The sequence below is a fragment of the Nonomuraea sp. NPDC049750 genome (assembly GCF_040659625.1).
Lineage (GTDB): Bacteria > Actinomycetota > Actinomycetes > Streptosporangiales > Streptosporangiaceae > Nonomuraea.
This window is the reverse complement of the sequence record NZ_JBFANB010000015.1, coordinates 1-216897: the sequence shown is the minus strand read 5'-3', so window position 1 is coordinate 216897 and position 216897 is coordinate 1. Positions and strand designations below refer to the sequence as shown.

Genomic DNA, 216897 nt, shown 5'->3' with positions numbered 1-216897 from the left:
CGGCAACAGCGCAGATTCCGTGACCTTGGAGTGCTCCGGCTCGCGCCTCGACCGCGTGGCCTGGAACGACTTCACGATCCGGCCGTAGCACCTCAGAACGATCAATGCCCGGGGCTGGTTGGACAGCCCCGGGCGGTGCCGGAAGGACAAGCCCGGCGCCCTCAACCCTATCTCTGCACGATCGGAAGGACACCCCGATGGCCACCAACCTTCAGCACGAGGCCCTGCTCACCCCCGCCGAGGTCGCGAACATGTTCAGGGTCGACCCCAAGACCGTCACCCGGTGGGCGAAGGCCGGGAAGCTGGCGTCGATCAGGACGCTCGGCGGTCACCGGCGTTACCGGGAGACCGAGGTCCGCGCCCTGCTCAACGGCACGGCCCCCCGCCCCGCTGACGCGGACGCGTAGCCATGGGCTGCCAGAGCATCACCGCCGACTTCGTGGCCGACCTGATCAGCGAAGTCCCCTACGTGACGATCCGGCTCGTGCCCGCCGACGAGCTCACGCTCGACGAGGCGATGCCGTCCGGCCGGCCGCCGATGGAGATCGTCGAGCACCGGCCCAACCACACGCCGTACATCCACGGCACCGAGCGCGGCATCGCGCCGCACGAGCTGCGCGCGCGGGCCCGCGCGGTGGCCGACCGGCTCGGCGTGGACTACATCGACCCGATCAGCCCCGACGTGATGGGCCTGCTGGCCAGTGCGGAGGCGGTGTGATGGGGCTCGACATCTACCTCTACACGCGCGACCAGGAGCAGGCCAACAACGTTCACGACAAGGCGTCGGAGGCTTTCTACGAGAGAGAGGACTGGGCGTCCGAGTCAGAGCGTAAGGCTGCCCTCGAGGCCCTTCCGCCATACGCCACCTACGAGAAGGTCGCCAGCGAGAAGTATCCGGACCACCTGTTTGGTCGGCGATACCTGCGCAGCTCCTACAACGGCAGCGGCTTCAATCGCGCGGTGCCCGACATGGTGGGCAAGGAACACGACCTGTCGTGGATCTTCGAGCCAGTCAGGGGTGGCAGCGACGAGTACAGCTTCGAGTTGACGGAGGGAAGTCTCGCGGCGCTTGAGCAGGCCAAAGCCCGTGCCCTCCAGGTCGCCGCCGAGCTGGGTGGCTGTGATCCGCTGCGCACGATGACGGAAAGCGGGATGGTCGGCCCGCAGGATCACCTGTGGAGCCAGCCGCCGACCGAAGAGCAGGTACTCGACTGGTACCGCTCCGAGAAGGCGAAGAACGGCGAGCGCGACGACACCTGGGGTGAGGGCTACAGCAACGGCAAGGGCACCGTACTGGGCTTCAAGAAGGGCCTGGAGGTCCTCGCTGTGACGCTCGGGCGAGACATCCTCGGACGTCTGTCGGCGGTCATCGTCTACCGGTCAGAGGCGCTCGACTCCTACATCCAGTCCGCCGAGATCGTCGCCGAGTTCTGCGATGAGGCGCTCTCGCTCATCAAGGCCGACGGCTCGTGCTTCATGCATTGGAGCGGATGATGCCCAACCTCACGCTGCTCAAGTCTGCGTTCCACCACGTCGCCGCCCATCCTGAGCAGTGGGATCAGGGCGACTGGCGGCGCTGCCTCGCCGCGCACGTCGTCACTTCCCAGGGCGGCCGGTGGGTCTGCGACGACCGCACGGAAGAGGCCCATCTCGCCGTCGTCGCTACGGCCGATGAGCGCGAGGTGTGCCAGGAGCGGGCGCTTCGCCTGCCGGACGGCGTAGTCGTCGAGGGCGTGTGGGTGTGGGAGCGGGCGTGCCGCCTGCTCGGCATCACCGACCGTCAGGGCAAGCGCCTGTTCGCCCCGACCAACGACCTCGACGAACTGCGCGTGATCATCCACGACCTGTGCGAGGTGGCGTGATGATCAACGCCGACCTGCTGCTCGAAACGCTCACCTTCATCGACCGCAACCGCACCGACTGGCATCAGGGCTTCTGGCGCTGCTGCTTCGCCGGGCACGCCGCCATCCTGGCGGGCGGCCGGTGGGCGATCCCGGACCCGGATCACACGCTGGCGCGGCTGCTCAAGCCAGTGCCCGACGACCGCCGTCAGGACGTGTTGGTCTACGGAGCGCCCGACGGCTGGGACGGGCCGCCCCTGCACGGGGTCAGCGTCCGCACGCGGGCTGTGCGGCTGATCGGCCTCGACGAGCTCCAGGCCCGCCGCCTGTTCGACGCGACCAACACCCTGCCCCGCCTGTACACGATCGTCAGCGACCTGTGCGAGGAGGCGGCGGCATGAACGCCACCCTCGACGAAACGACGGCCAGGCTCCGTAGCAAGGTGACGGCCAGGCTCCGGCAAGGCCTGGCCGTGGAGACCGTGCGTGAGCGCGACGGCTGGCACGTCACCGCGTCGGCCCGCGCCGAGCACTACGAGCGGCCCGAGGCCAGCATGCCGCACGCCGCCCGGAACGCTCCACGGCAGGTGCTGCTCACTCGCGCGCAGGCCGCCGTCATCCTCGGCATCGGCAAGCGGGCCGTACACCGACTGGCCGTCGCGGGCCGCCTGGGCGCCGTACGGGGCTCCCACGGGCACCGCCGGTACCCGGCCGATGCTGTGCGGGCGCGGCTCATCGAGAGCCTCAAGCCCATCCCCACGCCGCTCACGAGCCACTCCATCGTGGAGGGCGAGTACGAGGCGTACCAGATCGAGCACATCGCACACCGGCCCGGCGGCGACCTCGACGTGGTCGTCTCGGCCACCCCGTACGACCACCGGCCGCGCGCCTACCTGGCGTTCCGGCGCGCGGGGGTGTGGCGTCCGCTGGCCGGCCGCGACAACGACCTGGCGTCGGCCATCCACCGTGCCGAACACGAGGGGCGTTACGCGGGCTGGGACTCGCCCGACCTGGTGGCACTGCTCAACACGCTGGAGGGCTCATGAGCGCCCGGACCCTGGCGGCGATCTCCCTCGGTCTGTGCCTGTTCTTTGCCGTGTTCGCCGTGGTGCGCGCTATGACGGGCGGGCCATGGGGATCTCTGGCTGGCGGCGCGATCTTTTGCGCGCTGTACGCCCTCCTCTGGCGGGTCGTGGGCGTCAAGGAGCGCCGAGACCGGCGGGGAGGCTCGTCGTGAGCGACACCGATGTCATGCGTGAGCACATCGTGCGCGCTCTCCGCCGACAGCCCAGCCTCGAACTTCTTCAGCGCTACGCCGAGGGCGTCCTCCTCGACTGGGCCACCGCCGCGTGCGGCCCGGAGATCAAGAAGGCGATCGAGACCGTCCTCGCCGAGCGCGACCCCCACACCACGCAGGAGACCTGCTGATGGCATCCACCCCACTGAACGTCTTCCTCTACACCCAGGTCACCCCTGACCAGGTGCGCCACACCCTCACCGATGACGGCTGGTCGAGCTTCGACTTCGGCCCGCTGAGGGTCCAGATCCCCACCAGCGACCTGACCCGCGTCTCCGCCGCCATCGAGGTGGCCGAAGCCATCGGCGCGCAGGCCGGCTTCTGGGCCAGCGACCTGCGGGAGATCCGCGACCGCCTCCACGCGGCCGAGGAAGCGCGCCTCACCGACACTCCGGGGCCGCTGCAGAACCCCACTGCGGCCCCGGAGCCCACCCCCGACGAACCGTTCGGCGGCGACGACCCCGCGCTGGACGCCGCCGTCGAGAAGGTCGCTACCCGACCGGAGACCCGCCGCCGGACCGCCCCCAAGGACGAGAAGTGATCCAGATGCTGAAGAACAAGACCCGCACCAGGACCGCCGACAGCACCGGGCAGGACGTTCCCGCCGAGGTCAACGACATGAGCGCGGAGGTGTCCGAGGACGCAGCCTGCTGCGTCGACGCCATTGACGACGTGCTCGCCGACATGGACGACGCCCTCCCGAAGGCGTCCGAGGAGGAGAAGGCGCGCCGCGAGGGCCGGGAGCTGTTCGGCCGGTGGCTCCACGACGAGATCGGGGAGGACGAGTACTTCCGTGAGCGCCGCGTCCTCAAGGCCCAGTACGCCCACCTGAACCTCGGCAGCTGCTGGTGCTGACGAACCTGATGACGGCGATCGTGCTCGCCCTCGCCATCGCGGCGGTGGCGTGCACGGTCAGCCTCGCGAAGATCAGCGCCCCGGTCCGCGTGTGGGTGGCCCGCCGCGAGGGCCGCGCGTGGGAGTGGATCGGCCAGCTCATCGGCTGCCCGTACTGCGTCACCCACTGGCTGGCGATCGCGGCGACCGCGATCTACCGGCCGCGCCTGGTGAACCTGTGGCTGCCGCTCGACTTGCTGGTCACCGCGTTCGCCATCGTGGCCATCGCGACGGTGTTCGTGCTGGCGGTCCGGCGCACTCTGCAGCCGGTGACCGTCCAGCTGATGAACGGAGCGGCGCGATGAGCGGCCGCCACCGCGCTGCCACCGAGGCGCTCACCGAGCCGATGAAGGCGGTCAATCCGCCGATCGACCCGGAGCCCGAGACGGCCACGATTCCCGCCGTCAGCGACTGGGACGCGTGGGACCCGCGAAGGGAGAGCGACCCCGACCGGCACATGGAGCCGCTCCGCCACGGCGGCGCCCGCGTCGAGGCCCGCATGCGGCAGACGTTCCGCGAGCGGGGGCTGATCCTGGCCAAGCGCGTCGGCCGCCGGGCGCTCAGGTTGCGCTCCGCTCTCGCGAAGGGCGGACGCCGATGACCAGCATCCGCGCCTCGATCCAGCGGACCACGCCCGCGCACGAGTACGTCAGCGTCTTCGCCGGGCCCGACGCCGAGCACCGCGCCTTCTGCGGACTCCTCACGATGCGCGCCGAAGAGGCGGCCGAGCTGATCGCCCGCATCGAAGCTCGCGAGCCTGGCGCCTGCCCGGTCGCGTCCGAGCCCGTCGAACTGGCAGCGGAGCTGGCCCGAGATCTGGCCAGCGGGGACCCGGGCTACACCGAGGACGGCTGGACCGTCGTCGCCAACGAGCACATCGAGAAGCAGCGGTGGGAGCCCCTCCACTGGCTCGTCATCCGCAACGACGCGGGCCAGCACTTTGCGGACACCTATCGCAAGGGGCTGACGGAGTCGCAGGACACCCGCCCGTACGAGTACGCGACGAAGGCCACGTTCACGCCGGTGGTGCCGACGGTCAAGGTCAGCATCGAGTGGAAGGCCGCACAGAAGGGCGGTCAGTCATGACCGCGATCCGAGCCCGGGACGAGATCCTCGCCCGCATCCGCGCCGTGGAAGCTGAGGATTGGTTCGGCTTCCGGCGCGAGGTCCTCATCGACGCGCTCGACTTCGAGCATGCCCGCGAGTTCCTCAGGCCGGAGGTGACCTCTGATCAGTGGCGACCGGCCCTCGACCACCCGAGCATGCTGGCCCAGGCGACGGCGTACTACGACTTCGCGCTCGGGAAGATCCGCGACCACCGTGGCATCTCTGCCAGCCGGAGCGTGGACAAGCTCACCGAGTTCGCGTGGCTGCTCTGCCGTGACGATGTGGTGGCCGCCATGGACTCCGGCAAGTACGAGCAGTACGGCGCGCCCAAGGTCAAGACGTTCGGTTCGGGCTTCGGCCTGGCCTGGCCCGACGACCCCGCGATGAAGCGCATGGCCGACGGCGAACCGTGCGAGCCCGGGTGCGCGATGGGGTGCGGCCGATGAGTGCCCACCTGATCCTCGGCCCCGACGCTCCCAGGGAGGCGTGGCTCGCGGCGCGTCTTCCTGGGATCACCGCCTCGGAGATCGCCGCCGTGCTCGGCATCTCGCCGTTCGAGTCGCCGTTCAGCCTCCACTGGAGGAAGCGCGGCCAGCTCGGCGAGCAGCCCGACAACGACGCCATGAGCCTCGGCCGCCACCTGGAGTCATGGATCGCCGACCGGTACCAGCGCGACCACCCCGACGTGACGCTGACGCTGGCCGGGCTGTACGCGAGCACCGACCGGCCGTGGCAGATGATCACGCCTGACCGGCTCGCCTACCCGGTCAGCGACGTCGTCACGGCGGAGATCGGCTGCTGCGAACTCCACCGGTTCGGGCCGCCGGTCACGTACGGAGCTATGGCGGCGTGCTGCGACCCGGACGACTGCGGGCCGTGCTGTCCCGACTGCCCGACCTGCGTCACGCTCAACCGGCCGGAGCCGCCGGCCTTCCTCTGGGAGGGCAAGACCAGCGCCACCTACGACGGCTGGGGTGACGACGGCACCGACGACATCCCCGCCTACTACCGAGCGCAGACCCTGTGGCAGGCCGACGTGTTCGACCTGCCGTACGTGGACCTGTCGTGTCTATTCCTGCACACCAAGAAGGTCCGCCACTACCGGATCATGCGGGACGAGACCGACCTCGCCTTCATGCGGGCGGAGGCGGAGGCGTTCCGGGAACGCGTCTCGCTCGGAGACCCGCCGCCGATCGACGGCCACGTCGCCACCACGGCAGCGCTCAAGGCCATCCACCCCGACGTCGACCCCGACGCCGAAGTGGAGCTGCCCGCCCCGCTGGCCCGCTCCTACCGGCAGATCAAGGCGATGAAGAAGCGGATGGAGGCTCGCGAGGACCTCATCGAGAACCGCGTCCGCGCCCACCTCGGGCGGGCGAAGACGGCCAACGATCCGGACGGCAAGAAAGTTGCCAGCCGCTCCGTCTTCGACCAGACGCGCGTGCACGTGGAGACCCTCCGGGCCCTCTACCCCGAGGTCTACGCAGCGTGCGCGCGCAAGTCCACCACCGACAAGCTCAACCCCGGGAGCCGGAAGTGACTCGCCAGACAGTTACCCAGGCCGTTGCCCAGCGCGACAACGGGCCCGGCGCGCTCATCGCCCAGTACCAGAGTGACTTCGCCACGGTGCTGCCGTCGCACATCAAGCCGGAGACGTTCGTGCGGCTCTCCCAGGGCCTCCTGCGGCGCAACCCCAAGCTCGCCGAGCACGCCGCCGCCAACCCTGGAGCGTTCCTCGCCGCGCTCTTGGAGTGCGCCCGCCTCGGACACGAGCCAGGCACTGATGCCTACGCCCTCGTGCCGTTCAAGGACAAGGGCCGCATGACCATCGTGGGCATCGAGCAGTACCAGGGCGAGATCGAGCGCATGTACCGCGCTGGCGCCGTCTCCTCCGTCAAGGCCGAGGTAGTCCGCATCAACGACTACTACGAGTTCGACGCCAAGACCATGAAGGTGCCCGATCATCGGCCCGGCTGGTGGTGCACCGACCCGCCCGGACAGAAGCGGCACGCCCGCTTCCTGTCCGAGAAGGACCGCGGCGAGATGGTCGGCGTCTACGCCTACGGCGAGTTCCCCGGCGGCGCGGTCTCCCGCATCGTCGAGATGGGCCGCGACGAGATCATGAAACACAAGGCCGTCGCCCGAGGTGCCGACTCCGCCGACTCCCCGTGGAAGAACTGGGAGCCGTCGATGTGGCTCAAGACCGGCATCCACGAGCTGGAGAAATGGGTGCCCACCTCCAGCGAGTTCCGTCGCGAGCAGCTCCGGGCCGCCGCCGAGGCCGATGTCATTCGCAGCAAGCCGACGTACGAGGCCACGCAGGCTCCGCCACTCCCCCTGCCCGCAGAGGACATCGCCGACGCCGAGCTCGTTGACGAGCCAGCCGCCAGCGACCCGCCTCCCGCCGAGGGCCCCGACGGCTGGCCGGCCGCGGTGAAGCCGGGGGAGGGGGCCTGATGCCGGTCGACGTCCGCGCGCGAGCCTGCGGATACCTCCGGGGCGGCAACGTCACTGTCCTGCTCGCGCACTACGACCAGGTGGATCCCACGCGGGCGTACAAGGTGCGCGCTCACGTGGTGGGCCACAGCTCGACGTACGTCGTGCGGCTGGCCGATGGGGTGTGGTCCTGCACGTGCGGCTCGCCCGCCGACTGCCCGCACGCCGCTGCCGTTCAGCTCGTCACCGGCCACCCGTCGCTGGCCAGGAAGGCGGCGAAGTGATGAGCCGCGAGCCCGACCCGATCGAGCTGGCCGCCCTGATGGCCGAGGACATCGCCCGCGAGGTCCAGGAGAAGAAGACCGGCGTCCCGAGCATCCGCCCGACCGGCAACAAGGCGAAGGGGGGCAAGAGTGGCAAGCGCCGTTGAGCACTACCGCGAGGGCGAGCGGCTGCTGGCTGCTGCCGTCGAGATCCCGCTCGAAGCGGCCGTCGACACCAGCCTGTCGCTGGAGGAGCGGCGTGAGGCGAGCGCCATGGCCCACGCGACGGCAGCCATCGCCCAGGCGCACTTCACCGCCGCCCTGGCCGCCGCAACCGCCCTTCTCGGTGCCGTCGCTGGCTCCGGCTATGACGACGCCGACCTCGACGCCTGGCGCGAGGCCGGCGGAACCAAGCCAGCGCGGCACGATGGCCCCTGCGCCTGCGATCACCACGGCGATCACGCCGGGTGCGACACCGATTGCGAGTGCGCACGATGACCGGCCTGGTCGCACGGGCCCGCAACCGTCGCGATGTTGCGGGGGTGACGTCCGATGGCTGACATCGGCCGCGTCCTTGGCGCCATCCTCATCTGCACTGTGCTGGGCATGATCGGCCTCGCGCTGCTCAAGGCCGTCGGCCGGGGGCTCCGCAAGGTCCGGGCCCGCGTCCGGGGCTGGCGGGACCTGCGCAAGCTCAGGCCGTACGCCGACGAGCTCTGGCCGCGCCGTGAGTACATGCGGATTTTGCGCGGAGGTGATCCGCGATGAGCAGTGCCACGCCCGGACGGTTCGCCAGCGACGCTCAGCAGAAATGGTACGGCGGCGGTTTCACCGCCGAGGAGTCCGCCGCCGCCCACCGGCAACGTCGTCAGCCGAAGGGCGCCACGCCCATTCCACCGCCGTACACGCGGCCGTACCCGCCCTATCTGCCCGGCCACCAGGATCCCGCCTGGGGCGTGCCGGTCGCCGGTCAGGAGCTGGTCGACGGTGACGTGATCGTGTACCTCGGCCGCCTGTACCGGATCCACCGGTTCGAGCCGTACGTCGGCAGCCTCTCCGGCCTGCTCGGCGAGGGCGCCCGTACGGCGTTCAGCGGCGACTGGGAGATGGCCATTGGGCCGACCGCCACCATCCGCATCCTGCCCCGGGAGGGGAGATGAACGAGCGCTTCACCTACACCGACCGCGCTGGTGAAGACCTGCTGATTGAGCGCAGCAACATCCGCCAGGATGAGGTGTTCTTGATCACAGAGGGCGCCTTCGTGCCCGCCGTCGACCTGCCGAAGATCTTCGCGGAGCTTCGCAAGGCTGCCGGTGTGCCCGTCCCTGTCGAGCACGAACACGAGGACGACGAGGGCCAGGCGCTCTCGATCGTGTCGTCCGAGTACCGCCCGAACACCGCGTTCGTAGAGGGCTGCAACGGGGCCTACGTGACCCCGGAGGACCTGCCTGGCCTCGTGCGCAAGCTGTACGAGGCTGCCGGGCAGGAGCCGCCCATCCTGCTGCCCAGGCCATCCGCCGAGGACCTGCGCGCGCACGGCTGGATCGACGGCGACCGCGTCAACCCCGCAGCGATTCACGCGGTCGGCACGACCACCCCCGGCGTGGCGCGGGGGTTCGCCGCCTGCCTGGCCGCCTCCGCCGACGTGGCCGAGGCCGAGCCCACCCCTGAGCAGGTCAAGCAGCTCGCCGACGTGATCGGCAAGGGCCGGGTGTTGGGATCGGCCGCCAATGCGATCGCCCGCGAGGTCCTGGCCGCTGGCTACGCCAAGGCCACGCCATGATCACCGGTCGTCTCTGCGAGCTCGCCGGTTGCGACAGCCATGACGCCACCGCGCGCAGCGCCTGCGGCATCGTCTACGTGTGCTCGCCCTGCTGGGAGCAGATCGAGCAGCTCACTGCCCTGGGGAGGGCGTCATGACGCATGCCCAGATCGCCGACCGTCTCCGCGTGCTCGCTGGCCAGCGGCCGACCTACATCTTCCGGGAGCTGTACGCCCTCGCCCACGAGCTGGAGCAGACGCCCCAGCCTGTCGCGGCCATCACCGGGCCGATCGCAGATGAGGACATGGAGGCGCTCGTACGCGCTACCCAGCCGCCCACCCGCCGCGCCAGCGTGCTGGCCACGCTCATCCCCTGGAGGCGGCGGTGAGAGCCCTCCTGGCCCGCGTAGGACGACTCATGGACGCCACCGGCCCCGGCCACGCCACTGCGCTGCTCGGCGCCCTCGGCCTGCTCGTCATGGCCGCCGTCTGGGTCGCCACCGGAGGTGCCTCGTGAGCGGCACTCGACTCACATTCGTCTTCGAGCTCCGCACGGAGCCCGCGATCGAGAAGGCCATCGGCCTCGTCGAGCGGTGGGTCTGCGACGAGCTCGACATCGAGACGCCACTCCGCGCCCTGTCCGTTGCATCTGTCCGTATCAGCGGCGAAGGCCTGCCCCTGCCGGAGCCCGGCGTTCGCCTCGCCGAACGGCGCCAGCGCCTGAACCTCACCCAGCAGACCGTCGCCCGGCGAGCCGGCATCAGCCGTACCGCCGTCGTCGCCGTCGAGCGAGGCGATATCAGCGGCGGCAGCAAGAGCGCCATCGCCGTCCGCCGCACGCTCGACGCAGCGGAGGCCGAACAATGACCACCAGACTCGCCGCCGCCGTAGAGCTCAGCTCCGGCCGCGGCGACCCCCGCCGACCGCTTCTGGCGGAGCCGGTCGTGCGGGCCCTGTCCGGCGGCGGGGTGGTAGCCGCTGCCGGACACCCGCTGGACGGCGTGGCCGCGCCGTCCAGCCGCCCACCTCGCCCCCGCTGGGGGGCGGGGGCGAGGTGGGCTCACAACGTCCAGGCCCGGCCAACGCTGGGGGGTCGCGGCCGGGCCTGGATCCGTGCGTCCGTAGCGGCTCGGGGGCCGCGACGGGCAATCAGCCCGGGCCTGACTGGTGCGCGACCGGTCAGGCCCGGGACCTCCGCCACAGCGAGGCAGCTGCGACGGACCGCGGCCTCGGCCGGCCCAGACCCCGCTGGCCGAGGCCGACCACGTAGGAGGGACGCCATGCGACGCAGCGACCACGGCCTCGACACGCCCCGCGGCGAGCACTGGAGCGCCCGCGCTCTCTGCACGCAGCTCGTCGCAGAGGGTTCCGCCGACCCCGACGACTGGCACCCGATCCGTGAGGCCGAGGACGACCCCGCAACGAAACGAACCAAGCGATGGTGCCGCAACTGCCTCGTGCGTCAGGAGTGCCTCGACGACGCGCTCGCCCGCGGCGACGAGTACGGCATCCGCGGCGGCCTCACCTCGCGAGAGCGCCGCGCGCTGAAGGCGGTGGCGTGATGCCCATTCGGCCCGAAGAGAAGCTGCGCTACCCGGCCGACTGGCCGCAGATCAGCCTACGCATCAGGTTCGAGCGGGCCGGCGGCCGGTGCGAGTGCGTCGGCGAGTGCGGCCACGAGCACGGCATCCGATGCGAAGCCCGACACCTCGAGCCACACCCGGTGACCGGGTCGAAGGTCGTGCTCACCACGGCGCACCGCAACCACGCGCCCGAAGACTGTCGCGACGAGAACCTCTTCGCTGCGTGCCAGAGGTGCCACCTGGCGTACGACGCCAACCAGCACCGGCAGACCTCGGCCCGAACCCGCGAGGCCCGAAGGGCGGGCGTGGCGACGTGACGATCCGGCTCGCGAGAAGGAGAAGGAGGAGGAACAGCACCCATGGACTCGCTCGACCCCGACATGGGGTCACGAGAGACGGACTCCGCCTGGTGACGTGGTTCAAGGTAGACGACTCGTTCAATTCTCACCCCAAGCAAACAGCGGCGTCGCTCTCTGCGGTCGGGCTGTGGGCGGTGGCTGGCTCGTGGTCGGCGAAGCATCTCACCGATGGCTTCGTTCCAGATCACCAGATCCCGTCACTGTCACGCGGTCAGATCGAGTTGGCGAAGGAGCTCGTGCGCGCGGGGCTGTGGAGGCGAACGAAGGGCGGATACCAGTTCCACGAATGGGAGGCCGACGGCGACGGCACAGTCCGGAACCTGAAGAAGACCGAAGTCGTGACGGAGCGGAGGAAGAAGTCATCGGGTGGACGGATCGGCAACCATCGTCGCTGGCATGAGGCGCGTGGGATCGCTGACCCTGATTGCCCGTACTGCCAGGGGGAGCATCGCTCATCCGATCGGTACTCCGATCGGTCATCTGAATCGCGAGCGATTCCCCCCGTCCCGTCCCGTCCCGATCCGAAGGATCAAAGCCCTTTGGGCTTTGATCCAAGGGAGGTAACTCAGTCGTCGTCTCTGTCCGTAGTGGACGCGCGGGCGACGCCGACAGACGACGACTTGAAGATCGATCAGACGATCACCGAGCTGCTCACCGAACTCACCGGGCGAACCGTCTCGCAGAACCACGCCGCCCAGGTGCGCCAGCAGATCCTCGGCGGCCGCTCGGTGAAGGCCGACAAGCGCCGCAACTACGTGGCCACGGCCATCCGAGAACGGCCGCGCGACTTCCTGCCCGCGGCCGGCCCGGCGGAGAAATGCCCAACCCACCACCTCGAACAGCCATGCCGCGGATGCGCGGCCGACCGCCTGGCAGGTGATCCATGAACGCCAACCCCGTCCGCGACGCACAGGCCCAGCTCGACGAAGCCGCCGCCGAGCTCACGGGAGCCCGCGCCACGCTCGACAGCGCCGCCAGGGCGTACGACGGCACGCGCCGAAACCCGGGTAGCCCGGATTGCGAGAAGGCACGCGCCGCGTGGGGCCTGGCCCTGCAGGAGTGGGCGCGAGTCCTGATCCGCCGCGAGGGCCTGGTCGACCTGGCGGCCGTCGAGCGCCGCCGCGTCAACCGGCACGGCGTCGACGCCCTGCTCCTGCCGACGCGAGGTGGGCGATGAGCGACCCGTACGCCAGCGACGCCAGCCGCCTGCAGTCGGTGATCGCACGCTGGCTCGCTGACCACGGCGTGGCCGATCCGACCATCGGCGCCGTGGAAATCGTCCACATCGTCCGCGGGCACGGCTGGCGGGTCGTCGAGGCCCTGCAGCCGCCGCCCGCATCGTCTCCCGCTGAGGCCGTGAGCAGGCTCACCGACCGGCCCGAGGTGGCCGAGGCCCTGGCCCGCTGCGCCGCCGCCAGCGAGCGGTTCCGCACCACCGAATCCAACCCTGAGAGGAGCTCGTGATGGCGCCCCGCGTCGCCGTCCTGGTCAAGTCCGTGGAGGGCCGTCACCAGGCTGTCTGCCAGACCCGCGGCTGCGCCGCTGGGTCGGACGGCGGACCGTGGGAGAGCCCTCTGCATGTCGTCAAGACCGCGGCCGAGGACGACGCCCGCCACCACAGGCAGTGGCACCGCAGCCAGCAGCCCGTGACCGTCGAGCCGGAGCCGGAGGCGGAGGCGCCCGATGGCGCTTGACCTGCCGTGGTGGCTGTTGTCGGTCGGCCGCTGCCCAAAGTGCGGCAAGGCTCGCTACGAGTCCCGCCGCGCCGCCCGCAAGGCGGGCCGGAGCGCCTTCCCGAGCCGGCACGTCCGCGCTTACCGGTGTGTCGGGTTGTGGCACTTCACGACCACGCCACGCCTGTTCCGGAGCATCACGAGCGCCTGGAGCCACGCATGAACGGGCTCACCCTGGCCAGGCTGCGCCAGCAGCTCCCGATCCGCAGCCTGGCCAAGCTGGCGCGCGCGTGGGACTCACCCGAGATGGATCGGCCGGTTCTCTGGCGGACCCTGATCGGCTGCGACTCCTGGGCCCTCCTGTTGATCACGAAGGGTAAGCGGGAGGACCTGCCGCCGAGGCCCGAGTCAGCGGCACCACGCCTCTCGCCTGAGTGGGCTCGCCGAACGGGTGGCGACCTCACGCCTGAACAACTGCTGCACGAGCGGATTGGGCAGCACCTGAGAGCTGAGGTTCAGAAGGACGCTGAGGTCGATGTGGCGCGGGCGGTCTCGATCGCGACCGACGCGGCGATCAGCATGCTGGCCGAGTTCGGCATCGACGTCGCCGCTCTCGAACATCCCGAGGGCGGCGGCGTATGACGGCCCCGCGCATCCAGTTCACCGTGTACGGCGACCCGGCCGGCCAGGGCAACCTCAAGGGCACCCGCCACGGGAAGCTCCGGCACGCCAACGGCGACGAGCTGCTCGCCTGGCGCGGCAAAGTCCGCCAGGCCGCCATCGACCACACCGACGCGCACGAGTGGCGCGGCGAGAAGAAGGGGCCGTGCCGGGAGTGCGGCTACTACCGGACGCAACACGCCCAGATCCTCGGCCCGGTCCGCCTCGAAGCGGTGCTCACGGTGGTCAAGCCGAAGTCTGTCCGCACTGAGTGGCCGATCAGTCGAGGTACCTCGGACTGGGACCACTACGCGCGTGCCATCGGCGACGCCCTGACCGGAATCGCATACGCCGACGACAGCCAGGTGATCGATGGCCGGGCCATCGTCACCTACCCCCACATCCACCCCGACGCCCTGCATGTGCCGGGCGCCGTCATCAAGCTCTGGCCCATCGAAGGAGACCTGTGACCACGTCCCTGAAGTTCGACAACAAGGTCGGTGCGTCCGCCGCGAGCGCTCTGGAGCCGCACATCCGGCCCGTGTACGACCGGCCCGGCTGCAGCCTGATGGCCATCGTGGAATTCCGGCACGTGGAGCGCACCCAGCCCGCGCCGGATGCCGACAAGGACCCGTCGGTCAAGGTGCGGCTCACTCACATCGAGATCCCGAACAAGGATCAGGAGGGGGCCATCCGCGAGGCGCAGCGGGCTCTGTTCCTTCAGCGGACCGCCCAGGGCACCCTCGACGAGCACGGCCAGGTCCTGCTCACCGAGGGAACGCTGAAGCGCACCGCTGGCCTCCTGCACGCCGTAGAGGTGGCGCGCCTCCGCGCCGGCCTGGACCACTGGGTGAAGTACGCCGCCCGTGTCAACAGCAACAGCAAGCTCACTGTCAGCGAGATGCAGCACGAGCTACAGCTCGTCGCGGACGGCCTGGCCGCCCTGCAGGCCAACACTCCCGAGGGGGAGTAGCACGTGAGAGCGCTCGCCATTCTGACCGTGCCCGTCGCGCTCGCCGTGACCGCCATCGCCGTGGCGTGGATCCTCACCCGCGCCCGGCGCGCACGCGAGGACCGGCGGGCCCGCCACAGGCACGAAGCGTTCCTGTCTGACCTGCACAAGCAGGCGATCGAGCACCGCGACGCCCACGTGATCGCGGATCTCTTCGCGGACCAGATCCGCACCCATCTCAGCCACCCCGAGAAAGAGATCTCGAAGTGAAGCGCATCATCCCCCTGATCCTGCTGGCCGCGGCCCTCACCGGCTGCTCCATCACCACGGACACCAACCAGGTCGGCCTGGACTACGACTACGACTCCTGGTCCGGCGAGAAGACCCTCGAAGGCTGCGTCACCCCCGGAAACCGGGCCTGGCAGGACATCAACGACCCCGGCACCGTCTACCCCGCCGACCAGCGGTCGTTCGACTTCTCCGACGCCCCGGGCGCCGAGTCCAAGCCCATCACCGTCGTCAGCAAGGACAACCTGGAGATGTCCGTCGCCGGCGTGGCGACGTTCTACCTCAACCAGGACTGCAAGGCGCTGCAGCAGTTCCACGAGAAGGTCGGCCAGAAGTTCGCCGCCGACACCGATGCTGGGTGGGCGCGCCTACTCGGCGTCTACATCAAGCAGCCGCTCGACCGGGCGATGGACGCGGCCGCGAAGAAGTACGACTGGAAGCAGCTCTTTGCCGACCCCGCCGTCAAGCAGGCGTGGGAGACCGAGGTCGCGACGCTGGCCCAACAGTTCATCCGCGAGCAGGCGGGCGCCGACTTCTTCGCCCAGTTCCGGTTCACGCTCCAGCAGCCGCAGCCGCCCCAGAACGTCCGGAACGCGTTGGCCGCGGCGCAGGAGGCGGTCGAGCAGAACGCCGCCCAGAAGAACAAGAACGAGCAGATCAAGACTGAGATCCAGTCCATTAAGGAGCTCGTCGACGTGCTGGGGCCGAACGGATATGTCCTCTATCAGGCGATCAAGGACGGCAAGGTCACGATCGTTCCAGTGCCAGCGGGCAGCGCCGTCAACGTCACGCCGGGGAAGTCCTGATGGGCTGGGGATCCGCCGGCGACATCTTCGACCCGGTCGCCCGCGCGCTGATCGAGGCGGGCGCGTCCGACGACCTGAAGCGCAACCTGCTCGGCCAGCTGATCGACAAGCTCCGCGACGGCGACTGGGACACCGAGGGCGAGTCGCTGGAGGAATTCCGGGACGACCCGCTGATCATCGCGCTCTTCCGCGAGCGCGGCATCACCGCCGACTGCGGCGACCAGGGCGGCCCCGAGCATGCCGACGAGTGCACTCGCACGCTCGGCCACGACGGCGACCACGTCGACGACCAGGACTACAGCTGGCCGAAGAGCACCGAAGGAGCGTCATGACTCCCCTCGACATCCGCCCCAACCTGGAGCTCAACCCCTGGGACGCCGTGCCCGCCGACCGGGACGCGGGCCTGGGCACCGTCAGGCGTGTCGGCCTGCTGCCGAACGGCACGTCCAAGGGCCGCCCCGTGTTCGCTCTGCTCATCCAGCTGGAGGACGGCCGTGAGGTCGTGGCCCAGACGACGTGGGCGCTCATGCAGGCGGCCGTACGGGCGCTGGCCGCCTCCCCGGTCGCCGAGCTCGACCGGATGGAGCACGGCTCATGACCACGATCGGCGAGGCGAACGCCATCCAGGCAGTGCTGCGCTACATCCTCGGCTGGTCGATCGAATCCGACGCCGCCGAGGGCTCCGCCGGATACCTGGCGCAGCGCGCCCAGCAGGCCCTCGGGACGGGCCTGTCGCGAGATGAGGTGTCCGTGCTCTGGCGGCGCCTGACCTACATCGTGGAGGTCGGCCGGGAGCGGGATCGCCAGTGGCGGCGGATGGGCGGTATGACGCCGCCGGACGGCACCGGCACACCCGAGCTGCGTGAGGCAGCGGGACTCGCCATGCGGGCCGCGTATGAGTCGTTCCGCGATGACGGCGGCTCGTGGGTCGCCGTGCTCAACGAGGCGGTGGCCAAGGCTTTCGCCGAGGACGACCTGGTGGTGCTGCGTGAGCGGCTCGTGATCGTGGCCGCGCACGTTCTCTGCTGGATCGAGGCCATCGACCGGCGGGAGCACAGCTCATGAGCGGCCATGGGACCGGTACCGCCGTGCTGTCGATCGTCACCCGGCAGCCGGACGGCTCGTGCGTGCTGCGCCGCTGGTACGTGTGCGCCTGCTGCGCCAACGACATCGTCGCCGGCCTCGGGGAGCCGAGCATGGAAGCGCTCGTGCCCGCCGAGGCGGTCGGCCGGATCATGGCGCGGCCAGCGGACCTGGAGGGCGTCATCGTCACCAGCTGGGGGTCGTCGTGATCCTCGTCATCACCCCCAAGGGGCACTCATGAAGCTCGAACTCGACCTGACCGCTGGCGACTGGACCGACTACACCCAGGCTCCGATTGCCGACCTGAAGCGCGTCGGCGTGCTGATCCCCGTCGAACCCGTTGGCATCCGGCAGTTCGTCCGGCTCGGCGCGGTCGCCGACGGCAAGCCCGTCGTCGTGGTCACGCCGTGGCAGATCTGGGCCGCCGCCCACCGAGCCCTGGCCGACCGCCTCGGAGAGCCTGCTCCGGAGCCGGCGGCCGCCGAACCGCTGGGCGTCCTGGTCGACGTCCAAGGCGCCATGCGCCAACACGAGCACCGGTGGGGGCTCGGGCCCGAGCACGAGGACGGAACCGACCGCGAGGCGTGGCAGGAGGACGTCGACTACAGCCACGACGCGGCCACCAAGGCGGCCCTCGCGGGCGAGATCACCTGGGCGCACACGCTGCTCGAAGCGGTGTACGGAGCGCTGGCCACCGAGGACGCTGGCGAGCTCCGCCAGGCGCTCGCCCTCGTGGCCGCTACCGCTGCGAACTGGATGGGCGCGATCGATGGGAGGACCGATGCCTGAGCAGAGCCCGGCCGAGGAGATGCGGGAGCTGATTCGCGAGGCGCACGGCCTGCTCAAGGACATGCGGGCCGAGCGGCGCGCGATCGAGCAGCTGCTCGACGGCATCCCGTACAAGGTGGACGAGCGCATCGAGAAGGCCGTGGAGATCGGCCTGGAGAAGCTCGGCCAGGCGACCCGCAAGGCGATGGACGACAGCGTGGCCAAAGTCGGACGCGAGTTCGACCGACTGGAGGCCATCTTTACCGGGACCGACCCCGCCTCCCGACGCGCAGGCAAGTCTCCGCTAGAGGACCTGGTGCGCAACCACCCCGACGCCAAGGGGGCGGACCGTGGCTGACCGGCGGCAGGCGGACCACAACGCCGACTACCTGGTGCACGCCTTCCCCGTGCTCGTCACCTACACCACGAACATCGCGCTCGTCGACATCGAGCGCCTGTGTGACCTGGTGGCCGACGACCCTGAGGGCTCGCCGCGGCGCCAGTTCCTTGAGGCCATGCGCGACTTCATCATCGCCGTCGCCAAGATCGACGGTCTAGAGGGGATCGACGTATGAGGATCTGGCACCGCTGCTTCATGCGGCCCATCGACGTGCAGCACGAGACACTCAACCTCTTCGCCGGCACGCGAGGAACGCGGGTCCTGCGCCGCTGCGACGGCTGTGGCCGGCACGACGTCGAAACGCTCCTGGGGGAGTGGCCCATCCGTCTGTTCATCGCCGCGGCGACGCAGCCCGAGGTCGAGGCATCGTGAGCGTCCGGACCGAGGCCCGCTACTTCATCTCCTGCGACCGCGAAGGCTGCACGCGGGAGCACTACAGCGAGGCCTCGGACAGCACCCTGAGCGCCCGTATCGCCGCTGGGATCGACGGCTGGAGACACGCCACCACCCGGCCGGGCTTCCACGGCCGCCGGTCCTTCGACTACTGCCCAAGCTGCGAGGTGCCCAAGTGAGCGACTGGAACATCTCGCCAGAGGAGAACCAGCGGTTCCAGGAGATCGCGGGCACGCTGGGCCAGGAGATCCAACATGATCGCCGGGTCCATGCCATCGCCTTCAACGCGATCACCCGCATCTCCTCCGGCACAGACAACTCGTGGGTGCGGCTCCAAGCCCGCGACGCCATGGCGAGAGCGGTGCTCGAAGACCTGGCCGCCTACGGCTACGCCATCACGTACGTCGGAGGTGCCAAGTGAGCGAACTGCTCGCCGTACTGGACGCCCGCACCCTCGACGGCCAGCAGCCCAAGGTGGCCGCGTGGGCGCAGGCCGTCGGCATCGACCCGCGCGACGTCTACCGGATCGACCTGCGCTACGACGGCCGCCTGTTCGCCCGCGTACGCGAGTGGGACACCGACGAGAACGGCGCCCGCTACTGCCGCCGCGACCATAACCACTTGGACTTCTCTCAGCGCTGCGAGATCGCCCAGCGCGAGCCGTACGACGTGACCATCATCAACGCCGGGCCGCAGGGGGTCGGGGACCGAGTGAAGGCGCGCACCGACGTGACGGCCAACGAGTGTCAGGCGCTGGCCCCGGTGCTCGCCGTCGTCCGCACCCAGCTCAAGCCGATGCGGGCCGCGTACGACCGGCGCCGACGGGCCCGGGCCAGGAGGTCCCGGTGATCCGCCGGATCGTGCGCGAGCTGGGGGAGTGGCGGCGGGCCCGGCGTGACTACCGGGTGCTCTGCGACGAAGGGCGGGCCGCCCACCTTGAGGTCAGTATCCGGATCCACTCCGAGGACTACGAGTGGACCGGCCTCGATGGGATCACCGGTGTCCGGACGACCGTGCCGCTCACCCGCGCTGGGAAGCGGTACGTACGCGGCATCGTCCGCGACATCGAGAAGACCTGTGTCCGCGCAGTACTGATCGCCAACCGCAAGGCGAAGGAGGGTGCATGATCCGCCGCGCATGGCGCTGGCTGATGGCCGACGCCGAGCACGAGGTGCTGCGAATGAACGCCCGGAAGCTCGCCGACGCGCTCGATGCCATGACGCCAGAGCAGCAGGCACACGCGTTCCTCAACCACCGCGAGCTGTGGTGGCACGCCAACATGGTGGCCGCCTGCGTGAAGACGCGAGGCCGCCGATGAGCCGCCGGGTCGCCGTGACCATGACTCTCCTGGGTCTGCTTGCGGACATCGCGTACTTCCAGATGTGCGTCGGCGTGATGCTCGCGGGCGATGGCCAGTGGGTTCCGGCCCTGGCCTGGTATCTGGAGGGCGTCGGCGTCGTGGTGTTGCTGACGACCGTCGGATGGCGCAGGGCGAGAGCCATGCTCGCCCAGGCTGAGCAGGAGGAGGGCCGGTGAGGTGCGCGCACGCGTCTGCGGTGCCGGTCGAGTCGGTCGTGACGGGGGAGGTCCTCGCCGCGCTCTGCCCGGGGTGTGACACCCAACTGCCTGCCGCGTTCCTGGCGTGCTCGCACGAGAACGTCATCGACATCACGAACCTCAGCGAACCGCCCGGTCAGGGCATCTGCAATGACTGCGGCACGGCGGCCTGGTTCGGCGGCCGGCCCACCGCGCTGATCACGCTCGCGGCCGAGATCACGCCCGAGGACCTGGAGGCTTTTAAGGCGCGGTTCCTGGTCGCCCAACGGGAGCCGTACCGGACGCTGTTCCTGCCCTACGTGGCCAGCCTCTCCGCGCCGACCCCGTCGGAGACGACGTGATCCCCGACGACGAGCTGGAGTACGAGCTGTGGGTCATCGACAACGCCAGCCCAGACTACGAGGGATAGGAGCACCGTGAGCGACGACTACCGCCAGCGAGTGGCCGAAGCACTCGCCTCGACCAACACGTTCGATGAGATTGACCTGGAGCACACACTTGGCCTGGTGCTCGCTGCCCGCGATGACGAGCTGGAGCGCGTGCGCGCCGCGTTCGACCTGGCCGAGGAGCTCCGGCAGAAGGACGCCGCTCGGCTTCGCGCTGAGCGGGATGCAGCCCGCGACAGCCGCGACGAGACGCACGTCTGGACGAACACCGACTGGAAGGAGCGCGCCGAGCATGCCCGCGCCGAGGCCGACCAACTGCGCGCCGAGCTGGCGCGCCGCATCGACGCGGACGCAGAGTCCCTCGCCGACCGGACTCTGTTGAAGGGGCTCAGCGTCAAGGACGGAGCGGTCAACCTCGACCTGATCCCGCCCCGGGAGATCGCCGCGGTCTGGGTGCGCTGCGCGGTCGGCATGCTCGGCGACGCCCCGAACTACACCGAGACCGAGGTCAAGATGCCGTCGGTGTCTATGGAGATCAGCCCGGCCGGGACGCTGGACCGGTACGCCCTCATCGTGCAGCGCGTCGGCAAGCTCACCCCGCACGAAGCCCGCCAGGCGGCCGAGGCCGAGAGAGACGCATGGCGGGAGCTGGTCCGTGAGCTCGCCGACGACGGCCCCTGCCACTACGACCACCACGACCAGTGCCAGGGCCACAGTCTGGACTACAGGCCATGCCCACACGCTCGTGCCAAAGAGCTGCTCGCCGCCCTCGACCCGAAGGAAGACCGATGATCATCGAAGACGAGAACGGCCGCGAGTGGACCACGGACGAGCTCCGCGACTGGGACCGCGAGCCCACGGAGCCCGACCCGGAGCCGCCGCTGACCCTGGAGGAGATCGCGGCCGCGTACGACGCTTACGTCGCGGGCGGCGCTGGCGCCGAGGGCAAGGCGGCCGCGGCGCTCCTCCTCGAGGAGGCCGTGCCGCAGATGATGGCCAAGCTGGGCGGCTACCACGAGGCCGAGGAGGTGTGGGCGGAGCTGCCCACCCGCACCGAGTGGACCGTGACGGCCAGCGCCGATGAGCCACCCGGCACCGAGGCTCTGTGGCAGATCAGCCCCGAGGACGCTGAGCAGGTGCACGGGCGGCCCGGCCAGCTCTGGTGCCGGACGCTCACCATCGGCGCTCCCGTGGCCATCAGCAGCGAGTCTCCGTTCTAGGAAATGCCGAAAAGGGCGTGAAACTGGAATCGGCCAATGAGCGCAGAAAGGACAGCCGTGAGCGAAACGGAGCGAGAAACCGTGACCGTTCTCCTCGTTAAAGAAGCGACCGCCGATAAGGAAGCCGAGGCGCACGTGCTCACAGAAGCCGACCGTATCTGTCTACCTGCAGAGCGGATCGCATCGGAGGCCGGCCTGCCCATCGCTGAGCTGCCGGGAAGGAAGTTCAGTGCGAGTCGCAGTGCCGGGGGAGAGTTGTACGACTTCCGCCTTTTGGGCGATCCGCGAATTTAGGTTAGAAAAGGATAAATATATGGCGTTCGGGGGAGTGGAATTGTCAGTCATGCGGCGTATTCTGAAATCGAATGGAAACGGGGCAGGCAACCCCAATCCACCGAGAAACGGAGGCCCCCATGATTACCCCCGAAATTCCGCCCGAACGCCAGGAAAGAGCCGACCAGCTCATTCACCGGGCCGTCCACACGCTCATGCACGTGAGCAAAGTCCTCGCCCGAGTCGGGATCCTGATCCCCACCGACGACGCGGACGACGCCGAGACGATTCTCCAGGCAGCAGCGCTCGCGCTCGACCTGATCGACGAAGCGCCCCTCAGCCAGCGGACCAGCGGCGCCCTGTTCGTCATGACGCTCCGCTGGCTCACCTCGATGGACATGATCATGGCCTACCGGATGCTCGGCGAGAGCTGGCGCGAAGCTGCCGCCCTCGACTGCGTCCACCAGGCAGAAGCACTGTCCGCAATCGCGAGCCAGCTCCTCGACACCGAACACCTCAACTAACCCCCACCGAGCGCCCCCGCCACGGTGGGGGCGCTCCCTCATGCTCGCGACCGGCGGGGGCGGGCAAGCCCGCAGGCAACCCCGCCGGTCCGGCCCACCGAGAAAGGGGCCACCGCCCATGGTAGAAGCCACCGGCCCGGCCGCCGAGGTCGATCTGCTCGTCGCTGAGCTCAAGCAACTCCTGCCCCGCCTGCACGAGCTGCTACCCGAGCCCGTCGCCGACGCCACCAAGGGCAGCATGCAGCACCACAAAGTCACCGGGTCGCCGGCACCGTGGCACGCTGAGGCCGGCCCGCTGCTCATGACCATCCACGCGGGCGTACGGGAGCTCGAGCTCGACCTTAGGCACCACGTGAGCGGCCGTTTGGGGGAGGAGCGGGGCGGATCGGACGGCAACACGGCCGCGGCGCTCGACTCCATTGTGCGCCTGGTCCACGGCGTTGACGACGAGATGGCGCGCGACGCCCGCAACCGGCTCGACCGGTGGATCGAGCAGGCCCGCCAGGTGCGCGACATCGGTGAGTCCGAGAAGTGGATCCCGATCCGGGTGTCGAAGGGACTGCCGCCTGCCTGCCTGTACTGCAAAACGTTCTCACTACGGGTCGCCCAGGAGTCCGGCCGGGTGCGCTGCGTCAACCTCAAGTGCGAGGACGGCGAAGGCAACCGGCCCGCCGGAAGAATCGACAAGAACCAGATGGACGGGTCCGCCATGCTGGTTTGGGCGGACGGCCGCACCACCTACTACTACGGCCAGGAGGCATCGTGAGCAGCCCGATACCCGAAAGGATCGAGGAATTGGAGGCCGAGGTGCGGGAGGCGCGTTTGGTAATCGCGTGTCTCGTCCACCTCGCGGGCGGTCAGGTGGACATCCCCGAGGAGCTGGTGGTGAGCGTCCGCCCGGACACTCTGGTGAGCGAGATGCGTCGGATGTCGGAGGGCGGAGTGCGGCTGTCGCTTCGAGGGCGGGTGTCGTGAGGAAGCGGAACTCCCGGCCGGGCGAAATCCCGGGCGTGCAGTGGCCCCCGCCCGAGCCTGCCGCCGCTCCCGGCTCGCTGATCGTGGAGCCCCAGCCGGAACGGTGCGCCAGCTGCGGGAAGTGCCCGAGGTGTGGCCGATGAGCATCTGGGCCACCTTCAAGACGATGAAGGTCCACGACATCGACCTGCACGAGGACGACGAACCGTGCGGCTGCCCGGAGGAGGGTAACGAGATCTACCTGTCCCAGGCGTGGCGCGGCCGACCTCTGCGGCTCTCGCTCGACTCGCTGGGGGACGGGGATGCTCACGTCCTCGTGACCCGCGAAAGCACGCGAGCTGGGCCAAGCGCTGATCGCGTGGGCGGACGAAGACGAAGCGAGGGCGATGTGAGCCACGACGACATTCGACAGCGCCTGGCCGCTGTCGAGGAGCTCAACTGGAGCCGCGTTGAGCACGAGATCCAGCAGGAGTTCTTCAGCGATTGGGTGAAGATCGGACCGCTCAGGCTGCACCTCATCGCGGACCGGGCCGACGAGGACGCGGTCGTCGCGTTCCTCCAGCACGCCGCTACCGACCTGCGCCGCCTGCTCACTGACCTCGATCACGCTGCCACCACGAGAGAGAGCATCATGCCCACTCACTCCAACCCCGTCTACGGCCCGCCGCCGGACCCTGAGCGCGGCGAGCCCGCCCGCTACCTCGCCGACGCCGTCGAGGTCCAGAGGCCGAACGGCGACGTCGTACGCATGGACCTCGTGGCCCTGGCCGACGCCGCCATCAACGCAGACCGGGCTGTCGCCGGGCTGCGTGAGGAGAACGCCGAGCTGCGCCGGAAGGTGGCCACGCTCGAGGAGAAGGTGGAACGGATCGAGCGGGCTGGCCGGATCCTCGCCGGTGTCGATGAGTATGGCGATCTCGATGGGTAACCAGATCATCCGCCAGCCGTCCGGCAAGCTCGCGATCTTCTGCTCGGTCACGGACACGATCATCGTCTGGGACTCCACCGAAGACGAGATCGTCGAGTGGTTCGCCGAACGCGCCGCCGAGGACGCTCGGCGTGACGTGCGACGGCTCATCGAGCATGTGGCCGCCGGGAACCCGCGTAAGGCGTACTGCCAGTTCTCCATGACGTGGGAGGAGGCGCTCGCCGAGGACCGCAAGCACCGAGGCGACGCCTGGAAGGAGTTCCAGGATGGATGAGCTGCTCGTGTTCGTGCACGCCCGGCTCGACGACGAAGAGAGGCTTGCCTCCGCTGCGATCCAAGGCCCCTGGCGCACCGGTGAGATCGCTGATCACCTAGTCGACTACGTGATCTACGGCACCTCTCCGATCGTGTCCACGAAGATCGTGCAGGTGGCGAACCTGGAGATGGCATGGCAGGGGGAGGAGAACGCGGCGCACATCGTCCACCAGAGCCCAGACCGCACGCGCCGCGACGTCCAGTCCCGGCGCAAGACGCTGCTTCGCTGCCAGGAGGAGATGCTGTCCGGCATCCCGCGCCTGGTCTGGTTCGCCAAGATGACCGTCTGGGAGATGGCCCAGCGGTGGAACGACCACGACGACTTCAAGGAGGGCTGGAAGCCGTGAGGGAGCCGACCCACGAGGAGTGCGCGGCACACGCCAGGATCGCTCTGGACGGTGGCAAAGAGGGCGTGGCCTGCTGGTACCCGCAGATGGGCGGTTACGGAGCCCGCGCCGTGATCGTGCCCGACGCGGGATGCGCCGACGTGTACGTGTGGCACGACGGGGAGTTCCCCTTCGCCTTCGACGATGGGCGTCCACCGGCGGAGCTACATCACTGCAACGGGGCCCAGTTCGTCGCGTTCGGCGAGCTTCTCATGACGATCACGGACGAAGCCACGCGGTGGTCGAGTGGCGGAACGGAGTCGCCGTGAGCCTGCATGCCGACAACGGCTGGTTCGCCGAGTTCGACCGGGAGGCCACGGCTGAGTACGCGTGGCGGCCCGTCCTCCAGACCGATGGCGGTCTCGCCCCCGACTTCGACATCTGGTTCGCGACCAAGGAGGAGTGCGAGAAGTGGATCCGGGAGAACGTGATCGGGTGCGAGATGTTGCCGTGACCTGGCCACCGGCGGGCGGGAACTGGGAGGGCGGCAAGCGCGACCCGCACGGCCGCCGATGGGTGCACGAGCCGGGCAAGGGCTGGCGGCCCGACGACAGTCCGCCGCCCTTCCTCGAGCCCCTCGTGGTGCACAAGATGACCGCCCAAATCCCGATCTCCGAGGAGATGGCGTGGGACCTCGGGCTGATCCCGGACACCCGCCCGGCACCGCCCCCGCCCACCAGGCGACAGCGCGCCCGCACCTGGGTGCGCGGCAAGGTCCGGGAAGCACGCTGGTGGCTGGCCGCGAAGATCGGCGGCACCAGTCGCGAGGCGATCGAAGAGGTGAGCTGGCTGTGGTGACGCTGGCGAAACGCAAAGGCCCCGCCGGAGCGGGGCCCGCCCCTACCCACCGAAGCGAGTAGGGGAATGACCGAAAGCGTACACGGCCTTGAGCCGGTCAACACGGTGTTCGGGCCGTTCCTGCGTTACCCGGGCGAAGGCCTCGCCCGGGAGGCGCGTGAGGCAATCGAGTCCGGCACCTGGTGTGACGCGCACGGCCGGATCGAGCCTGGCCCGCACTACCTGGCATGCCTGGAGTGTGGCCATGGCTTCCCGACGCCCGAGGCGCTCGTTGCCGACCACGCCGTGCGGATCGCGTGGCTCAACGCGGAACTGCGGCCGGACGGGCAGATCGTGGCGGAGACCGATCCGGAGAAGATTACGGTGTGCCCGCACTGCGCGCACGATCTGTAGTGCCGGTACTACCCGCTGGTCTTGACTGATGGACTCAGCGTGTTGGAGTGTCCCAAGGGACCGAATGGTGCATCTGCGCATTGGAGGCCCGCAGTGGGGCAACTCGCCATCTGCGGCTGTAACCGGCGATACCCCTGTAGGCGGCTGGCAACAGAAGAGGACCTGCTGTGTGACGTGTGTCGCTTCGGATGCGAGCCGTTCTTCTACGTGGACGCCCCGGCCGACAGGATCACGACCTGGGTTCACCAGAACGACGACACCATTCGCGTACTGACGGAGGAGATCGGACAGGGCCGTATCCCGCCCGGCGGCAAGACCGAGGACATCCCCTAGCTGGCCCTCACACGAAATCAGCCCGATGAGGCGCGGGGCCGGCCGCTCTTGCGCTCCCAGGTGGCCAGCCACCGGCGCACGGCTGCACCCGACCAGATCTTTCCCGCAGCCAGCTCCGCGATCGGCTCGGGGAAGTCTTCACGCTTGGTCAGCAGGTCGGCACGCTGTCGGCTCATGGGCGGATCCACGGCCGCCGCGATCTCCCGCACCCCCATCAGCTCGGGCGGCGCCGCGCTGAGCTCCTGGTCGAGCTCTTCCTCGAGCAGAGCCTCGACTCGTACGACGTGCGGCCGCAGGCCGTGCTCGCGCAGGGCCGCGGTAACTTCCCGCACTGCGGTGTCCACGGCCTGGCGCGCGGTCGATTCCGCCACGCTGAGCTGCAGGCTGATCCGGCCCGGCAGGCGCCGGCCCGCGAGGTAGCCGGCGCCGATGGCCGGCCGCCGGGCAGCGAGGCTCTCGCGCAGGTGGGCGTCGACGCCCTCGTCGTAGTCGACGCCGGTGTCGGCGTCGACGCGCACGCTCCACATGTCACGGAGTCCTCTCATTGCGGCGGCCAGACGAATCCGGCGCGCCGTAGTACGGCTATCGCGTTGAGGACGCCTCGCGGGTCGCTGGGAGTGGCGGGAAGGGCGCCGATGAGGTGGCCGTCGGCGTCGTAGACCTTCCAGTGGCCTGAGCCGCCCACGGTCACCTCGAAGCCCTGCTGCTCCAGTTCCCTGCGGATCTTCGCGATGTCCTTGCGGCTCATGATGCCCTCTTCTCTTGCTATCTGTCAACGTATTCATAGTAGCTAAAGCATTGACAAAGAGCAATGATTAACGCAGTATGGAAGGAGAAGAAGGGCAGGTGAGCGGGGATGTACGAGATCGGCACAGAGGTCCGCTACCACGGCAGCATCGACTCGCTTCACGGCGAGACCTTCACCGTCGTGGGCCATTGTCACGGCGGCGAGCGTCACGTCCTCGTCGGTGATGCGGGCACCGTTCGGCACGCCCGCCTGGCCAGCCTCACGCCACTCGGCGGGCCCGACCTGCGCGCTGAACTGGAGCAGGCGATCTCCGCCGAGCAGCCCGTCATGATCACGTACGTGTCGGTGGACGGCGAGTGGACCACCCGCACGATCGAGCCGTACGAGCTGTTCCGCACCCGCGACGGGCATCTGATCGTCCGCGCGATGGACCATCTCCGCGACGAGCCCCGCAGCTTCCGGCTCGACCGCATAGAGGCTCTGACCGCCCTGCCTGGCGCGTTCCGGCTGGAGCGGCCCGACCCCAGCGAGGCGGCACGCGAGCGCAGCGCCCTGGCCCGCTTGCGCGCCGAGATCGCCCAGGTGGCCTCCAGCGGCTACGGCCTCGACGAGGCCCGCTGGATGCCCGGTGACCCCATCGTCTGAAACCCCCACGCCGGGCGGCATCCGGCCGCCCGGCCAATCCCGGAGAGGAAACGCCATGAGCACCGACGTCAACCAGCAGTTCCACGACCAGCGCACCGCCGCCAGAGCCGCTTACGGCAGCGTCCGCAGCGCCGACGGCACCTGGACCGGGGCGGGCTTCGACGCGTACGAGGTGATCGGCCGCGACGGGCTTGACACCACTCTCGGCGAGGCTGCTCTCTACAGCAGCACACCGGCGTGGCACGGCCTCGGCAACGTCATCCCCGGCGGCACCGACTCGATCGAGGACGTGCTGCGGCTGGGCGGCATCGGCTTCGAGGTCGAGAAGCGGAACGTGCGCTACAGCTTCATGGGAGAGGGCGAGACCGACCCGTCGCTGCGTACCGCCGCCGACTACTTCGTCACCGTCCGCACCGACACCGGCGCTCCGCTCGGCGTGGTCGGCGGCAAGTACACCCCGATCCAGAACCGCGACCTGTTCACCTTCCTCCAGGACCTCGTCAACGACCACGGAGTGATCTGGGAGTCGGCGGGCGCGCTGCGCGACGGCAAGCGCGTGTTCGTCACCATGCGGCTGCCCGAGTCGGTACGCATCGACGCCGAGGGGATCAACGACGAGATCGTGCCGTTCATCGCCATGCTCAACGGGCACGACGGCCGCTCTCCGGCACAGGCACTCGTCACCCCGTGGCGGGTCGTGTGCGCCAACACCGAGCGGTTCTCCATCCGGGACGCCCACAGCACGTGGAAGGTCCGCCACACCGCGAGCGCCCTGGACCGTATCGCCGAGGCCCGCCGTACCCTCGGCTTGTCCGTCGAGTACTACCGGGAGTGGGCCGCCGAGGAGACCCTGCTCGCGCAGACCGAGATCGCGATGCGCGACTTCGAGCAGCTCGTCACCGGCCTGTGGCCGCTCAAGGACGACGCACCCGTACGCACGGTCAACGCCGCCGCCCGCCGCCGCGAGCAGCTTTCCGCGATGTACCGGGCAGAGTCCGAGCGGCTCGGCCGCACCGCGTACGCCGCCGAGCGGGTCGTCACCGACTACCTCGACCACGTCGCGCCGCGCCGCCCCGGCAAGACCATGACCGAGGAGATCGCCCGCGCCACCGCCCTCCTGGAGGGCGCGGACGACGAGATCAAGAACACGGCACACCGGAAGCTCATGACCCTGGTCCGCCGCTGATCACTACCGGGCGGCCTGTTCTGGTGGACGGGCCGCCCGTTCCATCCGGGAGGGCGTGATGACGACCATCCACATCGATGCGGCGGCGCTGACCGAGCTGCGCGAGCTCGCCGCCGCCCGGCTTCAGGCCCTCGACACGGCCGACGGTCTCGACGAGCAGGGCCAGCACAACCAGGCCAGTCGACACCACGACAAAGCCGAGAACCTCGACCGGGAGCTCGCCGCCGCGCTCATCGACCTCCTCGACCTCGAAGCCGACCCCGCCCCCGCCGGAGGCTTCATGGCGATCTCCGAGGACGTCGCCAACGCCTTCACCACCGCCTTTGGGTTCTACACCGCCGACGACGTGGGTGTGCGCTTCAGCTGCACCGAAATCGACGCCCTCGCCGAACTGCTGATCGCCCTGGGGCATGCCGACCTCGCGGACGCCTGGGTCGACGCGCATGCCCGGGACGACGACGAGGGGGACGCGCACTACAGAGGCGCCTGACCCGAAGCCCCTGAGAGCCGGATACGCGACCGGGAACCTGATCCCGAGGACTCGCTTCCGGCTCTCAGGCATGCGAGGGGCCCTGCCCGCCTGGGACTCAGCGTCAATATGGGAGTCCGAGGCGAATGCGCCATGATGGAGAGGTGGACCTGGCCAGCCTGTATGACACGGGCCCGCTCGTCATCTGTCTCGTGGGGGGCTATCACGATGGGCAGCGAGTGACCATCGGCCGGCATGGATGGCCCTGGCTCTTGCTAATGCCGGGGGCACCAACACCGATCCCCTTAGCCGGCGAACCCTCGCCCGGCGAGATGCCGTATCACCCGAGGTACCAACGCACCGAGTCCATCAACGACCAGGGCGAACGCGCGTACCGCTACATCGGAGAGCGTTGATGGATCAGACCCGGCGCGCCGACCCCTGGACCGTCGAAGACGCGGCAGCGCTGCTCTACCCCGTGCTGACGACCCTTGAAGTGCGCGCCATGATCGACCTGCTCGGCATACTGCCGGTCGGGGCCCGCCGCACCGGCCGCCGCGGCCGGCCGCTGCCGACCTATGACGCGAGCGCGATCCAGGAGGCTCACGCAGTTGTCGTGCGTGCTCGTATGGCTCTTATGTACCCCGAAGTGCAGCAATGTGGATAGACGGAAGTTGTCTAAAGCGATAGACGAGATACGGATAGCATGCCTAGACTCCTGAGCATGCAGACGCACTTCGAGCAGATCTTCAACGAGCCCGACATCATCGACACCCCAGATGAAGAGACAGGCGCCGCGTACGCGAGCTATCCCGCCACGGCCACCCGCACCGGGAAGCTGTGGAGCGTCGTTGTCCGCGACCTGCCAGCCGGCCACGCCGTCCATGCGCAGGGGGCGACATGGGCCGAAGCCGAACTGAACGCGATCAAGGCTCTGATCGGCGCGCTCCAGGCCGAACCCGGCACCGTCGGCGTCCAGCTCGCTCCCGCGGACGAGGAGGCCGCCGCCGCTCTGGAAGCCGTCACGCAAGCCCGCATCGCACGCGCCTACGCCGAGCAGGCGGAACGGGATGCGGTTCGCCGCGCCGCTCGCCTCCTCACCGACCAGGGCTGGACCACCCGCGACGCAGGCGGAGCGCTTCGCTTGTCCCACCAGCGCATCTCCCAGATCGCGCCGCGCGCCACTGCGTAAGCTCTAAAACGTCCTACCTCGCGTGGTTGGGACGTTCGCCGCTTCTCGGGCTGGTAACCCGGACACTAGGAGCGGCGACGCCCCCGTCGGCCTTGTGTCGACGGGGGCTCATTCATGTCGCGTGCCTGGCTCGCCTTCTACGTTCCTGTGAGCCCTTTTTTATTGCTGACTAGCAATGGTTTCCTATCTGAGGAAATCATTGTCAATGCGCAATGATTAGCGCATTCTGAGTGAGACAAGAAGGACGTTCTCACCGGCCTTACCACCCGGCGAGACCAACCACGCGAGGAGATCACAATGGACGTCAGCTGCTGCCGTGTGTGCGGCGAACCCTTCTACGGCGTCAAGGTCGATCAGAAGGCTCCGTACCACGAGCGGGGGCCCAAGGACAACCGGCAGAGATGCCCCGGCACTAACCAGGGCACCAAGCGTTACGTCGAGAGCTAGCAGCCACTGCGACCTCCGCCCACATGGGCGGAGGTCGCTCCGTGCTGGAGGAGTACGCCCATTCGCGCGTCCGTGTTGACCTTGGACTATTTAAGGCCGCATAATTCGGCCTAGAGAGTCGTCTCAAAGCCCGGCAATTTGTCGGGCTTTCTGCGTTTTCGGGGGTGGTCATGTCCCCGTACCGGCGCGCGTGGATTGTCTGGAGTGCGGTGGTGATCGGCGGATTCGCCATCATCGAGGGCCTGGCGCTCGCCAGCGGCGACATGGACAACACGCTGACCGCCCACCTACGACTCCTGCTCGGCCTCGAACCGGACAAGCCCTGGGGGATCGTCGGCGGCCTCGCCTTCTTCGGCGCGCTGATTTGGGCGGGCTGGCACATCCTCATCCAGCGCGGCAAGAAGTAGTTCGAATAGACGTTCGATCGACGGGTATGCTGCCGATGTGGCAGATGCGCCGATTGTCCGACTCCTAGACCATCCTGCGGACGCCGGCTACCTCCTCGAATGGCGCAAGACCGGCGACGCGTGGGAAGCCCGCGTCTCCTGGATCGAGATCGTCCAGGGCTACCGCGGCGGCCTCGAAGAGCGCGAAGGCTGGCTCCCGGCTCGCCAGGTCGAGCCGCTTCCCAGCGAGGACTACAGCAAGGTGCCCAAGAGCCGGGCCTGACCTCCATGGGGGCCGGTGTCCAAGTTCTTCCGCCGCACCCAGGAGCTCAACCAACGCGGCAGCCGCATCTGCTCGACCACCTGGGGAACCGGCTGCAAGGACCACAACGGCGGCGAACACCGGTGCACCTGCGTCAAGAAGCACCGCGACGAGCACCAATGCGAGTGCCCCGCATCCAAGTCCCGCTGAACGCATAGGAGGCGACCATGCTCACCTTCCTGCTCCTACTCGCCGGCTTCATCTGCTTCCTGCTTGCCGCGTTCGGCGTCGCATCCCGCGTCAACCTCGTCGCGGTCGGGCTCGCACTGTGGATCCTGGTTCCGCTCATCGACGCCTTCCCCAGGCTGTAGCCGCCTCGCCTAGGCGCCTAACTGCAGCTCGATCGAGTCGAGCTCGTAGGCCGCGTACTGCACCCGGCCGCGATGCGACACCTCGATCCCGTAGAACTGCCCGCCCGGCGGCACCGTGATCGCAAACCGGAACGTGCACCCCCGCTCCTCGTGCAACCCAGTGCCCAGCTTGCCGAGCGCGACCGTCTTGCCGGCCGCGTCGGTCACCACGACCTGAGTGCCCTGGCCGATGTCCGAATACCCGCCCTTACCGGAGCAGGCGGGATGATCGCCGAACTCGACAGAGTCGGGCGTGATCTTCAAGATCAAAACCCCTGTCGCAGAGAACAGAGACGGCAGCGCCTGAGGTGCGGACGCCTGAGGAGCTGCCGCTTGAGACGCCAGCGATGTCGGCCGCTCCGCCTCGGTGCCAGGCGAGACGACGATGAGCACGGCGGCAACCGCCGCTAACACCACGAGCGCCACCCCGGCCACGGCCGGCACCAGCTTCATGGGGGCATCCTGCAACGCTCCACGCCGTCGGCACCAGGCCCAACCCACAACGATTCGGGAGCGGCATGCCCCGCAGCCACGGCCGCAGCGGCTACCGCTGGCGCAAGGCGCGCGCCACCCTCATGGCGGAAGCCCCGGACGTGTGCCACATTTGTGGCCACTCCGGCGGAGCGAACGAAGCCGACCACGAACCGTCGCTCAAGACCCTCGAAGCCCTCGGCCTCGACCCCTGTGACCTGAGGTTCCTGCGCCGGGCGCACGGCACCTGGTTCCGCTGCCCGGTGTGCGACCGGGCCTGCAACCAATCCAAGGGGGACCGGGAGTTGCCCCCCGCCCCTCGCTCATCCCGAGCCTGGTGATCTACCAGGCTGGCGGGAACTGGCAGAACCTGGGAGCTCGGGGTGCTGTACGTGGTGACCGGTCCACCTGCAGGGGGGAAGTCAACATGGGTCCGGGGCCGTGCTCGACCGGGCGATGTGGTGGTGGACTACGACCTCCTGGCGGGGGCTCTATCGGGGCCGCATCAAGGCGACCCCTACGACCACCCACAGCCCGTACGCACCGTCGCGTACAAGGCTCGCACCGCCGCCATCCGGGAGGCGCTGCGACACGTGGACACCACCGACGTGTACGTGATCCACTCCATGCCCAAGCCAGACTGGATGACCACATACCAGCAGCATGGTGCAGAGATCATCACCATCGACCCTGGTCGAGACGTGGTCATGCAGCGCATCGCCGAGCAGAGACCAGCGACAGCCAAGGCCGTAGCCACACGCTGGTACAACAACCGGGGCAACGGGACAGGGCAGGTAGGGCAGGGCCCCCGCCCCCAGGGTGCAGGCATCCCTCACCCACCGTGCACCCCACCACCCAGGTCCTCACGGTCATGGTGACGATACGTGACAATGCTGATGATTACGTTCTGCAACGAAGATCGGTCACATAACTCATTGTGATATCGGACAGAAGCGGCCATCAATCACGTTTGACCAGGTCAGAGGGGCAGGGGGGCGCCCTGACCACGCAAGATCAACGATCACGAGGAGATCCGCGCCCGATCGCCGTTTTCTCTCCCCACTACAAAAAGTAATCGTCCTCAAGATCGTTACAGTCCGTGATTCTGTTCTGGTGACGGTGCGTGAGGGGGCTGTGATGACTCCTCGTAGCCGCGCCTCGAAGCCTCTCGTGGCCGCGGTCCGTGCAGACCTGGAGCGATGGGGGATCGCGGAGGAGACCGCCCTCGCGGCGAGTGCCCTAGACCTGGCCAACAGGTTGAGCGAGTCAGGTATCCGGCCGGCGGCGGCGTCGATGCTCCACGCTCAGCTGCGGGCGACGCTGGCTGAGCTGGCGAAGCTGGCGCAGCCGGAGGAAAACGGCGACGCCCTCGATGAGCTCCAGAAGCGGCGCGAGCAGCGGCGGCAGGGCGCATGACGCTGCTGGGCGTTCAGACCCCGCGGATCAGTTCGATCCCCGAGTACGAGTCGTCGGCTGGCCTAGAGGCGGTCGACCTCGCGGCCCAGGCCGGGCTGGTGCTCGACCCTTGGCAGCAGTACTGCCTGATCAACGGGCTGGGGGAGCGGCGGGACGGCCGGTGGTCAGCGTTCGAGTGCGGCATCGTTGTGAGTCGCCAGAACGGTAAGGGCGGCATCTTCGAGGCAAGGTGCCTGGCCGGGCTGTTCCTCTTCGGCGAGAAGCTCATCTTGTACTCGGCACACGAGTTCAAGACCGCGACCGAGATGTTCCTCCGGATGAAGACGCTGGTGGACAACACCGACGCCTTCCGGAAGCGGGTCAAGCGGATCCGCACCTCGCACGGCGACGAGGGCATTGAGCTCCTGTCCGGCCAGCGTCTCCGCTTCGTGGCTCGCTCGACCGGCTCGGGCCGCGGCTTCTCCGGCGACGTGAACATCATGGACGAGGCGTTCAACCTGGCCGAGACCAGCGTGGACGCCCTCATGCCGACGATGAGCGCGAGGGAGAACCCGCAGCTCTGGTACGGCTCCAGCGCTGCCGACAAGCACATCGCCCCGTGCGAGCAGCTGGCCAGAGTGCGTCGACGCGGCATCAAGGGCGACGACCCGAGCTTGTTCTACGCCGAGTGGTCGATCGACCCGCACACCGACGAGTGCGCGCGCGACGCCGATGGCACGACCGCCTGCACGGAGCATGACAACCCAGACGACCCGGAGGCGTGGGCCAAGGCGAACCCGGCGCTCGGGATCCGGATCAGCGTGGAGCACGTCGCCCGCGAGCGCGCCTCGATGGGGGCGAAGGGCTTCGGTCGCGAGCGGCTCGGCGTCGGCGACTGGCCCTCGGATCACGAGGTGCAGTGGGAGGTCATCCCGGAGGCCCGGTGGCGGGCCGTCGAGGATCCAGAGTCGGAGCCGGCTGGCCGCGTGGCGTTCGGGGTTCATGTGGCGCCGGACCGGTCGTGGGCGGCAATCGCCACCGCGGGCCGGCAGGCGTTCGGGCTGTACCACGTGGAGATCGTGGACTACCGGCCGGGAACGTCGTGGGTGACGGAGCGGGCGAAGTCGCTGGTGGACCGGTGGGATCCCTGCGCTCTCGTGGTCGACGCGGGGAGCCCTGCCGGGTCCCTGATCGCCGATCTCGAGGCGGAGGGCCTGGAGGTGACGAAGCCGACGGCTCAGCAAGTCGCGCACGGCTGGGGCCAGCTGGTCGATGCGGTGATGCCTCAGGAGGGCGAGCCGACGGTCCGCGTGCTACCTCACCCGGCGCTCGACGTCGCGGTGGCCGGCGCGGTGACGCGGAAGCTGGGCGACTCGAAGGCGTGGGACAGCAAGGCGTCGTCGGTGGACATCTGTCCGCTGGTCGCTGCAACGCACGCGCTCTGGGGTTTTGTGACGAAGGGCCATCTTGAGGAACCGCCGCCGGTCATGCCGTTCGCGGTCTACGCGTAGGAGGGTCGGATGGCGTTGACGGTGCCGCTGGAGCGGATCACGAGCGAGGCCAGGCGGGTCGACGTCCGCAAGGGCATGCTCGCGCTGCTGCGCCTGCTGGGCACCCTGGTCCTGGCCGTCCCGTACGGCATCGCATGGACGCTGCGCACGGTGGTGCTCGGCGCGACGATGCTGTGGGTGGCCGCGGCTGCGGGCTGGCGGGACGCCGGGCGGCCACGGGCGAAGGGCGGCTCGAATGGCTGAGCAGCTCGTCTTCGTGACGATCGAGTGGGACGGGCCGAAGAGGCGCGAGGCTGATCCCTTTGGTCCATGGACGGTGCGTGAAGACGGTTCGCACCTGGCGGAGATTCAGGACTTTCTGAAGCGTTGGCGGGACACCGAGGCCAAGCCCGGCATGACCGTGGTCATGTGGCTCCCGACGTCGCCTGACGCGTATGAGCAGCGGGCGGCCAGCACCTGATGGGGCTGCTGGATAGGGTCGCGACGGAGGCTCGCGGCCGGCGCCAGCGTGGCCGGAAGGCGTGGTCCGAGCCTGCGTTCTGGGATCTCGACAGGCTGCGCTGGCCGTTCATCGGCTCGTCGTCGCTGTCGAGTGACCGTGAGCAGATAGAGAACGACTTCCCCGGCTACGTCCAGGGGATCTACAAGCGCAACGGTCCCATCGCCGCCCTGATGCTCGTGCGCCTGGCCGTCTTCAGCGAGGCACGGTTCACGTTCCGACGGATGCGGAACGGCCGCCCGGGAGACCTGTTCGGTACGACGGCTCTGGCCCCGCTGGAGAAGCCGTGGCCGGGCGGGACGACGGGCGACCTGCTGGCCCGGATGATCCAGGACGCGGACCTCGCGGGCAACGCGTTCATTGCTCGCGTGCCCGGGACGGATCGGCTGCGACGGCTGCGGCCGGACTGGGTGACGATCGTGTCGGCGTCGAAGAGCGAGCCGGAACTGTACGGCGCGGCGCTCGACGCCGAGGTGATCGGCTACTACTACTCACCGCGGGCGCCGGGCGTCCGCACGGACACGCTGCTGCTGCCGTCGCAGGTAGCGCACTTCGCTCCGATCCCGGACCCCGAGTGCTCGTGGCGCGGCATGTCGTGGCTGACGCCGGTTCTGCGTGAGATCTCCTCGGACCTGGCGGCGACCACGCACAAGCTGAAGTTCTTCGAGAACGGCGCCACTCCTGCTCTCGCGGTCAAGCTCGACGCGTCGGTGACCCCGGAGATGTTCCAGCGCTTCAAGGCGCTGATGGATGAGCAGCACAAGGGTGCCGACAACGCGTACAAGACCTTGTACTTGGGCGGCGGCTCGGACGTGACCCCGCTGACCATGGATCTGCGGGCGCTCGATTTCAAGTCCATCCAGGGAGCGGGGGAGTCGCGCCTGGCGGCCGCGGCCGGGATCCCCTCGACGATCGTCGGATTCTCCGAAGGCCTCCAAGGCAGCTCGCTCAACGCTGGCAACTACGGGTCTGCGCGGCGCCGCATGGCGGACGGCACGATGCGGCCGCTATGGAGGAACGCAGCTGGGTCGCTTGCGTCGCTGATCGAGGTGCCGTCCGGTGCGGAGCTGTTCTACGACGACAGGGACATCGCGTTCCTGCGGGACGACCGCAAGGACGCGGCCGAGATCCAGCAGGCCAAGGCTGCGGCGATTCGCCAGCTGGTCGACGCCGGCTACGAGCCGGAAAGCGTGGTCGCCGCGATCGAGGCCGAAGACATGACCCTGCTCAAGCACACCGGCCTCTATTCGGTCCAGTTGCAGCCACCTGGCACGACGGCCACACCGAGCGGGCCTGAGCCGCCCGATGACCCATCCGGACCCGATCCGGCAGAGGAGCAGTGATGGATACCAAGAACCTCCGAGTCGAGATCAAGGATGAGGCGAAGGGTGAGGTCCGGGCGATCTTCTCCACCTTCAACGCGATCGACTCCGACCGTGACGTGACCAGGCCGGGAGCATTCACCGATGGCGCCGAGGTGCCCATCTCCGCCTACGGCCACACCTCGTGGTCCGGCATGCTGCCGGTGGGCAAGGCAACGATCCGGCAGACGTCCAAGCAGGCGATCCTCGAGGGCCGCTTCTTCATGGACACCGCGGCCGGGCGCGACACCTTCACGACGGTGAAGGAGCTCGGGGAACTGGGCCAGTGGTCGTACGGCTACGACCCGGTTGAGTACTCGTTCGGCGAGTTCGAGGGCCAGCGCGTGCGGTTCCTCGACGCGTTGAAAGTGCACGAGGTCAGTCCGGTCTTGGTCGGGGCTGGCGTCGGGACGCGCACCCTGTCGGCGAAGTCGGCCGACGTGGGCGCCGCGGCGAAGGCGGGCCGGCCGGTCGCGCCGCACGAGTGCGAGGTGACCTCGCGGAGCTGGGACGGCGCGAAGACACTGGCCGCTCTCAGCGAGGACCTGCGCCCCAGTGAGCTGCGCACGGTGTTCGCCTGGCAGGACGCTGGCGCCGACCCCGAGCAGAAGTCCAGCTATCAGCTCCCGCACCACCACGGCGTGGGCGGGCCCGCGAACGTCCGGGCGTGCCTCATGGGTATCGCCCGGCTGAATGACGGCAAGGCCGCGATCCCTGACGCTGACCGAAAGGCCGTTTATGACCACCTCGCCGCGCACCTGCGCGACGCGGACATCGACCCGCCGGAGCTGAAGGACGCCCCGGGCGGGTCGCTGAAGTACGCCGAAGAGGGACACGCGGTCATGGCCGCGGTGTCCTCCTTCGTCGATCGAACTGCGGAAGTCGTGGCTCTCCGCGCACGCAAGAGCAAGGGCATGGCGCCCCGCTCGGCTGAGCTCCTGGACTGGATCGACGCCGACCTGCAGCGCCTGAAGGCCTTGCTCTCTACGCCTCTGGGCCCCGAAGACCCCACCGACGCCGAGGTCGCCTCGGTGTTCGCGCGGTCCATCGCCCAGATCCAAGGACTGTGAGGGAGATCATGACTGCTGAAGCACCCGAGAGGGTTATCGAGTTCCCGGCGCTGAAGGAGGCCAAGGCGGGCCTCAACGCGAAGCGCGACGAGCTGGCCGCCATCTTCAAGGAGGCCGGCGACACCTACGACATGGACAAGGTGAAGTCCGTCCCGGGTGACCGGACGGCGAAGGTCGACTTCATCAAGCAGCTCAACGCCGAGATCGACGAGCGCAAGAGCAAGGTCGACGAGCTGAACGTCCTTGCCCGCGCCGCCGGTGCTGCCAAGGAGGCGGAGGAGACCGAGTCCGGTCATAAGGACATCCCGGACCTGCCGGAGCGCAAGGCCGGCCAGCACAAGAGCATCGGCGAGCTGTTCATCGCCAGCCAGGCGTTCAAGGGGTACTCGACCGGTCTCGGCGTGGGCCCGGCGGCGAACCTGAATCTGGAGCTGAAGACGCTCTTCCAGACCGGCGCCGGTTGGGCGCCTGAGTCGATCCGGACCGGCCGCGTGGAGATGTTCCCGACCCGTCCGGCTCCGCACGTGGTCGAGTTCCTGCCGCAGACCACCACCAACCAGGCGAGCGTCGTTTACATGGAGGAGACCACCTTCACCAACGCCGCCGTCGAGACGGCGGAGGGTGGCACCTACCAGGAGGCGACGCTCGCCCTGACTGAGCGGGCGCAGCAGGTCCGCAAGATCGCCGTTTTCTTGCCGCTCACCGATGAGCAGCTGGAGGATGAGCAGCGGTCGGAGGCGTACGTCAACAACCGTCTGCCCTTCATGCTCCGCCAGCGCCTGGACTTGCAGGTCCTGGTCGGCGACGGCACCGGCGTCAACCTTCTTGGCACCGCCTCGGTGGTGGGCATCCAGACGCAGGCCAAGGGCTCGGACCCGATCCCGGACGCCGCGTACAAGCTCTTCAGGAAGATCAGGGACGACGGCTTCGCCGAGCCGTCCGCGATCTTCATGCGGCCGGCCATCTGGGAGCAGGTGCGCCTGCTGAAGACGGCCGACGGCCAGTACATCTGGGGTCACCCGAGTGTCCCGGGGACGCCGACGCTGTGGGGCGTCCCGGTCGTGGAGACGGTGGCCGCTCCGGCGACCGCCGCGATCGCGGGCGACTACACCAACTTCAGCGAACTCGCCGTCCGGCGCGGCATCGACGTGCAGGTGTCCAACAGCCACGGCACGTTCTTCGTGGAGGGCAAGCTGGCCGTCCGCGCCGACGTGCGCTGTGCGGTCGTGCACTACAGGCCCAAGGCGTTCGGCCAGGTCACCGGCCTGTAATGGCTGTCACGAGTGCGAGGGTCACGGCCGGTACGACGGCCGTGGCCCTCAACACGGCGAGCAGCTCGGGCCAGAAGCTTACGGTCCGCAACACCGACGCGACCAACGGCGCCGATCTCGGCGCCTCAGGCGTAACGGCGGGCGCCGGCTTCCTGCTGGCGGCCGCTACGCAGATCACGGTCGAGCTCCCGCCGGGGGACGTGCTGTACGCCATCCGATCCGCTGGCGCCGACGTCGTGCTCGCGGTCCTGCGTAGTTGAGGGAGAGTCATGCCACTGATGGAAGGAACCCGCGGCCTGAAGACGGCCCAGGGGGAGTACGACTTCGCCGTCGACGGCGGCGCGGTCAGCACGATCACGCTGCGGTCGGCGCCGGGCGACAGTAACGGTGGTGAGATCCCGAACGGGGCCATCATCCTGGGCGGCTACATCGAGGTCGACACGCTCGTCACGTCCGCCTCCGGCAACACCGGCACGATCGCCGTGAACAGCGAGGGCGCGGGCGACCTGCTGGCCGCCGCAGTGACGTCGGGCGCGCCGTGGTCGACGACCGGCCGTAAGGCGATCATTCCGGTGTTCACGGCCGCAACGTCGGTCAAGACAACGGCCCGGCGCAACCTGGCGATCACCGTGGCCGTGGCCGCACTGACCGCTGGCAAGTTCCGCGTCGTCGTGATCTACAAGTAGGAGATCGCGATGGCACTGCAGTACGTGAAACTGCCCTCGGATGACGCCGGGCACGTCATCGCCACTGCCCGGCTGTGCCTGACCGAGGATGGCCGGCTGGTTCCGGATACGGATGAGGCGGCGCGCTGGCTCTACTGCGTGCCAGGCGTGCCGATCAAGCGGGCCGACGCCGAGCGGTATGGCCTGCTCGACGAGCCCGAACCGACTCCGGAGCCGGAGCCCGAGCCCGAGCCGGCGAAGGCGCGGTCCGCTCCGCCGAACAAGGCCCGGTCCCGGGCCGCCGACAAGTAAGCCTCCTGAGCTGTGATCGCAGTCCGGTCCCCGTCGATCGGGACGAGCTCGGGGGGCGCCGTGACGGTGCCGAAACCTGCTGGGACGGCTGCGGGCGACTTGTTGGCCGCGGTCCATATGACGGACGTCTTCGGCAACACCGCAGGCATGACTGGTGCGACTGGGTTCACGCAGGAGGGTGTCACCTACTCGGGTGCCGGTTCCTGTTTCGGCAAGGTCTGGCAGAGGCAAGCCGACGGGTCCGAGGGCAGTTCATTCTCGTTCGGCAACCCAGACACCAGCATCGTGATGATGCTCGCGATCACTGGACACAACGGCTTCACGCCCTTCGACGTCACAGCGACTTGGAGTGACGGCGGCGCCAACCAGACCGCTCACGTGGCGCCGAGCATCTCCCCGTCGCTGGGTGGTTGCCTGCTGGTGTGTGCGTGGGCGTCGACGGTGAGCACCGGGACGCCAGCGCCCACCTACACCTCGCCCGGCGGGATGGTCGAGCAGGCCGATTCCGGATGGACGGGGTTCGCGTTCGCTGCCCTGGCCACCGAGGTGCTCGCTGCTGGCGGGTCCACGGGGACCCGCACAGCCACATGCGCATCATCCGGATCGAACAACTACACGTCGCTGAGCTTGGCCATCGCGCCTGCGGTGAGCTCGGGCGGCCGCAGTCCAAGGGCGCTCTCCCAGTACGGCGGCTTCTTCTGAAAGGGAAATGATCATGGCAAGATTCGCTGCCCAGGTGGAGTCGGCGGCCGCGCTGGCGGTGGACACGGGCTTCGCCTGGCTGATGTCCTCGGCGAGCACCGGCTACAAGCTCAGGCGAGTGACGATCGGCTGCGTGGCTGGCGCTGGCGTGCCTACCTCGCAGCAGGTGGTCGTCGGCATCAACCGGGTGACCTCGGCGGGGACCACTCCGACCGCAGGCATGACGCCGGCCAAGCTCGACCCGAACTCGGCGGCCGCGGGCGCGGTGTGGAACAGCGCCTACGCAACCCCGCCCACGGCGTCGGCGGCCGACCAGTGGCGGATCCCGTTCAACACCCAGTCCAGCGCGGATCTGCCGTGGGAACTGCTGGAGGAGTGGGCAGTCACGCTGGGCACAAGCAATGGCTTGGCCTTCATTAACAGGGACAATGCCCTCCCGGCCAGCCACAAGTACGTGCTCAGCGTCGAATGGGAGGAGTGACCTTGGCGTTCGCCGACCAGGTCGCCCTCACTAAGGATTCCGCCTTCAGGGATCGGGTTCGGATGGCGGCAGTCACCGCCGCTGTCCTGGTGGCGGGGGAGGCGCAGAGCTCCCTATCCACGACCGCCTACCTTAAGCGGCAGGGGCTGGCCACGCGGGTGCTGGCGGCTGCCGGACATGGCGAGCATTCCGAGATTCTCGACATGTTCGTCTGGGCGGTCTCGCAGAACGGCGCGATCAGCGCGGCCAGCCTCGACAGTGACATCCAGTTCACCGTCAATAGCGTCTGGAGCGACTGCGCTGGCGTGACCGTGCTCGATTAGGGGGCTGAATGTCGCGGCGCTGGCGCCACCCCTCCGTCCGTCGCGGCGAGTTCTTCCAGCCGCCTCGATCTACCGCCGCACCGCAGCCGCCCTCTCTGGCGCCGCGGGTATCGCGGGCGAGGTTCCGCTTCGCTGTGGCGCCTCGTCGCGGCGCGTTCTTCGCGGGTTCCCGTCTGGCTCCCCTCGCCGCGTCGGCGTTCATCCCTCCGCTGACCCGGCAGGCTGGCGAGTACCGCCTTGGGACGCGGGTACGTCGGGGCGCGTTCCGGATCGTTCCGCCGACGGTCGCGATGCTGCCGGCGGTCCAGCGCGGTGCGATCCATGCCAGCGCGGTTAGGGTGCGCTCCGGCCGCTTCGCCTCGCCACCTCTCCAGGTTGTGGCACCGTCCGCGCCGCTACTCTCGCCGCGGCTGGTGCGCGGCCGCGCGCGCTTGGCCGCGCTCCGCGACGGCCGGTTCGTCGCCCCGCCGCTCCAGACGGCGGTCCAGCAGCCTCCATCGTTCCCGCCTCGGACAGTGCGAGGTCGGGTCCGGCTCGCTGCGGTACGCCGCGGCGAGTTCGCCTGCCCGCCGTGGGCGGCGCAGGCCGCTCCGCCACCTCCATGGGTTCCGTCGCCGATAACCGGACGCCGCCGGTCGCTGACGGTCCGCCGCGGCCGGTTCGCTGGCTGTCCGACCACCGCACCGGTCCCGCCGCCGCACATATCGAGCGGGCGCCCGGGAGCGGGATCTCGGCGTGGCCGCTTCACTGCATACCCGCCGCCGCTGGCCTGGATCCCTCAACCGATCCGACCTCGGCGACCTGACTGCGCGGTGCGGCGCGGGCAGTACGTCGAGCCGGCGTGGCCGCAGGTCGTTCCGCCGCCGCCTCCCGTGCTGGTGCCCATGGTCCGGCGCGGTCGAGCAGCGCCGCCCATGTTCCGAGTCCACGGCCGCATTTGGCTGGGCTGGATGGAGCTCACGGAGTCGCCCGCCCCCGAGTCGTCGGCCGGAATGATGTCCGCTCGCGATCGGCTCGCGGCCAGGGCGGTCGGCGTAGAGAGGCGTGGGACTTCGATGGCGAATCGCGCACGGCGGGCGGCAGAGATGGAGGGCGCGTGAGCTTCGACCTTGGCGACCCTGTCCCGCTGTCGATCACGATCACGAATGCATCCGGCGCGCCGGAGAACGCGGGCAACGTGGCGCTGACCATCACCCTGCCGGACGGCACGACGCACATCGAAGCGTCGGTTCCTGGCACGGACGGCGCCTACAACTTCGACTACCCGACGGTCCAGGCCGGGGTGCATCGGGTGCGGTGGCTGGCCACCGGCGCCAACGCCAGCGCGTACACCGACGTGATCGACGTCGAGCCCGCCGAGGGTGCCCCGTTCCTCTCGCTGGCCGACACGAAGCATCACCTTAAGAAGGACCCGCAGCTGTCGGAGGACGACGAGGCCCTGCGCGGGTTCATCGGTGCCGGGTGCCAGATCATTGAGGACCGCATGGGGCACGTTTCCCCGCTCACCATCGTGTCCGACCGGTCGGCGCGCCGGGGTGTCGTGGTGCTGCCGGAACGCCCGGTCATCTCGATCACCAGCGTCATGCGGCTGCCCGGCGGTGAGGTCGTACCTCAGGCCGACCCGCTCGCGGGCACGGACGGCTGGACGCTGGAGCACGCCGAAGGCGTGCTGCGGGTGCCGGCCTGGTGGGGTGATGTGCGGATCACGTACAGGGTCGGGCGCTCGCCGTTGCCGCAGAATTTCCGCCTGGCCGGGCTCGACCTGATCAAGCACCTGTGGCAGGGCTCGCAGCACAACCAGGCGGGCGGCCGCCCGGCCCTGGGCGACTCGGACGCGATCGCCGCCGCGTCGATGAGGCCCTACGCCTTGCCGTATCGCGTGTCGGAGCTGCTGGGCCTGAAGCGGCACCAGGAGCGCGACGAGCCGCTCGTCGGCTGAACACCTCGGGCCGCCCGCGCCCGCCATTCCAGGGTCAGGTTCAACCTGACCTTCAATCACCTGGGAGAACGTAACCGGTGTCCACCATCCCCGCAGCGCTCGACGCGCTCGTGGCGCTCGCTGCGCGCGCCTGGCCAGACGACGTCCAGGTCCTCGACGGAGGGCCCACGGTCGAGGTCAAGGACGACGTGATCGCGATCGGCTACAGCGGCAGCGAGAGCCAGCCGGACGTGCAGAGCCGGGTCACTGGCGAGCAGCTGGAGCTTGAGCCGGACCGCGAGGCGTACGACGTGTGGTGCATGTTCAGCGCCTGGCGCGGTGACGCCCACCGCGACGGCAAGCCGGACGCGCGCACGGTCCGGCGGCGGGCGTTCGAGCTGCTGGCCGGGTTCCGCGACGAGCTGGGCCGCGATAGCCGCCTCGGCGGGACGGTGATGATGGCACGGCTCAGCACAGTGGACGTGACCGCCGACCAGACCCGCAACGGCCCGGTGTGCACGATCAGGGTCCAGGTGCACATCGACGCGTTCGCGGCGGCGTGATGGCCGAGCCCGCGGACCCGTCGGAGGCGATCCGGCAGCTGGCCAAGCAGCTGGATGGCCTTCCCAAGGAGCTGCGCCAGAAGCTGCGGCCCGCGCTGAGGGCGGCTGCTGAGCCGGTCGTTCAGGACGCTCGGGGCCGGGCCAGCTGGTCGACGCGGATCCCGCGCGCGATCTCGATGTCGGTGCGGTTCAGCCGCGATCCGGGCGTGCTCATCCGGGTGCGCCGCAGCGTGGCGCCGCACGGCCGCGCGTACGAGGGGATTACGGGCGCGAGCGACTTCATTCACCCCGTGTTCGGTCATCGGGACCGCGAGGTGGCCGAATCGACGCGGCCGTACTTGGAGCCTGCGGTGCGGGCGGCGGCGGACACGGTGTTGGCGAAGGCTGCCGGGGTCGTGGAGCAGGTGGCGCGGGAGCAAGGCTTCCGATGATCAAAGAGGAGTGCTGATGGCCTTCAGGCTGCAGTCGTTTTTCGAGCTCGAAGCGGAGATCACCAATCCGCTGGACCTGACCACGGTGTCGGCGCCTCTAGCGATGGCCCGCCAGCTGATCCTTGCGCAGGGGACGGGCGCCGGCCAGGCGGACATGATCTGGTCGGACAGCTTCACGATCTCGGCGTCGGGCACCCAGGCCGTTGACCTGGCTGGCACGTTGCAGGGCCCGTTCGGGACGACGCTGACGTTCGCGCGGATCAAGATGGTGATCGTCGCCGCTGCCCTCGGCAACACCAACAACGTCAACGTCGTCTCGGATGCCACTAACGGCCCGCTGCTGTTCCTGGCGAAGGGCGACGGTATCCCGGTCAAGCCCGGCGGCATGTTCGTGTCGTTCGACCCGTCGGCGGCGGGAACCGTGATCACGCCCAGCACCGCAGATTTGATCAACCTGGTCAACTCCGCCGGCGGCACCACGGTTACGTGCGATGTCGTCGTCGTTGGCGCGAGCGCGTAAGGGGGCACCCATGGAAACCGTGTGGATCTCGCATCCGCGGCTGGAGGGCAGGGTCGAGGTGCCCGCCTCCTCGCTGCCGCATCACCAGCGCGCCGGCTGGGAGCTCGTGGCCGCGCCTGACCGGCGGCCGGAGACGATCGCCGCGCTGATCGCGGGCGGCTGGGACCCCGATGAGGCCACGGCCGCTGTCGAGGCGGCGATGCCCGACCCGCCGCCTGATGGGTCCGGCCAGACCGACCAAGCCCCGGAGGACACCTCCGGGGCTTCTTCTTTGCCCGAAACCGGCTCGCGGGTTCGGCGCACGACCAGGGGGGAGCAGTAAATGCCCGCTACGCCGATCACGCCCGCTTCAAGGTTCTTTAGGCCCGGCATCACGAAGGTGTCGTGGATCGTCAGCATCGCGAACATCGCTGCTCCGTCGCGGGCGGAGTTGAACGCCGGGTCGGACCTGTCCAAGGACGTCGCCGACATCAACGGGTGGATGGTCAGTGGCGCGAAGATCGACACGCCGGACCTGAACAGCCGGTTTGTGTCGAACATTCCTGGTCTGACCTCGGCAGACGAGAGCGCGATCACGTTCTACGCGAGCGACACCGGTTCTGATGTCAGGACGCTCATGCCGCGTGACACCGCGGGCTACATCGTGTGGCTGGATGGCGGAGACGTCGCCGGGCGGAAAATGGACGTGTTCCCAGTCCGCGTGCTCAGCGTCGGCAAGGTCCGCAGCATGGGCGCTGAGGCTGCCCGGCTGACGATCCAGTACGCCGTCACCAGCGAGCCATCCGAGAACGTGACCATCCCGGCATGAGCGAGGACCGCCTGCTCAACCGCAAGCGCCTGTCGGCTGAGCATCCAATTCGGATCGACGACGACACCGAGGCGCGCGAGGCTGTTGAGCAGGCGCAATTCGCTCTGGCCCTGTTGCGGACGCAGGGCGAGGCGGCGGACGAAGGAGCCCTGCGGAGCGCGAAGGCCAGCCTCACGCGCGCTAAGAAGAAGCTACGGGCCTGCTACGAGTGGATCCCGCTGCGCGCCATGGAAGTCGACGCCTTCGAGAAGCTCGTGGGTGAGCACAAGCCGCGGCCGGAAACCAGCGACGAGATCTGGAACAACGAGACCCTCCCGAAGGCGGTCCTGCTGGCGTGTGACGAGTCCGGCCGGTCGGAGGCCGACTGGGAGCACATCTTCACGCACGTGCTGAACGGGCCGGAGCAGCTCCAGCTCTGCAACACCGCGATCCGGGTGAACGCTCGGACGCCGGACGCGAGCCTCCCAAAAGGTTGGGCGCAGATCGAGGACTAGCGCTTGAGCTGGACGTCTGCGCCGCCTACCGCATCCCGCACAGCGAGTTCCTGCGTTGGGACGCCGACGACCGGGACAAGGCCATCTGGCACCACATCTGGCGACAGGAGGAGTGCCAGCACTGCCGTACCCGCGACGAGGAGTGGGACGAGAGCCGCGGCGGCTACCGGTACGCGTACGTCGCCGAGAAGCGCCGGTGCCGCGGCTGCGAGGTCAAGGAAGCGGCCCAGGAGACGGTCACAGCCGAGGACGGCCGCGGTGTCTACGTCGCGATGATCCGCAACGAGGAGGTGGCCGGTGCCGACGCGTGACCTGATCATCGCCCTCAAGAGCAAGTGGGACGACCGCGGCACCACGGACGCCGCTAAGGGCCTGAAGCAGGCCGAGGACGCGACCAGGAAGTTCTCTCGCGAGCTGGAGCAGTTGGAGAAGCAGGCGCGCCAGCAGGGCGCGGCGATGACGCAGAGCGCCGCCCAGACCGACCGGTTCCAGCGGGAGCTCGACGACGTCGGCCGCACTTCGATCAAGACCCGCAAGCTGCTGGAGGACGCGACCAAGCGGCTGCCGAAGATTGAGATCACGGCGGACACGAGCGATGCCGAGCGCCAGGTTGCGGACCTCTCGCGGCGGCTGCAGGACCTGTCCGGGAAGCGGATCGGCATCGACCTCGACGCCAGGCAGGCGGCGGAGGAGGCTGAAAAGCTCCGCCGCGAGCTCACGCAACTGGCCGCGATGAACCCCGAGATCTTCGTGGGTGCCAATGTCGAGCGGGCCATCCGCGACCTGGACAAGGTGGAGCGGGAGGCGCGCGACCTCGACCGCCGGGTGAATGTGCGGGTCGATGTGGATGGCGCCTCAGCGGCGGCCGCAGCGATCGGCTTGATCCAGACGGCGCTCACCGCGATCCGCGGCTCGGGTCCGATGGCCGGGGCGGCGGTGGCTGCTGCGATCGGCGCGCTGCCCGCCGCCGCGGCGCTGGCGTCGTCGGCGCTCACGGTCGGACTCGGCGGGGCGCTGGCCGGTCTCGGCCTGGCCGCGGCGCACGGCAGCGATGCCGCGCAGGACGCGATCGGCCAGCTGCGGGAAGCGGCCAAACAGGAGGCAGCCAAGATCGGGCAGCCGTTCGAGGCCGTGTGGACGCGGATCGCGCAGGTCGCCGAGCGGGAGCTGCTCAAGATCTCGCCGGTGATCCGCGACAACTTGGCCAAGCTGGCTCCCGACGTCTCGGACTTCGTCGACCAGGCCGGGGCCAGCCTGGAGGAGCTGACGCCGGCTATCGACGACATCGAGGAGGCGTTCTCCGCGGTGCTGGCGCAGCTCGGGCCGCGCCTGCCGGAGATCATGCGGCATCTGGCGGCCGCGATCACTGCGATCACTCAGGCGGTGAAGGAGAATCCGCAGATCTTGGCCGACTTCGCGACCAACCTGGCCAAGATCGCCGAATGGGCGGGCAACGCGGTCGCCGCGCTCACCAGGTTCGTGAAGTGGGCGCAGGAGAATGCGGCCGCGATTCAGGCGATGACGGCCGTGATCAACCCTGCGGCCGGCGTCTTCGGCCATTTCACGGTCGAGGCGGGCAAGGCCGGGCGCGAGAGCCTCAACATGGGCCAGGCCGTGCAGAAGACGACGACCGACGTCAAGGCGATCGGTACGGCCACCGACGAGGCCAGCGTGAAGATGCGCGAGGGCTGGGCGGCCGCCTACAGCGAGTTCGCCAAGCTGGGCGGGCTGCTGGATTCCGCTCGCAGCCGGGTCTCGGCCCAGGAGGAGCTGGCGCAGGCGCAGGCGCGCGCGGCTGAGGTGCAGCGCGCTGGCGCCGAGCGGATCGCGCGGGCCGAGCGGGAGCTGGCTGACGTCCAGGAGCAGAGCGCCGAGCGGGTGAAGGCCGCCAAGCGGCGCGTGGCGGACGCGCACCGGCAAGCGGCCGAGGCGGTCGAGGCGGCTGAGGAGCGGGTGCGCAACGCCGAGGAGGCGCTCACCGCGGCGGTTGAGGAGGGCGCGCAGCGGGAGGCCGACGCTCAGCGGCGAGTGGAGGACGCCCGGGAGCGGGTGGCGCAGGTCGCGGAGGAGTCCGGCCGTCGGATCGAGGACGCAGCCCGGCGGCTGGCTGACGCGCAGGCGGACGCGGCGGCGCGGCAGGTGGACGCTGACCGGCGCGTGGCCGACGCCCACCGGCGTACGCAGGACGCGGTTGAGGATCTAACGGCCGCCCGAGAGCGGGCGCAGGAGCGGCTTGAGGACTTGATCGCGGCTGAGTCCGGCGCCGCCCTGGATGAGGAGGGCGCCCAGCTCGCGATCGACCGGGCTCGGCAGCGGCTGAATGAGGTCAACTCCGACCCCAAGTCGTCGGACCTGGATCGGCGTGAGGCGGATCTCGCGCTGCGGCAGGCGATCCAGCGGCTGGAGGAGGTCCGGCGCCGTAACGCGGAGCTGCGGCAGGATCTGTCCGAGGCGCAGCGGGCGGGGATCGACGGTTCGTCCGAGGTGGTGGATGCGCTCGGCCGGATCGAGGATGCCCGGCGGGCGGAGTCGGAGGCGGCGGCGGAGGCGGCGCGGACGCGCCAGGAGTCCGCGCGTTCGGTCGCGGACGCTGAGCGCGCCCTGGCGGATGCGCAGACGGAGGCGTCGCGGCAGCAGGCGGACGCCGCCCGGCAGCTGGCCGACGCGGAATCGGAGCTGGACAAGACCCGGGTCGAGAGCGCCCGCGCTGTGCGGGACGCACAGAAGGATGTGGCCCGCGCCCAGGCCGACGCCGCGCAGGTCGCGAAGGAGTCGGCTCGATCGGTCGCCGACGCGCAGGCCGAGGCCGCCCGCGCGGTGCGGGACGCCTCCCGGGAAATCATGGACGCCGAGAAGGCGGTCCGTGACGCCAGACGCGAAGCCGCTGCCGACAACCGGTCCGCCACCGACTCGGTGCTGGAGTCATGGGCGAAGCTGCGTGGCGACTCCAAGCTCACGAGCGAGCAGCTGCTCGCGGAGCTGGAAAAGCAGGTCCGCGACCAGGAGACGTGGCGCGCGAACCTTGTCCGCCTCGCCGGGCGGGTGCCGCCGGAGATGCTCGACGAGCTGGCCAAGCTCGGGCCGGGCGCGGCCGGACTCGTGGCGTCGGCGGCCAGCATGAGCGACGCCGAGCTGACCAAGTTCATCAGCTTGTACGGCCGGTCAGGCAAGTCCGCCGGCGACACGTTCGCCAAGAATCTGGCGGAGGCCGGGCCGGTGCTGGCCGACATCGCCCGCAGGCAGGGCCAGTCCGTCGCCGACCGGGTGCGCGAGGCGATGGACGGTGGTCGGAACTCGGTGTTCGATGCGGCCCGCCGGATCGGCGTCGCGATCAATGAGGGCATCCAGGGCGACCGCGTGGTGACCATCAGAACCGAGGTGCAAGAGTTTGCCGCGAAGATCTCCCAGCAGGCGGACGGCGGCATCCTGACCTACGCGATGGGCGGGATGGCGGCGTTCGCGGGCGGTGGCGAGCACCACGTCGCGCAGATCGCTCGCCCCGGCACGATGCGACTGTGGGCCGAGCCGGAGACGGGCGGCGAAGCCTACATTCCGCTGGCGGCCTCGAAGCGGAGCCGCTCGGAGGACATTCTCTCGCAGGTGGCCGGCCGGTTCGGCGGGGCGTTCGTCAAGCGGGCGGCCGTGGGCAGGGCTGGCGGGGGCGCCGGAGTGGCCTCGGTGACCAACGTCAGCTACACCGTCAACGTCGACGCCGGCCTGAACGACCCTTCGGCCGTGGGCTCGAAGGTCGTCAAGGCGATCCAGGAGTATGAGCGCCGCAGCGGGCCGGGGTGGCGCAAGTGACCCTCCCGTTCATCACCGTCGAGTCGATGTTCGACAACACCCCGCTGTCCGGAGTCGTCCGCACCAACACCTTCGACGGCGGCACCAACACCACGACGATCACCACCGGCAACTCGGGCGGCGTGAGCGGCAACGCGTTCAACAACGTGGCGGGCTCGCCCCAGTTCTCCAGCACGCAGGCCTTCGGCAGCGGCCTGGCCGCTTTCAACCCGTCCGCCGGCGTGGACACGCACATGGACTGGACGGGTCTCACGCAGGCTGGGGACGTCTTCTGTGCCCGCCTCTACCTCTATCTGGTGAGCGCCCCGGCGAGCTCGCAGCGGGTCTTCGTGCTTCAGGGAGCGTCGGGGATCGTGAGCGCGGTGTGGATGTTCAGCGACAGGACATTGCGCCTGTACACCGGATTCTCGACCTCGTTGGTCGCTCAGCTCACGACGCCTGTCCCGGTCGGCCAGTGGGTGCGGGTCGAGATGCGGTACACGATCAACTCGGGCGGCAACGGCACGGCAGAGATCTGGCTGTACACCGACCCCGGCTCGAGTACCCATGCCGACTTCGCCATCTCCAGCACCTTGGCGTGGCCGGGCGGCAAGCCCAATCTGACGGAGTGGCACTTGCAGCGCGACGTCGCCGGCTACTGGTTCATGGACAACGTTGCTGTCGCCGCCACGAAGATCGGGGCTGCGGGCACGTGGACGGACCTGACGCCGTACGCCAAGCGGGGGATCACCACCAGGCGCGGCTCTGGACGAGTCCAGAGCCCGATCATCCGCTACGAGGCGGGGACTGCCACGGTCCACCTGAACAACAGCGATAGGCGCTTCGACCCGACTAACACCACGGGCCCCTACGTGTCCGGCGGCGTGAGCCGGGTCACGCCGATGCGGCCGATCCGCGTCCGCTGTACCTGGGCGGGCGTGACCTACCACCTGTTCCGCGGGTTCGTCGACCAATGGGACGTGGACTGGATCGCCAACGTCTATTCCGAGGTGACCGTCACCGCGACCGACGGCTTCAAGGTGCTGGCCAACAAGAAGCGCGCGCCCACCCTGATAACCGTCGACGGCAAGCAGGTGCCGCAGACCTACGGCGGCGGCGAGGACTCGGGGGCGCGTGTCACCCGGATCCTTGACTCGGCTTCGTGGCCTGCCGCTGACCGGCAGATCGCCACGGGTAACAGCCCGATGCAGGCGACGGACCTGTCAGGGGATGTCCTGTCGGAGTTGCAGGCGGTGGCCGATTCCGAGGTGGGCGAGCTCTATATCGACGGTCAGGGCCGCGTTGTGTTCCGCAACCGGTCGGCGATCCATACCGACAGCCGCAGCGTCAGCGTGCAAGCCACGTTCGGCAACCCGCCGACATCCCCTACTCCAGCAGAAGCCAAGTTGTCCACGGATGACGTCACCCTTTACAACGAGGTGATCGCCACGCGTGACGGCGGCGACGGGCAGGTCGTCGCCGACAGTTCCAGCCAGACGGAGTTCCTCACGCGCACTTTCGACGCGCCCAGACTGCTACTGCAGACGGACAGTGAGGCGCTGTCCTGGGGTCAGTGGATCATCTTCCTCTCTAAGAATCCGGAGACCCGCTTCGACCAGATCCAAATCCACTGCCACGCCAACCCCACCGCGCTGTTCCCGGCTGTGCTGGCCAGGGAGATCGGGGACCGGATTCAGATCGTGCGGCGGCCTCCGGGAGGTGGCGCCGACATCGTGCGGGATGCGTTCATACGGGGGATCGCTCATGACGTCAGCACCGAGCGGTGGGTCACCACCTTCCAACTCCAGTCGGCTCGCGCCTTCGGCTCATTTTTTACTCTCGACGATGCGTCGCTTGGCGTGCTGGGCAACAACGTTCCGCTGGTGTTCTGATGGCAACTATCCCTAATCCTCGGACCTGGGGCGCGGCGGAGGCAGTGACGGCCGCGAAGCTGAACACGGACGTGCGGGACGGATACAACTTCCTCCTGGCGACCCCGCGAACGGTGATGCGCAAGTCGGCGAACCAGAGCATCCCGAACGGCACCCTCACCGCAGTCACGTGGGACCTGGAAGACGTCGACACCGACAGCGGCCACAGCACGGTGACGAACAACTCGCGATATACGGCGCAGACGGCGGGCTGGTATCACATCAGCGCCACCATCGGGTGGGCCAACGGCAGTATTAACGGGGCGCGAGAAGTGTTCCTGTGGAAGAACGGCGACGGTTCAACCAGGCAATCCAGGGCCGATAAATGTCCGACCAATGGCGAAATCTTCGGTAGGTCGTGGGTTAATATCTCCGGCCATATCAATCTAGCGGTGAACGACTGGGTGGAAATTCAGGTGTGGCACAACAGCGGAGCTGCCATGGATGTGGCTGGCAATATCGCTAGCTTTAGTGATGGCAATTTTCCCTCGCTGTGGGACATCAGGTGGGTGCATACCTGATGGCTACAATCCCGCCTCTTACAACATGGTCCGTGGGAGAGTTGCCCACGAGCGCGATACTGAATAGCCGGATCCGGGACGCCATCAACTTCCTGAAGTCCCCCCCGCTAGCCATCTTCCGCAAGACGGCGAACCAGAACACCAGCAGCGGCACGTGGACGGCGATCAACTGGGACGTTGAGGACGTCGACACCGACGGCGGCCACAGCAACGTCACCAACAACACGCGGTATACGGCGCAGACCGCGGGCTGGTATTTGGTGACAGGCCAGATCCACTGGACAGCGAACGCTACCGGTTTCCGGGAATTGCGCTTCCGTAAGAACGGCAGCAATACCGACCTGTACGGCTGGAACGTCATGCGCGCCAACGACTCGTCGGAAGCGGCAGACATTCAGAGCGTCGCGTACGTGTTCCTCGCCGTGAACGACTACGTGGAAGTCCAGGCACTGCAGAGCAGCGGCGGCACCTTGGCCACCTTCAATGACGGCCAGGACTGCCGTTTCGAGGTCCGCTGGGTACGAATGGACGACGCGGTCGCGCGCACCCTCCCCGCGCCTCGAACGTGGTCCGCCGGGCTCTGGTCAGTAGGCCATCTCAACGTTGATGTGCGTGATGTCTTGGGTTGGCTGCTCGCGCCGCCCATGGCAGTCCTGCAGAAGCGCAATGGCAACCAGGAAGCCCGGAAGGTTATCGGGAACACCTACTACGAGGCCGAGATCACATGGGACACGGTCGTCCTGGACACGCATGGAGGGTTCGACGGCTCCGCTCCCACCAGGTACACCGCCCCCTATGACGGCTGGTATCACGCGGTCGTCCAGTTGCAATGGAGCGACCCGGGATATCAGGCCGCTCCCACGGGCTGGCACAGGACTCAGTGCTTTAGGAAGATTCGCGGCGGAGACGCGCTGCACGCCAACTACTTCGGCGATCCCGCCGCATATGAGTCAAAGAGCTATGTGGCGGCAGGACATGTGCGGCTGCTGGCAGGCGAGTACATTTCGGTATTCACCTCCGCCATCCTCGAAAGCCTCAATGGCCCCGCGCAGATTGCCGGTTATGACGGAGCAACCTTCCTCGGATGCAGATGGGACATCCGGTGGGTGTCCAAGCTGTAGATCACACGTCGCGCGCCGCCGATGAGCACACCCATGACGAGGAGCGATGTGGTCGATGAGCCATCCATTGGCGAGCTCTCGCGCCGGATCGATCACCTCACCATGACGCTCACGCAGCTTGTGCAGCGCACCGAATACACGGCGGACCGCAGATACGACGACCGCCGTTTCACCGAGATCGAAGCTGACGTGGGCGAGATGCGCCGCGAATTCACTAACGAGCTGCGCGCACTGAAGGCGTCGATCGACGCGGCCACCGAGAAGCGCGGCTCTAACGTCCGCCAGGCCGTGTACGCGGGATTGGTTCCCGCTCTCTTCATGATGATCTCCATCGTGGTGCAGATCTGGCTCGCCGCGAAGGGAGCCTGATGGCCGAGCACGTGCGCAGGGTACGCCGCAACTGGGTGCTCATCGTGATCGCCGCCGTGGTGGCCGTCCTCGGGTTGTGGGTGTCGATACAGGTCAACGCCCTCGGCGACCGGGTGAGGAAAGCCGAGGATGACAGGCAGATTCTGACCGAGCAGGTTCAGAGGCTCGGAGGAGTCCCCCTGGTATCCCCGTCCGCCGGCCCTCCCGGCGAACGAGGAGAGACCGGCCCGCCAGGACCGCAAGGCGCCACCGGACCATCCGGGCCGCCGGGCAGAGACGGCAAGGACGGTGCCCAGGGCGAGCGAGGAGACGTCGGGCGGACTGGCACACAGGGGAGCCCCGGGCTTCGCGGTGAGACCGTGACGGGCCCGAAGGGCGAACCCGGCGCGGACGGCAAAGACGGTACAGACGGTAAGGACGGCAGCCCAGGTCCCGAGGGAAGCCCAGGCCCGCGCGGTGAGCAAGGCCCGCGCGGAGAAGCAGGCCCGCCGCCGACGAGCTGGACATTCGACGTCGGCCCCATCACGTACACCTGCACGCCGGTCGAGTCCGAATCCACCACCTATTCATGCAAGCCGGGAGGCTGACGTGGCCATCGACCTCATCACTCGCGCCCAGTGGCAGGCCCGAGCACCGAAGGGTTCCTACGACACCATCGCCCGCACCAAGGGCGTGAAGATTCACTACACAGGCGGACGCGTCGATCCTGCCACCGTTGAGGATCACGACCTCTGTGCAGCGGCCGTCAGAGGGATTCAGCGCGGCCACATGGAGGGCAACGGCTGGCTGGACATCGGCTACAGCCTCGCCGTCTGTAGCCACCGCAAGGTGTTCATCGGCCGCGGCCTGCATCACCTGCCGGCGGCGAACGGCGCCGGCCTGAATTCCGGCCACTACGCCGTGCTGGGCCTGGTCGGCAATAGCGGCCTGGTCGTCCCGCCCGACGGCATGCTGCATGGCATCCGCGACGCGATCGAGTACCTCCGCAAGGAGGGCGGCGCAGGCCCGGAGATCAAGGGTCACCAGGACGGCTACTCGACCGACTGCCCTGGGCCGAAGCTGTACGCCTGGGTGAAGCAGGGCGCACCGCGGCCCGTCGGCACGACCGCCCCCGCGACGCCACCGGCCAAGGCTGGCAAGGCGCCCCCGTTCCCTGGCCGCCTGCTCAAGTACCCGCCGACCACGGCCGGTGCCGACGTCTACAGCTGGCAGGCCCAGATGCGGGACCGCGGCTGGGACTTGATCCCGGACGGCTCGTACGGGCCGCGGTCTGCGGAGGTGTGCCGGCTGTTCCAGCGGGACAGTACGGCGCACGGCTGGCCGCTCGACGATGACGGCGTGGTCGGGACGGCCACCTGGCGGGCCACCTGGGAGCGCCCCACCTCCTAGACCTTCTCCCTCTTCCTCAGCCCCGGTTCATCCGAGCCGGGGCTTTCGCATGCAAAGGACACCATGAGGACCCTCGCATCCCTCGCCACCGTCGGCCTGCTGGCCGCCGCGCTCGCCCTGCCCAGCGGCCCGGCCGCCGCCGACACCTGCATCCCCATCCACTGCTACGGCATCGTGGAGTATCACGAGCCAGCATTCGACGCGGTGGGCCAAGAGCTATGGAGCGACTGCCTGGTGCTCAATCCCAACCAGGGCTTCGCCACGCACGAGATGTGGCTTCTCTTCTCCGGGGGCCAGTGGATGGAGGGCGGCTATGTGAAGGGCGGCATCGCTGGCGGCGATACGCAGACCGGGTACCGATGGTTCTGGGCCGACTATGACGGCACGACCTTCAGCTCCCACTTCATCGCGGCCGGCTCCATCCTGAACTACATCAACCTCTCGATGTACCGAAACTCCAGCGGCACATGGAGCGTCTACCGCAACGGCACGCTCGCGGGAACGACGACCAGCACGTACGGGACCTCCACCATCATCCAGACGGGCGGCGAGACGACGCACCCGACGCACCTCTCTCACGGCAAGTCCAGGTACCTGACGTCCAGGAGCGCGTCGACCGGCCAGTGGAGCTTGGCGCAGTGGGACGCCGTCGGAGCCACGGCGGGCGTCTACAGCGTGAACCACAACGACTGGGAGCGGATGGAGCAGATCTCACTGCAGAACATCTGCAACCCGCTACCCGGCGGTCCGCCCGGTACGTTCGCGCCGTTGGCGCCCGCGAAGTCTCCCAGCGCAGCCGACATCAAGCAGCTGGCCGTCCGGTTCGCCGAGCAGAACGGCGGCAAGAGCTCTCAGGTCGTGGAGATGGTCACCACGAAGAGGCGTGCCGCCCAGGGCCATCTGAAGAGCGGCGCGGTGGACTCGGACCAGGACGTCTACGTGGTCCAGATGAAGGGTGCGTTCACCGGCCACATGGTGCCGCGGCCGAAGGGCGCCCCGGCGCCGAAGGGCGGCGCCATCACGCTGACGATCGACTCGGCGACGGGCGAGGTCACCGACTGGAGCCTCGGCAAGCCGGCGGACCTGAAGCGCCTCGGCTCCGTCAAGGCGCTCTGATCTTGCTCTCGTAGTTTCCGCCCCGACGTAAGGGGCTCCCGCCTGCGGTTGCCTGCCGCCGGTTCCAAAAATCGGACCTCCGAGGAGGGGTCATGCTCGCATCCATCATCCGTACGATCGTCCCGGTCATCGTGGGCGTACTGCTCGGCTGGGCGGCCAAGGTGGGCCTGGACCTCCCAGAGGGTCCGATCACCGAGCTGGTCACCATCGCCATCACCGCGGTGTACTACGCGTTCGGCCGATGGGTTGAGTCGTGGTGGCCCGCCGGCGGCCGGATCCTGCTCGCCGCCGGGTTGACTGGAAAGAAGCCGAACTACGACCTGGCGGCGTGAGCTGCCGGACCAGCACAGGATTCGATCGCCGGGGCGTCGGCCTGGGCGGCATGAGAGAGCCCGCCTCCCTTCGAGGGAGGCGGGCCCATTTCTGCGTCTCAACCGCCGCTGCCGGCGTGCAGCGCGATGAGCCGTCGGACCTCCATCAGCGCTTGAGCGCGGGCGATCTGCCTCCTAACGCGCCAGAGCCGCGGCGACGACAGCGCGCCGCCCATGGCCGCGGCGAGGTCCCTGATCTCGGCTGCCTGCTCTGGACGTGGCCGTGCGGACATGAGCAGCCCCTGCAGGCTGCTTGTGTAATCGACCACCACCGTCAGCATGGGTCCGAGGAAGGTGCCTGCGTGGCGCCCCATATCGTCGACGAGTCGCTGCACCTCACCCTGGAGCCGCTCGTACTGCCGGTCCTGCTCGACGTACACATTGCCGCGTACTGCGGAGTCGGCGCTCCCCGGCACCTCTGTGGCCACGACGCTTGCTGCGTAGGCGATGCGAACAGTGGCGGCCAGCAGCTCCCGACGCGAGCGGTGCGCGTCGAGGATCTCCTCCTTGCGTGCTTCCAGACGCGGCTTGGCGATGTACTCGATCACTACCGTCACGATGAAAGACATAAGGGCGGAGGCGGCCAGGGCCTCCAGGTTGATTGTCATCGGCGGTTACGCCCTGCGCCAGCGGGCCTGGTCGCCGCCCCGAGAGCTGCACCGCATCAGCGTGCCGGCGCTGGTCCGGCCATGAGCGCCCTGAGGGGCGCAGAATGCGCCGGGGTGGACGCTGGTTCGCACGGCGGGCTTGGCTGGCGGCCTGGTCTTGGTCGGAGTGGGGCGAGGCCTGGGTGTGTGGATCTTTACGGGGGGCTTCTTGATCCGCGTGTGCGTCGGCGTGGGTGTCGCCTCCGGCGTCTTCGTGGGCGTCGATGTGGCCTTGGGGGTTGGCGTCTCTGTGGACACCTGGGCTGGAGCCTCAGTCTGGGGCGGGTTGGCCGAGCTGGTGGCGGCGGAGCAGGCGCCTGTGAGCGCGACGGCAAGGATCGACACTGCCAAGGCAGCGGTGGAACGGTCCAGGAGACGCATCGTTGAGTCCTCCGTGGGGGGAAGTGGGACGCAACATATGACGACTGCGAGTTACCAATAGTTGTCTGAGGGTGGCGTTCTCTTTGCCCGCCACCTGAGAGCCAGGGCCGTTTTCGCGTTGCTGGTCATTTTCCCATGGTGGCTCGCTGGGGCAGGGGGATGACCTCGACCAGCTCGTGGAGCTGGACGTACTCTCCGACTTCGCGCACGGTCCTGCAGTAGGCGATGAGGTACTGGCGGCGGCCGATCGTCTGCGTGATGCGGAGCGTGGGCCGCCGGTCGAGGATGATCGCCTCGATCCTGATGCCGCGGGGCCCGCGCCAGTGTCTCATCCTCGAACAGTACGTGAGGGGACATAGCGGTCATTTGCGGCAGGTGGCGCGGCGGCGGACACCTGGGACGGGTCTCGCCGCCACGCCTGCTCTAGGATTCGGACTGCACCGATAATAACATTTGTTCACATTACGGCTTATTAGCTTATTAGCCAATAGCGGGACTGGCCTATTGGCCTGATGGGATCACCGACGTGCCCATCGACCCGGACTCCTACGTCCCGGCCTACCGCCAGATTGCCGACGACCTGCGCGAACAGATCCGCGCCGGCGAGCTCGCACCCGGCCAGCAGCTGTACGCCGAAGACCGCCTGGCCGCCACGTACGGCGTGGCCAAGGACACCGTGCGGGAGGCCTTGGCCGTGCTGCGCGGCGAGGGCCTGATCCGCACCGTCAACCGGCGAGCCAGCTACGTACGCGCGCCGGGCCCGCTGGCCAAGGTCACCGTGACCGGCCCCGTGGGCATCCGTGTGCGGATGCCCACCCCGGAGGAGCGTCGCCAGCTCCAGCTCGACGAAGGCGTGCCCGTGTTCCTCGTCGACCGCGGCGGCAAGCTCGAGGTGCTGCCCGGCGACGGCGTCGAGCTTGTGGTGCCGTAGATAGATCACGGCAGCCGGCCGGTGATGCGCCGTATCAGCCAGAGGATGCCCTTGGAAAAGGGCTCGGTGCATAAGACCATCACGACGATGATCGCCGTGCCACCGATGACGATGGCTGCCCAGGCCGGAAATTGAGAGTCCATCGAGTCTCCAGGTAGTAGCTGATGGTGGGTGGGCCCCGCCCCTGCGTTTCCCTCCGAGGGGGCGGGGCCCGTGGCGCCCGGCGCGCTGTTCTAACACCGGGACAGTGAGGGCCTGGCGCCCGCGACCTGATGGGAGGCGGACACCGGGCTGTCTAGGGGAGCGGCCAGCCCGAGATCCCATGACGAGTCACCGCGTCCGACTCCTGGCACGCCCCCACACCCAGCTCAGCCAGTTCCACCCGAGCACGCCACTCACGATGATGACGACGCTGGCGGATAGACCGAACGCGGTCACCACTACCTGTAGATCCATTAAAAGCTCTCCTTGAGCGAGGGGTATGGGGCGGCCCGCTCGAGGCCCTCCAGCGGAGAGCGAGCCGCCCGCCCAGCGGTTTGACGGACGCGCCGGGGTCTTCGCCCAGCCCTTGCCGTCGAGTCGACAGAGGGGCAAGGGCTGGGCTGCTTACGGGGCTGGTTCGGGCAGCAGGTTCGATACGTGCACAATCAGGGCCCTGGCGAGCGTGAGCTCCAGCGTGGGGAGGTCGGTCAGTGGGATGTCCTGGAAGGCTGGCGCGCCGGAGGTGGAGAAGACGACTCCCTTCACGCCCCACGGCTCGTAGTCGGGCGAGGTGTAGACGTGGGCGTCTTGCTGGAGATGCGGGCACGCGGCACGCGCTTCCGGGATGCACCGCAGGCACGTCGGCGGCTTGCTGAGGCGGCCGGACGTGGCGGGTAGCTCCTCGTGGAACAACCAGGACAGGCGCCCGGTATCGGGATCCATCGCGGGGCCCTCGCACACCTGGCAGAGCCGGTGCAGCATGCACTTCCGCTGCCGGAGCGTGTGCATCTCCTTGTAGTTGACCTTCCCGCGCCGATCGCACTTCTGCCGGGCCCACAGCACGCCCAGGTCCCAGTCGCTCGCCACGGGGTCGGCGTAGGACAGCCGACGCCCGCTCAGCGCCCACACGTCATGGATGACAGCAAGGTTGAGCGCAACGGTCTCGACCTCGTAGGCGACGACGTACGGCACCCGTACGGCGGTCGTGGTCATGCCGCATCGCCCTCGTCTATGGACCACATGATCAGGTTGAGCAGCCCGGCGGTCGCGATGGCGAGCGGCGGATACATGCGCGGCCAGTCGGTCCGACGAGCCTGCCAGATGCGGTCAGTGCGCCACACCTCCCAGCCGGGACGGGCGCGCATGAGCACGTCGCACATCCACTGGGCATGGGTCGGGTCGTCGTAGAAGGCGACCGCCTCCTCGGGGCTCACGTCGGCTCCCCTGTCCGGAACGGCAACTTCCGCGGGGACGTGACCCATGGCAGGGGTACCGGCTTGGGCTTGGTGGAGGGCCGCTCTCCTATATCCACGTCATCGTCATGCCGCATGCCCGGCATTTCTTGGTCCCTGCCCTCGGATTGACATCGAACGGGCCCACGCAGCCGTCCTCGCACGGATTCGGCGGCGGATCCTTCGGAGGCTCCTTCGGCTCTTTCGTGTTCACGGTTCTCCTCCTGGAGGTGACCATTTCCGAGTAAGTCGCCGCGCTTCAGGTGGTCGAGGGCCGGGGTCCCGTGCGGTGGATACGGGCCCCGGCCAGTCCCTGCCGGTCCGGAACGGGCAGGGACACATCCGGCAACGAGCCATGGGGACCAGGCGGTGTGCCGGAAGCCTTGATGGTGGCCCCGCGCCGTCCCTCCGGCCGCCGCCATCTGGGCTGCGGGCCAATGAGTCGCGGGGCCACCCACCCGGCGCACCGTGACAGGGGCGACGCGGCAGGCCGGGGAGTTCTTGAGCTCGATCGTCATCAGAGTGCCGCCCCGGATGTGTGCAAAGAGTGAAGGATGCGCACCTTCAGGGCCTCGATGTACTGCAGGCGCCTGAGACTCGGGGCGGTGATCACCTGGCCGCTGTCGTGGACGGCGATCCAGGTCCCGTCATCACGCTGGCGGATGTCATGGAACTCGGCGATCTCAACAGGACCAGAGACGCGTCGGGGACGCGGGGCCAGGTGATCGGCCTGCCGACGCCGAGTCACGTCGCCGTCGGCAGACCTGCTCGTGGCGTCAACACCCGCTGCGTGGGGCGTTCGCGTGGGGGATACGGACCCGTGACTGTCCATGTCCAGGACGGTAAGCGACAGCTCCGAGCAAACCCAAGGAGTTTGCTCGGGTTTGCTTCAAACAAGTTCGGCAAGGGCTTGGGTGATGAGCTGACGAGCGGGTTCGCCGTACACCGCCGACCGCTGGAGCAGGGCGAACGCTCTGCCGTACAGGGCGATCTCGCGGGGTTCGGTTACCGTCAGCTCTGCCGAATAGGTCTCCAGCATGACCATGCGTTCGTCGAACATGAGAAACATCGGCCCTGGCCAGATCTCATACGGGACGTTGCGAGGGATGATGCCGAGACTCAGACGTGGCAGCGAAATGGCGGCCAGGAGCCGGTCCAGCTGGCCGCGCATCACGCTCGGCCCGCCGACGTTGGTGTAGAGCGCCTGCTCGCCAAGGATGACGTTGAAGCGGCGGTCACCGCGGTAGAGGTATTGCTGCCGCTCCATCCTGGCCGCAACGCCTTCGTCGACGTCGTCTGGGACGTCGTCCAGGAAGCCGACGAGCTGGCGCAGGATGGTCTCTGCGTATTCTGCAGTCTGCAGGGTGCCCCAGATCATGTTCGGGTTGTAGACGCGGATGGTGTGCGTCTTCTCGTACAGGTCCAGGGATCGCTGCTGGCGCTGGCGCGTCCCGGTGCGCAGCGCGCGTCGCCACTCCATCCACAGGCTTTCGATGTTGCGCACCGCGGCCACGAGATCCGGCACTGCCTCCTCGCCGTGGCAGTGCCGGCACCACAACCGGATGTCGCCCTCGGTGGCCGTTTGCTTGCCGTGCTCGATCTTGCTGATCTTCGACAGCTGCCAGCCTGTCAGGGCGGCGAGTGCTCGCCCAGTTAGGCCTGCGTCTCGGCGCAGCTCCCTAAGCCGTCCACCCAGAGCTTCTCGCGCACGTTGCGCCTCGATCGACACCGCGGCTCAAGCTGGCTTGTACTCGGCATGGGGAATGGCCAGGGGCCAGAGATGATCGCGAACCGCCGCGCATTGCGCGACGACCGCCGGGTCGGTGACGAGTTCGGAGCCAAGCACGCGGCCATCATGGTCGAACCGGCCAACGGCCAGCAACTGATCGTCGAACAGCCACCAGTCACTTCCATCGAGCGGGAACTCCACAGCAGGCAGCTGGTGACGGGGAAGCCAGCGGATTTCCTCGCCGGCCTCGACCATGGGCGGTGTGACGGCGTGCTCCCACCGGATGTAGTCGCTGACCGGCTCCGTCACGATCCGCAGCCTCCGCATCGACCTGCCGGCCGATGCGGAGGTGCGAACCCTGGCCAGCCATGGCTCCATCCATGCGCAGTCGTCCCGCTCGCCGCGCTTCCACCGAGCGAAGGGGGCGTTCTCTCGCGGCACGCCGTACTCGTCGCGCAGTTCGAGATGGAAGGCATCGCGCTCGAGCGTGTCGAACAGCTCGTCGCGCTGGTCAGGCGTGATGAGGTCCATCGGCCTCCTCCTGCAGTAGCGCGGCGATGGCAGCCCTGGGGACCTCGACGCAGCTCTCGTGCGATGGGATCTGCATGCGGGCAAGCGTGTCAGGATCGGTGACGCGCGCGCCCTGGATGAGGCACGTCTCGTGGTCGCTGACGTGGACGATCGGAGGGGTCCAACTCATCACCACGCTGGACAGGCCGTCCTTGGCGAGATGCTCGAAGAGGTTGAAGGGGATCTCCACGACGCTCTCGTCATCGGACAGCGTGAGCTTGGCGAGAACCTCTGGATCCGTGACTATCCAGCCCTGGATGATGAAGGTATCGGCGTCCGTGGCGTAAAGGGTTGGCGAGTCGCCGCCCGCAGAGGTGGAGTCCTTTCCGAGGAACCGGAGAGTCATGGGTCGAGCTCCCGTCAAGTTGCCGGAGTTTGCTAGCAACTGCGATCGTGCGTGGGGAGCTGGCTTTCGTCAAGAGGGCGGCTGACCGCACGGCCAGCCAAGGACGCCTGGGAGCGCCTGGACTGCCTGGCCGTGCGGCGTATAGGTCCCTCGCCTTTTCGGGGCAGCCATGACCGTAACTCGCAACGGTGTGGTCCGCCCGGTGGGTCGGGTGGAGGATCTTCCACCAGGGTAGTAGATCTTTCTACTCAGATGCTGATCCTTTCTACGCGGTCCGGCCCCAGGCGTCTATCGTCGAGGCTGGACGCCTGGGCAGTGAAGCGCCCACCTCAGTGCGCGTGGGGTGGGCGTTTCCTGGCCTCAGCTCGCCCGGCGCTCCTGGACGCCGGCCGCGGCCAGGCGCTCGCGGCGCCGCTCCCGCAGCGAGACCACCCCGAGCTTGACGCGCTGCGCCTCCAGCAGCGCGCGACCCTTCTGGATCAGCTCGTGGACGGACTGCTTCCGGATGCCGAGGATGCCCACGATCTCGCCGAGCGTGTATTCGCCGCCCTCCTTCGCGGCCCGGGCCGCCCGGGCGAGCGCGCGGAGCTTGGTGCGGCGCAGGTCCTCCATGAGCTCATCGATGAGCACGAGGTTGGCCGGGTCGCCCGCGGCGTGGTCCTCCAGACGGCGGAAGAACCGGCTGAGGTTGGCGGCGAGCTCGGCGGGCTCGGTCACGTGGTCACGGCGGCCCATCAGAGCTCGCCGCCCAGTCTCTGCTCCGGGTATCGGCCGGATGGCAGGTCGAGCGCCTCAGCCGCGTCGGCGGCGGCCTGGCGCTCGGCGGCGTCGAGATACTCGCGCTCGGAGCGGTCGGCGTTGTCGTGGTCCGGGCCGTTCTTGACCCGGCGGTGCGCGCGGAGCCGGGCGCCCCCCTCGATGTGGGCGAGTCTGACGCGCGCTTCCTTGATCGGCTTTTCGAGCTGGGCGAGGATCGCGCGGCACTCGGCGATCAGCTGGGGCATCTGGCCGCGTTCGATGTACGGGGTCCACTCGGTGCCCGCCATTCGGTGGTGGTGGATGTCCTGCACTTCGGCCATCACCGGGTAGACGGCCTCGACGACAGCGTCAAAGTCCCACTCGCCGAAGTCGGCGCGGGTCAGCTCTGTGGGGCGCTTCTCGCGTGCGTTGCTGGTCGGACTGGTGGCGGACATGGGTGCCGAGCTCTTCGCGGGTTCAGGGTCAGGTTCAACCTGACCCTGGATCGCCTTGCGGGGTTTGGGTGCCATCGGGGGGCCTCCTGCAGGTCACTGTATTGGTGTCATTTAGGCATTGAGTGACCTGCTGGCCGCCCTGAACACCGGCCACGAGGGCGGCTGCGGCACCCTGCACGCCAACGCGGCCGCCGACGTACCACCCCGGCTGGAGGCACTGGGCTGCGCGGCAGGCTTGACCAGGGAGGCCGTGCACAGCCAACTCGCCGCAGCCCTCGACGTGGTCATCCACCTGACCCGCAACCACTCCGACGGCCGCCGCCGCGTAGCGGAGATCTGTCTCCTGTCGAGAACTTCGACCGGCTTCGTCGAATCCGTGCCCGCCCTGACCTTCGACGCGCACGGCCGACCCCAAACCGGCCCGGGATACAACACCCTGGCGCGGAGAACGCCTCCATAGCCCCACCCGGCGCCCCAGGCGACCGATTTCGCCAACGAACACCTGTCGGCCGTACATGCGCCCATTCCGTCTGCCCGCATCACGGCCTGCGAGCAGACACCGCGATCAACCCCGACAGCCCCATTAATCCCGCCTAGCCCCCGCCAGCCCGAACCCCGCTCATCCGCTTACCACTCACCCATCCACTCCACGTCGACCCACCCACGTCGACCCACCTCACGTCGACCCACCCACGTCGACCCACCTCACGTCGACCCACCCCACCCGCTCACCCACCCGGTTGTGCCTCCTCCGGTGAGCTTCATCCGAGCAGACCCGCGACGAGCGAACGGAGGCTCAAACCCGTGATCGCAGCCTTGGTGGCCGCATTGTCCACAGCAACCGCCGTATGGCTGTGGACCGGCCCGAACACCGCCACAGCCCGCCTCGACAGGCTGACCTCAGTCCGCGAGCAATTCCAGCAGCGATCCATAAAGCACCTGATCACCCGCCCCGGCCCAGCCCGTCGCGCCGACGCCTGGCGTCAGGCATCGATCGAACTCTGCCAAGCCCTCTCAGCCGAACTGACCGCAGGCCGTACTCCAGGCGAAGCCCTATCCAGGGCGATCACCGCGGTCGACTTCCCCGACCCGGAAGCCCTACGCCCGGTGGTGGCGGCGGCAAGGGACGGCGGCGACGTGTCCATAGCCCTTCTGTCCGTGGCCCCACAGCAGGGCGGCGAGGGACTACGCCGCCTGGCCGCCTGCTGGAACGTCAGCGTGACCGTAGGCGCGGGACTGGCGGCCCTCGTCGAGCGCGCCGGCAGCACGTTACGTTCAGCCCAAGCCCACCGCCGGGACGTCACGGCACAACTGGCAGGCCCACGCACCACCGCGAGAATGCTGGCCGCACTCCCTGCCCTGGGCCTCCTCATGGGAAGCGCGCTGGGCATGCGCCCGCTCGCCTTCCTCTTCGGAAGCCTCCCCGGCCTCGCCTGCCTCACGGCCGGAATCGCCCTTGACGCCTGCGGCCTGTGGTGGACCCACCAGATGGCAACCCGCGCCGAAAACTCATAGCGCCGCCCGCTCCACCGCCGCCCGCCCGGATCTCCGTCGGACGATCACGCCGCTCCGTCGGACGATCACGCCGCTACCTCGGACAATCACAACGCTACCTCGGGTGATGACGCGGCTCCCTCAGATGATCGCGCGGCGCCATCAACCGGAACGGACCCCAGACGATGTTCGAGCTGCTCTCCGCAGTCTGTGCCTGCGTGGCGACCTGGCTGTGGATCCCCCCGACAACTCCGGCCGAACGCCTGACCCGCCTGCTACCACCAGAAGCCGCCACCCAACCCGGGCCGAGGGCAGGCCTACCCCTGCACCCGCCCGGACGACACCCGCACCCACCCGGAAAACACCGACTCCCGAACTCAGGCTCCACAGACCCGGATGCCGACACATTCGCCCCACCGACCTGGCTCGATCACCCCGCGACCTCACCCCGCCGCATCAACCGCCGCACGCTGATCGGAGCACTCGGGGCCGCCCTCATCACCGCCCTACTCATCGGCGGAGGAGCCGGACTGATAGCCGCCCTACTCCTCACCCCCATCGTCGGCGTGACCCTGCACAGACAAGTCGACCCGGAAACCCGCCGAGACAGCAAACAGATCACCACCGACCTGCCGTTCGCCGCCGACCTCATGGCAGCTTGCCTCCTCGCCGGGCAGCCGGTCAGCGCAGCCACCGAGATAGCGGCTGGCGCGCTGGGCGGTCCGCTCGGCCAACGCCTGTCGTGGGTGAGCCGGCAACTCCGACTGGGCGCCGACCCCGACCCCACCTGGGCCTTCCTCGCCCAAGAACCCGCCACAGCACAACTGTCACGAGCGATGAGCAGAGCGGCTCAGACCGGCGCCCCGGTGGCCGACGTCCTGACGCGCCTGGCTGACGACGCCCGCCAATCCACTCGCGCCACGTCCGTGGCCGCAGCCAGAAGTGTCGGCGTGAAGGCGGTAGCACCCCTCGGTCTCTGCTTCCTTCCGGCCTTCGTCCTCCTCGGCATCATCCCTGTCGTCGCAGGCCTCGCCACCGCCATCACTGTTCCCTAACACCCAGTGACCCGTCGCCGAATGTGGGACGGGTAATCGATCTTGGATACGAGCAAGGCACTTGCGTCAGGTGTCAATGGGAGAAGTTCTGCCGGGTCCTGCGGACGGAGCCAGCCGGCACCCTGGGCGAGCAGCGACGCCGCGGCCACTTACTTGACGGCCGGTTAGCAAGCTAGCTTACCGTACGACAGGTAAGTGATTGGGGAAGGATCATCGCCATGCCCGAAAAGCAGACCCACACCTTGGATGTGCCCGGTGCCCGCCTCCACTACCAGGTGCGCGGGCAGGGGCCCGCGCTCTTGCTGATCCCTGGAAGCAACGGCGACGCCGACCTGTTCGACGCCGTCGCGGACCTGCTCGCCCCTTGTTACACCGTCATCAGTTACGACCGGCGCGGGTTCTCCAGGAGCACCTTAAACGGATCATTCGACAACAGCGCATGGGACGAGACCCACGTCAACGACGCGCGTTGCCTCCTACAGGCAGTCGCAGAGGGACCGGCATATGTCTTCGGCAGCAGTGCGGGCGCGGTCGTCGGACTCGTACTGATCAGCGAGAGCCCCGGCCTGGTCACCAGGTTGATCGCCCACGAGCCACCTCTGGCGGAGGTGCTGGCCGATGCCGCCAGGTGGCGGGCGTTCTTCCAGGAGGTGTACGACGCGTACCGGCGTGACGGGGCGGGACCGGCGATGCAGATGTTCATGACCGGCATCGGCCTGAACGCGCTCCAGCGACCAGCGGCCATCGACCCCGAACTGATCCGCCGCTTGTCGGTCAATATCGACTTCTTCCTTGATCACGAAGTACGGCAGGCACCTGGCTACCGTCCCGACCTGGCGACCCTGGACGCCCAGCAGGAGCGCATCGTGCTGGGCGGCGGCCGGGACTCCCGCCAGCACTTCCCCTACCGTCCCAGCCTCGCCCTGGCCGACCGCTGGGGGAAACCCGTGACCGATTTCCCGGGCGACCACACCGCCTACTGGTCCCAGCCCGACGAGTTCGCCGCCATCCTCATCAACGTCCTGACCAGCCCGACGACCTAGCGGCCACCGAATCTGGAAGGGCTAATTGATCTCAGGCGCGGAACTCATCGGGCTGGCCGCTTCTTCGATGGAGGGAGGTGCTCGCGTGGATCTTGCCCGTCTGGAGCGTGGGCTGAACAGCCGCCACTACCCCGACGCCGCGGCGTTCGGGACCCGCATCGCCGCGCTGATCACGGTCATCTGCCTGGCTCTGCCCCCCCTCTGCCTGGTCGAACGCCAGGTTCGCCAAGTACTGACCGTACGAGGCGTCACCAAGGCCCGACGGCTTGTATGCCGGTCAAACTGCTATCCCCACTGGTCGGCTCATTCCGGACGAGCCAGCCGGCATCCGTCAGTTCCCGGGGGGTCGGCCAGTCGCCACCGACCATCCCGCGTCCACTGGCCTCCAACTCCAGCTCCACCTCCTGGACCTCCTCGACATCGACCCACGAGACCTCCGCTGAAGATCACTCCCATGCGAAAACGGGGCTAGCCGTCGACGATCACACCTCCGAGCGCAGTGCGGCCGGCCGGGGTGGCGACGAGCTCGACCGTGGTGGTGTCGCGCAAGTGCGCCCCGAGGACGTCGGCGACGGCATCGGTGACGGTTCGTACAAGCTTGGCAATGAGCTCGTCGCTGTCGGGACGGTTGAACGCCGCCTCGCGGATACCGAACATGATTGCGGGTGGCGCCTCGTCGACCGGCTTGCCCCGCAGGCCCAATCGTCCGGCGGGTACGCCGTCGAGGTGGATGACCGCGACGTCGCGCGCCCACTCGCCGTATACGTCGACCACCGCGTCGGTCAGCGCGGCAATGAGGGCCGTTTCGTTGCCCTGCAGCTGTGACTCCAGAACCCGGACCGTCAGATGTGGCACGATGAACCTCCTGTTTGTTCTTAAATTAGCTTTAATGTCAAAGGTAATTGGTGAAGCACCAGATGGTCAACAACGCGGACGGCATGACGACTGACCAGGCGGTGCGGTCCATGCTGCTGCTGATGCCCAGGATGGTCGGGCGAGCCAAGCGGCTGCCCGTCCCAGAGGCGTTGCGGACGCTCGATCTCGCGCCCCGCCACCTGTCACTGCTGGCTTATCTGCAGTACGACGGTTCTCTCACGGTTAGCCAACTGGCGGAGCGACTGGAGATCGCTCCGACGACTGTCAGCCTCATGGTGGGTGACCTGTCTCGCCGCGGTGTCCTGACGCGGGAAGAGGATGATGCCGACCGGCGACGGCGGGTCGTCGCAATCGCACCGCAGTACGTCGAGCCGATCGGCGAGTGGCTGTCGGGCAGCGCACTGGCGTGGACCGAGGTCTTGTCCGACCTCACGCCGTCCGAACGCGCCACGATCGTGCGGACGATGCGTGCCTACGAGACCGCCTTGGGCAAACGGATGCACGGTTGAGCTGAAGATCACGCATGCGCGAAAAACGGGGCGAGTGCCTCGTCGGCCGTTCAACCCCGAATTCCTCGATGGCCAGCCGAGCTGGCGTAAGAACAGGACGGTCTTTGCTGACCGGCCCGGTTGGCTCCTCCGAGCCTCGCCTGCGCGGCCCCGATCGCCAGCGGTGGCCCCGGCGCCTGCGCGGTGCCCGATTGCCAGCGGCGGCCCCGACGCCTACGCGGTGCCCGATTGCCAGCGGGGACCTCGACGCCTGCGCGGTGCCCGATTGCCAGCGGGGACCTCGACGCTTACTGACGCCACCGCATCGCGTTGGAGCACCCCTGTGCCTACCGCTAACGCGTCGGATACGCCTCTCACGGCCTGACCTGCCTTGCCGTGCTCCTCCAGAAGGCCCGCACCCAGAAGGCCCGCACCCGGCTCGTAAGGCGCTCTGTACGCCTCTGAGGTCGCTGGGGGTCCCAATGGCCGGTTTGGGTACGCGACCGCCTGCGCGCTCATTCAGACGGGCATGGACATGCGCGGGTAGGGCTGCCGAGCACCTACGCGTACCGGATCGACATCAGGAAGCACGCGGAGAGACCAACTGTCGCAAGACGGGCAGTGCGCCCATAAACATCCAGGTCAGCCCACTGCCTATGGGGGCAGTCCGACGTTTTCCACAGAACGTCGTTCGGCTCATCCGCCGCACGCAGCCTTGAGCCACTGTTGGACCCACGCCGGACGACACCCGGCTCCGATCACCTGGAGGCACCATGCACCATGCGGCAACCACCCCGAACGCCGCCGCCATACCGCCACAAGACCCCCCGACCGCCAAGGCGGCCAGCCCAGCCGTTCGCCACCACGGCTGGCTCGCCGACAGGTGGGCCCGTTGTTCGGGACCACACCGCGAGCGCGGCATGTCCACAGCCGAATATGCCGTAGGCACGATCGCCGCGTGCGCCTTCGCGGCGCTGCTGTTCAAGGTGGTCAGCAGCCCCGAGGTGCATGAGATGCTCTCGAAACTCATCGACAAGGCGCTCAACACAGCCGGATGACCCCGCCCCGAACTGCGACCTCCAAGCGCGTGAAGCGGCCGACATCACGTATGAGACGGTCGGCCTCGCACGTGAAGCGATCTGTAGTGCGTCGTAAACGGCGGACATCACGTCCGAGGCGGTCGGTGTCGCTCGTGAAGCGATGTGTATGGCGTCGTAAGCGGCCAACATCGCTGATGAAGTGGCGGTCGACGTCGCGCGGCTCCGTGACCGCCGAGACCGCTATGGTCCTGCCCGCGCTCATGGTCGTCTTGGCCGCCGCATTGTGGGCGATCCAAGCAGTTGGGGTCCAACTGGAATGCGTCGACGCGGCCCGCGCGGCAGCCCGGGCCGCAGCCAGAGGCGAGCCACTGGACGAAGTACGCGAACTCGTACGATCCGCCACCCGCCCCAACGCACAGGTGGACATCAGCCGCAGCCCGGAGAGCACAAGAGTAGAGATCTCGGTGGAGGTAGGACCAGCATGGGGAGCGTCCCTGCCCGCAGTACAAGTGGCCGCCTCCGCGACAGCCGACACGGAGTCATGACGCGCGGGCGCAGCTCGGCGAAGAAGTATCGAGCGGCAACATTCGTCAAGCGAGCAGACCGGGGCTCCGCGACATTATGGGGCGTTGCGCTCATGGGCCTGCTCATGGCAGTCGCAACGGCCCTCGCCACTGTGGGCTCCGTACGCGTCGCCCGCCATCACGTACACGACGCAGCCGACCTGAGCGCACTTGCGGCGGCGAGGCTGGCAATCTTCGATCCCCAGGCAGCCTGCGACAGAGCGAAGACCGTAGCCGCGAAAAACGGCGCCCACCTCCTCCAATGCACGCTCACAGGAGAAATCGCGGAGGTCCGAACCTCATTGACCATCACCCTGCCCGCCTTAGGAACCCGAACCCTCACCGGCAGGGCCCGCGCCGGCCCAAGCGGGTACCCGGTCGTGGCGGAGTGCGCCTCCGGTGCGTACGTGGGAAGACCTTGTCCGGCCGTCCCTCCTGGCCGGACAGACCTCGCACCACTGAGTAAGGTTAGATCCTCGTACCACTGAGTAATAGGAAGAGCGGCACACGGCGACGGCGCGCCAACTCGGCCAAGTCGCCGTCGAACCGCTCTTCCTGAGGGGCGCACTCACGCAGAGCCGACAGTGCAAACCCGGCGTTCATCAGCGCAGCTACATAGTCCTCAACAGTCCGGTGAAACCAGATGACACTGTCGCCCAACCAGTTTCGCAGCCGGGGGGCCTTGAGGAAGTAGTCATCGACGATCCAGTTCGTGCGCGGCTTCCCCGTCCCGGCGTCGTATGAGCTGAGAACGGGATGAACTACCGAAAGAATGATCCGCCCACCAGGCGAAAGGCATGCCTGGCAAGCCGTCAGTACCGCTTCCAGATCCTCGACGTAGTGCAGGGCCAGACGAGAAATGATCAGATCAAACGAAGAGGGCGGAGCGGAAAAGTCCTCCATGTCCGCTCGCTCAGCCCGCCCACAGGTGCCCCGCAGAGTCGCATTGGCCGCCTCCACCATGGCTGCCGAGCCATCCAGACCCAGGTAGCTACGACAGCCGGCGTCCAGCAGAGTCTGTCCGATGGCCGCATCCCCGCAGCCGAGATCCAAAACCCGCAGACCGGTGACCGTGCCAAGGACATCCAGTAGTGCTGGTTCCTCCATGACGTGGTTTGGGCTCATTGCCCCACTGTGACGATGGTCCCGATACCTCTGGAAGATCTTGGGCGAGTCGTAGAAGGAACCACCACGCTGGGATGCAGCAGTCACGATGCGGAGTCTAGATCAATCGGTCGGCCTGACGACACGCTGGTAAGGCGGCACCGAGAGCGGCGCTTGGGACAGTACGGAGAGCGGCGCTGTGGTGGGCGGAGGCGTGGATGCGTTTCCGCCCTGGACCCTGGACCCTGGCCCCGATCCCGGTCCTGGGTCTTGATCCAGGCCCCGGTTCTGGTTCCTAGACCTGCGCCGTGAGTCTGCGGGCTGTGGGCCTCGGTTTAAGGTGGCCCATGATTCTGGGCATGGAGTGGATCTCCGCTCCATGCTGAGCGCGTCCCCTGCTGGCGGCGTAGAGCCGGGAAGAGACCGGTTTTTAGCGCAAAGTTCGTAAAAGCAGGAGCGTTTTTCACTTACACGAACAATGTGACTTGTGGGGCTGTCGGGGCTAGGTCGCAATCGAATTACGGTTTCTTGGACAGAGTGTCCAAGAGTTGGATGGCTCACATAAGCTTCCGCTTACTCGAGAGTCCATGCCGTCTGGGGTCGGAGTCTGGGATGGCCCGGATCTGAGCCGCTAGGGTGCGGGTTCAGGGCGGTCGATGATCGACATCGGCCAAGCGGACTGCATTCCGGTCGTCGCGTGAGCGCCCCATGGTGGTCAGGCGGCGCGAGGTATGAACTGTCGTCGGCACTCGCCACGCGAGCCGGTGGTTGCCTTTAGAACTGATGTTGGATTTCTCTGGCTTGATCGGTTGCGACGGTTGGTAATCGTGAGGTAATTTTCTGTCACGGCCGGGTGCCTGACTGGCGCTCGGTCCCCGCCCCCGTTGGTGTCCACATCAACGGGACAGCGTCCGGCGGGGCGGTGGCCCAAGGGGCGCACTTCCTCCAGAGGTGCGCAGTCAGGCCCTGACAACGCGGTTCTCAACCACGGTCCGCCCGGCTTGCCGGACGGACGCGGCTTCGGCTTCCACCGGATCACTACCCGGCCCCGGTCGGGTGCGACGAGGCTACGCCGATGTCCGTTTTACTCAGGTAAACACAGGGAACCGAAGACGCTCTCTATGGAGGGAAGCGCCGTGACGGTTGGCAGGGCGATAGTCGCGACGGCGGTCGTGGCGGGAACCATCGTGCTCGGTGGGTCCGCTCAGGCGGCCGTGGTGGCGCGGCAAGGCGCGGGCTCCGGGGAGATCACGTCTCCGTCCGACGGTCAGGTGGTCACGAGTGGATCCGTGCCAATCTCAGCGCATACCGGGTTAATGCAGCTCAACATGGGCGTGTACGTGGAGGGCCCCTCGACCACCAGGCAGAAGGTCGCCGGTGGGGGTGCCAACCAGACGATTTCCGGGACGTTCGATGCGGGCAGCGCACCCAACGGGACCTTCAATGTGGTCCTCAAGGGTGAGATCACCGGCAGCACCTACGCGACGAGCACCTTCAAGCTGAGGCGGCCCGCCGCCGCGCCGGACAACGTCGCCGCGGCCCTGCAGGGGACCGAGAAGATCGTGGTGACCTGGAGCAAGGGCTCGGAGCCGGACCTCCAGTCGTACGAGGTGGCAACCAGCCAGTCCGGCATCGTGGGCAGGCTGCCCGCCGACAGCGCCTGCTCCGGATCATCGTGCAAGGCCGTGCTCGCCGTACCGACCAAGGCGGCGGGGCAGCGGGTGGGCTTCACCGTGAAGGCGTTCAGGGGGGACGGCGATGGCGGGTCGATCGAGTCCGGCAATTCTGGCGCCGCGTACGTGACCATCCCCGCACCGCCGACTGCCCAACCGAAGAAGACCGCCACGAAACAGGCGACCCCGGGCACCAAGAAGGGCGTTGAGACGCTGCCCACGCTGCCCGCCAAGAAGCACGCGCAGTCCACGGTCGCGCCCACGCACAAGGCGACCACGACGAAGAAGACCGACAAGCTCCCCGCCATGCCGGACACCGACCCCAAGGGCAATCTCCCGATTCCGACCGCCGACACCACCGGGGATTCGGGCAAGACCGACGGCCTCGCTCCGAACGGCACCACAGGCGACGCCGACTCCGCTGCCATCGATTCCAAGGTGAAGGCCCAGTCGTCGGAGTCGGCCGCCGGCGGCATCGGCCAGTACGGCCTGTACGTCGCAGGCGGGCTCGTCTTGCTGCTGCTGGCCGCACACGGAGGCGCGTGGGCGCGTCGCCGGTCTCTCGCCGCCGCTGGTGCCGGGGGTTCGGTGCCGCACTCGGCTGCTGCTTCGCCAAGTCCCGGCATTTCCGCTCAGCACAGTACGGATAGCGTCCCGCCCACCACTTCGGTACCCCGGCGCCCTGCCGTGGTGCTGGCAGTCGCCAAGGTCCGACCGGCCAGTGAGCGTACGCAGTCCCCTGAACAGTCCCGCTCGCCGGAGCGGTCCGGCGCTCAGACGCCTGAGCGTTCGCGCGGGTCAGAGCGGCTTGGTGCCCAGGCTCCCGGGGCCTCGCGTACGCCACCAGGACGCTCCGGCGCGCAGACGCCCGCACGGTCCCGAATGCGGGCACTGGAATCCCAGATGCAGGCACTGGAACACCCTGGCTCGGCGGTGTTCGACCGACCCAGCTCGGGGGTGCCCGAACAGCGCGGTGTGGCATCGTCCGATCGCTTCAACCCGACAGCGTCTGACCTGCCGGCCACGCCGTCCGCGGCACGGCGTTACGCGGAGGGGCCGAGTGCCGGTCGGGGTTACGGGCCGGTGCCGGGGCAGGCTCGTGCGCAGGTACGCGCCGCCCTCCCGCTGCACCTCAGCGACGCCGACATGCGGGCTGTTGATCCGGATGATCGGGCGTCCGGCGGTCAGGATGGTCGGACGGATGCTGGGCAGGTCTCGTGGGCGTCCAGCGGCCAGGATGGCCAAGTGGATGCTGGGCAGGCTTCCAGGGCGTCCGGCGGTCAGGATGGCGGGGCGGGCGCTGGGCAGGTTTCGTGGGCGTCCGGGGATTGGGACGGCCGAGCGGATGCCGGTCGAAATGACCGGGTGTCTGTCGATCAGGACGGTTGGAGGGGAGCGGTTCAGGGCGACCGAGAGCCCTTCGACCAGCTCGGTCGGATGCGTCCTGAGCTGGACGGTCGAACGGTGCGTCAGGAGCCCGTACGGATCGCGCTGCCCAGCTCGGCCGTGATCGAGGTGCCCGAGTCGGCCGCCGCCGTCACGCCGCCCGCGGTACGGATCGAGGAGCGTTGGGACGACTACCTGCCCCCTGCGCCCAGGGCGATGGAGGACAGTGGCTTCTGGGAGCGTCCGCAGCCCGGAGCGGGTGACTTCTGGGCGGCTGACGACGACGAGAACGCCTTCGCGGGCCACCGCCATCGCGGCGGCGATAGCTAACTCACGACCAACCCACCAAGTCCTCCGAAGGAGTCGGCCGGTGGGAGCACCTGCCTCGGCTGGCGCTAGCCATTTGCCGGGTTCCTCCGCGTTGAGGGCGTGCCTGAGGCGATCGGCCTTGCCGAGATCATCGGTATGCCGTCGGACTTTGAGTCCCCGACCTGGGCACTGATGTGGTGGGTGAGGTCATCTGGCACAGTGAGCCAGCCGTTGTTGAGCCGAGGTCGAACGGGCTCTGTTGTGCGTCAAAGGGCTGCGGATCCTTGTGAATCCTAAGTCTGGTACTGGCCGGCGTACTCGGCGGTGGGAACCGTGGGTGTGATGACGTCGATGAGCACTCCGTTGGGGTCGGCCACGATGAAGTGCCGCTGTCCGAAATCCTCGCTGCGCGGTTCGAGCACGGCCGGCAGACCTCCCCGTACCACGAGCCGTTCCCACTCCCCGTCCACGTCCTCGACCTCGAAGTTGAGCAGCAGCCCCTGAACGTGCGCGCGGTGGCCCTCGGGCAGCGTGGGATGGCGGTGGTCGAGAAGGGCCAGCTCGTACGGCGGGGTCCCGGGCCGGCGCAGACTCACGTACCAGTCCGCCTCGAACGTCGCCTCGAACCCGAACCACCCGACATAGAAGTCCCGGGACTCCCGCAGCAGGGAGGTGCAGAGGACCGGATAGAAGCTGGTCAGCATCACGGAAAGCTCCTTCGCATACCGATGGTATGTCAAGCTACGCTATTGGCATACCATCGGTACGTCAACAGGGGTGACGCGATGCGCCAGGGCAGCAGGATCGAGCAGCGCGAGCAGACCAGGCGGATTCTGGTACGCGAGGGCAGGCTGTTGTTCGCGAGCCGGGGCTACGGGGCGGTGGGCCTGTCGCAGATCGTCGCCGCTGCCGGGGTGACCAAGGGTGCGCTGTATCACCACTTCGGGAGCAAGGCCGACCTGTTCCGTACGGTCCTGGAGCAGGTGCAGGGGGAGGTGGCCGAGACGGTGGCCGCGACCGCCGAGGTCCAGGACGACCCATGGGAGCAACTGGTGGCCGGGTGCCGGGCGTTCCTCACAGCCTGCACCGATCCGGACATCCAGCAGATCATGCTCATCGACGGCCCCGCGGTCCTGGGCTGGAGCGAGTGGCGCGCGCTGGACGAGGCCGCCTCCGCCCGCCATCTGGCCGAGGCGCTCTCCGGCCTCATCGAGGCAGGGATCATCGCACGACAGCCGGTCGCCCCGCTGACTCACCTGCTGTCGGGGGCGATGAACGAGGCCGCTCTGTGGCTGGCCGGCTCCGGAGATCCCGGCGACCTGGACGACGTGTGGGCCGCCTTGTCCAGGATCCTGCAGGGGCTGCGCCTCAAGTGAGCGCGCCTATCGTTGCGTTCTACGAGTGAGCCTGGCTAGTGCTAGCGCGCCAGGGACCCGAAGGAATGCGGTCAGTGGGTGGTCTCGCCTTGCCCAACCCGCCAACGACCTCGGAGGAATCGGCCAGCGGGTGCTCTCGCACCTACGGGCCACCCGGCGGGATACCCCCTTCGGGGGAGAGGGGGCGGACACCCGGCGAAACGTTCGTCGACGCCGGACTAGCTTGCGGCGGGAGCGGAGCGTAGCAAGGTGTCCAAAAGGTGGATGGCGCCGCGCTTGTCCAGGGGCTCGTTGCCGTTGCCGCATTTGGGGGACTGGATGCAGGATGGGCAGCCGCGTTCGCATTCGCAGGAGGCGATGGCCTCGCGGGTGGCCGTGAGCCAGTCGGTGGCACGGGCGTAGCCGCGTTCGGCGAATCCCGCGCCTCCCTCGTGGCCGTCGTACACGAACACCGTCAGCAGGCCCGTGTCCGCGTGGAGTTCCGTGGACACGCCGCCGATGTCCCAGCGGTCGCAGGTGGCGAAGAGGGGGAGCAGGCCGATGGCGGCGTGTTCGGCGGCGTGGGCGGCGCCGCCCAGGTCGAAGCCCTCCTCGGCCAGGGCGGCGACTTCTGAGGCGGGGAGCGTCCACCAGACCGCGCGGGTGCGGAGGGTACGCGGCGGGAGGTCCAGGGGCTCGTCGCCGAGCATCTCGCCGGACTGGAGGCGGCGTTTGAGGTACGAGACCACCTGCCTGGTCACCTCCACCTCACCGAAGTGGAGGCTGCCGGGGCCGAGGTCGTGCGAACGCAGGGAGGCGAGCACCGAGATCTCCGTCACGTCGCGCGCGAACGTCGTGTAGTCGGGCTCCGCACCGCCCACCAGGGCGACGCCGGCTTCGAGGTCGAGGAGCTCCACCAGGTACGTCTCACCCTGATGCAGGTAGACGGCGCCGGTGTGGACGGTGGTGTGGGCGGACGGCTCGTCCACGCTGCCGAGGAGGCGGCCGGTCGCGGACTCCACGACCTGGATGGGCGCCCCTCCGCCGCCCCTGATATCGGCCAGGTCGGTGGCACGTTCGCGCTTGGTCCAGAACCAGCCTGCGGGGCGCTTCCTGAGCAGGCCCTCGGTGACCAGGTCGTCGAGGACGTTCGGGGTGGTGGGGCCGAAGACGGGCAGGTCGGCGTCGGTCAGCGGGATCTCCGCGGCGGCGGCGCAGAGGTGGGGGCCGAGGACGTACGGGTTGTCCGGGTCGAGCACGATCGCCTCTACAGGCTGACCGAAAAGGGCCTGGGGGTGGTGTACGAGGTAGGTGTCGAGGGGGTCGTCCCTCGCGATGAGTACGGCGAGTGCCTCCTGGCCGTCGCGGCCGGCTCGGCCCGCCTGCTGCCAGAGGGAGGCGCGGGTGCCCGGCCAGCCGGCGATCAGGACGGCGTCCAGGCCGGAGACGTCCACGCCGAGCTCAAGGGCGTTGGTGGTGGCCAGGCCCATGATGGAGCCCGAGCGGAGGGCCTTCTCCAGGAGCCTGCGGTCTTCGGCGAGGTATCCGGCCCGGTAGGCGGCGATCCGGTCTGGAAGGGCAGCCCAGTCGGCGGACTCGGACTCGGACTCGGGCACGGGCACGGACGCTCCCCAGGACAGCGCGCCCTGCTCTGAGCCTGGTGGAGCGGTGCCCTGGTCTGAGGGCGGTGGGGTGGTGCTAGGGGTGGGGAGCGCGCCGGGGTTACCCCCTGCGGGGGCGGAGGCCGTGCTCGATGAGCCGTCAACCGGGGTCCCGGCCAGGGAGAAGGCGACGTCGGCGAGTTTGGCGCGGGCGGTCAGGGCGACTGTCTCGGCGCCGCGCCGGGAGCGGACGAAGGCGAGGGTGCGGACCTTCGCCAGGACGAGGTCCGTCAGGAGGTCCGCGGCCTCGGCGGTGGCCGTGCGGCGCACCGGAGCGCCTCTCTCGCCCCGTAGTTCGGTCAGGGGCGGCTCCCAGAGCGCGATGGTCGTCGCACCCTTGGGAGACCCGTCCGACGTCACCTCGGCCATCTCAAGCCCCGTCAGCCGCATCGCGAACGCCCCCGGCTCGCTGGCCGTCGCTGAGGCCAGCAGGAAGACGGGCTGCGAGCCGTAGCGGGCGCAGACGCGGCGCAGGCGGCGCAGGATCTGGGCCACGTGCGAGCCGAACACTCCGCGGTAGCCATGGCACTCGTCCACCACGACCATCCGCAGCCGCCGGAAGAACGACGACCACTGGGCGTGCCGGGGCAGGATGCTGCGGTGCAGCATGTCGGGATTTGTTAGTACGTAGTTGGCGTGCTGCCTGATCCAGGTACGTTCCTCGAACGGCGTGTCGCCGTCGAAGCAGGCCGCGCGGAGCTGGGTGACGCGGAGCTCGCGGAGGCCGCGGAGCTGGTCGGCGGCCAGGGCCTTGGTAGGCGTGAGGTAAAGGACCGTGCCGCCGTCGAGGCAGGAGGCGACGGCCGGAGTGAGGTACGCGAGCGACTTCCCGGACGCTGTTCCAGTGGAAATGATCACATTTCGGCCACGATGGGCCAGGTCAGCGGCTTCGTACTGGTGTGGCCACAATCCCGGGATTCCGCGGTTCGCCAAGCGCGTAACCAGGAGTTCCGGCGCCCATTTCGGCCAACCCACTTGACCCGCCTGACGTGCTGGAACATGCTCCACATGAGTGACGCGCTCATGACGTGCGGGAACACCGAGCAGGTGACCGAGGAGTGGACCTGGCCGGTGTGGGGAGGAAGCGGAGGAAGTCACTGTTTCCAGTCTGCATCCGTGGGCAAAGTCGCCGGGAATCGTGATTTCGTATAGACACAAGCCAGACGCGTGGTTGAATGCCGCGCGTCAGGGTCAGACGGTCTGGAGCCCCGTTCCAGACTGCCAGGCCCGCAAGGGTACTTTCGCAGGCGAGGCGCTGGAGGATCTGTGGATCTGAAGTTGGATCACCACAACGAGGACCGACTCACCATCGTCGAGGTTGAGGGTGAGATCGATGTCTACACGGCGCCGAGATTGCGTGAGCTCCTCATCGACCTGGTGAACAAGGGCAACTTCCACCTTCTCGTGAACATGGAGAAGGTCGACTTCCTCGACTCGACGGGCCTCGGTGTCCTGGTCGGGGGGCTCAAGCGGGTTCGGGCGCACGACGGTTCGCTCGAGCTGGTGTGCACGCAGGAGCGCATCCTCAAGATCTTCCGGATCACCGGACTGACCAAGGTCTTCGGGATCTACGCTTCGGTCGACGAGGCCAAGGAAGCTCACGGCAAAGACAAGTAGTCATGGCTACCGTCGAGCTGACGTTCAGCGCCCTCCCCGCGCATGTGCGGACCGCCCGGTTGGTCGCGACGGCGATCGCCCGGCGCACCGGCGTGGAGGAGTCACTGCTGGACGAGGTCAGGCTCGCCGTCGGTGAGGCCTGCTCCCGGGCGGTTGAGGCGCATCGCGCGCACTGCCCGGGAGAGCCCATCCGCATCGAGCTGAAAGACGACTCGGGACGGTTCGAGGTCACGGTCAGCGATCAGGCCCCCAGCGACGAGATCAAGCAGGAGCAACCCCTCGATTTGGGCATGCTCTCTGACTCGTTCATGTCGGGGTTCGGCATCGCGGTGATCGCGGGGCTGGCCGACGATGTGGAGGTGTTCCCCAGTCCGAAGGGGATGCGCATCCGCATGAGCTGGCCCGCCGCCACCAATGGCCACGCGCCGATATAACGACAATCTTTTCCTTTTTACGGCACAGCACGGTGGGCCCCGCCCGCCGACCGTGGCTGAGCCCTGTCCAGGGGTACGCTCCTCTGGTGATACGGGGCTGGGCGCCGATACGAGGCACGGCACCCATGGCGTCCACAAGCCAACAGCCATAGAGCACCTGGCCACCCGATGGCCATAGGGCGCCGGCCGACAGCCGCAGGGCCGTCGCCGTCCCCTTGCGAGTGACCGGCCGGGTCGTGGGCAGCCACGGCCCGGCTTCGGCATGTCATACCGGCCGCTGGGCGCCGAAGGGCGATGCGCCCACTGCCCGTCGTCCCTCTGGGATGTCCCAAACTCATGTTTCGGGCGTGTCGTTTCGGGCACCCTGTCATGGCCGTAAACCCGGGGAAATATCGGTTGTCAGATGGCAAATCGCCTTGCTGGCTGGGGATTACTGGGGGATTACTGGACGCGTGGCCAAATAGCGACCGGCAGAGCCTTCATATCCGCGCAGCCCGTGCGTAGACTCCCGGCACCGGCCAAGGTGATCCGGCGAAACTGCGGACTCAACCGGAAGCGGCACCCACAACCCGGATGGTGCCGCACCAGCCCCGCCGATCTTTGCGCACCGCCCGGGCAGGACGACCGGTCTTGCCGAGGAGAACGATGTTTAGGCACATGCTGGCGGTGGAGCCAGCGTCCAATCTGGCCCTGAGCGGTAACAATCTCACCATCGTGATCGTGGTCGCCGCGGTCGCACTGATCGCCCTAGCCGTCGCCGGCGGCCTGGTGCGCGAGGTGCTGTCCGCCGACCCCGGCACGGAGCGCATGCAGGACATCGCCCGTGCCGTACAAGAGGGAGCCGCCGCCTATCTCGCGCGGCAGTTCCGCACGTTGGCGGTCTTCGTCGTCGTGATCCCTTTCCTCCTGCTCCTGCTACCGGGTGAGACCGATGTGCGCATCGGCCGCTCGATCTTCTTCGTGGTCGGGGCGGTATTCTCCGCGCTGACCGGCTTCATGGGCATGTGGCTGGCCGTACGCGGAAACGTACGCGTCGCGGCCGCCGCCCGTGAGGCGGGCGAGAAGCGCGCCATGCGCATCGCCTTCCGTACGGGCGGCGTGGCCGGCATGTTCACCGTGGGCCTCGGCCTGTTCGGTGCGGCCGTCGTCGTCTTCGTCTACCAAGGTGACGCGCCCGGTGTCCTGGAGGGCTTCGGCTTCGGGGCGGCGCTGCTGGCGATGTTCATGCGAGTCGGCGGCGGCATCTTCACCAAGGCCGCCGACGTGGGCGCCGACCTGGTCGGCAAGGTCGAACAGGGCATCCCGGAGGACGATCCGCGTAACGCGGCGACGATCGCCGACAACGTGGGCGACAACGTCGGCGACTGCGCGGGCATGGCCGCCGACCTGTTCGAGTCGTACGCGGTCATGCTGGTCGCCAGCCTCATCCTGGGCAAGGTGGCCTTCGGCGAGCAGGGACTGATCTTCCCGCTGATCGTGCCCATGATCGGCGTGCTCACCGCGATCATCGGCATCTTCGTCACCCGGATGCGCGACGGCGACCGCAGCGGTATGGCCGCCATCAACCGCAGCTTCTTCATCTCCGCCGGGATCTCCGCGGTGCTGGTCGCCGCGGCGGCGTTCTGGTACCTGCCCAGCACCTTCGGCGACCTGACCGGCTCGGCCGTGCAGTCCACCGCCAACCCGCGGCTCATCGCCATCGGCGCGGTGATCATCGGTCTGGTCCTGGCCGGCGCCATTCAGCTGCTGACCGGCTACTTCACCGAGACGACCAGGCGTCCGGTCCGCGAGATCGGCGAGAGCTCGGCCACCGGGCCGGCGACCGTCATCCTGGCGGGCATCAGCGTCGGCCTCGAGTCGGCCGTCTACTCGGCGCTGATCATCGCCGGCGCGGTCTACGGCGCGTTCCTGCTGGGCTTCGGGAACGTGACGATCGCGCTGTTCGCGGTGGCGCTGGCCGGCACCGGCCTGCTGACCACGGTCGGCGTCATCGTCTCGATGGACACCTTCGGCCCGGTCTCCGACAACGCGCAGGGCATCGCCGAGATGTCCGGCGACGTCGAGGGTGAGGGCGCACGCGTGCTCACCAGCCTCGACGCCGTCGGCAACACGACGAAGGCCATCACCAAGGGCATCGCGATCGCCACGGCGGTGCTCGCGGCGACCGCGCTGTTCGGCGCGTTCCGCACGGCCGTGGAGCTGGAGCTCGGCAAGGCGAGCCAGGCGGCCAAGGAGGCGCTCGGCGCGTTCTCCACTTTCAGCCTGAGCATCGACCAGCCCAACGTGCTCGTCGGCCTGGTCATCGGCGCGGCGGTCGTGTTCCTGTTCTCCGGGCTGGCGATCAGCGCGGTCGGGCGAGCCGCGATGCGCGTGGTCTTCGAGGTACGCGACCAGTTCCGCAACCACCCGGGCATCATGGACGGCACCGAGAAGCCCGAGTACGGCCGCGTCGTCGACATCTGCACCCGTGACTCGCTGCGCGAGCTGGCCACGCCCGGCCTGCTGGCGGTCATGACACCGATCGCGGTCGGGTTCGCCCTTGGGTACGCGCCGCTGGGCGCGTTCCTGGCCGGGGCCATCGCCTGCGGCACGCTCATGGCGGTCTTCCTGTCCAACTCGGGCGGTGCCTGGGACAACGCCAAGAAGCTGGTCGAGGACGGTCACCACGGCGGCAAGGGCTCCGAGGCCCACGAGGCCACGATCATCGGTGACACGGTCGGCGACCCCTTCAAGGACACGGCCGGACCGGCCATCAACCCGCTGATCAAGGTGATGAATCTGGTGGCGCTCCTGGTGGCGCCGGCGGTGGTCCTGTACGCGGGCAACCCGGCCCTGCGCATCGGGATCACGGTCGTGGCCGTGGGCGTGGTGGTCGGCGCCATCCTCGTCTCCAAGCGCCGCTCGGTCACCAACGAGTCGGCCAGCAACGACAACAACCGGGAGCACCAGCCGGTGGCTTCCTAGCGATCCCATCCGGACGCCCGCTCCTCCGAGGTCTGGGGGAGCGGGCGTTCCACGTTTCAAGAGAGCGAGGCCTCAAGAAACACCGCGGGTCAGGTGCGGCACCCGCCGCCCCCGGTGGGAAACTGGGCGGATGGAAGACAAGCGGCCCAGCGGCGGCAAGTCGCTGGCCTACATTCTGCTGGCGATGCTGGCCATCCTCGCGCTGATCGTCGCGCTGGGTGTGTGGGCGACGAGAGGAACATGAGCACGTGCGTACGTTGATCGTGCTCCGCCACGCCAAGGCCGCGCAGGTCCCCGGCCTGGAGGACAGCGAGCGTCCGCTGACGCACCGGGGCGAGCGTGACGCGAAGCGGGCCGGCGACGAGGTGCGGGCCCTCGGGCTGGCTCCCGACCTGGTGCTGTGCTCCCCGTCCCTGCGCACGAAGCAGACCGCCGAGCTGGCCTTCCCCGAGGTGGCGGTCAGCTACGAGCGTGACGTCTACCAGGCATATCCCGAGGAGTTGCTGGCGCTGGTCAAGCTGACCGATCCGGAGCTGGCGACGGTCGTGCTGTGCGGCCACAACCCGGGTGTGCACGAGCTGGCGATCTCGCTGGCCGGGGGCGACTACGGGTTCCGCCCGTGCTCGTTCGCGGTCATCCGTACGGAAGCGAACTGGGTGGACCTGTGGCCGGGCGAGGCCCAGCTGATCACCCGCTGGGACCCCAAGGAGGGAGAAGTCAGCGGGTGAGCACGCCGTCCTCGGCGTCCGCCGCCTCCACCTCGTCCCTGGAGATCCCGAGCAGGTAGAGGATCGAGTCGAGGTAGGGGGTGTTGACCGCGGTGTCCGCCGCCTGCCGGACGACCGGCTTGGCGTTGAACGCGATCCCGAGCCCGGCCGCCGCGATCATGTCGAGGTCGTTGGCCCCGTCGCCGATGGCCACGGTCTGGCTGATCGGCAGCCCCGCCTCGCGGGCGAACCGCTCCAGCGCGCGGGCCTTGCCCGGCCGGTCGACGATCTCGCCGACGACGTGGCCGGTGAGCTTGCCGTCGACGACCTCCAGCACGTTGGCCGCCGAGTAGTCGATGCCGAGGTCCTCGACCAGGCTGTCGGTGATCTGGGTGAAGCCGCCGCTGACGATGGCGAAGCGGTAGTCGAGCCGCTTGAGCGTGCGGACCAGCGTACGGGCGCCAGGGGTGAGTACGACCTGCTGCCGTACCTGCTCGAAGACCTCGGCCGGCAGCCCTTCGAGCAGCGCGACCCGGCGGCGCAGGGACTCGGCGAAGTCGAGCTCGCCGCGCATGGCCTCCTCGGTGACCCGGGCGACCTCTTCGAGGCAGCCCGCGTGGCCGGCCAGCAGCTCGATGACCTCGCCCTGGATGAGCGTCGAGTCGACGTCCATGACGACCAGCCGCTTGGCCCGCCGCGACAGACCGGTGCGCTGCACGGCCACGTCGACGTGCAGGGCGGCGGCCTCGGCGGCCAGCTCGACGCGGAGCGCGCTCGGGTCGGCGCCGGAGACCGACAGCTCGATGCAGGTGACCGGCCACTGGGCGAGGCGTTCGATGCGGTCGATGTTGGCGCCGGCGGCGGCGATGCGCCCGGCGATGCCCGCGATCGCGGCGGGCTGGAGCGTCGCGCCGAGCACGCTGACCGACAGGCGGCCGCGCCGGCGCTGCTCCTTGGTCTGGGAGCCGGTGGAGAGCTCCAGCTCCAGGCCGAGGTCCTCAGCCACCCGCTCGACGGCGGTCCACATGGCGCCGAGCGTGCTGCCCGTGCCGGTCGACGGACCGCCCGCGTAGGCGACGAGCACGCCGAGCGTGAGCCGCCCGCGGATGACGACCTGCTCGATGTCGGCCACCGTCACCGGGAAGCCCGACAGAACCGAGAAGAGCCTCGAGGTGACGCCCGGTCGGTCCGGGCCGGTCAGGGTGATCAGGAGGGTGCGCTGGTCCACATTGAGCCAGGCTACTTGGCGTCCCAGGCACACGAGCACGAGGGGCCACTATCGGCGCAGCAGCACGTGGGTGTCACCGAACTCGTGCCAGAGGTAGCCCTCCCGCAACGCCGCCTCGTAGGCGCGGGCGAGCGGCTCCCGCTCGGCGATCGCGGTGAGCATCATCAGGTGGCTGGACCTGGGCTCGTGCAGCCCGGTGATCAGCCCGCTCACGGCCTTGACCCCGATGTCGGGCGTGACGATGTGCCTGGTCCAGCCCGCCGAGGCGGCCACCAGCCCGTCGCCGCCGACGGCCGTCTCCAGCGCGCGCACCACGGTGGTGCCGGCGGCCACCACCCGGCCGCCGTTCGCCGTGGTCAGGTTGACCAGGCGGGCCGTGGCCGCGGGCACCTCATACCGCTCCGTGTAGGGCGGCTCGTCCTTCTCCGGCGAGGCGACCCCGGTGTGCAGGGTGATCGGCGCGATGCCGACGCCGCGCGCCACCAGAGCCGTGACCAGCTCGGCGGTGAACGGCCGGGCCGCGCTCGGCATCTCCGCGCTGCCCGGCACGGTGGCGAAGACGGTCTGGTAGGCGTCGAGCGGCCAGTCGCGCGAGACGTAGGAGTAGCGGATGGGCACGCCGTGATCGCGCAGGTACGCCTCCACGTCGCGGTCGAGCCTGGCTCGCCACAGGCGCGGCGTCTCGCGTTCGATGAGCCGCAGCGTCGCCCGTCCCGGCAGCGGCAGCCATTCGCCCGGCTCGCCGCCGCCGTACGGCTCGGAGGACTTCGAGGTACGGCGGCGCAGCTCGACCAGCCAGGTGCCGTCCTCGCGCGCGGTGGAGAAGTGCACGGCGAGCCGGTCGAGCCTGATGGCGGCGGGCAGCGTCGCGGAGTTGTTGACCACGATCAGGTCGCCGGGGTCGAGCAGCCCCGGCAGGTCGGTGAAGCGGCGGTGCTCCGGCGGGAGATGGCCGCGCGAGACCAGCAGCCGTACCGAGTCGCGGGTCAGCCCTCGGGCCTCGGGCGGTTCGTGCGCCGACAGGGTGTCCGGCAGCGCGAAGTCGAGCGCGGCGGTCATTGCAGGCTCACCCGGCCGCTGGCCGGACGCGCCCTGACCAGGTCGTACAGTGCCGCGGCCACCTTGGCGGGGTCCGCCGCGCCGGCCGCCTCCTCCGCGCCGACGGCGTCGGCCAGCATGCGGGTGTTCATCTCGCCGGGGTCGGCCCACCAGACGGCCAGGTCGGGTTCCTCGGCCGACAGGACGTTGGACAGCTGCTCCAGGGCGGCCTTGGTGGCACCGTAGCCGCCCCAGCCCTCGTAGGCGCCGGTGGCGGCGTCGGAGGTGATGTTCACGATCGCGCCGCGCGTGGCGCGCAGCGCGGGCAGCGTCGCCTGGATGAGGGCCAGGGGAGCGATCACGTTGGTCTCCAGCAGGGCCCTGAACTCATCCCTCGGGTACACCGACAGCGGGGGCAGCGGGGTCACGCCCAGCCCGCTCGCGTTGTTGACCAGCAGGTCCAGCTGGGGTACGGCCCGCGCGAGCCGCTCGACATGCGCCGGGTCGCTCACGTCACCGGCGATGGCGGTGGCGCCCAGTTCGGCCGCGACCCGCTCCAGGTCCGCCGCGCCGCGGGCGGTGAGCAGGAGCTCCCATCCGGCGCCGGCGAGCGTCGTCGCCAGGGCCAGGCCGAGGCCGCGGGAGGCACCGGTGATCAGTGCGGTGTTCGTCATGCCTTGACGGTAGGAGCGCGGAACCGGCCGTACATCGGGCTGAGGGGCCGCCTCCGCCTGGGCATATGGACCTAGGACCGACGGTCCTGGGCATGACGGCCCGGGACCATAGAGTGGGTGCCGTGGCCTCCGACAGAGACGAGATCATGCAGGCGGTGAGCACCGCCGTGCTCGCGGTGACCCGGCACCTCTCGGTGCGCGAGGTGCTGCAGGTCATCGTGCGCTCGGCCCAGCGGCTGCTCGACGCCCGCTACGCCGCGCTCGGCGTGCCGGACGAGGACGGCTCGTTCGCCGAGTTCGTCGCCGAGGGCCTCACCGACAAGCAGTGGGAGGCGATCGGCCCGCTGCCCAGGCAGCACGGCATGCTCGGCGCGATGCTGCGCGACGGGGCTCCGGTACGCCTGCCCGACCTGCGCGAGGACCCCAGGTTCGAGTGGTGGCCCAAGGCGCACCCGGTGATGAAGGACTTCCTCGGCGCCCCGATCCGCGACGGCGAGGAGGTGCTCGGCATCATCTTCCTGGCCAACAAGCGCTCGCCCGACGGATTCACGGAGGCGGACCAGGACCTGCTCACATTGTTCGCCGCGCACGCCGCCATCGCGCTGACCAACGCCAGGCTGTACGAGCGGGGCCGCGAGCTGGCCATGCTCGAAGAGCGCAACCGGATGGCCCGCGAGTTGCACGACGCCGTCACCCAGAAGCTGTTCTCGCTCAGGCTGACCGCGCAGTCCGCCGCCGTCCTGCTGCCCAATGCCCCCGACCAGGCCGCCGCCGAGCTCGAACGCGTGCAGCGCCTGGCGGGCGAGGCGCTGGCCGAGCTCCGGGCGGTGATCGTCGAGTTGCGCCCGGCCGAGCTCGACCGGCACGGGCTGGCGGAGACGCTGGCCAAGCACGTACGCCTGCTCGACCGGCTCCATCCCGCGCACGTCACGTTCGAGGGCGGCGAGCTGCCGCCGCTCGACTCGGCGGTGGAGGTGGCCGTGCTGCGGGTCGCGCAGGAGGCGCTGCACAACGCGCTCAGGCACTCGGACGCCGGCCACGTCGAGGTGCGGCTGGCCGACGAGGGCGGCAAGCTGGTGCTGACCGTACGCGACGACGGCAAGGGCTTCGAGCAGGCCGAGTCGCGCGGCCTGGGCCTGGTGTCGATGAGGGACAGGGCGGAGTCCATGGGCGGCGTCATGACTGTCGCCTCGGCCCGCGACGAGGGGACGACGGTCCGCGTGGAGGTGGGCGTGTGATCCGGGTGCTGATCGCCGACGATCACCCAGTGGTACGGCAGGGCCTGCGGACCTTCCTCGACCTCCAGGAGGACATCACGGTCGTCGGCGAGGCGGCCGACGGGGCCCAGGCCGTCGAGCTGGCCGGCGAGCTCGCTCCCGACGTGCTGCTGCTCGATCTGAAGATGCCGGTGCTCGACGGGCTCGGCGCGCTGGGCCGGCTCTCGGGGGCGCTCCCCAGGGTGATCGTGCTGACCTCGGTGAGCGACCGGTCCGACGTGGGGCCGGCGATGCGGGCGGGCGCCTCCGGGTTCCTCTATAAGGACGTGGATCCGAACGCGCTCGTGCAGGCGGTGCGGGCCGTACATGGGGGGCAGGTGCTGCTCGCCCCCGAGGCGGCGGAGGCGATGCTGGCCGGCGTCAACGGCTCACCGCCGGCGCTGGGGCCGGTGCCGCTGACCGAACGGGAGCGCGAGGTGCTGGCGCTGATCGCGGCCGGCCACTCCAACCGGGAGATCGCCAGGAGCCTGTCGGTCGCCGAGAAGACGGTTAAGACGCACGTGTCCAACGTGCTGATGAAGCTCGGCGTCCAGGACCGCACTCAGGCCGCCCTGTACGCCGTCCGCCACGGGTTAGCTTGACTTCGCGATGTGGATGGCCAGCTGAGTGCGGTCGCGTAGCCGTAGTTTGCGCAGGATGCTGGAGATGTGGTTCTTCACCGTGCCCTCGGTGATGAACAGCCGCCTGGCGATCTCCCGGTTGGTCGCGCCATCACCGACCAGGACGGCCACCTCGTGCTCGCGTTCGGAGAGCTGGTCGGCGAGGTCTGGAGTGGCGGGGGCGTTGCGCAGCTCGGCGACCACCCGCTCGGCGGCGACTCCGCGGCCTCATCTGGAGCCGCGGCGTCTAGAGGCAGCACCTGATCGGCTTCGGGCTGGGCGCGGCCTTCATCGCGGGCTGGCTGGCGCTGCAGTACGCCACGGGCAATCTGCGCGTGGACGGATCGCGGTGGAACTTCGCCCTGCTCTACCTACTGCCCGTGGCCTACCTGGCAAGGGTCATCATGATCGCTATCGAGGAGATCCTCTTCCGGGGATGGATCCTGCAGAGCGCCGGCGCGCGGTGGGGTGTGCCCGCGGGCATCGCCGTGTCGTCCGGGGCGTTCGCGCTCTTCCATTTCGTCGGGCCGCTGATGCTGATCGCGCCGCTGCACACCTTCCACTGGGTGCTCGCGACCAACCTGGTGCTCTGGTCGGTGCTGGCGGCGCTGCTCACGCTGACCGGGCGCGGTCTGTGGGCGGCCATGGCGTTCCACGCGACGCCGCTCTGGCTGGCCAGTAACGCCTTCGTGGTGGTCGTGCCGGGGCAGCGGCCACCGGACATGGCCGTGCTCCTGCTGAGCCAGCCGAAGGCGAGCCCGCTGGCCGGGGAGGCGGCGCTGGCCGGACCGTTCACCGGCCTGCCGACCGCGCTCCTGCTGGCCGTCCTGTGCGCGGGCGCCCTCGCGGTCTACCTCAGGAGATCTCGCGCGAGGGGGCTCGCGACCGCCGCGGCCTGACGGTCGCGCAACCCCGCCTGCGGGCTGATCGTCAGGAGAAACCGGCTTGCGGCCTGATCGTCACGAAACCCGCGTGCGGCTACGGTCTGACCGGCTCGAAGATGGAGTGGTGCGCGGCTACGAGGGCGCGGCGTACCGCCCGGTCGAGCTCACGCAGGGCCTCGCCGCTCGCCGCGATCTGGCCTGAGGTGAGCCCCCTCTCGTCGGCCACCCGCAGCACCGCGTCAAGCCGTGTGGCCAGGGTGGAGACGCGGTGCGCCCGTCCCGGATAGCCGGGGGCCAGTTCGCCGCCGAGCCGTCCCAGCCGGTCGGGCCGCTCCGGTGCGGGTCCGTCGACCGAGGCCAGCGCGTCTGTCGCCGAGCGCATCGCGATCGACAGCTCCCGCTCCGCCTCGGCCACCGAAGGCAGATCCACGCGTACGGGCCCCGACGGGTGTACGGCCAGGCGTACCCCCACATAGGACGACCCGCGCAGGTCGGGCGAGGGCACCAGGCCGAGGCACTGGCCGGAGAGCACCGCGATGACCGCCTGACCGGCCTCCACCGCGGCCGCGTTGAAGGCGGGCGGCCCGGAGAGGCCGAGCGGGTCGCCGGGTGCGGGCAGCGCGAGGCGGAGCTCGGTCAGCCCGTCGGATCGGAGCTCGGCGAGGTAGGCACGCAACGGCACATCGCCCGCGACGGGACCCACGGCAGGGCTCTCGGCCGGGGAGCCGGGCATCTCGGCGGGACCCACGAGGGCGGGGCCCACGACGGCGGGACCGGCGGCGGCTTCGACCCGGTCCACGGCCTCGTCGAGACCGACGTGACCGGCGAGCCAGGCGTTGCCCCAGGCGACCAGCGGAGGAGAGACAGGTGATTCAGGGAGCACCGATCCACGATATGCGCTCGCCCTGCAATAGGTTTGTCCCGAGCGTTACTCCTAAAGGAGGGATACGGGGATGGGTGGTCAGGTGCTGCGGCTCCAGGACGTCGCCGTCCGGCGCGACGGAGCAGCCCTGTTGCGCGGCATCGACTGGACGGTCAACGAGGACGAGCGCTGGGTCGTCATCGGGCCGAACGGAGCAGGCAAAACGACCTTGTTGCAGGTCGCGGCGACGCTGCTCTATCCAAGCGAGGGGATCGTGGAGGTGCTCGGCGAGCGGCTGGGTCAGGCCGACGTCTTCGACCTGCGGCCCCGCATCGGTCTGGCGAGCGCCGCGCTGGCCGAGCGCATTCCGCCGGAGGAGAAGGTCATCGACCTGGTCCTGACGGCGTCCTACGCGATCATGGGCCGCTGGACCGAGGAATACGACTCCAACGATGTCACCAGGGCCGTCGAGCTGATCGACATGATGGGCGCCGCGCATCTGATCAGGCGCAGGTTCGGCACTCTGTCCGAGGGTGAGCGTAAACGGGTGCAGATCGCCCGCGCGCTCATGCCCGACCCCGAGATGCTGCTGCTGGACGAGCCGGCGGCCGGGCTCGACCTGGGCGGCCGGGAGGACCTCGTACGCCGGCTGTCGGTGCTGGCCAACGACCTCCGCTCACCCACGCTGGTGCTGGTCACGCATCACGTGGAGGAGGTGCCCAACGGGTTCACCCACGGGCTGCTGCTCAAGCACGGCTCGGTCGTGGCCCAGGGGCCGCTGGAGCATGTGATGACGGCCGACAACCTGTCGCAGACGTTCGGGGTGCCGCTGACGCTCGACCGCAGCGCCGAAGGACGCTGGTACGCCCGCGCGCACTAGCCGTTGGTAGGCCCGCGCGCACTAGATCGCGTCAATCCGCTGAACGCCCATTAGCATCTACGAAGGCGATCCCCTCGGCCTCGGAGCGTTGGCATGTCCACGGAGCAGCTCATCGTCGCCATCGTCGTGGTCGCAGCGGTGGGGTTCGGGGTGACGCGGACGGTTCGCATCATTCCCCAGGCGACCGCGGCGATCATCGAGCGGCTCGGCCGCTATCACCGCACGCTGAAACCGGGGCTCAACCTGGTGGTGCCGTTCGTCGACCGGATCAAGGATCTGATCGACCTCCGCGAGCAGGTCGTCTCGTTCCCGCCGCAGCCGGTGATCACCTCCGACAACCTGGTGGTCTCGATCGACACCGTCATCTACTTCCAGGTGACCAATCCGAAGGCGGCCACCTACGAGATCGCGAACTTCCTGGTCGGCGTCGAGCAGCTGACCGTCACCACGCTGCGTAACGTGGTCGGCGGCATGGACCTGGAGAGCACGCTGACCTCCCGCGAGGAGATCAACACCGAGCTGCGCGGCGTGCTCGACGAGGCGACCGGCAAGTGGGGCATTCGGGTCAACCGGGTCGAGCTCAAGGCCATCGACCCGCCCTCCTCCATCCAGGACTCGATGGAGAAGCAGATGCGCGCCGACCGCGACAAGCGGGCCGCGGTGCTGGCCGCGGAGGGGCAGCGGCAGGCGGCCATTCTGACGGCCGAGGGCGAGCAGCAGGCGGCGGTCCTGCGCGCCCGTGGCGAGGCGGAGGCGGCCGTGCTGCGTGCCCAGGCGGAGGCGGAGGCGCAGGCCATGCGGGCCAAGGGGCAGGCCGACGCGATCGGGATGGTGTTCAAGGCCATCCACGAGGGCAAACCGGACCAGCGGCTGCTCGCCTACCAATACCTGCAGATGCTCCCGGAGATCGCCAAGGGTGACGCCAACAAGATCTGGATCGTCCCGTCGGAGATGGGCCGGGCGCTGGAGAATCTGGGCGGTCTCTTCTCGCCGCCCAAGGATGACCCCGACCTGTAGCCGGGAAAGGATCCGCCTCTAAGCTCTGTCGGATGACAGTGTGGGAGGCGGTCGCGGTGTTCGCGGCGGGGGTCGCGGCCGGAGCCATCAACGCGGTGGTCGGGTCGGGCTCGCTGATCACCTTTCCCACGCTCGTGGCCGTCGGCATCGACCCGGTCGTGGCGAACGTCTCCAACAACATCGGCCTGGTGCCCGGCTCCTTCACCGGCGCGTACGGCTACCGCGCCGAGCTCGCCGGGCAGCGCGAACGGCTGCTGCGCCTCGGGCCCGCCTCGGCGATCGGCTCGTTGATCGGCGGGATCCTGCTGCTGTTCCTCGACCCGCGGGTCTTCCAGGTCGTGGTCCCGGTGCTGATCGGGCTGGCCTGCGTGCTGGTCGTCGTGCAGCCCAAGCTCAACGGCTGGCTGTCGGCCCGGCGCCGGAACGACGATCCCCACGGCGGGGTGCTGCTCTGGCTGGGCGTGCTGGGAGCGGGGATCTACGGCGGCTACTTCGGCGCGGCCCAGGGCGTGCTGCTGATCGGGCTGCTCGGCAGCTTCCTGACCGAACCCCTGCAGCGGGTGAACGCGGCCAAGAACGTGCTCTCCCTGATCGTCAACGGCACCGCGGCCGTGCTGTTCGTCTTCATCGCCCACGTGGACTGGTGGGCGGTGCTGGCGGTGGCGCTGGGGGCCACGGTGGGTGGGTTTGTGGGGGCCAAGGTCGGGCGCCGCATCCCGGCTCCGGTGCTGCGGGGCATCATCGTGTGTGTGGGGATTGTGGCGATTATCAAACTAGTGTACGGATAAATACCGGGCATTCTGGGTATAAATCCGTACATGAAGGGTGATCGGGTGGAGATCGTCATCGACGCGGGCGACTCATCCCCGCGCACCTACGAGATCGCCGCCACCCGCGCGGGCCGCCGTGTCGAGGTGGCCACGCGGCGGGGGCTGGTCGAGGTCAGTGAGGTGACCAGGAGCGGCACCGCGGTGCGTACGGCGCGGTTCATGTCCAGCCGCATCCTGGCCCTGGTGGAACATCCGGCCGACGAGAGCTGACCCGCCTCGGGGGTCGTCACGCGACCGTCTCGGCTCCTGTGACGGTCCGTGGTGGCTGACGTCCCTTTGGGAGAATCCCCCTTCGGGGGGAGGACGAAGACGGTCCATGGGGGTCCCTGGGGATGACCCACTTCGGGATGGGAAGAGCCGGTCCGTGGTGGTTGGGGTGCCCACGGAGGGATGCCCCTGCGGGGAGAGGATGAAGACGGCCCGTCGTGACAAGGAACCCCCGTCGGGGAGTGGAAGGGCGGGAGTCGGCGGGCTCAGGCGCGCGGCGTCGGCGGAAGAGCCGGAGTTGGTGGGCTCAGGCGCGACGTCAGCGGAAGTCGGCCGCGTGGTCGGTGGCCCACTGACGGAACGTCAGCGCGGGGCGGCCGAGGAGCTTCGGGACCGTGTCCGTGATCCGCTCCGGCGTGTCCACGAACGCGCCCCAGCCCGCGAGCGCGCCGTCCACGAACCGGGCGTCGCCCCAGGCGGCCAGCAGTTGCTCGCGGGCGACGTCCAGCGGCAGCTCCGCCCACCGCACCTCCCGGCCTACCGCCTCGCCGATGATCCGCGCCTGCTCGGCCTGTGACAGCTGCTCGGGCCCGCTGAGGACGTACTTGCCCCCGCCGTGCCCGGCAGAGGTCAGCACGTGTACGGCCACCGCCGCGATGTCCTTCTCGTGGATCAACGACCTGCGCGCCTCCCCGTACGGCCAGCGCACCACGCCCTGCCTGACCTGGTCGGCCCAGCCGAGCGTGTTGGCCGCGAAACCGACGGGCCGCAGGAACGTCCAGCTCAGGCCGGTGTGCCTGATCAGCCGTTCCACCTCCTGGTGGAACAGTGTCGGCGATTCACCATCGGCCAGATCCTCGACGTCGGCCGACAGGTAGACGACCCGGCGCGCGTGGGCGGCGATGGCCTCCACCACGTCCCGGGCGGTCTCGGCGGCGAAGCCGGGCCAGATCAGGAAGACGGACTCGACGTCCTTCAGCGCCGGTTCCAGGGTCTCGGGGACGGACAGGTCGCCCTTGACCGCCTCGACCCCTTCCGGGAGTTTCGCCCGGTCCGGGTCGCGGACCAGGGCCCGGACCTGGAGGCCCGCCCCGGCCAGTTGGGAGACCACGTGCTTGCCTACGTTGCCGGTCGCGCCGGTCACCAGAATTCTGCTCATGGACAGGACCGTAGAACTTCAACCAATGTTTAGGTCAAGCTCCGTACCTGGAACAGCTCAGGTCATGCTCGGTCGTACCTGGAGCGTGCCGTCGCTGCGGATCCGGGTCTCGAACGTTGGCGCGGGCGCGGTCGCCGGACCGTGCTTGACAGACCCGTCCACCAGCCGGAACGTGCTGCCGTGCCAGGGGCAGACCACGCACGCCTCGCCGTTCTCCACGATGAGCCGGCCCTGGTGGAGCGGGCCCGCGAGGTGGGAGCACCGGTCGGCGAGCACGGTGACGCCGGAGCTGTGCCGCAGCACGAAGAGCTGGATGTAGCCGAGCCGCCGCGACACGGGGCGACCCTGAGGCAGGTCGTTGACCAGGCAAAGGTCGTGCCAGCCCAGCGGTACGAGATGGGTGACCTGGGGCGCGTGGTTGGCACCCGCCGCCTGCCGATAGGCCAGATTCCCGCCCAGGTAGGCGCCGAGACCGCCGACGCTCAGACCGGCGACGGTCAGCATCTTGCCGGCGCGCTCGTTCCCGCGCAGCCGGGCCAGGAGCGAGGCGGAGAAGAACCCCAGCGCGGTCACGTTCGACAGCATGTGGACGAACCCGACACGCTGCTGCTCGCGATGGAGAGACGACCAGTCGGTCAGGCCGGCGGCCGCGGTGGGCAGCGCGCTGCCGATGCCCGTGGCCAGCAGCAGTCGCGCGGCCCGGGGATCGGTGCTGGTCCAGTCGAGCACCGCGGTGGACATCCAGCAGCCCAGGCTGAAGGAGGCGAGCGGCGGGTGCAGCGGTTTGCCCGTGGGCACGCCGTGCAGCCAGTCGCGCAACCGTCCCGGCCGGATCCCCTTGCGTATGGCCTTGGCCAGCACTCGGATCGGCTCGTCCATGACTTTGGACCTTTCGAGCCGGTCGGCCAGGTCGACCGGCCCCACAAAACGCCGCGACTGCCGCCTTCTCGCTCGTACTTTCTCTTTCACGACAAGTCCCCTACCCCGGCCATAAGGGCATCACTCGGACAGGTGACCCCTGGCGATGGAGAGCTCGACCAGTTCGAGCGCGTACGCCCCGAGCGACGGCGAGCCGTCCTCGATGAGCCGTACCTTCTCCTTGACCTGCGCGGCCGTCACCTTGAACAGCGGCCAGGTGCCGCCCTCGGTGTGATGATTGGCCAGGATCGGCGCGAAGCGGTCGAGCGCTCGGGCGAACTTCGCCTCCGGCGTCTGCCTGGCCTCGAACTCGTCCCAGAGCGCCCGCATCGCCGCGCCCTGCTCGCCCGGGAGCAGCGCGAAGATGCGGTCCGCGGCGGCCCGCTCCGCTTCGGGCTGGGCGGCCACCGCGGCAGCGTCATAGATGAAGGTGTCACCGGCGTCGATCTCGACCAGGTCGTGCACGAGCAGCATGGACACCACCCGCTGAATGTCGGTGTCGGGTGGCGCGTGCTCGCCTAGGACCATGGCCAGCATGCCTACGTACCAGGAGTGCTCTGCGTCGTTCTCTCGCCGTGAGCCGTCCATGAGATGGTTGCGGCGGATGATCCGCTTCAACTTGTCGATCTCGACGGCGAAGGCGATCTGGGCGGTCAGGCGGTCCTCTTCTGGTGCGATAGTCACGCGCGACACCTTAATGTGCGGTGATCACCCCGGTTGGCAAAATCGTCACCGGAACCCCATTGAACACGGCATTTCCCGACGGAACGTCGATTGCCGACTCATCGGTCAGGATGTTCGCGCTAACTCCCGCGTGTTCGGCGGCGACCAGCTGGGTGCTGCCCGCGTGTCCCCAGCCGTGGGGCAGGCTGACCACGCCCGGCATGATCGTGTCGGTGGGTTCGAGCGGCACTCTGAGCTCTCCCGTGGCCGAGCGGACCAGGGCCTCCCCGTCGAGTCCGAGCCTGGCCACGTCGGCCGGGTTGATCTGGAGCGTGCAGGTGTTGCTGCCGCCGACCAGCTGGCCCACGTTGTGCAGCCAGCTGTTGTTGGAGCGCAGATGGCGCCGCCCGATCAGGACGATGTCCGGCGGCTCCTGCTCCAGCCCGCCGCGCAGCCGCTCGACGTCCTCGATGAGCTGCGGCGGCGCGAGCTCGATCACTCCGGAGGTGGTCCTCAGCACCTCGCCCAGCCGGGGCTCCAGCGGCCCGAGATCCAGCCCGTGCGGGTTGTCGAGCAGCTTGCGCAGCGACAGGTCGCCCTTGCCCGCCCACTCTCCGTACGGGCCCAGCTTGAGCATCAGGTCGAGCCGTCGCTCGGCCCCGCAATCGCCTTCGAGCGCGGCCCGCAGCTCGGCCACGTCGCGTCCCTCCACGCCCGAGCCCGGCAGATCGACCGCCTTGCGCAGCATCTGGTCGAGGACGAACTCGTCCAGATCGCCCTCCAGCCCGGAGGCGATCATGGTTAGCCGGGCCAGGATCTGCGCCTCCGACGGCTGCCCGTCCAGCGGCAGCGACGGCGGCGAGTAGCGGGCGTAGTTGCGCACCGCGAAGTTGAGCAGGGCGAAGTCGTAGTGCCCCGACTGGAGGGCCCGCGGTGGCGGCAGGATGACGTTCGCGTGCTTGGTGGTCTCGTTCAGGTAGGGGTCGACGCTGACCATGAAGTCGAGCCGCCCGAAGGCCGCGTCGAGCCGGGGGCCGTGCGGCGCGGAGAGCACCGGATTGCCGGCCACGGTGAGGAGGAACCGGATCTGTCCGTCGCCGGGCGTCTCGATCTCGTCGGCGAGCGTGGCGACCGGCAACTCGCCGTTGGCCTCGGGCAGGCCCCTGACCCGGCTCTTCCACCGGCCCAGGGTGTAGGGGCGGCGGGCCAGACCGAACTCGGTGGCGGGTTTGGCGAACATGGCGCCGCCGGGCCGGTCGAGGTTGCCGGTGAGGACATTGAGCACGTCCACCAGCCACTGGGCCAGCGTGCCGAACTCGGCCGTACACGTGCCGATCCTGGCGTAGACGGCCGCCGTCCTGGCCGCCGCCAGCTCCCTGGCCAGCCGGACGATCACCTCGGTCGGCACGCCGGTGCGGCGGGACACCACCTCGGGCGGGAAGTGCTTGGCCGCCTCGCGTAACTCGTTCAGGCCGTTGACCTCGTGGGACACCGTGGTCAGGTCCTCGGCGAAGAGCGTGTGCGTGATCCCGAAGAGCAGGTGGGCGTCGGTGCCCGGCCGTACGAACACGTGCTCGTCGGCCAGCCCGGCGGTCCTGGTGCGGCGGGGGTCGACCACGACGAGCCGGCCGCCGCGTGCGCGCAGCGCCTTGAGTCGGCCGGGGAAGTCGGGCGCGGTGCACAGCGAGCCGTTCGACTCCAGCGGGTTGGCGCCCAGCATGAGCAGGTAGTCGGTCCGGTCGAGGTCCGGCACCGGGACGGCGAGCGGATGGCCGAACATCAGCCCGCTGGCGACGTGCTTGGGCATCTGGTCGGCGGTGCTGGCCGAGAAGATGTTGCGGGTGCCGAGGGACTTGAGCAGCGGCGTGCCGTAGAGCTGGCCCGCCATGTTGTGCACGTTGGGGTTGCCGAGATAGACGCCGACCGACTGGCGGCCGTGCCGCTCCGTGACCTGGTCGAGGCCCTGCTTGACGGCGGCGAACGCCTCGTCCCAGCCGACCTCACGCCAGAGCTCGCCCTCCCTGATCAGCGGCTTGCGCAGCCGGTCGGGGTCCTCGTCCAGGCGGCCCAGGCTGGCGCCCTTGGGGCAGATGAAGCCCTTGCTGAACGGGTCCTCCTTGTCGCCCCGCACGCTCGTCACGTGCCCGCCCTCGTCGAGGGTGAGTGTCAGGCCGCACACGGCCTCGCACAGGGGACAGGTCCGGTGAACGGTCGACGTCATCACGGCTCCTGAGTTCGTCGGTGGAACTCATCTTTGCTCGTACGACACATATGGGGAAGCCCCGGAGCCCCCGCGGTCTCCGGGGCTTGCACTGGGGAGCGTCCGGCCCAGGCCCGAGCCGCCACTCCCCAGGTCATGGGCAGGCCGTCAGCCGACCTGCGGCAGGGCGAACGGCCTGGCCAGATCAGGGGGCTCCTCGAGGTCGGTCCTCAGAGACGCCCAGGCGCGGCCGTAGAGCCGGTCGAGTCCGGGGGAGACGGCGCCGGGCAGCTCCTCACGCCGGACGATCTCCACGATCAGCAGGTGCGCCCATTTGCGGTGCCGGTAGACGTTGGCGCTCCTGGCCCAGCACGCCGCCGCGATCTCCTCGGCGTACGCCTCGAACTCCGCGGCGGAGATGCCCGCCCTGGTCATCACCAGGGCCTTCTCACCCGTACGCGTGGGCGTGATCCACAACACCAGCGGGATCTTGCCCGCGCGGGTGTGCATGGTGGTCTCCAGGCAGGTCTTCTGCAGCCGGTGCCTGGACGCCACGCACCAGAAGTGCGCCATCACCCAGTTGCGACCGGTCCTGGTCACCGCGGGCGCGGAGATCGCGCTGGTCAGCATGATGAACGGCCACCACCGGCCCTGCTGGGTGGCGCCCAGGAGGGTCAACACGAACAGGCTGAGCGCCCCGATCAGCAGCAACTCAGTACGAATCCGCCAGAGCCTGGCCAGCAGGCCGGTACGGCCGGGCGGCAGGTCCTCGTTGGCGGGGTAGATCTGGTTGCGCGGGTTCCTCGACATCTCAGGACACCTCCTCGGCGATTCGGGAGGGGATCGTGAGCTGGTCGAATCGGGGGTCGCGGTAGCGACGAGCACCGAATCCGACCTTGGCGACGGTCCAGCCGCGCCGGTAGGCGAACTCATCCGGCTCCATGCAGATCTCTCGATCCGCCCATGCCATGAGTTCCCGGATCCGGGTCTTGATTCGGCTGAGTCCCTTGGTACCTTGTGAGTACATGGAACACCTCTTTCGCGGCATTACTCGAGGTGGGTTCTTTCGCCGGATCGCAGGCTGATGACCGGTGGCGCCGCAGGGTGGCAGCCCTTTTGAGCGGCTAATAGGTGGTCAGCCTGGGTCCGGCTTCCTGGTGTTTCTGCGCGCTCGAATGAGCGACATGCGCTGTGGTCAGTCAGATGTGTGCGGGGTCCTTCCGGCAAGCGGCCTCCCTGGGGCAGAGATTCAAATCCGGGACGGCGACGTTGCCGGAGGTGCGGCCCGCGTGGCCGCCAGCGATGAAGAGCGGTAGGCCCGGTGTGGTAGGCCGTGTCGTCATCTCGGCCCCCCATCCGTCGGTTACCTTCCAGGGCTCGATCGTCTCTCCCGGATGGGCCTGGTGCAATACATTCAGCAAGAGAAGATTTAGTTTTCTTCGGACCTTGCTTGATACTTTGCGGTGCAACTTGCACATCAACTGTCAGGCGCTCCTGGCGCACGAGCGGTTCAGGGAGGTCGTCGGCTGCTGCCCGCTCCGGATTAGGCCCCCTCTTGCCCCTTACGCTCACTCCGTGAAACCCTTACGGCAAGCCTCAGTGGCAGTGCTCGTGCAAGTTGCAGTGTAAGATTGATCGAACGGCTAAGTGGCCTTTCACCGTTACACCTTCACCTTCATTCCCGACGAGGAGAGTGGACGGTGCCATCGCAGCAGGGCAGTCCGACTGTTCGCAGGCTCAGGCTCGGTCAGGAGCTACGCCTCCTCCGCGAGCGAAAGAAGCTGACGGGGGCCAGGGCGGCCGGCGATCTGGGCTGGAGTCCCAGCAAGATCAGCCGGATCGAAGCCGCCAAGACCATGCCAAGTGCCGAGGACATCAAGGCATTGGCAGAGCTCTACAAGATCGACAGTGAGAAACGTGACGAACTCTTCGCCCTGCTGAGGGATGCGGATCAGCGTGGGTGGTGGGAAGATTACGAAGACGCCCTCCCGGAGGAATACACAAGATTCCTCGGGCTGGAAGCGGAGGCGACATTCCAGCGCAACTGGGAACCCCAGATCGTGCCTGGTCTCCTCCAGACTGAGGACTACGCACGGGAGGTCGTCCTTTCCGTCCGTGGTATCTCACGGATCACGCACAGCGGTGTCCGGAGCCGGGTCGAGGCGCGCCTGGATCGGCAGCAGCGGGTGTTGCATCGCCCACAGCCGTCCCAGCTACGCTTCGTGCTCGACGAGCCGGCGCTGATGCGTCGTTTCGGTGAGCCCTCGGTCATGCGTGCGCAGATGGAACATCTCCTGGAGATGTCGCTGTTGCCGCACGTCAGCGTGCAGGTGTTGGCGACGGAAGCACTACACCCCGTCAACACGGGAGCGTTCATCCATCTGAAGTTCGCGGAATTCGACGATGTTGTATACCTGGAGCAGCTCTACACGGCTCACTTCGTCGAAGACCTCGAACGTGTGGCCGGATATGAGACAGCCTTCGACTACATCAAGTCCCAAGCGCTTGACGAGGACGAGTCACGTGTCCTCATCCAGCGCAAGGCCATGATGTGGCGGGGCTAGCGACAAAGATCAAACAAGGGGCAATGGTGCCCCTTTCGCCCGTTTGGGGAGAAAATGTACATCGATCCCGTGGTAGCGACCTGGCAGAAGAGCAGCTTCTGCAACGGCGCGAGCAGCTGCGTCGAAGTCGCACCCCTTGCCGACGGAAACGTCGCTTTGAGGGACAGCAAGGAGCAGGACGGTCCCGTCCTGGTCTTCACGCCGAGTGAATGGGCCGCCTTTACGGCCGGGGTCCGCGATGGCGAGTTCGACCTGACCTCGCTCGCCGCTACCGCTTCATGAAAAACGGCCCTGGCAGGTTGCTGGCACAACACCATCAGGGCCGCCACGACTCCAGTTCGACCTTGTACGCGAGATCTGAAGATCTTCATATCTTGGCCTGAACCGCGTTGGAGATCAACTAGCCACACCTGGTTCGAAGCAGAGGATCAGCCCTCGATCGCGGAGTACGGTCTGACGACTCCAGCCGAAGAGCCCTCTGCCCTCCATTTGGTTCACCCACAATTTGGACCGCCCACTGCGGAAACAGCCCGCGCCGCACATGGGCGCGGGCTGTTTCACGTGCGGGGTCAGGAGAGGCCGAGGCCGTTGGAGACGCCCTGGCCCAGGTCCTTGTGGATGTTGTTCCAGTACTCCACGACGCGCTGCTTCATCTCCGAGGTGACCTCGGGGGCCGAGGCGTGCCCGACGATGTTGCTCACCAGGTGCGCGCGGTCCGTTTCGGACAGCACGTTCTCCCAGAGGGCGCGCGGCTGGACGTAGTCGTCGTCCTCGGCGTGCTTGGTGTACGCGGACCGGATGATCTCGCCGGCCACCTGGTAGTTCTCGCCCGCGTACAACGCCGGGTCCGCAGCCGGGCCGTTGACGCTGTTGGGGGCGTACACCGGGTCCTGCGAGTTGCTGAAGGTCATCGGACCGTCGAAGTTGTAGGAGTTGACCGCGGCCCGCGGCTGGTTGATCGGCAGTTGCAGGTAGTTGGGGCCGATCCGGTAGCGGTGCGTGTCGGGGTAGGAGAACAGGCGGCCCTGCAGCATCTTGTCCGGCGAGGCGCCGATGCCGGGCACCAGGTTCGACGGCTCGAAGCCGGCCTGCTCCACCTCCGCGAAGTAGTTGCGCGGGTTGCGGTTCAGGGTGAACCGGCCGATCGTGATCTCGGGGTAGTCCTCGTGCGGCCACACCTTGGTCAGGTCGAACGGGTTGAACCGGTAGTCGGCCGCGGCCTCGAACGGCATGATCTGCACGTTCACCTTCCACGACGGATGGTCGCCGGCCTCGATGGCCGTGTGCAGGTCGCGGATGTGGTGGTCGGGGTCGACGAGCAGCGCGGCCGCCTCTTCGCCGGTGTAGTTCTTGATGCCCTGCTCGGTCCTGAAGTGGTACTTCACCCAGAACTTCTGGCCCCCGGCGTTGTACCAGAGGAAGGTGTGCGAGCCGAAGCCGTGCATGTGTCGCCACGAGGCCGGGATGCCGCGATCGGTCATGAGGAACGTGACCTGGTGCGCCGACTCCGGCGACAGGGTCCAGAAGTCCCACTGCATGTTGTTGTCACGCAGGTGGTTGTCGGCCCGGCGCTTCTGGCTGTGGATGAAGTCGGAGAACTTCTGCGGGTCGCGGATGAAGAAGATCGGGGTGTTGTTGCCGACGAGGTCGTAGTTGCCCTCTTCGGTGTAGAACTTGATCGCGAACCCGCGCGGGTCGCGGGCGGTGTCGGGGCTGCCGAGTTCGCCGGCGACGGTCGAGAAGCGCAGGAAGAGCGGGGTCTCCTTGCCCTTCTGGAAGAGGCCGGCCTTGGTGAACTGGCTGACGTCCTCGGTGATCTGCATGACACCGTGGGCGCCGCCGCCCTTGGCGTGTACGACGCGCTCGGGAACACGTTCCCGGTTGAAGTGCGCCATTTTCTGGATCAGATAGTGATCCTGCATAAGAAGTGGGCCGTTGGGGCCGACGGAGAGCGAATGCTCGTCGCTCGGCGCGGGAATGCCGGCGTCGTCGGTGGAGATGGGCCTGTTCGTCATCAGCGCGGTCCTCCGAAAATCATCGTTGACAGCTCGGGTAGACGCCCCAATAGGTGACGTCGGCTTCGTCCACGACGAATCCGGCCGCGTCGACGGGCACCAGACACGGGGCGAGCCCGGTCGCGCAGTCGACGTCGGTCATGGCGCCACAGCGCCGGCAGACCAGGTGGTGGTGGTTGTCACCCACCCTGGCCTCGTAGCGCGCCGGACTGCCCATGGGTTCGATCTTGCGGAGCAGTCCGGCCTGGTGCAGCGCGTGCAGCGAGTCGTAGACGGCCTGAAGGGACACCTGACCCACGCGGTCGAGCACGCTGCGGTGAACGGCTTCCACATCGAGGTGGTCGCCTTCGCGCACGGTCCGCATGATCGCCACGCGGGCCGCGGTCACCCGCAGGCCTGCCTGGCGAATTAGGTCGTTGTCCCCCATATCCGGACACGCTAGTGCTAAACCTGAATGATTCAAGTAAAGGACTGGTACGGGTCTCAGCGACGCCGTACCAAGAAGAGTCTCAGCGGCGCCGTACGAGGAAGATCGAGCTCAACCCGGCCAGTACGGCCAGCGCCGCGAGCGCCACGGCGGTCGCCATCGAGGCGGAGCCGGTGCCCCCGCCCTGGCTCAGGGAGATGAACAGTGTGCCGACAGTCGACACCCCGATCACCTGGCCGAGCTGCATCACGGTGAGGAGCGCCCCGCTCGCGTCGGCGGCGTAGACGTCGTCCACCTGCTGGGTCGCCATGTTGGTCACCGCGACCTGCACGCCGAGTCCGGCGCCGATGAGCGCGCTCATGACCGCGTACAGGACGCCGCCCCCGGATGCGAGCCCGAGCCCCAGGTAGGCCGGCGCGGCCACCACGTAGCCGAAGGGCACGAGCGAGCGCTGCAGGCCGGGCGGCAGCAGCGGCCAGCAGAGCCCCACGAGCGCGAACGCCAGCGCGCACGGCACCAGCATCATGCCCGAGGCCAGCGGCGACAGGCGCAGGTCACCCTGCAGGTGCAGCGCCGAGGTGAACAGGAACGCGCCCCAGGTGGCCGGCCCGAGCAGCAGCACGGCGAGCCCCGGCCGCATGCCGGGCGCGCGCAGCACCCGCGCGTTGACCAGGGGCCGGCCGCCGCGGCTCGTCACCCAACGCTCGACGCGGACGAACACCACGAAGACCACCGCGCTCAGCGCCATCGAGGCCCAGCCCCACAGCGGCCAGCCGAGGTCCCTGCCCAGCACGAGCGGCACCACGAACAGCAGTACGGCGGCCGACAGGCTCACCAGGCCCCACGGGTCGAGCCCGCCCTGACCGCCACCGTGGTCGGCGGGGAGCACCCGGAGCCCCGCGATCAACAGCAGCGCGCCGATCGGCACCAGCACGAGGAAGACGATCCGCCACCCGGCGCCGAGCCCGAGCAGGATCCCGCCGAGCGCCTGGCCGACCACGATGCCACCGCTCACCACCGCCGACCACAGGCCCAGTGCCCGGCCTCTGGCCGCGCCCTGGTAGTTTCGCTGGATCAGCGTCATGACCTGGGGCATCATCAGCGCCGCCCCGGCGCCCTGGGCGAGCCGGGCGGCGACCAGTGTGCCGGTCGTGGGCGCGAGGCCCGCGGCGAGCGTGGTGATCGTGAAAAAGGCGAGCCCGGCGAGGAAGGCCTTGCGGTAGCCGAGCAGGTCGCCGAGCCGGGCACCGGTGATCAACAGAACGGCGTAGACGATGGTGTAGCCCGCCACGATCATCTGCAGCCCGGCACCTGATGAGTGCAGATCGGCCTCGATGGTCGGGGTGGCCACGTTGACGATGTTGACGTTCAGGATGGCCAGGAACTGTCCTACGAGGATGATCGCCAGGAGCAGCCCGCTGGCCTTGCCCTTCTCCGGCTGTACGGCCGGGATTGGGGGAGCAAGATGGGCAGATTGGGTCATAGATAGAGTCTGGCGGCAAACCAGTACCAGTAACGAGAGCCCCTTTATACTGGTATTAACAGCACCTGGATGGCTTACGCCCGCTCCACCATAGTGAAGGGGTGACCGTGGCAGAGGCAAGGCGCTCCGATTTGTCGGCGTTCCTGCGCACCCGGCGCGAGCGGATCACCCCCGAGATGGTGGATCTGGCGCCCGGGCCCCGCAGGCGCACTCCCGGCCTGCGCCGCGAGGAGGTCGCCCAGCTCGCCGGGGTGGGCGTCACCTGGTACACGTGGCTGGAGCAGGGACGGCCGATCAACGCCAGCGGCCAGGTGCTCGACGCGATCTCGCGTACGCTCCGGCTCGACACCGCCGAGCGGGAGCACCTCTACCGGCTGGCGGGCCAGCCGGGCACACCCGTCCTGGCCGGTTCCACCCCGGTGACCCCGGAGATGCAGGCCATACTCGACCAGCTCGGCGCGATGCCCGCGTGCATCACCAACAGCCGCTGCGACGTGCTGGCCTGGAACCCCGCCTACGCGACGATCTTCCCCGAGATCGTCGACGCCCCGGAGTGCGAGCGCAACTCGCTCTGGCAGACGTTCGTCAGCCCTTCGTGGACGACCATGCTCGTCAACCGCGACCAGGAGCTGCCGCGCGCCGTCGCCGTCTTCAGGGGCGCCTACAGCCGCCACACCGACGACCCGTGCTGGCAGGACTTCGTCCGGCGGCTCGCCGCGGAGAGCGCCGAGTTCGCCAGGCTGTGGGCCAGGCAGGACGTGGCCGAGCCCGGGCCGCGGGTGAAGACGTACGAGCATCGTGAGATGGGCCGGATCGGCTTCAGCACGACCAGCTTCCACCTCTCATCGGCGCCGGAGACCCGCATGATCGTCTACTCGCCGCAGGACCAGCGGTGCCTCGACGCGATGACCCGCCTCATGGCCGGCGCTGCCTCGGCGTCGTGACCCCGCCCCACGGCCGGCGCTGCCTCGGCGTCATGATCCCGCTCCACGGCCGGCGTTGCCTCGCCGTCGTGACCCTGCGGCGCCTCGGCCTCATGACCGGCCTCATGACCAAAGGTCAGCGCCCCTAGGTAGCGCGCGATTCATCCGCTCATGGCATGCTCGATGGCTGAAAGTCAGGATCGAGCGGAAGTAGCCGCACATATGAGAGTCCCCCGCCCCCTTCTCGCGGCGCCCCTCGCCGTGCTGCTGGCCTCGGCCGCCGCGTGCTCGGCGGCCGAGTCGAAGCAGCCGCTGAAGAGCGAACAGGCGGCGGAGAAACCGAAGGAAGCGCCCGTCAAAACCACCCCCGCCGCCCCCACCCGGAAGCCGTACACGATCTCGTTCGGCGGGGACGTGCACTTCGAGGGCGGGCTCCGTAACCGGCTCGCCGCGCCGCGCACGGCGCTCGGACCGATCGCCCAGGTGCTGCGCTCGTCCGACCTGGCGATGGTCAACCTGGAGACGGCGATCACGACGGGTGGCACGCCCGCGCCCGGCAAGCAGTACACATTCCGGGCGCCCGAGACGGCGTTCGGCGCGCTGAAGGCCGCCGGGGTCGACGTGGCGTCGATGGCCAACAACCACGGCATGGACTACATGGAGACCGGGCTCGCCGACTCGCTGGCGGCGATCAAGCGCAGCAAGTTCCCGATCGTGGGCATCGGGGCGAACTCCACGCAGGCCTACAAGCCGTACAGGAAGACCGTCAACGGCAACCGCGTCTCCATCATCGGGGCCACGCAGGTGCTCGACGCCGAGTTCATCCAGGCGTGGACGGCGACGCCCGACAAGGGCGGGCTCGCGTCGGCCAAGGACGAGGATCGCCTGCTCCAGGCCGTACGGCAGGCGCGCAAGAACTCCGACACCGTCATCGTGCACCTGCACTGGGGCACCGAGATGCAGAAGTGCCCCAACCCGGCGCAGCTCGCGCTCGGCCCGAAGCTGGTCAAGGCGGGCGCCGACGTCGTAGTCGGCGGGCACGCGCACATCCTGCTCGGCGCCGGGTACATCGGCAACGGCTACGTCAGCTACGGCCTGGGCAACTTCGTCTTCTACAACTCCACGGCCGCCACCACCGGCAGGACCGGCGTGCTGACCCTCACCATCAAGGGCCGCAAGGTGCTCAAGGATCAGTGGACGCCCGCCACCATCCAGGGGGGTATACCGATCCCGATGACGGGCACGGCCAAGACACAGGCGGTGGCCGACTGGAGGGCCCTGCGATCCTGTACGGGGCTGGCAGCCCGCCCTTGACGAGATCTATCATTGGACTCAACGTCCAATAGGAGGTCGCCATGCGCTGGGTCGAGTCCGATGACGTACGGCTGGCGGTCTTCGAGGAGGGCGATCCCGGCGACCCCACGATCGTGCTCGTCCACGGTTATCCGGACACGCACCGGGTCTGGGACGAGGTCGCCGAGCGACTGCGTGACCGCTTCCACGTGGTCCGCTATGACGTACGCGGTGCGGGCGCCTCGACGGCCCCACGCCATACCGGCGACTACGCCTTCCACCGGCTCGCGGCCGATCTGGCGGCGGTGCTCGACGCGATCGGCAAGCCCAGGGTTCACCTGGTCGGGCACGACTGGGGCTCGCTGCAGGGCTGGGACGCCGTGTCCCGTCCCGGCATCCGGGACCGCATCGCCTCCTTCACCAGCTTCGGCGGTCCTGGGCTCGCGCAGGCGCGCCACTTCATGCGGCACGGCAGGCGGCGCGACGTCCTGGCGCAGGCGGTCAGGTCCTGGTACATCGGCGCCTTCCGGCTCCCGGTGCTGCCCGAGCTGGCCTGGAGCACGTTCATGCCGCGGGTCCTGGAGCGGTCGATGCGGCGCGACGAGGGCCTCGAACCCAGACCGGGCCACCCGGCCGACACCCTGAGAAGCGACGCCCGCAACGGGCTGCGCCTCTACCGAAGCAACATGGGCGGCCACTCCGACCGCTCCGGCGGCGAGGTGGCCGATCGAACCGGGGGCGGCGAGGGTGCTCGTGGGGGTGATCCGGCCGTTGCCGTGCCCGTTCAGCTCATCGAGGCCACCCGGGATCCGTTCGTCGGCCCGGCGTTGCTGGCCTCGCTGGGGGAGGGGGTCCCCAGGTTCTGGCATCGCAAGATCGCGGCCGGGCACTGGGTCCAGCGCAGCCATCCCGACGTCGTCGCCAGGATGATCGCCGAGTTCGCCACCCACGTCGACGGCGGCGCGCCGACCAGGAGCCTGCGCGGGGACCGTGTCGAGGAGGGGCGCAAGGCGTTCGACGGGCAATTGGTGGTGATCACCGGCGCGGGCAGCGGCATCGGGCGCGCCACCGCGCGGGCCTTCGCGGCGCACGGCGCCGAGGTCGTCTGCGCGGACCTCGATCGCGAGGCGGCGGCTCGTACGGCTGACGGCATCGCCAAGGACCTCGGCGGTACGGCACACGCCGTACGAGTTGATGTCGCCGACACCACCCAGATGGAAGACTTCGCCGGAAATATCCGCACTGAGTATGGAGTGCCGGACATTGTGGTGAACAATGCCGGGATCGCGGTCAGTGGGCCGTTCCTCGACCACTCGGTCGACGACTGGCGCAGGACTCTCGACGTCAACCTGTGGGGCGTCATCCACGGCTGCCGGCTGTTCGCCGCCCAGATGGTCGAACGCGGAGAAGGCGGCCACATCATCAACATCGCCTCGCTGGCCGCGTTCGTACCGTCGCGACTGCTGCCCGCCTACTCGACCTCGAAGGCGGCGGTGAAGATGCTGAGCGACTGCCTGAGAGCGGAGCTGGCCGGACAGGGCATCGGAGTGAGCGTCATCTGCCCCGGTTTCGTGTCCACGCCCATCGCGCACAACGCCACGTACGTCGGAGCGGACATGAGGGACTCGGCCGAACAAGGGTTGGCCCGCCGCGGCTACCCGCCCGAGCGCGTCGCCGCTCATATCCTCCGGGCCGTACACCGTGACCAGGCCGTTGTGCCGGTCAACGCGGAAGGGAAGATCGGCTACGCGCTGTCGAGGATCTCCCCGGGAGCGCTGCGCCGGTTCGCGAGAGTGACCGGCGTCACGAGAAATCCGCCATTCGCCAGGTAACGATCGTGCACTTGGGGGGAAGATGGAGCACGTGTCCTCCCCGATGATTGAAGACGGCTGCGCGGCGCCCAAACCGCTCCGGCGGCAGCCGACGCAGCGCCGCAGTGCCCGCCGCGTCGAGCGGATGCTCGACGCGACCGCCGAGCTGCTCGACGAGATCGGCTACGAAGGGCTCTCCACCACCCGCATCGCCGAGAGAGCCGGTGTCGCGATCGGGTCGGTCTACCAGTTCTTTCCCGACAAGCGGGCCATCACGCAGGAGCTGACCCGGCGCAACGTCGAGCAGTTCGTCTCCCGGGTCGGCCGCCGGTTCCTCGAAGAGGACTACCGCGGCTGGTGGGAGGCGGTCGACGCGATCATCGACGAGTTCGTCGACATGCATCGGAGCGTGCCCGGGTTCAGGAATCTGCGCTTCGGCGACGTGGTCGACCTCAACCTGCTCGACTCCGACTCCGACAACAACATGGTGATCGCCGGGCGGCTGCGCGGGCTGCTGCTGAAGGAGTTCGGGCTGGCCGACAGCCAGGAGCTCGACATGGCCGTGCTGGTCGCGGTCGAGGCGGGCGACGCCGTGCTGAAGCTGGCCTTCCGCCGCGATCCGGACGGCGCGCCGGAGATCATCGAGGCGGCCAAGCAGCTGATCCGCGGCTTCCTGTCCCGCCAGCTCAAGTCCTGGCCCTCGGGAGGCGCCCGGGCCCTCGATGAAGGGTCACGGCCCTCGTGAAGCGTCACGTCTGCCTGGCGTGAAGCGTCACGCTTGGCCTTCGTGAAGCGTCTGGCCCTCGTGGAGCGTCACGCGCCGGGCTGCTGGGCCGTCAGTGGGCCGCGTGCAGCTCTCTGAGGAGCTCTGGCAGCCAGGCGGGAGTCGAGCCGTGAGGGTCATACCTGGACTGGAGCCGGTCGCCCGATTCCGGGACGAGCGCGGAGGCGGGCGGCGGGTGCGGCTGGGTGCGAGAGGTGTCGGTGCCCGGCGCGCACGGTGTCAGGAACGTCACCGACCGTGCGTCACGGGCCTCCCTGATCATCCTGGTGTGCAGTCTCGCCTCAAGCGCGTGCAGGTTCCGCTCCGCCGATTCGATGGCCTCCAGACGGGCCGAAAGGTAGCCGATCGCCCCCGGAATCACGGCGGACAGCACGACGAGGCAGACCAAAATGAAGGTCATCTGCCTGGACAGGCCCATCGCGACTCCCTCCACTAGCGGACGAGCGCGACGGTAATATCCCCTCCGACCAGCACAGACACGCTGACTGTAGTCACACTTTAACGCTACGTTGCCGAACCTGTGCGAGATCCGCGATGTGCATTGACCGGGCAAAACCGCAAGCGGCTCGGTAGTCTCGCGGTGTGGCGCATGTGACCCGTGAGCACCTTGATCGCCTGCTAGAGCAGGCACTGCTGGCCGACGACCACGGTTCGCTGGCCAAGCGGCTGTACGACGTCGCGCTCGGCTATTCGACGGGCGACGTTTCCAGGGCATCCATCCTGGTCCTGGCCGCCGAGGAATGGCGGGCGGCGGGACAGCCCGCGCGTGCGATGGAGTGTTTCCAGCGTGCGATGGAGGACGGTGGTGAGTCGAGCATCGACCCGCGAGCCGGCATCGCCGACACGCTCTTCGAGCTCGACAGGCCGGACGAGGCTAGGGAGGTCATCGAGACCATCCGTGCGGAGGGCAGGGCCACCACGGCGACCGCCCACACGATCGCCGAGACCCTGGTCGCCTACGGTGACCTGCGGGCTGGGCACGAGTGGGCGACCCAGGCGGTGCTGGCCTGCGACGAGGACGACCCCGAGCACGTGGCCCTGCTGCGTACTCGCTACCGCATCAGGGTGGACCTCGGCCTACCGGAGGACGACCTCGACGCCCTGGTGTCCTGACCAGGACACCACGGAAGGGCGGACGTGACCGGCCCGGTGGCGGCGTGAGCCTGCCCACCTGCCGTGGAACGACGACGCCCGGGAACCAACCGGTTCCCGGGCGTCACGTATCAGACCTCAGCCGCGGACGATGGACAGCTCGTCGTCGTCCAGGTCCACCAGCACCCGGTCGCCGTCCACGACCTCGCCCGACAGCACCGCCTTGGCCAGCTTGTCGCCGATCGCCGACTGGACCAGGCGGCGCAGCGGGCGCGCCCCGTACATCGGGTCGTATCCGGTGAGCGCCAGCCACTCGCTGGCCGCGTCGGTGACCTCCAGCGTGAGCCTGCGGTCGGCCAGCCGCTGGGCCAGGCGTTCGATCTGGAGGTCGACGATGCGCGTCAGCTCTTCCGAGCCGAGCGCGTCGAACAGGATCACGTCGTCGAGCCGGTTGAGGAACTCCGGCTTGAACGAGCTGCGCACCGCGCCCATCACGGCCTCGCGCTTGGCGCCGTTGGCCAGTTTCGGGTCGACCAGGAACTGCGAGCCGATGTTGGAGGTGAGGATCAGGATCGTGTTGCGGAAGTCGACGGTACGGCCCTGGCCGTCGGTCAGCCGGCCGTCGTCGAGCACCTGCAGCAGGATGTCGAAGACCTCGGGATGGGCCTTCTCCACCTCGTCGAGCAGCACGACTGTGTAGGGCCGCCGCCGGACGGCCTCGGTGAGCTGGCCGCCCTCCTCATAGCCGACGTAGCCGGGAGGCGCGCCGACGAGCCGGGCGACGCTGTGCTTCTCGGAGTATTCGCTCATGTCGATGCGGGTCATCGCCCGCTCGTCGTCGAACAGGAACTCCGCCAGCGCCTTGGCCAGCTCGGTCTTGCCGACACCCGTCGGGCCGAGGAACAGGAACGAGCCCGTGGGCCTGTCGGGGTCGGAGATCCCGGCCCGGCTCCGGCGTACGGCGTCCGAGACAGCCTGTACGGCCTGCTGCTGCCCGATGAGGCGCCGCCCCAGCTCCTCCTCCATCCGCAGCAGTTTGGCCGTCTCAGCCTCCAGCAGGCGGCCCGCCGGGATGCCCGTCCAGGAGGAGATGACCTCGGCGATGTCGTCGGCGCCGACCTCCTCCTTGACCATGGCGTTGTCGGGCGTCGCGGCGTCGGAGGCGGCTTGCAGAGCCTGCTCCAGGCGCGGCACCTCGGCGTACATGAGCCGGGAGGCGGCCTCGAAGTCGCCGTCGCGCTGCGCCCGCTCGGCGCCGCTCCTGGCCTCGTCGAGCTGCTTCTTCAGCTCGCCGACCTTGTTGAGGCCGGCCTTCTCCAGCTCCCAGCGGCCGACGAGGGCGTTGAGCTCCTCCTGGCGGTCGGCCAGCTCCTTGCGCAGGCGTTCGAGCCGCTGGATGGAGGCCTCGTCGGTCTCCTTGGAAAGGGCCAGCTCCTCCATCTTCATCCGGTCGACGTTGCGCTGGAGCTGGTCGATCTCGACGGGACGCGAGTCGATCTCCATGCGCAGCCGGGAGGCGGCCTCGTCGACCAGGTCGATGGCCTTGTCGGGCAGGAAGCGGTTGGTGATGTAGCGGTCGGAGAGCGCGGCGGCGGCGACCAGCGCGCTGTCGGCGATCTGGACCTGGTGGTGGGCCTCGTAGCGGCCTTTGAGCCCGCGCAGGATCGCGATCGTGTCCTCGACCGTGGGCTCGCCGACGTAGACCTGCTGGAAGCGGCGCTCCAGCGCGGGGTCCTTCTCGATGCGCTCGCGGTATTCGTCGAGTGTCGTGGCGCCGATCATGCGCAGCTCGCCGCGGGCCAGCATGGGCTTGAGCATGTTGCCCGCGTCCATGGCCCCCTCGGCGGCGCCCGCCCCGACGACCGTGTGCAGCTCGTCGATGAACGTGACGATCTGCCCGTCGCTCTCCTTGATCTCGGAGAGCACGGCCTTGAGCCGCTCCTCGAACTCGCCGCGGTATTTGGCGCCCGCGACCATCGCGCCGAGGTCGAGCGAGATGAGCCGCTTGTTGCGCAGCGACTCGGGCACGTCGCCGGCCACGATGCGCTGGGCCAGGCCCTCGACGACGGCCGTCTTGCCGACGCCGGGCTCGCCGATCAGCACCGGGTTGTTCTTGGTGCGCCGCGACAGCACCTGCACGACCCGGCGGATCTCGGAGTCGCGGCCGATGACCGGGTCGAGCTTGCCATTGCGGGCCCGCTCGGTCAGGTCGACGCCGTATTTCTCCAGCGCCTGGTAGGTGTCCTCGGGCGTCTCACTGGTGACGCGGGCGTGACCGCGTACCTTCTCGAAGGCGTCGAGCAGCGCCTGAGGCGTCGCCCCCTGGGACTTCAGCAGCTCGGCCACCTGGCCGCCGTCGGTGGCCAGGCCCACGAGCAGGTGCTCGGTGGAGACGTAGTCGTCTTCGAGCCGCTTGGCCCGCTGGGCGGCCGTGTTGATCACGCTCAGCAGCTGGCGGGAGCTCGACGGGGCGCTCACGGTGGAGCCCTGCGCCTTCGGCAGCCCGGCGAGCTGCTCCTCGGCCTTGGCGCGCAGCGTCTTCCAGTCGGCGCCGACGGCTTCCAGCAGCGGAATGGCGGTGCCGCCCGTCTGGGCGAGCAGGGTGGTCAGCAGATGGGCGGGCGCGATCTCCGGATTGCCCTCCGCGGCGGCACGCCGCATGGCCCCGGAGAGAGCTTCCTGGCTCTTCTGGGTGAGCTTGTAGTCCATGTGTTCTAGGCCCCCGGTGGCAGCTCGTAGCGGATCAGCGCCCTGACCATCTGCATCTCGGCGCGGAGGCGGTGAACCTCCTCACGCAGCCGCAGAGCCTCGTTCTCGAGCTCGAGAATCCGCTTGATGCCCGCGAGGTTGATGCCCTCCTCCTGGGAGAGCCGCTGGACCTCGCGGAGCTGGATGATGTCGCGGGTGGAGTAGAGGCGGCCGCGCCCCGCCGTGCGGCCTGGACAAACCAGTCCGAGCCGGTCGTACTGTCGCAAGGTCTGTGGATGGAGGCCCGACAGTTGCGCGGCCACCGAGATCACATAGACCGGAGTCTCGTCTGACAGGTCGAAATAGTTGGCGTCCATCGGCTACTCGCTTCTGGCTCTCTGTATGAGATCAGCCCGCGGGTCCTCGCCCGCCGTCGCGGTGTTGAACTCCGTGAGGAGCTCGCGGGACTTGTCGTCCAGCGTCTGAGGGACGAGCACCTCGACGGTGGCGAGCAGGTCGCCCTTGGTGCCGTCCTTGCGGGCGACGCCCCTGCCACGGACCCTGAACGTGCGGCCGTTGGGCGTGCCCGTCGGGATGCGCAGCGTGACCGGCAGCCCTTTGAGTATCGGCACCTTGATCTCGGCGCCGAGCGCGGCCTCGGAGAACGTCACCGGCACCGTGACGGTCAGGTTGTCGCCCGTCCTGCCGAAGACGGCGTGCGGTTTGACGTGCGTGAGGATGTAGAGGTCGCCGGCCGGGCCGCCGTTCTCGCCCGGGGCGCCCTTACCCTTGAGCTTGACCCGCTGCCCGTCGGCCACCCCCGCGGGGATGCGCGCCTGGATGTTGCGGGTGCTCTTGGCCCGGCCGCTGCCCTCGCACACCGGGCAGGGGTCGTCCACGAGCAGGCCGCGGCCCTTGCAGTCGCGGCAGGGCTCGGAGAAGGCGAAGTTGCCCAGGTTGCGGCTGGCCGCCCCCGTGCCCTCGCAGGTCGGGCAGACCCGCGGCGTGGTGCCGGCCTTGGCCCCGGTGCCGCTGCAGGCCGTGCAGGCGGCCGAGCTGGTCAGTCTGAGCGACACCGTGGAGCCGTCGACCGCTTCGGTGAACGTGAGCGTGACCTCGGACTCGACGTCCTGGCCACGCCGCGGCCTCGTGGCGCTGGTCGTACGGGTCGAGCCGCCGCCGCGGTTGAACAGCCCGCCGAACAGGTCGCCGAGCCGCTCACCCGCCCCGTGGCCCTGCTGCTGCTGGTTGGCGGTGCCCCCGAACAGGTCGCCGAAGTCGAACGGGAAGCCACCACTGCCGGGACGCTGGGCCCCCACCCCGGACCCGAACAGCGTGCGCGCCTCGTCGTATTCCTTGCGGCGCTTGCTGTCGGACAGGACGTCGTTGGCCTCGGAGATCTCCTTGAACTTGGCCTCTTTGGCCACGTCGCCCTGGTTGGTGTCGGGGTGGTATTGCCTGGCCAGCTTGCGGTAGGCCTTCTTGATGTCATCGGCCGTGGCTGACTTGGGCACACCAAGGACGGCGTAGTAGTCCTTCTCCAGGTAGTCCTTGGTGCTCATCTATCGCCCTTCGTTCTTCGTCAGTTGTCGTCGTCGGACGCCGGGGGGGCGTCTTCTGGCTCCGCCACGGCCACCCGCGCCGGGCGGAGCACCCGGTCACCCATCCGGTAACCGGGCTGGAGCACCTCGATCGCGGTCGGCTCGGTGACGTCCGGCGAGTAGCTGTGCATCAGCGCCTCGTGGACGGTCGGGTCGAACGGGTCGCCCTTCTGGCCGAAGGAGTTGAGCCCGAGCTTGGTGACGGCCGCTTCCAGTGACTCTGCCACCTTCGCGAAGCCACCGGTGAGCTCGCCGTGATCACGCGCCCGGCCGATGTCGTCGAGCACGGGCAGGAGCTCCTGGAGGGCGCTCGCGACGGCCTGCTCCCGCACTGCGCTGCGGTCACGTTCGACCCGCCTGCGGTAGTTGGTGTATTCCGCCTGGAGGCGCTGCAGGTCGGACGTCCGCTCGGAGAGCTGGGCCAGCAGGTCTCCGTCCTGCGCCGCCGCCTCACTGGCGGCGGGCGGAGGGGGAGCGTCCTGGTCCTGCGGTCGTTCGCGCACCTGGCCCGTCTCCGGGTCGATCTTGCGGTTGTCGCGGATCACCGGCTCGTCGTGCCCGTTGTCACGCGTCGGCATCACTTGTCCTTCTTCGGCTGGTCTTCGTCGACGATCTCGGCGTCGACCACGTCGTCATCGGCCTTCTGCTGCTCGCCGGCCGCGGCGTCCTGCGGGGCGCCCTCGCCGCCGGGCTGCTGGCCCTGGCTCTGCGCGTAGATCGCCGAGCCCATCTTCTGGCTGACGGTCGCGAGCTTCTCGGCCGAGGTACGGATGACGTCGGTGTCGGTGCCCTCCAGAGCCTTCTTCAGCTCGGCGAGCGACTCCTCGACCTCGGTCTTGATCTCGCCGGGGACCTTGTCGTCGTTCTCGCGGAGGAACTTCTCCGTCTGGTAGGCGAGCCCGTCGGCGTTGTTGCGGACCTCGGCCTCCTCGCGGCGCTTCTTGTCCTCGTCGGCGTAGGACTCGGCCTCGCGCATCATCCGCTCGATGTCGTCCTTCGGCAGCGCGGAGCCGCCGGTGATCGTCATCGTCTGCTCCTTGCCCGTGCCCAGGTCCTTGGCGGAGACGTTGACGATGCCGTTGGCGTCGATGTCGAAGGTGACCTCGATCTGCGGGATGCCGCGCGGCGCCGGGGCGATGCCGGTCAGCTCGAAGGTGGCCAGCTTCTTGTTGTAAGAGGCGATCTCGCGCTCGCCCTGGTAGACCTGGATCTGCACCGACGGCTGGTTGTCCTCGGCCGTGGTGAAGACCTCGGAGCGCTTGGTCGGGATCGTCGTGTTGCGCTCGATGATCTTGGTGAAGATGCCGCCCTTGGTCTCGATGCCCAGCGACAGCGGGGTCACGTCGAGCAGCAGGACGTCCTTGACCTCACCCTTGAGCACACCGGCCTGCAGGGCGGCGCCGATGGCGACGACCTCGTCCGGGTTGACGCCCTTGTTGGGCTCCTTGCCGCCGGTCAGCTCCTTGACGAGCTCGGAGACGGCGGGCATGCGGGTCGAGCCGCCGACGAGCACCACGTGGGCGATGTCGGAGATCTTGATGCCGGCGTCCTTGATGACCTGGTGGAACGGGCCCTTGGTCCGCTCGAGCAGGTCGGCGGTCAGCCGCTGGAACTCGGCCCTGGTCAGCTTCTCGTCGAGGTGCAGCGGGCCCTCGGAGGAGGCGGTGATGTAGGGCAGGTTGATGTTGGTCTCGGCCTGGCTGGACAGCTCGATCTTGGCCTTCTCGGCGGCCTCACGCAGGCGCTGGAGCGCCATCTTGTCCTTGGACAGGTCGACGCCGTGGGCGTTCTTGAACCGGTTGGCCAGCTCGTCGACGACCCGCTGGTCCCAGTCGTCACCACCGAGGTGGTTGTCGCCGGAGGTCGCCTTGACCTCGACGAAGCCGTGGCCGTCCTCCTGGCCGACGTCGAGCAGGGACACGTCGAAGGTGCCGCCGCCGAGGTCGAAGACCAGGATCGTCTGGTCCTGCTCCTTGTCGAGCCCGTAGGCGAGGGCCGCCGCGGTGGGCTCGTTGATGATGCGGAGCACGTTGAGGCCCGCGACCGTGCCGGCCTCCTTGGTGGCCTGGCGCTGCGCGTCGTTGAAGTAGGCCGGGACGGTGACCACCGCGTCGGTGATCTTCTCGCCCAGGTAGGCCTCGGCGTCCTGCTTCAGCTTCTGCAGCACGAAGGCGCTGATCTGCTGGGGGGAGAACTTCTTGCCGTCGATCTCCTGGGACCAGTTGGTGCCCATCTCCCGCTTGACGGAGCGGATGGTCCGGTCCACGTTGGTGACGGCCTGTCGCTTGGCGACCTCGCCGACCAGGACTTCGCCGTTCTTAGCGAAGGCGACCACGGACGGCGTGGTCCGCGAGCCCTGCGCGTTGGCGATGACGGTGGGCTCACCGCCCTCGAGGATCGAGACGACGGAGTTGGTCGTCCCAAGGTCGATACCTACCGCACGTGCCATGAGTACGTCCCTGTAGTTAAAGTTGAGTCGGTCAGACTCAACGTACGAATGCCCGGGGTGTTTGTCAAACAGCTTGAGCCTACTCGACTCAACCTGACCCCGGGCACCCGTATTCCCCCTGAGAGCTCCCCCCTCAAACCCTGACGAGACCCCGGCACGACAAGGGTCGCGTACCGGGGTCTGGCCCCTCCCGGAAGTCCCCCGCCCGAAACTGGCGGACCCCGGCGCGACAAGGGTCGTGTGCCGGGGTCTGGTCGTTCCTCTCCCGAAAGTCCCCCGCCCGAAACTGGCCGACCCCGGCGCGACAAGGGTCGTGTGCCGGGGTCTGGGTCTGTTGAGAGGTTCAGGGCTTGGCGCCGTCCAGCACCTTGCGCTTGCCGAGCGGGGTCTTGAGCTTGACCGTCGTCGTCTTCTCCACCGCGATCATGATGCAGGCGACGTCCTTGGCCTTCGGGGCGGTGCCCTCGTACAGGGTGACCTTGACGCTCTTGCGCGTCTCCTTGACCTTCACCCGGTCCAGGACGGTGCACGGGGCCACGCCCGACCACCAGATGAGCTTGAGCTTGCGGCCGTGCGACGTCGGTTGCGCCTTGGTCCAGCGGACCTTGTGCGTGTTGATGGTGTCGCCCGTGGGCTTGACCGGTTTCGGAGCCTTCGTGGGAGTGGTCTCAGCGGGAACACTCGCCACGGGGTCAGTGGTGACCGGCGTCTGTGGGGCGGGGGCGGTGGCCTGCTCGGCAGGCGCCGGGGCCCCGCAACTCGTCGCAAGCACCAGACATCCGGCCAGAAGAGTCGCTGTCATTGTGCGCATACCTCTTGGACGAATGGGACGGCTCGCAGGTTCAGCTACCGAATCCGGCGGGTTTCGCACCGGCGAAGTTAGGGTGGAACATGTGCTGCGTCAGGCCCTGCTAGCCGTATCCAGGAGCGACCTCGTCGAGCGGGTCGTCACCACCTCGCCGCTGACCAGAGACGTGGTCAGGCGCTATGTCGCCGACGACGTCGAAGCGGTCGTCGCCCGGCTGACCCGCGACGGGCTGCTCGTCACCATCGCCCGCCTGGGTGAGGACGTCACCGATCGGGCGCAGGTCGAGCGCGCGGTCCAGGGCTACCTCGCGCTGCTCGGCCGGCTGCCCCGGGACGCCGACGTGTCGGTCAAGCTGACCGCGCTGGGGCTGCGGCTCTCCGAGAAGCTCGCGCTCGACAACGCGGCCACCGTCTGCGAGGCCGCCGCGGCCAGGGGAGTGACGGTCACCCTCGACGCCGAGGAGCACGACACGATCCCCAGGCTCGACTCCGTGCATGCCACGCTGCGCAAGGAGCATCCCGACGTGGGCATCGTGGTGCAGGCGTACCTGCCGGACGCCCGTGAGCGCTGCGAGCGGCTCGACGGTGCCCGCGTACGGCTCTGCAAGGGCGCCTACAGCGCGCCCGGCGCCCTCACCTCACGGGCCGACATCGACCGGTCGTTCGCGCGCTGCCTCAAGGTGCTGATGGTGGGCACCGGCTACCCCATGGTCGCCACGCACGACCCGCGACTGGTGGAGATCGCTTCGGCGCTGGCCGTACTCACCGGGCGGGACGCGACGGGCTTCGAGTATCAGATGCTGTACGGCGTGCGGCCCGCCGAGCAGGCCCGGCTGGCCGGACTCGGCGCGCAGGTGCGCGTCTACGTGCCCTACGGCGCCGACTGGTACGCCTACCTCATGCGCCGCCTCGCCGAGCGCCCGCGCAACCTGGCCTTCTTCGCCCGGTCGCTGCTGAGCCGTCACTAGCTTCGCCCGGTCGGTGGTGAGCCGCCACTAGCTTCGCCCGGTCACCGGTCACCCGGCACCGGCTCGGTAGGCTACCGGGGTGATTGCGATTCTGGGCACGGGCAAGATGGGCGAGGCCCTCCTGTCCGGGCTGCTGCGAGCGGGGTTCGATCCGGGCGACATCATGGCGACGTCCCGCAGGCCGGAGCGGGCGCAGGCGCTGCGCGAGGCCTATGGCGTGCGCACCGTGACCAACACCGAGGCCGCCAAGGCCGCGGAGACGATCATCCTGGCGGTCAAGCCGCAGGACATGGCGGCGCTGCTGGCCGAGATCGCCCCCTATGTCCCCGCCGACCGGCTGGTGATCACCGCTGCCGCGGGCATCACCAGCGCCTTCGTCGAGCAGCGTCTCGGCGTCGAGGTGCCGGTCGTCAGGGTGATGTCCAACACGCCGATCCGCTTCGACGAGGCGATGAGCGTGATCTCGGCGGGCGCCCACGCGAGCGAGGAGCACCTCCAGCACACCGAGGACCTGCTCAAGCCGGTCGGCAAGGTGCTGCGCATCCCCGAGTCGCAGCAGGACGCGGCCACCGCGCTGTCGGGCAGCGGGCCCGCCTACTTCTTCTACCTGGTCGAGGCCATGGTCGACGCGGGGATCCTGCTCGGCATGCCCAGGGCCGCCGCGCTCGACATGGTCACCCAGTCGATCGTCGGCGCCGCCGTGATGCTGCGCGACTCGGGCGAGCACCCGGTGATCCTGCGCGAGGCGGTCACCTCGCCCGGCGGCACCACGATCGCGGCGATCGCCGAGCTCGAACGCCACAGCGTCCGCGCCGCCTTCCTGGCCGCCATCGAGGCCGCCCGCGACCGGAGCCGCGAGCTGGCCTCAGGCTGAGCCTAGTTCGGGAGGCCCAAGCCACCCCGGGCACCCTGCTCCTACGATGGGTCGGGTGACGATCCGTCGCGGCATCCCCCCGCTGCTCGTCCTGCTCGCGCTGACCGGCTGCTCGGCCGAGGCACCGGCCGCCGTACAACTGGCCGACGTCAAGCGCGCCCCCGTCACCGAGGTCGTCGAGGCGCCCGCCACCATCGGCGCCCGCGCCACGGCCACCCTCCGCTCGCCCGCCCAGGGCACGATCGCCCACCTGTACGTCCGCGAGGGCGACCACGTGCGCAAGGGCCAGATCGTGGCCAAGATCCGTTCGCCGCAGGCCCAGGACCAGCTCAAGCAGGCCCGGCGGGCGTCGAAGTCGGCCGCGCCCCCGACCCCGAGCCTGGGCCGCCCGAACGTCCGGCTCGCCTCCTTCGACACCGGCGCGTTCGACCGCAAGGTGGCCGCGCACTTCGCCAAGGCACGCAGGGAGGCGAAGAAGATCGACGACGCCCAGGCCCGCAGGCAGTTGCTCAGCGCCATCGGCCTGGCCGAGGCCCAGCACAAGGCGCAGACCAGGGCCCTGAAGTCGATCACCGCGCAGCTCAACCGGTCGATCAACAGCGTGCTGGCCGGGGTCACCAGCGGGTTCGGCGGGCTGACGTCGTCCATGGCGTCGTTACAGGCCGCCTCCAAGTCCCAGGCGAAGGCCGCGGTCAAGGCGGCGGAGAGCGCGGTGAAGTCGCTCACCGTCAAGGCGCCGTTCGGCGGGGTGATCACGCTCGGCCGGCCCTCGGGCGGCGGCGCCGCGAGCAGCCTGAACGGCCTGCTCAGCCAGCTGCCCACCGGCGGTCAGCAGCTGCCCGCCGACACCTCCGGCGGCTCGGCGAGCGGCGGCACGCCGGTGGCGGCCGGTGTTCCCGTCTCGGCGGGCGACCCGATCGTCACCGTCACGGACATCTCGGAGCTCACCCTCTCCGCCGACATCGACGAGACCGACGTGCTGCTGGTCAAGAAGGGCACCAAGGCCACGGTCGAGCTCGACGCGGTCCCCGGCGCGGCCTACACCGCGCGGGTCACGGGCGTCGGCGTGACACCGATGCCCGGCACGACGGGTGGCGTCAGCTACCCGGTGCAGCTCACGCTCGGCGCGGGCCGGTTCGACGACGGCGCCGCGGCGCCCACCCCCAAACCGGGTATGAGCGCGGTGACGCGGCTGACGGTCCGCGAGTCGCCCGCCGCCATCGCGGCCCCGGCCTCGGCGATCGTCTCCAGCGGGCGCGAGAGCGTGGTCTGGGTGGTCAGGAACGGTACGGCGGAGCGCCGCGTGGTCAAGCTCGGCGCCCAGGGGGAGGCGGTGGTCGAGGTGCTGAACGGACTGTCGGTCGGTGACCGGATCGTGGTCAAGGGCGCGGACTCGGTACGGCAAGGGCAGCGGCTGCCATGACCGCCGCCGCGTCGGACGCCGCTTTGGAAGCCGTCGATCTCACCAGGCGCTATCAGCTCGACGGCGTCGCCGTGGAGGCGTTGCGCGGTGTGTCGCTGCGCATCGGCCGCGGCGAGTTCGTAGCCATCATCGGGCCGTCCGGGTCCGGCAAGTCCACGCTGATGCACTTACTCGGCTGCCTCGACCGGCCCACCTCCGGGCGGCTGCGGGTGAACGGGGTGGAGATGTCGCAGCTGTCCGACACCCAGCTGGCCGAGCTGCGCAACAAGACGATCGGGTTCGTGTTCCAGTCGTTCCACCTGCTGGCCAGGACCACGGCGCTGGAGAACGTGGCGCTGCCGCTGGTCTACCGGGGGGTCGGCAAGGCCGAGCGCCGGTCCAGGGCACGGGCCGCGCTGGAGGCGGTGGGTCTGGGGCACCGGATGGAGCACCGGCCCTCGCAGATGTCCGGCGGCGAGCAGCAGCGCGTGGCGATCGCCAGGGCGCTGGTGGGCGAGCCGAAGGTGCTGCTGGCCGACGAGCCGACGGGCAATCTCGACACCCGCAACGGCGCCGAGGTCATGGCCATACTCGACCGGCTCAACAGTGACAGCGGGGTGGCCGTGGTGCTGGTCACGCACGAGCCGGAGGTCGCGGGGCACGCCCGGCGGCAGATCCACGTACGCGATGGGCTGATCGAGCTGGACACCGGCGCCCGGGAAAGCGCGGAGAGCGAGCAGAGGGACGGCGGCGGCGCGGGGTGAGGGGGCGCGAGGCGTTCGGCATGGCGCTGGAGGCGCTGCGGGTCAACCGGATGCGCAGCGTGCTGACCATGCTCGGGGTCGTCATCGGCGTGCTCGCCGTAGTGATCCTGGTGGCCGTCGGCACCGGCGCGAAGGACGCGGTGGAGAAGGAGATCTCCGGCCTGGGCACCAACATCATCCTGGTCGTCCCCGGCCGGCTCACCGTGGGCGCGGCGCCGACCCAGAGCAAGCTCAACCTGGCCGACGTCGCGTACGTGCGGCGCGTGGTCGGCGACCCGTCCAAGGTGACGGTCTCGCTGCAGTCGGGCGAGACCGTACGGGTCGGCGGGACCGAGGCGTTCGTCACGATCGTCGGCACCGACCAGAACCTCACCAACATCTTCGACCGCCCGCTCGACAAGGGCCGCCACCTGAGCGGGACCGACGTCGACACCCGGCGCCGGGTCGCCGTGCTCGGCTCCGAGGTGGCCGACAAGCTGTTCGGCGACCTCGACCCGATCGGGCGGCAGCTGACGATCTCCGGGGCGCGGTTCCGGGTCGTCGGCGTCTACGCCAAGATCGGCCAGACCTTCGGGGTCTCGCGCGACCAGGAGGTGCACATCCCGGTGACGACGGCCCAGCGGCTGCTCGGCATCGCCAGGGTCAACGGCATCGCGGTCGGCGCGTCCGGGCCCGACGAGATCGAGCCGCTCCAGAGCCGGGTCGTGGCGGCGCTGACCGACAGGTATCCGGGGGAGAAGTTCTCGGCTGTCACGCAGACCCAGTTGCTCGGCACGATCGGCAGCGTGCTCGGCATGCTCACCGGCGTGCTGGCCGCGATCGCCGGCATCTCGCTGCTGGTGGGCGGCGTGGGCGTGTCCAACATCATGCTGGTCAGCGTCAGGGAGCGGACCCGTGAGATCGGGCTGCGCAAGGCGCTCGGGGCCAGGCAGCGCGACATACTGACCCAGTTCCTGATCGAGGCGGTGCTGCTGACGACGATCGGCGGCGTCATCGGGATCCTGCTCGGCGTCGGCGGCGCCCTCGCCATCCAGGCGCTCACGCCGGTGCCCGCGTCGATCACCTGGTGGTCGATCGCGCTGGCGTTCGGCGTCTCGGCGGCGGTGGGCGTGTTCTTCGGCGTCGCGCCCGCGCGGAGGGCCGGCCGGTTGGACCCGGTCGTCGCCCTCCGCGCCGAGTGACGTGCTTGGTGACGTGCTGAGCGGCGTGCCGACCGAGTGACGCGCCCGGTGACGCGGTTACGCGTCGCGGCGCCGCATCAGTACGGCGCCCGCGATCATCGCGACCGCCACCCAGGCGAGGTAGACCGCGAACCCGCTCCACGGGCCCAGGGAGCCGCGGCTCTCGCCGGACACGACCAGCAGGCCGGCGTTCGTGGTGAAGTATTCGGCCACGGTCCTGCCCCACTCGCCCGGGAGCTGGGACGCCACCGTGGGCAGCACCATGATCAGCGAGATGGCCGACACGATCGCGCCCGGCGTGTGCCTGATCAGCGTGCCCAGTCCCAGCCCGAACAGCCCGCACGCGGTCAGGTAGAGACCTGACCCGAGCGTAGCCCGCGCCACCTCCCCCATCTCGATGGACGCCGGCTGGGAGATCGCCAGGCCGACACCCATCGCGACGGCCGACGCGACCAGGCAGACGACGAGCGACACCGCGACGAACACCACGATCTTGCCGGTCAGCAGGCGCATGCGCTGGGGCACGGCCATGAGCGAGGTGCGGATGCCTCCGGTGCGGTATTCGCTGGAGATCACCAGAACGCCCAGGGTGGCCATGGAGATCGAGGCCATCATCGCACCGGTCAGGCTCGACACGATCGCCTGCGAGCCCGGGATCGGCCCGTTGGCCATGTTCTTGGTCGTGATGCTGAGGAGGGCGGAGAAGCCCAGCATCAGTACGGCGGTGACGGCCAGGGTCCACACCGTCGAGCGGACAGAGCGGATCTTGGTCCATTCGGAGCGGAGAATGTCGATCATGATGAGTACTCCAGGCTGTCCTTGGTGAGCTCCATGTAGGCCGCTTCGAGCGAGGGCTGGACGAGCGTCAGCTCCTCCAGCGGCAACCCGGCCCGCGCGGTGATCGTGCCGATCTCCAGCGGCGTCACCCCGGTCACCCGCAGGTGGTCGGCGTGCAGGTCACCGACCTTGAGCAGATCGGCCACCTCGGCCAGGCGGGGCGAGCGCACCCGTACGTACGACTGCGAGCTGCGCCCGATGAACTCCGACATGCTCGTGTCGGCGATCAGCGCGCCCTTGCCGATCACCACCAGGTGGTCGGCCGTCTGCGCCATCTCGCTCATCAGGTGGCTGGAGACGAACACCGTGCGCCCCTCGGCCGCCAGCTTCCGCATGAACGTGCGGATCCACAGGATGCCGTCCGGGTCCAGCCCGTTGACGGGCTCGTCGAAGAGCAGGATCTCCGGATCGCCGAGCAGCGCGGCGGCGATGCCGAGCCGCTGCGACATGCCGAGCGAGAACCCGCCGACCCGTCGCTTGGCCACCTTGGCCAGGCCGACCACCTCCAGCACCTCCTCCACCCTGCTCGCCGGGATGGCGTTGGTCTGCGCGATGGCCAGCAGGTGGTTGCGGGCGCTGCGCCCGCCGTGCACGGCCTTGGCGTCGAGCAGCGCGCCGACCTTGCGCAGCGGGTGCCGCAGCTCCCCGTACGGCCTGCCGTCCACGAGGACCGACCCGCCCGACGGGTGGTCCAGGCCGAGGATCATGCGCATGGTCGTCGACTTCCCGGCGCCGTTGGGTCCCAGGAACCCGGTCACCTGGCCGGGCTCGACGTCGAAGGACAGGTCGGCCACGGCCACGGTGCCGCCGTAGCGCTTGCTCAGGTTCGTTGCCCGGATCGCGGTCATGACCCAAGCGTGGCCGGGCGGGAGTGGGATTTCGTCCTGCTGGAGGACTGTTCGCGGGCGCGGCCTCTGGGACCCTGCTCCTACTCTCCAGGGGTGATCAGCGCCGCCTCGTAGGCCACGATCACCGCCTGGGCCCGGTCCCGGACGCCGATCTTGGCGAACAGGTTCGTCACGTGGTTCTTGACGGTCGAGGGGGAGACGTCCAGCTCCTCGGCGATCTCCGCGTTGGACCTGCCGCGGGCGATCAGGACGAGCGTCTCGCGTTCGCGCTCGGTCAGCCCGTCCAGCGTCGTGGGAGCCGCCCGGCGGCGCGGTCGCGCAGCCCGTACGAACGTGCCGATCAGGCGGGTCAGCAGGCGCGGCGCCACGGCGGACTCGCCGCGGTGCACCACACGGACGCCCTCGACCAGCTCCTCGGGGGAGACGTCCTTGGGCAGGAACCCGGCGGCGCCCGCCCGCAGGGCCGCCACCACGTTCTCGTCCAGGTCGAACGTGCTCAGCGCGAGCACCCGCACACCGGGCGACTCCACGGTGATCCGTTCGGTCGCGCGTACCCCGTCGAGGCCCGGCATGTGCAGGTCCATCAGCACCACGTCCGGGCGCAGCCGCTCGCACAGCGCGACCGCCTCCGCGCCGTCGGCCGCCTGGCCCACCACGCGCATGTCCGGCTGGGCGTCGAGCATGAGCTGGAAGCCCTTGCGCACCAGCGCGTGGTCGTCGGCCAGCAGTACGGTGATCATGTCGTCTCCAGGGGAATGCGGGCACGCACCAGGAAGCCGCCCTCCGAACGGGGGCCCGTACGCAGCAGGCCGCCGCACAGCGTCACGCGCTCGGCCATCCCGTCCAGCCCGAACCCCGGGGCCGGGGCGGTCCGGCCGCCCGAGGCGGGCAGGCCGTCGTCGATGACCTCCACCTCGACCGCCTCGCTGTCGTAGGCCAGCCGGACGCTGGCCCGCGCCCCCACGGTGTGCTTGCGGGTGTTGGTCAGCGCCTCCTGCACGATCCGGTAGACGGCGTGGTCGACGGCCGCCGGCAGCGTGACGGGCTCCCCGATCACGGTCAGGCTCGTGGGCAGCCCGGCGGTCGCGGCCTCCTGGACCAGCGCCGACAGCCGGGCGGCGCCCACCCCGGTCGCGGCGTCGGCGCCCCCCTCGATCCTGAGCAGCCCGTCCGTGGTGAACACGCCGCCGGTTCCGACCGGGTCGTCGGCCCTGAGCACGTTGAGGAGCTGGCGCATCTCCGCCAGCGCCTGGCGCGCGGTCCGCTCCGCCCCGGCCAGGGCGTCATGGGCGGCGTCCTCGCTCGGCGGCAGGGTGGCCCTGGCGCCCCCGACCAGCACGTTGATGACGCTGATGTGGTGGGCCACGACATCGTGCAGCTCCCTGGCGATGCGCCGCCGCTCGGCGCGGACCGCGCTCTCGGTGGCCTCCCGTTGGCCGCGCTCCCTGAGCTCGGTGCGCACTCTGACGAGCTGCCCGACGACTATGGGGGCCAGCGGGTACAACCCGGCCATCCACGAGCCGGGCACTGGCCTGATCAGGTGGTGGGCCAGGCCGTAGACCACGCTCTCGCCGACGGCGGTGAGCGCGGCGGTCCTGCCCGGGGTGTAGCGGCCCACGCTGTAGAAGGCGATCGTCGAGGAGATGTTGGCCGACGCCACGATGCCGGCGGCCATGCCGAAGATCTCACCGACGGTCTCGATCGCGGCGACCGTGACGGGCCGGCTCCGCCGTAACAGCAGCGGGAACGTGCTGAGGATGAAGAGGGCGGCGCCCTCGCCGACGTCCGGGTAGCCCTGGCGCAGCACGGAGACCAGGCCGACGCTCGCGGCCCCGGCGAGCACGGTCACCAGCGTGATGTCGAAGACGCGCGGACGCTTGAAGAAGCGCCATGCGGCCGTGATGCGTCGCATGAAGCGCATGATCCAACCCTATGCGGCACTTATTGAAAAGCGGCGATATTTCGCCGGAACAGTCCCCGTCACCGTCTGGACGCGGCCAGTTGACGCTGCGGTAACGTCGCTCCAAGGGCGAGGGACGGGAGCGGGAATGAGTTCTACGGCAAGGGCCATCTGGGACGATGCTCTCACTTCCTACGATTTCGGGCCGAGCCATCCACTGGCGCCCGTCAGGGTGGAGCTGACGATGGCGCTCGCCCGCGAGCTCGGTGTGCTGGACAAGATCGAGGTGGTCGGCTGTGCGCCCGCCACCGACGACGACCTGGCCCTGGTGCACCGGCGCGACTACATCGAGGCCGTCAAGCGCGTCTCCGCCTCCGGTGGGGCCGACCTGTCCGTGGGGCTCGGCACGACTGACAATCCGGCCTTCAAGGGCGTACACGAGGCCTCGGCGCTCATCGCGGGCGCGACGCTCGCGGCCGCCCGCGCGGTCTGGGAGGGCACGGCCGAGCACGCGGTCAACGTCGCCGGCGGTCTGCACCACGCGATGGCCGGTAACGCCAGCGGCTTCTGCGTCTACAACGATCCGGCGCTGGCCATCGCCTGGCTGCTCGCGCAGGGGGTCGGCCGCATCGCCTACGTGGACGTCGACGTGCACCACGGCGACGGCGTGCAGGCGATGTTCTACGACGACCCCCGGGTGCTGACGATCAGCCTGCACGAGAGCCCGCGCACGCTGTTCCCCGGCACCGGCTACCCGGGGGAGACCGGCGCGGAGGGCACGGCGGTCAACGTGGCGCTGCCCGCGGGCTGCGGAGACGAGGGCTGGCTGCGGGCCTTCGACTCGGTCGTGCCGCCGCTGCTGCGCGAGTTCCGGCCGGAGATCCTGGTGACCCAGCATGGCTGCGACAGCCACGCGCTCGACCCGCTCGCCAACCTGATGCTCAGCCTCGACGGCCAGCGCACCGCCTACGCCGCCCTGCACCGGCTGGCGCACGAGACGGCCGGCGGCCGGTGGATCGCGACGGGCGGGGGCGGCTACGAGCTGGTCCAGGTGGTGCCGCGGGCCTGGACGCACCTGATGGCCGAGCTGTCCGGGCATCCGCTCGACCCGGCCACCCAGACACCCGCGGCCTGGCGGGCGTTCGTACGGGAGCGGACGGGCGAGACGCCCCCGCTGACCATGACGGACGGCAGAAATCCGGAATTTCGTGACCTGGCTGGTGGTTATGACCCAGCAGACCCCATCGACCGTGCGGTCATGGCGACCCGACAGGCGGTCTTCCCCCTGCACGGCCTCGACCCGATGCCTTAGGGAGAGCTGTGCTCAGCCGCGACCAACTCCGCGAACACCTGGTCCGCACCCGGATCGCCGGCGAGGTCGCCACGTCGCGCGAGAACAATCTCGACCACTACAGCTCGGTGGCCAACCGCGATCCCTATTACCTGCTGGGACTGACCCTTGAGCAGCCGTGGTCGTTCCGGGACGTCCTCGCGCAGATGGTCAAGGCGGCGGGCGTGCAGGCCGACGCGGGACACCGCTGGGGCCAGGACACCATCGACCCCGACCTGACGATCGACGCGCTCGACGCCATGGCCGACCGGATCGCCGGCGTGCTGTCGCGGGACAAGCCGCGGCTGCTGTTCGCCACCGGGCACCCCACGGGCCTGCTCGTCGTCCACCTCGCGCTCGCCCGGCTCGCCGTGGAGCGCGGGGCGACGCTGCTGACACCGGCCGAGGGCTGGACCTACTCCGGGTCGGGTTTCGGACGTGCCCGTAAGATCCGCTACCTCCAGGACATCGCCATGCTCGATGACAAGGGCGGATTCGTGCACACCCACGACTCCGCCCCGATGGAGCGGATGCTGACCGTCCTGGGCGAGGTCACGCCGGACCTCGTCATCGCCGACCACGGCTGGGCGGGAGCGGCTGGAGAGGCGGGTGTGCCGACGGTGGCGTTCGCCGACAGCAACGACCCCGGACTCTTCCTAGGCGAGGCCGAGGGCAAGATCGACGTGGTCGTGCCACTGGATGACAATGTGCTACCGCGCTACTACGAGCCGCTGATCGCCCATCTGGTCACACGAGCCTCACAGGCCCTTTGAGTTCAATTCGGTCATCCCCATACCGTCTTTTCGCGCCTGCATTCCAAGAGGCTCGCAGTCCCTTTGCCAACTTTTGAGGGGGCCTGGGCGACTCTTATGTGTGACAAGTTGGACAGTTCCAACGTCCAGGCGAGGTGCTCAAGCCGGTGGTTAACCAGCGATTTTGCTGGTTTGGCTGACAGGTAGCTCCGTCAGCTGAGAAAATAGGGGGTTTGCGCTGTCGGAGTCCCGACTTACGCTGACGGCAGTACACGTGCGTGAGCAGTGGCACCAGTGGGGATAACCCGTAAACACGTGCGGAAGAGGCGTCCGATGGGTGCAGGCGAAAGACCTCTCAGTGAGGTGAAGTTCCTGACGGTGGCGGAAGTGGCCACGGTCATGCGGGTGTCCAAGATGACGGTGTACCGCCTGGTGCACTCTGGCGAGCTGCCGGCCATCCGAGTCGGCCGGTCGTTCAGGGTGCCCGAGCAGGCGGTCCACGACTATCTGCGGGAGGCCTACATCGAGGCAGGGTAGATCTTGAGGTAGCGGCGTATGCCACACGCCGTGAATGCCGTCGTGGGAGACGCCCGGCCGCCACCGAGCGGCCGGGCTCACCCCCCAGGGGGCGATCCACAGCCGATCGCCGGTAGGCTGTGATCCGGTGTGCGCTCGCGCATCGGTTCAGATCTGCTATCAGTACCTGGGGGTCCCGTGGGCTCTGTGATCAAGAAGCGCCGCAAGCGGATGGCCAAGAAGAAGCACCGCAAGCTGCTCAAGAAGACGCGCATCCAGCGGCGCAACAAGAAGTAACAGACGCAGCTGCGAGGCGCTGATGACCCACACCGTGCTCGTCACCGGGGTCTCGCGCCACGTGGGCGCTCGGATGGCGAGCGTGCTCGCCGCCGACCCGGACATCAGTCGCGTCATCGGAGTGGACACCGTGCCGCCCCCCTCGCTGACGCGAGATGGCGGCATCTCCCTCGGCCGGACGGAGTTCGTCCGGGTCGATCTGCGCAGCCCCGACATCGCTCAGGTGATCGCGGCTGCCGACATCGACACCGTTGTGCACATGAGCCTGGTCAGCGCTCCGTCGCGGGGCGCGGGCAGGGCCGTGATGAAGGAGCACAACGTCATCGGCACCATGCAGTTGCTCGGTGCCTGCCAGCGGTCGGCGACCGTGCGGCGCGTGGTGGTCCGCTCGACCACCGCCGTCTACGGTTCGTCGCCACGGGATCCGGCGGTGTTCACGGAGGACCAGGACCTGGAGCCGCACGACGGCCCGAGCCACGGCTACGCCAAGGACGCGGCCGAGGTGGAGGGCTACGTGCGCGGTTTCGCGCGCCGCCGGCCCGACATGGCGGTCTCGCTGCTGCGCTTCGCCAACTTCATGGGTCCCGGCGTCGACTCGCCGCTCACCCGCTACTTCACCCAGCCGGTGCTGCCGACCGTGTTCGGCTTCGACCCGCGGCTGCAGTTCGTCCATGAGGACGACGCGATCGAGGTGCTGCGGCGGATGGCGACCGAAGATCACCCCGGCACGTACAACGTGGCCGGGGCAGGCGTGTTGCTGCTGTCGCAGTGCGCGCGCCGGGCTGGGCGGCTGTCGCTGCCGCTGTTCGCGCCCGCCTTCCGCCTGCTGGGCGATGCCGCGCGCCGTGCCGGCCTGGTCGACTACTCGCCCGAGCAGGTCCGGCTGATGAGCCATGGCCGGGCGGTCGACTGCTCCAGGCTGGAGGCCGAGCTGGGCTGGAAGCCCAAGTTCACCACCGGCGCGGCTTTCGACGACTTTCTGCTCTCGCGGGGGCTGCACCCGCTCGGAGGTGTGCGGCATTGAGCGTTCCGAACGACGAGGCCCGCGTGATCCCCATCAGCTCGGCACCCTCCTTCGAGGAGCCGGAGACGCTCGCCAGGCTGCTGGCCTTCATCCGGCGGCGCATCACCGGCGACTACGAGGTCGATGAGTTCGGCTATGACGCAGAGCTGACGGACAAGGTGCTGCTGGAGCTGATCAGGCCCCTCTACCACCACTGGTTCAGGGTCGAGACGGTCGATCTGAAGAACGTGCCCGAGGAGGGCGGCGCGCTGGTCGTGGCCAACCACTCCGGCACGCTGCCGGTCGACGCGCTGATGATGCAGGTGGCGCTGCACGACGAGGCGGACCGGCCGCTGCGGCTGCTCGGCGCCGACCTGGTCTACCAGCTCCCGATGCTCGCCCACCTGTCGCGCAAGACCGGCCACACGCTGGCCTGCCGCGAGGACGCCGACCGGCTGTTGCGCAAGGGCGAGCTGGTCGGGGTGTTCCCCGAGGGGTTCAAGGGCGTCGGCAAGCCGTTCTCCGAGCGCTACAAGCTGCAGCGCTTCGGCCGCGGCGGGTTCGTCGCGTCGGCGATCCGCGCCGGGGTGCCGATCCTGCCCACCGCCATCGTGGGCGCCGAGGAGATCTACCCCAAGATCGGCGATCTGCCGACGCTGGCCAGGCTGCTCGGCCTGCCCTATCTGCCGATCACCCCGCTCTTCCCGCTGCTCGGCCCGCTCGGCCTGGTGCCGCTGCCGTCGAAGTGGATGATCCAGTTCGGGGAGCCTATCCGTACCGACGAGTACGACGCGGCGGACGCCGACGATCCGGTGCTGGTGTTCGATCTCACCGATCACATCCGCGAGATCATCCAGCAGATGCTCAACGAGCTGAGGCTGCGCCGCGGCCCCGCCTTTCCGCCATTCTTCTGAACTCAACAGAATCTTGACATGATCGGTCAAGCCATCAAGGATGGGGAAACCGAGCAAGGCAAGACGGCGGCTGGACACCCATGGGTTCGACACCTAGGGAGCGTGCATGAGACGGCTCGTCGACTCCGTGCTCGTCACGAACGCCGGCGACCAGGTGATCCTGTCGACCGGCTCACGTGACGGTTTATCGCTGCGGGGCGACCTCGACCGCGTCGAGCAGGCGGTCACGCTGCTGCGGGACGGCGTCGACGACAGTGACATCCACGCGGACCGGCTGCTGGCCGACCTGGTGGCGGCGCTGACGCACATGGGGTGGCTCACCTCGGAGCCGCCGCAGTCGGCGGCCGAGTCCACCGGCCGGCTCGCCCGCCAGCACGGCTACCTGACGCTGTTCGCCCCCGACGCGCGCGAGCTCCAGTCGCGGATCGCCGCCTGCACGATCATGCTCCTCGGCGTGGGCGGCATCGGGGCTGTCGCGGCCCAGCACCTGGGCGCCGCCGGGGTCGGGCGCATCGTGGCCGTCGATCCCGACGTGGTCGAGCTGCACAACCTCAACAGGCAGCTGCCGTACACGACGAGAGACGTGGGCGTGCCCAAGGTCGACGCGCTCAGCGCGCGGCTGCTCGACTTCGCGCCCGAGACCGAGGTGGTGTCCGTACGGCGGCGCGTCGCCAGTGCGGCCGACCTCGACGGCCTGCCCCATGTGGACCTCGTCCTCATCGGCGCCGACGAGCCCGCCGAGCTGGCCGACACGGTCTGGCGGTGGTGCCGCGAACGTGACGTGGCCATGAGCCGCGCGGCGGTCGCCCACGAGCACGGCCACTGGGGCCCGCTCCTGTCGCCCCGCGAGGGGCACTGCCACACCTGCTTCGAGCACGCCCGTGAGGCCGGGCTGTCGCGCGAGCGGCGGCTGGAGGGCGGTCACGGCCCCACGCCGTGGTCGTTCGGCGCCACCAACACGGTCATCGCGGCCTGGGCCGTGCACGACATTGTCCAGTACATCGCCACGTCCGAATGCCCCACGCTCAACCGCCGCGCCCACCTGGACTTCGCCCACGGTGAGCTGCACTTCCTCGATGGTCCTCGCTGCACCTGCAACCAGTAGCGGGCCGCCGGTGTTCTCCAACTGAGACAACACCGGAAGGAAAAAATATGGATCTGCAACTTACCGGCCGCGTCGCCATCGTCACCGGGGCGTCCAAGGGCATCGGCCTGGCCGTGACACAGACCCTGATCGAGGAGGGCGCCCACGTCGTCGCGGCCTCCAGGACCCGCACCCCCGAGCTGCCCGACAAGGCGGTGCACGTACCGGTCGACCTGATGGACCCGCAGGCGCCCGCCGAGGTGGTCGCCCGTGCCGTCGAGGAGTTCGGGCGGCTGGACATCCTGGTCAACAACGCCGGTGGCCCGCCGCCCGGCGTGACGCTGCCGCACGCCGGGTTCATGACCTCGGACGACGACACCTGGCGGGCGATGTTCGAGTTCAACCTGTTCTCGGTACTCCGGATGATCCGCTCCGCCGTACCGGTGATGCTGGAGGGCGGCGGCGGCGCGATCGTCAACGTCTCCTCCGTCACCGCCCGGCAGCCTTCGGCGGTGAACATGGACTACGGCGCGGCCAAGTCGGCCCTCACCTTCGTCAGCAAGGCGGTCGACGAGGAGTACGGCCCGCAGGGCATCCGGGTCAACACCGTCTCTCCCGGGCCCGTGCTCACCCCCTGGTGGACCGACGAGGGCGGCGCGGCTGACGTCTTCGCGGGCATGGTCGGCGCCGACCGGGACAACCTGATCACCAAGGTGGCCCCGGAGATGATGAAGCTGACGACCGGCCGCCTGGTCACCCCGCAGGAGGTCGCCGACGCGATCGCGCTCCTGGTCTCGCCCCGCTCCGGCAGCACGGCGGGCGCCGACATCGTGATCGACGGAGGTTGCGTCAAGGAGGTGTGAGCGCGAACTCCGCGGCTTGCGGTGGCCCGCTGAACGCGGACCACCGTGAACCTGAATGGCGGGTTGTGGTGATACATCCCTGACCGACTTCCCCCGCAGAAGGGCGGAGATGATCACGCAACCCGCCACCAGGGGTGCGGACGCCGACCTCGTGCACGCTTCGTTAACCGATCCTGAAGTGTTCGCCGAGCTCTTCGACCGCTACTCCGCCATGCTCTACAGGTACGTCTCCAAACGGCTGGGCCCCGAGCCCGCCGAGGACATCGTCGGCGAGACGTTCCTGGTCGCCTTCTCCCGCAGGAAGAGCTACGACCCGAGCTATCCAGACGCCCGGCCGTGGCTCTTCGGCATCCTGACCAAGCTCGTCTCCCGGCACCATCGCACCGAGGCGGCCCGCTACCGCGCCCTGCAGCGCGCCCCTGTCGACGCCGACGTGGAGTCCCCGGCCGACCGCGTGGCCGCCGGGGTGACCGCGCAGGCGTCGCGCCCCGAACTGGCCAGCGCGCTGGCCGCCCTGCCCGCCAAGGACCGCGACGTACTCCTGCTGATCGCGTGGGGCGACCTGACGTACGACGAGGTCGCGCAGGCGCTCAGTATCCCGATCGGCACCGTACGCTCCCGCCTCAACAGGGGCAGGCGGAAGGTACGCGCGGCGCTCGGCGACACCAACCCGATGCTTGAGGAGGAGTGACGATGGACGACCTGAAGGTGCTCCGCGACCTCGGCAGGGAGCTCGAACACCAGCCTCCGGCGACGCTGGTCCGCCAGCGGCAGCGCCTGCTCCAGGCCAGACCGCGGCGCAGGCGGCTGACGTGGCTGCTGACGGGCCTTGTCGGGGTGGCCACGATGGCGACGGTGGCCACGGTCGCGGTGCCCACGCTGATGCTGGCGGGCCGCCAGACCGTGCCTCAGCCGGCGGGTGCCCGCCCGGCCAATACGAGCGGCGTGCTGAACGTGCTCCTGGTCGGCAGCGACAACCGGGCGGGTTCGAGCAAGTTCAACGTGGGAGCCCGCTCCGACACCCTCCTGCTGCTGCACCTGCCGGCCGACCGGACGAAGGTCACGATCATCTCCTTCCCCAGGGACTCGATGGTGCGGATCCCCGCCTGCGGGTCCCGCCCGGCCAGGAGGGACATGATCAACTCGGCGTTCCACACCGGCGGTCTCGCCTGTTCGGTGAAGACGGTCGAGACACTGACCAAGGTGCGCGTGGACCACATGATGGAGGTCGGGTTCTCCGGAGTGAAGGCCATCGTCGACGCCCTCGGCGGGGTCGAGGTCACGGTGCCGAGGGCGGTGGACGACGAGAAGGCGAAGCTGAGGCTCCCGGTGGGCAAGCAGGTGCTCAATGGCGAGCAGGCGCTGGGCTATCTCCGGCTGCGCTACTACGGCGACGGGTCGGACATCCAGCGCATCAAGCGCCAGCAAGGGCTCATGATGTCGATGCTGAAGAAGGCCAAGCAGCGGCTTAAGGATCCGGCGGCCTTGCGGGACTTCCTCACCACGGCCAGCAAGTCGATCAAGACCGACCCGGAGTTCGACCTCGACACCATGCTCGGTATCGCCGGCACGCTGGAGAAGAGCAAGATGACCTTCGTCACGGTCCCCTGGCGGCCCGATCCGGACGACCCGAACCGGATCGTGTGGGCGCAACCGGCGGCGGAGCGGCTCTTCGCCGGGCTGCGGTAGTTCCCCCTGGGGGCCGTCCACATGACCGTCTCGATCCGTGTGACGGTGCGTGGTGGCTGAGGTCCCTTAGGGATACCCCCTCCGGGGAGAGGAAAGAGCCGCTCCGTCGTGGCTGGGGGCCATTGGGAGGGATCCCCTCCGGGGGGAGGGGAAAGAGCCGGTCCGTTGTGGCTGGGGGCCCTTTGGGATCCCCCTCCGGGGGAGCGGAAGAGGGCGGGGCGGCTACTGGGTTGAGCGGTAGTGCTTGCGGAGGGCGATGCCGGCGGCGATGCCGCCGGCCACCGCTCCGACGCCCGCGGCGATCGGCAGGGCGGTCAGCGTCGCCTTTCTGCCGGTGCGGAAGTCCTTGATCGGCCAGTCGTGCTTCTTGGCGTGCTCGCGCAGCTCGCTGTCGGGGTTGATGGCCACCGGCTTGCCGACCAGCGACAGCATGGGCAGGTCGTTGGCCGAGTCGCTGTAGGCGGTGCACCGGGTGAGGTCGAGGCCCTCCCGGCGGGCCAGCGCCCGCACCGCCTCGGCCTTGGCCGGGCCGTGCAGCAGGTCGCCGACCAGCCGTCCGGTGTAGACGCCATTGGTGGTCTCGGCCACGGTGCCGAGCGCGCCGGTCAGACCGAGCCGCTGGGCGATGACCCTGGCCAGCTCGACCGGCGTGGCCGTGACCAGCCAGACGCGCTGGCCGCGGTCGAGGTGGCTCTGCGCGAGCGCCCGGGTGCCGCCCCAGATGCGGTCGGACATGACCTCGTCGTAGATCTCCTCGCCCAGCCGGATCACGTCGTCGACCTTCGCGCCCGCGACGAACGCCAGCGCGGTCTCGCGGGCCACCGCGATGTGCTCGGGGTTCTCGTTGCCGCGCAGCCGGAACACCGCCTGGCCGACGGCGAACTTGAACAGGTCGGAGGTGGTGAACAGGCCGCGCGTCGCCAGGCCCCTGGCGAAGTGGTAGATGGAGGCGCCGCGCATCATCGTGTTGTCGACGTCGAAGAAGGCGGCCGCCTGCTGGTCGGGCTCCGTAGGGGTCACCGTCACCGCGGCCGCCGCTGCGGCCTCGCCGGCGAGCTCCGCCTCCGCCTCGCGCTGTCGTCGCATTAGCCGCCACATGCGCCTCAGCTTATCGAAGGTCCGCTGAAAGCCTCGGCCTTCGGTTCGGGCCGGGGATGAATGCGGTCCTGTCAGATGGCCCGCCGGAGGCGGGACAGCCCGGGGTACGTAGCGCGGACCCGGAAGCGGTCAGGTGGGGCGGCGCTGTTGTTCGATGTAGGCCTCGATGATGGTGAGTGGGGCTCCGCCACAGGAGGCGGCGAGGTAAGAGGGTGACCAGAAGGGGCCGTGCATGATGGCCTGGTCTACGCGGCCGGGGAACTCCTTGCGCAGATAAAGGGATGAGACGCCCTTCAGCGAGTTGACGAGTTTGGAGACCGCCATCTTCGGGGGGTAGTGGACAAGGAGGTGGACGTGGTCGTCTTCGCCGTTGAACTCGCGTAGTTCGGCCTCGAAACTGTCGCACACCTCGATCATGATGTCCTCGCAGCGTCGCAGCATCTCGTTGTTGAACATGCCTCGCCGCTGTTTGGTCACAAAGACCAGATGGACATGCATCGCAGAAACCGCATGTCTGCCTCGTCGGTATTCCACTTCCTGGCTCATAGACCAGATGATAGTGCGTTCGAGTCGATGGCAGGTGAGTGTCGCACAGTTGATGGGGCGTTCCCTCGTGTTGGCGGGTCGCAGGTGCCGGCTGGAGTTCGACTTCGGGCAACAGATGTTCGCCGAGCGGCTGGGCGGGATCTGCCGCAGCGTGTGGAACACCGGCCTCGAACAGCGCCGCGAATACCGGCGGCGAGGCGCCTACCTCAGCTACGAGGAGCAGTGCGCACAACTCGCCGAGGCGAAGAAGGACCCGTACTGCGACTGGCTCGCCGACGCCCCCGCCCAGGTCATCCAGCAGACGCTGAAGGACCTGGACCAGGCGTGCCGACAGCACGGCACCTGGAAGGTGCGTTGGAAGTCGCGGACGAAGTGGAAGCCGTCGCTTCGGTTCCCCACCGCGAAACACATCTCCGTCGAGCGGATCAAGGGCGGGTGGGGCCGGGTGTTCCTGCCGAAATTCGGGTGGGTGAGGTTCCGGATGTCGCGCCCGCTGGGCGGGGCGGTGAAGTCTGCGACCGTCTCTCGCGATGGCAGGCACTGGTTCATCTCGTTCCTGGTGGAGGACGGCCTGGCTCAGGTTGAACGCCACCTCCATCCCGACCGGCACGTCGGGGTAGACCGGGGTGTGGTCACGGCCGCGGTCACCTCCGACGGGGAGTTCTTCGATCGCCGCCACGCCGGAACCGGCAGCTTGTCCAGCCTGGTGCCACCCCCTGAGCGCAACAGGACAGGCAGCCTGATCTGGGGTTCCTCACTCCGGGCGAGGCGGAACGCTATCTGCGACTCGAGCGGCGGCTTGCCCGGTCGAAGAAGGGCTCCCGGCAGCGTGAACATGTTGTCGCGGCGATGGGCGACATGATGCGCCGCGTCCGGTGGCGTCGTACGGATTTCAACGCCCAGACCGCGCACCGCCTCACCCACCGCTACGCCATCGTGGTCCTGGAGAACCTCAACATCGACGGTATGACCACCAGTGTGCGGCCCAAGCCCGACTCCGGCGAGGTGGGCCGATACCTGCGCAACGGGGCGGCGGCGAAGTCCGCCTTGAACAAGGCGATCCTGGACAAGGGCTGGTACGGCCTGGAGAGCGCCCTGCGGAGCAAGGCCCGCTACAGCGGGACCGTCGTGGCGAAGGTCCCGGCCCCGTACACCTCACAAACGTGCCCGGCACCTGCCTGTGGGAAGGTGGATGAGAAGAGCCGCGAGAGCCAAGCGGTCTTCTCCTGCACCGCCTGCGGGCACACCGAGCACGCCGACATCGTCGGGGCGAAGAACACGTTGGCCAGATATCGGGCGGCCGGGCTGGTCGTTCCAGGGCGTGGAGACCCATCCGGGTCCGTGAAGCGTCAAGCATCCCGTTCCACAGCGCGAGCCGCGCAAGCGGCATGAGCTGCCGCGCAAGCGGCACGGGAACCTCCGTCCCTTGAGAACGGAGAGCAAGTCAACTAGCGCGGGGCCACAAGCCCGTCTATGTAGTCGAGGTAGCCCGTCGCCTTGTCCTGTTGATCCCCGTCCATCCGTTCGAGCATTGGTTCGACCATGTTCTTCTGGTCGCGCGCGAACCGGTTGATCTTCGGTGAGCGCGGCTCGGCTCGCTCCAGCCTCCTGATGCCGGACCGGGTCGAGTCCTCCATCTCCTTGAGCGTCTTGGTGACCAGCGGTCCGTCGCCGGACGAGCCGAGCAGCTGGGCGACCTCGGCCGCCCGGGTCTTGGCCGAGACCAGCTCGCGCTCGGCCCGCTGCACGTCGTCGGTGCTGAGCCGGACCAGCGTGCTCTCCGCGGCGCGCTTGAGCGGGTAGAGAGTGTCGCCGGGCAGCGCGTGGTAGGTGACGAAGGCCGACAGCATCATGGCCGCCGCCAGGCCGAACGTGGCGGCCTGGGAGAGCCAGGAGAGCCGCCGCCCAGGACGGCGATGGGAGCGGCGGGCTCGTACGGGCTCGGGGAGGCGCTGCGCGGACAGGAGCTCGGCGCGGAGACGTTCGCGGAAGGCGGGGGCCGGACCCCCGCCCAGCGGGAGCCGTCGCAGCTCTGTGAGGTGTTCGAGCACGCGCTCGCGCGATCTGCGCGCCCTACCCATGACAGCTCCCTGACGCCGCCGGGGAATCCGATCGTGACATCTGCCTAACGACGTGCCGCTGGTGGAGGTTACGCCAGGTCGTGCTTGAGAGCCCTGGCCAGGGCCCGGATCGCTCGGAACTGCAGGGCTTTGATCGCTCCACTCTTCTTCCCCATGATCAACGCGGTCTCGGCGAGCGACAGGCCGTGCAGGAACCGCAGAACCACGCATTCCTGCTGCTCGGGGTTCAGATCCTGGACGGCGCGGAGCATCCGGTCGTTGATGATGGCCGTGACGACGGCGTTCTCCGGGATGTGCGGGCCGTCGAGCGGGACGTCGATCACCTCCCCGGTCGGGATCTCCAGGCGATAGCGGCCGGACTTGAAGTGATCGGTGACCAGGTTCCTGGCGATGGTGACCAGCCAGGCACCGAAGTCACGGCCCTGCCAAGTGAAGTCGGTGATCCGGCGCAGGGCGCGGAGGAAGGTCTCGCTGGTGAGATCCTCGGCCAGCGGATGCGAGCCGACGCGGAAGTAGATATAGCGATAGACAAGATCCACGTATCGGTCATAGAGCGTGCCAAAGGCATCCGAGTCTCCGGTCTTGGCGTGCAGCACCAGCATGCGGAGGTCATCGGGAATCTCTTCGCGCACGGCAAGCTCGCTCGTCCGGGCGGGACCAGCGACCGCTGGTGGGAGCAGCCCGGCGAACGGCCACGAGTCAGGCATCCGGTATCCCTAGGGGTAAGGGGTGCGGCGTGCTCGAACACTCTAGAAATCAACCGGAAATTCCACAATCCGCTTCGCGAAGGCATGACTAGCCGTAATCGGCCGATACCGTGTGGACCGACCCGTTCCCTCTTCGGCTACCGGCTGGGAGGCATAGTCCGGCAGCATTGGAGTCACCATGGAGATCCTCGTTGCTGTCCTAGCCTTTGTCGGTGCCCTCCTCGCCGCGATCGGCGCAGTCGCCCTGGTCCGGCGCCTGCGAGACGAGGTGGAGGGGTGGTTGATCGCCTGGACCGTTTCAGCCGTCGCGCTCTGCCTGGCGCTCGGCGCGATCGGCGTCGGCTATCTGATGGGGTTCGGGGACGTCACCTTCAAGGTCTACCAACTGACCGGATCCCTCCTCGCGCCCTTCTGGCTGGCCATCGGACTGGTCCAACTCCTGTCGGAGAAGGTGCCGCCGAAATTCGCCGGCTGGCTGTTCGGGATCGCGTTCACCGTCGTCGCCGTGGTGGTGCTCACCTTCGACCCGGTGAGCGGGGGCAGCGAGATGGGCAAGGTGCTCCCCGCGGCCGAGGGGCACTGGGACGTCATCCCCCGCTACCTGCTGATCGGCGCGCACTCCATCGCCGGGCTGATCATGCTGGCGGCCGTGGTGATCGCGGCGCTGCGCTGGCGCAACGGTGACGAACTCGACACCGACAACCTGCACGCGGTCATGGTCATCGCGCCTTCGGGCATCGCGATCATCGGGGCGATGAGGTTCGCGGTGCCGGGCTTCTTCGCCACCGCGCTGTTCGTGGTGGCCGCCGCGGGCATCTGGTACGCCGTGCTGCGCCCCCTGGCGCCGTACGAGGACGACGACGAGGACGACGAGTTCGAGGGCCACCGCGGCGAGCGGTCCGGCGAGCGGCCGGCTGAGCGGTCCTCCCATGGCCGCCGGGCCATGCGGGATCGGGACCCCTTCCCCCAGCCGGACTCCTTCCCCCACTCGGAGCCGTTCCTCCCGTCGGACTCCTTCCCCCGGTCGGAGCCCTTCCCCCAGCCGCTCGCCGACTTGCCGATGCAGGGGCCGCCCCAGCAACAGCAGCAGCCGCCTCCCGGTCAGCCCCGCCGGTCGGGCCTGGGCGATCTGGTGGCCGAATACCGGGCGGGCGACCAGCCGGTCGACTACGCCGCCCGGATGGCGCCGCCGCCCGACCAGGGCCCCTCGACCGGCTACATCATGAACGGCGGGCACGGCGCCGGGCCGCAGACCGGTCCCCAGGACTTCGGGATGCCCGCCACGGGCGCGGTCTACCCGGGGGCCGAGTTGTTCTCCACCGGCTCCCGCGCGGCCCAGCAGCCCCCTCAGGGCCAGCCTCCTCAGGCTCAGCCCGCGCGGGCGCCGGCCCCGCAAGCCCAGCCTCAGCAGCAGGCGGCCTCCAGCCGGCCCTCACCGAGCATCTACGGCATGCTGACGGTCTTCACCCTCATGGACGGCTCGGGCGAGGCGTTCGACCGCCTGGCGGAGGCCACGGTCGAGGCCGTACGCCGGGGCGAGCCAGACACGCTCATCTACGCCTGCCACGCGGTCAAGTCGGCCCCGCTGCAGCGCATCGTCTATGAGCTCTACCGCGACGAGGTGGCCTACCGCGACCACCAGCGCCAGCCGCATGTCGAGCGGTTCGTCAACGAGCGTCAGGCCATGGTGCTGGCCACCAACATCATCGAGCTGAACGTCAACGCCGCCAAGGTCGTACCGCTCCCGACCGCGATGTTCTAGTCACTAAACGTTCTAACCGCTCAGGGTCCTAGCCGCTCAGCGCGGCGCGCAGCCGGTCTTCGGAGACCCGCCAGAAGTCGTGCTGGACTCCGTCGACCAGAGTGACCGGGATCATCTCCCAGTATTTCTCCCGCAACTCCTCGGAGGAGTCGATGTCGACCTCCTCCCACGGCACACCCAGGTCTCCCGCCACGCGGGAGACGACCTCGCGCGCGTCGTCGCAGAGGTGGCAGCCCGGCCTGCCGAGCAGCGTGATGCGGTGCATGCACTCAACCGTATCGTGCCGACTTTGTGCATCGCTTCACAAAGGGATTAACCTGAAAGGCGGTTCGATTTCATTCACGCGGCCGGCAGGCCGCTCGTCCCCTGGAGCTCCGGCACGTGAAGAGCCCGTCCCAGTCCCGTGACCGCGGGATCCCCGAGGCAACGGTCGCCCGGCTCCCGTTGTACCTGCGGGCGTTGAACGGGATGGCCGAACGCGGCACCGCGACCGTCAGCTCCGAAGATCTGGCCATGGCCGCGGGCGTCAACTCCGCGAAGCTCCGCAAGGACCTGTCCCATCTGGGCTCGTACGGCACGCGAGGCGTCGGCTACGACGTCGAATACCTCGTCTACCAGATCTCCCGCGAGCTGGGCCTGACCCAGGACTGGGCCGTGGCCATCGTCGGAGTGGGTAACCTTGGCCGGGCACTGGCCAATTACGGTGGTTTCGTCTCCAGGGGCTTCCGTGTGGCCGGGCTTCTCGACGCCGACCCCGAAGTCGTGGGCGACGATATAGCGGGGTTGAATGTTGAGCACATAGACGTCCTGGAAGCCGTCATCGAACGGCGTGGGGTCTCGATCGTGGTTCTGGCGACACCCGCGATAGCGGCGCAGGAAGTCTGCGATCGTGTGGTGGCGGCCGGGGTCACCAGCATCCTGAACTTCGCGCCCGTAGTGCTTTCTGTACCAGATGGCGTGGATGTCCGTAAAGTCGACCTATCAATAGAACTGCAGATCCTTGCGTTCCATGAGCAGCGCAAAGCAGGGGGGCCACTTATGGCCGTGGACAGTCAATGAGTCTTCTCACCATCGGACTCAGCCACCGGACAGCTCCGGTGGCCATGCTCGAGCGCGTATCGGTGTCCGGCGAGGCGCTCGTCAAGCTCCTGCACGACGTGCAGCAGGACGTGTGCGTCGCCGAGGCCATGGTGGTCTCGACGTGCAACCGAGTAGAGGTTTACGCGGCCGTCGACCGTTTCCACGGCGCCGTCACCGCGATCAGTCGCTTGCTGGGCGTCCACTCGGGCGTCCCCGTGGAAGAGTTGCAGCCGCACCTCTACGTCCACTACGAAGACCAGGCCGTCGAGCACCTGTTCGCGATGGCCTGCGGCCTCGACTCGATGGTCGTGGGCGAAGGGCAGATCCTCGGCCAGGTTCGCCGGGCGCTCACCCTGGCGCAGAAGCAGGGCACCATCGGCGCCACCCTCAACGAGCTGGTGCAGCAGGCGCTGCGGGTCGGCAAGCGCGCCCACGCCGACACCGACATCGACAAGGCGGGCGCCTCCCTCGTCACCGCCGGACTGGCGCTGGCGGGCGACCTCGCCGGGCGCCGGGCGCTGGTGGTCGGCGCGGGCTCGATGAGCTCGCTGGCCGCCACCACGCTGGCCCGCGCGGGCGTGACCGACATCGTGGTCGCCAACCGCACCTTCGAACGAGGCGTACGCCTGGCGGCGTCCGTAGGCGGCAGGGCGGTGGAGTTCGCCGCGGTTCCCCGAGAGCTCGCGACGGCCGACATCGTCATCTCCTGCACGGGCGGCGGCCGGCACGTCATCACCCCCGACATCGTCCCCTCAGGCGCGTTCCTGCTGGACCTGGCACTGCCGCACGACATCGACCCCGCTGTCCGCGAGGTGCCCGGCGTCACGCTGGTCGACCTGGAGACCATCCAGGAATCGGGCATAGGCTCAAGGGAGGGCGACACCGTCGACTCGGTGCGCAGGCTCGTCGCCGAGGAGCTGGCCGCCTTCCTCACCGCCGAGCGAGCCGCCAAGGTCACTCCGACCGTGGTGGCGCTGCGCAGCAAGGCGGCGACCGTGGTCGAGGCCGAGCTGGGCCGGCTCCTGATGCGCATGCCCCAGCTCGACGGCAAGGCCAGGGACGAGGTGGCGCAGACTGTGCAGCGGGTCGTCGACAAGCTGCTTCACGAGCCCACTGTGCGTGTCAAACAGCTCGCCACCAGCCCGGGAGGCGATCATTATGCCGAAGCGCTGCGCGAGTTGTTCGACCTGGATCCGAAGATGCCCGAAGCCGTGAGGGAGGTGGAGTTGTGACACTGCGCTTGGGCACCCGGCGCAGCCTGATGGCGACCACGCAGTCGCAGATGGTCGCCGACTCCTACACCGAACGGACCGGGCGCGCCATCGAGCTGGTCGGCGTCACCACGTTCGGTGACGTGACCAAGGCTCAGGTGGCGCAGCTCGGTGGCACGGGCGTGTGGGTCAGCGCGCTGCGTGACAAGCTGATCGAAGGCGAGATCGACTTCGCCGTCCACTCGCTGAAAGACTTGCCGACCAAGCCGGACCCGCGGGTGACGCTGGCCGCCATCGTGGCCCGGCACGATCACCGCGACGCGCTGGTCGGCCCGGCGAAGTTCGCCGACCTGCCCACCGGAGCCAGGATCGGCACCGGCTCGCTGCGCCGGATCGCCATGCTCAGGGCGCTGCGCCCCGATCTCGAGTACGTCCCGATCCGCGGCAACGCCGACACCCGGATCGGCAAGATCGCCGCCGGCGAGGTCGACGCGGTCGTGCTCGCCTCGGCGGGCCTGACCAGGATCGGCCGGGACGTGGAGATCGCGCAGATCTTCGAGGTCGAGGAGCTACTGCCCGCGCCAGGGCAGGGCGCCCTGGCCGTGGAGTGTCTCTCCGGCAACGCCGACCTGATCTCCTTCCTCGGTGTGCTCGACGACCCGCGGACGCGCTCCGCGGTGTCGGCCGAGCGCTCCGTCCTGTCCGCCCTCGAGGCCGGCTGCTCATCCCCCGTGGGTGCCTTCGCCGTCGATGACGGGCAGACCCTTAACCTCACCGCCATGGTCGTCTCTATCGACGGCCAGCAGGCGGTGCGCAAGTCCGCCGCCGGCTCTCCTTCCGAGTCTGTGAAACTCGGCCAGCTCCTCGCGGCCGAGATGATCTCCGAAGGGGCCGACAGATTGATGGGGGAGCAATCCCGTTGAGCTCCGATAGTCCAACCTCCGGTTTCCTCGCGTTCGTGGGCGCGGGCCCCGGCGATCCGAACCTTCTCACGCTCCGCGGCGCCGAACTGCTGGCCAAGGCCGACGCGGTCGCCCTCGACGAGGAGCTGTTCGGCTCGTTCCTGCGCCACTGCAGAGAAGGCGTGGAGATCGCCTCCGGCGACCTCGTCAAACGCGCCAAGGCCGGGCAGTTCGTCGTACGCCTGTGCGAGGGCGACCCGATGCTCTTCTCCTCGATCGCCCGCTCGATCGAGGAGGAGGTCGCGGCCTGCGCCGCGGCGGAGGTGGACTTCGAGATCGTGCCCGGCGTGCCGCCCGCGACCGCGGTGCTCACCTACGCGGGCATCCCGCCGGCGGCCGACGTGCCGGAGTTCCGGATCGTCGACGCCGCGCACGAGCAGGACTGGGCCGCCCACGCCGCCTGCCAGGGCACGCTGGTCATCTACAACGGCCTCGCCGGGGCCGTGGCGATCGGCAAGGCGCTGGTGGCCGGTGGCAAGCCCGACAGCACGCCCGTGGCGGTCAGCAGTGGCGGCACCACGACCGAGCAGTACACCGTCGTCTCGACGCTGGCCAGGCTGCAGGCCGACATCAAGCACGCGGGCTTCACCGAGCCCGCGCTGATCGTCGTCGGCGACGCGGTCGGGCAGCGCGACAAGCTGTCGTGGTTCGAGACCAAGCCGCTGTTCGGCTGGCGGGTGCTGGTGCCGCGCACCAAGGAGCAGTCCGAGAAGCTGTCCGAGCAGCTCACTTCCTACGGCGCCGTGCCGGAAGAGGTGCCGACCATCTCCGTCGAGCCGCCGCGCACGCCGCAGCAGATGGACCGCGCGATCAAGGGCCTGGTCACCGGGCGCTACGAGTGGGTGGCGTTCACCAGCTCCAACGCGGTCAAGGCGGTGCGCGAGAAGTTCGAGGAGTACGGCCTCGACGCACGCGCCTTCGCCGGGCTGAAGGTGGCCGCCGTGGGCGACGCCACCGCGCGGGCGCTGGTCGAGTTCGGCGTCAAGCCCGACCTGCTGCCCTCGGGCGAGCAGTCGTCGGAGGGCCTGGTGGCCGAGTGGCCGCCGTACGACTCGATGCTCGACCCGATCAACCGGGTGCTTCTGCCGCGGGCCGACATTTCCACAGATACCCTCGTGGCCGGCCTGACAGAGCTAGGCTGGGAGTGCGACGACGTCACGGCCTACCGCACCGTACGAGCCGCACCGCCCCCCGCCCCGATCCGCGAGGCGATCAAGGGCGGCGGGTTCGACGCGGTGCTCTTCACCTCCTCCTCGACCGTGCGCAACCTCGTGGGCATCGCCGGCAAGCCGCACAACGTCACCGTGATCGCGGTGATCGGGCCGCAGACCGCGAAGACCGCCGAGGAGTTCGGGCTGCGCGTCGACGTCATGGCCGACCGGCCGTCGGCGTCCGCCTTGGCCGCCGCGCTGGCCGCGTACGGTGCCAAGCAACGCCAGGCGGCCCTCGCCGCCGGCGACAGCCCGCGCCGGCCGTCGCAGAACCGCAGAGGCGCCAGAAGGAGAGCCAAGTGAGTGCTGACTACCCGGTCGCCCGGCCGCGCAGGCTCCGCCGCAGCCCCGCGATCCGGCGCATGGTGGCGGGCACCAGACTGCACCCCGCGGACCTGATCCTGCCGCTGTTCGTCAAGGAGGGCATCGACCAGCCGCAGCCGGTCGCCTCGATGCCCGGCGTGTTCCAGCACACCCGCGACTCGCTGCGCAAGGCCGCCCACGAGGCCGCCGACGCCGGGGTGTCCGGGGTGATCCTGTTCGGCATCCCCGCCGTCAAGGACGCGCGGGGCTCGGCGGCCGACGACCCCGAGGGCATCCTGCAGGTCGCGCTGCGCGAGGTGAGCGCCGAGGTGGGCGACGCGGTGGTGGTCATGGCCGACACCTGCCTCGACGAGTTCACCGACCACGGCCACTGCGGCGTGCTGACCGACTCCGGCGACGTCGACAACGACGCGACGCTGGAGCGCTACGCCTCGATCGCGGTCGCCCAGGCCAGGGCCGGATCCCAGATGATCGCGCCGAGCGGCATGATGGACGGCCAGGTCGGGGCCATCAGGGCGGCGCTCGACGCCGACGGCTTCGCTGACCTGCCGATCCTCGCCTACACCGCCAAATACGCCTCCGCCTTCTTCGGCCCCTTCCGCGAGGCCGCCGAGTGCGCGCCGCAGTTCGGCGACCGCAGCACCCACCAGCAGGACCCGGCCGGGCCGCTGGGGGACGCGATGCGCGAGCTACGCCTCGACCTCGCGGAGGGCGCCGACGCCGTCATGGTCAAGCCCGCGATGGCCTATCTGGACGTCATCAGGCGCTTCCGCGACGAGGTCGACGTGCCGGTGGCGGCCTACCAGGTGAGCGGCGAGTACGCGATGATCGAGGCCGCCGCGGCCAACGGCTGGATCGACCGCGACCGGATGATCATGGAGTCGCTGGTCTCGATCAAGCGCGCGGGCGCCGACCTGATCCTGACGTACTGGGCCACCGAGGTGGCGCGCCGCCTGTGAACCAGGGGGTTTCCCGTTGATCGCTGAGGCCTGTGCGTTAGAGTGCAATAACAAGTGCTGGTGTGTCCCGCGTGTGCCTTGCAGCCAGGAGCCGGGGCCTCTTCAGGCGCTTGGATCGACGGGAGACACCATGGTGGGGGTACCACTCGCTCGGCGTACCAAGAAACGGCCGCGCCCGACACGGATCGACACCGTCCTGGGCTATGCCGCTCTCGGCTGGCCGAGCGTGCCAGGTGCCCATCCGCTGCGTCAGGGCGCCCGCTCCTGCTCCTGTGACCGCCTCGGCTGCCCCGACCCGGGCGCGCATCCGCTGTCTCCCGCCTGGCACCTACAGGCCACGACGGACGCCACTCAGCTCACGCGCTGGTGGCGGATGGACCCCGACGCCAATGTGATTCTGCCCACCGGCCGGGTGTTCGACGTCTTCGACGTACCGCTCGACACGGGCCTGTCGGCCCTCACCCGCATCGACGGCGCCTCGGCGCACTCGGGCCCGGTCGCCGCCAACGGTGACCGGGTCCTGTTCTATGTGGCCACCCGTGGCAATCCCGACGACGAGGACGAGTGGTGGTCCTGCCAGCTCGACTGCGAGCCCGGCACCATCGACGACAATCCGGGCCTGCGCTGGCACTGTCGCGACAGCTACGTCCTGGCCCCACCCTCCACGCTGCCCACCGGCCAGCCCGTCTCCTGGCTGCGTCCGCCGGACGGCCGTCCGCTGCCCGATCCGCTGCGCATCCTCGACTGGCTCGCCGACTAGACCGCCGTGGCCCGGGACTAACCTGGAGCGCGTGAGCCGTACACAGAACTCCGAGGACCTGTTCGCCCGCGCCCGCGCCATCGTGCCGGGTGGCGTCAACTCCCCGGTCCGCGCGTTCGGCGCGGTCGGCGGCACGCCGCGCTTCATGGCCTCCGGGCAGGGTCCCTATCTCACCGACGTCGACGGCAACCGCTACGTCGACCTGGTCTGCTCGTGGGGGCCGATGATCCTCGGCCACCGCCACCCCGCCGTCGTCGAGGCCGTCTCGTCGGCGCTGTCCCACAGCCTCTCGTACGGCACCGCGACGCCGGGCGAGGTCGAGCTGGCCGAGGAGATCGTCGCCAGGGTGGCGCCCGTGGACAAACTCCGGCTGGTCAGCTCGGGCACCGAGGCGACGATGAGCGCGGTGCGGCTGGCCCGCGGGTTCACCGGGCGGTCGAAGGTGGTCAAGTTCGCCGGGTGCTACCACGGTCACGTGGACGCGCTGCTGGCCTCGGCGGGGTCGGGTGTGGTCACGTTCGGGCTGCCGGACACGCCTGGCGTGACGGGGGCGTCGGCGGCCGACACCATCGTGCTGCCGTACAACGACATCAGCGCGGTGGAGCAGGCATTCGCCTCGGCCGAGATCGCCTGCGTCATCACCGAGGCGTGCCCGGCCAACATGGGCGTGGTGCCGCCGCTCGACGGCTTCAACGCGCGCCTGCGCGAGCTGTGCACGGCCAACGGCGCGCTGCTGATCATGGACGAGGTGCTGACGGGCTTCCGGGTCTCGCCCTCGGGCTGGTACGGGCTGGACCCGGTCGACGCCGACCTGATGACCTTCGGCAAGGTCATGGGCGGTGGGTTGCCGGCGGCGGCCTTCGGCGGGCGGGCCGACGTCATGTCCTGCCTGGCGCCGGAAGGACCGGTCTACCAGGCGGGCACGCTGTCGGGAAACCCGCTGGCCTGCGCCGCCGGATTGGCCACGCTACGCGCGCTCGACGCCGGCTCCTACGCCAAGGTGGACGCGGCGGCGCTGGCGGTCGGCCAGGCCGCTTCCGACGCCCTCGCCGCGGCGGGCGTGCCGCATCGGTTGCAGCGGGCGGGGAGCCTGTTCTCGGTGTTCTTCACGGATGCGCCGGTGACGGACTTCGACGGTGCGCGGGCCCAGAACACCGCGGCGTACACCGCCTTCTTCCACGCGATGCTGGATCGCGGGGTCTATCTGCCGCCGTCCGCGTACGAGGCCTGGTTCCTCTCGGCCGCTCACGACGACGAGGCGCTCGGTCAGATCGCCGACGCCCTACCGGCAGCCGCCAAGGCTGCCGCGGCGGTCCTCTGAACAGTTACTTGGCGGCCGGCTTCTGGTAGCGGACGCGCTGGTCCCGAGCCTGCTCGGCGAGGGTCTTGAGGTAGGAGATGGTGGTCGACTGCTGCTTCTGCGCCTTGTTGTTTCTCATGCATATATTTTCTCCTGCTACAGAGTGAAGGACAAGCGAGACTTTCTACGCTAAACCCTTTAGACTGGCTTACATGTTGGACTTGAACCGTCTCAAGGCCCTTCACGCTGTGCACATCTACGGCTCGGTGGGCGCCGCGGCCGACGCGCTCATGGTCACGCCGTCGGCCGTGTCGCAGCAGATCGCCAAGCTGGAGCGTGAGACCGGTGCCCGGCTCATGGAGCGCAACGGGCGCGGGGTGCGGCTGACAGACGCCGCCGGGCTGCTCGCCGACCACGCCGAGCGGATCCTGGCCCTGGTGGAGACCGCCGAGGCGGACTTCGAGGCGCTGCGCGGCGAGGTCGTGGGACGGCTGAACATGTCCGCGTTCCCGACGGCGGCGCGCGGGCTGATGCCCTCCGCCCTGACCGCGCTCAAGCGGCGCCATCCGGACCTGCACGTCCAGATGCACGAGCGCGAGCCGGAGCGCATCGTGCGCGACGTGGCCAGGGGCGAGCTCGACCTGGGCGTCATCCAGGACTGGATGAACCGGCCGATCGCCCTGCCCGAAGGGCTGTCCCGGTCCACGCTGCTCGACGACATCGCCGACATCCTGCTGCCCGCGGACCATCCGCTGGCCGGCAACAAGGAGGTCGAGCTGGCCGCGCTGCCCGCGAACGAGCGGTGGATCAGCTCCTCGCCCGGCACCGTCTGCCACGACTGGCTGGTCTACACGCTGCGTAACGCCCAGCTGGAGCCCGAGATCTCCTGTATGGCCGACGAATATCCGACCCAGATGGCGCTGGTGGCGGCCGGGCTCGGCTGCGCGATCATTCCCCGGCTGGGGCGTGACTGCGTGCCCGACGGGGTGGCTGTGGTGCCGTTGCGGCCCAGGCAGTCGCGGCGCATCTACGTGATCTGGCGGACGGACGCGGCTCGGCGGCCGGCGATCCGGGCGGCGGTCGAGGCGCTCGCGGACGCCAGCCGTACCAAGGAGAACGCCTGGGCGGTCGCCTAGCGGGCGCGCCGGGGTTGTTCGCAGGACGGGCGAGATCGCGGAACGGGCAGAGCGGGATAGGCTGTGGCACACCATGGCTGAAACCACCGTAGTTCACCTGATGCGCCACGGTGAGGTGCACAATCCCGAAGGCGTCCTGTACGGCAGGCTGCCCGGCTACCACCTGTCCGAGACCGGCCGGCTGATGGCCGACACGGTGGCCAAGTCGGTGGCGGGCCGTGACATCGTCACCCTCTACAGCTCGCCGCTCGAACGCGCGCAGGAGACCATCGCGCCCCTGGCCGCCCTGCTGGAGCTGCCGGTGCAGACCGACGAGCGGCTGATCGAGGCCGCCAACATGCTCCAGGGCCGCAAGGTCGGCCAGGGCCTGGCGGTCCTGCGTGATCCGAAGAACTACCGCTACTTCTGGAACCCGCTGCGCCCGTCTTGGGGCGAGCCCTATCCGGCGATCGTCAAGCGGATGCGCTCGATCATCGAGGAGGTCAGGGCGGAGGCGCGCGGGCACGAGGCGCTGCTGGTCAGCCACCAGCTGCCGATCTGGTCGATCAGGATGGCGGCCGAGGGCCGCCGGCTCTGGCATGACCCCCGGCGCAGACAGTGCAATCTGGCCAGCCTCACCACGCTCACCTTCGACGGCGATCGACTGGTCAGCGTCGGCTACAGCGAGCCCGCCGGATCACTGGCGACGGGCCCCAGCGTGCCGGGCGCCTGACCTCGCCGGTAGAGTTGCAAGCTCTACCGGTCGTAGTACAAGGAGATCTTCCTCCGTGCGCGCCAAATCCATCTCCCTCGTCCTTTCGGCCGTCCTGGTCACGGGTGGCCTCGCGGGCTGCGCGGGTGCCAACCAGTCGGGCCAGCCGCAGGCGGGCGACACCCGTTTCGTCGCGGGCGACGGGAAGATGCAGGTGTTCGACGTCGCCGGCCGCCTCGCCGCCCCCGAGATCGGCGGGCAGACCCTCGACGGCGCGACCGCCTCGCTCGCCGCCCACAAGGGCAAGGTCGTGGTGCTCAACTTCTGGGCGTCGTGGTGCGGCCCGTGCCGGGCGGAGGCGCCGGTGCTGAAGGAGGTCGCCGCCAAGACCAAGGGCCGCGTGGAGTTCCTCGGCGTCGACTTCAAGGACCGCAAGGCCGACGCGCAGGCGTTCGAACGCACCGAGCAGACCGGCTACCCGAGCATCTTCGACCAGCCAGGCCAGGTCGCGCTGCGCTTCCAGGGCACGGTGCCGCCCGCGGCCATCCCGTCGACGCTGATCATCGACGCGCAGGGCCGGATCGCCGCCAGAGCGCTGGGCGCGGTCAAGTACACCGACCTGATGGACGCGGTGATCAAGGTGCGCGATGAATGACGTCGTCGCCTCGGGCTCGCTGCTCCTGGCCGTGCCCATCGCGGTGCTGGCCGGGGTGGTGTCCTTCCTGTCGCCGTGCGTGCTGCCCCTCGTACCGGGCTACCTGTCGTACGTGACGGGCATGAGCCAGGACCCCAAGCGGGGGCGGCTGGTGCTCGGCACGGTGCTGTTCGTGGCCGGCTTCGCGCTGGTGTTCGTGCTCAGCGGCGCGCTGTTCGGCGGCCTCGGCGCGGTCATGCTGGGCAACGCGGAAATCATCACGCGGGTGCTCGGCGTGCTGACGATCCTGCTCGGCCTGGCCTTCCTGGGCGTGCTGCCCGGCCTGATGCGCGACGTACGCATCCACAAGTTGCCCGCCGCTGGGCTGGCCGGGGCGCCGCTGCTGGGCGTGGTGTTCGGGCTGGGCTGGACGCCGTGCATCGGGCCCACGCTGGCCGTCGTGCTCGCGCTCGGACTGAACGAGGGCAGCGCCTCGCGTGGCGCGCTGCTCGCCGTGGCGTACGCGCTGGGCCTCGGACTGCCCTTCGTGGCCGCCGCCCTCGCCTACAGCAAGGCCCTGCGTACGTTCCGCGCGATCCGCAAGCACTCACAGCTGATCACCCGGATCGGCGGCGGCATGATGGTGGCCGTCGGCATCCTGCTGGTGACCGGCCTCTGGGGAGAGATGATCGCGACCATGCAGGGTCTGATCGGCGCCTTCAGGCCGGTGATCTGATGACCGTCGACGAGCTGGAGAAGGAGCGGGCGCGGCCCGCCGGCATGGGGCCCATGGGCTGGCTGCGCTGGGGCTGGCGCACGCTCACCTCGATGAAGACGGCGCTGATCCTGCTGTTCCTGTTCGCGCTGGCGTCCGTGCCCGGCTCGCTGGTGCCGCAGCGCGGCGTCGATCCCGACAAGGTGGCGGCGCTCTTCCAGAACGACCCGACGCTCGCCGAGTGGTACGACCGCTTCCAGCTGTTCGACGTCTTCACCTCGGCCTGGTTCGCCGCTATCTACCTGCTGCTGTTCACCTCGCTGATCGGCTGCGTCCTGCCCCGCACCGCCACCTACGTGCGCGAGCTGCGCCGCCGCCCACCGGCCGCGCCGCGCAACCTGTCGCGCCTGCCGCACTTCTCGCGGCTGGACGACCCGCTGACGGTCGAGGAGGCCGCCGGGCGGCTGCGTCGGCTCCGCTTCCGCGTCGAGGTCGGCGACGGCTGGGTGGCCGCGGAGAAGGGCTATCTTCGCGAGACGGGCAACCTGCTCTTCCACGTCTCCCTGCTCGCCCTGCTCGTCGCGATCGGGTTCGGTTCCCTGTACGGCTACCGCGGCAACGTGCTGGTGGTCGAGGGCGACGGCTTCGCCAACACGGTCGCCGCCTACGACCGGTTCATCCCGGGCAACCAGGTGTCGGCGGAGTCGCTGGAGCCGTTCTCGTTCACGCTCACGGACTTCCAGACCACCTACCAGGTCGAGGGCCCCAAGAGGGGGCAGGAGCTCGACTACTCCGCCTACATGAAGGTCAACGACGCGCCCGGGGCGCCCACGCGCGACTACACGCTCAAGGTCAACGAGCCGCTGGAGGTCAACGGCACCCAGACCTACCTCCTCGGCCACGGCTACGCGCCCGTGTTCAAGGTCACCGACGGCAAGGGGCAGGTCGCCTTCGAAGGGCCCGTCCCCTGCCTGATCGAGATCAAGCTCACGCTCACCTCGGGCTGTGTGGTCAAGGTGCCCGACGCCCAGCCGTCGCAGCTCGGGTTCCTGCTGCGCTTCCTGCCGACGGGTAACGGCGCGGGAGCCTCTCTCTTCCCCGGCGCGCTCAACCCCCAGGTCCAGCTCCTTGGGGCCTTCTCCGGCGATTTGGGCGTACGCTCCGGGCGGCCGCAGTCCGTCTACGAGCTCGCGCCGCCCGAGGTGATGCGCAAGCTCACCCCGCTGGTCATGGGCACCGGCCAGGCGCCGCTCGCCGTCGGGGGGTCGATCGACCTGCCCAAGGGGGCGGGGAAGCTGGAGTTCACCGGGGTCAAGGAGTGGATGACGCTCCAGATCGCCTACGACCCGGGGCGGCTACCCGCCCTGCTCGCCGCGGGCACGGCCGTGGTCGCCATCGCGCTGTCGCTGATGATCCGCCGCCGCCGGGTGTGGGTGCGGGTCAAGGACGGCGTGGCCGAAGTCGGCGGTCTTACCCGTACCGAAGGGTCCGCGGCGGGCTTCACCGAGGAGTTCGCCGACATCGTCAAGGTCCTATCAGCTGGAGGCAAGGATGCCCGCTGAGCAGCAACTGGCCGGGGTGAGCGACCTCTTCGTCGTCGCCGCCGTCCTGCTCTATCTGGCCGCCATGATCGGGTTCGCGCTGGAGCTGGCCTTCGGCCGCTCCAAGGCCGACTCGGCCGCCGTACCCGCCAGGCAGCCCGTGGGAGCCGGAGTCGGCTCGGCGGGTGGCTCCTCAGAGGCCCCTGCCGAGGTCGCTTCGGAGCCGGTCGTCGAGCCGCCCGCCTGGGCGGGCAAGGCCGGCTGGGCGGCCATGGCGCTCGGCTGGCTCGGCTGGGCCGCGAACCTGGCCGCCATCGTCACCCGGGGTCTGGCCGTGGATCGGTGGCCCTGGGGCAACATGTACGAGTTCGTGGTGGCCATCTGCTTCGCCGCGGTCACCGCCTTCCTCGGCACCCAGCTCCGACAGAACGTCCGCTTCCTCGGCGCCTTCGTCATGGTGACGGCCGCACTGGGGCTCGGCTTCGCGGTCAAGGTCCTCTACACGGCGGCGGGTCCGGTGGTGCCGGCGCTCAACTCGTACTGGGTGGCCATCCACGTGACGGCGGCGATCCTGGCGAGCGGCCTGTTCATCGTGGCCGGTGTGGCGGGCATCCTTTACCTGGTCCGCGGCGATGGGATGTCACGGCTGCCCTCGCGGGCCGACCTGGAACGGGCGGCCCACCGCGCGATCGTCTTCGCCTTCCCGGTGTGGACCTTCGCCGTCATCGCCGGTGCGCTCTGGGCCGACAAGGCATGGGGTCGCTACTGGGGCTGGGATCCCAAGGAGGTCTGGGCCTTCATCACGTGGGTGGCTTACGCCGCCTACCTCCACGCTCGGGTCACTGCCGGATGGCGTGGGCGCGCGGCGACGATCGTGCAGCTCTTGGCGTTCGGGTGCCTGCTGTTCAACCTGGTGGGGGTCAACATGTTCATCTCGGGGCTGCACAGCTACGCGGATGTGTCGTCGGGGTGATCGTCTGCGCCACGGCCGTCTCCTTTCGTGCGACGGTCCGTGGTGGCTGAGGTCCCTGGGGGATGCCCTTCGGGATGGGGAAGCGAGCGGACCTCTCTCGCCCATGCAAGCGCGGCCGATGGTCCAACTCGATGGACATTGCACCACCTCCGTCACAGCGCACTGCGGCATGGCGCCGAGGCCGGGCGGATGGCGCCGGAGCTACGAGCCGCGAACCGTCACCAGCACCCGGCCGGCCTCGGCCGCTACATGCTTCCGCTATGCGCTCTTCCTGCAAGGCGTGGGGTATCCACTGTGATCTGCTGGGGTGGGCCCTGCGGCAGGTCAGCCGTCAGAGGCCGTCCGGCAATTTTGGCCTCTCACCCACAGACTCCCTTCGGCCCAGCCGTTCTGGCAGTAATAGGCGGCTCCGCTGCGGTCCCTGATGACGAAGTTGGGCAGAGGGCCCCAGTGGCTGGTGTCGCAGGAGGTCCCCATGACGCTGGGCAGCTCCTGGGTCACTTCCTCGCACGTGATGACCCCGCCATCTCGCGCCATCGGCGCGTTGCGCGAGGCGGCGTGGGCTGTGGTGAGCGGGCTTGCCGCCACCGCGCCGGCGGCGGCGAGCATGGCCAGTGCGGTCAGGATGCGTCGCATGATCGGTTCCTTCCAAATACGGGTGGCGGTTGCCGTCCCCAACCGATCATTAACTTTATGTAGTTATCCAACTACTATCAGTAGCGAAAGGATGGCATGGCTCCACGGGAACGCTTGTGTGGAGACCCGTCTCGTTGGAGCCGACCAGTCGACTCGCCGCCACAGCCGCCCGCCTGATCGCCGCGCTGCTCACCCCCGCAGGCGGCCAGGCAGTCCCCCGCGCCGCAGGCAAGCCCTAGCGGCATCACAGCTCCACCGAGGGATTCCCGTCGGGAGCGGAGAAGCGGGCAGCGGCCGGTGTCCCGATGAAGGGATGCCCCTCCGAGGGCCAGGAAGAAGACGGTCCGTCGTGGCTGTTGCCCTCCTTTGGAGGGTTGCCCCCGTCCGGGGAGCGAAAGAAGACGGTCCGTGGTGGCCGGGGTCCTTGGAGGGGTGCCGCGTCGTGACAGGGGTCCATGAAGGGGCACCCCGTCATGGGCGGCGGAGAGCGGACGGTCGGTGACGCCGCTCTAGCTGTCGTCGCCGCGCATGCGGCGGTCGAGGTCGCGGAGGAATTCGGGGTCGTCGTCCGGGCCCTTGGGGGCCGAGTGGCGGCGGGAGCCCGGACGTGGGGGGACCGGCCAGGTCTCTCGGGGCTGCTGGGGGCGGCCGCGGATCATCCAGACGGCCCCGCCCACCAGGGGCACCAGCGCGACGACGAGCACCCAGAGCGGTTTTGGTACGTTCCTTACCTCTTCCTCCGGCGTGGTGATGACGTCGAACAACGAGTAGAGCCAGAAGGCCAGCAGCGCCAAGCCGATAACGACACCTACCATGTCCGAACTGTAAGCCATTCGCGTCGTGATCGTGTTTTCCCGTTGTCCCATTTCAGGTGACTCCAGCGAGACCTACGTCGTACGGTGGACTCGATTCAGCGGCGTCCGCCCGCTGGGACCGCCGTTCGGGGCGGCCGGGTGCCATGCGCGCGGGCGTCCCACGGCGTTGAGGGGTGCGATGGCCTTTTCTAACGACAAGGGCCGCCATCGGCGGGGTCGTTGGTGGCGGCGCGGGTCGTATCTCTTCTCCCGCCGCAGTGAGGCGCCCCCCGACGCGGATCGCTCCTTCTGGACGAACGATCGGACTGCGCCCTCCGGCAGACCCAGCCCGGCCGGACGGCCGGACCGGGCTCGCGAAGACCGCCCTGGGCGGCTGTCCTGGCCGTGGCGGCCCGGCGCCGGCGGGGACAGGCACGGGTGGCCCGGCGGCGACAAGCGCGGCGGCGACAGGCGCGGCGGCGACAGGCGCGGCGGCGACAGGCGCGGGTGGCCCGGTTCTGCGGGCGGGGCCAAGCGCCACGACCGCCCGGCGTCCGAGCGGCCGGATCACGAGCGGTCGGACCGCGAGTACGTGGAGCGCAAGCGAGCCGATCGGGATTGGCCAGGACGCATGTGGCCGGGCCGGGAGCCCGCCGGACGAGACTCGATCGGGAGTGAGGGGAGCTTCGCGCTGTTCGGTTGGAGGGGTCGGGAGCGGCACCAGGCCGGCGGAGACGGTTCCGAGGGATGGTCCTGGGCGGGACGTCGCCAACAGGAGGACTTCCGCCAACAGGAGGAGTTCCGCCGACAGGAGGGGTTCCGGCAGCCGGAGGAGTTCCGGCAGTGGGATGCCGCTGAAGCTGGGCAGGCGCAGCGTTGGGATGCCGCTGAAGCTGGGCAGTCGCGGCGCTGGGATGCCGCCGAAGCCGGGGAGCCGCGGCGGTGGGAGGCGGGGGAGCGGCTGTCGGCCGCCGTGGTGGACCGCCCCCAGTACACGTGGCACGACTTCGAGCTCGACGACGTGGTGCTCCGGGCGCGACCCAACCGCCCCGACGCTCCTTCGCTCGGCGACGGCCTGCGGCACTGCGGGAAGCTGGAGACCATCCTGCACCGCCAGTGGGACGCCCGGGAGGGTCCGCCGTCGCCGGAGGTGGTGCGGGCCGTGGAGAGTCTGGCCATGCTGCCCGACCTGCTGAAGGAGAAGCTCGCCGCCGGCCTCGAAGGCATCTACGTGGGCCCGGGCGGCGTACCGGACCTGGACGACATGGGCTACCTGCGCGGCGCCCCCCTGCCGTCCGGCCGGGCCTCATGGGACATCTGCGCCGGAGCCTACGGCGACGGGAAGATCGTGGTGGGTGACCGCCCCTCGCCCACGCCCGACGTGATGATGCACGAGGTCGGGCACGCCATCGACGACGTCGACTCGGCTTATGGCGATTGGGTGTCGGATTCTCGGGAATTCGCGATGCTGTACGAGGACATCACGCCGCTCCTGGTCTCCGCGTTCCACCGCCAGGGGGACGGGCTGGGGCGTAAGGAGTTCTTCGCCGACGCGTTCGCCGCGATCGCCTCGCGCCAGCGACCGGCCCTCGTCGACATGCTGGGCGGCGACACCCGCGCGGCGCTCAACGTCATGCTGTTCTTCAACCGGCGCTACGGAATCTAGGTGATGAGCCATGTACGTCATCCGGCTCGCTGACGGGACCCTGCGCGTGCCGCAGAGCCTGACCAGCGAAGACGGGCGTCTCATCGGCAACGCGTACGTGGAACTCGAACCTGGCGACCCCGACTACGACACGTGGCTTCCGGAGTCCCTGACGGAGGAGGAGGCGGCGGACCGCCGGGAGCGCTGGCTGATCGAGAACGACGACCTGGAGCAGGAGTTTCTGGCCTTCAAGGCGGAGCAGGAAGACGCCTAGGCCGACCCGGGTCAGATGTCGAGGGGCCGCTGATGACGTTTACAGACAGGGGGAGACGGCGACCCTGCGGGCAGGATCACCGTCTGGATGGAACGTCAAACACGCGGGGACTCGCCCGACCTGTCGGCCGTTAGAACGTCCTCGCCTCGAAGAAGGGCATGCACTTCCGATTCGCGGAACCGACGATGCCCCCCGGGGGTGCGGATACTGCTGATGCGACCTGCCGCGGCCCAGCGTGTAACCGTCTTTGGGTCTACCCGGAAGAGGGCGGCAACCTCTCCTGGGGTCAGCAGACGCTCGCTGCTACTCTCCACCAATCTCTCCCCCTCGCATCCCGCTTCCTGCCAGCGGGCGGACAGGTAACCAGTGTGTCGAGCGAAGCCTGATTTATCCGTGGTTTTCGACAAAGATCACGGGTTGTTATCAGCTGACTGCCCGATTGTTATATGATAGAGCCTCTTTGGGGCTCTCGTGGGTGTTTCTTTACGAAACACCCTAACTGGGACACTAGCAGTGCTGGCGCCCGATGCGAAGAGCGACCGTGTCACACAGGGCGAGTAACCTCGATCTGTGCATCCCGTTCTCGTATACACCGCGTCGCGGATCGGCCTGTTTGTCGTGACACTCGGCGTCCTGCGGCTGCTTGGCCTGCAAAACCCGGTGCTACTGATCATCGTGTCTTTCTTGATCAGCGGCATCGCCAGCTACGTCTTGCTCTCGAAGCAGCGTGACGCTCTTAGCACTCGCATCAGCGACAAGATCGACCGGCCCAAGCCGCAGAGCGACTAGGGCAGGGGGAACATGCCAATCCGGGCATGGTACTCCCGTCCGAGTCTCGTTGTGTCGCTACCAACGAGTAGTCCGCCGCTGTGCGCCAGAAATGCCTTGACCCCGATCCCGCGCTCCCTGCCAGGATTCCAAGTCAGCGCCATTCCGGTGAGCGGATGAATGGCGCCGATGCCCTCGCGGGGCACCGCTCCAGGCCCGGCCGAGTCGTGGCCCAGCGGATTGTTCAGCCATCGCTGGTGGCCGCCGACGTAGATCGCCGCGCCGGTCACCGCGACTGCGTAGAGTGAGTCTCCGCCGGTCTTGTTGACCCAGGTGGGCGCGATCCGCTCGCCCCTGCTGTACGTCTCGAACCTGGCCGTGCTGTCGCACAGCCGCTTCCCGCGCACCGGCCCGCCGGTGGTGACGACGGCGAAGTAGCTGCCGTCGGGCGCGAAGTCCAGGCCGCGTACATAGGAGGGGAAGGTGTCCATGCAGGTGGGGACGTACGCCTCGGTACGCCAGTCGGCCACCTTGGCGCCGCCGCCACGTACGTCGATCAGCCCCAGCTGCGGCCGCGACAGCCCGTCCAGCGTGGTGAAGTTGCCGTCGACCGCGAGCCGATCGGCGGTCAGGGCGAGCGCGTAGACCCGCAGCGTCGGCGTCAGCGGCGCCCCCGGTGTGATGGCGAACGCCGGGTCGGTCGCGCCGGTCGTCGCGTCGAGCCTGGCCAGCGCCGCGCGCGGCCTGGTGAAGTCGCCGCCCGCGTAGAGTTGCGCGCCGCGCCTGGCCAGCGTGGTCACCATCCCGCCGGAGACGCCGGGCCTGAAGTCCCGCACGGCCGAGCCGTCGAAGAGGTTGAGCCTGGCCAGCGCCCTGGTCGGCGTCCCGTTGACCGAGGGGAAGTCGCCGCCGACGTAGACCGTGCGGCCGTCGCCGGGGGCCAGGCTGTAGACCGGCCCGCCGACCTGCGGCGCGAAGTAGCGCAGGATGTGCCCCGTCGCGAGGCTGTAGGCGAAGACGTTGTCCCGGGTGTAGGTGTGGGTCCGTGAGGCGTCGGCGACCTCGCTGAACGAGCCGCCGACGACGACCGTGCCGCCGACCAGGGTGATGGAGTTGACGATCCCGTCGAGCACGTGCGGAGTGGTGTCGACCGGGTCGGCCGAGACGACGCGCGAATGAGCGACCGGGGTCGTCGCGAGGATCGCCGCAAGGGCGACACGTACCAGCATTCGTAAACTTCTAGCAGACATTGGGTAATCGTGCGGCTACTTTCTGTTGATTGTCGCGATGGTCATAGGCTTGGGCCATGACGCGTGCTCAGCTGGACAAGCAGCCGGATCAGGTCGCCGCGATGTTCGATCGCACGGCCCGGCGCTACGACTTGGTCAACGATGTGATCTCCCTGGGGCAGGTGCGCTTCTGGCGCAAGGCGGTGGCCGCCGCCGTCGACGCCGGGCCCGGCGAGATCGTGCTCGACCTGGGGGCGGGCACCGGCACCTCCACCGACGCGTTCACCACGCTGGGTGCCCGCGCCATCGCCTCCGACTTCTCGCTCGGCATGCTGCGCACGGGGGTGCGCCGACACGGCGGCAACGCGCTGAGCGGTAACGGAGTCCCGTTCATCGCGGGTGACGCGCTGCGGCTGCCGTTCGCCGACGACGTCTTCGACGCCGTGACGATCTCGGTAGCGCTCCGTAACGTGCACGACACCTCGCAGGCGCTGCGGGAGATGCTGCGCGTGACGCGGCCGGGCGGGCGGCTGGTGATCCTGGAGTTCTCGCACGTGAAGGTCAACGCCTTCGACCTGGTCTACCGCGAATATCTGATGAAACTGCTGCCGCGAGTGGCCACGGTCTTCGGGTCCAATGACGACTCCTACGCCTATCTGGCCGAGTCGATCCGGGACTGGCCCGACCAGCCGACACTCGCGCGCACCATCCAGGAGGCCGGCTGGCAGCGGGTCGCCTGGCGCAATCTCACCATGGGCATCGTCGCGATCCACCGGGGATTCAAGCCCGCCTAAGCCCGTTCAGTGCTGCTCGATAGCCCGTTCTGTGCCGCGCGTAACCCCGTTCCGCGCTGCTCGATTAGGCGAGATGCCATTCACGCCGTCAAGTCCACGCTCCGGTCGGGGTTCCGTGTCCGGAGATATCGTTTATCGCGGGAATTATCCGTGGGGGCGGGCCGACCTACGGCGGGTTCGGCAACGCGGCGCTGGGCGAGGATGGTTCTCGACTAATTCCTGGCCGTACTGGTGTAGCGTTTCGCTTACGGAGCGTGACCGCACTGCTGTAACCCGCGTCACATTTCTCACGATAGGCTCGGATATAACCGTGACGCTACGAAGGAGTCTGCCCGGTGGGCCCGATGCTCTGCTTCACGCCCGATGAGTGGCGCGCCTTCATCGAGGGTGTGCGCCGCCGCGAGTTCGAGGCCTGATCTCCTCGTGGCGACGACGCAGGGCCCTTCGTCTCGGACGGAGGGCTTTCGTTTGTGCGAAGACCGGCCCCCGACTGCCACTTTGTCCAAGAAAAGGGTTAGACTGCGGGCCGACAAGTTTGTGAAGGGGTTCACAAAGGAACGAAGGCGCCACACCCCGAGGCCTTCGAGCGTGTAGGACAGGACAGTCCAGTGACCGAGCCACCAGCCATACAGGCTGACGCCGATGTCATCGTCGTCGGCGCCGGTCCCGCCGGTTCCGCAACCGCTTTTTACCTCGCGCAGGCCGGCCTCGACGTGCTGCTCCTGGAGAAGACCAGGTTCCCCCGGGAGAAGGTCTGCGGTGACGGGCTGACCCCCCGAGCGGTCAAGCAGCTGCTCAACATGGGCGTCGACATCGACGCGCCCGGCTGGATCAGGAACAAGGGCCTGCGGGTCGTGGGCGGCGGGCACCGCTTCGAGCTCGACTGGCCGCAGCTGGAGCGCTTCCCCGACTTCGGCCTCGTGCGCACCCGCAAGGACTTCGACCAGATCGTCGCCGCCAACGCCGTCAAGGCCGGGGCGCGGCTGATGGAGGGCGTGAACGTCACCGGTCCCGTCCTCGACGACCGCAGCGGGCACGTGGTCGGAGTGACGACCAAGGACGGGCCGACCTACCGCAGCCGTCTGGTGGTGGCCGCCGACGGCAACAGCACCCGGCTGGCACTGGGGATGGGACTCCACAAGCGTGAGGACCGCCCGATGGGTGTGGCCGTACGCACCTACTTCGAGAGCCCGCGCCACGACGACGACTATCTGGAGACGTGGCTGGAGCTGTGGGACGAGAACACGCTGCTGCCCGGCTACGGCTGGGTGTTCGGCGTGGGCGACGGCACCGCGAACGTCGGACTGGGCCTGCTCAACACCAGCGACCAGTTCAAGAACATCGACTACCGCGACCTGCTCAAGCGCTGGTGCAAGGCGATGCCCGCCGAGTGGGGCTTCACCGAGGAGAACATGCGGGGCCCGATCCGCGGCGCCGCGCTCCCGATGGCCTTCAACCGCCAGCCTCACTACACCCGCGGCCTCGTCCTCGTCGGTGACTCCGGCGGCGCGATCAACCCGTTCAACGGCGAGGGCATCGCCTACGCCATGGAGACCGGCGAGATCGCCGCCGAGACCATCGTCAAGGCGCTGCGTCAGACCACCCCCGCGCAACAGGAACGCATCCTGCGCACCTATCCTCAAGTGTTGAAGGACGCCTACGGCGGATATTTCACGCTTGGCAGGTGGTTCGTCCAGGCGATTGGGAAGCCGGGAGTCATGAGCTTCGGAACGCGGCATGGGTTGCCACACCCGAGGCTGATGCGCTTCGCGCTCAAACTCCTTGGTAATCTCACCGACCGGCGAGGGGATGCGTCGGACAAGATCATCAATGCACTCTCGAAGGTCGCGCCACCAGCATGAACCTCAGACTCACCCATAGATCAGGCTGCGCGCCCGCGCGCGTGGCGACTCCAGAGGAGGCGTAGCGATGGACCTTTACGTGCCCATCCTGGTGCTCGCCGTTCTCGCGGGGGGCTTCGCGATCTTCTCGGTCGCCATCGCTCCCTTCACCGGTCCCAAGCGCTGGAACCGCGCCAAGCTTGACGCCTACGAATGCGGCATCGAGCCGACGCCCCAGCCGGTCGGTGGCGGACGGTTCCCGCTGAAATACATGATCACCGCGATGCTCTTCATCGTGTTCGACATCGAGATCATTTTCCTTTACCCCTGGGCAGTCTCCTTCGCGCCGCTGAAGAACGACGCGGGCAGCGTGCTCTCCTCGGGCCTCGGGGTGTTCGCGCTTGTCGAGATGCTGCTGTTCATCGTCACCGTGCTCGTCGCCTACGCGTACGTATGGCGCCGCAAGGGTCTGGACTGGGACTAGAAATGGGACTTGAAGAGAAACTCCCCAGCGGGTTCATCCTCAGCACGGTCGAACAGGCCGCCGGCTGGGCGCGCAAGAACTCCGTATGGCCGGCCACATTCGGCCTCGCCTGTTGCGCCATCGAGCTGATGGCCACCGGTGGCCCCCACTACGACCTGGCGCGCTTCGGCATGGAGCGCGCTTCGGCGTCTCCCCGGCAGGCCGACCTGATGATCGTCGCCGGCCGCGTGTCGCAGAAGATGGCTCCCGTCCTGCGGCAGATCTACGACCAGATGGCCGAGCCCAAGTGGGTCATCTCGATGGGCGTGTGCGCCTCGAGCGGCGGCATGTTCAACAACTACGCCATCGTGCAGGGCGTGGACCACATCGTCCCGGTCGACATCTACCTGCCCGGCTGCCCGCCGCGGCCGGAGATGCTGATCGACGCGATCGTGAAGCTGCACGACAAGATCCAGAACATGAAGTTCGGCGCCCACCGCGCCAAGCAGATCGACGAGCTCGAACTGCAGGCGCTGCGTACGCTGCCGCTGATCGACCAGGGGGCCGCGAAGTGACCTCGCCCGACAACCTCCCCGAGGTCCCCTCCGCCGAGGTCCCCGAGGTTCCGGCGGTCGCCGAGCCGCCCGTCGCCCGACGCGGCATGTTCGGCACGACCGACTCGGGTGACACCTCCGGCTACGGCGGTCTCGTCGTACGGCGGGCCCCCCAGCTGTCCACGTCCCGCCCCTACGGCGGCTACTTCGACGAGCTGGTCGACACGCTGGCCCTCGACGACGCCATCGAGCGCGTGGTCGTGGACCGGGGCGAGCTCACCCTGCACGTGAAGCGGGAGCGGCTCGTCGAGGTGTGCCAGAAGCTCCGCGACGACCCGGCCCTGCGCTTCGAGCTCTCGCTCGGCGTCTCCGGGGTGCACTACCCGCACCTGAAGGGTGAGGAGCTGCACGCGGTCATCCACCTCTGCTCGATCACCCACAACCGGCGCGTCCGCGTCGAGGCGAGCGCCCCCGACGAAGACCCGCACATCCCCTCGACCGTCGGCGTCTTCCCGGGCCACGACTGGCACGAGCGCGAGGCGTACGACTTCTTCGGGATCGTCTTCGACGGCCACCCCGGCCTGACCCGCATCATGATGCCGGACGACTGGGAAGGTCACCCGCAGCGCAAGGACTACCCGCTCGGCGGCATCCCGGTCGAATACCGCGGCGCCACGATCCCCGCGCCCGACCAGAGGAGGTCGTACGCGTGAGCTACATCGAGCTGAGCGTAGACGTACGAAGTGAGGTTCACTCGTGAGCACCGGATATGACGAGGCGACCGAGGGCAAGGTCTACTCGGTCACCGGCGCGGACTGGGACGAGGTCGTCAGCGGCGTCCGCGAGTCCGACGACGAGCGGCTGGTCATCAACATGGGCCCGCAGCACCCGTCCACGCACGGCGTGCTGAGGCTGGTCCTGACCCTCGACGGTGAGACGGTCACCGAGGCGCGCGGCGTCATCGGCTACCTGCACACCGGCATCGAGAAGAACCTCGAATACCGGACGTGGACGCAGGGCACCACGTTCGTCACCCGCATGGACTACCTCTCGCCGATCTTCAACGAGACCGCCTACTGCCTGGGCGTCGAGAAGCTGCTCGGCATCGAGGACCGCGTCCCGGACCGGGCGCAGGCCATCCGCGTGATGATGATGGAGCTCAACCGGATCTCCTCGCACCTGGTCGCGATGGGCACGTTCGGCATGGAGCTCGGCGCGACCACGCCCTTCCTGTTCGGCTACCGCGACCGCGAGCTGATCATGGACCTGTTCGAGTACATCACCGGGCTGCGCATGAACCACGCCTACGTCCGCCCCGGCGGCGTCAGCGTGGACCTGCCCGCGGGTGCGGTCGACAAGATCGGCGAGTTCCTCAAGATCATGCCACAGCGGATCAAGGACATCCGCAAGCTGCTCGACGAGAACCCGGTCTACCTGCGCCGCACCAAGGACGTGGGCTACCTCGACCTGACCGGCTGCATGGCTCTGGGCATCACCGGGCCCATCCTCCGCTCGGCCGGACTGCCGTGGGACCTGCGCAAGTCGCAGCCCTACTGCGGTTACGAGACCTACGACTTCGAGGTGGCGACCGAGCGCGGCTGCGACGTGTTCTCCCGCTACCTGGTCCGGATGCGGGAGATGGAGGAGTCGCTCAAGATCGTCGAGCAGGCTCTCGACCGCATCGCCGGGCCGCTCAAAGGCGACCCCGTGATGATCGAGGACAAGAAGATCGGCTGGCCCGCGCAGCTCGCGCTGGGCCCCGACGGCTTCGGCAACTCGCCCGACCACATCGCGCACATCATGGGCAGCTCCATGGAAGCCCTCATCCACCACTTCAAGCTGGTGACCGAGGGATTCCGGGTGCCGGCCGGGCAGGCGTACGCCTCGATCGAGTCGCCCAAGGGCGAGCTCGGCGCGCACGTGGTGAGCGACGGCGGCACCCGCCCCTACCGCGTCCACTTCCGCGAGCCGTCCTTCTGCAACCTGCAGGGCTTCCCCGCCATGGCGGAGGGCGGCCAGGTCGCGGACGTGATCGCCGCGGTGGCATCTATCGACCCCGTCATGGGAGGTGTGGACCGGTGACTTACTCACCGGAAGTCCGAGAGCGTCTCGAACGAGACGCCAAGGAGATCATCGGACGCTATCCGAAGACGCGGTCGGCGCTGCTGCCGCTGCTCCACCTCGTGCAGTCCGAAGACGGTCACGTCTCCGACGACGGGCAGGAGTTCTGCGCGGAGATGCTGGGCCTCAGCAAGGCCGAGGTCGTCGGTGTCGCGACGTTCTACACCATGTACAAGCGCAAGCCCGCCGGTGACTACCACGTCGGCGTCTGCATCAACGCGCTGTGCGCCGTCATGGGCGGCGACCAGATCTGGGAAGAGCTGTCGGAGCACACCGGCGTCGGCCACGAGGAGACCACCGCCGACGGCAAGGTCTCGCTGGAGCGCCTCGAGTGCAACGCGGCCTGCGACTTCGCCCCGGTCATGATGGTCAACTGGGAGTTCTTCGACAACCAGACGCCCGAGTCGGCCAAGCAGCTCGTCGACGACCTGCGTGACGGCAAGGACGTCCGGCCGACCAGGGGGCCGAAGAAGCTCTGCACCTTCAAGGAGGCCTCGCGGGTGCTCGCGGGCCTGCCCGACGACCTGGCGGGCGACGGCCCGTCGGCGGCGGGTCCCTCGCTGGAGGGCCTCAAGGTCGCCAAGGCCAACGGATGGAAGGCCCCAGAGGCATGAGCACGACTCTCACCCCGGTCCTGACCGCGAACTGGGACCAGGCCAACTCCTTCACCCTCGCCGGCTACGGCGAGTATGAGGCGGCCAAGAAGGCGCTGGGAATGGACCCCGACGCGGTCATCCAGGCCGTCAAGGACTCCGGCCTGCGCGGTCGCGGCGGCGCGGGCTTCCCGACCGGCATGAAGTGGGGCTTCATCCCCCAGGGTGACGGCAAGCCGCACTATCTCGTCGTCAACGCGGACGAGTCGGAGCCGGGCACCTGCAAGGACATCCCGCTGATGATGGCCAACCCGCACTCGCTGGTCGAGGGCGTCATCATCACCGCCTACGCGATCCGGGCCAACCACGCCTTCATCTACGTGCGCGGCGAGGTGCTGCACGTCATCCGGCGGCTGCACGCGGCCGTGCGCGAGGCGTACGAGAAGGGCTACCTCGGCACCGACATCCTCGGCTCCGGCTACGACCTCGAACTCGTCGTGCACAGCGGCGCCGGGGCGTACATCTGTGGCGAGGAGACGGCGCTGCTCGACTCGCTCGAAGGCTTCAGAGGTCAACCGCGGCTCAAGCCCCCGTTCCCGGCCGTGGCGGGCCTGTATGCCTCGCCTACTGTTGTGAACAACGTGGAGTCTGTGGCCAGTGTTCCCTCAATCGTGACCAACGGGGCCGACTGGTTCGCCGGGATGGGCACCGAGAAGTCCAAGGGCTTCGGCATCTTCTCGCTGAGCGGCCACGTCACCCGGCCCGGCCAGTACGAGGCGCCGCTCGGCATCACGCTGCGCGAGCTGCTCGACATGGCGGGCGGGATCCGCGAGGGCCACGAGATCAAGTTCTGGACCCCGGGCGGCTCGTCCACCCCGATCTTCACCGACGAGCACCTGGACGTGCCGCTCGACTTCGAGTCGGTCGGCGCCAAGGGCTCCATGCTCGGCACCCGCGCGTTGCAGATCTTCGACGAGACGACCTGCGTGGTCCGTACGGTCCTGCGCTGGACGGAGTTCTACGCCCACGAGTCGTGCGGCAAGTGCACGCCGTGCCGCGAGGGCACCTACTGGCTCAAGCAGGTGCTCAAGCGCCTGGAGAAGGGCCAGGGCACCGAGGAGGACCTGTCCACGATCACCGACATCGCGGACAACATCCTGGGCCGCTCGTTCTGCGCGCTCGGTGACGGCGCGACGAGCCCGATCCACTCCTCGGTGAAGTACTTCCGCGACGAGTACCTCAAGCACTTCGAGGTCGGCGGCTGCCCGTTCGACGCGAAGAAGTCCACTCTCTGGGGTGACCAGTGACAACAACCGCCGTAGAGACCAATCTGGTGACCCTCAGCATCGACGGGTTCCAGGTCAGCGTCCCGAAGGGCACCCTGATCATCAGGGCGGCAGAGCTGCTGGGCATCCAGATCCCGCGCTTCTGCGACCACCCGCTGCTCGACCCGGCGGCCAACTGCCGCCAGTGCCTGGTCGACATCCCCGACGCCGGCAACGGCCGTGGCTTCCCCAAGCCGCAGCCGTCCTGCGCGATCGAGGTCGCCGAGGGCATGGTGGTGCAGACCCAGCTCACCTCGCCGGTCGCCGAGAAGGCGCAGCGCGGGGCCATGGAGCTGCTGCTCATGAACCACCCGCTGGACTGCCCGGTCTGCGACAAGGGCGGCGAGTGCCCCCTGCAGAACCAGGCGATGTCCAACGGCCAGGGCGAGTCCAGGTTCCAGGAGCAGAAGCGGACCTTCCCCAAGCCGCTGCCGCTGTCCTCGCAGGTCCTGCTCGACCGCGAGCGCTGCGTCCAGTGCGCCCGCTGCATCCGCTTCTCCGACCAGATCGCCGGCGACCCGTTCATCGACTTCTTCGAGCGCGGGGCCAAGGAGCAGGTGGGTGTCGCCGACGGCAAGCCGTTCGACTCCTACTTCTCCGGCAACACGGTGCAGATCTGCCCGGTCGGCGCGCTGACCGGCGCCGCCTACCGGTTCCGGGCCAGGCCGTTCGACCTGGTCTCCACGCCGAGCGCGTGCGAGCACTGCGCCTCCGGCTGCAGCCTGCGCACCGACCATCGGCGCGGCCGGGTCACCCGCCGCCTGGCGGGCAACGACCCGCAGGTCAACGAGGAGTGGAACTGCGACAAGGGCCGCTGGGCGTTCTCCTACGCCACGCAGCCCGACCGGCTCAAGACGCCGCTGGTACGCAACGAGGACGGCGTGCTCGAACCCGCCTCGTGGCCGGAGGCGCTCAGCGTCGCGGCCCGTGGCCTGGCCGCCGCGCGCGGCAGGGCCGGGGTGCTGGTGGGCGGCCGGGTCACGGTCGAGGACGCCTACGCCTACGCCAAGTTCACCCGGCTGGCCCTCGGCAGCAACGACATCGATTTCCGCGCCAGGCCGCACTCCGCCGAGGAGGCGCAGTTCCTGGCCCACGCCGTGGCCGGCAGGGGCATCGAGGTTTCCTACAGTGACCTCGAGAGCGCCCCTGCCGTGCTGCTCGTCGGGTTCGAGCCCGAGGACGAGTCGCCGATCGTCTTCCTGCGCCTGCGCAAGGCGTGGATGAAGAAGGGCCTGAAGGTCACGGCGATCGCCCCGTTCGCCACCAACGGCCTGGCCAAGATGGGCGGCACGCTCATCCGCACCGCGCCGGGCGCGGAGGCCGACGCGATCGGCGAGCTGGTCGGCTCGCTCGCTGAGGGCACGATCGTGCTCGCCGGTGAGCGGCTGGCCACTGTTCCGGGTGCTCTGTCCGCCCTCGTACGCCTCAGCACCGCGTCGGGCGCCAAGCTCGCCTGGGTCCCGCGCAGGGCCGGCGAGCGGGGCGCCATCGAGGCGGGCGCGCTGCCGAACCTGCTGCCCATCGGCCGCCCGGCCGGCGACGAGAGCGCCAGGGCCGAGGTCGCCAGGGCGTGGAACGTCGGCTCGCTGCCCGACGCGCCGGGTCGCGACACCACGGGCATGCTCCTCGCGGCACTGGAGGGCAAGCTCGACGCGCTGGTCGTGGCCGGTGTCGACCCCTACGACCTGGCCGACCCGGCCGCGGCGCTGGCCGCGCTGGAGAACACCCCGTTCATCGTCAGCCTGGAGATCCGCGCCAGCGCGGTCACCGACCGGGCCGACGTGGTCCTGCCGGTCGCCGCCGTGCAGGAGAAGGGCGGCACGTTCGTCAACTGGGAAGGCAGGGGCCGCTCCTTCGGGGCCCCGCTCAGGGTGCCCGGCCTGCAGAGCGACCTGGCCGTGATCAGCAACCTGGCCGACCGGATGGACGTCCACCTGGGCCTGCCCGACGCCGCGGCCGCCCGCCGCGAGCTGAGCGCGATGGGCTCCTGGCGCGGCACCCGCGTCGCCGCCCCCAGCACCGCCACCCGCTCGCAGCTCGCGCCGCGGACCGGCGAGGCGCTGCTGGCCAGCTGGCACCTGCTGCTCGACGACGGCCGCCTGCAGGACGGCGAGCCGTACCTCGCGGGCACCGCCCGGCCGGCCGAAGCGCTGGTCTCGGAGGCCACCGCGGCGGAGATCGGCGTCGTCGACGGCGACAAGCTGGTCGTCGGCGGTCAAGGACCCAACGCGGTCACGTTGCCGGTGCGCGTCGCCGACCTGCCGGACCGGGTGGTCTGGGTGCCGGCGAACTCCGGCGGCTGCTCGGTCACGCGCGATCTCGGCGCGGCGGCCGGCGACATCGTCACGATCGGGAGCGCCTCATGATCCCTGTTCTCCTGACTGATCCGACGCTTGCCGACTTCGGCAAGGATCCGCTCTGGATCACCATCATCAAGGCAGTGATGCTGTTCGCTTTCCTGATGCTCTGCATTCTGTTCGGCGTCTGGTTCGAACGGAAGCTGATCTCCAGGATGCAGAACCGCTTCGGCCCCAACCGGGCGGGCAAGTTCGGCCTGCTCCAGTCGGTGGCCGACGGCATCAAGATGGGACTGAAGGAAGACCTCTTCCCGCGGACCGTCGACAAGCTGCTCTACCTGATGGCCCCGGTCATCATGGTGATCCCGGCCTTCCTGGCCTTCTCGATCACCCCGTTCGGGCCGATGGTCAACCTGTTCGGCGTGCGGACGCCGCTGCAGCTGGTCGACCTGCCGGTGGCCGTGCTGTTCATGCTGGCCATGGGTGCCATCTCGGTCTACGGCGTGGTGCTGGCCGGCTGGTCGTCGCGCTCGCCGTACGCGCTGCTGGGCGGGCTCCGGTCGGCGGCGCAGGTGGTCTCGTACGAGATCGCGATGGGTCTGTCCTTCGTCGGCGTGTTCCTGTTCGCGGGGACGCTGTCGACGTCGGAGATCGTCAAGTCGCAGGCGACCGGCGGCGAGCTGTGGGGCATGTCGATGCCCTCCTGGTACGTCGTCCTGCTGCTGCCGTCCTTCCTGATCTACGTGTTCTGCGCCTTCGGTGAGGCCGCGCGTATCCCGTTCGACCTGCCCGAGGGTGAGGGCGAGCTGGTCGGTGGCTTCCAGACCGAGTACTCCTCGTCGCTGAAGTTCGCGCTGATCATGATGGGCGAATACCTGCACACCTTCGTCGCCTCGGCGATGGCCATCACGCTGTTCCTCGGTGGCTGGCGGGCTCCGTTCCCGATCACGTGGTTCTGGGCCGGCGCGAACGAGGGCTGGTGGCCGCTGCTGTGGTTCTTCGTCAAGTTCGTGCTGGTCTTCTGCTTCGTGGTGTGGGTGCGGGCCTCGCTGCCGCGCGTCCGCTACGACCAGCTCATGTCGCTGGGGTGGAAGGTTCTCATCCCGGTCAACCTGGCGTGGATCATGCTGGTCGCCACGATCCGGACCGTCATGTACGTCAAGAACGGCGAAGCCGGCTTCCAGGGCAGCCTGGCACCCGTCATGGTGGTCGCGGTGGTCGTCATCGTCGGCGCGCTCGGCATCTGGGCCCGGTTCGACACCGTGAACCAGCGCCGCAAGGAAGCGAAGAAGGCGGAGGTCGAGGCGGAGTTCGAGGAGCTGTCCAACGAGCCAACGGCCGGTGGCTTCCCTGTGCCGCCGCTCGACCTGCCGCACTACCACGGGGTGCAGCACAAGGAGATTCCCAGTGGGACTAACTGATTGGCTGAACCCCGTCAAGGGCTTCGGGGTCACCTTCCACACGATGTTCAAGAAGCCCGTCACGGTGAACTACCCGGAGGAGAAGAGGCCCACGGCGCCTCGCTTCCACGGGCGGCACCAGCTCAACCGCTGGCCTGACGGGCTGGAGAAGTGCGTCGGCTGCGAGCTGTGCGCCTGGGCGTGCCCGGCCGACGCCATCTACGTGGAAGGTGCCGACAACACCGACGCGGAGCGCTTCTCGCCGGGTGAACGTTACGGCCGCACCTACCAGATCAACTATCTGCGGTGCATTCTCTGCGGTCTGTGCATCGAGGCGTGCCCCACACGGGCCCTCACGATGACCAACGAGTACGAACTGGCCGACACCAACCGCGAGAGCCTCATCTTCACCAAGGAGATGCTCCTCGCGCCCCTGACCCAGGGGATGGAGCAGCCTCCGCACCCCATGCGGCTCGGGGACACCGAAGAGGACTACTACCGGCTGGGACGGACCAATGGGTGAGACCATTACCTTCTGGGTGCTCGCCGTCGTCTCCGTCGGCGCCGCACTCGGCATGGTGTTCAACCGGAAGGCCGTCTACTCGGCGCTGATGCTCGGCACCGTGATGCTGTGCCTCGCGGTCCTCTACGCCGTGCAGGACGCGCCCTTCCTGGCCGCGGTGCAGATCATCGTCTACACCGGCGCCGTCATGATGCTCTTCCTGTTCGTGCTCATGCTGGTCGGTGTCGACTCCTCCGACTCGCTGGTGGAGACGCTGCGGGGTCAGCGCTTCTGGGCCGCGATCGCCGCCGTCGGCTTCGCCGCGCTGGTCATCCTGGCCATCGGCAACGCCGTCTTCGCCAAGGAGGCCGGGCTGGCCTCGGCGATCGGGCAGGCCGGTTACATCCGCTCGCTGGCGCTGCTGCTCTTCACGAAGTACGTCTTCGCCTTCGAGATCACCTCGGCGCTGCTGATCACCGCCGCGCTCGGCGCGATGGTGCTGGCGCACCGCGAGCGGCTGACCGTACGGCCTTCGCAGAAGGACCTGGCCCGCGCCCGGTTCCTCGGCGATCGCCCGTCGCCGCTGCCCGGACCCGGCACCTACGCCAGGAGCAACGCCATCGACATGCCGGCGCTGCTGCCCGACGGCTCGGTCGCGGAGAGCTCGGTCAACCGCTACATCGCGCGGTTCGACGTCGAGCAGGGTCATCTGCCCGAGGACCCGAAGCTCGCCGAGGCCATCAAGCACAGGGCCGCCGTCGAGTCGGCTGAGGAGGAGTCCAAGTGACCACCCATTACCTCGTCCTGTCGGGCCTGCTGTTCGCCATCGGCGCGATGGGCGTGCTGATCCGGCGCAACGCGATCGTGGTGTTCATGTGCGTCGAGCTCATGCTCAACGCCTGCAACCTCGCGTTCGTCGCCTTCGCCAGGCAGAACGGCAACCTCGAAGGCCAGATCATCGCGTTCTTCGTGATGGTGGTGGCCGCGGCCGAGGTCGTGGTCGGCCTGGCCATCATCGTGACGATCTTCCGAACCCGCAGGTCCGCGTCGGTAGACGACGCCAACCTGCTGAAGTACTAGAGGTGACTGGTGGAATCTCCTGCTGAGATCGTCCAGCACACCGCCGGCGGCATGATCGGGGCCTCTTGGCTGATGATCGCCTTCCCGTTGCTGGGTGCGGCGATCCTGCTGATCCTCGGACGCATGACCAACCGGTGGGGCCATCTGCTGGGCGTGGCCATGTCCCTCGCCTCGTTCGTCGTGGCGGTGCTGACCTTCTTCGAGCTCATCGGCCTACCGGAAGAACAGCGCCGTCAGGCCGTACATCTGTATGAGTTCATTCCCGGCATGGTCGACATGGGGTTGCTGATCGACCCGCTGTCGATCAGCTTCGCGCTGCTGATCACCGGTGTCGGATCGCTGATCCACATCTACTCGATCGGGTACATGTCGCACGACGCCGAGCGGCGCCGGTTCTTCTCCTATCTGAACCTCTTCGTCGCCGCGATGCTCCTGCTGGTGCTGGCCGACAACTACGTCGGGCTGTTCATCGGCTGGGAGGGCGTGGGCCTGGCCTCGTACCTGCTCATCGGGTTCTGGCAGTTCAAGCCCTCGGCGGCGGTCGCGGCCAAGAAGGCGTTCATCGTCAACCGCGTGGGTGACTTCGGGCTGCTGGTCGGCATGTTCATCATTCTGGCCACGTTCCACACGCTGACCTTCAGCGAGCTGGGCGCGCAGATCGCGAAGAGCCCGCCGTCCGGCGGCGCGGTCACCGCGATCGGCCTGCTGCTGCTCCTCGGCGCGTGCGGCAAGTCGGCACAGCTGCCGCTGCAGTCCTGGTTGCTCGACGCGATGGAGGGCCCGACTCCGGTCTCGGCCCTGATCCACGCGGCGACCATGGTCACCGCCGGTGTCTACCTGGTGGTCCGCTCCGGCGCGTTCTTCTTCCCGCCGGACTCGGCGCAGGCGCTCGCCGTCTCGATCGTCGGCGCGGCCACGCTGCTGGCCGGTGCCATCATCGGTTGCGCGAAGGACGACATCAAGAAGGGCCTGGCCGGCTCGACCATGTCGCAGATCGGCTACATGATGCTCGGCGCGGGCATGGGCCCGGCGGGCTACGCCTTCGCGATCGGGCACCTGATCACGCACGGCTTCTTCAAGGCCGACCTGTTCCTCGGGGCCGGCTCGGTCATGCACGGCATGAACGACGAAGTGAACATGCGGAAGTACGGCGGGCTGCGCAAGCACATGCCGATCACCTTCGCGACGTTCTTCATCGGCTACCTGGCGATCATCGGCTTCCCCCTGCTGTCCGGATATTTCACGAAGGACGGCATCATCGAGACCGCCGTTCACCACCAGCCGATCCTCGGCTGGCTGGCCGTGCTCGGTGCGGGCATCACCGGCTTCTACATGTCGCGGATGGTCTTCATGACCTTCTTCGGCGAAAAGCGCTGGGAGAAGGACGCCCACCCGCACGAGTCGCCCGCCGTCATGACGTGGCCGCTGATGATCCTGTCGCTCGGCGCGCTCTTCCTGGGCGGCTACCTGATCCTGAGCAACAGGCTGTACGACTTCCTCAAGGTCGCCGTGGGCACCGCGGAAGAGCGGCCGGAGTTCGACTTCACCAGCACGGCCGGCTTGGTCACGCTGGCGCTGGTGGCCGTCGGTGCGGGCTTCGCCTGGGTCAGGTACGGCAGGGCCGAGGTGCCCGCCGTGGCGCCGCGCGGCTCCTTCCTCACCACGTTCGCCCGTCGTGACCTCTACGGCGACGCGCTCAACGAGTCCCTGTTCATGCGCCCCGGCCAGTGGCTGACCCGCTTCGCGGTGTACTTCGACAACCGCGGCATCGACGGGCTGGTCAACGGCCTGGCGGCGGGCATCGGCGGGACCTCGGGGCGTCTCAGGCGGATCCAGACGGGCTTCGCCAGATCCTACGCGCTGTCCATCCTGTTCGGTGCTGCCCTCCTGGCAGGCGCCCTGCTCCTCGTTGGGAACATCTGATGTCACCCTGGCTCCCGATACTCATGGCGGTGCCCGTCCTGGGCGCCATCGTGGTGGCCCTGCTTCCCAAGGGCAGTGACAAGCTGGCCAAACAGGCCACGCTGCTGGTGTCCCTGGTCGTGCTGGCGCTGACGCTCGTCATGGCGGCCCAGTTCAAGACGGGCGGCCCCAGGTTCCAGTTCCAGGCGGACCCCGACTGGATCCCGAGCTTCGGCGTGAAGTTCGGGGTCGGCGTCGACGGCATCGCGCTCGTGCTGATCGCGCTGTCGGCGGTGCTGGTGCCGATCGTAGTGCTCGCCTCCTGGCACGACGCCGACGGCACGCAGAGCGCCGACGGCACGCTGATCACCCCGAAGCGGTCGGTCAAGACGTACTTCTCGCTGCTGCTGGTGCTGGAAGCGATGATGATCGGCGTCTTCGCGTCGACCGACATCTTCCTGTTCTACGTCTTCTTCGAAGCCATGCTGATCCCGATGTACTTCATGATCGGGTCGTACGGTGGCGCGCAGCGGTCGTACGCGGCCGTCAAGTTCCTGCTGTACTCGCTGTTCGGCGGCCTGCTCATGCTGGTCGCGGTCATCGCGCTGTACGTCGTCGCGGGCAAGGGCACGTTCATGTTCCCCGAGCTCGTCGGCGTCATCCAGGACCCCGCGACGCAGAAGTGGCTGTTCGCCGGCTTCTTCATCGCCTTCGCGATCAAGGCGCCGCTCTGGCCGGTGCACACCTGGCTGCCCGACGCGGCCGCGCAGGCTCCGGCCGGCGCCGCCGTGCTGCTCGTGGGTGTGCTCGACAAGGTCGGTACGTTCGGCATGCTCCGCTTCTGCCTGGAGCTGTTCCCCGACGCGGCCAAGGCGTTCACGATGCCCATCGTGGTCCTCGCGGTCATCAGCATCATCTACGGCGCGATCGTGGCCATCGGGCAGACCGACATGAAGCGGCTCATCGCCTACACGTCGATCTCGCACTTCGGCTTCATCGTGATGGGCGTGTTCGCCATGTCGCAGGTGTCGCAGTCCGGCGCCGCGCTCTACATGGTCAACCACGGCTTCGCCACCGGCGCGCTGTTCCTGGCCGCCGGGTTCCTCATCGCCCGGCGCGGCTCGCCGCACATCGCCGACTACGGAGGCGTCCAGAAGGTCGCCCCGCTGCTCGCGGGCTTCTTCCTGATCGCCGGTCTGGCCGGTCTGTCGCTGCCGGGGCTGTCGTCGTTCGTCAGCGAGTTCATGGTGATGATCGGCACCTACACCAGCTCCGCCTTCGGGTCCGGCGCGCTGGCGGTCGCGGCGATCGTCTCCGCGCTGGCCGTGATCCTGGCGGCCGTCTACATCCTGTGGATGGTGCAGCGGGCGCTCAACGGGCCGACCGCCGAGCCGGTGAAGGCCTTCAAGGACCTGAACGTGCGCGAGATCGTCGTCCTCGCGCCGCTCATCGCGCTGATCATCGGCTTCGGCTTCTTCCCCAAGCCGCTGCTGGACGTGATCAACCCCACGGTCACCCAGACGCTGGTCAACGTGAAAGTGGACAACCCGGCTATCGCTGAGAAGGGGGCCGGCCAGTGAACGACGCTGTCGTGGCGCCGACCATCGAATACGGCACGCTGGCGCCGATGCTGCTGGTCTTCGGCGCGGCCGTCGTCGGTGTGCTCGTAGAGGCGTTCGCGCCGCGCTACATGCGCAAGTCGATCCACGTACCCCTCACCCTGCTGTCCCTGGCCGGGGCGTTCGCGCTGGTCATCGTGCAGGTGGTCAAGGGCGCCGTGCCGACGGCGCCGGTCGCCATGGGCGCGGTCGCGGTCGACGGGCCCTCGCTGTTCATCTGGGGCGTCATCCTCGTCCTGTCGTTCGTCTGCGTGCTGATGATCAACGACGAGGGCCACTTCGTCGCCTCGGCGGCGGCCGTGCCCGGCAGCGCCGACGAGGAGGAGGCCGAGGCCGCCGGTGGCTCGCACACCGAGGTCTACCCGCTGGTCCTGTTCGCGGTGGGCGGCATGCTGCTCTTCCCCGCCTCGCACGACCTGCTGACCATGTTCGTCGGCCTTGAGGTCATGTCGCTGCCGCTGTACCTGCTGTGCGGCCTGGCCCGCCGGCGCCGCCTGCTGTCGCAGGAGGCGTCGATGAAGTACTTCCTGCTCGGCGCGTTCTCCTCGGCCTTCTTCCTGTACGGCACGGCCATGATCTACGGCTACGCCGGGACGGTGTCCTTCACCGGCATCAACAAGGCTCTGGCCACCGGCTCGCTGCTCGACCCGATCCTGCTGCTCGGAGTCTCGCTGCTCGGCGTCGGCCTGCTGTTCAAGATCGGCGCGGCGCCGTTCCAGGCGTGGAAGCCGGACGTCTACCAGGGCGCTCCGACGCCCATCACCGCCCTCATGGCCTCCGGCACGCTGGTCGCCGCCGTGGGCGCCGTGCTGCGGGTGTTCTGGGTGGCGCTGGGCAACCTGGACTGGGACTGGCGTCCGGTCATGTGGGCCGTCGCGGCCCTGACGATGGTGGTCGGCGCGATCCTGGCGATCACGCAGACCGACATCAAGCGCATGCTGGCCTACTCCTCCATCGCGCACGCGGGCTTCCTGCTGATCGGTGTCATGGCCACGTTCGACAAGAGCGCGCAGAACGCCAAGTCGCTGTCGGCGATCATGTTCTACCTGCTCGTCTACAGCATCACCACGGTCGGCGCCTTCGCGGTGGTCACCATGGTCCGCGATCCCGGCGGCGAGGCGGGTCACCTGTCGCGCTGGGCCGGGCTGGGCAAGCGCTCGCCGATCCTGGCGGGTATCTTCGCCTTCTTCCTGCTGGCCTTCGCCGGCATTCCGCTGACCAGCGGCTTCTTCGGCAAGTACGCCGTGTTCGCCGCCGCGCTGGCCAGTGGGTCCGAGGCCGGTGACTCGCTCGGGGGCTGGATGACCGGGCTGGTCGTGCTGGGCGTCATCGCCTCCGCGATCGCCGCGTTCTTCTACGTGCGCGTCATCGTCCTGATGTTCTTCAGCGACCCGGCGGCCGACGGTCCGTCGATCGCGGTGCCCAGTATGGGGACCGTGGCCGTCATCGCCATCTCGCTGCTGATTACGGTAGGAGTCGGGCTCTTCCCGCAGCCCATGCTCGACCTCGCCAACCAGGCTGCATCCGGCCTGTTCATCAGATAGGGGATCTGTATGTCCGCGCCTCCCGTGGTTGACCTTCCCATTGAGGACGAACGGTTGGCGCAGGACGTGGCCAACGGACTGGCCGCTGTCGAGAAGCTGCTGCGTTCGTCGGTGGAGAGCGAGGACGCCTTCGTCACGGAGGCGTCCAAGCACCTCATCGAGGCCGGGGGCAAGCGCTTCCGTACGCTGATGGTGCTGCTGGCGGCCCAGTTCGGGGATCCGTCGGCGCCGGGTGTCGTGCCCGGCGCCGTGGTCATCGAGCTGACCCATCTCGGGTCGCTCTACCACGACGACGTCATGGACGAGGCTCCGGTACGCCGGGGCTCGCCGTCGGCCAACGCCCGGTGGGACAACACCGTGGCCATCCTCACCGGCGACTACCTGTTCGCCCAGGCGTCCGACCTCCTGGCCGACCTCGGGCCTGAGCTCATCCGCGTACAGGCGCAGACCTTCTCCCGCCTCGTCCAGGGCCAGATCCGCGAGACCATCGGGCCGCGCGGCGAAGAGGACCCGGTGGCGCACTACATCAGTGTTCTGGCGGACAAGACCGGGTCCCTGATCGCGGCCTCCGGCCGGTTCGGGGCGCTGCTGTCCGGGGCGCCGTCCGACGTCGAGGAGCGGCTCAGCCGGGCGTGCGAGGCGGTCGGGGTGGCCTGGCAGCTGGGGGACGACCTGCTCGACGTGGCGTCCACCTCGACGGAGTCGGGCAAGACACCGGGGACCGATCTGCGGGAGGGTGTCCGGACGCTGCCGGTCCTCTACGCTCTGGCCTCGGACCCGTCCTCGCGGCTGGCGGAGCTGCTGTCGGGGCCGGTGGCCGAGTCGGACCTGGACGAGGCGCTGACGCTGCTGCGGGCGCACCCGGCCATGGGACAGGCGCGGGCCGAGCTGGATGCCTGGGTGAACCGGGCTCGTACCGACCTTTCCAGCCTCCCAGACATCCCCGCCAAGAACGCATTTTTGGCGCTATGTGACTACGTTGTCGAGCGTTCTGGGTGATCTCCGGATCGCGGCCCGGGTAGCGCGGGCCGTACGGATGCTGTCGTAGGTGAAGACGGCCAGGGCCAGCCACACGATCGAGAACCCGATCCAGCGGCTGGCCGGCATCGTCTCCTTGGCGACCAGCACCCCGCACAGGAACTGCAGGACCGGCGCGATGTACTGAAGCAGGCCGATGGTGCTGAGCGGCACCCGGATGGCGGCGGCGGTGAAGCACAGCAGCGGCACCGCCGTGATCACCCCCGCCCCGACCAGGAGCGCCGCGTGGCCGAGCCCCTCGGTTCCGAACGTGGACTGCCCGGTCAGGCTGAGATAGAGGATGTAGCCCAGCGCGGGGGTGAGCAGTACCAGGGTCTCGACGGTGAGGCTCTCGGCCGCGCCCACGTTCGCCTGCTTCTTGACCAGCCCGTACAGACCGAAGCTGACGGCCAGCGCGAGCGCGATCCACGGCGGCCGGCCGTAGTCGATGGTCAGCACGAGCACGGCGAGCGTCCCGAACCCGACAGCCACCCACTGCAGCGGCCTGAGCCGCTCCTTGAGCAGCACAACCCCGAACAGCACGCTGATCAGCGGGTTGATGAAGTATCCCAGGGCACTCTCGACCACCTGGTTAGCGTTGACGGCATAGATGTACACGCCCCAGTTGACGGTGACGATCATGGCGGCCAGCGTCAGCAGGGCGAGCTTCCTGGGCTCTTTGAGCAGCGCCCGCATCCAGGACCAGTGGCGCCGCACGGCCAGCACCACCAGGACCGCGACCAGTGACCAGGCCATGCGGTGCGCGAGGATCTCAATGGCTCCTGACGGCTTGAGCAGCGGCCAGTACAGGGGGAACAAACCCCACATCGTGTAGGCGGCAGCCCCGAACAGCACACCGCGCCTCAGGTCAGGCATGTAGTCCAGTTTCGGGCATTACCACCTTTAAACACAAATGCGTATTGCTGTATGGAAATATGTAGGACTGCTAAAAGATGGCGGGGCTTGTCACGGTGCGGGCAGGCAGGGAGAGCTGCTCGGCGGACGCGGAGTTGACGCGAGTCCACAGCGGTCCGCTGTGGACGACCACGACCGACGGCTGAACGGGGTCAGCCCTCCGTGCGGGCGGGCAGCCGCCATCCCGGACGCGGGAAGTGGCAGGTGTAGCCGTTCGGGTAATGCTGCAGGTAGTCCTGGTGCTCGGGCTCGGCCTCCCAGAAGGGGCCGACCGGCTCCACCTCGGTGACGACCTTGCCCGGCCAGAGTCCGGAGGCGTCCACATCGGCGATCGTGTCCTCGGCGATCCGCTTCTGCTCGTCGTCCACGTAGTAGATCGCCGAACGGTAGCTGAGACCGATGTCGTTGCCCTGGCGATTCTTGGTGCTCGGGTCGTGGATCTGGAAGAAGAACTCCAGGATCGCCCGGTAATCGGTCGTCTCGGGGTCGAAAAGGATCTCGATGGCCTCCGCGTGCGTCCCGTGGTTACGGTACGTCGCGTTCGGCACGTCACCCCCGGTGTATCCGACCCGGGTCGCCGTCACACCCGGAAGGCGGCGGATCAGCTCCTCCATCCCCCAGAAGCATCCGCCCGCCAGCACGGCCCTCTGCGTCTGTGTAGCCATGACGACCCCCTCCAAGATCTCTCAGCTCGGTCGCTCGGGCACCACCGGCATCCCATGCCTGCCCGCTCTTCTCAACACGCGAGGGTTCCAAGCGATTCCGTGCCCGCAAGCCACCGGCGATCCGCACGGTGCCGCGGCCGACGCTCTCCGCCAGAGTGAACGGCCGTTCGAAAATTCGCTGGCCGCCTGAGCCGACCGCCCTCACGCTGTACACCATGGAACAACCGCAACGCGAAATCCGTGCCGCCTATTCGGACTCAACGATCACCGTCTACCAGGCGTACGACCCGGAAATCGGCCTGCCCGCCATCCGCGACGGCCGTTTCCCTGCCGCGTGGAAACGGAACAGGATGACGTGGATCAAGCCGTCGTTCCTGTGGATGATGTACCGGTGCGGCTGGGGCGCCAAGGCAGGACAGGAGACCGTTCTCGCCGTCGAGATCAACCGTGACGGCTTCGAATGGGCGCTGCGGCACGCGTGCCTGTCGACCTACGCGCGCGACGTACACCCCGACCGCGAAACCTGGCAGCTTCAGTTGAAGCGCGCCCCCGCCCGCGTGCAGTGGGACCCCGAGCGGGGCCTGCGTTCGCAGCCGCTGCCCTACCGATCCCTGCAACTCGGCCTCTCCGGTGAGGCCGTACGACGCTACGCCGACGAATGGACGGTCGCCATCCGCGACATGACCCCGCTCGCCCACGAGATACACGCCCTCGTCAGCGGCGGTGACCTGGACTCCGCCGCCCGGCTGCTGCCCCAGGAACGCTCATATCCCGTTGGAGCCGAGCTTCTTGCTCACCTACGGGGGTGACACCTCCTCGGCGTGCTGATCGCCTCGGACGACCGGCAGCTGTCCGACCTGCGGATCGAGCGGTTCCTGCGCGGGATCATGCTGGCCGCGCGGCCGCGGTGGGCGCGCTGATGGGAGCCGAGGCGACCGGGCTCGCCAGCCACAGGCTGGGCCGGTCAGAGGAGGAGGCTGTGGCTTCCTTGCGTCACGCCATCGACCTGATCATGCGGTCGCGATCCCGCCTGCCAGGAGAATGGTGATCGGTCCGCGGCGCACCTAACTGGGGTCAATCCAATATGAGTGACGCGTTGGATGTTGCGGCAAACGGTTACTGCGGGATCGGCGGGACGGGCGTGACCTGCCCCCTCGGTCTGACAATCAGCGATGGGGAGTAATGATTCGCCTTACGCGGCGTGGCAGTGAGACGGAGGCTCTGGCCGGAAGCCTCACTCCCGACGAACGTCAGATGATCAGGGTCCTCGATCTTCAGCGCCTCGCCGTGGAGAAAGAGGGCCGGACGCCCGAACAGGCGGCGCAGGCAAAGGATCCAATCTATGGCGTTCTCTCCTCTTTCTCGATATGGGAGGACTTGATCAACGACATGGAGGAGAGGGGGCCAGGCCAGGACTTTGGCTACACGTACCTCAATGACCTGACTGTCCGGGATGGTCTGGAAGAGTATTGCGAGGCTCTGCAAGGAACGGCTCATACGAAGCTCACCCGCACGCTGGATCGCCTCGACGAGCGCTATCGCGCCGTGACGCACGAGGACGGCGGCGCTCAGCTCGCACGGTACTGGCGGCCCCTCGCAGAGGGGAACGAGACCCGATGGTGGTGGACTCGAGCGCCGAACGATCTACCGCCGGGGTGGGTTCGCTAGCAGTTACGGCGACAACCGTCTCGCCGGGTGAGCCGTCCCTCCAGATCCGCCGCCTTGTGTTTCCGGGAGGCCATCCCTCTGGGGCGGCTGCTCAAAATTTTCTGGAAGAATCGCACGCTTGCGGGCAAGCAAGGGTGTGATCACTGCTCCTGGCGTCTTCGAGGCCATCTTCGAAGCCCATTACGAGGAGATCTGGCGCTACATCGGCCGCAGGCTCGCCCTCGACGTAGCCGAAGACCTGGCGGCGGAGACGTTCCTCATCGCCTTCAGACAGCGCGACCGCTTCGACTCGGCCGTAGGCGAGGTCAGGCCGTGGCTGTACGGCATCGCCACCAACCTCATCGGCCGGCATCGGCGTGCCGAGGTGCGGAGGTACCGTGCCATAGCCCGGACGGGGCCGCCACCTGACGACGAAGGGCACGATCAGCGGATCGTGGACTGGCTCACCGCGAAGGTCACAGTCGACCGGCTGGCGGGGGCGCTGGCGCGACTGTCACAGGGTGAGCGCGACGTGGTGCTGCTCATCGCGTACGCCGGGCTGAGGTACGACGAGGTGGCGGCGGCTCTCGGAATCGCCCCGGGGACGGTCGCGTCCCGGTTGAGCAGGGCCAGGACCAAGCTTCGTGAGGGGTTGGAATGAACGAGTTCCAGGTCATCGACTCGCTGATGCCCGACACGCCGACCCCGTCGGCCGGCCAACTGGCGGCGGCGCGGGCGCGGGTATTCGCAGCCGCACCGACTCCTCCTGTGTCCGGGGCGCGGGTGGGCAGGAGATCGTGGACGAGCATGGCGCTCGTGGCGGCGGCCGTCGCGCTCGTGGTCGGAGCTGTGACGGTTCTCGTACCTCGACCTGCGGTGGAGCCCGTCGCGGTCACGCCTATGCGGAAGCTGGAAGCCGCGGCCGCCAGGCTGGCGGCGACGCCGGAGGCGAAGGGTCGTTTCTGGCGACGTGACACCGAGGATGTCATGCGGACGAAGGACGAGTACGACACGAAGGTCGGAGTACGGGCCATGAAGGTGGAGATGCGGGCCATGGAGGTGCTCGCCTTCGGGCCCAGCCGCGAGGTCTACGGCTGGCGCGAGCCGATGTCGTCGAAGCCGTACACGGCCGAGGGCCTGAAGGCGTGGCGACGGGACGGCTCGCCCAAGTTGTGCCCCGCGCGCGGGTGCGACAAGAACATGCCCGCATACGGCTCGGCGGACCTGAAGCAGAGCCTGGAGCTCGCCGATGGGTTGAAGCCGTCGCTGACGGAGCTGCGGGACCTCCCCAAGGAGCCGGCGGCGCTCAGGGCGCGGCTGTTGGAGAGTTACGATCCTCAGGTGGTCGCTGAGCGCGAGCCATGGCTCGCGGAAGCCGTCAGGCGGCTCATCAACTCACCGGCGACGCCCGGCACCAGGGCTGCCGCCTACCTTCTCCTGGCGAAGGCGCCGGGCGTCAAGGTGGTCGACGACGTTCCCGGCACGTTCGGGCTCGACGGGCTGGCTCTCCAGTACCAGGGAGGTCAGCTGGTGATCGACCCCAGGACTGGACAGTTGCTCGGGATACAGGGGCTGAGTCCCGAGGGCGTTGCGTGGTCAGCCGAGATCATCAGGAAGGCGGGCTGGAGCGATGTGCGGCCGGTGGCGCCTCCCAAGTGCCGCGGCTGTACGGCCCGGCTCTAGAACGCGGCGCACCGGATGGGTTGCCTTTCGAAGTGAGCGTCTGTGGCGCGTGTCACACCGATCGCATGTCACGGATCGGCGGGCTGCTTGCATCCCGTGGTTGTCCGTACAAGCGAAAGGTACAAAAATGACCAAGCGCCACGAAACCGGCATGGCAGCTCCGCGCCGCGTTCTGATTCTGGGGGCGGGGTACGCGGGCATGGCCGCGGCGATCCAGCTGGCCGCTCGGACCAAGGGCCGCGAAGACGTACAGGTGACCCTGGTGAATCCGCAGGAGCGGTTCACCGAGCGGTTGCGGCTGCACATCGCGGCGACCGGGCAGCAGGTCGCCGAGATGAACATCCCGGAGCTGCTGGAGGGCACGGGCGCGCGGTTCGTGCGCGGCTGGGTGACGGCGATCGAGGCAGATGCCAAGGTCGTGCGGATCGACGACGACCGGGTGCTGCGCTACGACACGCTGGTGTACGGGCTGGGGAGTGTGGCCGACACGGTGACGGTGCCGGGTGTGGAGGAGTACGCGTACACCCTCAACAGCGCCCACGACGCTGAGGTGCTGGCCGAGCGGCTGGCTCGGCTCGGTCGCGGTACGGTCGTGGTCGGCGGCAGTGGCTTGACCGGTGTCGAGTCGGCCGCGGAGATCGCTGAGCGGCACCCCGAGCTGAACGTCGTGCTGCTGGGCCGGCAGGAGCCCGGCGCGGCCATGAGCCCCAAGCCGCAGGCCTATCTGCGGTCCGCGCTCACGCGCCTGGGTGTCCAGGTGCGCAGCGGGATCGAGGTGACGAAGGTACTGCCCGACTCCGTTGAACTGGCGGGCGGGGAGAGTGTCGCCGCCGATGTCGTCCTGTGGACGAGTGGTACGCGGGTGTCGCCGCTGGCGGCCGCCGCCGGTCTGACCGTCGACGAGCGCGGGCGTATCGTCACCGACGCGACGCTACGGTCGGTGTCGCACCCGGATGTGTACGCCGTGGGCGACGCGGCCGCGATCCGCCAGGGCTACGGCGTCATGCATGGCACCTGCCAGGGCGGCATGCCGACCGGTGTGTACGCCGCGGTGTCGATCGTCCGTGCGTTGGACGGCAAGCGGATCAAGCCGTTCCGCTTCGGCTACTACCACACTCCGGTGAGCCTGGGACGGCACGATGCGGTCGTCCAGTTCACCCACCCCGACGACAGCCCCCGACGGGTGCATCTGACCGGCCGCATGGCGGCACGGTATAAGGAGGCGGTGACCGCTTCGCCCTGGCCGACGTACGGCCGTATGAAGAAGATGCCGGCCTCAGGCGCGTTCTGGCCCCGTGGCGGCCGTTTCACCCGCGTCCGAGGCGTGCGATGACCCGCCCGTACCGGGACCGCGACCAGCAGGTGTTCAACGAGCACCGCAATCTGCTGTTCTCGGTGGCCTATCGCGTTCTCGGCACCGTGGCCGACGCCGAGGACGCGGTACAGGACGCGTGGATCAAGTGGTCGGCCGACGACCGTTCGCAGGTGGCCGACCCCAAGGCCTATCTGGCGCGGATCGTGTCGAATCTGGCTCTGCAACGGCTGCGCTCGACCCGGTACCAGCGCGAGACCTATGTGGGGCCGTGGCTGCCCGAGCCGATCCTCACCAGCGGCGACACCGCCGACGACATCACGAACGCCGATTCGGTGTCGACGGCGATGCTGGTGGTGCTGGAAACCCTGAGTCCGCTGGAGCGCGCGGTGTTCGTACTGAAGGAGGTCTTCGACTTCAGTCATGCCGAGATCGCGCAGGCGGTGGAGCGTTCCGAGACGGCGGTACGCCAGGCCGCGCACCGCGCTCGCGAGCACGTACGGGCCCGGCGGCCGCGCTTCACCGCCGACCGGTCGCGGCAGCGCGACGTCACGGAGCGGTTTCTCGCCGCCGCGACCGGAGGCGACATCAACACCCTCATGGAACTGCTGTCTCCGGACGTCACGTTGTGGACCGACGGGGGAGGCAAGGTCCGGCAGGCCCTGCTTCCGGTCGTGGGCGCCCAGACGGTCGCCGCCTGGTTCGGCGCCATCGGGAAGGTCACGTACCAGGGCGTCGAGCCCGGCGACATGAACGCCGAACTGGTCGAGATCAACGGCGGGCCGGGCATGGTGTTCAGCGGTCTGGGACGCGTGATCGCCACTGTCACCTTTGATTTCGACGCCGACGGGCGCATCACCGCCATCCATAACATCGCCAACCCGGACAAACTTCGGGCCATTGCCGAGGGGGCCATTCGCACGCTCTGAGATCCGCGCTATCCGAGGTCACGCCGTTGGAAAGCGGCCAGCCCCACGGCGGTGAGCGAGGCGGCGACGACGGTCAGCAGGATCAGTGGCATCACGGTGAATTCGGCGACCGGAAGCCCGGGGGTCTGTGCGAACGGTGACACCGTCAAGATCGACGGGTCGGCGTGCAGCAGTTCCACCGCGAACTCGAGCACGAAACACAGCCCGAGCGCGACATAGGCGATGACCGCGGCGAGCCGCGGCAGCAGGCCGTACACCAGCACCGGAATGGCGGCCAGCACCAGGACCGAAGGAAGCCGTGTCAGGCTCGCCCCCAACAGCCGGGCGATCTCGCCACCCGGCTCGCCCGTGGAAAGCCCGTAGACCAGACCCATCCCGAGACCGAGCCCGGCCAGGACGATCGCCGACCCGGCCGCGACGACGGCCAGGTGACCGCCTGCCCAGCGCAGCCTGCCGATCGGGCCGGTCAGGATGACGTCGGCGTGGCCGGAGGTCTCCTCCGCCCGCAAGCGCAGGATCGCCTGAATCGCGTAGACCGTGATGACCTGGCTCATCAGGTAGATGACGAAGGCGAAGAAGCCGTCGGCGGGACGGCCGCCGCCACCCATCCGCTCGATCAGGCCCCTGAGAGCCTCGCTCGCGTTCAGTTGCTCGGCGGCGCTCCGCGCCGCGCCTCCCAGACCGGCGCCGAACGCGGTGGACGCGACGGCCCAGGAGAGCAGCGTGCCCCGCTGCAGCCGCCAGGCCAGGGCGAGCGAGGTACGCAGGCCCGGCGCCGCCTCGGCGGGACCGAGCCGGGCGGGGAGGATGCCGGCCCCCAGGTCCCGGCGTGCGGACATCCGGTACGCGCCGGCCACCAGCAGCAGGGTCAGGCCGATGACCGGCAGCAGCGGCCAGTAGTGGTCACCGGCGAAGGGACGCATGCGCTGGGTCCAGCCGAACGGCGACAGCCAGGACACCCAGGAACTCTGCTCGAGGTCCGCGACCGCGCGCACCGCGTACAGGATGGCCATCGCGGTGGCGGCGAGGCCGGCGGCGGTACGAGCGCTTTCGGTCAGCTGGGCCGCCAGGCCCGCGAGCGCGGCGAAGACCCAGCCGGCCGCGGCGACCGACAGCCCCATCACCAGGGAGCCCTGTGCGGGCAGTCCCTGGCCCATGAGACCCAGTGCCACAACAAGGGCGGTGACCAGGCCCGCCGCGAACGCCACGGTCAGCGCGGCCGTCAGTGCCGCGTGCCTGCCGACCACGGTCGAGCCCAGCAGTTCGCTACGGCCCGCTTCCTCCTCTCCGCGGGTGCTGCGGATCACCAGGAACAGGCTCGCCAGTGCGATCAGCAGGGCGGCCTGCCCGCGTACGCGCCACGCGGCGAGCCCCGCGGCGGACGAGTCATAGATCGGGCCGATCATCATGAGCTGTGTCGGGTCGCCGTTGGTCGTGTGGAGGAACGCCTGGCGCGCCTCCTCCGTGGGAAACGCGGCGGCCACCGAACCGGCCACGCCGATCACGAGCAGCGCCACGAGCCCGTACCAGACCGGTAACCGCACCCGGTCGCGCCGCAGGATGAGCCGGATCAGTCCGCCGGTGCCGGTGAGAGTGTTCATCGCTGTGCCACCGCGTGCTTTCCGTTCGAGCCCGCGCCGGACAGATCGTCTTCGTAGTGGCGCAGGAACATCTCCTCCAGCGTCGGTGGCTGGCTGACCAGGCTCCGCACGCCTACTTTCACGAGCTCACGCAGTAGCGCGTCCAGCGCGTCGCCATCGACCTGGCAGCGCAGCCGGTTGCCCTGCGTCCACAGGCTGTGTACGCCCGCCGATCCGGCGAGCCGGGGGACGGGTCCGGTGAGCTCGGCCGTGATCGAGGTGCGGGTGAGGTGGCGCAGTTCGGTGAGCGTGCCCGTTTCCACCGTGCGGCCGTGCCGGATGATGCTCACCCTGTCGCACAGGGCCTCGACCTCGGCGAGGATGTGGCTGGACAGCAGCACCGTACGGCCCTTGCGCCGCTCTTCCTGGATGCTCTCCTGGAAGACCGCCTCCATCAGCGGGTCGAGGCCGGAGGTGGGCTCGTCCAGGATGAGCAGGTCGGCATCCGAGGACAGGGCCGCGACCAGGGCCACCTTCTGCCGGTTGCCCTTGGAGTAGGCCCGCCCCTTCTTGCGTGGATCCAGCTCGAAGCGGTCGAGCAGTTCGGCCCGGCGCCGGGGGTCGATCCGGCCGCGCATCCGGCCGAGCAGGTCGATCGCCTCGCCGCCGGACAGGGTCGGCCACAGGGTCACGTCACCGGGTACGTACGCCAGCCTGCGGTGCAAGGCGGTCGCGTCTCGCCACGGATCGCCGTCCAGCAGCCGAGCGGTCCCGGAGTCCTGACGCAGCAGGCCGAGCAGGATCCGGATGGTCGTGGACTTCCCGGCCCCGTTCGGCCCGAGGAATCCGTGCACCTCACCGGCCCGGACCGTCAGGTCCAGACCGTCGAGCGCCCGAGTCCGGCCGAAGGTCTTGACCAGACCGGACGCGGAGATCATGTTTGCCATACTTCGGATATTACATGAATTTCACGAAATTCGTGAAACTCCAGTTAGTCTGTAGCCTGTGGCCATCAGAGCCGACGCGCAAAGGGTGTGCATGACCGAGAGAGCCGACGACGAGACCGGCATGACCGAGAGAACCGGAGACGTGCGCACGGCCGACGCGCTGCGGTTCCTCGAACGGTTCGCCGTGATCATGTCCAACGCGGGTTACCCGCGCATGGCGGCACGCGTGCTCGCGGCGCTGCTCATCGCCGACGACGGCCGGCGCACCGCCGGCGAACTCGCCGACGTGCTGCAGGTCGGCCCGTCGGCGGTCTCGGGCGCGGTGAAATATCTGATGCGGGTCGGGATGGTGACCCGCGAGCGGGACCCCGGTGAGCGCCGTGATCATTACCGCGTCGACCAGGCGGCCTGGTACAGGGCGGCGGCGTCGAGTGACGAGGTGTTCCGTCGCTTCGAGGAGGGCGCCCGCGACGGAGCCGAGGTGCTCGGTACGGACACGCCCGCGGGCGCCCGGATGGACGAGACTCGGCGGTTTTTCGCGTTTCTCCGGAGCGAGGTCCCCCAGTTGCTGCACAAGTGGAACGAGTTGAACGCTCAGCCCACAGAGCGATCAGGCGACTCGGCGCGGTCCGGCTCCTGATAGATCGCGTCTCCTGATAAGAGGGCAGCCCGCGCCGGTGGCGAAACGCGGGACCACATCCGCATGCCGACTGATCATTTCAACGCGCTGAAGTGCGGGTAGATCTCGGACTTCTTGCCGAGCTTGAGCAGCGTCTCGGTCACCCGGCCCTTCAGGTCGACGATCCCGACGCCGGCCATGGTGGAGATGAGCAGGTGCTTCTCGTCGTACCAGCCGAGGGTGGTGGCCCGCCCGCTGGAGACGATGGGAAGTCTCGTTACGGCCTTGCCGGTCGCGGCGTCCCACACGCAGGCGGCCTTCTCCAGCGGCAGGCAGGCAGTGACGAACCGCTTGCCGGAGGGGGAGAAGGCACCGCGTCCGTCGCCGCCCGGCCGGCCTCGTACCTGGTATTCCTTGGTGGCCTTGCCCTGGAGGTCGTACAGGCGGACGGTCGTGCTGCCGAGCCTGCCGTGCCTGACCAGGAAGCGGGTGCCGTCGTTGTTCCACTCGAAACCGCCGACGGTGACCAGCGCCTTGTGGATCTTGATGAAGCGGGGCGTGAGGTCGGGCACGTCGAGGATCAGGACTCCTGCCGAGCGGTCGCCCTGGCGGGCCAGGCTGACGGTGAACAGCAGCTTCTTGCCGTCCGGTGACCACCTGGGCCAGCGCATCTGGGGATACTGGGTGCCGCCGTTATCGCTCTCGGCGGGGGTGTAGTCGGTGAGCTGGATCGCGACGTCCCGGCTCTTGCCGGTGGTCCGGTCGAGGATTCGCAGGCGGCTCTTGCCCAGCTCTTCCCGCGACTCCAGTCGCCCGACCGTCCAGCGACCGTCGGGGGAGACCGCGGAATCCGCGTAGTCGCTCTTGATGAACCGCCGCCGGTCCGGCTGCCATGCCCACAGCGCGAACGGGCCGCCGTGGTTTTGCATGTCGACGGTGGTGTAGGACGCGAGCTGGATAGGGCGGCCGTTCAGGTCGGCGACGACCGCGGCCTGACCCTTGCCGAACTGGCCATCTCCCGTCCGTTCCGTTACACCAGGTAACGGGCCCCGGGTCGGCTGAGGCGGGGGCGCGACGGCTGAGGCGGCGGTGGCTGTGGTGGTGGTGAGCACCAGTGCGCTCACCAGGCTGGATACGAAACGGCCGAGCATGTGATCTCTCCTGGCTGTCGGAAGGACGCCTTACCAAGATCAGAATAGGGTCCGCCCTGTCCCCGCTGTGGCGGCTTATCGCGAACTCCGCCGCCAAACCCCGCATGGATGTCCTCGGGCCGAGCTGTCGAGCGTGCGGGTGGTGTGTCAGTGCTCGCGTCAGGACGGCGACGGCCCGGTATCAGCACGGTCGGCGATGCTCAATCCCATGAACGGTCCAGCGCTTGCGAACTGGGCCACACCGAACTCAGATTCAACAGGAGCACACAATGCAGAAGTTCGACACCCTCGCCCCGATCACCACCGTCCTGAACATCCCCGCCGGACGAGTCCGCTTCATCGCCGCCGACCGGGCCGACACCACGGTCAAGGTCCTGCCCGCCAACGCCTCCAAGGGCCGCGACGTCAAGGCCGCCGAGGTGACCACGGTCGAGTACGCCGACGGCGTCCTGCGGATCGAGACTCCGGTGAAGAACCAGTACCTCGGCCCGACCGGAGCCATTGAGGTGACGGTCGAGCTGCCCGCCGGTTCCCGCGTCGAGGCGAAGACGGGCAGCGCCGAACTGCGGACCGTCGGCCGTCTCGGCGACGTCGCCTTCGAAGGCGCGTACCACCAGATCAAGCTGGAGGAGACCGCGAGCCTGCGTCTCACCGCGACCGACGGCGACGTCGAGGTCGGCCGGCTGGGCGGCGCCGCGGAGATCAGCACCGCACGGGGTGACATCCGGATCGCCGAGGCCACCGGCGGCAAGGTCGTGCTCAGCACCCAGTCCGGCGACATCTCGATCAGCGCCGCCGCCGGCGTCTCGGCCTCCCTGGACGCCGGCACCACCCACGGCCGCATCGCCAACACCCTCAAGAACGACGGCACCGCCGAGCTCGACATCCACGCCACCACCTCCAGCGGCGACATCACCGCCCGCAGCCTCTGACTGAGAGTTCTGGACGTTTCCCCGGCCCCGAGGTCGCACCCCACGCCCCTCGCGTGGCCTGGGAGAAGCGCGAACGCCTGGATTGGCCATTCCGGTCAGGCCCAGTACGTTGATCTTCCTCATCGCCAAGGTGAGCGATGTTCACGATCTGGGGGTCGCCGAATGCTACTCAAACGCCTTGTCCTCTATGTCGCGGCGGGGGTGCTCGTCGCCCACGGGCTCGATGCCCCTCCCGCGGCGGCGGAATCGCCCGATCCATGTTCCGGGACGGCGGTGTCGTCGGAGCCGCTGAGCTGCAGCGCCCCATCTGACCTCTTCCCCGGCGCGCGGCTCGGATTACGGACGGGCCCGCAGGCGAACGGGGCCCGGCTCACGGCGGACCAGGCCGACGCGGCGGCGGGGGCGGCGACGGCCAAGGTCCTCTGCGACGGCGACGGGGAGAGCGGCAAGCGCGTCGAGGTCCTGTACGTCCGCGAGTCCAGCATGCCCGACCGTTACACCCAGCTCATGCCTATGTTCCAGGCGTGGCTCGCCAACGCTGACGACGCGTACAACGACGCCGCCGCGGAGGGCGGCCAGAGCCGGCACATCCGCTACGTGACGGAGGCGGTCTCCGGGGGTTGCCAGGTCGCGGTACGCCAGGTCACGGTGCCCGCCGACTCGCTGGCCACCTTCGACAGCGGCATCACCGCAGTGAAGGCGCTGGGATACGACAAGGCGGACCGCAAATACCTCATGCTCACCGAGGCGACCGTCGAATGCGGGCGGGGCGGGCGGTACAACGACGATCGTCCCGACGCCGCCAACTACAACAATCGCACCACCTACGCGCGGGTCGACGCGATACCCAACTGCTTCGGCGCCAACGCCATCGCCCACGAACTGGGCCACACGTTCGGCGCGGTGCAGCCGAGCGCGCCGCACTCCTACAGTGGGCACTGTACGGACCAGTTCGACCTCATGTGCTACGGCGGTACGCCGTCTTGGGACTGCGTGGAGTGGAACGACTACCGGGTTCCCGACTGCAACCGCGACGACTACTTCAACGTCAGCCCGGAGGCGGACAGCTATCTAGCCACCCATTGGAACAGCGCGGACAGCGACTTCCTCATCAAGGGCACCGCCGCTGACGTCGTAGGCCATCCCACGGTCGGCTTCACGTACGCGATCACCAGTGTGTCCACCGGAGGGGCCATCGAGCCGATCGACGGCTCCACGACCGGACTGGTCAGGCTCAGTCAGCGCGCCCGGACCAACGGGGCGAGCCAGAAGTGGATCATGGGCTACAAGACCGGCCTGCAGTTCATCAACGCGAACAGTCGGATGTGCGTGGACAGCGCCTACAGCGGCACCACCTCGGGAACCCAGGTCCTGCAGTACGCCTGCAACGGCCAGGACGGCATGCGGTGGGCGTACCTGCCACAGGCGGACGGCAGCTACGCGATCATCAACTGGCTGTCCGGTCTGGCCCTGACGGTCACGGGCGCGTACCCCGCCCCGCTGGAGCAGCGGCCCTACACCGGAGCGACCAACCAGCGGTGGAAGTTCAACCGGATCACGGACCTCGGCCCGCAGGACGGCGCGAAGTACTACCTGACAGGCATCAACAACCGGGAGAACGCCGAGGTGCTCAACGGCGCGCTGACCTCCGGAGCGGTGGTCACGCACAAGGCGCACTCCGGCGCCACGCGCCAGCAGTGGACGTTGCGCAAGGCCGCCTCGGACACCTTCCCCGCCCGCCTCGTCAACGTCAACAGCGGTCTGTGCCTGGACCTGAAGACGCCCATCGACGCGGCCGGAACGCAGATCGTCCAGTCGACCTGCACGGCGAGCAACTCGCAGATGTGGACTGTACGGCGTGCGGCTGACGGCACGTACGTCCTCGTCAACGTCCACAGCCAACGCGTGCTCAACATGACGACCGGTACGTCGTCCGCCCTGGACCAGCAGGTCCTGGCCGGCAACAACGCCAACCACTTCTGGGCACTCAAGCCGATCTAGCCCGGTCTCTGGAAGCCCAGGTCAGCAGTGCGACCTGGGCTCCCTTCTCGTGAGCGAGGGCATCAAAGGAGCTGATTTGCGAAGATTCCCAGATGGGAATCGACATGAGCGCACCGGGGCCTCTGGCAGGCAGGGTCGCGGTGGTGACCGGAGTGAGTCGCCGGGCGGGGATCGGCTTCGCCCTGACGCGCGAACTGCTGAGCGCCGGGGCGAAGGTGGTGGCGCAGTCGTGGACCCCACACGATGCCGATCAGCCGTGGGGCAGCGATCCGGCCGGGATGGCCGGCGTGCTGGCGGCGCTGGGTGGCGTGGGTGACCATCTGGCGCATGTGGAGGCCGACTTCACCGACCCGGCGGCGCCCGCGGCGGTGATCGAGCGGGCGGTCGACCGGTTCGGGCACGTGGATGTGCTGGTCGCCAACCATGCGCGTAGTTCCAAGCAGACGCTGGAGGAGGTGACCGCGCCCGAGCTCGACCTGGCGTGGGCGGTGAACGCTCGGGCCAGCGTGTTGCTGACCCAGGCATTCGCCGCTCAGCACGATGATCAGCGCTCCGGGGGTCGGGTGATCTTGTTCACTTCCGGTCAGCATCTGGCCCCTATGCCGACGGAATTGCCCTATGCGATCAGCAAGGGTGCGATCCATCAGATGACGGCCAGCCTCTCCGACGCGCTCGCTGATCGGGGCATCACCGTCAACACCGTCAACCCTGGGCCGGTGGACACCGGCTGGGCCGGTCCCGAGCTCGCCCGGCAGATCGGTCATGCCCTGCCTTCGGGCCGGTGGGGGAGACCAGATGAGGTCGCCAAGGTGGTCCGTTGGCTCGCCTCGGACGATGCCGCCTGGATCACCGGGCAGGTGATCAATTCTGAGGGCGGGTTTCGGCGTTGGGTGGAGTGAGGGTTGTCGGGCGAAATGTCGTCGACAAGGCTGTTGCCGACCGCTTATGGTGCGGACCGTGACAGACAGCTCCAGCATGCGCCAGTGCGACTGCGGTGCGAGTGCCGGCCCCCTGGGCTTGTGTGTGGACTACTACCACGCGATTCTGGCTGAAGAGCAGGCCGATCCGCAGATGTACAGGTGGCACGCGCCCGTGGTGTGCGCGTACCTCCTGCAGCATCCTTTCAGAGCCGATGAGAAGTACCTGGACGGCCAGTTCCGCCAGCTGCAGTTGTACGTGGACAAGGGCCTTGACGCGCTGCTTCGCGTGGCGGCTCATCAGATAGCGCGGAACAAGCACGGGGTGCGCTCGGGCTACGACATGGCGCCACTGGAGGAGTACGCGCCGCTCCCGCAGGGCGGATCTCCCGGGCATTTCCGCGCTTCGTTCTGCGGCTTGCCGGTCAAGGGTGTCAGCTTCGTGTCCGATGGGCATCTGGCGTACGGACGCGGCATCGAAGCCATCGCCGAAGCGACTGTGGAGTCCTGGAGATCCGTCCAGACCTGATTGAGACACGCGCTGGGTACGACCGGCAGGAAGTCATTCATGAAGCGCTACATCCTGACCGGCACGCCTGGAGCCGGGAAGACCGCCATCCTGCGCCGGCTGGAGTGCGACGGATACACCGTCGTCGAGGAGGCGGCGACAGATGTCATCGCCCTGCGGCAGGCCCAGGGTGAAGCCGAGCCGTGGACGAAGCCGTCCTTCGTGGAGGCGATCGTCACCTTGCAGCGCCGGCGGCAGGAACAGGCCGCGGCCCTTCCCGGCGAGGTACAGATCTACGATCGATCGCCGGTCTGCACGTACGCGCTGGCTGTCTATCTCGGCCACTCCGTCTCTCCGGCGCTGACCCGCGAGCTGGAACGCATCGAAGCCGAGCAGATCTACGAGAAGAAGGTGTTCTTCGTACAGAACCTCGGCTTCGTCACGCCGACCGACGCGCGGCTGATCACCTTCGAGGAGTCGCTGCGGTTCGAGCAGGTCCACCAAGACGCTTACGCCTCGCTCGGGTACGAGTGTGTGTTGATCGCGCCGGGCGTGCTGATGGACCGGGTGGCGGCGGTCAAGAAGCAGTTCGGTTCCTAGCGCCAAGGATCGAGGGCGTGCTTGCCACGGGTCCGGCCCGCTTCGAGTTCCTGAAGCACGGCCGGCCCGTCGCCCAGGGGGTGGACCTGGGGAGTGCCGGGCGGGTACACCCCGGTGGCGATGAGCGCCCCGATCTCGGTGAACAGCGATCGGTAGATCGATGGGGCGGCGCTCGCCAGCGCGCCGATGTGCAAGCCCTTCACCTGCGCGTGGTGGGTGAAGACCAGGTCGTGCGTGGTCAGACTGGCGTCGCCGGAAGCGGCGCCGAACACGACGACGCGCCCGATGAAGGGTTTGGCGACCGACAGGCTGGCCTTGAACGTGGCCTGTCCCACCGATTCAAGGACCAGGTCGACTCCGCCGGTCAGACGGGTGATCTCCTCGGCCAGGTCGGGGCGCGCGCTGTCCAGAACCTCGTCGGCGCCGAGCGCTCGAACCGTGTCGTGCTTGGCCGGTGAGGCCGTGGCGATCACCCGCGCACCGTAGTGGCGGGCGAGACGGACCGCGGCCTGCCCCACTCCTCCTGCCGCCGCATGGATGAGCACCGTGTCACCTGGCTTGATCTCACCCAGCGGCTTGAGCGCCGCCAAAGCGGTCGCCCAGTTCAGCACCATGCCGAGGGCTTCGGCGTCCGTCCAGCCGGCCGGGACGGGAAGCACCCCTGCGGCCGGCAGCGCCATGTACTGCGCGAAGGCGCCAGGGCCGGCTCCGATGACGTGGGTACCGACCTGAAGTGGGGTCTCGACGCCCGGTCCGACGCCCACGATCTCACCGGCGGCCTCGAATCCCGCGACGTAGGGCGCCTGAGGCCCTCCTCCGTAGGTTCCACGGGTCTGCATGACGTCGGCGAAGTTGACTCCGGCGGCGCCGACCCGGATCAGGTACTCGCCCGGGCCAGGGGTGGGGCGACGGCGGTCGCTGGTGAGGATCAGATCCTTCGGTCCGCGGTGCGACCGCTGAAGCAGTGCCCGCATCGTCTGGTGGTTGGTCTCCATGCGCCGAAACGTATGAGCCTCACACTGGCGTGAGGGTCAAGCCATGGTCACCGGCGGGCCTCGCGCAGGAAGACGTCGAGCGCCGACTGCTGGGCGGTGAGCGCGGCGATGCGAGCGGCGAGCGATCGCGATAGCTCTCCACCTCATGCAGGAAAAGCGGATCCGGGTCAGCTTCCGGTCCGTCGGTGAGGTGAGGCAGGGCTGCCTTGACCAGCCGTACGGGCAGTCCGTACTCCAGCAGCGAGCGAATAGCGTGGACTCGGTCGATGGTCGACTGGCAGTAGTCGCGGTACCCGTTGCTGCACCGACCAGGGACGATCAAGCCTTCATCCTCGTAGTACCGCAACGACCGCACACTCACGCCGCTGGCGCTGGCGGCTTCGCCGATCTGCATGTCTCAGACAACGTGCCGGCGCTCCGCGAGCTTCCATGAACGTTTCACCGGCATCGCGTGGCTCACCGGCCGGGCCTCAATCCCCGTACCAGTTCGACCCCGACAACATGCTCGGCCAACTGGAGAACCTCTACTCCTTCTACGTGAACACCATGAAGTTCACGCCCGAGATCGGTCTGCTGGCCCAGTACAAGATCATTGTCATCGTCACCACGACCTGGTCGAACGCGCCGCTCGACGCGTGGGCGACGGGCGGCTCGACCGACGGCAAGGTCGGCGTGATCAATATCGCCCCCGGGGCCGCGCTGCCCGGATCCTGGGGTCTGGCGCACGAGCTCGGGCACGTGATCCAGAACTACACCTTCCTCGGCAGGCCGGGCTACGGGCTCGTACATCCGAGCGCGGGGACGTTCTGGGAGGCCAGCGCCGAGTTCATGGCGATGCAGGTCTATCCCAAGACGGTCGCGGGCGACCTGACGAGGTTCATCCGTACGGAGAACCTCGCCTACAGCAGCAGCCGGCACCACTACGGGGCCTGGATGCTCCTGCAGTACATCAAGGACCGCGACGGCCTGGCCATGTTCAACCGCATCTGGAACGAGGCGCGCGACACCGAGCACCCGTTGGAGGTCTACCGCCGCATCTCCGGCATCGACCAGGCCGAGCTCAACCGGCGGCTGGGTGAGTACGCCCAGCGGAACGTCACCTGGGACTACACCAACCGCGCCGACATCATGCCCTTCATCAACAGCCTGTATCCGTTCGTCACCGCCTACAACGGGGTGGCGGTGGAGGCGGTCAACGCCGCGGCCGGCCACTTCCGCGTCTCCGACGCGCTCGCGCCCTCCGACTACGGCTACAACAAGATCCGCCTCGTCCCGAGCAGCGACGGCGCCCTGATCCGGATGCGGTTCAGGGGGCACATCAACTCCGCGGCGCAGTCGGGATGGTCGTACGGGTTCGTCGCGGTGAAGAATGGCACGCCCCGATACGGCCCGATATCCAGCTCCTCGAATGGCGAGGTGACGTTCCAGACCCAGCCGGGTGAGAAGGATGTCTATCTCGTGGTCGTCGGCGCGCCGGCGTCAGTGCACAAGTACGCCTTCCTCGATGGGTATCCGCGCAACTACCGCTATCCGTACCAGTTCCGTCTCCAGGGCGCCACGCCGTGGGGCTTCGAGCCGGGACACGTACAGCCCGCCGCGCCCGCAACCCCGACCGCCGCTGCGACAGCGGCGGCGGTGAGGCGGACGTGAACCCGTCCCACCCCATCTTCAGCGACGCCGACCTCGCCTTCGGCGGCGGTGGCGGCGATCCCGATCCCACACCGGTCAACCTGGCGACGAGCGCGACACCTTCGGCCTCCTACACCTCGCCCTGGGAGAGCGTCGCGGCGATCAACGACGGCCTCGTCCCCTCCCCGCGCTGGGGAACATGGCCGGAAACCGGCTCCCAATGGGCCGAACTGACCTGGTCCTCGACCCAGGCCATCAAGTCAGCCGAGGTCTATTTCTTCGACGACGGCGGCGGGGTGCGCGTCCCCGCCTCGTGGAAGCTGCAGTACTGGAACGGCTCCGCGTACGCGGACGTGGGCGGGGCGAGCGGCTACGGGATCGCGGCCGACACCTATAACAAGGTCACGTTCAACGCCGTCAACACCACCCGGCTGCGGGTCGTGCTGCAGAGCGGTCAGGGATCTGTCGGGCTGCTGGAGGTACGCGCCTTCGGCTGACAAGTTCAGGGTGTCGCCGTTGGCCCGGACGAGGCCAACGGCGAACCGTGGGTCAGCGGCCGCTGCCCGCTACGAGGCCGGAGTAGTTGGCGAGCACCTTGACCTGATCTGGTTTGCCGCTCTTCGGGGGGATGTGGGCGGCGACCTGGAACAGATCGGTGATCTTCATGTACGTGTAGTACTTGCCGCGCAGGATTCCGCTGTCCTTCTGGAAGACGTAGTTACGCTCCGGGCCCTGCCGCACGTCGTAGCGGATCGTGCGCTCGATCGTGGTGAAGGTCAGGGCTCCGCCATCGGTGGTGCGCAGCGTGTACGACGGGTAGCGGGTGACCGGGCGGGCAGCGGACGAGATGCGCGCATACTGGGTCATCCTCTGACGCGTCTTCGCCGCCCCGGTGGTGATGCTGTCGGCGGCGAAGAGGCTCTTGTCGGTGGCGCTGCCCTTGCCGACCATGTGGGCGGCGTACTTCTTCGCGAAGTCGGCGGGCGACATCAGCAGACCGGTTCCGTCCGTGGGGCCGACCGCCGTGGCGGCGCCCGAGGCGTCAGCGGCGATCGCGGGCAGTTCATCGGTGGTGGTGCCGTCGAAGGCGTCAGGGGAGTACATCTGCCGCCAGCCGTCCCCCTGCCGGGCGAAGAGCAGGTACGTCGGCTCCTTCGAGGTCGTCGGCTTGCGCTGCCAGTGTGCCGTGGCCAGGAACCAGGGCTGCTGCCCGGCGGCCGGCGCGCGGAACGCGGCGCCCGTGTAGCCGAACGGCTGGTACTTGATGGTCTTGCGGAGGATGCGGCTGGAGGCGTAGCTGGCCTTGTCGATGGCGAAGCTGGAGCCGCCTTCGTAGCCGGCCAGGAGTTCGTCACTCCGGGCCTTGTTGGCGGCGTTGTTGCGCTTGACGTAGTCCGCGAGGACCGAGGCGGCCTCCTGGTCCGAGACGGCCCGAGCCGGCTTCGGGGCGCTGCTCGCGCTGGGTTTGCCCGTCGCGGCGGGGTCCGCCTTCGCGCCGCCCATGCCTGGCAGGGTGGGCAGGGCGGAGCATCCTGCGAGCAGACACCCTGCCGTGACTGCGCTGATCGTCCAGCCGTACCGTCGCACTTTCTGTACCTCTAACCACTATGGGACTAAAGGGCACAAAAGTAGCAGTAGGGATGTCGGGTGCACGATTGGGGACCGCGGTTCCGGGCAGTCGGTTACGGCTCATTCGCGGGGCGTGAGCGCTCACAAGTGTCTGTTGGCCGGGCGGAGGGGGACTCTATAGAGTCTGGCCAGAGATGAGCGCGACTCCGGTCCGGAGGAGGGGGATGTCCATCAAGCCGCTGTCCCTGCCGCAGCCACCTCAGAAGGCGCCGGAGTTCGGGCGGGACGCGCTGATCGTCTGCGAGAGCCTGGTGCGGATCTACCAGTCCGGGTCGGTCGAGGTGCAGGCGTTACAAGGGCTGGACCTGCTCGTGGACAGTGGCGAGATGGTCGCCGTCGTCGGGGCGTCGGGGTCGGGCAAGTCGACGTTGCTGTCCATCCTCGCCGGGGTCGACGCCCCCACCGCCGGGCGGGCGCGCGTCGACCGGTGGAACCTGCTGGCGATGTCCCGGGCCGATCGTGTGCACTACCGGCGGCGTACCGTCGGATTCGTCCGGCAGCAGACGGCCGGCAACCTCGTGCCCTACCTGACCGCGCGGCAGATGATCGACCTGCCGATGACGGCGGCCCGCACACCGGCCCGCAGGCGCCGGGCCCGCGCCACCGAACTGCTGAGCGCCCTCGGCATCGCCGACTGCGCCGACCGGCGTCCCGCGCAGCTGTCCGGCGGGCAGCAGATGCGGGTCGCCATCGCGGTGGCCCTCGCCAACGAGCCCCGCGTCCTGCTGGCCGACGAGCCGACCGGCGAGCTGGACACCGCCACCTCCGCCGAGGTCTTCGGGACGTTACGAGAGGTCAACCGCCGGCTCGGCGTCACCGTCGTCATCGTGACCCATGACTCCGCGGTCAGCGGCCAGGTCGAGCGGACCGTGGCGATCCGCGATGGACGCACCAGCAGCGAGGTACTACGCCGCACCGCCACCGGCGCCGACGGCGACACGCACATGATCGCCGAGGAGTACGCCGTGATGGACCGTGCCGGACGGGTCCAGGTGCCGCGCGACTACCGGGAGGCGCTGGCGCTGACCAGGCGGGTTCGACTGGCGCTGGAGGCCGATCACGTCGCGATCCGCCCTGACCTCGATGGGGCCGAATGAGCGCCGGTCCGGCCGACAGGCCGCTGCTCGCCGTGCGCGGCGTCCATCGGCGCTTCGGCAGCGGGCCGACCGCGGTCCACGCTCTGCGGGACGTGTCGTTCGACCTCGCCGCGGGCACCATGGTGGCCCTCATCGGCCGGTCCGGCTCCGGGAAGACCACATTGCTGAACGTCATCGGCGGTCTGGACCGTCCGGACTCCGGGACCGTACTCGTCGACGGTACCGACGTCACAGCCCTCGACGAGGACGGCCTGTCCCGGTTACGGCGGGAGAAGGTCTCCTACGTGTTCCAGACGTTCGGCCTGATCCCGGTGCTGTCGGCCGCGGAGAACGTCGGCGCCCCATTGCGGCTGGCGCGCCTCCCTGCGGCGGAACGCGAGCGTCGGGTCGAGCTGTTGCTGGAGCTGGTGGGCCTGGCCGACCACGCCCAGCAGCGTCCGGGTGAGCTGTCCGGCGGCCAGCAGCAGCGGGTGGCGATCGCCCGGGCCCTGGCCGCCTCTCCCCGGCTGCTGATCGCCGACGAGCCGACCGGGCAACTGGACGCCGAGACGGGTCTGTCGGTGATGGCGCTGCTGCGCGGAGTCGTGGAGTCCGAGGGCGTGACGGCGCTGGTGTCCACGCACGACCCGACGATGCTCGCGCTGGCGGACCGGGTGATCCAGATCAACGACGGGCGGCTGGACGGGCGGGACGCGTCGTGATCGTCCAGTTGCGACGGGCCGTTGGACGGGCGGGAGGCCTCGTGATCGTCCAGGTACGACGGGCCGTTGGACGGGCGGGAAACCTCGTGATCGTCCAGAAATGTGGGCCGCTGGACGGGCAGGAAGCCTCGTGATCGTCCAGAGCCGCCCGTGCTGAGGTTGCTCGCCTACCGAGCCCGCGCGCAGTGGCCGCTGCTGGCCGCCCTCCTGGCGGTCGCCATGGTGGGCCCCACCCTGCTGGGCGCCTGCGCCCTCCTCGTCACCCGCACCGCCGAGCAGGCGCTGGAGGCCGCCGCGTCCCGCGCCACTCCCGACCAGGTCGACGTCACCGCCTACACCGTCACCATCCGCGGACCGGACGCGCGATCCGTCGCCGACGACACCCGCCGCGTGCTGACCTCGGCGCTGGCCCCGTTCGCCGTGACGACGGCCGCTCGCGCGTCGTCGGTGATGCGGTCGCTGCCGACGACGCGGGCGGGTGGCGACGGCGTACCCGCTGAGACCTACCTGTCGGGCGTGGAGGACCTGCCGGCCCGCGCCGCGTTGGTCACGGGACGCTGGCCGCGTGGCGCGGCGGCCGACGCGGCGCACCCAACCGTGCCGCAGAAGGCCGACGCGGCCCGCCCCGCCGTGCCGCAGAAGGCCGACGCCGCGCACCCCGCCGTGCCGCCGATGGCCGACGCGGCCCGCCTTGCTGTGCCGCTGGAGGCCGTCGTGCTTGAGCCCACCGCGCGGCGGCTCGGCCTCACGCTCGGCAGACGCGTCCGCCTCGGCGCGGAGCTGGGCGACGACCCTGCCCGGACGGTCGATGTAACCATCGTCGGCGTCGTACGCCCGCTGCCGGGCACCGGCTGGGACCGGGACCCCCTCGCCGCCACCGGCTACGACCTCGCCTACCGCGACGGCCGCTCCGTGCGGCCGGTCCACGCGTACGGGCCGTTCATCGTCGACCTCGCCGCCCTGCTGGCCGGCGGCTCCACCATCGACCGGCTGGAGATCACCGCCCATCCCGACCTGTCCGCCCCCACCCGCCGCGGCCTCGACACCGCCGCCGAGTCCGTGCTCGGCGCCGACCGCCTATTGGCGCGTACCCTCGGCGACCGGGTACGGATCGAACGCGTCGCCTCCCGGTTGCCGTCGACCCTGCTGTCCGCCCGCGACCAGCAGCAGGTCACCGCTGCGGCCGTACTCACCGTCGCCGTCCTCGGCATCGTCCTGACCGCGACCGCCCTCGCCCTCGCCGGCCGGCTCACCGCCGGCGTGCGCGCTGAGGAGACCGCTCTGCTGTCGGCGCTGGGCGTCAGTCGAGGGCAGTTCGCCGCCGCCGCCGTCGTCGAGGCAGGCGCACTCGCCGTTCTGGCCGCCGCGCTCGCGATCCCCGCCTCTTCCGTCCTGCACGCCGGTCTGACCCACCTGCCGCCGCTGGCGGAGGCCGGGCTCACCGTCCATCCGGTCGTGACCGGCGTCCATGTGCTCGCCGTCGCGGGTGGCGCGCTGGCGCTCGCGGCGGTGCTCGTCGCCCTCTCGGTGCGGCCCACGCCCGTAGGCGGCGACCGTCGCCACCGGCGCGAACTGCTGGCCCGCTCCGGGGCCGATGTGCTGCTCGTGGCGTTCGCCGTCGCCGGCTGGTGGCAGCTGCGTGATCAGCCCACCGGCTCGGGGTCCTCCGTCGACGCCATCCGCGTGCTCGCTCCCGCGCTGCTGCTCACCGCCGGCTCCGCGCTGGCGCTGCGCCTGGTGGTGCCCGCGCTGCGCGGCGTCGAGCGACTGGCGCGCCGCGCCCGTGGGCTGACGCTCCCGCTGGCCGCGTTCGAAGCCGCCCGTCGGCCGCAGGCGGTCGCCGCGGGGCTGCTGATCGGCCTGGCCTGCGCGGCCGCCACGTTCGGGGTCGGCTTCGACGCCACGTGGCAGCGCTCCCAGCATGACCAGGCCGACTTGGCCGTCGGCACCGATCTCGCTCTCACCCTCTCCGCGCCGCCGGAGGCCGGACAGGGCGCGGCTGTCCGCGCGGCCACAGGAGGCGCGGTGAGCCCGGCCACCAACCGTGGCGTCGCGGTCGGGCAGTGGCTCGGCAACGCCGGCGACGTACCGCGGCTGGTCGCCGTCGACACCACCCGCGCCGAGTACTTGCTGCGCGGCCGGCTGAACGATGGCCGCAGGTGGACGGACGTCGGCGCCGGCCTGGCGCCGCCGACCCGCGCCACCGGCGTCCCCATCCCGAAAGGCGCCGCACTGACCCTCACCGGAAAGGCGACCGGTACCGGGAAGACGACCGGCACCGGGAAGGCCACTGGCACAACCCCGCTTACCGTTACCCCCCGGCTGCTGCTGCAGGACGCCACGGGCTTACGGACCCCCTGCGACGGCGCGCCCATCCCGCTCGACGGCAAGGCGCATCCGCTGCCGACCTGCGCGACCGTCGAAGGGCTGCGGTTGGTCGCGGTGTCCCTCCCGTTCGCGCCCGATCTGGGGAACGTCGGCTTCGGCTACTCCGATGCCCTGGCCGAACTGCCGGCCGGGGCCGGCGACAGCCGCGTCGCCGTCACCCTCACCGTGCCCGAGGCCCCAGCCTCCACCGGTGTGGCGTCCGGGTCGCCGTGGAGCGCCACCTCCGTCGAGCCCGCCCCCGGCCAACTCGGCGATCCGGCCGTCGCCCTCGCCCGTACCCCGGCCGGTGTGCAGCTGAAGATGACGACGACCGTCGGGCTCAAGGGCCCCCCGGACGCGGCCCGAACCCTGGTCGCCACCGCGTTCCCGGCCACGGGACCGGTGCCTGTCGCCGTCTCCACCCGCTTCGCCGACGAGGTCGGTGCCCATCGCGGCTCCCGGCTCAATCTCACCGTCGGCCTCACCCCCGTCCCGGTCAGGGTGACCGAGGTGCTGCCCACGGTTCCAGCCGCCCCGGGCGCCGCGGCGATCCTGGCCGACTCGGACGCCCTCTCCCGCGCCCTCGTCGTCAGCGGCAACCTCGACTTCCCTGTGGACGCCTGGTGGGTCGGCAACCCCACCCGGGCCGACGCCGCCCTACGCGTCGCCGCCCTCCGCCTCGGTGCCGTCACCACGCGCGCGTCCGAGACCGCCCGCCTCACCGGTGGCCCCCTGCGCGCCGGACTGCCGGCCGCGCTCCGGCTGCTCGTCCCGGCCACGGCCCTGCTGCTGCTCGCCGGTGTCGTCCTGCATGTGACCTTCGACCTCCGGACCCGCGCGCTGGAGGTGGCGCGGCTGCGGGGCCTGGGGATGACCCGGCGGGAAGTACGTGCCGTACTGCTCGGCCAGCACGTCGGTGTCCTGCTGCCCCTGCTCGCGGCAGGGGCGGCCGTCGGCGCACTCGCCACCCGCGTGGTCGCGCCCCTGCTCGTCCGCTCCGAGACAGGCGCCGTCCCCGTGCCCGCGGCCCTGCCCGTCTGGCCGTGGGTCGCCGAGGCCGGCTTGCTCGCCCTGCTGCTGGCCGGGTGCATGCTCGCGGTGACCGCCGTGGTCGTCGTACAGGCCCGCCGCGTCGACGTCGCGTACCTGCGGGTGGCGTCGTGAGGCACATGCGGGCACAGGTCGGGAAGCATCTGCGGGTGGCGTCGTGACGCACATGCGGGCACGGCCTCGTGAGGCATCCGCGGGTGGTGTCGTGAGGTGGCGCGCCCGCCTGTGGCCGGCCGGTCGCTGGTGGCCGCCCGCCCTGCACTGGCCCAGCATCCGTGGGCGCGCCCGTGCCGACGCCGGGTCGCTGCTCCTGGCCGCCGCGGTCGTGGCGGTCGTCACTCTGCTCGCCGGCGTCGTACCGCCGCTGCTGCGCGCGACCGCCGACGAGGCCGTTCAGGACGGGGTCCGCCGCGCCGGCGGCGACGGTGACGTCCTTGTTGAGGCCCGTATGGAACGCGATGACGGGCCCAACGGCGGACGCGTCCGCGCTCCCCGGCTCGCCGAGGACGTCGACGACTTCCGCGACAGGGCGACGGACGAACTCGGACCCGGCCTGCGGGCCGCGCTGCGTCCGCCCGTCGCCACCGTCATCAGCCCCACGCTCAAGATCACTGATGGCAGCGTGCTGCGCACCTTCCAGCTCGCCTACCTGGCGAAGGGCGAGGGCGCCGAGGGTGGCCCGCACGTGACCTGGATCGCGGGTGGTCCGCCTCGGCCCGCCGTCCCTGAGGCGGACAACCACGCAGAGGTTCCCGTCACGGGGGCGCCCTGGCCGGTGCAGGTCGGTCTGTCGGAAGCGGACGCCGACGCGCTCAAGCTGCGTCCCGGCGCGCGCATCCCGCTCAAGGACGACGCGGGAGGCGTCAAGAAGGTCCTGGTCAGCGGCATCTTCCGGGCGACGGATAGCACCGATCCCGCCTGGGGATCGGCCCCCGCGCTGCTGCGTCCCGTCTCCGGCGCGGATGGTGTGGGCTCCACCCGATTCGCCGGCCTGCTGTCACCCGACTCCCTGCCCGATGCCCGCCTCGCCTTCGACCAGGACGCGCTGCGGCGCGTCGTCCGGTTCACCCCCGACCCGAACCGGATCACCTGGGACTCCGCCCAGGCGGTCTCCGCGAAGGTGGTCGCGCTCAAGGCGACCTCCGGCTCCTCCGGCGCCCTCGACGGCTCCCTGAAGTGGGAGACGGGGCTCGACGGCGTACTGCGGAACATCAGAACCCAGGTCGGCGCCGCGTCCGCGCAGGCGTCGGTCCTGCTCACCGGCGTGCTGGCCGTCGCGGTCCTGGTCCTGCTGCTCGCCGCCGACCTGCTGGTGCGTCGCCGCGCCCCGGCACTGGAGGCCGCACGGCAACGGGGCGCGGCCCTGCCGACGCTCGGTGCCGAGTTGCTGGTCGAGTCGGCCGTGGTGGCGCTGTCGGCCGCCGCGGCCGGGCTCGCGCTGTCCCGCGCGGTCGTCCCGGGCGCCTCCTGGGAGTGGGTGGTCCCCGTGGTGCTCACCGCCGTCGTCGCCGGTCCGGCATTCGGTACGCTCGCCGCCGCCCGCGCCACCCGCGACCGGCGGGTCCCGGCCAACCGGACCGCGCGCCGCTGGGCCCGTCACACCGTCCAACTGCGCCGCGCCGCCCTTGAGGCCGCGGTACTGATCGCCGCGGTGGCCGCCTTTGTCGCGCTGCACCAGCGCGGAATCCTCCCGGCCGCCTCCGCCTCCGCCCCCGCCCCCGGCGCTGGCGCTGGCGCCGACGTGGCCGGTCTGGGGCTCGGGCTGGGGGATGGCGGACCGCTGCCCGCGAGCGCGCCCGTTCTTGGCGTTCTCGTCGGCGCGCTCGTCCTGCTGCGGCTGCTCCCCGCGGGGCTGGGTCTGGTGCTCAAGCGGGCCTTGCGCTCACGCCGTCCGCTGGCGGTGTTCGGCACCGCGCGGGCGGTCGCGACGTCCGGGCGTGCGCTGCCGCTTCTGGTCCTGGTGACCTCCGCCGCCTTGGCGTCGTTCGCGCTCACCCTGGACGCCACCGCCGCCGACGGCCTGGCCGAGGGCGCGTGGCGCACCGTCGGCGCCGATGCCCGCCTCGACGTCGTCCCCGCCGCGGCGGCCTCCACGCCTGCCCTGTCCCGGCGCATCGCCGCCGCGCCAGGAGTCCGGCAGGCCGTCGCCGCGCAAGTCACCGACCGGGCGCGGGTCGTCGCCGGCTCACTGGTCGTCGCTCCGCGTCTGGTGATCGTGGACGCCTCCGCGTTCCGGCGGCTGCTCGCCGCCACCCCGCTGCCGGACGCGCCGGCGCTCGCCCGGCTCGGGGCGACCGGTCACGGGGACGTGCCGGCCCTGGTGCGCTCCGGCGACGGCGGCCTGCGGCCGGGCATGCGGCTGGAACTGCTCCGGGACGGTGCTCCGGCCATCCGGCTCATCGCCGTCGGTACGGCACCCGCCATCGGCGACGCCGGTGACGTCGTCCTCGTGGACGCCGCTACCCTCCAAGCCGCGGGCATGCCCTCCGTACCCGACACGGTGTGGGTGACCGGCCCCGGAGCGGCGCGAGCGGTCGCCGCGAGCGGCGTCGACGCGGACACCGTGCTGCGCGAGGACGTGCTGCGCGCCCGCCGCGCGGCGCCGCTGACATCGGGGCTGCTGACGTTGGCGTGGGTCTCGGCCGCGACTCTGCTGGCCCTGGGGCTGCTGGGCCTGGCTCTCGGCGCTTCCGCGAGCGCGCCGGAGCGATGGCAGACCCTGACTCGGCTGCGTACCCTCGGCCTGCGGCCACGGGACGCCCGGTGGATCGCCGCGGGGGAGTTGCTGCCGCCGGTGATGGTCGCCGCCGTGGTCGGTCCACTGCTCGGGGTGCTGCTCGCCCGCCTGATGCTCGGCTCGCTCGCGCTGCGGCTGCTCACCGGGCAGGCCGCCGACCCGGCCCTGGTGCTGCCGTGGTGGCGGCTCGGCCTGGTGACCGTCGCGTTGCTGGTGGCGGTCGCCGTCGTGGTGCCGATCGAGTCGGCGCTGCGGCGCCGCCGGCGGCTGAGCGAGGTGCTGCGCGCGGGCGACGGATAGCCGGCGCCCGCGGCCTGGCAGGCGCCCTTCCTGCGCCAGACGTGCTTCGTTTGAGGCTCCTTTGAGGATGCCCTTCACTGTGTTAGCTCCCTCAAAGAGGGCTCAAACGATGGGCGATCAGTTGTCGGACCGTGGTTCGGCAGGGGGCGAGGTCGCGAAACTCAGGTGAGGGTAAGGGGAGCCAGTTGCCGGCTGAGATTGAGGACGGCCTGGACCGTTCGGGGGTCGCGGCTGGCGCGGAAGGGGGCGACGGGTCGGGCCTCGGGTCCGATGACCAGGCCGGTCTGCCCGTCCAGTGAGGCGTCGGTCGCGGCGAGGATCGACGGCTGGGCGGCCACGGACGCCGGGCCGGAGGTGGCGCGTTCGAAAGTACGGCGGACCAGCGGCCAGAGCAGGCGTAGACCCGGCGAGACGATCTTGGGTGAGCGCATGGTGCCGTCGGTCATGTCGGTGGCGGCGCCGCCAGGGTCGGCCGCGAAGACCGAGATGCCCGTGCCTCGCAGTCGCTCGGCCAGGTCCAGCGTGTACGCGAGGTTGGCGAGCTTCGCCCGGCCGTACCAGTGAAAGCCGTAGTAGCCGCCCGGCGGCTCGACCGCCGCGAAGGTGCGCTTGGCGACCCTGATCGAGCCAGAGGTGACGTTCACGATCCGGCTTGGCCCGCCGGCCTGGAGTGGTGCCAGTAGCAGCTCGGTCAGCAGGTAGGGGGAGAGATGGTTGACGGCGAACGTCGCTTCGATCCGGTCCGTCGTCTGTTGCCGGTCGGAGAACATCGCCCCGACGTTGTTGATCAGAAGGCTCAGCGGTCCCTCCGCTGCCAGCCGGGCTGCGAGCGCTCGTACGGCGTCGAGCGATGCGAGGTCGGCCGCCACGAATTTCGCCTCCGCTCCGGGAACCACGGCGCCGATTCGCTCGATCGCTTGGGCGCCGCGCTCGGCGCTCCGGCCGACCACGGTGACTGCGTAACCGGCCGCCGCCAGCCCGATTGCGGTTTCCAAGCCGATTCCGCCGGTCCCCGCCGTCACTACCGCCCATCGAGTCACGGTCCCGCCCTTCGTCGCCTAATCGGATAACTATCCGGTTTCCTTGGCGTACCGTAGCACAAGCGGATAAATATCCGGTTATTGGAGCTTCAGCGCGGCGGGCGCAGGCCCTCAAGGAGGACGTCGAGGTAGAGCTCGGCGTACCTGGGGTCGTCGTCACCGGAGCGGACCGCGTGTTGGACGCCGCAGAGCAGGCGGCGGATGTCGTCCGCCTCCAGGCCGTGCCGGACGGCGCCGGCGTCACGGGCGCGATCGAGCAGTTTCTCGATGGCGCGGTCTAGCTCGGTCTTCATCGCCGAGGTCTGTGCCCCAGCGTCGCCGGCGGATTCGAGCACGGCAGCGAACCCGGCGTCGTCCAGCGCGCGTCCAAGCGCGAAACGCAGCAAGCGGTGCAGACCTGTGAAGGCATCCTCGTCGGCCGCCGCGTTCTGCGCCTCGGTGACGAGCTGCTGGAAGCGTTCGGCGGACAGCGCCTCCAGGAGCGCGTGGCGGTTGGGGAAATGCCGGTAAACGGTCCCGACACCCACCCCCGCGAGCCGGGCGATGGTGTTCAGCTGGAGCGAGTCGTCACCTGCGGCCAGCTGTTCACGGGCGACCCGCAACACCCGTGCGCGATTGCGCGCGGCGTCCGCGCGCAATGCTGTCCCCTGTCCGGCCTTCGGTGCCACAGGATCAGCCTAATGAGCTTTTCAGTGTTCACAGGCTCGGCCCGATCAGTTGGCGAGGCCCAGAAGGCGTCCGAGCAGTTGGTGCATGTGAGCGCGGAAGCGCCGCAGTGCGTCGGGGTCGTCGGGGCGGCGGCGTTGTCCTGTCGTGTCGAGGATCCCGCTCAGTGAGAACCCCTGGATGCACCAGACCATCGTGTACGTGGTGAGCTGCGCGTCGGCGTGTACGGGGTCCGCCAGGGCGGCGATGCTGTCGACGGCGTACTGGGCCAGCGGCTGAGCGGAGAGTGACTCCAGTTCTTCGATGTCACTGGCGTCGGAGAGCCATCGGTGCATCCACAGCGCGGGAACCTCGGGATGCTCGACGCACAGGTCGATGTAACCGTCGATGAACCGGTGGAGGGCGGCCGGCCGCTCCTCGGGTGCGGCGGCCTTCAGTTCGCCGGCTCTCTTGTCGATGACGGCCGAGAGAACCTGCTGAGCGCGCTTCATGACCGCCAGGTAGAGGTGGCGTTTGGTGGGGAAATGCGGGGTGATGGCGGCCGTGGTCAGCCCGGCGGCCTCACCGATCTGACCTATGGAGACGCCGTCGTGGCCGAGCGCGGCGAACAGTCTGGTCGCGACCCGCAGGATGAGCTCCCGCTCGTTCTCTTCTGGAGAGGCCATGGACGCGACCATAGGACCGCGCTGTCGCCCGGCCTACCGCTCGATCGGCAAGGGCGGGTAAAAGTCCGAGCGGCGGAGCGGGCCGCCCGCCGTACAGGCATTTAAGGGACGTCAGGGGATATTTCGGGAAACTTCGTGTTGATTTTGAAAGAAGTGTGAAGAGGAGGCAAGGCTTCGGCGGAATAGAGGTGTACCCCACAGAAGGGACACCATGCGAATGGCCGCTCCCCCGGACGTGCCCGTGACAGACGATGACGCCGCGCTCATCGAGCGGTCATGGCACCACCCGGAAGCGTTCGCCGTGCTCTACGACCGCTACTTCGAAGAGATACACCGGTACGTCTCCGGACGGCTCGGCACCCAGATCGCCGATGATCTGGCCGCCGAGACGTTCCTGGTGGCGTTCAGGAAACGGCAGACGTTCGACTCCGCTCGCGGTGCCGTACGGCCTTGGCTGTACGGGATCGCCACCAACCTGCTCGCTCAGCATCGAAGGAGCGAAACGCGCAGGCTGGCGGCTTTTCAGCGGGCACCCGCCGGCGAAGTGGCAGACGACGGGCACGAGGACAGGGTGACGGCGAGGGTGGCCGCCGCGAACGCACAGGGGCGGCTCGCGACAGCGCTTGGACGTCTCTCCGCGGGTGATCGCGACGTGCTCCTCCTCGTCGCGCTCGCCGACCTCACCTATGAGGAGGTCGCGCATACGCTCGACATTCCGTTCGGGACCGTCGGCTCCCGGCTCAACCGGGTGCGTAAGAAGCTCCGCAGAGCCCTGGGCGGCATCAATCCGATGATCGGAGGGTTCGATGGATGAGCTGAACGACCGCCCGGACGAGCTGGCCGCCGTACGCGATCTCCTCTCGATGCCCGGTCCTTCGTCCGAGGTCGTCGACTCCGGCCGAGCCAGGCTGCAGGCGGCGCTGGCCGCGCCACCTCAAGCTCCTCAACGAGCGCCTCAACGCGTACCGGTTCGAAGAGCACGGTCGCGGTGGTGGGCGCCGGTCCGTAACGGGTTGATCGGGGCGGCGTCGGCGGTCGCGCTGGCGCTCGCCGTGGCCGTGCCCTCGAACTCGCTGATCGACCTCTCGCCCGTTCCGGCCGTGTCCGCCTCCGCTCCGCCGACCGCCAGGCAGATCCTGCTCGCCGCGGCGATCGCGATGGCCACGGCGCCGTCCGACGGCGCCTACTGGCGCACCAGCGTCGTGACCGGGCAGCTGATCCTCGCTCCCGATCGCCGGTACGTCGTCAAGCGCCAGTCCACCCGTCAGACGTGGCTCACCAGGAAGAACGGCGCGCAGGATCGCTGGACCGGCCGGTACCTCGGCGCGCGACCGGCGACGCCCCAGGACGAGGCCGCGTGGCGAAGCGCCGGGTCGCCGAGCCGCTGGCAGTACCCGGCGGACGTGACCGGCCTGGGCCGCGTCTCCCCGCAGGCGCTGGTGGAGGCGGCGCCCGGTCCGCCGCAGGGTGGACCGCACCGCGTCGGATGGCGGAAGGCGGACGGCATCCTGACCAAGCAACTGGTCAGCTGGACGGCCCTGAGTACGATCCCGAGCGACTCCACGGCGCTGCGCGCCTTCCTCGTGACCCACATCGCCCGGGAGAACGGCGCGTATGTCGGGCGCGAGATGGAGGCCGAGCTGCGCGAGAGCTGCCTGGAGATCATCACCGGGCTGCCGGTCCCGCCCGAGGTGCGTGCCTCGGCGTACCAGATCCTGGCCTCGATGCCCGGCATGAAGCCGGAGGGCGCGGTCACCGACCCGCTCGGCCGGGCCGGCCAGGCCCTGAGCTACCAGGTGATGAGGGACGGCCGGCTCAGCGACGAGCGGCTCGTCATCGACGCGGAGAGCGGGCTGCCGCTGGCCACGGAGACGAGGAGCGTCAGCCGGGTGGCCGACGGCCGAGACGTCGAAATTGGCTCTTTCATCGCATATCAGCAAATCGGATGGACGGACGAAGGGCCCGCACAGTGACAACCTTCACTTTGGACGACGTGCGTACGCTGACCTACAAGGCGCGGGACGCCTGGTGGACGGTGTTCCTGGTCGATCCGCTCGCCGGTCGTCTGGTGGTCGGCCTGGCGAACCGTACCGCCATCACGCCGAACCAGATCACCTGGGGCGCCTTCTTACTCGGGCTCGGCTCGGCGGGCTGCTTCCTGATGGCCGACGGTTGGGCATGGCTGGCCGCCGGCGCCGTCCTGTATCACCTGAGCTTCGTGCTGGACTGCGTGGACGGCAAGATCGCCCGGCTCAAGGGCACCGGCACCGTGCTGGGGGGCTGGCTCGACTACGTCTTCGACCGCATCCGGGTGCTCACCTGCGCCCTGGCGCTCATGTGGGGGCGCTTCGAGAGCACCGGTGAGGAGTTCTACCTCGTCCTCGGCATGCTCGTCGTCTTCCTCGACATGCTCCGGTACGTTGACGCGCTCCAGATCGCGAAGGTACGCCGCCAGATGCGCCGCAAACTGGACGAGGCGATCGAGCAGGTCACCGGCGTCCCCGCCGTCTCCTTGGAGCAGCCAGAGACGGGTCTCGAATCGGGCGAGATCCGCTCCGCCGACTCGGTGGACCTGCAGCAGAACTTCCGCGCGCACTTCGCCTGGTACATCCGCATCCGCGACTGGCTGCGCGACCACCGCGTCCGAGCTCATCTGATCAGCGGCATCGAGTTCCAGATGGCGGTGTTCATCGTCGGTCCGCTCACCGGGTGGATCGTGCCGGTGACCATCGGCACGGCGGCCCTCCTGCTGGTCTTCGAGGCCGCGATCATGTTCAAGCTCTACCTGTCCTCCCGGGACCTCACCCGCGCACTGGCGAAGATCCGCTCTCGGCCCACAGCACCGTTGGCTCAGCCGCAGGGCTAGCGCGTGAACCCCCGCCCCCGATCACCCGATGTCGGGGTTCCTCGGTCGGCGTCGACTCGTCTGTGCGGCATGGGATGTGGGCCGCGTGGGAAGCCGCCGGTTGGGGCATCCGTGGACGGAGCCGACACCTCGGTCGGGACACTCGATCGGGCAGTTGTCGGGTGCGGGGGGAGGTGCGGGCCGTGGGATGAGCCGGCCCACTCAGAAAGGGGTACGGCGGCGCGGGGCTCGTAGGTTCATCCACCACCGGAAAAGTTGGAAAGTGCCGGTTCGGGGGCGGCGATGCGGAAGGCGGGGCATCCCTCATAATTCGGCCAGTGCGACCGCCCTTTCCAGGACGCGCCGGGCATCCTGCGGTGAACGTCTGCCCAGGCCGCAGGCGGGGGAGACGTCCACCGTACGAGACAGGAGGCTTTCCACCGTGCGGAGGATCTTCCGCTGGTCGTCCACTTCCTGAGCCTCGCGGACGAGGCCGGCGGCGAACCTGGTGTCCGGAGGCAACGGGGCGAGGGATTCAGAGCCGGTCGACGGCTGAGAGCGCCTTACCAGCAGGTCAGTCAGGGCGCGCTCACCCGAACGTCCAGGAACACCGGCCGCTTGTCCGGGAACAGCTCCCGGCCCTGCGCATCGGTCATCTTCCAGTAGATGCGGCAGTTGCCGGGTTTGTCCGGAGCGCGGACCTGTACCGCGATGTCCGCGGTCTGGCCAGGTGCGGTCGGCGGGATGGGCACCGATTCGGGGGATCGGCAGGGGCCGGTGTTGATACGAGCCAGACGCCTGCCCGCCCAGGACGTCGTCCCGATGTTGCGAATCCGCCACACCTTCTTGAACGACGAGCCCGGCCGCACTTCCGAGCCGTCCGGGTACGTGATGTCACCCACGAATGCGGAATCATCCTTCGCGGGCGTGCTCGCCGTCGGCGGCGCCGGGGGATCATCCTGGGTCGCGTTCGTCGTCAGATAGAAGCCGCCCAGGCCGACCAAGATGATCGCAGTCGCGATCATGGCGCTGATGAGGACGCGGTTCCGCCGCGCGAACGGCACCGGAGCTTGGACGACTTCGGTTGCGATGGTCGGCGGCGCCGGCGCGGGCTCGTCGTCAGTGGACGGGACCGCCTTCGCGCTCTCCCAGAGCTCCCGCCACTCCCGTTCGGTCGCCTCGGGATCACGCCCCAGCCGATCAACCGCGAGGACCCGGACGAACTCCCACGCGGTCTCCCAACTCGGCAACTTCCGCCCCTGGGCCGCGCTGGCCAGCGACGACTTCGAGGCCGCCGCGCCGAGCCGAGCGGACATCTCGGCGTACGAGGGATCGCCGGCTTCCTCTTTCAGCTTCAGGAGCCGGTCGGCGAAGGCCCCCACCGCGCCCGAATCCGGGTCAGGACGTTTCGGCTGCCGCCCCCGACGCTTACGATCCTGAGCCTGCACCCCGGCCCCACTTCCCCCCGTTCACGCTTCCCTCCGTTCGATCGCGACACTGCCGACGCCTCCGCATCTGGCAGTGCCTTCCCAAATTATCTGACGCGACAAGTCAACGATCAGTTCAGATCACCGCAGGTCGACGCCCGGGCGTGATTTGTCCAATGTCCAACGTCGGCCCCGTGGCGCAGCCTTGGACAAAGATCGCTGGCCGGCCCCGAACCCCTGATGGCATCGTGGCGGAGGTTCCTCGGCGAACACACCCGCGCGGCACCGGCGCCCCCCAAGCGCATCTCTCCTAAGCGCGTTGTCCTCAGCTGCCTCGCCTCAGCGAAGTGACCGCATCACTCCAGAAGAGAAGGAGATTTCTCATGTCCACCCGTTCTCGTTTGGCGAGCCTGCGTACCCGAGTCGCCGTCGTCGCCGTCGTCGCCGCCTCGTCCGTCGTCGTCGCCGGACTTGGTGTCGGCCTTGGCGCCGCTCCGGCGGCGGCGGACGTCCATCGCGGTGTCAGTGGCTGCTTCGCCTGGTCCTGGGGAGACGGCAACAGCTCCGTGACGGTGTACTGGCACAACCGGTGCGGCAACAAGCGCAAGCTGAAGATCAAGTACAGCCTCGGCTGGACGTACAAGAACTACACAGCGGTGGTCAAGTCCGATGGGAAGGGCCATAAGAGGTTCCAGACCGCTTCGATCGTGTCCATTAAGGACGGAGGCCGCGCCTAGCCTGCGGGGGCAGGCGCTTGGGGGTGGGGGGGGGGCCCCCGCCCCCCCCCCCGCCCCCCCCAAACCCCGAAAAAAGGCCGGTTTTAGGGCCGGCCGGCCCCGACCAAACCGCGGGGGATAAGGAATAGCGC

General features: G+C 69.1%; 271 protein-coding genes and 3 pseudogenes (1 of these 274 only partly in view). 210 read left to right on the top strand and 64 right to left on the bottom strand.

The features are described 5' to 3' along the window. From AB0J16_RS34115 to AB0J16_RS33785, 67 genes are all read left to right on the top strand, one after another. Positions 1–88 carry the 3' portion of a lamin tail domain-containing protein gene (locus AB0J16_RS34115; RefSeq protein ID WP_358547080.1) on the top strand. The gene continues 377 nt to the left of window position 1, outside the view, so only the last 88 of its 465 coding nucleotides appear in the window; its start codon lies beyond the left edge, outside the window; it ends in the stop codon at positions 86–88. A gap of 109 nt (positions 89–197) precedes the next feature. Then, positions 198–407, top strand: a complete 210-nt coding sequence (locus AB0J16_RS34110) for a BldC family transcriptional regulator (RefSeq protein WP_358547077.1) — start codon at positions 198–200, stop codon at positions 405–407. Between the two features lie 2 nt (positions 408–409). Then, positions 410–718, top strand: coding sequence for a hypothetical protein (locus AB0J16_RS34105; protein WP_358547075.1), 309 nt, complete (start codon positions 410–412; stop codon positions 716–718). Further along, a complete protein-coding gene (locus tag AB0J16_RS34100; protein ID WP_358547072.1) occupies positions 718–1494 on the top strand; it encodes a hypothetical protein in 777 nt (258 codons plus the stop codon). The genes AB0J16_RS34105 and AB0J16_RS34100 overlap by 1 nt, the downstream gene beginning before the upstream one ends. Then, positions 1491–1862, top strand: a complete 372-nt coding sequence (locus AB0J16_RS34095; protein ID WP_358547069.1) for a hypothetical protein — start codon at positions 1491–1493, stop codon at positions 1860–1862. Before AB0J16_RS34100 ends, AB0J16_RS34095 begins: the two co-directional genes overlap by 4 nt. Further along, positions 1862–2242: a hypothetical protein gene (locus AB0J16_RS34090; protein ID WP_358547067.1), complete on the top strand. Its 381-nt coding sequence runs from the start codon at positions 1862–1864 to the stop codon at positions 2240–2242. The genes AB0J16_RS34095 and AB0J16_RS34090 overlap by 1 nt, the downstream gene beginning before the upstream one ends. Then, entirely contained in the window at positions 2239–2886 is a 648-nt protein-coding gene (locus AB0J16_RS34085) for a helix-turn-helix domain-containing protein (protein WP_358547065.1), read from the top strand. Before AB0J16_RS34090 ends, AB0J16_RS34085 begins: the two co-directional genes overlap by 4 nt. Then, complete coding sequence (locus AB0J16_RS34080; RefSeq protein WP_358547063.1) at positions 2883–3077, top strand: hypothetical protein; 195 nt, start codon at positions 2883–2885, stop codon at positions 3075–3077. Before AB0J16_RS34085 ends, AB0J16_RS34080 begins: the two co-directional genes overlap by 4 nt. After that, a complete protein-coding gene (locus AB0J16_RS34075; protein ID WP_358547061.1) occupies positions 3074–3268 on the top strand; it encodes a hypothetical protein in 195 nt (64 codons plus the stop codon). Before AB0J16_RS34080 ends, AB0J16_RS34075 begins: the two co-directional genes overlap by 4 nt. Further along, positions 3268–3678 carry a hypothetical protein gene (locus AB0J16_RS34070; RefSeq protein WP_358547059.1) on the top strand — a complete coding sequence of 137 codons (411 nt, stop codon included), beginning with the start codon at positions 3268–3270 and terminating at the stop codon, positions 3676–3678. The genes AB0J16_RS34075 and AB0J16_RS34070 overlap by 1 nt, the downstream gene beginning before the upstream one ends. Further along, positions 3675–3992 (top strand): hypothetical protein, encoded by a 318-nt coding sequence (locus AB0J16_RS34065; protein ID WP_358547057.1) that lies wholly within the window; start codon positions 3675–3677, stop codon positions 3990–3992. Before AB0J16_RS34070 ends, AB0J16_RS34065 begins: the two co-directional genes overlap by 4 nt. Continuing rightward, positions 3986–4336 carry a DUF1360 domain-containing protein gene (locus AB0J16_RS34060; RefSeq protein WP_358547055.1) on the top strand — a complete coding sequence of 117 codons (351 nt, stop codon included), beginning with the start codon at positions 3986–3988 and terminating at the stop codon, positions 4334–4336. Before AB0J16_RS34065 ends, AB0J16_RS34060 begins: the two co-directional genes overlap by 7 nt. Then, on the top strand, positions 4333–4632 hold the full coding sequence (locus tag AB0J16_RS34055) for a hypothetical protein (RefSeq protein ID WP_358547053.1): 300 nt from the start codon (positions 4333–4335) through the stop codon (positions 4630–4632). The genes AB0J16_RS34060 and AB0J16_RS34055 overlap by 4 nt, the downstream gene beginning before the upstream one ends. After that, positions 4629–5117 (top strand): hypothetical protein, encoded by a 489-nt coding sequence (locus AB0J16_RS34050; protein WP_358547050.1) that lies wholly within the window; start codon positions 4629–4631, stop codon positions 5115–5117. Before AB0J16_RS34055 ends, AB0J16_RS34050 begins: the two co-directional genes overlap by 4 nt. Further along, positions 5114–5584, top strand: a complete 471-nt coding sequence (locus AB0J16_RS34045) for a hypothetical protein (protein WP_358547047.1) — start codon at positions 5114–5116, stop codon at positions 5582–5584. The genes AB0J16_RS34050 and AB0J16_RS34045 overlap by 4 nt, the downstream gene beginning before the upstream one ends. Then, complete coding sequence (locus AB0J16_RS34040) at positions 5581–6678, top strand: YqaJ viral recombinase family protein (RefSeq protein WP_358547045.1); 1098 nt, start codon at positions 5581–5583, stop codon at positions 6676–6678. The genes AB0J16_RS34045 and AB0J16_RS34040 overlap by 4 nt, the downstream gene beginning before the upstream one ends. Beyond that, positions 6675–7595, top strand: coding sequence for a recombinase RecT (locus tag AB0J16_RS34035; RefSeq protein WP_358547043.1), 921 nt, complete (start codon positions 6675–6677; stop codon positions 7593–7595). The genes AB0J16_RS34040 and AB0J16_RS34035 overlap by 4 nt, the downstream gene beginning before the upstream one ends. Beyond that, entirely contained in the window at positions 7595–7858 is a 264-nt protein-coding gene (locus AB0J16_RS34030; RefSeq protein WP_358547041.1) for a hypothetical protein, read from the top strand. Before AB0J16_RS34035 ends, AB0J16_RS34030 begins: the two co-directional genes overlap by 1 nt. Continuing rightward, positions 7858–8004, top strand: a complete 147-nt coding sequence (locus AB0J16_RS34025; RefSeq protein WP_358547038.1) for a hypothetical protein — start codon at positions 7858–7860, stop codon at positions 8002–8004. The genes AB0J16_RS34030 and AB0J16_RS34025 overlap by 1 nt, the downstream gene beginning before the upstream one ends. Next, complete coding sequence (locus AB0J16_RS34020) at positions 7988–8335, top strand: hypothetical protein (RefSeq protein ID WP_358547036.1); 348 nt, start codon at positions 7988–7990, stop codon at positions 8333–8335. The genes AB0J16_RS34025 and AB0J16_RS34020 overlap by 17 nt, the downstream gene beginning before the upstream one ends. A 54-nt stretch (positions 8336–8389) precedes the next feature. Continuing rightward, positions 8390–8605: a hypothetical protein gene (locus tag AB0J16_RS34015; RefSeq protein ID WP_358547033.1), complete on the top strand. Its 216-nt coding sequence runs from the start codon at positions 8390–8392 to the stop codon at positions 8603–8605. Continuing rightward, on the top strand, positions 8602–8997 hold the full coding sequence (locus tag AB0J16_RS34010; RefSeq protein WP_358547030.1) for a hypothetical protein: 396 nt from the start codon (positions 8602–8604) through the stop codon (positions 8995–8997). Before AB0J16_RS34015 ends, AB0J16_RS34010 begins: the two co-directional genes overlap by 4 nt. Next, positions 8994–9620 (top strand): hypothetical protein, encoded by a 627-nt coding sequence (locus tag AB0J16_RS34005; RefSeq protein WP_358547027.1) that lies wholly within the window; start codon positions 8994–8996, stop codon positions 9618–9620. The genes AB0J16_RS34010 and AB0J16_RS34005 overlap by 4 nt, the downstream gene beginning before the upstream one ends. Further along, positions 9617–9757: a hypothetical protein gene (locus AB0J16_RS34000; protein ID WP_358547024.1), complete on the top strand. Its 141-nt coding sequence runs from the start codon at positions 9617–9619 to the stop codon at positions 9755–9757. The genes AB0J16_RS34005 and AB0J16_RS34000 overlap by 4 nt, the downstream gene beginning before the upstream one ends. Then, the gene (locus AB0J16_RS33995; RefSeq protein WP_358547021.1) at positions 9754–9987 is read left to right on the top strand and encodes a hypothetical protein; all 234 of its coding nucleotides are present in this window, start codon (positions 9754–9756) and stop codon (positions 9985–9987) included. Before AB0J16_RS34000 ends, AB0J16_RS33995 begins: the two co-directional genes overlap by 4 nt. Next, positions 9984–10115, top strand: a complete 132-nt coding sequence (locus AB0J16_RS33990; RefSeq protein ID WP_358547018.1) for a hypothetical protein — start codon at positions 9984–9986, stop codon at positions 10113–10115. The genes AB0J16_RS33995 and AB0J16_RS33990 overlap by 4 nt, the downstream gene beginning before the upstream one ends. Beyond that, positions 10112–10465, top strand: coding sequence for a helix-turn-helix domain-containing protein (locus AB0J16_RS33985; RefSeq protein WP_358547015.1), 354 nt, complete (start codon positions 10112–10114; stop codon positions 10463–10465). Before AB0J16_RS33990 ends, AB0J16_RS33985 begins: the two co-directional genes overlap by 4 nt. 413 nt (positions 10466–10878) lie before the next feature. Next, positions 10879–11160 carry a WhiB family transcriptional regulator gene (locus AB0J16_RS33980; protein WP_358547012.1) on the top strand — a complete coding sequence of 94 codons (282 nt, stop codon included), beginning with the start codon at positions 10879–10881 and terminating at the stop codon, positions 11158–11160. Then, a complete protein-coding gene (locus AB0J16_RS33975; RefSeq protein WP_358547010.1) occupies positions 11157–11498 on the top strand; it encodes a hypothetical protein in 342 nt (113 codons plus the stop codon). Before AB0J16_RS33980 ends, AB0J16_RS33975 begins: the two co-directional genes overlap by 4 nt. 92 nt (positions 11499–11590) lie before the next feature. Then, positions 11591–12427: a hypothetical protein gene (locus AB0J16_RS33970; RefSeq protein ID WP_358547007.1), complete on the top strand. Its 837-nt coding sequence runs from the start codon at positions 11591–11593 to the stop codon at positions 12425–12427. Continuing rightward, positions 12424–12717, top strand: a complete 294-nt coding sequence (locus AB0J16_RS33965; RefSeq protein ID WP_358547004.1) for a hypothetical protein — start codon at positions 12424–12426, stop codon at positions 12715–12717. Before AB0J16_RS33970 ends, AB0J16_RS33965 begins: the two co-directional genes overlap by 4 nt. Next, the gene (locus AB0J16_RS33960; protein ID WP_358547001.1) at positions 12714–13004 is read left to right on the top strand and encodes a hypothetical protein; all 291 of its coding nucleotides are present in this window, start codon (positions 12714–12716) and stop codon (positions 13002–13004) included. The genes AB0J16_RS33965 and AB0J16_RS33960 overlap by 4 nt, the downstream gene beginning before the upstream one ends. After that, entirely contained in the window at positions 13004–13234 is a 231-nt protein-coding gene (locus AB0J16_RS33955; protein ID WP_358546998.1) for a hypothetical protein, read from the top strand. Before AB0J16_RS33960 ends, AB0J16_RS33955 begins: the two co-directional genes overlap by 1 nt. A gap of 198 nt (positions 13235–13432) precedes the next feature. Next, a complete protein-coding gene (locus AB0J16_RS33950) occupies positions 13433–13855 on the top strand; it encodes a hypothetical protein (protein WP_358546996.1) in 423 nt (140 codons plus the stop codon). Further along, on the top strand, positions 13852–14343 hold the full coding sequence (locus AB0J16_RS33945) for a RusA family crossover junction endodeoxyribonuclease (RefSeq protein ID WP_358546993.1): 492 nt from the start codon (positions 13852–13854) through the stop codon (positions 14341–14343). The genes AB0J16_RS33950 and AB0J16_RS33945 overlap by 4 nt, the downstream gene beginning before the upstream one ends. Then, complete coding sequence (locus AB0J16_RS33940) at positions 14340–14846, top strand: hypothetical protein (protein ID WP_358546991.1); 507 nt, start codon at positions 14340–14342, stop codon at positions 14844–14846. Before AB0J16_RS33945 ends, AB0J16_RS33940 begins: the two co-directional genes overlap by 4 nt. Positions 14847–14849: 3 nt before the next feature. Continuing rightward, on the top strand, positions 14850–15095 hold the full coding sequence (locus tag AB0J16_RS33935; RefSeq protein WP_358546988.1) for a hypothetical protein: 246 nt from the start codon (positions 14850–14852) through the stop codon (positions 15093–15095). After that, complete coding sequence (locus AB0J16_RS33930) at positions 15092–15919, top strand: SPFH domain-containing protein (RefSeq protein ID WP_358546985.1); 828 nt, start codon at positions 15092–15094, stop codon at positions 15917–15919. Before AB0J16_RS33935 ends, AB0J16_RS33930 begins: the two co-directional genes overlap by 4 nt. After that, entirely contained in the window at positions 15919–16251 is a 333-nt protein-coding gene (locus AB0J16_RS33925) for a hypothetical protein (RefSeq protein WP_358546983.1), read from the top strand. The genes AB0J16_RS33930 and AB0J16_RS33925 overlap by 1 nt, the downstream gene beginning before the upstream one ends. Further along, entirely contained in the window at positions 16248–16517 is a 270-nt protein-coding gene (locus AB0J16_RS33920) for a hypothetical protein (protein ID WP_358546981.1), read from the top strand. The genes AB0J16_RS33925 and AB0J16_RS33920 overlap by 4 nt, the downstream gene beginning before the upstream one ends. Next, complete coding sequence (locus AB0J16_RS33915; protein WP_358546978.1) at positions 16514–16984, top strand: hypothetical protein; 471 nt, start codon at positions 16514–16516, stop codon at positions 16982–16984. The genes AB0J16_RS33920 and AB0J16_RS33915 overlap by 4 nt, the downstream gene beginning before the upstream one ends. Continuing rightward, on the top strand, positions 16981–17211 hold the full coding sequence (locus tag AB0J16_RS33910; RefSeq protein WP_358546976.1) for a hypothetical protein: 231 nt from the start codon (positions 16981–16983) through the stop codon (positions 17209–17211). The genes AB0J16_RS33915 and AB0J16_RS33910 overlap by 4 nt, the downstream gene beginning before the upstream one ends. A 28-nt stretch (positions 17212–17239) precedes the next feature. Beyond that, positions 17240–17791 carry a hypothetical protein gene (locus AB0J16_RS33905; RefSeq protein WP_358546974.1) on the top strand — a complete coding sequence of 184 codons (552 nt, stop codon included), beginning with the start codon at positions 17240–17242 and terminating at the stop codon, positions 17789–17791. Next, complete coding sequence (locus tag AB0J16_RS33900) at positions 17784–18128, top strand: hypothetical protein (RefSeq protein WP_358546973.1); 345 nt, start codon at positions 17784–17786, stop codon at positions 18126–18128. Before AB0J16_RS33905 ends, AB0J16_RS33900 begins: the two co-directional genes overlap by 8 nt. Then, positions 18121–18345 (top strand): hypothetical protein, encoded by a 225-nt coding sequence (locus AB0J16_RS33895; protein WP_358546971.1) that lies wholly within the window; start codon positions 18121–18123, stop codon positions 18343–18345. The genes AB0J16_RS33900 and AB0J16_RS33895 overlap by 8 nt, the downstream gene beginning before the upstream one ends. Next, positions 18342–18542, top strand: a complete 201-nt coding sequence (locus AB0J16_RS33890) for a hypothetical protein (RefSeq protein WP_358546968.1) — start codon at positions 18342–18344, stop codon at positions 18540–18542. The genes AB0J16_RS33895 and AB0J16_RS33890 overlap by 4 nt, the downstream gene beginning before the upstream one ends. Then, positions 18539–18742, top strand: coding sequence for a hypothetical protein (locus AB0J16_RS33885; RefSeq protein ID WP_358546965.1), 204 nt, complete (start codon positions 18539–18541; stop codon positions 18740–18742). Before AB0J16_RS33890 ends, AB0J16_RS33885 begins: the two co-directional genes overlap by 4 nt. Next, positions 18739–18984 (top strand): hypothetical protein, encoded by a 246-nt coding sequence (locus tag AB0J16_RS33880; protein WP_358546962.1) that lies wholly within the window; start codon positions 18739–18741, stop codon positions 18982–18984. The genes AB0J16_RS33885 and AB0J16_RS33880 overlap by 4 nt, the downstream gene beginning before the upstream one ends. Continuing rightward, positions 18981–19412 carry a hypothetical protein gene (locus AB0J16_RS33875; RefSeq protein ID WP_358546961.1) on the top strand — a complete coding sequence of 144 codons (432 nt, stop codon included), beginning with the start codon at positions 18981–18983 and terminating at the stop codon, positions 19410–19412. Before AB0J16_RS33880 ends, AB0J16_RS33875 begins: the two co-directional genes overlap by 4 nt. Then, entirely contained in the window at positions 19409–19690 is a 282-nt protein-coding gene (locus AB0J16_RS33870) for a hypothetical protein (RefSeq protein ID WP_358546958.1), read from the top strand. Before AB0J16_RS33875 ends, AB0J16_RS33870 begins: the two co-directional genes overlap by 4 nt. Next, complete coding sequence (locus tag AB0J16_RS33865) at positions 19687–19881, top strand: hypothetical protein (RefSeq protein ID WP_358546956.1); 195 nt, start codon at positions 19687–19689, stop codon at positions 19879–19881. The genes AB0J16_RS33870 and AB0J16_RS33865 overlap by 4 nt, the downstream gene beginning before the upstream one ends. A gap of 14 nt (positions 19882–19895) precedes the next feature. Then, positions 19896–20099, top strand: coding sequence for a hypothetical protein (locus tag AB0J16_RS33860; RefSeq protein ID WP_358546953.1), 204 nt, complete (start codon positions 19896–19898; stop codon positions 20097–20099). Next, positions 20096–20461 carry a hypothetical protein gene (locus AB0J16_RS33855; RefSeq protein ID WP_358546951.1) on the top strand — a complete coding sequence of 122 codons (366 nt, stop codon included), beginning with the start codon at positions 20096–20098 and terminating at the stop codon, positions 20459–20461. The genes AB0J16_RS33860 and AB0J16_RS33855 overlap by 4 nt, the downstream gene beginning before the upstream one ends. Positions 20462–20536: 75 nt before the next feature. Further along, positions 20537–21298, top strand: coding sequence for a hypothetical protein (locus AB0J16_RS33850; RefSeq protein WP_358546948.1), 762 nt, complete (start codon positions 20537–20539; stop codon positions 21296–21298). Then, positions 21295–21726 (top strand): hypothetical protein, encoded by a 432-nt coding sequence (locus tag AB0J16_RS33845; protein WP_358546945.1) that lies wholly within the window; start codon positions 21295–21297, stop codon positions 21724–21726. Before AB0J16_RS33850 ends, AB0J16_RS33845 begins: the two co-directional genes overlap by 4 nt. 57 nt (positions 21727–21783) lie before the next feature. Further along, on the top strand, positions 21784–22020 hold the full coding sequence (locus tag AB0J16_RS33840; protein ID WP_358546943.1) for a hypothetical protein: 237 nt from the start codon (positions 21784–21786) through the stop codon (positions 22018–22020). A 119-nt stretch (positions 22021–22139) separates the two neighbouring features. Further along, a complete protein-coding gene (locus AB0J16_RS33835; RefSeq protein ID WP_358546940.1) occupies positions 22140–22523 on the top strand; it encodes a hypothetical protein in 384 nt (127 codons plus the stop codon). 118 nt (positions 22524–22641) lie between these two features. Next, positions 22642–23289: a hypothetical protein gene (locus AB0J16_RS33830; RefSeq protein ID WP_358546938.1), complete on the top strand. Its 648-nt coding sequence runs from the start codon at positions 22642–22644 to the stop codon at positions 23287–23289. Further along, positions 23286–23498, top strand: coding sequence for a hypothetical protein (locus AB0J16_RS33825; protein WP_358546935.1), 213 nt, complete (start codon positions 23286–23288; stop codon positions 23496–23498). The genes AB0J16_RS33830 and AB0J16_RS33825 overlap by 4 nt, the downstream gene beginning before the upstream one ends. Before the next feature lie 139 nt (positions 23499–23637). Continuing rightward, on the top strand, positions 23638–24426 hold the full coding sequence (locus AB0J16_RS33820) for a hypothetical protein (RefSeq protein WP_358546933.1): 789 nt from the start codon (positions 23638–23640) through the stop codon (positions 24424–24426). Further along, positions 24419–24700, top strand: a complete 282-nt coding sequence (locus AB0J16_RS33815; RefSeq protein ID WP_358546930.1) for a hypothetical protein — start codon at positions 24419–24421, stop codon at positions 24698–24700. Before AB0J16_RS33820 ends, AB0J16_RS33815 begins: the two co-directional genes overlap by 8 nt. Beyond that, positions 24693–25088 (top strand): DUF6221 family protein, encoded by a 396-nt coding sequence (locus AB0J16_RS33810; protein ID WP_358546928.1) that lies wholly within the window; start codon positions 24693–24695, stop codon positions 25086–25088. The genes AB0J16_RS33815 and AB0J16_RS33810 overlap by 8 nt, the downstream gene beginning before the upstream one ends. Next, positions 25085–25396 carry a hypothetical protein gene (locus tag AB0J16_RS33805; protein WP_358546927.1) on the top strand — a complete coding sequence of 104 codons (312 nt, stop codon included), beginning with the start codon at positions 25085–25087 and terminating at the stop codon, positions 25394–25396. The genes AB0J16_RS33810 and AB0J16_RS33805 overlap by 4 nt, the downstream gene beginning before the upstream one ends. Further along, entirely contained in the window at positions 25393–25581 is a 189-nt protein-coding gene (locus tag AB0J16_RS33800) for a hypothetical protein (protein WP_358546925.1), read from the top strand. The genes AB0J16_RS33805 and AB0J16_RS33800 overlap by 4 nt, the downstream gene beginning before the upstream one ends. Further along, positions 25578–25925, top strand: coding sequence for a hypothetical protein (locus AB0J16_RS33795; protein WP_358546922.1), 348 nt, complete (start codon positions 25578–25580; stop codon positions 25923–25925). The genes AB0J16_RS33800 and AB0J16_RS33795 overlap by 4 nt, the downstream gene beginning before the upstream one ends. A 66-nt stretch (positions 25926–25991) precedes the next feature. Further along, positions 25992–26318, top strand: a complete 327-nt coding sequence (locus AB0J16_RS33790) for a hypothetical protein (protein ID WP_358546920.1) — start codon at positions 25992–25994, stop codon at positions 26316–26318. Positions 26319–26492: 174 nt separating this feature from the next. Beyond that, the gene (locus AB0J16_RS33785) at positions 26493–26651 is read left to right on the top strand and encodes a hypothetical protein (RefSeq protein WP_358546917.1); all 159 of its coding nucleotides are present in this window, start codon (positions 26493–26495) and stop codon (positions 26649–26651) included. 17 nt (positions 26652–26668) lie between these two features. Here the strand turns inward: AB0J16_RS33785 and AB0J16_RS33780 are convergent, their stop codons facing one another. Together AB0J16_RS33780 and AB0J16_RS33775 are read right to left on the bottom strand one after the other, a co-directional pair. Continuing rightward, positions 26669–27178, bottom strand: a complete 510-nt coding sequence (locus tag AB0J16_RS33780; RefSeq protein ID WP_358546914.1) for a hypothetical protein — start codon at positions 27176–27178, stop codon at positions 26669–26671. Positions 27179–27192: 14 nt separating this feature from the next. Continuing rightward, on the bottom strand, positions 27193–27399 hold the full coding sequence (locus AB0J16_RS33775; RefSeq protein ID WP_358546911.1) for a hypothetical protein: 207 nt from the start codon (positions 27397–27399) through the stop codon (positions 27193–27195). Positions 27400–27507: 108 nt separating this feature from the next. Here AB0J16_RS33775 and AB0J16_RS33770 point away from each other — a divergent pair, with 108 nt between their 5' ends. The 9 genes from AB0J16_RS33770 to AB0J16_RS33730 all read left to right on the top strand — a co-directional run bounded on the left by AB0J16_RS33770 (position 27508) and on the right by AB0J16_RS33730 (position 32357). Further along, positions 27508–28044, top strand: a complete 537-nt coding sequence (locus tag AB0J16_RS33770; RefSeq protein WP_358546908.1) for a WYL domain-containing protein — start codon at positions 27508–27510, stop codon at positions 28042–28044. A 55-nt stretch (positions 28045–28099) separates the two neighbouring features. Beyond that, positions 28100–29230, top strand: coding sequence for a DUF932 domain-containing protein (locus AB0J16_RS33765; protein WP_358546906.1), 1131 nt, complete (start codon positions 28100–28102; stop codon positions 29228–29230). 58 nt (positions 29231–29288) lie between these two features. Next, positions 29289–29720: a hypothetical protein gene (locus AB0J16_RS33760; RefSeq protein WP_358546903.1), complete on the top strand. Its 432-nt coding sequence runs from the start codon at positions 29289–29291 to the stop codon at positions 29718–29720. 394 nt (positions 29721–30114) lie between these two features. Beyond that, a complete protein-coding gene (locus tag AB0J16_RS33755) occupies positions 30115–30366 on the top strand; it encodes a hypothetical protein (protein WP_358546900.1) in 252 nt (83 codons plus the stop codon). 57 nt (positions 30367–30423) lie between these two features. Then, complete coding sequence (locus AB0J16_RS33750; RefSeq protein ID WP_358546897.1) at positions 30424–30891, top strand: type II toxin-antitoxin system HicB family antitoxin; 468 nt, start codon at positions 30424–30426, stop codon at positions 30889–30891. A 659-nt stretch (positions 30892–31550) separates the two neighbouring features. Then, positions 31551–31745, top strand: a complete 195-nt coding sequence (locus tag AB0J16_RS33745; RefSeq protein ID WP_358546894.1) for a hypothetical protein — start codon at positions 31551–31553, stop codon at positions 31743–31745. A 37-nt stretch (positions 31746–31782) separates the two neighbouring features. Further along, positions 31783–32007 (top strand): hypothetical protein, encoded by a 225-nt coding sequence (locus tag AB0J16_RS33740; RefSeq protein WP_358546892.1) that lies wholly within the window; start codon positions 31783–31785, stop codon positions 32005–32007. A 15-nt stretch (positions 32008–32022) separates the two neighbouring features. Further along, positions 32023–32196: a hypothetical protein gene (locus tag AB0J16_RS33735; RefSeq protein ID WP_358546890.1), complete on the top strand. Its 174-nt coding sequence runs from the start codon at positions 32023–32025 to the stop codon at positions 32194–32196. A 17-nt stretch (positions 32197–32213) separates the two neighbouring features. Then, positions 32214–32357: a hypothetical protein gene (locus AB0J16_RS33730; protein ID WP_358546887.1), complete on the top strand. Its 144-nt coding sequence runs from the start codon at positions 32214–32216 to the stop codon at positions 32355–32357. 9 nt (positions 32358–32366) lie between these two features. Here AB0J16_RS33730 and AB0J16_RS33725 read toward each other — a convergent pair whose 3' ends face one another. Then, on the bottom strand, positions 32367–32849 hold the full coding sequence (locus AB0J16_RS33725; RefSeq protein ID WP_358546885.1) for a hypothetical protein: 483 nt from the start codon (positions 32847–32849) through the stop codon (positions 32367–32369). A 65-nt stretch (positions 32850–32914) separates the two neighbouring features. Between AB0J16_RS33725 and AB0J16_RS33720 the strand changes: the two genes are divergently transcribed. The 30 genes from AB0J16_RS33720 (at position 32915) to AB0J16_RS33575 (ending at position 57753) form a co-directional block, all read left to right on the top strand. Beyond that, positions 32915–33208, top strand: coding sequence for a hypothetical protein (locus AB0J16_RS33720; RefSeq protein WP_358546883.1), 294 nt, complete (start codon positions 32915–32917; stop codon positions 33206–33208). 796 nt (positions 33209–34004) lie between these two features. Beyond that, complete coding sequence (locus AB0J16_RS33715; RefSeq protein WP_358546880.1) at positions 34005–34283, top strand: hypothetical protein; 279 nt, start codon at positions 34005–34007, stop codon at positions 34281–34283. Beyond that, a complete protein-coding gene (locus AB0J16_RS33710) occupies positions 34280–35773 on the top strand; it encodes a hypothetical protein (protein WP_358546878.1) in 1494 nt (497 codons plus the stop codon). The genes AB0J16_RS33715 and AB0J16_RS33710 overlap by 4 nt, the downstream gene beginning before the upstream one ends. 9 nt (positions 35774–35782) lie before the next feature. Continuing rightward, positions 35783–36016 carry a hypothetical protein gene (locus AB0J16_RS33705; RefSeq protein ID WP_358546875.1) on the top strand — a complete coding sequence of 78 codons (234 nt, stop codon included), beginning with the start codon at positions 35783–35785 and terminating at the stop codon, positions 36014–36016. After that, the gene (locus AB0J16_RS33700) at positions 36009–36233 is read left to right on the top strand and encodes a hypothetical protein (protein WP_358546873.1); all 225 of its coding nucleotides are present in this window, start codon (positions 36009–36011) and stop codon (positions 36231–36233) included. Before AB0J16_RS33705 ends, AB0J16_RS33700 begins: the two co-directional genes overlap by 8 nt. Next, a complete protein-coding gene (locus tag AB0J16_RS33695; protein WP_358546871.1) occupies positions 36233–37615 on the top strand; it encodes a phage portal protein in 1383 nt (460 codons plus the stop codon). Before AB0J16_RS33700 ends, AB0J16_RS33695 begins: the two co-directional genes overlap by 1 nt. Continuing rightward, positions 37615–38703 (top strand): HK97 family phage prohead protease, encoded by a 1089-nt coding sequence (locus tag AB0J16_RS33690; RefSeq protein WP_358546868.1) that lies wholly within the window; start codon positions 37615–37617, stop codon positions 38701–38703. Before AB0J16_RS33695 ends, AB0J16_RS33690 begins: the two co-directional genes overlap by 1 nt. An 8-nt stretch (positions 38704–38711) precedes the next feature. Next, positions 38712–39974: a phage major capsid protein gene (locus AB0J16_RS33685; RefSeq protein WP_358546866.1), complete on the top strand. Its 1263-nt coding sequence runs from the start codon at positions 38712–38714 to the stop codon at positions 39972–39974. After that, positions 39974–40234, top strand: a complete 261-nt coding sequence (locus AB0J16_RS33680) for a hypothetical protein (protein ID WP_358546863.1) — start codon at positions 39974–39976, stop codon at positions 40232–40234. Before AB0J16_RS33685 ends, AB0J16_RS33680 begins: the two co-directional genes overlap by 1 nt. Before the next feature lie 9 nt (positions 40235–40243). Then, positions 40244–40660 (top strand): hypothetical protein, encoded by a 417-nt coding sequence (locus AB0J16_RS33675; RefSeq protein WP_358546860.1) that lies wholly within the window; start codon positions 40244–40246, stop codon positions 40658–40660. 9 nt (positions 40661–40669) lie between these two features. Then, on the top strand, positions 40670–40951 hold the full coding sequence (locus AB0J16_RS33670; RefSeq protein ID WP_358546858.1) for a hypothetical protein: 282 nt from the start codon (positions 40670–40672) through the stop codon (positions 40949–40951). Positions 40952–41011: 60 nt separating this feature from the next. Further along, positions 41012–41653 carry a hypothetical protein gene (locus tag AB0J16_RS33665; RefSeq protein WP_358546856.1) on the top strand — a complete coding sequence of 214 codons (642 nt, stop codon included), beginning with the start codon at positions 41012–41014 and terminating at the stop codon, positions 41651–41653. A gap of 13 nt (positions 41654–41666) precedes the next feature. Beyond that, on the top strand, positions 41667–42134 hold the full coding sequence (locus AB0J16_RS33660) for a hypothetical protein (protein WP_358546854.1): 468 nt from the start codon (positions 41667–41669) through the stop codon (positions 42132–42134). 2 nt (positions 42135–42136) lie between these two features. Beyond that, complete coding sequence (locus AB0J16_RS33655; RefSeq protein WP_358546852.1) at positions 42137–42457, top strand: hypothetical protein; 321 nt, start codon at positions 42137–42139, stop codon at positions 42455–42457. Between the two features lie 1096 nt (positions 42458–43553). Then, entirely contained in the window at positions 43554–44396 is an 843-nt protein-coding gene (locus AB0J16_RS33650) for a hypothetical protein (RefSeq protein ID WP_358546850.1), read from the top strand. Positions 44397–44473: 77 nt separating this feature from the next. Then, positions 44474–44938 (top strand): hypothetical protein, encoded by a 465-nt coding sequence (locus tag AB0J16_RS33645; RefSeq protein WP_358546847.1) that lies wholly within the window; start codon positions 44474–44476, stop codon positions 44936–44938. Further along, positions 44938–45369, top strand: coding sequence for an HK97 gp10 family phage protein (locus AB0J16_RS33640; RefSeq protein WP_358546844.1), 432 nt, complete (start codon positions 44938–44940; stop codon positions 45367–45369). The genes AB0J16_RS33645 and AB0J16_RS33640 overlap by 1 nt, the downstream gene beginning before the upstream one ends. Before the next feature lie 16 nt (positions 45370–45385). Then, a complete protein-coding gene (locus AB0J16_RS33635; protein ID WP_358546841.1) occupies positions 45386–45889 on the top strand; it encodes a hypothetical protein in 504 nt (167 codons plus the stop codon). Positions 45890–45899: 10 nt separating this feature from the next. Next, entirely contained in the window at positions 45900–46211 is a 312-nt protein-coding gene (locus AB0J16_RS33630) for a hypothetical protein (protein ID WP_358546838.1), read from the top strand. After that, on the top strand, positions 46212–46697 hold the full coding sequence (locus AB0J16_RS33625) for a hypothetical protein (protein WP_358546835.1): 486 nt from the start codon (positions 46212–46214) through the stop codon (positions 46695–46697). After that, positions 46694–47191, top strand: coding sequence for a hypothetical protein (locus AB0J16_RS33620; protein WP_358546832.1), 498 nt, complete (start codon positions 46694–46696; stop codon positions 47189–47191). Before AB0J16_RS33625 ends, AB0J16_RS33620 begins: the two co-directional genes overlap by 4 nt. Then, positions 47170–47502 carry a hypothetical protein gene (locus AB0J16_RS33615; protein WP_358546829.1) on the top strand — a complete coding sequence of 111 codons (333 nt, stop codon included), beginning with the start codon at positions 47170–47172 and terminating at the stop codon, positions 47500–47502. Before AB0J16_RS33620 ends, AB0J16_RS33615 begins: the two co-directional genes overlap by 22 nt. Next, positions 47489–50995, top strand: a complete 3507-nt coding sequence (locus tag AB0J16_RS33610) for a hypothetical protein (protein WP_358546826.1) — start codon at positions 47489–47491, stop codon at positions 50993–50995. Before AB0J16_RS33615 ends, AB0J16_RS33610 begins: the two co-directional genes overlap by 14 nt. Beyond that, positions 50992–52866 carry a hypothetical protein gene (locus AB0J16_RS33605; RefSeq protein WP_358546823.1) on the top strand — a complete coding sequence of 625 codons (1875 nt, stop codon included), beginning with the start codon at positions 50992–50994 and terminating at the stop codon, positions 52864–52866. Before AB0J16_RS33610 ends, AB0J16_RS33605 begins: the two co-directional genes overlap by 4 nt. Beyond that, a complete protein-coding gene (locus tag AB0J16_RS33600; RefSeq protein ID WP_358546820.1) occupies positions 52866–53426 on the top strand; it encodes a hypothetical protein in 561 nt (186 codons plus the stop codon). Before AB0J16_RS33605 ends, AB0J16_RS33600 begins: the two co-directional genes overlap by 1 nt. Before the next feature lie 32 nt (positions 53427–53458). Beyond that, positions 53459–54547, top strand: coding sequence for a hypothetical protein (locus tag AB0J16_RS33595; protein ID WP_358546817.1), 1089 nt, complete (start codon positions 53459–53461; stop codon positions 54545–54547). A gap of 33 nt (positions 54548–54580) precedes the next feature. Continuing rightward, positions 54581–54916, top strand: coding sequence for a hypothetical protein (locus AB0J16_RS33590; RefSeq protein WP_358546813.1), 336 nt, complete (start codon positions 54581–54583; stop codon positions 54914–54916). A 588-nt stretch (positions 54917–55504) separates the two neighbouring features. Next, positions 55505–56305 (top strand): N-acetylmuramoyl-L-alanine amidase, encoded by an 801-nt coding sequence (locus AB0J16_RS33585; protein WP_358546808.1) that lies wholly within the window; start codon positions 55505–55507, stop codon positions 56303–56305. Between the two features lie 63 nt (positions 56306–56368). Beyond that, complete coding sequence (locus tag AB0J16_RS33580) at positions 56369–57421, top strand: hypothetical protein (RefSeq protein ID WP_358546805.1); 1053 nt, start codon at positions 56369–56371, stop codon at positions 57419–57421. 92 nt (positions 57422–57513) lie between these two features. Next, the gene (locus tag AB0J16_RS33575) at positions 57514–57753 is read left to right on the top strand and encodes a hypothetical protein (RefSeq protein ID WP_358546802.1); all 240 of its coding nucleotides are present in this window, start codon (positions 57514–57516) and stop codon (positions 57751–57753) included. A gap of 98 nt (positions 57754–57851) precedes the next feature. On the opposite strand, the gene AB0J16_RS33570 is transcribed toward AB0J16_RS33575, so the two are convergent. Next, complete coding sequence (locus AB0J16_RS33570) at positions 57852–58340, bottom strand: hypothetical protein (RefSeq protein WP_358546799.1); 489 nt, start codon at positions 58338–58340, stop codon at positions 57852–57854. 10 nt (positions 58341–58350) lie between these two features. On the opposite strand from AB0J16_RS33570, the gene AB0J16_RS33565 reads away from it, so the two are divergent. Further along, positions 58351–58485: a hypothetical protein gene (locus tag AB0J16_RS33565; protein WP_358546795.1), complete on the top strand. Its 135-nt coding sequence runs from the start codon at positions 58351–58353 to the stop codon at positions 58483–58485. 460 nt (positions 58486–58945) lie between these two features. On the opposite strand, the gene AB0J16_RS33560 is transcribed toward AB0J16_RS33565, so the two are convergent. After that, a complete protein-coding gene (locus tag AB0J16_RS33560) occupies positions 58946–59152 on the bottom strand; it encodes a transposase (protein WP_358546793.1) in 207 nt (68 codons plus the stop codon). 194 nt (positions 59153–59346) lie between these two features. Between AB0J16_RS33560 and AB0J16_RS33555 the strand changes: the two genes are divergently transcribed. Beyond that, positions 59347–59751, top strand: coding sequence for a GntR family transcriptional regulator (locus tag AB0J16_RS33555; protein WP_358546791.1), 405 nt, complete (start codon positions 59347–59349; stop codon positions 59749–59751). A gap of 5 nt (positions 59752–59756) precedes the next feature. On the opposite strand, the gene AB0J16_RS33550 is transcribed toward AB0J16_RS33555, so the two are convergent. The 9 genes from AB0J16_RS33550 to AB0J16_RS33510 all read right to left on the bottom strand — a co-directional run bounded on the left by AB0J16_RS33550 (position 59757) and on the right by AB0J16_RS33510 (position 65022). Continuing rightward, the gene (locus AB0J16_RS33550) at positions 59757–59894 is read right to left on the bottom strand and encodes a hypothetical protein (protein WP_358546788.1); all 138 of its coding nucleotides are present in this window, start codon (positions 59892–59894) and stop codon (positions 59757–59759) included. A gap of 187 nt (positions 59895–60081) precedes the next feature. Next, complete coding sequence (locus AB0J16_RS33545) at positions 60082–60207, bottom strand: hypothetical protein (RefSeq protein ID WP_358546786.1); 126 nt, start codon at positions 60205–60207, stop codon at positions 60082–60084. 150 nt (positions 60208–60357) lie between these two features. Next, on the bottom strand, positions 60358–60945 hold the full coding sequence (locus AB0J16_RS33540) for a hypothetical protein (RefSeq protein ID WP_358546783.1): 588 nt from the start codon (positions 60943–60945) through the stop codon (positions 60358–60360). Beyond that, the gene (locus AB0J16_RS33535; RefSeq protein ID WP_358546780.1) at positions 60942–61166 is read right to left on the bottom strand and encodes a hypothetical protein; all 225 of its coding nucleotides are present in this window, start codon (positions 61164–61166) and stop codon (positions 60942–60944) included. The genes AB0J16_RS33540 and AB0J16_RS33535 overlap by 4 nt, the downstream gene beginning before the upstream one ends. A 907-nt stretch (positions 61167–62073) precedes the next feature. After that, complete coding sequence (locus tag AB0J16_RS33530) at positions 62074–62913, bottom strand: helix-turn-helix transcriptional regulator (RefSeq protein WP_358546777.1); 840 nt, start codon at positions 62911–62913, stop codon at positions 62074–62076. 6 nt (positions 62914–62919) lie between these two features. Beyond that, the gene (locus AB0J16_RS33525) at positions 62920–63444 is read right to left on the bottom strand and encodes a DUF6879 family protein (RefSeq protein ID WP_358546774.1); all 525 of its coding nucleotides are present in this window, start codon (positions 63442–63444) and stop codon (positions 62920–62922) included. Next, positions 63425–63829, bottom strand: a complete 405-nt coding sequence (locus AB0J16_RS33520) for a hypothetical protein (protein WP_358546771.1) — start codon at positions 63827–63829, stop codon at positions 63425–63427. The genes AB0J16_RS33525 and AB0J16_RS33520 overlap by 20 nt, the downstream gene beginning before the upstream one ends. A gap of 360 nt (positions 63830–64189) precedes the next feature. Then, positions 64190–64564: a hypothetical protein gene (locus AB0J16_RS33515; RefSeq protein WP_358546768.1), complete on the bottom strand. Its 375-nt coding sequence runs from the start codon at positions 64562–64564 to the stop codon at positions 64190–64192. Further along, on the bottom strand, positions 64564–65022 hold the full coding sequence (locus AB0J16_RS33510; protein ID WP_358546765.1) for a hypothetical protein: 459 nt from the start codon (positions 65020–65022) through the stop codon (positions 64564–64566). Before AB0J16_RS33510 ends, AB0J16_RS33515 begins: the two co-directional genes overlap by 1 nt. A gap of 124 nt (positions 65023–65146) precedes the next feature. Here AB0J16_RS33510 and AB0J16_RS33505 point away from each other — a divergent pair. The 4 genes and pseudogenes from AB0J16_RS33505 to AB0J16_RS33490 all read left to right on the top strand — a co-directional run. Next, a pseudogene (locus tag AB0J16_RS33505) lies at positions 65147–65482 on the top strand (ATPase, T2SS/T4P/T4SS family); the annotation flags it as partial. Positions 65483–65826: 344 nt separating this feature from the next. Beyond that, a complete protein-coding gene (locus tag AB0J16_RS33500; RefSeq protein WP_358546763.1) occupies positions 65827–66537 on the top strand; it encodes a type II secretion system F family protein in 711 nt (236 codons plus the stop codon). Positions 66538–67082: 545 nt separating this feature from the next. Beyond that, positions 67083–67571: a type II secretion system F family protein gene (locus tag AB0J16_RS33495; RefSeq protein WP_358546761.1), complete on the top strand. Its 489-nt coding sequence runs from the start codon at positions 67083–67085 to the stop codon at positions 67569–67571. Between the two features lie 218 nt (positions 67572–67789). Then, a complete protein-coding gene (locus AB0J16_RS33490) occupies positions 67790–68614 on the top strand; it encodes an alpha/beta hydrolase (protein ID WP_358546758.1) in 825 nt (274 codons plus the stop codon). Positions 68615–69082: 468 nt separating this feature from the next. Here AB0J16_RS33490 and AB0J16_RS33485 read toward each other — a convergent pair whose 3' ends face one another. Continuing rightward, entirely contained in the window at positions 69083–69469 is a 387-nt protein-coding gene (locus AB0J16_RS33485; RefSeq protein ID WP_358546756.1) for a tautomerase family protein, read from the bottom strand. Between the two features lie 62 nt (positions 69470–69531). On the opposite strand from AB0J16_RS33485, the gene AB0J16_RS33480 reads away from it, so the two are divergent. From AB0J16_RS33480 to AB0J16_RS33465, 4 genes are all read left to right on the top strand, one after another. Then, on the top strand, positions 69532–69999 hold the full coding sequence (locus tag AB0J16_RS33480) for a helix-turn-helix domain-containing protein (RefSeq protein WP_358546753.1): 468 nt from the start codon (positions 69532–69534) through the stop codon (positions 69997–69999). A 752-nt stretch (positions 70000–70751) separates the two neighbouring features. After that, positions 70752–71036 (top strand): DUF4244 domain-containing protein, encoded by a 285-nt coding sequence (locus AB0J16_RS33475; protein ID WP_358546750.1) that lies wholly within the window; start codon positions 70752–70754, stop codon positions 71034–71036. Further along, positions 71033–71563: a TadE family type IV pilus minor pilin gene (locus AB0J16_RS33470; RefSeq protein ID WP_358546748.1), complete on the top strand. Its 531-nt coding sequence runs from the start codon at positions 71033–71035 to the stop codon at positions 71561–71563. The genes AB0J16_RS33475 and AB0J16_RS33470 overlap by 4 nt, the downstream gene beginning before the upstream one ends. Beyond that, a complete protein-coding gene (locus AB0J16_RS33465) occupies positions 71500–72069 on the top strand; it encodes an Rv3654c family TadE-like protein (RefSeq protein WP_358546745.1) in 570 nt (189 codons plus the stop codon). Before AB0J16_RS33470 ends, AB0J16_RS33465 begins: the two co-directional genes overlap by 64 nt. Here the strand turns inward: AB0J16_RS33465 and AB0J16_RS33460 are convergent. Next, positions 72050–72793 (bottom strand): class I SAM-dependent methyltransferase, encoded by a 744-nt coding sequence (locus AB0J16_RS33460; protein WP_358546742.1) that lies wholly within the window; start codon positions 72791–72793, stop codon positions 72050–72052. The two genes, AB0J16_RS33465 and AB0J16_RS33460, sit on opposite strands and share 20 nt — an antisense overlap. Positions 72794–74001: 1208 nt before the next feature. On the opposite strand from AB0J16_RS33460, the gene AB0J16_RS33455 reads away from it, so the two are divergent. Beyond that, positions 74002–76074, top strand: coding sequence for a hypothetical protein (locus tag AB0J16_RS33455; RefSeq protein WP_358546740.1), 2073 nt, complete (start codon positions 74002–74004; stop codon positions 76072–76074). A 272-nt stretch (positions 76075–76346) separates the two neighbouring features. On the opposite strand, the gene AB0J16_RS33450 is transcribed toward AB0J16_RS33455, so the two are convergent. Beyond that, the gene (locus AB0J16_RS33450; protein WP_358546738.1) at positions 76347–76760 is read right to left on the bottom strand and encodes a VOC family protein; all 414 of its coding nucleotides are present in this window, start codon (positions 76758–76760) and stop codon (positions 76347–76349) included. Between the two features lie 78 nt (positions 76761–76838). Between AB0J16_RS33450 and AB0J16_RS33445 the strand changes: the two genes are divergently transcribed. Continuing rightward, positions 76839–77429 (top strand): TetR/AcrR family transcriptional regulator, encoded by a 591-nt coding sequence (locus tag AB0J16_RS33445; protein ID WP_358547205.1) that lies wholly within the window; start codon positions 76839–76841, stop codon positions 77427–77429. A gap of 218 nt (positions 77430–77647) precedes the next feature. Here the strand turns inward: AB0J16_RS33445 and AB0J16_RS33440 are convergent, their stop codons facing one another. After that, a complete protein-coding gene (locus AB0J16_RS33440) occupies positions 77648–79927 on the bottom strand; it encodes a DEAD/DEAH box helicase (protein WP_358546735.1) in 2280 nt (759 codons plus the stop codon). A gap of 408 nt (positions 79928–80335) precedes the next feature. Here AB0J16_RS33440 and AB0J16_RS33435 point away from each other — a divergent pair, with 408 nt between their 5' ends. The 4 genes from AB0J16_RS33435 to AB0J16_RS33420 all read left to right on the top strand — a co-directional run bounded on the left by AB0J16_RS33435 (position 80336) and on the right by AB0J16_RS33420 (position 84812). After that, complete coding sequence (locus tag AB0J16_RS33435; RefSeq protein WP_020542579.1) at positions 80336–80686, top strand: STAS domain-containing protein; 351 nt, start codon at positions 80336–80338, stop codon at positions 80684–80686. 2 nt (positions 80687–80688) lie between these two features. Continuing rightward, positions 80689–81120, top strand: a complete 432-nt coding sequence (locus AB0J16_RS33430; protein WP_225299083.1) for an ATP-binding protein — start codon at positions 80689–80691, stop codon at positions 81118–81120. 645 nt (positions 81121–81765) lie between these two features. Continuing rightward, positions 81766–84084, top strand: a complete 2319-nt coding sequence (locus AB0J16_RS33425) for a sodium-translocating pyrophosphatase (RefSeq protein WP_358546732.1) — start codon at positions 81766–81768, stop codon at positions 84082–84084. 248 nt (positions 84085–84332) lie between these two features. Further along, positions 84333–84812, top strand: a complete 480-nt coding sequence (locus tag AB0J16_RS33420; RefSeq protein ID WP_358546730.1) for a histidine phosphatase family protein — start codon at positions 84333–84335, stop codon at positions 84810–84812. Here AB0J16_RS33420 and serB read toward each other — a convergent pair. From serB to AB0J16_RS33405, 3 genes are read right to left on the bottom strand one after another with little or no spacing between them, the layout of a single operon-like run. Then, positions 84802–86019, bottom strand: a complete 1218-nt coding sequence (serB, locus tag AB0J16_RS33415) for a phosphoserine phosphatase SerB (RefSeq protein WP_358546727.1) — start codon at positions 86017–86019, stop codon at positions 84802–84804. The genes AB0J16_RS33420 and serB overlap by 11 nt on opposite strands. Positions 86020–86067: 48 nt before the next feature. Next, a complete protein-coding gene (locus AB0J16_RS33410) occupies positions 86068–87078 on the bottom strand; it encodes an S-adenosylmethionine:tRNA ribosyltransferase-isomerase (protein ID WP_358546724.1) in 1011 nt (336 codons plus the stop codon). After that, a complete protein-coding gene (locus AB0J16_RS33405; protein WP_357954536.1) occupies positions 87075–87731 on the bottom strand; it encodes an SDR family NAD(P)-dependent oxidoreductase in 657 nt (218 codons plus the stop codon). Before AB0J16_RS33405 ends, AB0J16_RS33410 begins: the two co-directional genes overlap by 4 nt. Positions 87732–87853: 122 nt before the next feature. On the opposite strand from AB0J16_RS33405, the gene AB0J16_RS33400 reads away from it, so the two are divergent. After that, positions 87854–88969, top strand: coding sequence for a GAF domain-containing sensor histidine kinase (locus AB0J16_RS33400; protein ID WP_358546721.1), 1116 nt, complete (start codon positions 87854–87856; stop codon positions 88967–88969). Continuing rightward, a complete protein-coding gene (locus AB0J16_RS33395; RefSeq protein WP_358546718.1) occupies positions 88966–89589 on the top strand; it encodes a response regulator transcription factor in 624 nt (207 codons plus the stop codon). The genes AB0J16_RS33400 and AB0J16_RS33395 overlap by 4 nt, the downstream gene beginning before the upstream one ends. Here AB0J16_RS33395 and AB0J16_RS33390 read toward each other — a convergent pair. Further along, a pseudogene (locus AB0J16_RS33390) lies at positions 89581–89760 on the bottom strand (LuxR C-terminal-related transcriptional regulator); the annotation flags it as partial. The gene AB0J16_RS33395 and the pseudogene AB0J16_RS33390 sit on opposite strands and share 9 nt — an antisense overlap. A gap of 182 nt (positions 89761–89942) precedes the next feature. On the opposite strand from AB0J16_RS33390, the gene AB0J16_RS33385 reads away from it, so the two are divergent. Further along, entirely contained in the window at positions 89943–90506 is a 564-nt protein-coding gene (locus AB0J16_RS33385) for a CPBP family intramembrane glutamic endopeptidase (protein ID WP_358546715.1), read from the top strand. Between the two features lie 79 nt (positions 90507–90585). Here the strand turns inward: AB0J16_RS33385 and AB0J16_RS33380 are convergent, their stop codons facing one another. Next, a complete protein-coding gene (locus AB0J16_RS33380) occupies positions 90586–91374 on the bottom strand; it encodes a hypothetical protein (RefSeq protein WP_358546712.1) in 789 nt (262 codons plus the stop codon). Between the two features lie 70 nt (positions 91375–91444). On the opposite strand from AB0J16_RS33380, the gene AB0J16_RS33375 reads away from it, so the two are divergent. From AB0J16_RS33375 to AB0J16_RS33360, 4 genes are all read left to right on the top strand, one after another. After that, positions 91445–92233: an ABC transporter ATP-binding protein gene (locus AB0J16_RS33375; protein WP_225299059.1), complete on the top strand. Its 789-nt coding sequence runs from the start codon at positions 91445–91447 to the stop codon at positions 92231–92233. Between the two features lie 93 nt (positions 92234–92326). Continuing rightward, on the top strand, positions 92327–93250 hold the full coding sequence (locus tag AB0J16_RS33370) for an SPFH domain-containing protein (protein WP_225299057.1): 924 nt from the start codon (positions 92327–92329) through the stop codon (positions 93248–93250). Positions 93251–93282: 32 nt separating this feature from the next. Further along, positions 93283–94038 carry a sulfite exporter TauE/SafE family protein gene (locus tag AB0J16_RS33365; protein ID WP_358546709.1) on the top strand — a complete coding sequence of 252 codons (756 nt, stop codon included), beginning with the start codon at positions 93283–93285 and terminating at the stop codon, positions 94036–94038. Positions 94039–94068: 30 nt separating this feature from the next. Continuing rightward, on the top strand, positions 94069–94290 hold the full coding sequence (locus tag AB0J16_RS33360) for a hypothetical protein (protein WP_357954555.1): 222 nt from the start codon (positions 94069–94071) through the stop codon (positions 94288–94290). Positions 94291–94606: 316 nt separating this feature from the next. On the opposite strand, the gene AB0J16_RS33355 is transcribed toward AB0J16_RS33360, so the two are convergent. The 6 genes from AB0J16_RS33355 to AB0J16_RS33330 form a co-directional block, all read right to left on the bottom strand. Continuing rightward, complete coding sequence (locus AB0J16_RS33355; protein ID WP_358546706.1) at positions 94607–95446, bottom strand: NAD(P)H-binding protein; 840 nt, start codon at positions 95444–95446, stop codon at positions 94607–94609. A gap of 57 nt (positions 95447–95503) precedes the next feature. Beyond that, positions 95504–96325, bottom strand: coding sequence for a Rieske 2Fe-2S domain-containing protein (locus AB0J16_RS33350; protein WP_358546703.1), 822 nt, complete (start codon positions 96323–96325; stop codon positions 95504–95506). Between the two features lie 120 nt (positions 96326–96445). After that, positions 96446–97057 (bottom strand): HD domain-containing protein, encoded by a 612-nt coding sequence (locus AB0J16_RS33345; RefSeq protein ID WP_358546700.1) that lies wholly within the window; start codon positions 97055–97057, stop codon positions 96446–96448. A 1-nt stretch (position 97058) separates the two neighbouring features. Continuing rightward, positions 97059–99248: a molybdopterin-dependent oxidoreductase gene (locus tag AB0J16_RS33340; protein WP_358546697.1), complete on the bottom strand. Its 2190-nt coding sequence runs from the start codon at positions 99246–99248 to the stop codon at positions 97059–97061. 147 nt (positions 99249–99395) lie between these two features. Then, complete coding sequence (locus AB0J16_RS33335; protein WP_358546694.1) at positions 99396–100037, bottom strand: hypothetical protein; 642 nt, start codon at positions 100035–100037, stop codon at positions 99396–99398. A gap of 1 nt (position 100038) precedes the next feature. After that, positions 100039–100254: a hypothetical protein gene (locus tag AB0J16_RS33330; RefSeq protein WP_358546691.1), complete on the bottom strand. Its 216-nt coding sequence runs from the start codon at positions 100252–100254 to the stop codon at positions 100039–100041. A 673-nt stretch (positions 100255–100927) separates the two neighbouring features. Between AB0J16_RS33330 and AB0J16_RS33325 the strand changes: the two genes are divergently transcribed. After that, complete coding sequence (locus tag AB0J16_RS33325) at positions 100928–101791, top strand: helix-turn-helix transcriptional regulator (RefSeq protein WP_358546688.1); 864 nt, start codon at positions 100928–100930, stop codon at positions 101789–101791. 54 nt (positions 101792–101845) lie between these two features. Continuing rightward, positions 101846–102073, top strand: a complete 228-nt coding sequence (locus AB0J16_RS33320; RefSeq protein WP_358546685.1) for a DUF397 domain-containing protein — start codon at positions 101846–101848, stop codon at positions 102071–102073. A gap of 287 nt (positions 102074–102360) precedes the next feature. Here the strand turns inward: AB0J16_RS33320 and AB0J16_RS33315 are convergent, their stop codons facing one another. The 3 genes from AB0J16_RS33315 to AB0J16_RS33305 all read right to left on the bottom strand — a co-directional run bounded on the left by AB0J16_RS33315 (position 102361) and on the right by AB0J16_RS33305 (position 105716). After that, entirely contained in the window at positions 102361–103806 is a 1446-nt protein-coding gene (locus AB0J16_RS33315; protein ID WP_358546682.1) for a catalase, read from the bottom strand. Between the two features lie 19 nt (positions 103807–103825). Further along, the gene (locus AB0J16_RS33310; RefSeq protein WP_358546680.1) at positions 103826–104233 is read right to left on the bottom strand and encodes a Fur family transcriptional regulator; all 408 of its coding nucleotides are present in this window, start codon (positions 104231–104233) and stop codon (positions 103826–103828) included. A gap of 82 nt (positions 104234–104315) precedes the next feature. Further along, positions 104316–105716 (bottom strand): MFS transporter, encoded by a 1401-nt coding sequence (locus AB0J16_RS33305; RefSeq protein WP_358546676.1) that lies wholly within the window; start codon positions 105714–105716, stop codon positions 104316–104318. A 107-nt stretch (positions 105717–105823) separates the two neighbouring features. Here AB0J16_RS33305 and AB0J16_RS33300 point away from each other — a divergent pair, with 107 nt between their 5' ends. From AB0J16_RS33300 to AB0J16_RS33285, 4 genes are all read left to right on the top strand, one after another. After that, entirely contained in the window at positions 105824–106660 is an 837-nt protein-coding gene (locus tag AB0J16_RS33300; protein ID WP_358546673.1) for a helix-turn-helix transcriptional regulator, read from the top strand. Between the two features lie 201 nt (positions 106661–106861). Next, positions 106862–107953 (top strand): CapA family protein, encoded by a 1092-nt coding sequence (locus AB0J16_RS33295; RefSeq protein ID WP_358546670.1) that lies wholly within the window; start codon positions 106862–106864, stop codon positions 107951–107953. 41 nt (positions 107954–107994) lie between these two features. Beyond that, positions 107995–109764: an SDR family oxidoreductase gene (locus tag AB0J16_RS33290; RefSeq protein WP_358546667.1), complete on the top strand. Its 1770-nt coding sequence runs from the start codon at positions 107995–107997 to the stop codon at positions 109762–109764. Positions 109765–109807: 43 nt separating this feature from the next. After that, a complete protein-coding gene (locus AB0J16_RS33285) occupies positions 109808–110488 on the top strand; it encodes a TetR family transcriptional regulator (RefSeq protein WP_357954995.1) in 681 nt (226 codons plus the stop codon). Between the two features lie 91 nt (positions 110489–110579). Here the strand turns inward: AB0J16_RS33285 and AB0J16_RS33280 are convergent, their stop codons facing one another. After that, the gene (locus AB0J16_RS33280) at positions 110580–110945 is read right to left on the bottom strand and encodes a hypothetical protein (protein WP_358546664.1); all 366 of its coding nucleotides are present in this window, start codon (positions 110943–110945) and stop codon (positions 110580–110582) included. Positions 110946–111109: 164 nt separating this feature from the next. Here AB0J16_RS33280 and AB0J16_RS33275 point away from each other — a divergent pair, with 164 nt between their 5' ends. After that, positions 111110–111640, top strand: coding sequence for a tetratricopeptide repeat protein (locus AB0J16_RS33275; protein ID WP_225299024.1), 531 nt, complete (start codon positions 111110–111112; stop codon positions 111638–111640). A gap of 117 nt (positions 111641–111757) precedes the next feature. Here AB0J16_RS33275 and clpB read toward each other — a convergent pair whose 3' ends face one another. The 6 genes and pseudogenes from clpB to AB0J16_RS33245 all read right to left on the bottom strand — a co-directional run bounded on the left by clpB (position 111758) and on the right by AB0J16_RS33245 (position 119159). Then, positions 111758–114328 carry an ATP-dependent chaperone ClpB gene (gene clpB / locus AB0J16_RS33270; RefSeq protein ID WP_358546661.1) on the bottom strand — a complete coding sequence of 857 codons (2571 nt, stop codon included), beginning with the start codon at positions 114326–114328 and terminating at the stop codon, positions 111758–111760. 50 nt (positions 114329–114378) lie between these two features. Continuing rightward, positions 114379–114684 (bottom strand): annotated as a pseudogene (locus AB0J16_RS33265) (helix-turn-helix transcriptional regulator); the annotation flags it as partial. Positions 114685–114687: 3 nt separating this feature from the next. Further along, entirely contained in the window at positions 114688–115869 is a 1182-nt protein-coding gene (dnaJ, locus tag AB0J16_RS33260; RefSeq protein ID WP_358546658.1) for a molecular chaperone DnaJ, read from the bottom strand. Positions 115870–115889: 20 nt separating this feature from the next. Next, positions 115890–116486 carry a nucleotide exchange factor GrpE gene (gene grpE, locus AB0J16_RS33255; RefSeq protein ID WP_358546655.1) on the bottom strand — a complete coding sequence of 199 codons (597 nt, stop codon included), beginning with the start codon at positions 116484–116486 and terminating at the stop codon, positions 115890–115892. Then, the gene (dnaK, locus tag AB0J16_RS33250) at positions 116486–118357 is read right to left on the bottom strand and encodes a molecular chaperone DnaK (protein WP_358546652.1); all 1872 of its coding nucleotides are present in this window, start codon (positions 118355–118357) and stop codon (positions 116486–116488) included. Before dnaK ends, grpE begins: the two co-directional genes overlap by 1 nt. Before the next feature lie 343 nt (positions 118358–118700). Continuing rightward, a complete protein-coding gene (locus AB0J16_RS33245; protein WP_358546649.1) occupies positions 118701–119159 on the bottom strand; it encodes a hypothetical protein in 459 nt (152 codons plus the stop codon). 91 nt (positions 119160–119250) lie between these two features. On the opposite strand from AB0J16_RS33245, the gene AB0J16_RS33240 reads away from it, so the two are divergent. The 5 genes from AB0J16_RS33240 to AB0J16_RS33220 all read left to right on the top strand — a co-directional run bounded on the left by AB0J16_RS33240 (position 119251) and on the right by AB0J16_RS33220 (position 124353). After that, the gene (locus AB0J16_RS33240; RefSeq protein ID WP_358546646.1) at positions 119251–120132 is read left to right on the top strand and encodes a proline dehydrogenase family protein; all 882 of its coding nucleotides are present in this window, start codon (positions 119251–119253) and stop codon (positions 120130–120132) included. Positions 120133–120211: 79 nt separating this feature from the next. Beyond that, a complete protein-coding gene (gene proC, locus AB0J16_RS33235; protein WP_357954599.1) occupies positions 120212–121006 on the top strand; it encodes a pyrroline-5-carboxylate reductase in 795 nt (264 codons plus the stop codon). A 55-nt stretch (positions 121007–121061) separates the two neighbouring features. Then, on the top strand, positions 121062–122429 hold the full coding sequence (locus AB0J16_RS33230; protein ID WP_358546643.1) for an HlyD family efflux transporter periplasmic adaptor subunit: 1368 nt from the start codon (positions 121062–121064) through the stop codon (positions 122427–122429). Continuing rightward, positions 122426–123172: an ABC transporter ATP-binding protein gene (locus AB0J16_RS33225; RefSeq protein ID WP_358546640.1), complete on the top strand. Its 747-nt coding sequence runs from the start codon at positions 122426–122428 to the stop codon at positions 123170–123172. The genes AB0J16_RS33230 and AB0J16_RS33225 overlap by 4 nt, the downstream gene beginning before the upstream one ends. Then, entirely contained in the window at positions 123169–124353 is a 1185-nt protein-coding gene (locus tag AB0J16_RS33220; RefSeq protein WP_358546637.1) for an ABC transporter permease, read from the top strand. The genes AB0J16_RS33225 and AB0J16_RS33220 overlap by 4 nt, the downstream gene beginning before the upstream one ends. Positions 124354–124410: 57 nt before the next feature. Here the strand turns inward: AB0J16_RS33220 and AB0J16_RS33215 are convergent, their stop codons facing one another. The 4 genes from AB0J16_RS33215 to AB0J16_RS33200 form a co-directional block, all read right to left on the bottom strand. Further along, positions 124411–125151, bottom strand: coding sequence for an ABC transporter permease subunit (locus AB0J16_RS33215; protein ID WP_358546634.1), 741 nt, complete (start codon positions 125149–125151; stop codon positions 124411–124413). Then, positions 125148–126038: an ABC transporter ATP-binding protein gene (locus AB0J16_RS33210; protein WP_358546631.1), complete on the bottom strand. Its 891-nt coding sequence runs from the start codon at positions 126036–126038 to the stop codon at positions 125148–125150. Before AB0J16_RS33210 ends, AB0J16_RS33215 begins: the two co-directional genes overlap by 4 nt. A gap of 80 nt (positions 126039–126118) precedes the next feature. Beyond that, positions 126119–126778 (bottom strand): response regulator transcription factor, encoded by a 660-nt coding sequence (locus tag AB0J16_RS33205; protein WP_358546627.1) that lies wholly within the window; start codon positions 126776–126778, stop codon positions 126119–126121. Beyond that, the gene (locus AB0J16_RS33200; RefSeq protein ID WP_358546624.1) at positions 126775–127950 is read right to left on the bottom strand and encodes a histidine kinase; all 1176 of its coding nucleotides are present in this window, start codon (positions 127948–127950) and stop codon (positions 126775–126777) included. The genes AB0J16_RS33205 and AB0J16_RS33200 overlap by 4 nt, the downstream gene beginning before the upstream one ends. Before the next feature lie 136 nt (positions 127951–128086). On the opposite strand from AB0J16_RS33200, the gene AB0J16_RS33195 reads away from it, so the two are divergent. The 10 genes from AB0J16_RS33195 to AB0J16_RS33150 all read left to right on the top strand — a co-directional run bounded on the left by AB0J16_RS33195 (position 128087) and on the right by AB0J16_RS33150 (position 136386). Beyond that, a complete protein-coding gene (locus tag AB0J16_RS33195; protein ID WP_358546621.1) occupies positions 128087–129250 on the top strand; it encodes an acetoin utilization protein AcuC in 1164 nt (387 codons plus the stop codon). Between the two features lie 8 nt (positions 129251–129258). Further along, positions 129259–130041, top strand: a complete 783-nt coding sequence (locus AB0J16_RS33190) for a phosphatase (RefSeq protein WP_358546618.1) — start codon at positions 129259–129261, stop codon at positions 130039–130041. A 312-nt stretch (positions 130042–130353) separates the two neighbouring features. Continuing rightward, the gene (locus AB0J16_RS33185) at positions 130354–130557 is read left to right on the top strand and encodes a helix-turn-helix domain-containing protein (RefSeq protein ID WP_026214222.1); all 204 of its coding nucleotides are present in this window, start codon (positions 130354–130356) and stop codon (positions 130555–130557) included. 177 nt (positions 130558–130734) lie between these two features. Then, a complete protein-coding gene (locus tag AB0J16_RS33180; protein WP_018654693.1) occupies positions 130735–130833 on the top strand; it encodes an AURKAIP1/COX24 domain-containing protein in 99 nt (32 codons plus the stop codon). Positions 130834–130855: 22 nt separating this feature from the next. Then, the gene (locus AB0J16_RS33175; RefSeq protein WP_358546615.1) at positions 130856–131857 is read left to right on the top strand and encodes an NAD-dependent epimerase/dehydratase family protein; all 1002 of its coding nucleotides are present in this window, start codon (positions 130856–130858) and stop codon (positions 131855–131857) included. Positions 131858–131880: 23 nt separating this feature from the next. Next, positions 131881–132750 carry a lysophospholipid acyltransferase family protein gene (locus AB0J16_RS33170; RefSeq protein WP_358547203.1) on the top strand — a complete coding sequence of 290 codons (870 nt, stop codon included), beginning with the start codon at positions 131881–131883 and terminating at the stop codon, positions 132748–132750. Between the two features lie 106 nt (positions 132751–132856). Beyond that, positions 132857–133855, top strand: coding sequence for a ThiF family adenylyltransferase (locus tag AB0J16_RS33165; RefSeq protein WP_358546612.1), 999 nt, complete (start codon positions 132857–132859; stop codon positions 133853–133855). Positions 133856–133902: 47 nt separating this feature from the next. Beyond that, the gene (locus AB0J16_RS33160; RefSeq protein ID WP_358546610.1) at positions 133903–134697 is read left to right on the top strand and encodes an SDR family NAD(P)-dependent oxidoreductase; all 795 of its coding nucleotides are present in this window, start codon (positions 133903–133905) and stop codon (positions 134695–134697) included. A 109-nt stretch (positions 134698–134806) separates the two neighbouring features. Further along, entirely contained in the window at positions 134807–135388 is a 582-nt protein-coding gene (locus AB0J16_RS33155) for a sigma-70 family RNA polymerase sigma factor (RefSeq protein WP_358546608.1), read from the top strand. A gap of 2 nt (positions 135389–135390) precedes the next feature. Continuing rightward, complete coding sequence (locus AB0J16_RS33150; RefSeq protein WP_358546605.1) at positions 135391–136386, top strand: LCP family protein; 996 nt, start codon at positions 135391–135393, stop codon at positions 136384–136386. A gap of 222 nt (positions 136387–136608) precedes the next feature. Here AB0J16_RS33150 and AB0J16_RS33145 read toward each other — a convergent pair whose 3' ends face one another. Next, positions 136609–137472: an HAD-IB family hydrolase gene (locus AB0J16_RS33145; RefSeq protein ID WP_358180418.1), complete on the bottom strand. Its 864-nt coding sequence runs from the start codon at positions 137470–137472 to the stop codon at positions 136609–136611. A gap of 141 nt (positions 137473–137613) precedes the next feature. After that, a complete protein-coding gene (tnpA, locus tag AB0J16_RS33140) occupies positions 137614–138030 on the bottom strand; it encodes an IS200/IS605 family transposase (protein WP_358546603.1) in 417 nt (138 codons plus the stop codon). A 52-nt stretch (positions 138031–138082) separates the two neighbouring features. Here tnpA and AB0J16_RS33135 point away from each other — a divergent pair, with 52 nt between their 5' ends. Further along, positions 138083–138892, top strand: a complete 810-nt coding sequence (locus tag AB0J16_RS33135) for a transposase (protein WP_358546600.1) — start codon at positions 138083–138085, stop codon at positions 138890–138892. Further along, positions 138775–139422 carry a transposase gene (locus tag AB0J16_RS33130; protein WP_358547201.1) on the top strand — a complete coding sequence of 216 codons (648 nt, stop codon included), beginning with the start codon at positions 138775–138777 and terminating at the stop codon, positions 139420–139422. The genes AB0J16_RS33135 and AB0J16_RS33130 overlap by 118 nt, the downstream gene beginning before the upstream one ends. A gap of 56 nt (positions 139423–139478) precedes the next feature. On the opposite strand, the gene AB0J16_RS33125 is transcribed toward AB0J16_RS33130, so the two are convergent. Together AB0J16_RS33125 and AB0J16_RS33120 are read right to left on the bottom strand one after the other, a co-directional pair. After that, a complete protein-coding gene (locus AB0J16_RS33125; RefSeq protein ID WP_358546597.1) occupies positions 139479–140111 on the bottom strand; it encodes a DUF5667 domain-containing protein in 633 nt (210 codons plus the stop codon). A 68-nt stretch (positions 140112–140179) separates the two neighbouring features. Next, positions 140180–140818, bottom strand: a complete 639-nt coding sequence (locus AB0J16_RS33120) for a sigma-70 family RNA polymerase sigma factor (RefSeq protein WP_357655008.1) — start codon at positions 140816–140818, stop codon at positions 140180–140182. A 178-nt stretch (positions 140819–140996) separates the two neighbouring features. Here AB0J16_RS33120 and AB0J16_RS33115 point away from each other — a divergent pair, with 178 nt between their 5' ends. After that, positions 140997–142580 carry an antibiotic biosynthesis monooxygenase gene (locus AB0J16_RS33115; RefSeq protein ID WP_358546595.1) on the top strand — a complete coding sequence of 528 codons (1584 nt, stop codon included), beginning with the start codon at positions 140997–140999 and terminating at the stop codon, positions 142578–142580. Positions 142581–142608: 28 nt separating this feature from the next. On the opposite strand, the gene AB0J16_RS33110 is transcribed toward AB0J16_RS33115, so the two are convergent. Next, positions 142609–142845: a glutaredoxin family protein gene (locus AB0J16_RS33110; RefSeq protein ID WP_357954639.1), complete on the bottom strand. Its 237-nt coding sequence runs from the start codon at positions 142843–142845 to the stop codon at positions 142609–142611. Between the two features lie 116 nt (positions 142846–142961). Here AB0J16_RS33110 and AB0J16_RS33105 point away from each other — a divergent pair, with 116 nt between their 5' ends. From AB0J16_RS33105 to ccsA, 13 genes are all read left to right on the top strand, one after another. Continuing rightward, a complete protein-coding gene (locus AB0J16_RS33105; RefSeq protein WP_358546592.1) occupies positions 142962–143639 on the top strand; it encodes a redox-sensing transcriptional repressor Rex in 678 nt (225 codons plus the stop codon). Next, positions 143636–144892: a glutamyl-tRNA reductase gene (locus AB0J16_RS33100; RefSeq protein WP_358546589.1), complete on the top strand. Its 1257-nt coding sequence runs from the start codon at positions 143636–143638 to the stop codon at positions 144890–144892. The genes AB0J16_RS33105 and AB0J16_RS33100 overlap by 4 nt, the downstream gene beginning before the upstream one ends. Then, the gene (hemC, locus tag AB0J16_RS33095) at positions 144889–145794 is read left to right on the top strand and encodes a hydroxymethylbilane synthase (protein WP_358546586.1); all 906 of its coding nucleotides are present in this window, start codon (positions 144889–144891) and stop codon (positions 145792–145794) included. The genes AB0J16_RS33100 and hemC overlap by 4 nt, the downstream gene beginning before the upstream one ends. Then, complete coding sequence (locus AB0J16_RS33090) at positions 145791–147347, top strand: bifunctional uroporphyrinogen-III C-methyltransferase/uroporphyrinogen-III synthase (RefSeq protein ID WP_358546583.1); 1557 nt, start codon at positions 145791–145793, stop codon at positions 147345–147347. Before hemC ends, AB0J16_RS33090 begins: the two co-directional genes overlap by 4 nt. After that, positions 147344–148327 carry a porphobilinogen synthase gene (hemB, locus tag AB0J16_RS33085; RefSeq protein WP_358546580.1) on the top strand — a complete coding sequence of 328 codons (984 nt, stop codon included), beginning with the start codon at positions 147344–147346 and terminating at the stop codon, positions 148325–148327. The genes AB0J16_RS33090 and hemB overlap by 4 nt, the downstream gene beginning before the upstream one ends. 130 nt (positions 148328–148457) lie before the next feature. After that, positions 148458–149087, top strand: a complete 630-nt coding sequence (locus AB0J16_RS33080; protein WP_358546577.1) for a bifunctional DNA primase/polymerase — start codon at positions 148458–148460, stop codon at positions 149085–149087. Between the two features lie 31 nt (positions 149088–149118). After that, a complete protein-coding gene (gene hemL, locus AB0J16_RS33075) occupies positions 149119–150408 on the top strand; it encodes a glutamate-1-semialdehyde 2,1-aminomutase (RefSeq protein ID WP_358546574.1) in 1290 nt (429 codons plus the stop codon). Between the two features lie 191 nt (positions 150409–150599). Next, positions 150600–151523 carry a LysR family transcriptional regulator gene (locus tag AB0J16_RS33070; RefSeq protein WP_358546571.1) on the top strand — a complete coding sequence of 308 codons (924 nt, stop codon included), beginning with the start codon at positions 150600–150602 and terminating at the stop codon, positions 151521–151523. Between the two features lie 73 nt (positions 151524–151596). Then, positions 151597–152235, top strand: a complete 639-nt coding sequence (locus AB0J16_RS33065) for a histidine phosphatase family protein (RefSeq protein WP_357654990.1) — start codon at positions 151597–151599, stop codon at positions 152233–152235. Between the two features lie 55 nt (positions 152236–152290). Next, the gene (locus AB0J16_RS33060; RefSeq protein ID WP_358546568.1) at positions 152291–152869 is read left to right on the top strand and encodes a TlpA disulfide reductase family protein; all 579 of its coding nucleotides are present in this window, start codon (positions 152291–152293) and stop codon (positions 152867–152869) included. Further along, a complete protein-coding gene (locus AB0J16_RS33055; protein WP_358546565.1) occupies positions 152862–153584 on the top strand; it encodes a cytochrome c biogenesis protein CcdA in 723 nt (240 codons plus the stop codon). The genes AB0J16_RS33060 and AB0J16_RS33055 overlap by 8 nt, the downstream gene beginning before the upstream one ends. Then, complete coding sequence (locus AB0J16_RS33050) at positions 153584–155125, top strand: cytochrome c biogenesis protein ResB (RefSeq protein WP_358546562.1); 1542 nt, start codon at positions 153584–153586, stop codon at positions 155123–155125. The genes AB0J16_RS33055 and AB0J16_RS33050 overlap by 1 nt, the downstream gene beginning before the upstream one ends. Beyond that, the gene (gene ccsA / locus AB0J16_RS33045; protein ID WP_358546559.1) at positions 155115–156077 is read left to right on the top strand and encodes a cytochrome c biogenesis protein CcsA; all 963 of its coding nucleotides are present in this window, start codon (positions 155115–155117) and stop codon (positions 156075–156077) included. The genes AB0J16_RS33050 and ccsA overlap by 11 nt, the downstream gene beginning before the upstream one ends. A 324-nt stretch (positions 156078–156401) precedes the next feature. On the opposite strand, the gene AB0J16_RS33040 is transcribed toward ccsA, so the two are convergent. Beyond that, complete coding sequence (locus tag AB0J16_RS33040) at positions 156402–156713, bottom strand: hypothetical protein (protein ID WP_358546556.1); 312 nt, start codon at positions 156711–156713, stop codon at positions 156402–156404. Positions 156714–157222: 509 nt separating this feature from the next. Beyond that, the gene (locus tag AB0J16_RS33035; RefSeq protein ID WP_358546553.1) at positions 157223–157528 is read right to left on the bottom strand and encodes a PLDc N-terminal domain-containing protein; all 306 of its coding nucleotides are present in this window, start codon (positions 157526–157528) and stop codon (positions 157223–157225) included. 178 nt (positions 157529–157706) lie between these two features. On the opposite strand from AB0J16_RS33035, the gene AB0J16_RS33030 reads away from it, so the two are divergent. Continuing rightward, positions 157707–159173, top strand: coding sequence for a hypothetical protein (locus AB0J16_RS33030; RefSeq protein WP_358546550.1), 1467 nt, complete (start codon positions 157707–157709; stop codon positions 159171–159173). 10 nt (positions 159174–159183) lie between these two features. Beyond that, the gene (locus AB0J16_RS33025; RefSeq protein WP_225298934.1) at positions 159184–159426 is read left to right on the top strand and encodes a hypothetical protein; all 243 of its coding nucleotides are present in this window, start codon (positions 159184–159186) and stop codon (positions 159424–159426) included. Positions 159427–159521: 95 nt separating this feature from the next. Here the strand turns inward: AB0J16_RS33025 and AB0J16_RS33020 are convergent, their stop codons facing one another. After that, positions 159522–159740 carry a BldC family transcriptional regulator gene (locus tag AB0J16_RS33020; RefSeq protein ID WP_225298932.1) on the bottom strand — a complete coding sequence of 73 codons (219 nt, stop codon included), beginning with the start codon at positions 159738–159740 and terminating at the stop codon, positions 159522–159524. Between the two features lie 256 nt (positions 159741–159996). Between AB0J16_RS33020 and AB0J16_RS33015 the strand changes: the two genes are divergently transcribed. Further along, the gene (locus AB0J16_RS33015) at positions 159997–160215 is read left to right on the top strand and encodes a DUF4229 domain-containing protein (RefSeq protein WP_358546548.1); all 219 of its coding nucleotides are present in this window, start codon (positions 159997–159999) and stop codon (positions 160213–160215) included. Here AB0J16_RS33015 and AB0J16_RS33010 read toward each other — a convergent pair. Next, positions 160212–161423, bottom strand: a complete 1212-nt coding sequence (locus AB0J16_RS33010) for a hypothetical protein (protein ID WP_358546545.1) — start codon at positions 161421–161423, stop codon at positions 160212–160214. The genes AB0J16_RS33015 and AB0J16_RS33010 overlap by 4 nt on opposite strands. A gap of 77 nt (positions 161424–161500) precedes the next feature. Between AB0J16_RS33010 and AB0J16_RS33005 the strand changes: the two genes are divergently transcribed. From AB0J16_RS33005 to AB0J16_RS32920, 18 genes are all read left to right on the top strand, one after another. Next, entirely contained in the window at positions 161501–162217 is a 717-nt protein-coding gene (locus tag AB0J16_RS33005; RefSeq protein WP_358546543.1) for a demethylmenaquinone methyltransferase, read from the top strand. A gap of 335 nt (positions 162218–162552) precedes the next feature. Next, positions 162553–162633: a DUF397 domain-containing protein gene (locus tag AB0J16_RS33000; protein ID WP_358547198.1), complete on the top strand. Its 81-nt coding sequence runs from the start codon at positions 162553–162555 to the stop codon at positions 162631–162633. 192 nt (positions 162634–162825) lie between these two features. Then, the gene (locus tag AB0J16_RS32995; RefSeq protein WP_358546540.1) at positions 162826–164079 is read left to right on the top strand and encodes a geranylgeranyl reductase family protein; all 1254 of its coding nucleotides are present in this window, start codon (positions 162826–162828) and stop codon (positions 164077–164079) included. A 67-nt stretch (positions 164080–164146) separates the two neighbouring features. Beyond that, a complete protein-coding gene (locus AB0J16_RS32990) occupies positions 164147–164542 on the top strand; it encodes an NADH-quinone oxidoreductase subunit A (protein WP_214640645.1) in 396 nt (131 codons plus the stop codon). Positions 164543–164544: 2 nt separating this feature from the next. After that, positions 164545–165096, top strand: a complete 552-nt coding sequence (locus AB0J16_RS32985; protein WP_219529166.1) for an NADH-quinone oxidoreductase subunit B — start codon at positions 164545–164547, stop codon at positions 165094–165096. Then, on the top strand, positions 165093–165788 hold the full coding sequence (locus tag AB0J16_RS32980) for an NADH-quinone oxidoreductase subunit C (RefSeq protein WP_358546537.1): 696 nt from the start codon (positions 165093–165095) through the stop codon (positions 165786–165788). The genes AB0J16_RS32985 and AB0J16_RS32980 overlap by 4 nt, the downstream gene beginning before the upstream one ends. 43 nt (positions 165789–165831) lie before the next feature. Next, positions 165832–167157 (top strand): NADH-quinone oxidoreductase subunit D, encoded by a 1326-nt coding sequence (locus AB0J16_RS32975; protein ID WP_357954683.1) that lies wholly within the window; start codon positions 165832–165834, stop codon positions 167155–167157. Further along, on the top strand, positions 167154–167810 hold the full coding sequence (gene nuoE, locus AB0J16_RS32970; RefSeq protein WP_357954685.1) for an NADH-quinone oxidoreductase subunit NuoE: 657 nt from the start codon (positions 167154–167156) through the stop codon (positions 167808–167810). Before AB0J16_RS32975 ends, nuoE begins: the two co-directional genes overlap by 4 nt. Then, positions 167807–169096 carry an NADH-quinone oxidoreductase subunit NuoF gene (nuoF, locus tag AB0J16_RS32965; RefSeq protein ID WP_219529170.1) on the top strand — a complete coding sequence of 430 codons (1290 nt, stop codon included), beginning with the start codon at positions 167807–167809 and terminating at the stop codon, positions 169094–169096. The genes nuoE and nuoF overlap by 4 nt, the downstream gene beginning before the upstream one ends. Then, positions 169093–171480 (top strand): NADH-quinone oxidoreductase subunit G, encoded by a 2388-nt coding sequence (locus tag AB0J16_RS32960; protein ID WP_358546534.1) that lies wholly within the window; start codon positions 169093–169095, stop codon positions 171478–171480. The genes nuoF and AB0J16_RS32960 overlap by 4 nt, the downstream gene beginning before the upstream one ends. After that, entirely contained in the window at positions 171477–172832 is a 1356-nt protein-coding gene (gene nuoH / locus AB0J16_RS32955; RefSeq protein WP_358546531.1) for an NADH-quinone oxidoreductase subunit NuoH, read from the top strand. The genes AB0J16_RS32960 and nuoH overlap by 4 nt, the downstream gene beginning before the upstream one ends. Continuing rightward, positions 172819–173334 (top strand): NADH-quinone oxidoreductase subunit NuoI, encoded by a 516-nt coding sequence (nuoI, locus tag AB0J16_RS32950; protein WP_357654965.1) that lies wholly within the window; start codon positions 172819–172821, stop codon positions 173332–173334. The genes nuoH and nuoI overlap by 14 nt, the downstream gene beginning before the upstream one ends. Further along, positions 173327–174100, top strand: coding sequence for an NADH-quinone oxidoreductase subunit J (locus AB0J16_RS32945; RefSeq protein WP_358546529.1), 774 nt, complete (start codon positions 173327–173329; stop codon positions 174098–174100). The genes nuoI and AB0J16_RS32945 overlap by 8 nt, the downstream gene beginning before the upstream one ends. After that, a complete protein-coding gene (nuoK, locus tag AB0J16_RS32940; RefSeq protein WP_214640635.1) occupies positions 174097–174393 on the top strand; it encodes an NADH-quinone oxidoreductase subunit NuoK in 297 nt (98 codons plus the stop codon). Before AB0J16_RS32945 ends, nuoK begins: the two co-directional genes overlap by 4 nt. A gap of 51 nt (positions 174394–174444) precedes the next feature. After that, a complete protein-coding gene (nuoL, locus tag AB0J16_RS32935; RefSeq protein ID WP_358547196.1) occupies positions 174445–176316 on the top strand; it encodes an NADH-quinone oxidoreductase subunit L in 1872 nt (623 codons plus the stop codon). Next, positions 176316–177875: an NADH-quinone oxidoreductase subunit M gene (locus AB0J16_RS32930; protein ID WP_358546526.1), complete on the top strand. Its 1560-nt coding sequence runs from the start codon at positions 176316–176318 to the stop codon at positions 177873–177875. The genes nuoL and AB0J16_RS32930 overlap by 1 nt, the downstream gene beginning before the upstream one ends. Further along, positions 177872–179458 carry an NADH-quinone oxidoreductase subunit NuoN gene (nuoN, locus tag AB0J16_RS32925; RefSeq protein WP_358546524.1) on the top strand — a complete coding sequence of 529 codons (1587 nt, stop codon included), beginning with the start codon at positions 177872–177874 and terminating at the stop codon, positions 179456–179458. Before AB0J16_RS32930 ends, nuoN begins: the two co-directional genes overlap by 4 nt. A 9-nt stretch (positions 179459–179467) precedes the next feature. Further along, positions 179468–180457 (top strand): polyprenyl synthetase family protein, encoded by a 990-nt coding sequence (locus AB0J16_RS32920; protein ID WP_358546521.1) that lies wholly within the window; start codon positions 179468–179470, stop codon positions 180455–180457. On the opposite strand, the gene rarD is transcribed toward AB0J16_RS32920, so the two are convergent. Beyond that, positions 180425–181351, bottom strand: a complete 927-nt coding sequence (gene rarD / locus AB0J16_RS32915; protein ID WP_358546519.1) for an EamA family transporter RarD — start codon at positions 181349–181351, stop codon at positions 180425–180427. The two genes, AB0J16_RS32920 and rarD, sit on opposite strands and share 33 nt — an antisense overlap. 191 nt (positions 181352–181542) lie before the next feature. After that, on the bottom strand, positions 181543–182055 hold the full coding sequence (msrA, locus tag AB0J16_RS32910) for a peptide-methionine (S)-S-oxide reductase MsrA (RefSeq protein ID WP_357954715.1): 513 nt from the start codon (positions 182053–182055) through the stop codon (positions 181543–181545). 215 nt (positions 182056–182270) lie between these two features. On the opposite strand from msrA, the gene AB0J16_RS32905 reads away from it, so the two are divergent. The 6 genes from AB0J16_RS32905 (at position 182271) to AB0J16_RS32880 (ending at position 187626) form a co-directional block, all read left to right on the top strand. Continuing rightward, positions 182271–182864: a DUF4291 domain-containing protein gene (locus AB0J16_RS32905; RefSeq protein ID WP_358546517.1), complete on the top strand. Its 594-nt coding sequence runs from the start codon at positions 182271–182273 to the stop codon at positions 182862–182864. Between the two features lie 445 nt (positions 182865–183309). Continuing rightward, the gene (locus tag AB0J16_RS32900; RefSeq protein ID WP_358546514.1) at positions 183310–183723 is read left to right on the top strand and encodes a hypothetical protein; all 414 of its coding nucleotides are present in this window, start codon (positions 183310–183312) and stop codon (positions 183721–183723) included. 118 nt (positions 183724–183841) lie between these two features. Beyond that, entirely contained in the window at positions 183842–184363 is a 522-nt protein-coding gene (locus tag AB0J16_RS32895; protein WP_358546511.1) for an RNA polymerase sigma factor, read from the top strand. Then, positions 184360–185385: a hypothetical protein gene (locus tag AB0J16_RS32890; protein ID WP_358546508.1), complete on the top strand. Its 1026-nt coding sequence runs from the start codon at positions 184360–184362 to the stop codon at positions 185383–185385. Before AB0J16_RS32895 ends, AB0J16_RS32890 begins: the two co-directional genes overlap by 4 nt. 127 nt (positions 185386–185512) lie before the next feature. Further along, positions 185513–186718, top strand: a complete 1206-nt coding sequence (locus AB0J16_RS32885) for an FAD-dependent oxidoreductase (protein WP_358546506.1) — start codon at positions 185513–185515, stop codon at positions 186716–186718. Continuing rightward, positions 186715–187626 (top strand): RNA polymerase sigma-70 factor, encoded by a 912-nt coding sequence (locus tag AB0J16_RS32880; RefSeq protein ID WP_358546503.1) that lies wholly within the window; start codon positions 186715–186717, stop codon positions 187624–187626. Before AB0J16_RS32885 ends, AB0J16_RS32880 begins: the two co-directional genes overlap by 4 nt. Before the next feature lie 8 nt (positions 187627–187634). Here AB0J16_RS32880 and AB0J16_RS32875 read toward each other — a convergent pair whose 3' ends face one another. Together AB0J16_RS32875 and AB0J16_RS32870 are read right to left on the bottom strand one after the other, a co-directional pair. Beyond that, positions 187635–189227 (bottom strand): hypothetical protein, encoded by a 1593-nt coding sequence (locus tag AB0J16_RS32875; RefSeq protein WP_358546500.1) that lies wholly within the window; start codon positions 189225–189227, stop codon positions 187635–187637. After that, positions 189224–190153, bottom strand: coding sequence for an ABC transporter ATP-binding protein (locus AB0J16_RS32870; protein ID WP_358546497.1), 930 nt, complete (start codon positions 190151–190153; stop codon positions 189224–189226). The genes AB0J16_RS32875 and AB0J16_RS32870 overlap by 4 nt, the downstream gene beginning before the upstream one ends. A gap of 91 nt (positions 190154–190244) precedes the next feature. On the opposite strand from AB0J16_RS32870, the gene AB0J16_RS32865 reads away from it, so the two are divergent. Then, a complete protein-coding gene (locus AB0J16_RS32865; protein WP_358546494.1) occupies positions 190245–190793 on the top strand; it encodes a MarR family transcriptional regulator in 549 nt (182 codons plus the stop codon). Between the two features lie 74 nt (positions 190794–190867). Here the strand turns inward: AB0J16_RS32865 and AB0J16_RS32860 are convergent, their stop codons facing one another. Continuing rightward, entirely contained in the window at positions 190868–191923 is a 1056-nt protein-coding gene (locus tag AB0J16_RS32860; RefSeq protein ID WP_358546491.1) for a hypothetical protein, read from the bottom strand. Between the two features lie 269 nt (positions 191924–192192). Here AB0J16_RS32860 and AB0J16_RS32855 point away from each other — a divergent pair, with 269 nt between their 5' ends. From AB0J16_RS32855 to AB0J16_RS32835, 5 genes are all read left to right on the top strand, one after another. Further along, positions 192193–192855, top strand: coding sequence for a DUF4097 family beta strand repeat-containing protein (locus tag AB0J16_RS32855; RefSeq protein WP_358546488.1), 663 nt, complete (start codon positions 192193–192195; stop codon positions 192853–192855). 162 nt (positions 192856–193017) lie between these two features. Further along, a complete protein-coding gene (locus AB0J16_RS32850) occupies positions 193018–194856 on the top strand; it encodes an RICIN domain-containing protein (RefSeq protein ID WP_358546485.1) in 1839 nt (612 codons plus the stop codon). Between the two features lie 92 nt (positions 194857–194948). Then, positions 194949–195755 carry an SDR family oxidoreductase gene (locus AB0J16_RS32845; protein WP_358546482.1) on the top strand — a complete coding sequence of 269 codons (807 nt, stop codon included), beginning with the start codon at positions 194949–194951 and terminating at the stop codon, positions 195753–195755. 58 nt (positions 195756–195813) lie between these two features. Next, positions 195814–196302, top strand: a complete 489-nt coding sequence (locus tag AB0J16_RS32840; protein WP_358546479.1) for a DUF5946 family protein — start codon at positions 195814–195816, stop codon at positions 196300–196302. 39 nt (positions 196303–196341) lie between these two features. Then, the gene (locus tag AB0J16_RS32835) at positions 196342–196881 is read left to right on the top strand and encodes an AAA family ATPase (RefSeq protein WP_358546476.1); all 540 of its coding nucleotides are present in this window, start codon (positions 196342–196344) and stop codon (positions 196879–196881) included. Here AB0J16_RS32835 and AB0J16_RS32830 read toward each other — a convergent pair. Next, positions 196878–197876, bottom strand: a complete 999-nt coding sequence (locus AB0J16_RS32830; RefSeq protein WP_358546473.1) for an NADPH:quinone oxidoreductase family protein — start codon at positions 197874–197876, stop codon at positions 196878–196880. The two genes, AB0J16_RS32835 and AB0J16_RS32830, sit on opposite strands and share 4 nt — an antisense overlap. A 19-nt stretch (positions 197877–197895) precedes the next feature. Continuing rightward, positions 197896–198270 carry a MerR family transcriptional regulator gene (locus AB0J16_RS32825; RefSeq protein ID WP_358546470.1) on the bottom strand — a complete coding sequence of 125 codons (375 nt, stop codon included), beginning with the start codon at positions 198268–198270 and terminating at the stop codon, positions 197896–197898. 35 nt (positions 198271–198305) lie between these two features. On the opposite strand from AB0J16_RS32825, the gene AB0J16_RS32820 reads away from it, so the two are divergent. Next, on the top strand, positions 198306–199526 hold the full coding sequence (locus AB0J16_RS32820) for a DUF6055 domain-containing protein (protein WP_358546467.1): 1221 nt from the start codon (positions 198306–198308) through the stop codon (positions 199524–199526). Further along, positions 199523–200002: a discoidin domain-containing protein gene (locus AB0J16_RS32815; RefSeq protein ID WP_358546464.1), complete on the top strand. Its 480-nt coding sequence runs from the start codon at positions 199523–199525 to the stop codon at positions 200000–200002. Before AB0J16_RS32820 ends, AB0J16_RS32815 begins: the two co-directional genes overlap by 4 nt. Before the next feature lie 52 nt (positions 200003–200054). Here the strand turns inward: AB0J16_RS32815 and AB0J16_RS32810 are convergent, their stop codons facing one another. After that, the gene (locus AB0J16_RS32810; protein ID WP_358546461.1) at positions 200055–201008 is read right to left on the bottom strand and encodes a hypothetical protein; all 954 of its coding nucleotides are present in this window, start codon (positions 201006–201008) and stop codon (positions 200055–200057) included. A gap of 290 nt (positions 201009–201298) precedes the next feature. On the opposite strand from AB0J16_RS32810, the gene AB0J16_RS32805 reads away from it, so the two are divergent. From AB0J16_RS32805 to AB0J16_RS32790, 4 genes are all read left to right on the top strand, one after another. Further along, positions 201299–202231: an ABC transporter ATP-binding protein gene (locus AB0J16_RS32805; RefSeq protein WP_358546458.1), complete on the top strand. Its 933-nt coding sequence runs from the start codon at positions 201299–201301 to the stop codon at positions 202229–202231. Further along, on the top strand, positions 202228–202932 hold the full coding sequence (locus AB0J16_RS32800; protein ID WP_358546455.1) for an ABC transporter ATP-binding protein: 705 nt from the start codon (positions 202228–202230) through the stop codon (positions 202930–202932). The genes AB0J16_RS32805 and AB0J16_RS32800 overlap by 4 nt, the downstream gene beginning before the upstream one ends. 150 nt (positions 202933–203082) lie before the next feature. Beyond that, positions 203083–206463: an FtsX-like permease family protein gene (locus tag AB0J16_RS32795; RefSeq protein WP_358546453.1), complete on the top strand. Its 3381-nt coding sequence runs from the start codon at positions 203083–203085 to the stop codon at positions 206461–206463. 91 nt (positions 206464–206554) lie between these two features. Further along, positions 206555–209386: an FtsX-like permease family protein gene (locus AB0J16_RS32790; protein ID WP_358546451.1), complete on the top strand. Its 2832-nt coding sequence runs from the start codon at positions 206555–206557 to the stop codon at positions 209384–209386. 161 nt (positions 209387–209547) lie between these two features. Here the strand turns inward: AB0J16_RS32790 and AB0J16_RS32785 are convergent, their stop codons facing one another. From AB0J16_RS32785 to AB0J16_RS32775, 3 genes are all read right to left on the bottom strand, one after another. Continuing rightward, the gene (locus AB0J16_RS32785) at positions 209548–210408 is read right to left on the bottom strand and encodes an SDR family NAD(P)-dependent oxidoreductase (protein ID WP_358547194.1); all 861 of its coding nucleotides are present in this window, start codon (positions 210406–210408) and stop codon (positions 209548–209550) included. A gap of 107 nt (positions 210409–210515) precedes the next feature. Next, entirely contained in the window at positions 210516–211094 is a 579-nt protein-coding gene (locus AB0J16_RS32780) for a helix-turn-helix domain-containing protein (RefSeq protein ID WP_358546448.1), read from the bottom strand. A 45-nt stretch (positions 211095–211139) separates the two neighbouring features. Next, positions 211140–211757, bottom strand: a complete 618-nt coding sequence (locus AB0J16_RS32775) for a TetR/AcrR family transcriptional regulator (protein ID WP_358546445.1) — start codon at positions 211755–211757, stop codon at positions 211140–211142. A 241-nt stretch (positions 211758–211998) separates the two neighbouring features. On the opposite strand from AB0J16_RS32775, the gene AB0J16_RS32770 reads away from it, so the two are divergent. From AB0J16_RS32770 to AB0J16_RS32760, 3 genes are read left to right on the top strand one after another with little or no spacing between them, the layout of a single operon-like run. Next, complete coding sequence (locus AB0J16_RS32770) at positions 211999–212571, top strand: RNA polymerase sigma factor (RefSeq protein ID WP_358546442.1); 573 nt, start codon at positions 211999–212001, stop codon at positions 212569–212571. Continuing rightward, positions 212564–213730 carry a CU044_5270 family protein gene (locus tag AB0J16_RS32765; RefSeq protein ID WP_358546439.1) on the top strand — a complete coding sequence of 389 codons (1167 nt, stop codon included), beginning with the start codon at positions 212564–212566 and terminating at the stop codon, positions 213728–213730. Before AB0J16_RS32770 ends, AB0J16_RS32765 begins: the two co-directional genes overlap by 8 nt. Continuing rightward, entirely contained in the window at positions 213727–214623 is an 897-nt protein-coding gene (locus AB0J16_RS32760; RefSeq protein ID WP_358546436.1) for a CDP-alcohol phosphatidyltransferase family protein, read from the top strand. The genes AB0J16_RS32765 and AB0J16_RS32760 overlap by 4 nt, the downstream gene beginning before the upstream one ends. Positions 214624–215180: 557 nt before the next feature. Here AB0J16_RS32760 and AB0J16_RS32755 read toward each other — a convergent pair. Continuing rightward, on the bottom strand, positions 215181–215984 hold the full coding sequence (locus tag AB0J16_RS32755; RefSeq protein WP_358546433.1) for an NBR1-Ig-like domain-containing protein: 804 nt from the start codon (positions 215982–215984) through the stop codon (positions 215181–215183). A 428-nt stretch (positions 215985–216412) separates the two neighbouring features. Here AB0J16_RS32755 and AB0J16_RS32750 point away from each other — a divergent pair, with 428 nt between their 5' ends. Further along, positions 216413–216766, top strand: a complete 354-nt coding sequence (locus tag AB0J16_RS32750; RefSeq protein WP_358546430.1) for a hypothetical protein — start codon at positions 216413–216415, stop codon at positions 216764–216766. Positions 216767–216897: the final 131 nt, after the last annotated feature.

What these genes read in the sequence shown, in the direction of transcription:
- AB0J16_RS34110 (WP_358547077.1), top strand. Translation starts at nt 198, where the DNA reads ATGGCCACCAACCTTCAGCACGAGGCCCTGCTCACCCCCGCCGAGGTC.
- AB0J16_RS34105 (WP_358547075.1), top strand. Translation starts at nt 410, where the DNA reads ATGGGCTGCCAGAGCATCACCGCCGACTTCGTGGCCGACCTGATCAGC.
- AB0J16_RS34100 (WP_358547072.1), top strand. Translation starts at nt 718, where the DNA reads ATGGGGCTCGACATCTACCTCTACACGCGCGACCAGGAGCAGGCCAAC.
- AB0J16_RS34095 (WP_358547069.1), top strand. Translation starts at nt 1,491, where the DNA reads ATGATGCCCAACCTCACGCTGCTCAAGTCTGCGTTCCACCACGTCGCC.
- AB0J16_RS34090 (WP_358547067.1), top strand. Translation starts at nt 1,862, where the DNA reads ATGATCAACGCCGACCTGCTGCTCGAAACGCTCACCTTCATCGACCGC.
- AB0J16_RS34085 (WP_358547065.1), top strand. Translation starts at nt 2,239, where the DNA reads ATGAACGCCACCCTCGACGAAACGACGGCCAGGCTCCGTAGCAAGGTG.
- AB0J16_RS34080 (WP_358547063.1), top strand. Translation starts at nt 2,883, where the DNA reads ATGAGCGCCCGGACCCTGGCGGCGATCTCCCTCGGTCTGTGCCTGTTC.
- AB0J16_RS34070 (WP_358547059.1), top strand. Translation starts at nt 3,268, where the DNA reads ATGGCATCCACCCCACTGAACGTCTTCCTCTACACCCAGGTCACCCCT.
- AB0J16_RS34055 (WP_358547053.1), top strand. Translation starts at nt 4,333, where the DNA reads ATGAGCGGCCGCCACCGCGCTGCCACCGAGGCGCTCACCGAGCCGATG.
- AB0J16_RS34050 (WP_358547050.1), top strand. Translation starts at nt 4,629, where the DNA reads ATGACCAGCATCCGCGCCTCGATCCAGCGGACCACGCCCGCGCACGAG.
- AB0J16_RS34045 (WP_358547047.1), top strand. Translation starts at nt 5,114, where the DNA reads ATGACCGCGATCCGAGCCCGGGACGAGATCCTCGCCCGCATCCGCGCC.
- AB0J16_RS34040 (WP_358547045.1), top strand. Translation starts at nt 5,581, where the DNA reads ATGAGTGCCCACCTGATCCTCGGCCCCGACGCTCCCAGGGAGGCGTGG.
- AB0J16_RS34030 (WP_358547041.1), top strand. Translation starts at nt 7,595, where the DNA reads ATGCCGGTCGACGTCCGCGCGCGAGCCTGCGGATACCTCCGGGGCGGC.
- AB0J16_RS34025 (WP_358547038.1), top strand. Translation starts at nt 7,858, where the DNA reads ATGAGCCGCGAGCCCGACCCGATCGAGCTGGCCGCCCTGATGGCCGAG.
- AB0J16_RS34015 (WP_358547033.1), top strand. Translation starts at nt 8,390, where the DNA reads ATGGCTGACATCGGCCGCGTCCTTGGCGCCATCCTCATCTGCACTGTG.
- AB0J16_RS34010 (WP_358547030.1), top strand. Translation starts at nt 8,602, where the DNA reads ATGAGCAGTGCCACGCCCGGACGGTTCGCCAGCGACGCTCAGCAGAAA.
- AB0J16_RS34005 (WP_358547027.1), top strand. Translation starts at nt 8,994, where the DNA reads ATGAACGAGCGCTTCACCTACACCGACCGCGCTGGTGAAGACCTGCTG.
- AB0J16_RS34000 (WP_358547024.1), top strand. Translation starts at nt 9,617, where the DNA reads ATGATCACCGGTCGTCTCTGCGAGCTCGCCGGTTGCGACAGCCATGAC.
- AB0J16_RS33995 (WP_358547021.1), top strand. Translation starts at nt 9,754, where the DNA reads ATGACGCATGCCCAGATCGCCGACCGTCTCCGCGTGCTCGCTGGCCAG.
- AB0J16_RS33980 (WP_358547012.1), top strand. Translation starts at nt 10,879, where the DNA reads ATGCGACGCAGCGACCACGGCCTCGACACGCCCCGCGGCGAGCACTGG.
- AB0J16_RS33965 (WP_358547004.1), top strand. Translation starts at nt 12,424, where the DNA reads ATGAACGCCAACCCCGTCCGCGACGCACAGGCCCAGCTCGACGAAGCC.
- AB0J16_RS33960 (WP_358547001.1), top strand. Translation starts at nt 12,714, where the DNA reads ATGAGCGACCCGTACGCCAGCGACGCCAGCCGCCTGCAGTCGGTGATC.
- AB0J16_RS33955 (WP_358546998.1), top strand. Translation starts at nt 13,004, where the DNA reads ATGGCGCCCCGCGTCGCCGTCCTGGTCAAGTCCGTGGAGGGCCGTCAC.
- AB0J16_RS33950 (WP_358546996.1), top strand. Translation starts at nt 13,433, where the DNA reads ATGAACGGGCTCACCCTGGCCAGGCTGCGCCAGCAGCTCCCGATCCGC.
- AB0J16_RS33945 (WP_358546993.1), top strand. Translation starts at nt 13,852, where the DNA reads ATGACGGCCCCGCGCATCCAGTTCACCGTGTACGGCGACCCGGCCGGC.
- AB0J16_RS33925 (WP_358546983.1), top strand. Translation starts at nt 15,919, where the DNA reads ATGGGCTGGGGATCCGCCGGCGACATCTTCGACCCGGTCGCCCGCGCG.
- AB0J16_RS33920 (WP_358546981.1), top strand. Translation starts at nt 16,248, where the DNA reads ATGACTCCCCTCGACATCCGCCCCAACCTGGAGCTCAACCCCTGGGAC.
- AB0J16_RS33915 (WP_358546978.1), top strand. Translation starts at nt 16,514, where the DNA reads ATGACCACGATCGGCGAGGCGAACGCCATCCAGGCAGTGCTGCGCTAC.
- AB0J16_RS33910 (WP_358546976.1), top strand. Translation starts at nt 16,981, where the DNA reads ATGAGCGGCCATGGGACCGGTACCGCCGTGCTGTCGATCGTCACCCGG.
- AB0J16_RS33905 (WP_358546974.1), top strand. Translation starts at nt 17,240, where the DNA reads ATGAAGCTCGAACTCGACCTGACCGCTGGCGACTGGACCGACTACACC.
- AB0J16_RS33900 (WP_358546973.1), top strand. Translation starts at nt 17,784, where the DNA reads ATGCCTGAGCAGAGCCCGGCCGAGGAGATGCGGGAGCTGATTCGCGAG.
- AB0J16_RS33890 (WP_358546968.1), top strand. Translation starts at nt 18,342, where the DNA reads ATGAGGATCTGGCACCGCTGCTTCATGCGGCCCATCGACGTGCAGCAC.
- AB0J16_RS33865 (WP_358546956.1), top strand. Translation starts at nt 19,687, where the DNA reads ATGATCCGCCGCGCATGGCGCTGGCTGATGGCCGACGCCGAGCACGAG.
- AB0J16_RS33845 (WP_358546945.1), top strand. Translation starts at nt 21,295, where the DNA reads ATGATCATCGAAGACGAGAACGGCCGCGAGTGGACCACGGACGAGCTC.
- AB0J16_RS33835 (WP_358546940.1), top strand. Translation starts at nt 22,140, where the DNA reads ATGATTACCCCCGAAATTCCGCCCGAACGCCAGGAAAGAGCCGACCAG.
- AB0J16_RS33830 (WP_358546938.1), top strand. Translation starts at nt 22,642, where the DNA reads ATGGTAGAAGCCACCGGCCCGGCCGCCGAGGTCGATCTGCTCGTCGCT.
- AB0J16_RS33820 (WP_358546933.1), top strand. Translation starts at nt 23,638, where the DNA reads ATGAGCATCTGGGCCACCTTCAAGACGATGAAGGTCCACGACATCGAC.
- AB0J16_RS33815 (WP_358546930.1), top strand. Translation starts at nt 24,419, where the DNA reads ATGGGTAACCAGATCATCCGCCAGCCGTCCGGCAAGCTCGCGATCTTC.
- AB0J16_RS33810 (WP_358546928.1), top strand. Translation starts at nt 24,693, where the DNA reads ATGGATGAGCTGCTCGTGTTCGTGCACGCCCGGCTCGACGACGAAGAG.
- AB0J16_RS33790 (WP_358546920.1), top strand. Translation starts at nt 25,992, where the DNA reads ATGACCGAAAGCGTACACGGCCTTGAGCCGGTCAACACGGTGTTCGGG.
- AB0J16_RS33780 (WP_358546914.1), bottom strand. Translation starts at nt 27,178, where the DNA reads ATGTGGAGCGTGCGCGTCGACGCCGACACCGGCGTCGACTACGACGAG.
- AB0J16_RS33775 (WP_358546911.1), bottom strand. Translation starts at nt 27,399, where the DNA reads ATGAGCCGCAAGGACATCGCGAAGATCCGCAGGGAACTGGAGCAGCAG.
- AB0J16_RS33770 (WP_358546908.1), top strand. Translation starts at nt 27,508, where the DNA reads ATGTACGAGATCGGCACAGAGGTCCGCTACCACGGCAGCATCGACTCG.
- AB0J16_RS33765 (WP_358546906.1), top strand. Translation starts at nt 28,100, where the DNA reads ATGAGCACCGACGTCAACCAGCAGTTCCACGACCAGCGCACCGCCGCC.
- AB0J16_RS33760 (WP_358546903.1), top strand. Translation starts at nt 29,289, where the DNA reads ATGACGACCATCCACATCGATGCGGCGGCGCTGACCGAGCTGCGCGAG.
- AB0J16_RS33755 (WP_358546900.1), top strand. Translation starts at nt 30,115, where the DNA reads ATGGATCAGACCCGGCGCGCCGACCCCTGGACCGTCGAAGACGCGGCA.
- AB0J16_RS33750 (WP_358546897.1), top strand. Translation starts at nt 30,424, where the DNA reads ATGCAGACGCACTTCGAGCAGATCTTCAACGAGCCCGACATCATCGAC.
- AB0J16_RS33730 (WP_358546887.1), top strand. Translation starts at nt 32,214, where the DNA reads ATGCTCACCTTCCTGCTCCTACTCGCCGGCTTCATCTGCTTCCTGCTT.
- AB0J16_RS33725 (WP_358546885.1), bottom strand. Translation starts at nt 32,849, where the DNA reads ATGAAGCTGGTGCCGGCCGTGGCCGGGGTGGCGCTCGTGGTGTTAGCG.
- AB0J16_RS33720 (WP_358546883.1), top strand. Translation starts at nt 32,915, where the DNA reads ATGCCCCGCAGCCACGGCCGCAGCGGCTACCGCTGGCGCAAGGCGCGC.
- AB0J16_RS33715 (WP_358546880.1), top strand. Translation starts at nt 34,005, where the DNA reads ATGACTCCTCGTAGCCGCGCCTCGAAGCCTCTCGTGGCCGCGGTCCGT.
- AB0J16_RS33710 (WP_358546878.1), top strand. Translation starts at nt 34,280, where the DNA reads ATGACGCTGCTGGGCGTTCAGACCCCGCGGATCAGTTCGATCCCCGAG.
- AB0J16_RS33705 (WP_358546875.1), top strand. Translation starts at nt 35,783, where the DNA reads ATGGCGTTGACGGTGCCGCTGGAGCGGATCACGAGCGAGGCCAGGCGG.
- AB0J16_RS33700 (WP_358546873.1), top strand. Translation starts at nt 36,009, where the DNA reads ATGGCTGAGCAGCTCGTCTTCGTGACGATCGAGTGGGACGGGCCGAAG.
- AB0J16_RS33695 (WP_358546871.1), top strand. Translation starts at nt 36,233, where the DNA reads ATGGGGCTGCTGGATAGGGTCGCGACGGAGGCTCGCGGCCGGCGCCAG.
- AB0J16_RS33690 (WP_358546868.1), top strand. Translation starts at nt 37,615, where the DNA reads ATGGATACCAAGAACCTCCGAGTCGAGATCAAGGATGAGGCGAAGGGT.
- AB0J16_RS33685 (WP_358546866.1), top strand. Translation starts at nt 38,712, where the DNA reads ATGACTGCTGAAGCACCCGAGAGGGTTATCGAGTTCCCGGCGCTGAAG.
- AB0J16_RS33680 (WP_358546863.1), top strand. Translation starts at nt 39,974, where the DNA reads ATGGCTGTCACGAGTGCGAGGGTCACGGCCGGTACGACGGCCGTGGCC.
- AB0J16_RS33675 (WP_358546860.1), top strand. Translation starts at nt 40,244, where the DNA reads ATGCCACTGATGGAAGGAACCCGCGGCCTGAAGACGGCCCAGGGGGAG.
- AB0J16_RS33670 (WP_358546858.1), top strand. Translation starts at nt 40,670, where the DNA reads ATGGCACTGCAGTACGTGAAACTGCCCTCGGATGACGCCGGGCACGTC.
- AB0J16_RS33660 (WP_358546854.1), top strand. Translation starts at nt 41,667, where the DNA reads ATGGCAAGATTCGCTGCCCAGGTGGAGTCGGCGGCCGCGCTGGCGGTG.
- AB0J16_RS33640 (WP_358546844.1), top strand. Translation starts at nt 44,938, where the DNA reads ATGGCCGAGCCCGCGGACCCGTCGGAGGCGATCCGGCAGCTGGCCAAG.
- AB0J16_RS33635 (WP_358546841.1), top strand. Translation starts at nt 45,386, where the DNA reads ATGGCCTTCAGGCTGCAGTCGTTTTTCGAGCTCGAAGCGGAGATCACC.
- AB0J16_RS33630 (WP_358546838.1), top strand. Translation starts at nt 45,900, where the DNA reads ATGGAAACCGTGTGGATCTCGCATCCGCGGCTGGAGGGCAGGGTCGAG.
- AB0J16_RS33625 (WP_358546835.1), top strand. Translation starts at nt 46,212, where the DNA reads ATGCCCGCTACGCCGATCACGCCCGCTTCAAGGTTCTTTAGGCCCGGC.
- AB0J16_RS33620 (WP_358546832.1), top strand. Translation starts at nt 46,694, where the DNA reads ATGAGCGAGGACCGCCTGCTCAACCGCAAGCGCCTGTCGGCTGAGCAT.
- AB0J16_RS33600 (WP_358546820.1), top strand. Translation starts at nt 52,866, where the DNA reads ATGGCAACTATCCCTAATCCTCGGACCTGGGGCGCGGCGGAGGCAGTG.
- AB0J16_RS33590 (WP_358546813.1), top strand. Translation starts at nt 54,581, where the DNA reads ATGACGAGGAGCGATGTGGTCGATGAGCCATCCATTGGCGAGCTCTCG.
- AB0J16_RS33580 (WP_358546805.1), top strand. Translation starts at nt 56,369, where the DNA reads ATGAGGACCCTCGCATCCCTCGCCACCGTCGGCCTGCTGGCCGCCGCG.
- AB0J16_RS33575 (WP_358546802.1), top strand. Translation starts at nt 57,514, where the DNA reads ATGCTCGCATCCATCATCCGTACGATCGTCCCGGTCATCGTGGGCGTA.
- AB0J16_RS33565 (WP_358546795.1), top strand. Translation starts at nt 58,351, where the DNA reads ATGAAAGACATAAGGGCGGAGGCGGCCAGGGCCTCCAGGTTGATTGTC.
- AB0J16_RS33560 (WP_358546793.1), bottom strand. Translation starts at nt 59,152, where the DNA reads ATGAGACACTGGCGCGGGCCCCGCGGCATCAGGATCGAGGCGATCATC.
- AB0J16_RS33550 (WP_358546788.1), bottom strand. Translation starts at nt 59,894, where the DNA reads ATGGACTCTCAATTTCCGGCCTGGGCAGCCATCGTCATCGGTGGCACG.
- AB0J16_RS33545 (WP_358546786.1), bottom strand. Translation starts at nt 60,207, where the DNA reads ATGGATCTACAGGTAGTGGTGACCGCGTTCGGTCTATCCGCCAGCGTC.
- AB0J16_RS33540 (WP_358546783.1), bottom strand. Translation starts at nt 60,945, where the DNA reads ATGACCACGACCGCCGTACGGGTGCCGTACGTCGTCGCCTACGAGGTC.
- AB0J16_RS33525 (WP_358546774.1), bottom strand. Translation starts at nt 63,444, where the DNA reads ATGGACCTCATCACGCCTGACCAGCGCGACGAGCTGTTCGACACGCTC.
- AB0J16_RS33520 (WP_358546771.1), bottom strand. Translation starts at nt 63,829, where the DNA reads ATGACTCTCCGGTTCCTCGGAAAGGACTCCACCTCTGCGGGCGGCGAC.
- AB0J16_RS33515 (WP_358546768.1), bottom strand. Translation starts at nt 64,564, where the DNA reads ATGGGCCGCCGTGACCACGTGACCGAGCCCGCCGAGCTCGCCGCCAAC.
- AB0J16_RS33510 (WP_358546765.1), bottom strand. Translation starts at nt 65,022, where the DNA reads ATGTCCGCCACCAGTCCGACCAGCAACGCACGCGAGAAGCGCCCCACA.
- AB0J16_RS33490 (WP_358546758.1), top strand. Translation starts at nt 67,790, where the DNA reads ATGCCCGAAAAGCAGACCCACACCTTGGATGTGCCCGGTGCCCGCCTC.
- AB0J16_RS33480 (WP_358546753.1), top strand. Translation starts at nt 69,532, where the DNA reads ATGGTCAACAACGCGGACGGCATGACGACTGACCAGGCGGTGCGGTCC.
- AB0J16_RS33475 (WP_358546750.1), top strand. Translation starts at nt 70,752, where the DNA reads ATGCACCATGCGGCAACCACCCCGAACGCCGCCGCCATACCGCCACAA.
- AB0J16_RS33470 (WP_358546748.1), top strand. Translation starts at nt 71,033, where the DNA reads ATGACCCCGCCCCGAACTGCGACCTCCAAGCGCGTGAAGCGGCCGACA.
- AB0J16_RS33465 (WP_358546745.1), top strand. Translation starts at nt 71,500, where the DNA reads ATGGGGAGCGTCCCTGCCCGCAGTACAAGTGGCCGCCTCCGCGACAGC.
- AB0J16_RS33455 (WP_358546740.1), top strand. Translation starts at nt 74,002, where the DNA reads ATGCAGCTCAACATGGGCGTGTACGTGGAGGGCCCCTCGACCACCAGG.
- AB0J16_RS33445 (WP_358547205.1), top strand. Translation starts at nt 76,839, where the DNA reads ATGCGCCAGGGCAGCAGGATCGAGCAGCGCGAGCAGACCAGGCGGATT.
- AB0J16_RS33430 (WP_225299083.1), top strand. Translation starts at nt 80,689, where the DNA reads ATGGCTACCGTCGAGCTGACGTTCAGCGCCCTCCCCGCGCATGTGCGG.
- AB0J16_RS33425 (WP_358546732.1), top strand. Translation starts at nt 81,766, where the DNA reads ATGTTTAGGCACATGCTGGCGGTGGAGCCAGCGTCCAATCTGGCCCTG.
- AB0J16_RS33410 (WP_358546724.1), bottom strand. Translation starts at nt 87,078, where the DNA reads ATGACCGCCGCGCTCGACTTCGCGCTGCCGGACACCCTGTCGGCGCAC.
- AB0J16_RS33405 (WP_357954536.1), bottom strand. Translation starts at nt 87,731, where the DNA reads ATGACGAACACCGCACTGATCACCGGTGCCTCCCGCGGCCTCGGCCTG.
- AB0J16_RS33375 (WP_225299059.1), top strand. Translation starts at nt 91,445, where the DNA reads ATGGGTGGTCAGGTGCTGCGGCTCCAGGACGTCGCCGTCCGGCGCGAC.
- AB0J16_RS33370 (WP_225299057.1), top strand. Translation starts at nt 92,327, where the DNA reads ATGTCCACGGAGCAGCTCATCGTCGCCATCGTCGTGGTCGCAGCGGTG.
- AB0J16_RS33365 (WP_358546709.1), top strand. Translation starts at nt 93,283, where the DNA reads ATGACAGTGTGGGAGGCGGTCGCGGTGTTCGCGGCGGGGGTCGCGGCC.
- AB0J16_RS33360 (WP_357954555.1), top strand. Translation starts at nt 94,069, where the DNA reads ATGAAGGGTGATCGGGTGGAGATCGTCATCGACGCGGGCGACTCATCC.
- AB0J16_RS33355 (WP_358546706.1), bottom strand. Translation starts at nt 95,446, where the DNA reads ATGAGCAGAATTCTGGTGACCGGCGCGACCGGCAACGTAGGCAAGCAC.
- AB0J16_RS33350 (WP_358546703.1), bottom strand. Translation starts at nt 96,325, where the DNA reads ATGGACGAGCCGATCCGAGTGCTGGCCAAGGCCATACGCAAGGGGATC.
- AB0J16_RS33340 (WP_358546697.1), bottom strand. Translation starts at nt 99,248, where the DNA reads ATGACGTCGACCGTTCACCGGACCTGTCCCCTGTGCGAGGCCGTGTGC.
- AB0J16_RS33335 (WP_358546694.1), bottom strand. Translation starts at nt 100,037, where the DNA reads ATGTCGAGGAACCCGCGCAACCAGATCTACCCCGCCAACGAGGACCTG.
- AB0J16_RS33330 (WP_358546691.1), bottom strand. Translation starts at nt 100,254, where the DNA reads ATGTACTCACAAGGTACCAAGGGACTCAGCCGAATCAAGACCCGGATC.
- AB0J16_RS33320 (WP_358546685.1), top strand. Translation starts at nt 101,846, where the DNA reads ATGTACATCGATCCCGTGGTAGCGACCTGGCAGAAGAGCAGCTTCTGC.
- AB0J16_RS33315 (WP_358546682.1), bottom strand. Translation starts at nt 103,806, where the DNA reads ATGACGAACAGGCCCATCTCCACCGACGACGCCGGCATTCCCGCGCCG.
- AB0J16_RS33310 (WP_358546680.1), bottom strand. Translation starts at nt 104,233, where the DNA reads ATGGGGGACAACGACCTAATTCGCCAGGCAGGCCTGCGGGTGACCGCG.
- AB0J16_RS33305 (WP_358546676.1), bottom strand. Translation starts at nt 105,716, where the DNA reads ATGACCCAATCTGCCCATCTTGCTCCCCCAATCCCGGCCGTACAGCCG.
- AB0J16_RS33295 (WP_358546670.1), top strand. Translation starts at nt 106,862, where the DNA reads ATGAGAGTCCCCCGCCCCCTTCTCGCGGCGCCCCTCGCCGTGCTGCTG.
- AB0J16_RS33290 (WP_358546667.1), top strand. Translation starts at nt 107,995, where the DNA reads ATGCGCTGGGTCGAGTCCGATGACGTACGGCTGGCGGTCTTCGAGGAG.
- AB0J16_RS33285 (WP_357954995.1), top strand. Translation starts at nt 109,808, where the DNA reads ATGATTGAAGACGGCTGCGCGGCGCCCAAACCGCTCCGGCGGCAGCCG.
- AB0J16_RS33280 (WP_358546664.1), bottom strand. Translation starts at nt 110,945, where the DNA reads ATGGGCCTGTCCAGGCAGATGACCTTCATTTTGGTCTGCCTCGTCGTG.
- clpB (WP_358546661.1), bottom strand. Translation starts at nt 114,328, where the DNA reads ATGGACTACAAGCTCACCCAGAAGAGCCAGGAAGCTCTCTCCGGGGCC.
- dnaJ (WP_358546658.1), bottom strand. Translation starts at nt 115,869, where the DNA reads ATGAGCACCAAGGACTACCTGGAGAAGGACTACTACGCCGTCCTTGGT.
- grpE (WP_358546655.1), bottom strand. Translation starts at nt 116,486, where the DNA reads ATGCCGACGCGTGACAACGGGCACGACGAGCCGGTGATCCGCGACAAC.
- dnaK (WP_358546652.1), bottom strand. Translation starts at nt 118,357, where the DNA reads ATGGCACGTGCGGTAGGTATCGACCTTGGGACGACCAACTCCGTCGTC.
- AB0J16_RS33245 (WP_358546649.1), bottom strand. Translation starts at nt 119,159, where the DNA reads ATGACAGCGACTCTTCTGGCCGGATGTCTGGTGCTTGCGACGAGTTGC.
- AB0J16_RS33225 (WP_358546640.1), top strand. Translation starts at nt 122,426, where the DNA reads ATGACCGCCGCCGCGTCGGACGCCGCTTTGGAAGCCGTCGATCTCACC.
- AB0J16_RS33215 (WP_358546634.1), bottom strand. Translation starts at nt 125,151, where the DNA reads ATGATCGACATTCTCCGCTCCGAATGGACCAAGATCCGCTCTGTCCGC.
- AB0J16_RS33210 (WP_358546631.1), bottom strand. Translation starts at nt 126,038, where the DNA reads ATGACCGCGATCCGGGCAACGAACCTGAGCAAGCGCTACGGCGGCACC.
- AB0J16_RS33205 (WP_358546627.1), bottom strand. Translation starts at nt 126,778, where the DNA reads ATGATCACCGTACTGCTGGCCGACGACCACGCGCTGGTGCGCAAGGGC.
- AB0J16_RS33200 (WP_358546624.1), bottom strand. Translation starts at nt 127,950, where the DNA reads ATGCGACGCATCACGGCCGCATGGCGCTTCTTCAAGCGTCCGCGCGTC.
- AB0J16_RS33195 (WP_358546621.1), top strand. Translation starts at nt 128,087, where the DNA reads ATGAGTTCTACGGCAAGGGCCATCTGGGACGATGCTCTCACTTCCTAC.
- AB0J16_RS33185 (WP_026214222.1), top strand. Translation starts at nt 130,354, where the DNA reads ATGGGTGCAGGCGAAAGACCTCTCAGTGAGGTGAAGTTCCTGACGGTG.
- AB0J16_RS33175 (WP_358546615.1), top strand. Translation starts at nt 130,856, where the DNA reads ATGACCCACACCGTGCTCGTCACCGGGGTCTCGCGCCACGTGGGCGCT.
- AB0J16_RS33165 (WP_358546612.1), top strand. Translation starts at nt 132,857, where the DNA reads ATGAGACGGCTCGTCGACTCCGTGCTCGTCACGAACGCCGGCGACCAG.
- AB0J16_RS33160 (WP_358546610.1), top strand. Translation starts at nt 133,903, where the DNA reads ATGGATCTGCAACTTACCGGCCGCGTCGCCATCGTCACCGGGGCGTCC.
- AB0J16_RS33155 (WP_358546608.1), top strand. Translation starts at nt 134,807, where the DNA reads ATGATCACGCAACCCGCCACCAGGGGTGCGGACGCCGACCTCGTGCAC.
- AB0J16_RS33150 (WP_358546605.1), top strand. Translation starts at nt 135,391, where the DNA reads ATGGACGACCTGAAGGTGCTCCGCGACCTCGGCAGGGAGCTCGAACAC.
- AB0J16_RS33145 (WP_358180418.1), bottom strand. Translation starts at nt 137,472, where the DNA reads ATGCGACGACAGCGCGAGGCGGAGGCGGAGCTCGCCGGCGAGGCCGCA.
- tnpA (WP_358546603.1), bottom strand. Translation starts at nt 138,030, where the DNA reads ATGAGCCAGGAAGTGGAATACCGACGAGGCAGACATGCGGTTTCTGCG.
- AB0J16_RS33135 (WP_358546600.1), top strand. Translation starts at nt 138,083, where the DNA reads ATGGGGCGTTCCCTCGTGTTGGCGGGTCGCAGGTGCCGGCTGGAGTTC.
- AB0J16_RS33125 (WP_358546597.1), bottom strand. Translation starts at nt 140,111, where the DNA reads ATGGGTAGGGCGCGCAGATCGCGCGAGCGCGTGCTCGAACACCTCACA.
- AB0J16_RS33120 (WP_357655008.1), bottom strand. Translation starts at nt 140,818, where the DNA reads ATGCCTGACTCGTGGCCGTTCGCCGGGCTGCTCCCACCAGCGGTCGCT.
- AB0J16_RS33115 (WP_358546595.1), top strand. Translation starts at nt 140,997, where the DNA reads ATGGAGATCCTCGTTGCTGTCCTAGCCTTTGTCGGTGCCCTCCTCGCC.
- AB0J16_RS33110 (WP_357954639.1), bottom strand. Translation starts at nt 142,845, where the DNA reads ATGCACCGCATCACGCTGCTCGGCAGGCCGGGCTGCCACCTCTGCGAC.
- AB0J16_RS33100 (WP_358546589.1), top strand. Translation starts at nt 143,636, where the DNA reads ATGAGTCTTCTCACCATCGGACTCAGCCACCGGACAGCTCCGGTGGCC.
- AB0J16_RS33080 (WP_358546577.1), top strand. Translation starts at nt 148,458, where the DNA reads ATGGTGGGGGTACCACTCGCTCGGCGTACCAAGAAACGGCCGCGCCCG.
- AB0J16_RS33070 (WP_358546571.1), top strand. Translation starts at nt 150,600, where the DNA reads ATGTTGGACTTGAACCGTCTCAAGGCCCTTCACGCTGTGCACATCTAC.
- AB0J16_RS33065 (WP_357654990.1), top strand. Translation starts at nt 151,597, where the DNA reads ATGGCTGAAACCACCGTAGTTCACCTGATGCGCCACGGTGAGGTGCAC.
- AB0J16_RS33055 (WP_358546565.1), top strand. Translation starts at nt 152,862, where the DNA reads ATGAATGACGTCGTCGCCTCGGGCTCGCTGCTCCTGGCCGTGCCCATC.
- AB0J16_RS33050 (WP_358546562.1), top strand. Translation starts at nt 153,584, where the DNA reads ATGACCGTCGACGAGCTGGAGAAGGAGCGGGCGCGGCCCGCCGGCATG.
- ccsA (WP_358546559.1), top strand. Translation starts at nt 155,115, where the DNA reads ATGCCCGCTGAGCAGCAACTGGCCGGGGTGAGCGACCTCTTCGTCGTC.
- AB0J16_RS33040 (WP_358546556.1), bottom strand. Translation starts at nt 156,713, where the DNA reads ATGCGACGCATCCTGACCGCACTGGCCATGCTCGCCGCCGCCGGCGCG.
- AB0J16_RS33035 (WP_358546553.1), bottom strand. Translation starts at nt 157,528, where the DNA reads ATGGTAGGTGTCGTTATCGGCTTGGCGCTGCTGGCCTTCTGGCTCTAC.
- AB0J16_RS33030 (WP_358546550.1), top strand. Translation starts at nt 157,707, where the DNA reads ATGGCCTTTTCTAACGACAAGGGCCGCCATCGGCGGGGTCGTTGGTGG.
- AB0J16_RS33025 (WP_225298934.1), top strand. Translation starts at nt 159,184, where the DNA reads ATGTACGTCATCCGGCTCGCTGACGGGACCCTGCGCGTGCCGCAGAGC.
- AB0J16_RS33010 (WP_358546545.1), bottom strand. Translation starts at nt 161,423, where the DNA reads ATGCTGGTACGTGTCGCCCTTGCGGCGATCCTCGCGACGACCCCGGTC.
- AB0J16_RS33005 (WP_358546543.1), top strand. Translation starts at nt 161,501, where the DNA reads ATGACGCGTGCTCAGCTGGACAAGCAGCCGGATCAGGTCGCCGCGATG.
- AB0J16_RS32990 (WP_214640645.1), top strand. Translation starts at nt 164,147, where the DNA reads ATGGACCTTTACGTGCCCATCCTGGTGCTCGCCGTTCTCGCGGGGGGC.
- AB0J16_RS32985 (WP_219529166.1), top strand. Translation starts at nt 164,545, where the DNA reads ATGGGACTTGAAGAGAAACTCCCCAGCGGGTTCATCCTCAGCACGGTC.
- nuoF (WP_219529170.1), top strand. Translation starts at nt 167,807, where the DNA reads ATGAGCACGACTCTCACCCCGGTCCTGACCGCGAACTGGGACCAGGCC.
- nuoH (WP_358546531.1), top strand. Translation starts at nt 171,477, where the DNA reads ATGATCCCTGTTCTCCTGACTGATCCGACGCTTGCCGACTTCGGCAAG.
- AB0J16_RS32945 (WP_358546529.1), top strand. Translation starts at nt 173,327, where the DNA reads ATGGGTGAGACCATTACCTTCTGGGTGCTCGCCGTCGTCTCCGTCGGC.
- nuoL (WP_358547196.1), top strand. Translation starts at nt 174,445, where the DNA reads ATGATCGGGGCCTCTTGGCTGATGATCGCCTTCCCGTTGCTGGGTGCG.
- AB0J16_RS32930 (WP_358546526.1), top strand. Translation starts at nt 176,316, where the DNA reads ATGTCACCCTGGCTCCCGATACTCATGGCGGTGCCCGTCCTGGGCGCC.
- AB0J16_RS32920 (WP_358546521.1), top strand. Translation starts at nt 179,468, where the DNA reads ATGTCCGCGCCTCCCGTGGTTGACCTTCCCATTGAGGACGAACGGTTG.
- rarD (WP_358546519.1), bottom strand. Translation starts at nt 181,351, where the DNA reads ATGCCTGACCTGAGGCGCGGTGTGCTGTTCGGGGCTGCCGCCTACACG.
- msrA (WP_357954715.1), bottom strand. Translation starts at nt 182,055, where the DNA reads ATGGCTACACAGACGCAGAGGGCCGTGCTGGCGGGCGGATGCTTCTGG.
- AB0J16_RS32905 (WP_358546517.1), top strand. Translation starts at nt 182,271, where the DNA reads ATGGAACAACCGCAACGCGAAATCCGTGCCGCCTATTCGGACTCAACG.
- AB0J16_RS32900 (WP_358546514.1), top strand. Translation starts at nt 183,310, where the DNA reads ATGATCAGGGTCCTCGATCTTCAGCGCCTCGCCGTGGAGAAAGAGGGC.
- AB0J16_RS32890 (WP_358546508.1), top strand. Translation starts at nt 184,360, where the DNA reads ATGAACGAGTTCCAGGTCATCGACTCGCTGATGCCCGACACGCCGACC.
- AB0J16_RS32885 (WP_358546506.1), top strand. Translation starts at nt 185,513, where the DNA reads ATGACCAAGCGCCACGAAACCGGCATGGCAGCTCCGCGCCGCGTTCTG.
- AB0J16_RS32880 (WP_358546503.1), top strand. Translation starts at nt 186,715, where the DNA reads ATGACCCGCCCGTACCGGGACCGCGACCAGCAGGTGTTCAACGAGCAC.
- AB0J16_RS32875 (WP_358546500.1), bottom strand. Translation starts at nt 189,227, where the DNA reads ATGAACACTCTCACCGGCACCGGCGGACTGATCCGGCTCATCCTGCGG.
- AB0J16_RS32870 (WP_358546497.1), bottom strand. Translation starts at nt 190,153, where the DNA reads ATGGCAAACATGATCTCCGCGTCCGGTCTGGTCAAGACCTTCGGCCGG.
- AB0J16_RS32865 (WP_358546494.1), top strand. Translation starts at nt 190,245, where the DNA reads ATGACCGAGAGAGCCGACGACGAGACCGGCATGACCGAGAGAACCGGA.
- AB0J16_RS32860 (WP_358546491.1), bottom strand. Translation starts at nt 191,923, where the DNA reads ATGCTCGGCCGTTTCGTATCCAGCCTGGTGAGCGCACTGGTGCTCACC.
- AB0J16_RS32855 (WP_358546488.1), top strand. Translation starts at nt 192,193, where the DNA reads ATGCAGAAGTTCGACACCCTCGCCCCGATCACCACCGTCCTGAACATC.
- AB0J16_RS32850 (WP_358546485.1), top strand. Translation starts at nt 193,018, where the DNA reads ATGCTACTCAAACGCCTTGTCCTCTATGTCGCGGCGGGGGTGCTCGTC.
- AB0J16_RS32845 (WP_358546482.1), top strand. Translation starts at nt 194,949, where the DNA reads ATGGGAATCGACATGAGCGCACCGGGGCCTCTGGCAGGCAGGGTCGCG.
- AB0J16_RS32835 (WP_358546476.1), top strand. Translation starts at nt 196,342, where the DNA reads ATGAAGCGCTACATCCTGACCGGCACGCCTGGAGCCGGGAAGACCGCC.
- AB0J16_RS32830 (WP_358546473.1), bottom strand. Translation starts at nt 197,876, where the DNA reads ATGGAGACCAACCACCAGACGATGCGGGCACTGCTTCAGCGGTCGCAC.
- AB0J16_RS32825 (WP_358546470.1), bottom strand. Translation starts at nt 198,270, where the DNA reads ATGCAGATCGGCGAAGCCGCCAGCGCCAGCGGCGTGAGTGTGCGGTCG.
- AB0J16_RS32820 (WP_358546467.1), top strand. Translation starts at nt 198,306, where the DNA reads ATGAACGTTTCACCGGCATCGCGTGGCTCACCGGCCGGGCCTCAATCC.
- AB0J16_RS32810 (WP_358546461.1), bottom strand. Translation starts at nt 201,008, where the DNA reads ATGGGCGGCGCGAAGGCGGACCCCGCCGCGACGGGCAAACCCAGCGCG.
- AB0J16_RS32805 (WP_358546458.1), top strand. Translation starts at nt 201,299, where the DNA reads ATGTCCATCAAGCCGCTGTCCCTGCCGCAGCCACCTCAGAAGGCGCCG.
- AB0J16_RS32800 (WP_358546455.1), top strand. Translation starts at nt 202,228, where the DNA reads ATGAGCGCCGGTCCGGCCGACAGGCCGCTGCTCGCCGTGCGCGGCGTC.
- AB0J16_RS32775 (WP_358546445.1), bottom strand. Translation starts at nt 211,757, where the DNA reads ATGGCCTCTCCAGAAGAGAACGAGCGGGAGCTCATCCTGCGGGTCGCG.
- AB0J16_RS32765 (WP_358546439.1), top strand. Translation starts at nt 212,564, where the DNA reads ATGGATGAGCTGAACGACCGCCCGGACGAGCTGGCCGCCGTACGCGAT.
- AB0J16_RS32750 (WP_358546430.1), top strand. Translation starts at nt 216,413, where the DNA reads ATGTCCACCCGTTCTCGTTTGGCGAGCCTGCGTACCCGAGTCGCCGTC.